The 223,572-nt window shown below is 56.9% G+C and carries 193 protein-coding genes, 6 tRNA genes, 1 pseudogene and 1 other annotated feature; of the genes and pseudogenes, 45 read left to right on the top strand and 155 right to left on the bottom strand.

The genetic code is table 11. From position 1 onward, the window contains the following. From GT003_RS19700 to leuC, 8 genes are all read right to left on the bottom strand, one after another. Positions 1 to 1,585, bottom strand: a 1,585-nt coding sequence (locus GT003_RS19700; RefSeq protein ID WP_211676310.1) for a dynamin family protein, incomplete at its 3' end; no start/stop codon positions are given. 58 nt (positions 1,586 to 1,643) lie between these two features. Then, on the bottom strand, positions 1,644 to 1,910 hold the full coding sequence (locus GT003_RS19695) for an NAD/NADP transhydrogenase alpha subunit (protein WP_161700974.1): 267 nt from the start codon (positions 1,908 to 1,910) through the stop codon (positions 1,644 to 1,646). Positions 1,911 to 1,949: 39 nt separating this feature from the next. Next, positions 1,950 to 2,618, bottom strand: coding sequence for an endonuclease III (nth, locus tag GT003_RS19690; protein ID WP_275589126.1), 669 nt, complete (start codon positions 2,616 to 2,618; stop codon positions 1,950 to 1,952). A gap of 165 nt (positions 2,619 to 2,783) precedes the next feature. Then, positions 2,784 to 5,501, bottom strand: coding sequence for an S-layer homology domain-containing protein (locus tag GT003_RS19685; RefSeq protein WP_161700970.1), 2,718 nt, complete (start codon positions 5,499 to 5,501; stop codon positions 2,784 to 2,786). A gap of 17 nt (positions 5,502 to 5,518) precedes the next feature. Continuing rightward, on the bottom strand, positions 5,519 to 6,199 hold the full coding sequence (locus tag GT003_RS19680) for a GerMN domain-containing protein (protein ID WP_161700968.1): 681 nt from the start codon (positions 6,197 to 6,199) through the stop codon (positions 5,519 to 5,521). Between the two features lie 10 nt (positions 6,200 to 6,209). Further along, the gene (locus GT003_RS19675) at positions 6,210 to 7,700 is read right to left on the bottom strand and encodes an N-acetylmuramoyl-L-alanine amidase (RefSeq protein ID WP_161700966.1); all 1,491 of its coding nucleotides are present in this window, start codon (positions 7,698 to 7,700) and stop codon (positions 6,210 to 6,212) included. A 189-nt stretch (positions 7,701 to 7,889) separates the two neighbouring features. Beyond that, positions 7,890 to 8,483 carry a 3-isopropylmalate dehydratase small subunit gene (leuD, locus tag GT003_RS19670; protein WP_161700964.1) on the bottom strand — a complete coding sequence of 198 codons (594 nt, stop codon included), beginning with the start codon at positions 8,481 to 8,483 and terminating at the stop codon, positions 7,890 to 7,892. A 28-nt stretch (positions 8,484 to 8,511) separates the two neighbouring features. Continuing rightward, positions 8,512 to 9,933, bottom strand: coding sequence for a 3-isopropylmalate dehydratase large subunit (gene leuC / locus GT003_RS19665; protein WP_161700962.1), 1,422 nt, complete (start codon positions 9,931 to 9,933; stop codon positions 8,512 to 8,514). Between the two features lie 169 nt (positions 9,934 to 10,102). Here leuC and GT003_RS19660 point away from each other — a divergent pair, with 169 nt between their 5' ends. After that, positions 10,103 to 11,005 (top strand): LysR family transcriptional regulator, encoded by a 903-nt coding sequence (locus GT003_RS19660; RefSeq protein WP_161700960.1) that lies wholly within the window; start codon positions 10,103 to 10,105, stop codon positions 11,003 to 11,005. 63 nt (positions 11,006 to 11,068) lie between these two features. On the opposite strand, the gene GT003_RS19655 is transcribed toward GT003_RS19660, so the two are convergent. Beyond that, positions 11,069 to 11,866, bottom strand: coding sequence for a carbon-nitrogen family hydrolase (locus tag GT003_RS19655; RefSeq protein WP_161700958.1), 798 nt, complete (start codon positions 11,864 to 11,866; stop codon positions 11,069 to 11,071). 156 nt (positions 11,867 to 12,022) lie between these two features. Here GT003_RS19655 and GT003_RS19650 point away from each other — a divergent pair, with 156 nt between their 5' ends. The 8 genes from GT003_RS19650 (at position 12,023) to mtnB (ending at position 20,229) form a co-directional block, all read left to right on the top strand. Continuing rightward, positions 12,023 to 12,466, top strand: coding sequence for a hypothetical protein (locus GT003_RS19650; RefSeq protein WP_161700956.1), 444 nt, complete (start codon positions 12,023 to 12,025; stop codon positions 12,464 to 12,466). Positions 12,467 to 12,583: 117 nt separating this feature from the next. Beyond that, positions 12,584 to 13,768: a pyridoxal phosphate-dependent aminotransferase gene (locus tag GT003_RS19645; protein WP_161700954.1), complete on the top strand. Its 1,185-nt coding sequence runs from the start codon at positions 12,584 to 12,586 to the stop codon at positions 13,766 to 13,768. Positions 13,769 to 14,176: 408 nt separating this feature from the next. Continuing rightward, positions 14,177 to 15,292 carry a glutamate 5-kinase gene (proB, locus tag GT003_RS19640; protein ID WP_161700952.1) on the top strand — a complete coding sequence of 372 codons (1,116 nt, stop codon included), beginning with the start codon at positions 14,177 to 14,179 and terminating at the stop codon, positions 15,290 to 15,292. Between the two features lie 224 nt (positions 15,293 to 15,516). Continuing rightward, a complete protein-coding gene (locus GT003_RS19635; RefSeq protein ID WP_161700950.1) occupies positions 15,517 to 16,764 on the top strand; it encodes a glutamate-5-semialdehyde dehydrogenase in 1,248 nt (415 codons plus the stop codon). Between the two features lie 21 nt (positions 16,765 to 16,785). Next, positions 16,786 to 17,667, top strand: coding sequence for a pyrroline-5-carboxylate reductase (gene proC / locus GT003_RS19630; RefSeq protein ID WP_161700948.1), 882 nt, complete (start codon positions 16,786 to 16,788; stop codon positions 17,665 to 17,667). Beyond that, complete coding sequence (locus tag GT003_RS19625) at positions 17,664 to 18,893, top strand: 2,3-diketo-5-methylthiopentyl-1-phosphate enolase (protein ID WP_161700946.1); 1,230 nt, start codon at positions 17,664 to 17,666, stop codon at positions 18,891 to 18,893. Before proC ends, GT003_RS19625 begins: the two co-directional genes overlap by 4 nt. A 23-nt stretch (positions 18,894 to 18,916) precedes the next feature. Continuing rightward, on the top strand, positions 18,917 to 19,582 hold the full coding sequence (locus tag GT003_RS19620; RefSeq protein WP_161700944.1) for a 2-hydroxy-3-keto-5-methylthiopentenyl-1-phosphate phosphatase: 666 nt from the start codon (positions 18,917 to 18,919) through the stop codon (positions 19,580 to 19,582). A gap of 2 nt (positions 19,583 to 19,584) precedes the next feature. Beyond that, on the top strand, positions 19,585 to 20,229 hold the full coding sequence (gene mtnB / locus GT003_RS19615; RefSeq protein ID WP_161700942.1) for a methylthioribulose 1-phosphate dehydratase: 645 nt from the start codon (positions 19,585 to 19,587) through the stop codon (positions 20,227 to 20,229). A gap of 69 nt (positions 20,230 to 20,298) precedes the next feature. On the opposite strand, the gene GT003_RS19610 is transcribed toward mtnB, so the two are convergent. Then, positions 20,299 to 21,723, bottom strand: coding sequence for a DUF2515 family protein (locus tag GT003_RS19610; RefSeq protein WP_161700940.1), 1,425 nt, complete (start codon positions 21,721 to 21,723; stop codon positions 20,299 to 20,301). A gap of 135 nt (positions 21,724 to 21,858) precedes the next feature. Here GT003_RS19610 and GT003_RS19605 point away from each other — a divergent pair, with 135 nt between their 5' ends. Then, on the top strand, positions 21,859 to 22,542 hold the full coding sequence (locus tag GT003_RS19605; protein WP_161700938.1) for an SOS response-associated peptidase: 684 nt from the start codon (positions 21,859 to 21,861) through the stop codon (positions 22,540 to 22,542). A 58-nt stretch (positions 22,543 to 22,600) separates the two neighbouring features. On the opposite strand, the gene GT003_RS19600 is transcribed toward GT003_RS19605, so the two are convergent. The 5 genes from GT003_RS19600 to GT003_RS19580 all read right to left on the bottom strand — a co-directional run bounded on the left by GT003_RS19600 (position 22,601) and on the right by GT003_RS19580 (position 28,147). Then, the gene (locus tag GT003_RS19600) at positions 22,601 to 22,888 is read right to left on the bottom strand and encodes a stage VI sporulation protein F (protein WP_161700936.1); all 288 of its coding nucleotides are present in this window, start codon (positions 22,886 to 22,888) and stop codon (positions 22,601 to 22,603) included. A gap of 108 nt (positions 22,889 to 22,996) precedes the next feature. Next, positions 22,997 to 25,051, bottom strand: a complete 2,055-nt coding sequence (recG, locus tag GT003_RS19595; protein WP_161700934.1) for an ATP-dependent DNA helicase RecG — start codon at positions 25,049 to 25,051, stop codon at positions 22,997 to 22,999. Between the two features lie 4 nt (positions 25,052 to 25,055). Then, a complete protein-coding gene (locus GT003_RS19590; protein WP_161700931.1) occupies positions 25,056 to 25,910 on the bottom strand; it encodes a DegV family protein in 855 nt (284 codons plus the stop codon). Between the two features lie 13 nt (positions 25,911 to 25,923). After that, a complete protein-coding gene (locus GT003_RS19585) occupies positions 25,924 to 27,771 on the bottom strand; it encodes a DAK2 domain-containing protein (RefSeq protein ID WP_161700929.1) in 1,848 nt (615 codons plus the stop codon). Positions 27,772 to 27,787: 16 nt separating this feature from the next. Further along, positions 27,788 to 28,147, bottom strand: a complete 360-nt coding sequence (locus GT003_RS19580; protein WP_161700927.1) for an Asp23/Gls24 family envelope stress response protein — start codon at positions 28,145 to 28,147, stop codon at positions 27,788 to 27,790. Positions 28,148 to 28,368: 221 nt separating this feature from the next. Between GT003_RS19580 and rpmB the strand changes: the two genes are divergently transcribed. Beyond that, entirely contained in the window at positions 28,369 to 28,557 is a 189-nt protein-coding gene (gene rpmB, locus GT003_RS19575) for a 50S ribosomal protein L28 (RefSeq protein ID WP_161700925.1), read from the top strand. Between the two features lie 149 nt (positions 28,558 to 28,706). Here the strand turns inward: rpmB and spoVM are convergent, their stop codons facing one another. The 20 genes from spoVM to GT003_RS19475 form a co-directional block, all read right to left on the bottom strand. Beyond that, positions 28,707 to 28,787 carry a stage V sporulation protein SpoVM gene (gene spoVM, locus GT003_RS19570; RefSeq protein ID WP_040711006.1) on the bottom strand — a complete coding sequence of 27 codons (81 nt, stop codon included), beginning with the start codon at positions 28,785 to 28,787 and terminating at the stop codon, positions 28,707 to 28,709. Between the two features lie 302 nt (positions 28,788 to 29,089). Continuing rightward, a complete protein-coding gene (locus GT003_RS19565) occupies positions 29,090 to 29,347 on the bottom strand; it encodes a hypothetical protein (protein ID WP_161700923.1) in 258 nt (85 codons plus the stop codon). Positions 29,348 to 29,357: 10 nt separating this feature from the next. Continuing rightward, positions 29,358 to 30,002, bottom strand: a complete 645-nt coding sequence (gene rpe, locus GT003_RS19560; protein ID WP_161700921.1) for a ribulose-phosphate 3-epimerase — start codon at positions 30,000 to 30,002, stop codon at positions 29,358 to 29,360. 1 nt (position 30,003) lies between these two features. Next, the gene (gene rsgA / locus GT003_RS19555) at positions 30,004 to 30,975 is read right to left on the bottom strand and encodes a ribosome small subunit-dependent GTPase A (protein WP_161700919.1); all 972 of its coding nucleotides are present in this window, start codon (positions 30,973 to 30,975) and stop codon (positions 30,004 to 30,006) included. Further along, positions 30,920 to 33,127 carry a Stk1 family PASTA domain-containing Ser/Thr kinase gene (pknB, locus tag GT003_RS19550; RefSeq protein ID WP_161700917.1) on the bottom strand — a complete coding sequence of 736 codons (2,208 nt, stop codon included), beginning with the start codon at positions 33,125 to 33,127 and terminating at the stop codon, positions 30,920 to 30,922. Before pknB ends, rsgA begins: the two co-directional genes overlap by 56 nt. A gap of 5 nt (positions 33,128 to 33,132) precedes the next feature. Continuing rightward, positions 33,133 to 33,888, bottom strand: a complete 756-nt coding sequence (locus tag GT003_RS19545) for a Stp1/IreP family PP2C-type Ser/Thr phosphatase (RefSeq protein WP_420831388.1) — start codon at positions 33,886 to 33,888, stop codon at positions 33,133 to 33,135. Between the two features lie 6 nt (positions 33,889 to 33,894). Continuing rightward, positions 33,895 to 34,941: a dual-specificity RNA methyltransferase RlmN gene (gene rlmN / locus GT003_RS19540; protein WP_161700914.1), complete on the bottom strand. Its 1,047-nt coding sequence runs from the start codon at positions 34,939 to 34,941 to the stop codon at positions 33,895 to 33,897. Between the two features lie 143 nt (positions 34,942 to 35,084). Then, positions 35,085 to 36,692: a 16S rRNA (cytosine(967)-C(5))-methyltransferase RsmB gene (gene rsmB / locus GT003_RS19535; protein ID WP_161700912.1), complete on the bottom strand. Its 1,608-nt coding sequence runs from the start codon at positions 36,690 to 36,692 to the stop codon at positions 35,085 to 35,087. Beyond that, entirely contained in the window at positions 36,689 to 37,633 is a 945-nt protein-coding gene (gene fmt, locus GT003_RS19530) for a methionyl-tRNA formyltransferase (protein WP_161700910.1), read from the bottom strand. The genes rsmB and fmt overlap by 4 nt, the downstream gene beginning before the upstream one ends. Positions 37,634 to 37,637: 4 nt before the next feature. Beyond that, a complete protein-coding gene (gene def, locus GT003_RS19525) occupies positions 37,638 to 38,123 on the bottom strand; it encodes a peptide deformylase (RefSeq protein ID WP_161700908.1) in 486 nt (161 codons plus the stop codon). A gap of 39 nt (positions 38,124 to 38,162) precedes the next feature. After that, positions 38,163 to 40,694: a primosomal protein N' gene (priA, locus tag GT003_RS19520; protein ID WP_161700906.1), complete on the bottom strand. Its 2,532-nt coding sequence runs from the start codon at positions 40,692 to 40,694 to the stop codon at positions 38,163 to 38,165. Further along, a complete protein-coding gene (gene coaBC / locus GT003_RS19515; RefSeq protein ID WP_161700903.1) occupies positions 40,691 to 41,911 on the bottom strand; it encodes a bifunctional phosphopantothenoylcysteine decarboxylase/phosphopantothenate--cysteine ligase CoaBC in 1,221 nt (406 codons plus the stop codon). Before coaBC ends, priA begins: the two co-directional genes overlap by 4 nt. An 80-nt stretch (positions 41,912 to 41,991) precedes the next feature. Continuing rightward, positions 41,992 to 42,207 carry a DNA-directed RNA polymerase subunit omega gene (gene rpoZ / locus GT003_RS19510; RefSeq protein ID WP_161700901.1) on the bottom strand — a complete coding sequence of 72 codons (216 nt, stop codon included), beginning with the start codon at positions 42,205 to 42,207 and terminating at the stop codon, positions 41,992 to 41,994. A 16-nt stretch (positions 42,208 to 42,223) separates the two neighbouring features. Continuing rightward, positions 42,224 to 42,841, bottom strand: a complete 618-nt coding sequence (gene gmk, locus GT003_RS19505) for a guanylate kinase (RefSeq protein WP_161700899.1) — start codon at positions 42,839 to 42,841, stop codon at positions 42,224 to 42,226. A gap of 14 nt (positions 42,842 to 42,855) precedes the next feature. Then, positions 42,856 to 43,116 carry an extracellular matrix/biofilm regulator RemA gene (remA, locus tag GT003_RS19500; protein WP_020615370.1) on the bottom strand — a complete coding sequence of 87 codons (261 nt, stop codon included), beginning with the start codon at positions 43,114 to 43,116 and terminating at the stop codon, positions 42,856 to 42,858. A 286-nt stretch (positions 43,117 to 43,402) separates the two neighbouring features. Continuing rightward, positions 43,403 to 45,253, bottom strand: a complete 1,851-nt coding sequence (locus GT003_RS19495; RefSeq protein WP_161700897.1) for a bifunctional homocysteine S-methyltransferase/methylenetetrahydrofolate reductase — start codon at positions 45,251 to 45,253, stop codon at positions 43,403 to 43,405. Between the two features lie 24 nt (positions 45,254 to 45,277). Further along, on the bottom strand, positions 45,278 to 46,108 hold the full coding sequence (dapF, locus tag GT003_RS19490) for a diaminopimelate epimerase (RefSeq protein WP_161700895.1): 831 nt from the start codon (positions 46,106 to 46,108) through the stop codon (positions 45,278 to 45,280). 674 nt (positions 46,109 to 46,782) lie between these two features. Continuing rightward, positions 46,783 to 47,481: a class I SAM-dependent methyltransferase gene (locus GT003_RS19485; protein WP_161700893.1), complete on the bottom strand. Its 699-nt coding sequence runs from the start codon at positions 47,479 to 47,481 to the stop codon at positions 46,783 to 46,785. A 62-nt stretch (positions 47,482 to 47,543) separates the two neighbouring features. Then, positions 47,544 to 48,557 (bottom strand): methyltransferase domain-containing protein, encoded by a 1,014-nt coding sequence (locus tag GT003_RS19480; RefSeq protein WP_161700891.1) that lies wholly within the window; start codon positions 48,555 to 48,557, stop codon positions 47,544 to 47,546. Between the two features lie 181 nt (positions 48,558 to 48,738). Next, the gene (locus GT003_RS19475) at positions 48,739 to 51,531 is read right to left on the bottom strand and encodes a calcium-translocating P-type ATPase, SERCA-type (RefSeq protein ID WP_161700889.1); all 2,793 of its coding nucleotides are present in this window, start codon (positions 51,529 to 51,531) and stop codon (positions 48,739 to 48,741) included. Positions 51,532 to 51,690: 159 nt separating this feature from the next. Here GT003_RS19475 and GT003_RS19470 point away from each other — a divergent pair, with 159 nt between their 5' ends. Then, a complete protein-coding gene (locus GT003_RS19470) occupies positions 51,691 to 53,547 on the top strand; it encodes an Rqc2 family fibronectin-binding protein (RefSeq protein ID WP_161700886.1) in 1,857 nt (618 codons plus the stop codon). Positions 53,548 to 53,607: 60 nt separating this feature from the next. Here the strand turns inward: GT003_RS19470 and GT003_RS19465 are convergent, their stop codons facing one another. From GT003_RS19465 to GT003_RS19425, 9 genes are all read right to left on the bottom strand, one after another. Then, positions 53,608 to 54,480 carry a PHP domain-containing protein gene (locus GT003_RS19465; protein ID WP_170312275.1) on the bottom strand — a complete coding sequence of 291 codons (873 nt, stop codon included), beginning with the start codon at positions 54,478 to 54,480 and terminating at the stop codon, positions 53,608 to 53,610. Then, positions 54,471 to 55,382 carry a selenium metabolism-associated LysR family transcriptional regulator gene (locus GT003_RS19460; RefSeq protein ID WP_161700884.1) on the bottom strand — a complete coding sequence of 304 codons (912 nt, stop codon included), beginning with the start codon at positions 55,380 to 55,382 and terminating at the stop codon, positions 54,471 to 54,473. Before GT003_RS19460 ends, GT003_RS19465 begins: the two co-directional genes overlap by 10 nt. 115 nt (positions 55,383 to 55,497) lie before the next feature. Continuing rightward, the gene (locus GT003_RS19455; protein ID WP_161700882.1) at positions 55,498 to 55,935 is read right to left on the bottom strand and encodes a hypothetical protein; all 438 of its coding nucleotides are present in this window, start codon (positions 55,933 to 55,935) and stop codon (positions 55,498 to 55,500) included. A gap of 178 nt (positions 55,936 to 56,113) precedes the next feature. After that, on the bottom strand, positions 56,114 to 56,377 hold the full coding sequence (locus GT003_RS19450; protein ID WP_161700880.1) for a YlbG family protein: 264 nt from the start codon (positions 56,375 to 56,377) through the stop codon (positions 56,114 to 56,116). A 25-nt stretch (positions 56,378 to 56,402) separates the two neighbouring features. After that, positions 56,403 to 56,930 (bottom strand): YlbF/YmcA family competence regulator, encoded by a 528-nt coding sequence (locus tag GT003_RS19445; RefSeq protein WP_161700878.1) that lies wholly within the window; start codon positions 56,928 to 56,930, stop codon positions 56,403 to 56,405. Between the two features lie 94 nt (positions 56,931 to 57,024). Further along, complete coding sequence (locus tag GT003_RS33045) at positions 57,025 to 58,917, bottom strand: helicase-associated domain-containing protein (protein ID WP_161700876.1); 1,893 nt, start codon at positions 58,915 to 58,917, stop codon at positions 57,025 to 57,027. Next, on the bottom strand, positions 58,914 to 60,632 hold the full coding sequence (locus GT003_RS19435) for a DNA repair helicase XPB (protein WP_161701002.1): 1,719 nt from the start codon (positions 60,630 to 60,632) through the stop codon (positions 58,914 to 58,916). Before GT003_RS19435 ends, GT003_RS33045 begins: the two co-directional genes overlap by 4 nt. A 160-nt stretch (positions 60,633 to 60,792) precedes the next feature. Then, on the bottom strand, positions 60,793 to 61,239 hold the full coding sequence (locus GT003_RS19430; protein ID WP_161700874.1) for a CBS domain-containing protein: 447 nt from the start codon (positions 61,237 to 61,239) through the stop codon (positions 60,793 to 60,795). A 101-nt stretch (positions 61,240 to 61,340) separates the two neighbouring features. After that, positions 61,341 to 62,546, bottom strand: coding sequence for a M20 family metallopeptidase (locus tag GT003_RS19425; protein WP_338045847.1), 1,206 nt, complete (start codon positions 62,544 to 62,546; stop codon positions 61,341 to 61,343). A 221-nt stretch (positions 62,547 to 62,767) separates the two neighbouring features. On the opposite strand from GT003_RS19425, the gene GT003_RS19420 reads away from it, so the two are divergent. Both GT003_RS19420 and ftsW read left to right on the top strand, forming a co-directional pair. Then, positions 62,768 to 63,112 carry a YugN family protein gene (locus GT003_RS19420; RefSeq protein ID WP_161700872.1) on the top strand — a complete coding sequence of 115 codons (345 nt, stop codon included), beginning with the start codon at positions 62,768 to 62,770 and terminating at the stop codon, positions 63,110 to 63,112. 18 nt (positions 63,113 to 63,130) lie between these two features. Further along, positions 63,131 to 64,312, top strand: coding sequence for a putative lipid II flippase FtsW (gene ftsW, locus GT003_RS19415; protein WP_161700870.1), 1,182 nt, complete (start codon positions 63,131 to 63,133; stop codon positions 64,310 to 64,312). Positions 64,313 to 64,385: 73 nt separating this feature from the next. On the opposite strand, the gene GT003_RS19410 is transcribed toward ftsW, so the two are convergent. Next, on the bottom strand, positions 64,386 to 64,769 hold the full coding sequence (locus tag GT003_RS19410; RefSeq protein WP_161700868.1) for an Asp23/Gls24 family envelope stress response protein: 384 nt from the start codon (positions 64,767 to 64,769) through the stop codon (positions 64,386 to 64,388). A 73-nt stretch (positions 64,770 to 64,842) separates the two neighbouring features. Next, complete coding sequence (locus tag GT003_RS19405; RefSeq protein WP_161700865.1) at positions 64,843 to 66,456, bottom strand: stalk domain-containing protein; 1,614 nt, start codon at positions 66,454 to 66,456, stop codon at positions 64,843 to 64,845. 180 nt (positions 66,457 to 66,636) lie between these two features. Here GT003_RS19405 and cax point away from each other — a divergent pair, with 180 nt between their 5' ends. Continuing rightward, positions 66,637 to 67,698, top strand: a complete 1,062-nt coding sequence (gene cax / locus GT003_RS19400) for a calcium/proton exchanger (protein ID WP_161700863.1) — start codon at positions 66,637 to 66,639, stop codon at positions 67,696 to 67,698. Between the two features lie 128 nt (positions 67,699 to 67,826). Here cax and GT003_RS19395 read toward each other — a convergent pair whose 3' ends face one another. The 5 genes from GT003_RS19395 to GT003_RS19375 form a co-directional block, all read right to left on the bottom strand. After that, positions 67,827 to 68,108 (bottom strand): Fpa/YlaN family protein, encoded by a 282-nt coding sequence (locus GT003_RS19395; protein ID WP_161700861.1) that lies wholly within the window; start codon positions 68,106 to 68,108, stop codon positions 67,827 to 67,829. 141 nt (positions 68,109 to 68,249) lie between these two features. Next, positions 68,250 to 68,489 carry an HPr family phosphocarrier protein gene (locus GT003_RS19390; protein ID WP_161700859.1) on the bottom strand — a complete coding sequence of 80 codons (240 nt, stop codon included), beginning with the start codon at positions 68,487 to 68,489 and terminating at the stop codon, positions 68,250 to 68,252. A gap of 79 nt (positions 68,490 to 68,568) precedes the next feature. Next, on the bottom strand, positions 68,569 to 69,684 hold the full coding sequence (locus GT003_RS19385; protein ID WP_161700857.1) for an aminopeptidase: 1,116 nt from the start codon (positions 69,682 to 69,684) through the stop codon (positions 68,569 to 68,571). Between the two features lie 78 nt (positions 69,685 to 69,762). Further along, complete coding sequence (locus GT003_RS19380; RefSeq protein WP_161700855.1) at positions 69,763 to 70,503, bottom strand: hypothetical protein; 741 nt, start codon at positions 70,501 to 70,503, stop codon at positions 69,763 to 69,765. A gap of 163 nt (positions 70,504 to 70,666) precedes the next feature. Further along, positions 70,667 to 72,445 (bottom strand): sensor domain-containing diguanylate cyclase, encoded by a 1,779-nt coding sequence (locus GT003_RS19375; RefSeq protein ID WP_239565621.1) that lies wholly within the window; start codon positions 72,443 to 72,445, stop codon positions 70,667 to 70,669. 477 nt (positions 72,446 to 72,922) lie between these two features. Here GT003_RS19375 and rpsD point away from each other — a divergent pair, with 477 nt between their 5' ends. Continuing rightward, complete coding sequence (rpsD, locus tag GT003_RS19370) at positions 72,923 to 73,522, top strand: 30S ribosomal protein S4 (protein ID WP_161700998.1); 600 nt, start codon at positions 72,923 to 72,925, stop codon at positions 73,520 to 73,522. Positions 73,523 to 73,584: 62 nt separating this feature from the next. On the opposite strand, the gene GT003_RS19365 is transcribed toward rpsD, so the two are convergent. Beyond that, entirely contained in the window at positions 73,585 to 74,688 is a 1,104-nt protein-coding gene (locus tag GT003_RS19365) for a glycoside hydrolase family 172 protein (protein WP_161700851.1), read from the bottom strand. 123 nt (positions 74,689 to 74,811) lie between these two features. On the opposite strand from GT003_RS19365, the gene GT003_RS19360 reads away from it, so the two are divergent. Further along, on the top strand, positions 74,812 to 75,687 hold the full coding sequence (locus GT003_RS19360) for an AraC family transcriptional regulator (RefSeq protein ID WP_161700849.1): 876 nt from the start codon (positions 74,812 to 74,814) through the stop codon (positions 75,685 to 75,687). On the opposite strand, the gene GT003_RS19355 is transcribed toward GT003_RS19360, so the two are convergent. From GT003_RS19355 to tyrS, 5 genes are all read right to left on the bottom strand, one after another. Beyond that, positions 75,663 to 76,499, bottom strand: coding sequence for a phytanoyl-CoA dioxygenase family protein (locus tag GT003_RS19355; protein ID WP_161700847.1), 837 nt, complete (start codon positions 76,497 to 76,499; stop codon positions 75,663 to 75,665). The two genes, GT003_RS19360 and GT003_RS19355, sit on opposite strands and share 25 nt — an antisense overlap. Positions 76,500 to 76,581: 82 nt before the next feature. Continuing rightward, the gene (locus tag GT003_RS19350; RefSeq protein WP_161700844.1) at positions 76,582 to 77,406 is read right to left on the bottom strand and encodes a helix-turn-helix domain-containing protein; all 825 of its coding nucleotides are present in this window, start codon (positions 77,404 to 77,406) and stop codon (positions 76,582 to 76,584) included. Between the two features lie 131 nt (positions 77,407 to 77,537). After that, the gene (gene floT, locus GT003_RS19345; protein ID WP_161700842.1) at positions 77,538 to 79,043 is read right to left on the bottom strand and encodes a flotillin lipid rafts scaffold protein FloT; all 1,506 of its coding nucleotides are present in this window, start codon (positions 79,041 to 79,043) and stop codon (positions 77,538 to 77,540) included. A gap of 25 nt (positions 79,044 to 79,068) precedes the next feature. Then, the gene (locus GT003_RS19340) at positions 79,069 to 79,596 is read right to left on the bottom strand and encodes an NfeD family protein (protein ID WP_161700840.1); all 528 of its coding nucleotides are present in this window, start codon (positions 79,594 to 79,596) and stop codon (positions 79,069 to 79,071) included. Between the two features lie 183 nt (positions 79,597 to 79,779). Further along, complete coding sequence (gene tyrS, locus GT003_RS19335) at positions 79,780 to 81,039, bottom strand: tyrosine--tRNA ligase (RefSeq protein ID WP_161700996.1); 1,260 nt, start codon at positions 81,037 to 81,039, stop codon at positions 79,780 to 79,782. Between the two features lie 46 nt (positions 81,040 to 81,085). Continuing rightward, positions 81,086 to 81,376: a binding site (T-box leader), on the bottom strand. 185 nt (positions 81,377 to 81,561) lie between these two features. On the opposite strand from tyrS, the gene GT003_RS19330 reads away from it, so the two are divergent. After that, positions 81,562 to 84,681: a transglycosylase domain-containing protein gene (locus GT003_RS19330; protein WP_161700838.1), complete on the top strand. Its 3,120-nt coding sequence runs from the start codon at positions 81,562 to 81,564 to the stop codon at positions 84,679 to 84,681. 106 nt (positions 84,682 to 84,787) lie between these two features. On the opposite strand, the gene acsA is transcribed toward GT003_RS19330, so the two are convergent. Then, positions 84,788 to 86,512, bottom strand: coding sequence for an acetate--CoA ligase (gene acsA / locus GT003_RS19325; protein ID WP_161700836.1), 1,725 nt, complete (start codon positions 86,510 to 86,512; stop codon positions 84,788 to 84,790). Positions 86,513 to 86,678: 166 nt separating this feature from the next. On the opposite strand from acsA, the gene GT003_RS19320 reads away from it, so the two are divergent. Together GT003_RS19320 and GT003_RS19315 are read left to right on the top strand one after the other, a co-directional pair. After that, positions 86,679 to 87,311, top strand: coding sequence for a GNAT family N-acetyltransferase (locus GT003_RS19320; protein ID WP_161700834.1), 633 nt, complete (start codon positions 86,679 to 86,681; stop codon positions 87,309 to 87,311). A 45-nt stretch (positions 87,312 to 87,356) separates the two neighbouring features. After that, positions 87,357 to 88,535, top strand: a complete 1,179-nt coding sequence (locus tag GT003_RS19315; protein WP_161700832.1) for an acetoin utilization protein AcuC — start codon at positions 87,357 to 87,359, stop codon at positions 88,533 to 88,535. Between the two features lie 71 nt (positions 88,536 to 88,606). Here the strand turns inward: GT003_RS19315 and GT003_RS19310 are convergent, their stop codons facing one another. The 5 genes from GT003_RS19310 to GT003_RS19290 all read right to left on the bottom strand — a co-directional run bounded on the left by GT003_RS19310 (position 88,607) and on the right by GT003_RS19290 (position 91,739). Next, the gene (locus tag GT003_RS19310; protein ID WP_161700830.1) at positions 88,607 to 89,308 is read right to left on the bottom strand and encodes a 5'-methylthioadenosine/adenosylhomocysteine nucleosidase; all 702 of its coding nucleotides are present in this window, start codon (positions 89,306 to 89,308) and stop codon (positions 88,607 to 88,609) included. Then, positions 89,308 to 90,312 carry a catabolite control protein A gene (gene ccpA, locus GT003_RS19305; RefSeq protein ID WP_161700828.1) on the bottom strand — a complete coding sequence of 335 codons (1,005 nt, stop codon included), beginning with the start codon at positions 90,310 to 90,312 and terminating at the stop codon, positions 89,308 to 89,310. Before ccpA ends, GT003_RS19310 begins: the two co-directional genes overlap by 1 nt. Positions 90,313 to 90,369: 57 nt before the next feature. After that, positions 90,370 to 90,741: a bacillithiol system redox-active protein YtxJ gene (gene ytxJ, locus GT003_RS19300; RefSeq protein WP_239565622.1), complete on the bottom strand. Its 372-nt coding sequence runs from the start codon at positions 90,739 to 90,741 to the stop codon at positions 90,370 to 90,372. A 19-nt stretch (positions 90,742 to 90,760) separates the two neighbouring features. Further along, positions 90,761 to 91,177 carry a hypothetical protein gene (locus GT003_RS19295; RefSeq protein ID WP_161700826.1) on the bottom strand — a complete coding sequence of 139 codons (417 nt, stop codon included), beginning with the start codon at positions 91,175 to 91,177 and terminating at the stop codon, positions 90,761 to 90,763. A gap of 148 nt (positions 91,178 to 91,325) precedes the next feature. Continuing rightward, positions 91,326 to 91,739 (bottom strand): VanZ family protein, encoded by a 414-nt coding sequence (locus tag GT003_RS19290; RefSeq protein ID WP_161700824.1) that lies wholly within the window; start codon positions 91,737 to 91,739, stop codon positions 91,326 to 91,328. 63 nt (positions 91,740 to 91,802) lie between these two features. Here GT003_RS19290 and GT003_RS19285 point away from each other — a divergent pair, with 63 nt between their 5' ends. Then, on the top strand, positions 91,803 to 92,327 hold the full coding sequence (locus tag GT003_RS19285) for a type 1 glutamine amidotransferase domain-containing protein (protein WP_161700822.1): 525 nt from the start codon (positions 91,803 to 91,805) through the stop codon (positions 92,325 to 92,327). Between the two features lie 76 nt (positions 92,328 to 92,403). On the opposite strand, the gene ptsP is transcribed toward GT003_RS19285, so the two are convergent. The 6 genes from ptsP to GT003_RS19255 form a co-directional block, all read right to left on the bottom strand. Next, positions 92,404 to 94,164, bottom strand: coding sequence for a phosphoenolpyruvate--protein phosphotransferase (gene ptsP, locus GT003_RS19280; RefSeq protein ID WP_161700820.1), 1,761 nt, complete (start codon positions 94,162 to 94,164; stop codon positions 92,404 to 92,406). Continuing rightward, positions 94,161 to 96,044, bottom strand: coding sequence for a glucose PTS transporter subunit IIA (locus GT003_RS19275; protein WP_161700818.1), 1,884 nt, complete (start codon positions 96,042 to 96,044; stop codon positions 94,161 to 94,163). The genes ptsP and GT003_RS19275 overlap by 4 nt, the downstream gene beginning before the upstream one ends. A 157-nt stretch (positions 96,045 to 96,201) precedes the next feature. Then, positions 96,202 to 96,861, bottom strand: coding sequence for a hypothetical protein (locus tag GT003_RS19270; protein WP_161700816.1), 660 nt, complete (start codon positions 96,859 to 96,861; stop codon positions 96,202 to 96,204). Positions 96,862 to 96,974: 113 nt separating this feature from the next. Next, the gene (locus GT003_RS19265) at positions 96,975 to 97,409 is read right to left on the bottom strand and encodes a CoA-binding protein (protein ID WP_161700814.1); all 435 of its coding nucleotides are present in this window, start codon (positions 97,407 to 97,409) and stop codon (positions 96,975 to 96,977) included. Positions 97,410 to 97,500: 91 nt separating this feature from the next. After that, the gene (aroA, locus tag GT003_RS19260) at positions 97,501 to 98,802 is read right to left on the bottom strand and encodes a 3-phosphoshikimate 1-carboxyvinyltransferase (protein ID WP_161700812.1); all 1,302 of its coding nucleotides are present in this window, start codon (positions 98,800 to 98,802) and stop codon (positions 97,501 to 97,503) included. An 18-nt stretch (positions 98,803 to 98,820) separates the two neighbouring features. Further along, complete coding sequence (locus tag GT003_RS19255; RefSeq protein ID WP_161700810.1) at positions 98,821 to 99,363, bottom strand: shikimate kinase; 543 nt, start codon at positions 99,361 to 99,363, stop codon at positions 98,821 to 98,823. A 142-nt stretch (positions 99,364 to 99,505) separates the two neighbouring features. On the opposite strand from GT003_RS19255, the gene GT003_RS19250 reads away from it, so the two are divergent. Continuing rightward, positions 99,506 to 99,805, top strand: coding sequence for a hypothetical protein (locus GT003_RS19250; RefSeq protein WP_161700808.1), 300 nt, complete (start codon positions 99,506 to 99,508; stop codon positions 99,803 to 99,805). Here GT003_RS19250 and gndA read toward each other — a convergent pair. The 4 genes from gndA to GT003_RS19230 form a co-directional block, all read right to left on the bottom strand. Continuing rightward, entirely contained in the window at positions 99,786 to 101,198 is a 1,413-nt protein-coding gene (gndA, locus tag GT003_RS19245; RefSeq protein WP_161700806.1) for an NADP-dependent phosphogluconate dehydrogenase, read from the bottom strand. The genes GT003_RS19250 and gndA overlap by 20 nt on opposite strands. A 213-nt stretch (positions 101,199 to 101,411) precedes the next feature. Then, positions 101,412 to 102,008: a hypothetical protein gene (locus tag GT003_RS19240; RefSeq protein ID WP_161700804.1), complete on the bottom strand. Its 597-nt coding sequence runs from the start codon at positions 102,006 to 102,008 to the stop codon at positions 101,412 to 101,414. A gap of 274 nt (positions 102,009 to 102,282) precedes the next feature. Then, positions 102,283 to 102,483, bottom strand: a complete 201-nt coding sequence (locus tag GT003_RS19235) for a hypothetical protein (RefSeq protein ID WP_161700802.1) — start codon at positions 102,481 to 102,483, stop codon at positions 102,283 to 102,285. A 121-nt stretch (positions 102,484 to 102,604) separates the two neighbouring features. Next, a complete protein-coding gene (locus GT003_RS19230; RefSeq protein WP_161700800.1) occupies positions 102,605 to 103,063 on the bottom strand; it encodes an Hsp20/alpha crystallin family protein in 459 nt (152 codons plus the stop codon). A gap of 116 nt (positions 103,064 to 103,179) precedes the next feature. On the opposite strand from GT003_RS19230, the gene GT003_RS19225 reads away from it, so the two are divergent. The 6 genes from GT003_RS19225 to GT003_RS32145 all read left to right on the top strand — a co-directional run bounded on the left by GT003_RS19225 (position 103,180) and on the right by GT003_RS32145 (position 105,639). Further along, a complete protein-coding gene (locus tag GT003_RS19225; RefSeq protein ID WP_161700798.1) occupies positions 103,180 to 103,416 on the top strand; it encodes a spore germination protein in 237 nt (78 codons plus the stop codon). Then, the gene (locus GT003_RS19220) at positions 103,416 to 103,616 is read left to right on the top strand and encodes a spore germination protein GerPB (protein ID WP_161700796.1); all 201 of its coding nucleotides are present in this window, start codon (positions 103,416 to 103,418) and stop codon (positions 103,614 to 103,616) included. Before GT003_RS19225 ends, GT003_RS19220 begins: the two co-directional genes overlap by 1 nt. Before the next feature lie 18 nt (positions 103,617 to 103,634). Next, the gene (gerPC, locus tag GT003_RS19215) at positions 103,635 to 104,570 is read left to right on the top strand and encodes a spore germination protein GerPC (protein WP_161700794.1); all 936 of its coding nucleotides are present in this window, start codon (positions 103,635 to 103,637) and stop codon (positions 104,568 to 104,570) included. Between the two features lie 34 nt (positions 104,571 to 104,604). Continuing rightward, the gene (locus tag GT003_RS19210) at positions 104,605 to 104,871 is read left to right on the top strand and encodes a hypothetical protein (RefSeq protein ID WP_239565722.1); all 267 of its coding nucleotides are present in this window, start codon (positions 104,605 to 104,607) and stop codon (positions 104,869 to 104,871) included. Continuing rightward, positions 104,868 to 105,362 (top strand): spore germination protein GerPE, encoded by a 495-nt coding sequence (locus GT003_RS19205; protein ID WP_161700792.1) that lies wholly within the window; start codon positions 104,868 to 104,870, stop codon positions 105,360 to 105,362. The genes GT003_RS19210 and GT003_RS19205 overlap by 4 nt, the downstream gene beginning before the upstream one ends. 142 nt (positions 105,363 to 105,504) lie before the next feature. Next, entirely contained in the window at positions 105,505 to 105,639 is a 135-nt protein-coding gene (locus GT003_RS32145) for a sporulation protein YjcZ (protein WP_204798879.1), read from the top strand. 88 nt (positions 105,640 to 105,727) lie between these two features. On the opposite strand, the gene GT003_RS19200 is transcribed toward GT003_RS32145, so the two are convergent. The 7 genes and pseudogenes from GT003_RS19200 to glgB form a co-directional block, all read right to left on the bottom strand. Beyond that, on the bottom strand, positions 105,728 to 106,177 hold the full coding sequence (locus GT003_RS19200; protein ID WP_161700790.1) for a GyrI-like domain-containing protein: 450 nt from the start codon (positions 106,175 to 106,177) through the stop codon (positions 105,728 to 105,730). A gap of 202 nt (positions 106,178 to 106,379) precedes the next feature. Further along, positions 106,380 to 108,299 (bottom strand): annotated as a pseudogene (thrS, locus tag GT003_RS19195) (threonine--tRNA ligase). Positions 108,300 to 109,128: 829 nt separating this feature from the next. Further along, positions 109,129 to 111,114, bottom strand: coding sequence for a glycoside hydrolase family 15 protein (locus tag GT003_RS19190; protein ID WP_161700788.1), 1,986 nt, complete (start codon positions 111,112 to 111,114; stop codon positions 109,129 to 109,131). Next, positions 111,096 to 112,559: a glycogen synthase GlgA gene (gene glgA / locus GT003_RS19185; RefSeq protein ID WP_161700786.1), complete on the bottom strand. Its 1,464-nt coding sequence runs from the start codon at positions 112,557 to 112,559 to the stop codon at positions 111,096 to 111,098. The genes GT003_RS19190 and glgA overlap by 19 nt, the downstream gene beginning before the upstream one ends. A gap of 94 nt (positions 112,560 to 112,653) precedes the next feature. Continuing rightward, positions 112,654 to 113,766 carry a glucose-1-phosphate adenylyltransferase subunit GlgD gene (glgD, locus tag GT003_RS19180; protein WP_170312272.1) on the bottom strand — a complete coding sequence of 371 codons (1,113 nt, stop codon included), beginning with the start codon at positions 113,764 to 113,766 and terminating at the stop codon, positions 112,654 to 112,656. Next, positions 113,763 to 114,929 carry a glucose-1-phosphate adenylyltransferase gene (locus GT003_RS19175; RefSeq protein ID WP_161700784.1) on the bottom strand — a complete coding sequence of 389 codons (1,167 nt, stop codon included), beginning with the start codon at positions 114,927 to 114,929 and terminating at the stop codon, positions 113,763 to 113,765. Before GT003_RS19175 ends, glgD begins: the two co-directional genes overlap by 4 nt. A gap of 54 nt (positions 114,930 to 114,983) precedes the next feature. After that, positions 114,984 to 116,930: a 1,4-alpha-glucan branching protein GlgB gene (glgB, locus tag GT003_RS19170; RefSeq protein ID WP_161700782.1), complete on the bottom strand. Its 1,947-nt coding sequence runs from the start codon at positions 116,928 to 116,930 to the stop codon at positions 114,984 to 114,986. Positions 116,931 to 117,162: 232 nt separating this feature from the next. Here glgB and GT003_RS19165 point away from each other — a divergent pair, with 232 nt between their 5' ends. Beyond that, a complete protein-coding gene (locus GT003_RS19165) occupies positions 117,163 to 118,329 on the top strand; it encodes an iron-containing alcohol dehydrogenase (RefSeq protein ID WP_161700780.1) in 1,167 nt (388 codons plus the stop codon). A gap of 85 nt (positions 118,330 to 118,414) precedes the next feature. On the opposite strand, the gene murA is transcribed toward GT003_RS19165, so the two are convergent. The 3 genes from murA to GT003_RS19150 form a co-directional block, all read right to left on the bottom strand. Further along, complete coding sequence (murA, locus tag GT003_RS19160) at positions 118,415 to 119,710, bottom strand: UDP-N-acetylglucosamine 1-carboxyvinyltransferase (protein ID WP_161700778.1); 1,296 nt, start codon at positions 119,708 to 119,710, stop codon at positions 118,415 to 118,417. Beyond that, positions 119,691 to 120,506 (bottom strand): DeoR/GlpR family DNA-binding transcription regulator, encoded by an 816-nt coding sequence (locus GT003_RS19155; protein ID WP_161700776.1) that lies wholly within the window; start codon positions 120,504 to 120,506, stop codon positions 119,691 to 119,693. The genes murA and GT003_RS19155 overlap by 20 nt, the downstream gene beginning before the upstream one ends. Positions 120,507 to 120,634: 128 nt before the next feature. Continuing rightward, entirely contained in the window at positions 120,635 to 121,246 is a 612-nt protein-coding gene (locus GT003_RS19150; RefSeq protein WP_161700774.1) for an ABC transporter ATP-binding protein, read from the bottom strand. A 266-nt stretch (positions 121,247 to 121,512) separates the two neighbouring features. On the opposite strand from GT003_RS19150, the gene GT003_RS19145 reads away from it, so the two are divergent. Next, the gene (locus GT003_RS19145) at positions 121,513 to 122,529 is read left to right on the top strand and encodes a DUF2332 domain-containing protein (RefSeq protein WP_338045848.1); all 1,017 of its coding nucleotides are present in this window, start codon (positions 121,513 to 121,515) and stop codon (positions 122,527 to 122,529) included. A gap of 155 nt (positions 122,530 to 122,684) precedes the next feature. On the opposite strand, the gene GT003_RS19140 is transcribed toward GT003_RS19145, so the two are convergent. Continuing rightward, on the bottom strand, positions 122,685 to 123,578 hold the full coding sequence (locus GT003_RS19140; protein ID WP_161700770.1) for a helix-turn-helix transcriptional regulator: 894 nt from the start codon (positions 123,576 to 123,578) through the stop codon (positions 122,685 to 122,687). A 244-nt stretch (positions 123,579 to 123,822) separates the two neighbouring features. Here GT003_RS19140 and cysC point away from each other — a divergent pair, with 244 nt between their 5' ends. Next, positions 123,823 to 124,419 carry an adenylyl-sulfate kinase gene (gene cysC, locus GT003_RS19135; protein ID WP_161700767.1) on the top strand — a complete coding sequence of 199 codons (597 nt, stop codon included), beginning with the start codon at positions 123,823 to 123,825 and terminating at the stop codon, positions 124,417 to 124,419. A 66-nt stretch (positions 124,420 to 124,485) separates the two neighbouring features. Here the strand turns inward: cysC and GT003_RS19130 are convergent, their stop codons facing one another. The 35 genes from GT003_RS19130 to GT003_RS18960 all read right to left on the bottom strand — a co-directional run bounded on the left by GT003_RS19130 (position 124,486) and on the right by GT003_RS18960 (position 164,371). Then, entirely contained in the window at positions 124,486 to 126,288 is a 1,803-nt protein-coding gene (locus tag GT003_RS19130; RefSeq protein ID WP_161700765.1) for an ATP-binding cassette domain-containing protein, read from the bottom strand. A 12-nt stretch (positions 126,289 to 126,300) separates the two neighbouring features. Continuing rightward, the gene (locus GT003_RS19125) at positions 126,301 to 127,242 is read right to left on the bottom strand and encodes a phosphoenolpyruvate carboxykinase (ATP) (RefSeq protein ID WP_161700763.1); all 942 of its coding nucleotides are present in this window, start codon (positions 127,240 to 127,242) and stop codon (positions 126,301 to 126,303) included. A gap of 104 nt (positions 127,243 to 127,346) precedes the next feature. Next, positions 127,347 to 127,487, bottom strand: coding sequence for a paeninodin family lasso peptide (locus tag GT003_RS19120; RefSeq protein WP_161700761.1), 141 nt, complete (start codon positions 127,485 to 127,487; stop codon positions 127,347 to 127,349). A gap of 29 nt (positions 127,488 to 127,516) precedes the next feature. Continuing rightward, positions 127,517 to 129,457, bottom strand: a complete 1,941-nt coding sequence (locus GT003_RS19115; protein WP_161700759.1) for an asparagine synthase-related protein — start codon at positions 129,455 to 129,457, stop codon at positions 127,517 to 127,519. A 142-nt stretch (positions 129,458 to 129,599) separates the two neighbouring features. Beyond that, positions 129,600 to 130,712: a nucleotidyltransferase domain-containing protein gene (locus GT003_RS19110; protein ID WP_161700757.1), complete on the bottom strand. Its 1,113-nt coding sequence runs from the start codon at positions 130,710 to 130,712 to the stop codon at positions 129,600 to 129,602. 56 nt (positions 130,713 to 130,768) lie between these two features. Then, entirely contained in the window at positions 130,769 to 131,182 is a 414-nt protein-coding gene (locus GT003_RS19105; protein ID WP_161700988.1) for a lasso peptide biosynthesis B2 protein, read from the bottom strand. A 43-nt stretch (positions 131,183 to 131,225) separates the two neighbouring features. Next, the gene (locus tag GT003_RS19100; RefSeq protein WP_161700755.1) at positions 131,226 to 131,522 is read right to left on the bottom strand and encodes a lasso peptide biosynthesis PqqD family chaperone; all 297 of its coding nucleotides are present in this window, start codon (positions 131,520 to 131,522) and stop codon (positions 131,226 to 131,228) included. Beyond that, positions 131,519 to 132,469, bottom strand: a complete 951-nt coding sequence (locus tag GT003_RS19095; RefSeq protein ID WP_161700753.1) for a phosphoenolpyruvate carboxykinase (ATP) — start codon at positions 132,467 to 132,469, stop codon at positions 131,519 to 131,521. The genes GT003_RS19100 and GT003_RS19095 overlap by 4 nt, the downstream gene beginning before the upstream one ends. A 117-nt stretch (positions 132,470 to 132,586) precedes the next feature. Further along, positions 132,587 to 132,724: a paeninodin family lasso peptide gene (locus GT003_RS19090; RefSeq protein WP_161700751.1), complete on the bottom strand. Its 138-nt coding sequence runs from the start codon at positions 132,722 to 132,724 to the stop codon at positions 132,587 to 132,589. 31 nt (positions 132,725 to 132,755) lie between these two features. Then, positions 132,756 to 134,687: an asparagine synthase-related protein gene (locus GT003_RS19085; RefSeq protein WP_161700749.1), complete on the bottom strand. Its 1,932-nt coding sequence runs from the start codon at positions 134,685 to 134,687 to the stop codon at positions 132,756 to 132,758. After that, a complete protein-coding gene (locus tag GT003_RS19080; RefSeq protein ID WP_161700747.1) occupies positions 134,684 to 135,931 on the bottom strand; it encodes a sulfotransferase family protein in 1,248 nt (415 codons plus the stop codon). Before GT003_RS19080 ends, GT003_RS19085 begins: the two co-directional genes overlap by 4 nt. Before the next feature lie 6 nt (positions 135,932 to 135,937). Beyond that, on the bottom strand, positions 135,938 to 138,874 hold the full coding sequence (locus tag GT003_RS19075) for a chitobiase/beta-hexosaminidase C-terminal domain-containing protein (RefSeq protein ID WP_338045849.1): 2,937 nt from the start codon (positions 138,872 to 138,874) through the stop codon (positions 135,938 to 135,940). Positions 138,875 to 138,895: 21 nt separating this feature from the next. Next, positions 138,896 to 140,236 carry a UDP-glucose dehydrogenase family protein gene (locus GT003_RS19070; protein ID WP_161700745.1) on the bottom strand — a complete coding sequence of 447 codons (1,341 nt, stop codon included), beginning with the start codon at positions 140,234 to 140,236 and terminating at the stop codon, positions 138,896 to 138,898. Positions 140,237 to 140,362: 126 nt separating this feature from the next. Further along, positions 140,363 to 141,733 carry a sugar phosphate nucleotidyltransferase gene (locus GT003_RS19065; protein ID WP_161700743.1) on the bottom strand — a complete coding sequence of 457 codons (1,371 nt, stop codon included), beginning with the start codon at positions 141,731 to 141,733 and terminating at the stop codon, positions 140,363 to 140,365. Positions 141,734 to 141,747: 14 nt separating this feature from the next. After that, a complete protein-coding gene (locus GT003_RS19060) occupies positions 141,748 to 142,704 on the bottom strand; it encodes a polysaccharide pyruvyl transferase family protein (protein WP_161700729.1) in 957 nt (318 codons plus the stop codon). Between the two features lie 54 nt (positions 142,705 to 142,758). Further along, positions 142,759 to 143,334, bottom strand: coding sequence for an acyltransferase (locus GT003_RS19055; RefSeq protein WP_161700984.1), 576 nt, complete (start codon positions 143,332 to 143,334; stop codon positions 142,759 to 142,761). A gap of 27 nt (positions 143,335 to 143,361) precedes the next feature. Beyond that, the gene (locus tag GT003_RS19050) at positions 143,362 to 144,702 is read right to left on the bottom strand and encodes an oligosaccharide flippase family protein (RefSeq protein ID WP_338045850.1); all 1,341 of its coding nucleotides are present in this window, start codon (positions 144,700 to 144,702) and stop codon (positions 143,362 to 143,364) included. A 31-nt stretch (positions 144,703 to 144,733) separates the two neighbouring features. Continuing rightward, a complete protein-coding gene (locus GT003_RS19045) occupies positions 144,734 to 145,621 on the bottom strand; it encodes a glycosyltransferase (protein ID WP_161700727.1) in 888 nt (295 codons plus the stop codon). Then, on the bottom strand, positions 145,618 to 146,661 hold the full coding sequence (locus tag GT003_RS19040; protein WP_161700725.1) for a glycosyltransferase family 4 protein: 1,044 nt from the start codon (positions 146,659 to 146,661) through the stop codon (positions 145,618 to 145,620). Before GT003_RS19040 ends, GT003_RS19045 begins: the two co-directional genes overlap by 4 nt. A gap of 2 nt (positions 146,662 to 146,663) precedes the next feature. Then, on the bottom strand, positions 146,664 to 147,884 hold the full coding sequence (locus GT003_RS19035; protein ID WP_161700723.1) for a glycosyltransferase family 4 protein: 1,221 nt from the start codon (positions 147,882 to 147,884) through the stop codon (positions 146,664 to 146,666). Beyond that, a complete protein-coding gene (locus GT003_RS19030) occupies positions 147,881 to 149,191 on the bottom strand; it encodes an O-antigen ligase family protein (RefSeq protein WP_161700721.1) in 1,311 nt (436 codons plus the stop codon). The genes GT003_RS19035 and GT003_RS19030 overlap by 4 nt, the downstream gene beginning before the upstream one ends. Positions 149,192 to 149,223: 32 nt before the next feature. Then, positions 149,224 to 150,480, bottom strand: a complete 1,257-nt coding sequence (locus GT003_RS19025; RefSeq protein WP_161700719.1) for a glycosyltransferase family 4 protein — start codon at positions 150,478 to 150,480, stop codon at positions 149,224 to 149,226. Positions 150,481 to 150,500: 20 nt separating this feature from the next. Beyond that, on the bottom strand, positions 150,501 to 151,163 hold the full coding sequence (locus tag GT003_RS19020; protein WP_204798866.1) for a sugar transferase: 663 nt from the start codon (positions 151,161 to 151,163) through the stop codon (positions 150,501 to 150,503). A gap of 13 nt (positions 151,164 to 151,176) precedes the next feature. After that, on the bottom strand, positions 151,177 to 152,076 hold the full coding sequence (galU, locus tag GT003_RS19015; protein WP_161700717.1) for a UTP--glucose-1-phosphate uridylyltransferase GalU: 900 nt from the start codon (positions 152,074 to 152,076) through the stop codon (positions 151,177 to 151,179). Between the two features lie 283 nt (positions 152,077 to 152,359). Next, positions 152,360 to 153,007 (bottom strand): CpsD/CapB family tyrosine-protein kinase, encoded by a 648-nt coding sequence (locus GT003_RS19010; protein WP_161700715.1) that lies wholly within the window; start codon positions 153,005 to 153,007, stop codon positions 152,360 to 152,362. Further along, the gene (locus GT003_RS19005) at positions 152,988 to 153,770 is read right to left on the bottom strand and encodes a YveK family protein (RefSeq protein ID WP_275589127.1); all 783 of its coding nucleotides are present in this window, start codon (positions 153,768 to 153,770) and stop codon (positions 152,988 to 152,990) included. The genes GT003_RS19010 and GT003_RS19005 overlap by 20 nt, the downstream gene beginning before the upstream one ends. Before the next feature lie 242 nt (positions 153,771 to 154,012). Beyond that, positions 154,013 to 154,681 carry a response regulator gene (locus tag GT003_RS19000; RefSeq protein WP_161700711.1) on the bottom strand — a complete coding sequence of 223 codons (669 nt, stop codon included), beginning with the start codon at positions 154,679 to 154,681 and terminating at the stop codon, positions 154,013 to 154,015. A 5-nt stretch (positions 154,682 to 154,686) separates the two neighbouring features. Next, positions 154,687 to 155,385: a sensor histidine kinase gene (locus tag GT003_RS18995; protein WP_161700709.1), complete on the bottom strand. Its 699-nt coding sequence runs from the start codon at positions 155,383 to 155,385 to the stop codon at positions 154,687 to 154,689. A 739-nt stretch (positions 155,386 to 156,124) separates the two neighbouring features. Then, complete coding sequence (locus GT003_RS18990; RefSeq protein ID WP_161700707.1) at positions 156,125 to 156,670, bottom strand: acyltransferase; 546 nt, start codon at positions 156,668 to 156,670, stop codon at positions 156,125 to 156,127. 346 nt (positions 156,671 to 157,016) lie between these two features. Next, a complete protein-coding gene (gene lplT, locus GT003_RS18985; protein ID WP_161700705.1) occupies positions 157,017 to 158,234 on the bottom strand; it encodes a lysophospholipid transporter LplT in 1,218 nt (405 codons plus the stop codon). Positions 158,235 to 158,769: 535 nt separating this feature from the next. Continuing rightward, the gene (locus GT003_RS18980) at positions 158,770 to 159,507 is read right to left on the bottom strand and encodes a DUF4247 domain-containing protein (protein WP_161700703.1); all 738 of its coding nucleotides are present in this window, start codon (positions 159,505 to 159,507) and stop codon (positions 158,770 to 158,772) included. Positions 159,508 to 159,522: 15 nt separating this feature from the next. Continuing rightward, positions 159,523 to 160,029 carry a DUF4178 domain-containing protein gene (locus GT003_RS18975; RefSeq protein ID WP_161700701.1) on the bottom strand — a complete coding sequence of 169 codons (507 nt, stop codon included), beginning with the start codon at positions 160,027 to 160,029 and terminating at the stop codon, positions 159,523 to 159,525. Positions 160,030 to 160,054: 25 nt separating this feature from the next. Next, positions 160,055 to 160,459, bottom strand: coding sequence for a DUF350 domain-containing protein (locus GT003_RS18970; RefSeq protein WP_161700699.1), 405 nt, complete (start codon positions 160,457 to 160,459; stop codon positions 160,055 to 160,057). Between the two features lie 324 nt (positions 160,460 to 160,783). After that, positions 160,784 to 161,455 (bottom strand): PspA/IM30 family protein, encoded by a 672-nt coding sequence (locus GT003_RS18965; protein ID WP_161700697.1) that lies wholly within the window; start codon positions 161,453 to 161,455, stop codon positions 160,784 to 160,786. Between the two features lie 255 nt (positions 161,456 to 161,710). After that, positions 161,711 to 164,371, bottom strand: a complete 2,661-nt coding sequence (locus GT003_RS18960) for an NPCBM/NEW2 domain-containing protein (RefSeq protein WP_161700695.1) — start codon at positions 164,369 to 164,371, stop codon at positions 161,711 to 161,713. Between the two features lie 338 nt (positions 164,372 to 164,709). On the opposite strand from GT003_RS18960, the gene GT003_RS18955 reads away from it, so the two are divergent. The 4 genes from GT003_RS18955 to GT003_RS18940 all read left to right on the top strand — a co-directional run bounded on the left by GT003_RS18955 (position 164,710) and on the right by GT003_RS18940 (position 166,538). Continuing rightward, on the top strand, positions 164,710 to 165,231 hold the full coding sequence (locus GT003_RS18955; RefSeq protein ID WP_161700693.1) for a hypothetical protein: 522 nt from the start codon (positions 164,710 to 164,712) through the stop codon (positions 165,229 to 165,231). Between the two features lie 69 nt (positions 165,232 to 165,300). Further along, positions 165,301 to 165,376: transfer RNA gene (locus GT003_RS18950), tRNA-Thr, on the top strand. Between the two features lie 9 nt (positions 165,377 to 165,385). Beyond that, positions 165,386 to 165,462, top strand: a tRNA-Pro gene (locus tag GT003_RS18945). A gap of 170 nt (positions 165,463 to 165,632) precedes the next feature. Next, positions 165,633 to 166,538 (top strand): ribokinase, encoded by a 906-nt coding sequence (locus tag GT003_RS18940; protein ID WP_161700691.1) that lies wholly within the window; start codon positions 165,633 to 165,635, stop codon positions 166,536 to 166,538. Positions 166,539 to 166,644: 106 nt separating this feature from the next. Here GT003_RS18940 and GT003_RS18935 read toward each other — a convergent pair whose 3' ends face one another. Next, positions 166,645 to 168,045 carry a HEAT repeat domain-containing protein gene (locus GT003_RS18935; protein WP_161700689.1) on the bottom strand — a complete coding sequence of 467 codons (1,401 nt, stop codon included), beginning with the start codon at positions 168,043 to 168,045 and terminating at the stop codon, positions 166,645 to 166,647. Between the two features lie 215 nt (positions 168,046 to 168,260). Here GT003_RS18935 and GT003_RS18930 point away from each other — a divergent pair, with 215 nt between their 5' ends. Beyond that, positions 168,261 to 169,097 (top strand): AraC family transcriptional regulator, encoded by an 837-nt coding sequence (locus tag GT003_RS18930; RefSeq protein ID WP_161700687.1) that lies wholly within the window; start codon positions 168,261 to 168,263, stop codon positions 169,095 to 169,097. Positions 169,098 to 169,222: 125 nt separating this feature from the next. Here the strand turns inward: GT003_RS18930 and GT003_RS18925 are convergent, their stop codons facing one another. From GT003_RS18925 to GT003_RS18900, 6 genes are all read right to left on the bottom strand, one after another. After that, positions 169,223 to 170,968 carry a hypothetical protein gene (locus GT003_RS18925; RefSeq protein WP_161700685.1) on the bottom strand — a complete coding sequence of 582 codons (1,746 nt, stop codon included), beginning with the start codon at positions 170,966 to 170,968 and terminating at the stop codon, positions 169,223 to 169,225. Between the two features lie 197 nt (positions 170,969 to 171,165). Next, positions 171,166 to 172,299 (bottom strand): hypothetical protein, encoded by a 1,134-nt coding sequence (locus tag GT003_RS18920; protein ID WP_161700683.1) that lies wholly within the window; start codon positions 172,297 to 172,299, stop codon positions 171,166 to 171,168. A 165-nt stretch (positions 172,300 to 172,464) separates the two neighbouring features. Further along, positions 172,465 to 173,352 carry a cation diffusion facilitator family transporter gene (locus GT003_RS18915; protein WP_338045851.1) on the bottom strand — a complete coding sequence of 296 codons (888 nt, stop codon included), beginning with the start codon at positions 173,350 to 173,352 and terminating at the stop codon, positions 172,465 to 172,467. Positions 173,353 to 173,576: 224 nt separating this feature from the next. Continuing rightward, complete coding sequence (locus GT003_RS18910; RefSeq protein ID WP_161700679.1) at positions 173,577 to 174,428, bottom strand: phytanoyl-CoA dioxygenase family protein; 852 nt, start codon at positions 174,426 to 174,428, stop codon at positions 173,577 to 173,579. Between the two features lie 500 nt (positions 174,429 to 174,928). Next, on the bottom strand, positions 174,929 to 177,607 hold the full coding sequence (gene ppdK, locus GT003_RS18905) for a pyruvate, phosphate dikinase (RefSeq protein ID WP_161700677.1): 2,679 nt from the start codon (positions 177,605 to 177,607) through the stop codon (positions 174,929 to 174,931). A gap of 479 nt (positions 177,608 to 178,086) precedes the next feature. Further along, positions 178,087 to 179,382, bottom strand: a complete 1,296-nt coding sequence (locus GT003_RS18900; protein WP_161700674.1) for an adenylosuccinate synthase — start codon at positions 179,380 to 179,382, stop codon at positions 178,087 to 178,089. Positions 179,383 to 179,494: 112 nt separating this feature from the next. On the opposite strand from GT003_RS18900, the gene GT003_RS18895 reads away from it, so the two are divergent. Beyond that, on the top strand, positions 179,495 to 180,400 hold the full coding sequence (locus tag GT003_RS18895) for a LysR substrate-binding domain-containing protein (RefSeq protein ID WP_161700672.1): 906 nt from the start codon (positions 179,495 to 179,497) through the stop codon (positions 180,398 to 180,400). Here the strand turns inward: GT003_RS18895 and GT003_RS18890 are convergent. From GT003_RS18890 to GT003_RS18880, 3 genes are all read right to left on the bottom strand, one after another. Beyond that, a complete protein-coding gene (locus GT003_RS18890) occupies positions 180,397 to 180,831 on the bottom strand; it encodes a DUF1284 domain-containing protein (protein WP_239565624.1) in 435 nt (144 codons plus the stop codon). The genes GT003_RS18895 and GT003_RS18890 overlap by 4 nt on opposite strands. Before the next feature lie 19 nt (positions 180,832 to 180,850). Beyond that, the gene (locus GT003_RS18885; protein ID WP_161700668.1) at positions 180,851 to 181,615 is read right to left on the bottom strand and encodes a GNAT family N-acetyltransferase; all 765 of its coding nucleotides are present in this window, start codon (positions 181,613 to 181,615) and stop codon (positions 180,851 to 180,853) included. A 138-nt stretch (positions 181,616 to 181,753) separates the two neighbouring features. Continuing rightward, the gene (locus GT003_RS18880) at positions 181,754 to 183,016 is read right to left on the bottom strand and encodes an alkaline phosphatase (protein WP_161700666.1); all 1,263 of its coding nucleotides are present in this window, start codon (positions 183,014 to 183,016) and stop codon (positions 181,754 to 181,756) included. A gap of 801 nt (positions 183,017 to 183,817) precedes the next feature. Between GT003_RS18880 and GT003_RS18875 the strand changes: the two genes are divergently transcribed. From GT003_RS18875 to GT003_RS18865, 3 genes are all read left to right on the top strand, one after another. Further along, positions 183,818 to 185,647: a DEAD/DEAH box helicase gene (locus GT003_RS18875; RefSeq protein ID WP_161700664.1), complete on the top strand. Its 1,830-nt coding sequence runs from the start codon at positions 183,818 to 183,820 to the stop codon at positions 185,645 to 185,647. Then, on the top strand, positions 185,644 to 186,600 hold the full coding sequence (locus GT003_RS18870; protein ID WP_161700662.1) for a YqhG family protein: 957 nt from the start codon (positions 185,644 to 185,646) through the stop codon (positions 186,598 to 186,600). The genes GT003_RS18875 and GT003_RS18870 overlap by 4 nt, the downstream gene beginning before the upstream one ends. Before the next feature lie 187 nt (positions 186,601 to 186,787). Further along, positions 186,788 to 187,705, top strand: coding sequence for a hypothetical protein (locus GT003_RS18865; protein WP_161700660.1), 918 nt, complete (start codon positions 186,788 to 186,790; stop codon positions 187,703 to 187,705). Positions 187,706 to 187,767: 62 nt separating this feature from the next. Here GT003_RS18865 and GT003_RS18860 read toward each other — a convergent pair whose 3' ends face one another. Next, on the bottom strand, positions 187,768 to 187,968 hold the full coding sequence (locus GT003_RS18860) for a YqzE family protein (RefSeq protein ID WP_161700659.1): 201 nt from the start codon (positions 187,966 to 187,968) through the stop codon (positions 187,768 to 187,770). 144 nt (positions 187,969 to 188,112) lie between these two features. Here GT003_RS18860 and GT003_RS18855 point away from each other — a divergent pair, with 144 nt between their 5' ends. Beyond that, entirely contained in the window at positions 188,113 to 188,895 is a 783-nt protein-coding gene (locus GT003_RS18855; protein ID WP_239565625.1) for an N-acetylmuramoyl-L-alanine amidase family protein, read from the top strand. On the opposite strand, the gene GT003_RS18850 is transcribed toward GT003_RS18855, so the two are convergent. The 19 genes from GT003_RS18850 to GT003_RS18760 form a co-directional block, all read right to left on the bottom strand. Beyond that, positions 188,863 to 189,702 (bottom strand): divergent polysaccharide deacetylase family protein, encoded by an 840-nt coding sequence (locus GT003_RS18850; protein ID WP_161700657.1) that lies wholly within the window; start codon positions 189,700 to 189,702, stop codon positions 188,863 to 188,865. The two genes, GT003_RS18855 and GT003_RS18850, sit on opposite strands and share 33 nt — an antisense overlap. 155 nt (positions 189,703 to 189,857) lie before the next feature. Next, positions 189,858 to 190,277 carry an exosporium protein C gene (locus GT003_RS18845; protein WP_161700655.1) on the bottom strand — a complete coding sequence of 140 codons (420 nt, stop codon included), beginning with the start codon at positions 190,275 to 190,277 and terminating at the stop codon, positions 189,858 to 189,860. Between the two features lie 131 nt (positions 190,278 to 190,408). Beyond that, positions 190,409 to 190,495, bottom strand: a tRNA-Leu gene (locus GT003_RS18840). A gap of 192 nt (positions 190,496 to 190,687) precedes the next feature. Beyond that, positions 190,688 to 190,774, bottom strand: a tRNA-Leu gene (locus GT003_RS18835). 157 nt (positions 190,775 to 190,931) lie between these two features. Then, complete coding sequence (locus tag GT003_RS18830; RefSeq protein ID WP_161700653.1) at positions 190,932 to 192,071, bottom strand: efflux RND transporter periplasmic adaptor subunit; 1,140 nt, start codon at positions 192,069 to 192,071, stop codon at positions 190,932 to 190,934. A 16-nt stretch (positions 192,072 to 192,087) separates the two neighbouring features. Further along, entirely contained in the window at positions 192,088 to 192,966 is an 879-nt protein-coding gene (locus GT003_RS18825) for a carbohydrate ABC transporter permease (RefSeq protein ID WP_161700651.1), read from the bottom strand. Positions 192,967 to 192,978: 12 nt separating this feature from the next. Continuing rightward, positions 192,979 to 193,845 (bottom strand): carbohydrate ABC transporter permease, encoded by an 867-nt coding sequence (locus tag GT003_RS18820; protein ID WP_420831414.1) that lies wholly within the window; start codon positions 193,843 to 193,845, stop codon positions 192,979 to 192,981. 7 nt (positions 193,846 to 193,852) lie between these two features. Further along, positions 193,853 to 195,331 (bottom strand): ABC transporter substrate-binding protein, encoded by a 1,479-nt coding sequence (locus tag GT003_RS18815; protein ID WP_161700649.1) that lies wholly within the window; start codon positions 195,329 to 195,331, stop codon positions 193,853 to 193,855. Positions 195,332 to 195,499: 168 nt separating this feature from the next. Further along, on the bottom strand, positions 195,500 to 196,639 hold the full coding sequence (locus GT003_RS18810) for a hypothetical protein (protein ID WP_161700647.1): 1,140 nt from the start codon (positions 196,637 to 196,639) through the stop codon (positions 195,500 to 195,502). Further along, positions 196,636 to 198,102 (bottom strand): sensor histidine kinase, encoded by a 1,467-nt coding sequence (locus GT003_RS18805; RefSeq protein WP_161700645.1) that lies wholly within the window; start codon positions 198,100 to 198,102, stop codon positions 196,636 to 196,638. Before GT003_RS18805 ends, GT003_RS18810 begins: the two co-directional genes overlap by 4 nt. 3 nt (positions 198,103 to 198,105) lie before the next feature. After that, on the bottom strand, positions 198,106 to 198,804 hold the full coding sequence (locus GT003_RS18800; protein WP_161700643.1) for a response regulator transcription factor: 699 nt from the start codon (positions 198,802 to 198,804) through the stop codon (positions 198,106 to 198,108). Positions 198,805 to 198,918: 114 nt separating this feature from the next. After that, positions 198,919 to 199,680: an N-acetylmuramoyl-L-alanine amidase family protein gene (locus tag GT003_RS18795; RefSeq protein WP_161700641.1), complete on the bottom strand. Its 762-nt coding sequence runs from the start codon at positions 199,678 to 199,680 to the stop codon at positions 198,919 to 198,921. A gap of 285 nt (positions 199,681 to 199,965) precedes the next feature. Next, a tRNA-Leu gene (locus GT003_RS18790) sits at positions 199,966 to 200,052 on the bottom strand. Between the two features lie 42 nt (positions 200,053 to 200,094). Then, a complete protein-coding gene (locus GT003_RS18785) occupies positions 200,095 to 202,197 on the bottom strand; it encodes an MGH1-like glycoside hydrolase domain-containing protein (RefSeq protein ID WP_161700639.1) in 2,103 nt (700 codons plus the stop codon). A 72-nt stretch (positions 202,198 to 202,269) separates the two neighbouring features. Next, positions 202,270 to 203,232, bottom strand: a complete 963-nt coding sequence (locus tag GT003_RS18780; RefSeq protein ID WP_161700637.1) for a carbohydrate ABC transporter permease — start codon at positions 203,230 to 203,232, stop codon at positions 202,270 to 202,272. A 13-nt stretch (positions 203,233 to 203,245) separates the two neighbouring features. Next, the gene (locus GT003_RS18775) at positions 203,246 to 204,169 is read right to left on the bottom strand and encodes an ABC transporter permease (protein ID WP_161700635.1); all 924 of its coding nucleotides are present in this window, start codon (positions 204,167 to 204,169) and stop codon (positions 203,246 to 203,248) included. An 80-nt stretch (positions 204,170 to 204,249) separates the two neighbouring features. Continuing rightward, positions 204,250 to 205,809 (bottom strand): ABC transporter substrate-binding protein, encoded by a 1,560-nt coding sequence (locus GT003_RS18770; RefSeq protein ID WP_161700633.1) that lies wholly within the window; start codon positions 205,807 to 205,809, stop codon positions 204,250 to 204,252. Between the two features lie 193 nt (positions 205,810 to 206,002). Continuing rightward, a complete protein-coding gene (locus GT003_RS18765) occupies positions 206,003 to 211,852 on the bottom strand; it encodes a sugar-binding protein (protein WP_161700630.1) in 5,850 nt (1,949 codons plus the stop codon). Between the two features lie 119 nt (positions 211,853 to 211,971). Continuing rightward, complete coding sequence (locus tag GT003_RS18760; protein ID WP_161700628.1) at positions 211,972 to 213,423, bottom strand: ABC transporter substrate-binding protein; 1,452 nt, start codon at positions 213,421 to 213,423, stop codon at positions 211,972 to 211,974. A 65-nt stretch (positions 213,424 to 213,488) separates the two neighbouring features. Here GT003_RS18760 and GT003_RS18755 point away from each other — a divergent pair, with 65 nt between their 5' ends. Together GT003_RS18755 and GT003_RS18750 are read left to right on the top strand one after the other, a co-directional pair. Next, on the top strand, positions 213,489 to 215,333 hold the full coding sequence (locus GT003_RS18755; RefSeq protein WP_161700626.1) for a cache domain-containing sensor histidine kinase: 1,845 nt from the start codon (positions 213,489 to 213,491) through the stop codon (positions 215,331 to 215,333). Then, complete coding sequence (locus tag GT003_RS18750) at positions 215,305 to 216,930, top strand: response regulator (RefSeq protein WP_161700624.1); 1,626 nt, start codon at positions 215,305 to 215,307, stop codon at positions 216,928 to 216,930. Before GT003_RS18755 ends, GT003_RS18750 begins: the two co-directional genes overlap by 29 nt. 45 nt (positions 216,931 to 216,975) lie before the next feature. Here the strand turns inward: GT003_RS18750 and GT003_RS18745 are convergent. The 4 genes from GT003_RS18745 to GT003_RS18730 form a co-directional block, all read right to left on the bottom strand. Next, a tRNA-Leu gene (locus GT003_RS18745) sits at positions 216,976 to 217,062 on the bottom strand. A gap of 179 nt (positions 217,063 to 217,241) precedes the next feature. Next, entirely contained in the window at positions 217,242 to 217,451 is a 210-nt protein-coding gene (locus tag GT003_RS18740) for a hypothetical protein (RefSeq protein WP_161700622.1), read from the bottom strand. Positions 217,452 to 217,529: 78 nt separating this feature from the next. After that, positions 217,530 to 217,850, bottom strand: a complete 321-nt coding sequence (locus GT003_RS18735; RefSeq protein ID WP_161700620.1) for a hypothetical protein — start codon at positions 217,848 to 217,850, stop codon at positions 217,530 to 217,532. Between the two features lie 79 nt (positions 217,851 to 217,929). Continuing rightward, positions 217,930 to 218,502 carry a xanthine phosphoribosyltransferase gene (locus tag GT003_RS18730; protein ID WP_161700618.1) on the bottom strand — a complete coding sequence of 191 codons (573 nt, stop codon included), beginning with the start codon at positions 218,500 to 218,502 and terminating at the stop codon, positions 217,930 to 217,932. Positions 218,503 to 218,686: 184 nt separating this feature from the next. On the opposite strand from GT003_RS18730, the gene GT003_RS18725 reads away from it, so the two are divergent. Further along, on the top strand, positions 218,687 to 219,409 hold the full coding sequence (locus GT003_RS18725) for a hypothetical protein (RefSeq protein ID WP_161700616.1): 723 nt from the start codon (positions 218,687 to 218,689) through the stop codon (positions 219,407 to 219,409). Here the strand turns inward: GT003_RS18725 and GT003_RS18720 are convergent. After that, positions 219,389 to 220,675: an ArsB/NhaD family transporter gene (locus GT003_RS18720; protein WP_161700613.1), complete on the bottom strand. Its 1,287-nt coding sequence runs from the start codon at positions 220,673 to 220,675 to the stop codon at positions 219,389 to 219,391. The two genes, GT003_RS18725 and GT003_RS18720, sit on opposite strands and share 21 nt — an antisense overlap. A 182-nt stretch (positions 220,676 to 220,857) precedes the next feature. On the opposite strand from GT003_RS18720, the gene GT003_RS18715 reads away from it, so the two are divergent. Continuing rightward, positions 220,858 to 221,877: a YkvI family membrane protein gene (locus GT003_RS18715; RefSeq protein ID WP_239565627.1), complete on the top strand. Its 1,020-nt coding sequence runs from the start codon at positions 220,858 to 220,860 to the stop codon at positions 221,875 to 221,877. A gap of 297 nt (positions 221,878 to 222,174) precedes the next feature. Here GT003_RS18715 and GT003_RS18710 read toward each other — a convergent pair. Next, the coding region (locus GT003_RS18710) for an ATP-binding protein (protein WP_161700609.1) at positions 222,175 to 223,572 on the bottom strand (1,398 nt) is incomplete at its 5' end.

The following is a 223,572-nucleotide window of genomic DNA, read 5'->3' as shown; positions in this document are numbered from 1 at the left end:
CCAGCCGCGCGAGATGCGCGGCCGCGCGCTCCGCGAGCGCGGCCAGCGCCGAAAGCGCGCCGGCTTGCGTCGCAAGCTCGGCAAGCCGCGCGCGCAGCGGCGCGGCGGCAGCTTCGCCGGCCGCTGCGGCCCGATCGCCAAGCGCGTCGATCCACGTTAGCGCGCGCTTGCGGTACTGGCTTTTGACGGCCTCGGCGATTTCCCGGCTGTACGTCATGGTATAGGCATTGCCGAACGAGGCGCCCGTATTCACATGCGATACGAGCAGATCGGCATCCCACAATCCGTTCACGAACGGCGACAGCTCGGCTTCCAGCGTCTCGCCGCGCCAGCCGATGCCGTCCGCCGCGCGCCGCAGCAGGTCAAGCAGATGCCACTCGATGCCCGCTTGCACCTTGGCGTGCAGATCATGATAAAATGCCTGCAAGCGGCGTTCCTGTTCGGCGGCCGTCTTCGCGCCGGCAAACAACAGGCCCGCCTTGAAGCCGGGCTTGCGGCTTTCCAGAAACGACTGGGCTAGATCGCGGGTAGCCGCAGGCGTCAAATTCGCATTGTCCAGCAAGCTTTGCACCTCGAGGCGCAGCCGCGTACGTAGGGTATCCACCTCGGCTTGCCCCCGCTCGATCTCGCCTTCCAAGGATGCGATCTCCTCGCGAACCTTCTCCGCTTCGCCCTCGCCGCCGGCCAGGGTCAGCAGCCGTTCGCGCTCCTCTTCGGAAGCGGCCTCCAGCGCTTTGCCGTGCAGACGAACGACATGGCGCGCGGAAGAATCCACGCTGCAGACCGCGAGCGGCGTACGAAGCTCCGCCAAGGACTCGAACAACGCCAGCAGCGAAGACCATTCCGAATGCGGATGGTTCGGCTGCCGCAACGACAAATAGACGATGCCGCTCGGTTCCAGATGCCAGTTCCCGAACGCTTCGTCCACGCTTTGTTTATACGCCTCAAAGGACAGCTCGCTGTCACGGTGCTTATCGATTTGGTTCACGATCAAATAAAGCGGTTTGCCCCATTCTTTCAACTGCTTCGCAAATGTGAAATTAATCTCGGACTGCACGTGATTGTAGTCCATCACATAAAAAACGACGTCCGCCAAATGAAGCGCCGATTCGGTCGCCATCCGGTGCGCGTCGTCCGTGGAATCGATACCCGGCGTATCCAGCAGCACGGTATGGCTGCCGAGCCGGGGGATAGGGTAAGACAAGGAAACGGAAAGGACCGTTTCGCCGTCTTTGCAGTAAGCATTTACGTCTTGAATCGGAACTTCCAGCGTCTGTTCTTGTCCGGAGACAAGCTTCTTGATGACCGCTTTCGCTTCCCCGTTCTTGATGCTGACGACGTTCGCGCTGGTCGGAATCGGGCTCGAAGGCAGCAGCTCCGTGCCGCAAAGCTTGTTGACCAGCGTTGACTTGCCTGCGGAGAAGTGCCCGCAGAAGGCTGCAGTGAGCTGACCTTGATCCAGCTTCGACTGCAGCTCCCGCAGCCGCTTCGCGTCCCCCTCGTCCCCGGCTTCAGCCATCAAAGACGCCATGTTCGCCAGTGCGGTTTCCATGGCTTGCGTATTTCTCTCAATCGTACGGCTCATGGTTCTCTCTCCCTGTTTGCTCCCCGTCTTCCCTTTCAGTCAACCGCAGAGCGACGTATTAAACGAGTTGAACTGCCGGCAGGCAAATTTCGAATACTTCGCCGTGCTGCAGGATCGTCACGCCGCGTTCTTTTTCCTTCATAACGACGCATTCCGGCTTCTGCCGCATACGTTCAATATATTGATCGGGCACGTCGCCTGCTCCGCTTACCGTAACGCCTTCGAGCACAATTTCTTCGTTCTCGGCCGGCGGTGCTTCCATGATCTGCTCGTAAATATCGGAAAACAACGAAAAATCTTTCGTGTATACGGAAATGCATTTCATCGGTTAATCATCCTTATCATTAAGTGGTTGGACTAGCATTTAGCTCTTAGTTTTGCGGTTTAGTGCCGGTTTCATACGTTGCTGGCCTTCTTTGCAGCAATCTAGCAGCGGACATACGGGACACTGAGGGTTCTGTGCCTTGCAATGGTACCGCCCGAAAAATATAAGCCGGTGATGGGTCTCCGTCCAGAGTTCCCGCGGAACCAGCTTCATCAGCCGCTTCTCGACCTCCAGCACGTTGTCATCCGCTTTTGCAAAGCCGAGGCGCTTCGAGACGCGCTCCACGTGCGTATCAACGGCGATCGCCGGTACGCCGAAGGCGTTGGAAACGACGACATTGGCCGTTTTGCGGCCCACGCCGGGCAGCTTCGTCAGTTCTTCGTGCTCTCTTGGTACGTCGCCGCCGTAATCGTCGATCAGCATACGGCAGAGCTTTTGGATGAATAGCGCTTTGTTGCGAAACAGCCCGATCCGCTTAATGTCGTTCTCCAGCTCATCCAAGGGAACGGCCAGGTAATCGGAAGGCGTTCGGTATTTCTGGAACAAGTTCGCTGTCACTTTATTGACGGTTTCGTCCGTGCACTGCGCGGATAACAATACGGCAATGGTCAGTTCGAAAGGGTTGCCGTGATGGAGCTCGCAATGCGCATCCGGAAACATGCGGCCGATCACGTCCAGGACATGGGTTATTTTGTCTTTCGCTTTCAACTGACGCTCAACTCCTAATAGAACCATCGTTTCAAAGTGTAGCGAAAATTGTCGCATTTATCAACCGCAAAACCGAATGAAAAAGCGGTTTCTTCGCCTATATTCACAGAATTGAAATAAAAAATTGTCCTGGCAAACGCCAGGACAATGGTGTTCGAGCGGACTTTAACCTTTCGAAATCTCTACCAAAGCATTCCGGTAGAAATAAAGCACGATAGAATCGCCGTCCGTCAATTGGCTGATCGCGATGGCAGCGCCGTTTTGCGTGATTTTGGTCGCTGCCGTTACGGCAAACGTATTGACATCCGACAACGTCTCCCGTTTGACGGACAACGTACGCGAGGCCGTATCGTATTTCCAGAATTTCTTCGCAACGCCGCTGTTCACGGTAAGGACCAAGCGATCCTTCTCGTCGAGCTTCGCTTCCACGCGGTCGCCGGCGCTCAGGACGGCGGCAGAGCTGCCCGTGATGCCGTTCTTCACGACTGCATAGCCGGTGCCAAGAGCGACGTCGACCGTCGAGCCGTTATAATCGGCTACTGTCACCTTATCCGTCGAGACGGAAGCGATGCGGCCGACTGTTACGTTCAGCAATTTGAGCGAGGCGACGTTCTGTCCGACGAAATAGAGATTGCCGAGCTGACCGGCCGATACGCTGCCGATCGCGAGCTTGTCGCCCTTCTCGTTCGTCACGTCAAGCGTCGCGGCGGAATAGTCGTAGAACGTTCCGTCGGCCGCTTTCAGCTTCAGCTTCTTGCCGACCGCGTCGACCGAGTAGATTTCGATCTGCTTGGCCGTGTGCACTTGCAGCGTAGACACTTTATCCTGCGTGACGTTGAGCAGCGCCGTAACTTGATCGCCGGCCTTCACGTCGCTAAGCGCAGCGGAGGACTTGCCTGCGATTTCCACATAGCTCGGAATATCCATCGGCAAGGTGACGGCGCCGCCGTTGCTTTGCAGCAGCGTGACCGAGCCCGCATTCGTATTGACCGCCGTTACGGCGCCCGTGTACTTATACACGAATTGAACGAATACCGCCTTGCTTTCCGTGTAGCCGAGGGTGATTTTCTTCCCTTTCAGAAGCAAGCCGCCAACGCTGTTAAGCGTAACCGGCGAGCCGTTCATATCCAGCTTCGTTTTGTCGCTCAGGTAGACGGATGCCAGATTGTTGCTCGTGTCCTTCACGGTCAATGCCTTCAAATCGCTGTCGTAGCTGACGACCGTCGCGCCTGACAATACATTGACCTTACGGTTCACTACTTTGATCGCGGTAATTTGATCTTTGTCGTTCAGCGAGATGTCGAGCACGTCGCCCTTCACAAGATCGCCGACAGTCGTGCCCGTCAACCCTTCGATCGTCACGTCGACCGAGGCGGTGACGAACTTCGCTTCCAGCACTTGCTGCGCGGTACCCGAGCCCTTCACGTATTGAATCGTATTGCCGTCGCTGCTGGCGGAATAAAACTCTCCGCGGATCAGCTTGGCGGATGTTTGAACGATGGTGATCTTCGTCACGACCGAATTCTTGACCTCGTAAGAGACGACATCGCCGACGCGAAGCTGCGACAAGCCGCCGTCCAAGATTTGGCCCTGCCATACGACATCCGTTTGCGGCGCGACGCTGTACATCGACGAAGCCCCCGTCGTCGCGTCGGCCACCGTGATCGAAGGAGTCGCCGTTTGAACCGCTTGTACCGTGCCTTGACCGGTCTTGTTCACCGGAGCCGATTGAATCGCAATCGAGACTGCCAGCGGTTTCGCGCGGTACGTATCACGGGTAATTTCGACCTTGCTGTCGGCAGCCAAGCTCCCGATTGCGATGGCATTGCCGGCTCCATCCTTTACGGTCGTTGCCTGCGTATAGTTGATCGCTACCGGCTCGTCATCAACCCACACCCATAGTTTGCTGTCATTCGGCAGAATACGGTCAACCGTTCCCGTGATCTTCTCGACCTGCTGCTCGTCGTCAAGCTGTTCGACGTACAGCGCTTTTCCGCCGCTCGCCACGACCAGCAGCTTCGTATTCGGAACGATCTGATCGAGCGTGGCCGCTTTCTCGGAATCGAACCGGTAGAGGTACGTGCCCGCGTTCAAGTCGACGTTGGAATCTTTGCCGTCCATATACAAGCCTAGCGTAGAAGCGCTCTTGCTTGTCAGAATGGCGGTGTATTGTCCGCTGTAGGCAACCGGATATACGGGTTCCGCCCGGCTCAGAATCGTAGCGATTGCCGCCCGCGTGATGCTGCCTTTCGGATCGAACTTATCCGCTGTCACGCCGTTCACGAGCTTCAAGGAAACCGCCGCGTTCACATAGCCGGCATAATCTTTGCCGATGAGGCTGCCGTCCTTGAACGAGCTTGGCGTCGCTGCAAGCTCGCTCGCCGTCTGTTCCTTGCCGATCGCCTTCACGATCAGCTTCGTGATCCATTCGCGCGATGCTTTCTTGGTTCCCCAGGCGTTAGCCGCATCGGCATCGGCAAGTTTGAACTCCTCGTCGCGATTCAGAAGCCCTTCTTCGAAGGCGAGAATAATATAAGGTTTGAAATAGGCACTGACTTTGAAGTTCTCCGGAAACACGATCGCGTCGTCCGTCTTCACTTCGTTTTCTTTGCCGATGAAACGGATCGCCAGCGCGATCGCTTCTTGCTGCGTGATGTTGTCGCTTGGCTTGAATGCGCCGTTCGTTCCTTTAATGATTCCTTGGCTGGCCAGTTTGGCGATATGCTTCTCTGCCCAATGTCCCGCAGGCACGTCGCTGAACTTCGTCGTCGTGACGACTGCATCGGCATGAACCGTGCCGGCCTCGGCCGCGGTGTAACCTGCCAGCAAAGAAAATACCATGAACGATGAGACCAGCTTAACCCATTTTTTTTGCTGCGGCATGTCTGCGTGGCTCCCCTTTATTGTTTTTTGATCGGATGCTCCAGGTCCTCATGTCCCATTAAACTTTCCGCGGCTTCGCCGTCGACGAGTATGTTCAGCGAGGCGACATCCTTGAATTGAAAATAGGTTTGCGTAACGGCCGACAGCGCGAGCTGTTCGCCGGGTGCGCCTAGTCTTGCTTCGTCGGGCAAATGAATGTCAAGCGTAACGGCATCCCCATCTTGCTTGGCGCTAAGCAGCTGAACGTTCTTCCACAGGGAAGTTTCACCCTTGTCGCCATCCGATTGGAGCGCTTCGAACGCCGCCTTCAGTCGCTCGTTCCCGTCGCTGTAGGCAATTTGCTTCTTCTGCGCATGAAGATCGATCATTTGATCGTCCGTGTAATACACGGAGATATCTTCCTGCTTCTTCTCCGGCCCGGCAGCCGTTCCGGTATCGGTGGCACTGCCGGCATTGCCGGCAGTGCCTGCGTTATCGGAATTCCCCGCGCCGCCATTGTTGCCGGTATTCGCTGCGTTTCCGCTATTCGAGGACTGGCCTGAATTATTCCCGTTCCCGCCTTCGGATACGGACTGATTCTGATTGCTCGTTTCATTGCCCTGGAGCGGCTGCTCCTTGTTCCCGCATGCGCTGAGCGAGACGATCGAGGCAGCTGCAATGAGAGCCAACATCATTGTTTTTGTCGATTGCCGCTTCATTTGCGTCCTCCTAGCCGAGTTTCAAGTATTCTTTGATGCCTGCTACGATTTCGAGCGCGAGCTTGTCCTGCTTTGCTGCGTTATACAGCATCAAGCTGTCTCCGTTGTTGGACAAGTAACCTGTCTCGAGCAATACGGCGGGCATCTTCGTTTCCCGAATGACGTGGAAATTGCCCGTCCTTACGCCGCGATCGCTCAAACCCGTGCCTGCAACCAAATGCTTGTGCATCACTTTCGCGAGCGCCAGGCTGTCCGAACGCCAGTAATACGTTTCGGAGCCGCTGACGGTTGCGGAAGACGCGATATTCGCATGGAACGAAACAAAGATGTCGGCGGGCAATTTGTTCGCGAAGTTTGCCCTGTCCGCCAGCTCGACGAACGTATCGTCCGAACGGGTCAGATACGCTTTGATTTTCGTTTCCTTATCCAGCAGTGCCTTCACCTTCAGCGTGATGGCCAAATTGAACTCCTTCTCCTTGCGTCCGTTCACGCTGGACGCGCCCGGATCTTTGCCGCCGTGGCCGGCATCGAGCACGACTTTAAACTCGCCTTTGTCAGGCGTAGTCGGCGGGTTAACCGGAGGCGGCACGATCGGGCCTGTTTGCTCCAATACGTCGATACGAACGACATGGTCTTCATTCGTGATTTTAAAATTCGTCGGTGCGGCCATATCGAGCACGACGCGCACTGTCGATGGCTTGTCCGAATAATACGAGTAACGGATCTTCTGAAGCGTCGGATTGGAATCGACAAGAATCTCACCGAGCTTGGTACCGTTCGCAGCCGGCAGGAAGCCCGGCAGGAAATAAGGGTCGAAGTTCATCGACGGCAGATCGACGACGATTCGTTCCGGATTATGGAGCACTTGCGTCGTCACGTTGCCGAAGTCGCCCGCATAAGGCATGTAGATGCTGCCAATGCCATCGTAAACAATGGAATTGAGCAATGCCGTGTCGTTGGAAGGATCAGTCGTCCCCCCTCCTGTACCCGGTTCTTCAGTACCCGAACCCGGATCGCCGCTGCCTTCTCCCGGATCAGTCGATTCGCCGCCGTCCGAACCGGATTGCGGAGGATTGTCCACGAGTTTTGCGTACATATGTACCGAGCGGGTATCGGCATCCCAGTCCACGTCAAGACCGAACTGCTCGCCTACGAAACGAAGAGGAACATAAGTCATGTTCTTTGAAATCATTGCAGGTGCATCGAGAGTGATTTCCTGATCGTTGACGACGGCTTTCTTGCTTCCAATTGTCAGGACCGCCATCGTTTCTCCGTTGGAGATCGTCACGTTCGGGGACTTCCATTCGACGTCATAGCCGAGCCCTTCCGTCACGGTACGAATGGGAACAAAGATACGGGAGTTTACGTTCTTCGGTTCCGCGCTGCTGGACAATTGTTTGCCATTCAGATAAAGCTTGGGTGCTTCCGCTGCTCCCACGAGCGCGGGGAACAAAGTGATGAGAAACGACAACAGCATTACAGCGGTTACAAACTTCTTCATCTTTCACCTCAGTGACTGTTTTTTCGCCTTGAAGCAGCTCGTACAAGACGATGCTTACAGACAATGGTTAGACGCAGCTTGTCAGAAAAAGTTGCGTTTTCAGGAAAATTGTAGCGAATAAAATGCCAAAAAATAAACCCCGGCAAAAATGCCGGGGTTACTTTCGATTGAAACCCGAACTGCGCTCGGCTAGAACGCAACGCGGCTCGCTTCGTAAGCGGAAATTTTATCCTCGTGCTTCAGCGTCAGGCCGATGTCGTCCAGGCCTTGCAGCAGGAACTGGCGGCGATGCTCATCCAGATCGAACGAAATGCTAAGACCGGCGTCGTCGGAAATCGTTTTGTTTTCCAGATCGACCGTCAGCTTGTAGCCTTCCGTCTTCGCCGTGCGTTGGAACAGCTCTTCGACTTGTTCTTCGCTCAGCTTGATCGGCAGGATTCCGTTCTTAAAGCAGTTATTGTAGAAAATATCGGCGAACGAAGGCGCGATGACGACTTTGAAGCCGTAATCGAGAATCGCCCAAGGCGCGTGCTCGCGGGAGGAGCCGCAGCCGAAATTCGCGCGGGAAATCAGCACTTCCGAGCCTTGGTAACGAGGCTGGTTCAGGCTGAACGAATCGATTACGTTGCCCTTCTCGTCCCAGCGCCATTCGAAGAACAGGAATTGGCCAAAGCCGCTGCGCTCGATGCGTTTCAGGAATTGTTTAGGAATGATGGCATCCGTATCTACGTTTACGCGGTCTACCGGAGCTACGAGACCCGTTATTTGCTTGAAAGCTTCCATGTTGGTTGACTCCTCTCTCTTCTACCTTTTAGTTCAGCACTTCGGATTTGATCTTCCAATCGCGCACATCCGTGAATTTGCCCATGATCGCGGCTGCCGCAGCCATTGCCGGGGATACCAGATGCGTACGTCCGCCGCGGCCTTGACGGCCTTCGAAGTTGCGGTTGGACGTCGATGCGCAGCGTTGTCCCGGCTCAAGAACGTCAGGGTTCATCGCTAGGCACATCGAGCAGCCGGCGTCGCGCCATTCGAAGCCCGCTTCCGTAAATACTTTATCAAGGCCTTCTTTCTCCGCTTGGATCTTAACGCGTCCGGAACCCGGAACGACGATGGCGGTCACGCGGTCGCTGACTTGGTAGCCGCGAGCGATTTCGGCGGCGGCGCGCAAGTCTTCGATCCGGCCGTTCGTGCAAGAACCGATGAAGACATAGTCGATATCGATCTGGTTCATTGGGGTGCCCGGTTCAAGACCCATGTATTCAAGCGCCTTCTCGGCAGCTTTACGTTCATTCTCCGTCGGAAGCTCCGCAGGAACCGGAACGTTCTTCGTGATGTCCGTCCCCATGCCGGGGCTCGTGCCCCATGTTACTTGCGGAATCAGAGCGTCCACGTCGAATTCGACAACGGTATCGAACACAGCGCCTTCGTCCGTAGCAAGCTCCTGCCATACCGCCACGGCACGGTCGAACGCATCGCCTTGCGGCGCATACTCGCGGCCGCGCAGATAGTTGAACGTCGTTGCGTCCGGAGCGATCAGACCCGCGCGAGCGCCGGCTTCGATGGACATGTTGCACACGGTCATGCGCTCTTCCATCGACAGGGAGCTGATGGCTTCGCCCGTGAATTCCATAACATAGCCGGTACCGAAATCGGTGCCGTATTGCGCGATTACGCCAAGAATCATATCTTTTGCCGTTACGCCCGGTTTACGTTTGCCGTTGAAGCGCACTTCCATCGTTTTGGCTTTGGATTGCTGCAAGCATTGCGTCGCAAGCACGTGTTCCACTTCGGAAGTACCGATGCCGAATGCCAGCGCGCCGAACGCGCCGTGCGTGGACGTATGGCTGTCGCCGCAGACGATCGTTTTGCCCGGGTGCGTCAAGCCAAGCTCGGGACCCATGACGTGCACGACGCCTTGGTCGATGCTGTCGAGATCGAACAGCGTAACGCCGAAGTCTTTGCAGTTCTGCGTCAGCGTATCGATTTGTTGTTTGGAGATCGGATCCGTGATGTTGAAGCGGTCTTTCGTCGGAACGTTGTGATCCATCGTCGCGAACGTCAGGTCGGGACGGCGGACTTTGCGGCCCGTCAGGCGCAAACCTTCGAAGGCCTGCGGGGAGGTAACCTCGTGCACGAGCTGCAGATCGATATAAATGATGCTCGGTTTGCCGGCTTCGGATTGAATGACGTGGTTATCCCAAATTTTCTCAAACATCGTTCTTTTCGCCATTGAATTCACCTCATAAAGTTTCATAAGTTACGTAGCGCAATCTAGTGGTTCTATGGAGACATCATAGCATTTCTTTCTTCATTGATCCAAGATATAATATCTATAACAGCAATAGGTATGGCCTATGATGATCTTACCTTCAATTCATGTCGAAAGGAAGTGCCTATCCTTGGAACTTCGTCAGCTGCAATACGTCATCCAGATAGCCAAAGAGAAAAATTTCTCCCGCGCCGCGGAAAAGCTGCATATCGCCCAACCTTCCCTCAGCCAGCAGCTCTCGAAATTGGAAAAGGAAATCGGCGTGCTGCTGTTCAGACGCACGACCAACTCGGTTGAGTTGACGCATGCCGGCGCCGTCTTCGTGGAGAAGGCGCAAGGGATTCTCGATAATGTCGAGCAGCTGAAGCAGGAGCTGGACGACCTTGCCCACATGCGCAAAGGAAAGCTGGTCGTCGGCAGCTTGTCCATCACGGGTTCGCATGTCCTTCCGATCGTGCTTCCTATCTTCGGCCGGAACTATCCGGAAATCGAGGTCGTGCTCGTGGAGGACACTCCTTCCAAGCTGGAACAATTGACGGCAAGCGGCCAAACCGACCTCAGCCTGCTGGCGCTTCCGCTTCATGAGCCTTCGCTCGAGTGGATTCCCATTATAGAAGAAGAAATCGTGCTGGCCGTTCCGCCCGACCATGCGCTCGCGAAACGAACGAAGCCGGTAAGCGTGGAGGAGCTGCGCGCCGAACCGTTTATCGTCCTCAAGAAAGGACAAGGCTTCCGGCAAATCGTCCTGGAAACCTGCGAGAAAGCCGGATTCGAGCCGCGTATCGTCTTCGAGAGCACCAATATCGAGACCGTGCAGTCGCTCGTCGCCGCCGGCATGGGAATTACGTTCGTGCCGAAGATGCTTCAGCGGGAGACGACCGGCGAGCTTGCCCCGGCTTACTTGTCTTTCGCCTCCCCGAAGCCGACGAGAACGCTCGTGATCGCCAGCCGAAAAGGCCGCTATCTCTCGAGAGCGGCCGAAGCATTTATCGCAACCATGAATCTGACGACGGAGAATCACTTCAATTCGTAATCTCAATGCTTCGATTAGGCAGAAGGCGCCGTTTAGGCAGAAGTCGCCGTGCTAATGAACGATTTAGTACAAGGACGGCCTGCGGTCTTCAAACACGGGAATTTTGGCTCGAACGGCATCCACGAGCGTCAGGTCGATCTCGGCGCGAAGGATCGTCTCTTCTTCCCCCGCTTCCGCAATGATTTCGCCCCATGGATCGATAATCAAGGAATGTCCGAAGAACGAGCTTTCTCCGCTCGTCCCGCAGCGGTTGCAGGCGATGACGAACATTTGGTTCTCGATCGCCCTGGCCGTCAGCAGCGTCCGCCAATGATGAAGCCTTGGATTCGGCCATTGCGCCGGCACGAACAATGCTTGCGCGCCGTCCAAAGCAAGCTTGCGCGCCAGCTCGGGAAACCGGATATCGTAACAAATCATCATTCCAGCCGAAGCTCCCCCTGCTTCCAAACGGCCCAATTCCTCGCCAGCCTTCAGATACTTCTCTTCGTCCATCAGGCGGAACAAGTGGATCTTGGAATAGCTGCTTGCCAGCTCTCCCTGTTCATCGAACACGTACACCGTATTATAAACGCCATCCGCGCGTTTCTCCGCGATCGATCCGCCAAGCACTTGAACGCCGTTCGCCCGTGCGAAAGCGGATAACAGCTCCTTCGTTCGACGCCCTTCCGGATCGGCGATCTCCTCGATTCGCTCGAGCGCGTAGCCCGTATTCCACATTTCCGGCAGCATGACCAGCTCCGGTTTCTCTTCCCCGCTTACCGCTTCGGCCAGCTTACGCTCCAACCGCTCGAAATTCGCATCCGGATTTCCCGCGTCCACATGCATTTGAACGACGGCCACGCGCAGTTTGTTCCCGCTCATCTTTATTGCCTCCCATCGACATTCCCACATCCGGCATATCGATGCCGAAGTCCCTGTATTGCTCAGTTTTACTAATCATAACGTCTCATGCTTCGCTGTCAAGATGGGTAGCTTAACAACGAAATGAAATCCCATCCCAAAGGAGCGCTATGATTAATGAAAATACGGAGCATACACATCCTTTCCGCATTCGCACTTCTGCTTTTCCTGATGATGCCATTCTCCGCAAGCGCCGCAAGCAGCGAAGGCGAGACCGGTCAACGGCCGGTTCAAGCTTTCGACGTCGTGGCGGGAAAAGTAGTCAAGACGGTGCCCAACAGCCCGGAATACCAAGGTTATGCCAAATCGTGGCTCAAGACGACGACGGGCCTGTCGCCGAAGCTTCAGCCCGAGGACAAATGCGGGTACGTTTTCCGGATTCCGCTCGATGAACCGACCGCGGTCAAGGCCGGCGCGGAGCAGGTCACGACGCAGGACGTATTCCTGTTTTACTGTCCGAAGAAACCGCAGCTGCTGCTTATTTTTGACGAAAACCGCAAACCTTATTTACTCACTTTCAAAGCCAACATCAAGCCTTTCCTGAAAGCTCTGGATCTGTAGCTTTAGACCTAGCGGGCATTGGGGTCTTTTCCAGTTAAACCAACCTCTATACTCGACTTTTATCCGGTCCATGTGCTACATTTAGGGCTAGAATACAGGTGGAGGATTACGATTACCATGGAACCCAAAGTACACATCCAACCGGCAAGCCGCATGACGGGTTTGCCGGCTCAATTTTTCTCGGCGTTAGTTCACAAAGCGAATGCGCAGGCGGCCAAAGGGCGCGATGTCATCAATCTTGGACAGGGCAATCCCGATCGGCCCACTCCGCCTCACATCGTGGCCGCGCTTCAAGCGGCAGCTCCGAATCCGCTCTATCATAAGTATCCGCCTTTCAGCGGATTCAAATTCCTGAAAGAAGCCGTAGCCCAGCGTTACAAGGAAGATTATGATGTCGAGCTGGACCCCGAGACGGAAGTAGCCGTTCTGTTCGGAGGCAAGACGGGATTGATCGAGATCAGCCAATGTCTGCTTAATCCCGGAGATGTCTGCCTCGTGCCCGATCCCGGTTATCCGGACTACTGGTCCGGCGTCGCGCTGGCCGGCGGGGTTATGGAATACATGCCGCTTAGGGAAAGCAACGGCTTCCTGCCGGATTACAGCACCATCTCCGCGGAGGCGGCGAACAAGGCGAAGCTGATGTTCATCAATTATCCCAACAATCCTACCGGCGCGACCGCCGGATCGGATTTCTATGCGCAGACGATCGAATTCGCCGCTAAACACGGCATCGTTGTCGCGAGCGACTTTGCATACGGCGCAATCGGCTTCGATGGAAATGCGCCGGTCAGTTTCCTGCAGTCGCCTGGCGCCAAAGAAGTCGGCGTGGAATTCTATACGCTGTCCAAGACGTACAACATGGCAGGATGGCGCGTCGGCTTCGCTCTCGGCAATCCAGAGATCGTATCGCTCATCAACTTGATTCAGGATCATTACTACTGCAGTCTGTTCGGCGGCATCCAAGACGCCGCCGCCGTTGCCCTGACTGGGCCGCAGCAATGCGTGACGGAGCTGACGGCCGCTTACGAGAGCCGCCGCAATGCGTTATTCGCCGCCATGGACGAGATCGGCTGGGTGTCAAACAAACCCAGCGGTTCCTTCTTCTGCTGGCTGCCCGTGCCGAAGGGACATACCTCCGCTTCGTTCTCCGATTACGTGCTGGAGCATGCGGACGTTGTCGTAGCGCCTGGCGTCGGTTTCGGCTCGCATGGCGAAGGCTACGTACGGCTTGGACTGCTGGCGCCGGAGGAACGGCTTCAGGAAGCTATCCACCGAATCGGAAAGCTGGGTTTGTTCGGCTAACGATCGAGTCCGCGGCCCGCAGAGCGCGTCTCTGCGGGCTTTCGTTTGCTTTACAGGTCGGCGCCGGCCATGGTATGCTTGCTGTAACTTAACATAAGCAACGTCTTGACGGGACCAAGTATGCAATCCGCGATGCGACCAGAGAGTAGATTCGCTTGCTGCGAGAATTTACCGTATCTGCTGCAGAAACCCACCCCCGAACGGCCGGCGACGAGTCGGACAGCGGCCTGCTGTTATCAGGTCTTTAAGCCGAACGGCATCGCATCCATTATTTGGCGTGCGCATGGCGTTAATAAAGGTGGTACCGCGGAAGCTAACTTTCGTCCTTTGTCTCTATACAAGGGCGGAAGTTTTTTTGTTTTTCTAGATACTCAGCCAGCCACTCCTGGGAAAGGTTAGGTCGCCACAATGACAGATACGATCGTAGTCAAAATCGGAAGCAGCTCCCTCACTTCGGAAGAAGGCGGCTTGAACCGCGAACGAATTGCGTTCTTCGCGCACGAGCTGGCTGCCTTGCACGAGGCCGGCCATCAGGTGCTGCTCGTGACCTCCGGCGCCGTTGCCGCGGGATTCAGGAAAATCGGCTACGCGAGCCGCCCGAAAATCATTCATGAGAAGCAGGCCGCGGCCGCCGTCGGGCAGGCGCTGCTCATGCAGGCGTATCAAGAGGCATTCGGATCCTATGGCGACCGGGGCGGCATCGGCGTCGCGCAAATCTTGCTGACGCGAGCCGACTTCTCCAACCGCAAACGAATTCAAAATGCGCAAATGACGATCGACGAACTGCTCAAGCAGCGTATCGTCCCCATCGTCAACGAGAACGATACGGTCGCGACGGAAGAGTTGAAATTCAGCGAGAACGATACGCTGTCCGCGCTGGTCGGCAATCTCGTGAAAGCCAAACAGCTCGTCATCATTACCGACATGGACGGCCTGTACACCGAGGATCCGAGAAAAAACCCGGCCGCCAAACGCATTGACCGCGTCGGCCAAATTTCGGACGACATCTTGAGCTTTGCCGGCGGCGCAGGGTCCGCGGTCGGTACTGGCGGCATGCGTTCCAAGATCGAAGCCTCGCGCATCGCCATGCGCGGCGGCGTGCCGACCTTCATCGGACGCGTCGTCGAGCCCGGCGATCTGCAGCTGGCCGTCTCGGGGAATGGCAGAGGCACGTACTTCGATACGAGCCTGCACAATCTCCCCATGAAGAAGCAGTGGCTCGGTTTCCACTCCATGCCGCAGGGGCGCATCATCGTCGATGAAGGCGCCGAACGGGCGCTGATCGAGGGCGGCAAGAGTCTGCTGCCCGCGGGCATCCGGACCATCGAGGGCGATTTCCATCCCGGAGACGTCGTCGAGGTATGCAACCTGCAGGGCCAGACGCTCGGCCGCGGCGTGGTCAATTACGATGCAGCGCAAGCGCAGGCCGCTGCAGGGCTAAGCTCCGAGGAAGTCCGCAGGCGGGTCGAGGTCGCACGCATGGAGGTCATTCATCGCGACGAATGGGTGACGCTGAAGAATTAAAAGCGCGGTAAGAGCATGACCTGCGGTCGAATGAGTCTCCAATCGCTGTTGTAGTGCTGTTTTCTTCGATTATGTAATTGATTAGATGTTGAAAACAGACTACAAAGGCGACCGTTTCACTTTTCCGACTTCATTTCGACCTCCGGTCACTACATTCACATTCGCCGAGCTTTGAATCCAAGCTATAGGGAAAAAATAGAAATAACGAGAAAGAAGGGCTACATATGAGCGAAGTACGCGAGAAAGCCGCGCTGGCCAAATCGGCCGCGCAAGTGATGAATCGCATGACAACGCAGCAGAAGAACGAAGCGCTGCTCGCGATGGCCGATGCTCTCGTTGAGCAGCAGGCTTCAATAATCGCCGCCAATGCCGAGGATATTGAACGCGGCCGCGGCAACGGAACGAGCGAATCTCTGCTCGACCGGCTGAAGCTGACGCCGGAGCGGATTCATGGCATCGCCGAAGGACTGAAGCAAGTCGTGGAGCTCCCCGATCCGGTCGGCTTGACGCTTGAGTCGTTCCAGCGTCCGAACGGTCTTCGCGTCGAGAAAATTTCCGTCCCTCTGGGCGTTATCGGCATGATCTACGAAGCGCGTCCGAATGTGACGGTCGACGCGGCCGGCCTCTGCCTGAAGACCGGCAACTCGGTCGTCCTTCGCGGAGGATCGGCCGCATTAGCTTCGAACCAACGCATCGTGGAGGTGCTCCGCGCAGCGCTTGAAAGCACGGCGCTTCCCGCCGATGCGCTGCAGCTCGTCGAAGATCCGTCGCGCGCTTCCGTCGACGAAATGTTGAAGCTGAACGGTCTCCTCGACGTCGTAATCCCGCGGGGCGGCGCCTCGCTGATCCGCAACGTCGTCGAGAATGCTACCGTTCCTGTCATCGAGACAGGCGCCGGCATCTGCCATACGTTCGTGGATGCAGGCGCATCGTTCGACATGGCCTCGGACATCGCGTTCAACGCGAAGGTGCAGCGCCCGTCGGTGTGCAACTCCATGGAGACGCTGCTGCTGCATGAATCGTTCGCAGCGGAACATCTTCGCTCGCTCGCGGACCGTTTCTTGACGGCCAGCGTGGAATTGCGGGGCTGCGAGCGGACGCGCGCGCTCGTTCCCGAAGCCGCTCCGGTATCGGATACCGATTTTGCGACAGAATATAACGACTATATCATGAACATCCGCATCGTGGACGATCTCGATCAAGCGCTGGGCCATATCGCTCGATTCGGCACCATGCACTCGGAATGCATCGTCACCGAGAACGCGGAGAACGCCGCGAATTTCATGCAGCGCGTCGATGCGGCCGCTGTGTACCATAACGCATCCACCCGCTTCACCGACGGCTTCGAATTCGGCTTCGGCGCCGAAATCGGCATCAGCACCCAGAAGCTTCACGCTCGCGGCCCCATGGGACTGCCTGCGTTGACGACAACTAAATTCCGCGTGTTCGGCAATGGTCAAATTCGCGGGTAAACCAGGAGGATAACAGCTATTATGACGACTCTTTCCACTTCCGGCACCCTTCCGGACATCCATACGCTCCGCATGTGCTTCTATGGTGCAGGCTCCATGGCCGAAGCGATCGTACGGGGCATCCTTGACCGCGGCCTGACGGAGCCCGAACGAATCGGGATGATGAACAGGCAGAACGCCGAACGCATGAACGAGCTATCCAGCCGCTACGGCATTAACGGGGCGATCACCGCCGAGGATAAGGACGCCATGCTGCGCGAATCCGATATCGTATTCCTCGCCATGAAGCCGAAGGACGCGGCAGAGGCGATCAAGCGCGTTCGCGACTTGCTCCATCCCGGCCAACTGATCGTATCCCTTATCGCGGGCATGACGATCTCGACTCTCGAAACGCTGCTCGGCAAACCGATGCCGATCGCGCGAACGATGCCCAATACGTCCAGCACCATCGGACTCGGCGCGACGGGGATCAGCTTCTCGACTTCCGTGAGCGATAGCCAGCGTCTTCTGGCGGACGCGTTGTTCCAAGCCGTCGGCTTGACAGCCATCGTCGAAGAACCGATGCTCGAGGTCGTAACCGGCCTCTCCGGCAGCGGACCTGCCTATATCTATTACATGATGGAAGCGATGATCGCCGCCGGAAGCAAGCTGGGACTGACCGAGGAAGCCGCCCGCGAGCTGACGATCCAGACGGTGCTCGGAGCCGCTCATATGGTCAAAGCCACCGGCGAAGACCCGGCCGAGCTGCGCCGCAAGGTCACGTCGCCGAATGGTTCCACGCAGGCGGCGATCGAAAAGTTCGACGAGTACCGATTCACGGAAGCCGTTCTGGCAGCCGTCACCCGTTCGGCCGAACGCGCTATGGAAATGGGAGCCGATATCGAAAGGAATGCAAAATCATGAGTCATGCGGTATGCACGGCCACTTATCGGTGTTATGACGATAAAGCCGATTTCAACAAAAAAGCGCTCGGCATCGCCGTCGGCTTGACCGTCGGCAGCTGGACCGATCTGCCCGAAGCCCGCAAAGCCGAAATGGAGAAACATCTCGGCCGCGTCGTATCCGTCGTAGAATCAGGCGGCACTGAACCCGGAACGCGTTATGCGGATATCGTCGTTGCGTATCCGGACGTCAATTTCAGCCGCGATCTCCCCGCCCTGCTCGTGACCGTCTTCGGCAAGCTCTCCATGGACGGCCGCATCAAGCTGCTCGATTTGGATTTCTCGGCGGATTTCCTGTCGGCCTTCCCCGGACCGAAGTTTGGCATCGAAGGCGTACGAGGCCTGCTCGGCGTTCATGACCGGCCGCTGCTCATGAGCATCTTCAAGTCCGTCATCGGCCACGACCTGCCTAATCTGCGCGAACAGTTCTACAAACAAGCGCTTGGCGGCGTCGACCTCATCAAGGACGACGAGATTCTATTCGAGAACCCGCTCACCCCGCTGCAGAAGCGCGTGGAAGCTTGCATGGAAGCAGCCCGCCAGGCGGAAGCCGAGACTGGGCAGAAGCTGCTGTATGCCGTCAACTTGACGGGACCGACTTCGAAGCTCGCCTCGCAGGCGAAGCTCGCGATCGCATCCGGAGCCAACGCCCTGCTCTTCAACGTGCTGGCATACGGCTTCGACGTGCTGCATGAGCTTGCCAGCGATCCGGAGATCAACATACCGATCGCGGCCCATCCGGCCATGGCCGGTGCCTTCTACCCGTCGCCGCATTATGGCATCTCTGCCCCGCTTCTGCTGGGCAAGCTGATGCGGCTGGCCGGCGCCGACCTCGCCTTGTTCCCGTCCCCTTACGGCTCCGTCGTGATGCCGCGGGAAGAGAATCTGGCCGTGCAGGCTGCTCTGATCGATCCGGCGCTGCCCGTACGGACAAGCTTCCCCGTTCCGTCCGCGGGGATTCACCCGGGACTCGTTCCGCTCATTCTCCGCGACTTCGGCTCCGAAGTCGTCGTCAACGCAGGCGGCGGCATTCATGGTCATCCCATGGGGACGGCAGCCGGCGGACAAGCCTTCCGACAAGCGATCGAGGCAACCCTTAACAACGTTTCGCTTCCGGAGGCCGCAGCGAAACCAGGCAACGAAGCGCTTCGAACCGCGATTGACAGCTGGGGGTACAAAACACCATGATTTCGAACGAGGCACAGACATCGATGACCAAACAACGCGTTATTTTTTGCGATTTTGACGGGACCATAACCGAGAACGATAATATTGTCGCGATTATCCGCCATTTCAACCCGCCGGGCTGGGAAGCCATCGTGAACAGCATCGTGAATCAATCCAAGAGCATCAAGCAGGGCGTCGGCGAGCTGTTCCGCCTCCTGCCCGCTTCCATGAAGAACGAGGTCGTCGACTATGCGATCTCGAATGCCCGCATCCGTGCCGGCTTCGCCGACCTGCTGCGTTATAGCAAAGACAATGACATCCAATTTTACGTCACGAGCGGCGGCATCGACTTCTTCGTCTATCCCTTGCTCTCGCCGTTCGGCATCCCCGAAGATCATATTTACTGCAATGGCAGCGATTTCTCCGGCGACGCCATCGAGATCACGTGGCCGCACCCCTGCGAAGGCCAATGCACGACCGATTGCGGCATGTGCAAGAAGACGATTATCAATCGTTTTCCCGCCGACCGTTTCGAACGTATCCTGATCGGCGACAGCGTCACGGATTTCGAAGGGGCCAAGCTCGTCGACGTCGTCTTCTCCCGCTCCCATCTGACGCTGAAATGCGCGGAGCTGGGCCTTCCCTATCATGAATACGAGACGTTCTACGACGTCATCGATCAATTGAAACGCCAGGAGGCGACAACCTAACGATGTCCTTTGCACACATTTCTCTAGAAGCGAAACAAAAGGCGCTCGCGGAGCTGACCGAAGTGAAGAGCCTCTTCGCCTCGCGCGGCTGGTTCCAAGGCACGAGCGGCAACTTGTCCATCCGCGTCGGCGATTTCACGCCGGAGGACTTCCATTTCGCGATTACGGCCAGCGGGAAAGATAAATCGCTCTCTACGCCGGAAGACTTCCTCTTCGTCGACCAAACGGGTCAGCCGAGCGAGCTGACGAAGCTGAAGCCATCCGCAGAGACGCTGATTCATTGCGAAATCTATAAGCAAACCGGCTGCGGCGCCATCTTCCACGTGCATACCGTCTTCAACAACCTGGTGTCCGAGCTGTTCTGGGAACGCAAGTCCATTCCCGTAGATGGCGTAGAACTCATCAAAGCGTTTAATATTTGGGACGAGGAAGCGCATATCGACATTCCGATCGTCTCCAACTTCGCCCATATTCCGAGCATCGTGCCGGAAGTGACCGAGCGGCTGGACAAGCGTATCCCGGGCATCATGCTGCGCAAGCACGGCATCTATGCGTGGGGCGCCAATGCGTTCGAGGCCAAACGCCATCTGGAAGCATTCGAATTTCTATTCGAATACGTCTACCGCTGGGAACTGCTGAAACGTTAGCTGTCCAGAGTCCTGTCCCTTTCGATCCAAATAAAAGGCGCTGCATGCAGGCTGTACGACAGCCGGGCATCAGCGCCTTTTCGTATGCGAGCCGAACCGCCTCCTCGCCTGAACGGCCAGTTCCAGCTTATTCAGCGCCATGCAGTGTTCGAACGTGATTTCGAAGATATCCGGCAGCGGCAGCGCGGCGAAATAGGTTCGAACGGCATCTTTATGCTCGAACCAGTCCTCGCGGGCGGGCGGTTCGAAGGGCATATCCTCCCACGCCGCGGATAGCTCCGGGCTAAGCAGCTTGTTGGCGCCATCCAATAAGCTGCAGCCTTCAAGCCGTTCTTGAAAGGAAGCCTTCCCCTGCCCGCTGCTCCGTTCTCTCGTGAATAGATGCGGCGCATAGTCCGCACGCGAACCCGTATGATGCACGCCGCGAACGAATGCCATGACGCCTTTCATCACTTCCGGCACGCCGATTAAGATCGCATACAGCCGTTTGCCGAATTCGATGCGCTCCGAGAGCTCGCTGAAGCGCTCGAGCACTAACCCGGCCAGCATCATCTCGCCTCCGGCGTCGAGCGGCGAACCGTACGGCAGGACGACCGTATTGGTTTGAAGCGGGATTTGCAGCAGGAAGGACGCCTTTTTCAGCACATGCGCCTTGAAATATTCGCTCTGCACAAGCGGCTTCTCGATCACGTGCTGCTCGTTCACGATCAATGCCGTCGTCAGCAGGACGGAATCTTGGCGCTGCCAGAATTGCGACCATACCGGAAGCATGAACCGCGATACGCCGAAGCAAGGAAGCATGCGGGACAAGTCGCGCCCTTCCTTGCGGGAAGCCTCATAGAGCAGCAGCTGCGGATAGGCGTCATGAAAGATAAGGGCGTTGATGCGCTCGAGCAGGATGAACATATGCCGGCGCGTCTCCTCGTCCAACAGCTCGGGCAGGAGATCGCCCTGCAGGTCCGTCATGTTCCAGCCGCCGTTGCGGGATACGAGATGGGCGAGCAGCGCCCATTGCAGCTCGGGACAGCGATAATAGACAGCCCGATACGCTTCGGTGCGCGTGACATTATTCCGATTCGCGACCTCGGTCTCATGATGAATTCGATGTATAAGCGAACGTTCCCGCTCGGTATAGGCAGTCAATGCTTGATCGGCTCCCCGGCCTTCCCCGGCCCCGGCAGAAACCTGCTCCTCCGTCAGTCGATCGCATGGCCCGCTTGCGTTCAAATTCGCGTTTATACCCGCGGTTGCCCCGGAGACGGAGTGATTGCCGCCTTGCTCCTTGTTAGACTCCAAGCCCGCTTTGGCTATATCGGCAAACAATTCGCGCACGGCCTCTTGGTTGATTCCGGTTGGCAGCGCATGCTCGGCGAGCTCGTGCGAGGCACTCCTGGCATGCCGCTTGCGCAATGCGTAATTTCTGATAAAACGTAATGCGTGGAGCAGCCAGCCAAGCAACGAAAGCTTGGTGCGCTGCGGGCGGCGCTGCGGCATATCCAGCCATCCTCCTTTTCACCCGGAAACAACCGTTGTTCGATTAGTATGAGCTTCACTGCCGGCGATTAGCCGTTATAGTATACTATAACTGATGCAAGACTGTGCCATTACGCGACTGAGGAGGATATTCGCATGTGCGGACGATATACGATTACCGTAACGCTGGAGGAGCTGATGCTGCATTATTGGGTCGCCGAATCCGGCATCCCTTATCAACAGCCCAAATACAACGTCGCTCCCGGCCAAATGATACCTGCCATCATCAACGACGGCGAGAAGAATAAGCTTGGCGAGCTCAAATGGGGACTGGTTCCGTCTTGGGCCGAGAGCGTCAAGCTCGGCTCCAAAATGCTCAACGCGCGGTCCGAAACGGTATGGGACAAGCCGGCGTTCCGAAACCTGATGAGCCGCAAGCGGTGCATTATCCCGGCGGACGGCTTCTACGAATGGCAGCGACTGGCAGACAACCGCAAGCAGCCGATGCGCATCGTCAGACGCGACCGGCAGTTATTCAGCATGGCGGGGCTTTATGATACCTGGACGTCGCCTGACGGCCTCAAGCTGAGCACCTGCACGATTCTGACGACGACTCCCAACGAGCTGATGGCGCCGATTCATGACCGTATGCCGGTCATTCTTCAGCGAGAGGACGAGGCGGCGTGGCTGGACCGTTCCATTCGCGATCCGGAAGCGCTGAACCGCCTGCTTCGCCCTTTTCCTTCCGGGCAGCTCGAAGCGTATCCCGTTGCCGCCGGCGTCGGCAGCGTGAAGAAGGACGACGCGGACTGCATCGCCCCACTTCTCTCGAGCGGCTGATACGGCCGCGGATTGGAATGGCCTTGCGGGAACAAAAAAAATCGCCGATCCCGCAGGATCAGCGAAACATAGCCCATAATTTGATTAAATGCAGCGTATTGTTGGGATCGATTTTTTGCGCAAGGATAAAGGTAATCAACTGCTCTTCCTGTTGATCCGTCAAGTTCTCCTGCATGACGCCGGCTGCGGTGCGAACAAGCTTGCGCACCTTCGCGCGGTCCTGCAGATCGTACTTGGTTACGCCGTTCAGCAGCATTTTGATCCGGTCCTTCACGACCGGATTTTTCATTTTGAATTTGACGCGCTCGACCAGCTCGGGCCGAATGCCGAATTTCGTATAGCTCATCCCGGTAATAGCACCTCCGTCCAGCTTCAAGCAGCCCTTGCGTGCATATAGCAGCTCGCTTGCCAACCTTCACTCTAGTACTATATGCCGGGAGTTCGGCTTTAAAAACTAGTCCAAAAGCTCTCCTTGAAAAAGTTGCTCTTTGCGGAGCGCTTCCCGCAATCGCGCATAAGGCGCTCCGGTCCAAAAATCGCTGCTCGCCGTCAGTTCCGCGGCATCGTCACGCGCTTCTTCCAGCACGCCGAAATCCGCCGCCATATCGGCCAGCTTGAAGTGTGGTACGCCGCTTTGCTTCGTGCCGAAGAAGTCTCCCGGCCCGCGGAGCTCCAGATCCCGCCTCGAAACCTCGAAGCCGTCATCGGTTTCCGTCATGATCTTCATTCGTTCCCGGCCGACCTCGGACTTCGGATCGGCAATCAGCACGCAATAGGATTGATGTCCGCCGCGGCCGACCCGGCCCCGAAGCTGGTGCAGCTGCGAGAGCCCGAAACGCTCGGCATCCATGATGACCATAAGCGTCGCATTCGGCACGTCGACGCCGACCTCGACGACGGTCGTGGCCACGAGAACATGAACCTCGTTCGCGCCGAACGCCCGCATGACCTCGTCCTTCTCCGAAGCCGACAGTCTGCCGTGAAGCAGTCCGATATGTAGATCCGGGAAAGCCTGCTGGATTTGAACATGGAGGTCGATCGCATTCTGAACGTCCAGCTTGTCCGATTCCTCGATCAGCGGGCAGATGAAGTAGCACTGCCTGCCTGCGTCGACTTCTCTTCGGATGAACCCCAGCACGCGTTCAAGCATGGAATGCTTGACCCAATTCGTCTGAATCGGCTTGCGGCCATGCGGACGCTCCTTCAGCGTGGACACGTCCAAATCCCCGAAGGCCGTAATCGCGAGCGTCCGCGGAATCGGCGTCGCCGTCATCGTGAGCACGTCGGGATTCAGTCCTTTACGGCGCAAAATGCTCCGTTGATTGACGCCGAAACGATGCTGCTCGTCGGTCACGACGAGTCCGAGACTCCGGAAGAAAACACCGTCTTGAATAATGGCCTGCGTGCCCACGACGATATCGATCAACCCCATCTGCAAGCCTGCCAGAACGTCTCTCCGCTTCTTCTCGGTCACGCTGCCCGTCAGCAGCGCAACCTCCAGCCCTGCGGCCCCCAGAAGCTTCTGCAAGGAGCGGAAATGCTGTTCTGCCAAGATCTCCGTCGGCACCATCAGCGCCCCTTGATGACCGGCCTTGACGGTCGCGAACAGCGCGATAGCCGCCACGACCGTCTTGCCAGAGCCGACATCGCCTTGCAGCAGCCGATTCATGCAGGCATGCGAGCGCATATCGATCAGAATTTCATTGACGACCCGTTTCTGGGAATCCGTCAGTTCGAAAGGGAGCGTCCGTGAGAACGCCCGTATCGATTCGGCGTCGACGACGTGGGCAATGCCATCCGCCCGTTTGCGGTTGAGCGACCGGTAAGCCTGCAGCTTCAGCTGGAAGAGGAAGAGCTCCTCGTACACGAGTCTGCGCCGCGCGGCTTGACCCTGCGCGATATCGTCCGGATGATGGATATGCTGCACGGCTTCCCGCCGAAGCATCAAGCCGTGCTTATCGATCAGCGTCGCCGGCAGCACTTCCTCCACCATCGTTCCGTACTGCAGCAGCGCTTGTCCGATCGTCTTGCGCATCCAAGCCTGCGTGATGCTGCCCCCGACGGAATACACGGCTTGAAGCGTGCCCGAACGGGCGACGCCCTTATCGGGGAATTCGGACTCCGACACCGTAATCTGCAGCCGCTTCTGTTCCCATTTGCCCGTCAGCACGATATCCCTGCCCGGAACAAGCTGCTCCTGCAGAAAGTGACGGTTGAACCATACCGCCGTCACTAATAAACCGTCGACCATGACCTTGCAGGTCAACCTCGTTTTCGCACGGCCAAACCGGTGCAGCACGGGATTCCCCAATATTTTGCCTTCAACAGTCGCCTTCTCGCCGTCTTTGGTTTCCCCTAGGCTTTGAATGCGATAATCCTCGTATCGAAACGGAAAATAGTCCAGCAAATCTGCGATCGTATGAACGCCAAAGGCGTGAAGCTCCAGTTCTTTCTGAGCGCTCACGCCTTTCATTTGCCGGACCTCTATTTGATCCAGCTTCATTCCCATGACCTCACACCCGTGTAATAAATAGCGCCGCCGCGCCGGGACCCGCATGCGTGCCGATGACGGCGCCGATATCCGTCTGTCTGATGTTGCGCACGTTGAGCTGCCCCTGCGCGAGCCCCGCGAGCTCAAGCGCCAATTCGCGCTTATGCGTCCAACCTACCGTCATCTCGATCGGATCGCTGCCGAAGTCTGCTTTAAGCAGATCGATGATCCGCTGCATCGCCTTCTTCGTGCCGCGAACCTTATCGACCGCGGATACTTCGCCTTCTTTGTCGATCGTCAGGATCGGCTTGATATTGAGTATCGAACCGAAGAGTGCCGCTGCCTTGCCGATCCTTCCGCCCTTCTGCAAATATTCAAGCGTGTCGAGGAGGAAGTAAATCTTCTGATCGTTCATCATCGCTTCGACCACGGCCAATATCTCTTCTTTCGAGGACCCGGCCGCTGCCATGTCGGCTGCTTTCACGACCAGCATCCCGAGGCCGTACGAGACGGACCTGGAGTCGATGACGGTTACGTCGCCGGGCTCCTCCATGAGACTCGAACCCAGCAGCGCCGATTGGTACGTCCCGCTGAGCCCGGATGACAGGTGAATCGAAATAACCTGCGCATCGGGGAATTTCTTGTAGAGCTTCTCGTAGGTTTCCGTGAATTCGACAGGCGACGGCTGAGAGGTAGTCGGCAAAGCAGCCGACGACGCCAGACGTTCGTAAAATTGATCGTTCGATATCGTGATGCCATCCAAAAAAGATTCTGCGCCGAACATGCACTTCAGCGGAACCATTTCGATGCCGTACTGCTCTCTGACGCGCTTCGGGATGTCTGCCGTGCTGTCCGTAACGATCTTAATAACGCCCATTCCTGCCACCCCTCTATTCGACCGCGATCAAGTATGGATACAGCGGCTGACCGCCCGCATGAACCTCAAACTCCGCATCCGGGAAATTGTCCCTCGCCCATGCCGTTAATTCTGCCGTCTCTGCCTCGATCGCCTGCTCGCCGGTTAATACCGTGACCAGCTCGCCGCCGTCCTCCAGCATTCGTGCCAGCAGCTCTCTGCACGTCTCCTGAAGGCTTGCCGATGCGGCGACGATCGTCTTCTCTAGGATCCCGATATAGTCGCCCTCTTGAATCGATATACCGTCAATGGCCGTATTCCGAACCGCATTCGTGACTTGGCCGGACCGTACTTGAAGCACGGCCTCGTTCATCGCCTGCGTGTTGACATCCGCCGAATCCTCTTCCCGGAAGGCAAGAACGGCTGCAAGCCCTTGCGGAATGTTTTTCGTGCCGACGACCGTCACGCTGCGTTCGCTCAGGTCGGCCGCCTGCTGGGCAGCCAATATGATATTGCCGTTGTTCGGAAGCAGGTAAATATGTTCCGCCGACAGCGATTCGATCGCTTTCACGAAATCTTCCGTCGAAGGGTTCATCGTCTGACCGCCGGACAACACGACATCGACATTGTTATCGAGGAAGATCGAACGGATCCCGTCTCCCATCGCGACGGCGATAAGTCCGAACGGCGCCCATTCGTGGGCATGCTTCGCGGAAAGCGCGTCCGCCGGCGAACCCGTCAGCACCTCGGAGACGGCGAGCCCCAGGGCAGCCTCCTCGACCACCGCCGTTTCCGGCAGCACCTCGGCAGCGCCGGAGTTGACGCCGCCCGCTATGGCTGCGCTCGCCGCTTCTTTCTGGAGCAGATCGCGGTGTTGTTCACGCATATTCAAGATATGGATCTCCGTGAGCTCGCCGTACGGAAGCGCATAATTCAGCACGTCGCCCGGCTTGCGCGTATGCACGTGAACTTTGATGATCTCGTCATCCACGATAACGAGAATGGAATCGCCGTCCCGGCTCAGCATGCCTTTGAACAGCGCCTCGTCGAAACGCAGGCCCGTGCGGCCCGCCTGTTTGCGATTGATGAAAAACTCCATATCGTACAGAAACTCGATATGGTCCGTTTCGATTTTGGACTGCGCGCTGCGATAGTGGAACGCCTCGGGCCGTTTCGGCGGAGCGATGGGCTGCTTGAGCGCGCCGGTCACGCTTGCGGGAATCGCGGACTCGGTGCCGATATAGCGATCCGTATCTTCGCCGTGCTCGCCTGCCAGACTGCTCATAAAGCCTTCGTAAATGCATACGAGACCTTGACCGCCGGAATCTACGACCCCGACCTGCTTCAGCACAGGCAGCAAATCCGGCGTGCGCGCAAGCGATTCGTTGGCGCGCGCGCAGACTTCCTGCATCAGCAGAAGCATATCGTTATTGCGCTTCGCGAACGTTACGGCATGCTTCGCCGTATCCTTCGCCACCGTCAGAATGGTCCCTTCGACCGGCTTCACGACAGCCTTGTATGCCATGTCCACGCCGTTCTGCAGCGCTGCGGCAAACTGCTGGGCATCGATTCCTTCTTGGCTTGCGATGCTTTTCGAGAAGCCTCTGAACAGCTGCGACAAAATAACCCCGGAATTGCCCCGCGCGCCCATGAGAAGCCCTTTGGAAAGCGCTTCCGCAACTTTGCCCACTGCTGGACTCGGATTTTTTTGAAGCTCGCGTTTGCCGGACGTCATCGTTAAATTCATATTGGATCCCGTATCGCCGTCTGGGACAGGGAATACATTCAGAGCGTTTATGCGCGCTTCGTTTCGTTGCAAGTTGTCCGCCCCGCTCAGGACCATGTTCATAAAATCCGAGCCGTTAATAAAGCGTTTGATCAAGCGTGATTACCCCTTCCTACCGAGATACCCGTACGCCTTGGACAAAAATATTGACAACGTCTACCTTAACGCCGACAACCTCGTTCATCACATACTTCACTTTTGACTGAATGTTATGTGCGACCTCGGAAATTTTTGTGCCATAGCTCACGATGATGTATAGATCAATGTGTAAGAAATCGTTCTCTCGGTGGACTTCGACACCGCGCGACAGATTATCTCGACCCAGCAGCTCGGCAATGCCGTCCTTCAGCTGCTTTCTTGTTGCCATTCCAACCAGTCCATAACAATCCATCGCTGCGGAACCGGCTAGGACGGAAATCACATGATCGGTTATATCTACGTTTCCAAGTTCGGATTGAATCTGCACAGGCATGGAAAACCACTCCTTCACCGTTATTATTATGGACTAATCCACATTGTACTATAAAAATGAACGATTTTGAAGTCCAGCCCCCCATTCTCGACTATTTTCATCATTTTTTAAGCTGTAGGTAGCATAAACGATCATTGACAAACGCTTGTAGAAAGCCCGGACATATGCTATTATATTGGAGTCTGTTTGTTTGCAGTGATTCTTCAAGGGAGGTGTATTCCATGTCTCGCAAATGTTTCATTACGGGCAAAGGCCCTGGTGTAGGTAACAACGTTTCGCACGCTAACAACAAAACCCGCCGAACTTGGGGCGTTAACGTTCAGAAAGTAAGAATTCTGGTTAACGGTAAGCCAAAACGCGTTTACGTCAGCACTCGCGCACTGAAATCCGGCCAAGTGACTCGCGTATAACGGCATCAACCCATGGACAAAAAGCACCTGATCCTCATCAGGTGCTTTTTTGCATGCCGAAGCACGAAAGCTATCGCCGTTCCAGCGGACTTCCGTGCTCGTATACTCGCGTGCTCAGGGTCGTTCCAGGGGGAGCCGCCGGAGCGCCGCTAGCTCTTCTGAAACGTATTTAGAATCGCCTTCACAAAGCCACCCAAAAACTTCGGCAGTTTGATCGTGTAAAATTTCATGCTCCACCCCTCCTAAGCATTTGCTGGAACCTCGTCGAACCTGCAGGTTGACTGCCGTCTCTTCATTCAGCCGGAACGCGAACGAACGCACTCCGATCCATTAAGCCCAAGTAAGGTTTTGCCTGCCGCAAAACCTACCCTAACGGCAGGATATAAACATCCGCAACAGTTCCCTGCCTCCAAGTTCCCACAAAAAAAGGCTACAAGAACGTTCGTTCATGTAACCATCCTATGCGCCCGAGGACTGTCCTATTCCAATCCGTCCTACTTGGCTTCTATTAAGGCTCTCTCTCTGACGCCACTCAGGGAGCGGTTTGCGATGCCGTAATCACCGCGTAAATAAAGACGGAAATAAAGAAAATGAGCAGCGCCGTCACGATAAACGCAACCCGCGAGCGGATCGAGGAAAACCGTTTGAAATAATGAATCGCGATCAGAATGGCAAGCAGGGAGAACACAAGGTTCGCCATGCCTTTCATGATCGTGAACACGAATAAGAATATGCCGCAGCCGGCACTGTATACCAGCAGCAGAAGGCCTTTCTTCAGTCGTTCGCCCATCGGCCGCTCCTTAACGCAGCGCAGCGATGGCTGCGGCGCGATCCCGTTCGTTAAAGACGGCGCTGCCTGCTACGAATGCCGTCGCGCCGGCTTCCCTGACGAGCGGCGCAGTCTCGGCGTTAATGCCGCCATCGACTTGAATGAGCACGTCTCCCCGTCCTCGCTCCGCCAGCATAGCCCGCAGGCCGCGAATCTTGTTCAAGGATTGCGGGATAAACTTTTGTCCGCCGAAACCGGGGTTAACGGTCATGAGCAGCACCATGTCGACATCGTCCAGGACGTTCTCCAATGCGCTTAAAGGCGTTGCCGGGTTGAGCGCTACCCCCGCCGGCAGACCGGCTTCTTTGATTTGATGAATGACGCGGTGCAGATGCACGCACGCTTCCGCATGGACGGTAATCCGGTCCGCGCCGGCTGCGACGTAGTTCGGGATATGAAGCTCCGGCCGTTCAATCATTAGATGAACGTCGAATACGAGCTTCGTCGCCGGTCTTACGGCTTGAATGATCATCGGTCCGAACGTCAGCGTGGGCACGAAATGGCCATCCATGACGTCGATGTGTATCCAATCCGCTCCGGCGCGATCTACGTCTTTGATTTCTTCTGCGAGCGCCGCGAAGTCCGCGGACAGGATCGATGGTGCAATGATAGTCATTTCAGTACCTCCGCTTTTTCTCTTTCATCTCCGCCATGAACAGCACGTAATTCGCGTGCCGGCTTGGCGCGATCTCCCCCTTGCCGAGCGCTTCGAGCACCGCGCATTCCGGTTCATGGATATGCGTGCAGCCGCGAAACTTGCAGGAAGACGACAATTCTCTCATTTCTTTGAAGCAGGTGCCCAGCTCCTCGATGCCGAGCTCGGTGAAATCCAATTGGCTGAAGCCGGGCGTATCCGCGACGAAGCCGCCGCCGATGTCGATCAGTTCTACATGCCGCGTCGTATGCTTCCCGCGTCCGAGCCGATTGCTGATTTCGTTCGTTTCCAGCGTCAGCCCCGGTACGAGCGCGTTCAGCAGCGAAGATTTCCCGACGCCGGATTGGCCGGCAAACACCGCCAAATGGCCCTGAAGCCTTTCCTTGAGCTCAGAAGTGCCCTCTCCCTGCTTCGAGCTCGTCACGAGCACGTCGTATCCGATCGGCTCGTAAATTCGGCGAACATCGGACATCGCCCGCCGAGCATCGGCCGTATCCTCGCCATTTTCCGCCAAATCCTGTTTACTTAAGCATAGTACGGCTTCGATGCCGGCATGCTCGATATGAACAAGAAACTTGTCGAGCAGCTGCAGGTTCAGCGCCGGCTCCGTTACGGAGAAGACCAATACGGCCAGATTCACGTTCGCCACGGGCGGCCTGATCAACTCCGAGGATCGCGGATGTATGGCATTGACCGCGCCTTCGCCGTTCTCCGTCTCCTCGAAATCGACCATATCGCCGACCAGCGGCGATTCGCCGCGTTTCTTGAAAATTCCGCGCGCCCTGCACTGAATAACAACGGCATCCGATGGAGCGCCGGACGGGCGCACGTAATAATACCCGCTCAGCGCCTTGACGATCCTTCCATGCCTTGCGTCGTTATTGCTCGCTTCCCGTGTCCGTTGTCTCGTCTGTGTTTGCGTTCGTACTGCCATTAGTTGAATTCTCCTCGGCATTTGCTGGCTGATCCGGAGGCGGCTCGTCTTGGCCAGGTATCGTTTCCGGCGGTGAGTCCGCACCCGATTGTACTTCTTCGTACGTTTTCGAGAACGTGTCCACGAGCTGCTTATCCCGGTAAATCTCCACTTTGGCTTCCGTATTCGGCGCCAGCGTTACTTTGACGGGGAACGGCTGCGTATCCTTGATCTTGCGTTTGCCCCATTCGATCTTTTCGCCTGTAGCGTCGCTGTAAACGATGCGGATTTCGCTCGTTTTGCCCGCCTGCGCCGGTGAGATAATCATATTGAACGTGTACTCGAGCGCGTCATCGGGCGTCCCGGAGCTGACCGTGATCGTAATGGCCGCGCCTTTGGACACCTCGGCATCCGGATCATACGGATATTGGGCAATGACCGTGCCTTTCTCCTTGTAGCTCGGCTCGAAGACGATATCGGCTTCGTTGATCGTCAAGCCTTTGGAACGGATCAGATCGATCGCCGTGGTCTGTTTCAGATCGATGAGCTTCGGCATCTTCAGCGTTTCCTTGCCTTGGCTGACGGTCAAATGGAATTCAGCCTTCTTCGGATCGAATGCCTCTCCGGCCTGGGGCGACTGCTCCAATACCGAGCCCGGCGTTTCGTCGCTGTATATTTCATCCTTGCCGATTCGTTTCTCGTCGACGCCAAGAGCGACCAACGCCGCTACGGCATCCTCGTAATCTTTGCCGAGATAGTTTTCCGCCGTTTTCATCTCAGGTCCCGTACTCACGTAGAGCTTGATGAACGAGCCGACCTTAACGCGCTGGTTCGGTTTGGACTGCTCGTACACGATATCCTTCGCGACGCCTTCCTTATCGGTGCGAACCGTAGGCTCCTCGACCTTCAATCCGGCTTTATCCAGCGCGTTCCGCGCGTCGGTCTCGGTCATGTTGACGACATTCGGCACCGCGACTTCCTCGATGTCGAACCAGCCGAGCACCGTCATCGCGCCCCAATACACAAGCGCGATCACGATGAGCGTGGAAGCGACCGTCACGACGGGCTTCACCCATTTGCGCTTCCGTTTATCGTCTAGGCCGCTGGAGTCCCACCGATCGTCCGAGTCCGCCGGCGTCTCCTGCTGCGCGGCGACAGCCGCCGCGGACGGACGCTCCTTGACGTAGGCAGTCCTGTCGCGTTCGATGCGTTCCGGAGCCAGCGGCGCCTTGTCGGCCCTGGCGGCAGCTTGAGAAGCAGCCAGCGTGTCCGAGAGATTGCCGCGGATCGCCGGCATCACGCGCGTCTCGTCGAAGTCAGGGTTGCTGAACTCGACCTTCGGTTCGCGCAGCCGCTCTGGCTTCAGACAGGTTTCGAGATCCCTCAGCATATCCGCAGCCGAATGGTAACGCTCGTTGGGATTCTTGCGCATTGCTCTCAGAATGACGTTCTCCACGCTCTGCGGTATGTACGGATTGAGTTCCCGCGGTTCCGCGAACGTTTCCTGCAAATGCTTGAGCGCCACGCTGATCGGGCTCTCGCCCAGAAAGGGAAGTTTGCCTGTCAGCATCTGATAGAGCACGATGCCGAGGGAATACAAGTCCGATTTCTCGCCGGTCGCGGTTCCTTTGGCATGCTCGGGTGAAAAATAATGAACCGAACCGACCATGGAGCCGGTCTGCGTGATCGTGGACGACGTCACCGCGCGCGCGATGCCGAAATCCGTTACCTTCACGCGTCCGTTCTTGCCGATCAATATATTATGAGGCTTAATATCGCGATGAATGATTTGGTTATGATGCGCGTGTTCCAAGGCATCGCAAATCTGAGCTGCGATGCGGACCGCTTCTTCCGCCTGCAGCGGAGCGCGTTCCTTGATGATTTCGTTCAGGTTGTTGCCTTCGACGTACTCCATGACGATATAGTGCGTATCTTCTTCCTGGCCCACGTCGTAAATGCTGACGACGTTGGGATGCGAAAGAGCCGCGGCGGATTGGGCTTCCCGCCTGAAACGGCGAATGAACTCCTCGTCATGTACGAATTGCTGGCGAAGCACTTTGACGGCGACGTTGCGGTTCAACAGCACGTCATGCGCCTTGTAAACAAGCGCCATGCCGCCTCCGCCGATTCGAGTCAATATTTCATACCTTCCGCCAAGCTCATGTCCTATCATGTCGATCACCCCTCAAGCTCTGTGTCTTCGGCATGATGCAGCAGTATGACGGTTATATTGTCATCCCCGCCTGCCTGCAGCGCCAATTGAACGAGCCTGTCGGCCTTCTGGTCAAGATCCAGCTCGTCCTGCTGCAGCGTTTCGATGATTGCCGCCGCATCGATCATGCTGGAAAGTCCGTCGCTGCAAATTAACAGCAGATCGTCCTTCTGCCATGAAATGCCCTTGACGTCCACCTCTACCTGCTCGTCCGTGCCCAATGCCCGTGTCAGCACATTGCGGCGCGGATGCTTCGCGGCTTCCTCCGGCGTAATTTGGCCGGATTTCACCAGCTCGTTCACGAGCGTATGGTCTTCCGTCACTTGCGTAAGCACGCCGTCCCGCCATTGATAGGCGCGGCTGTCTCCGATGTGGCCGATAACGCCGTTCGCATCGGTCAGCAGCGCCGCTACGACCGTCGTGCCCATGTTATGGTACTGCTCGTTGTTGGATGCCGTGTCGTACACGACTTCATTGGCTTGCAGAATAGCCTGGCTAATCAGTGTTTTTCGTTCGTCAACGGTCAATGCCGCCGTGGAACCCTGCACCGCTTCGCGAAACGTATCGACGGCAAGCCTGCTGGCCACGTCGCCTGCTTGGTGGCCGCCCATGCCGTCGGCAACGATAGCTACGACAAGACCGGGTTCCAGCTCCTCGCACCAGCCCCGGTCTTCATTTACGAGTCGAATTCTTCCGATATCACTCCGCAAAGCCATTTTCAAGACTCATCACCCCGCCGTAGACTCCATATGTTTAGCACGTAGTTGTCCGCAAGCCGCTGCAATGTCATGTCCCTGTTCTCTGCGGATGGTGGCATTGATTTTGTTTTTCTCTAAAATACGGTGGAACTCGAAAATCTGCTCGCGCGGCGTGCGCACGTAATCCCGCTCCGGCACATGGTTGACCGGAATCAAGTTAACATGGCAAAGCATGCCCTTGAGCACTTGGGCCAGTTCTTCCGCATGTTCGCTCTGGTCGTTCACGCCGCCGATCAAGGCGTATTCGAACGTAATGCGGCGTCCCGTCTTCGCGATGTAGTTCCGGCAGGCTTCCATCACTTCCTCGAAATGGAAACGGCGGTTGACCGGCATGAGCTTGGAACGGAGCTTATCGTTCGGCGCGTGGATCGAGATGGCCAGGTTAATCTGCGTGTTCTCTTCGGCGAACTTGTACATGCTCGGCACGATGCCGCTCGTCGACACCGTGATGTGGCGCTGGCCGATGTTCAGTCCCTTGTCATGAATCATCAGACGAAGGAACGTCATCGTGGCGTCGTAGTTCTCGAACGGCTCGCCGGAACCCATGATGACGATACTGGAGACGCGCTCGTTCGTCGCATCCAGCATTTGCTGCGCGACAACGACCTGCGCGACGATCTCGCCGGCCGTCAGGTTGCGCTTCAGTCCGCCCAGCGTCGAAGCGCAGAACGTGCAGCCGATCCGGCAGCCGACCTGCGTCGTGACGCAAATGCTGTTGCCGTAGCTGTGGCGCATGATGACCGTTTCGATCGCATGATTGTCGTGCAGGCCGAACAGGAATTTCACCGTGCCGTCCTTGGATTCGAACTTGGTGATTTCGCTGAGGGTCACGAATTGGAAATGGTCTTCAAGCTTCTCCCGAAGCGCTTTGGATAAATTGCTCATGTCCTCGAAGCTCTTGACGCGCTTCACATAGAGCCACTCGAACAGCTGCGTGCCGCGGAATGCGGACTCGCCGTTCTCTTTCATCCAATCTTGCAGCTGCTCCAGCGTATAGTCGTAGATGAACGGTTTCATCGGTTAAACACCTATTTCTTTGCAAAATTTTCATGACGCTTCCCTGCGCGGGAACCGCCATCGTTATTTTACCACAAACGCCCATAACAGGCCACTTTAGAGCCGTTATGGGCATGGGTGACGTTCTATTTTGGCAGGTGGTTCTACTCGGCCGAGCGTTTCAAACGGGCGATGAAGAAACCGTCGCTTCCGAAATGCTGCGGCAGCAGCTGTACCATGCCTTCGAAGCCGTCACCGACGATTCCCTTCGACCGCAGCGGCTGCAAGACGCGCTCGGGCCAATCGGCATCCAGCTTAAAGGATTCGCAGCGGGACAGGAATTTCAGTACCTGCTGCTCGTTTTCGTCCTGCTCGATCGTGCAGGTGCTGTATACGAGCGTACCGCCCGGACGCACGAGCTTCGCGGCTTCGTCCAGCAGCTGCGTTTGAAGCGAAGCGATCGCGGCGATATCCGCCTCGGATTTGGTCCACTTGATCTCCGGCTTGCGCCGAATGACCCCGAACCCCGAGCATGGCGCATCCAGCAGCACGAGATCGAAGCTGCCCGGCGCGTACCGCTCGGACAGCGTCCCGGCATCGCCTACGACGGTATGAACGGCGCTCAGGCCCAATCGGGCGGCATGCTCTTCGATGAGCTGCCGCTTGTGCGGATGGACGTCGTTGGCGACGATCTCTCCCCGGTCCTCCATCAGCTCCGCGAGATGGGTCGTCTTGCCGCCCGGCGCGGCGCAGCAGTCCAGCACGCGCATGCCCGGCTCGGGCGCGCAGACGTCCGCAACCAGCATGGAGCTCTCGTCCTGCAAAGACCACCAGCCGTTCTTATAGCCGTCCGTCATGGCCAGGTTCCCGCCGCCGCTTACGATAATTCCTTCCACGGCAAGCGCGGACGGCGCCGATTCGAAGCCGGATTCCATTAACAGCGATTCGGCTTTCTCGCGCGAGAGCTTGAGCGGATTCACGCGCAGGCTGCTGTGCGGCCGTTCGTTCCCCGACGCGCAGATCTGCTCCGCCGTCTCGACGCCGTACTTCGCGATCCATCGTTTGACCAGCCAGTCGGGATACGAATGCGCAATCCCGATTCGAAGTACCGGGTCCGCAAGCTCGATCGGCTGTCTCAGTTCGGTTAGATTGCGCTCCATATTACGGAGAACGCCGTTGACCATGCCGGAGATCCCGCTATGGCCGCGGCGTTTGGCAATGACGACCGCTTCGTTGACGGCCGCGTGAGCCGGGATGCGATCAAGCAGAAGCAGCTGGTACGCACTCATTCGAAGGAGCACGAGCACCCAAGGCGTCAATTTGTTGAAACCCTTCGTAATGAGCGCATTCAACCGCTCGTCGAGCAGCCGCTGGTGCTGAATCGTTCCGTACACGAGCTCGGTCGCGAGTCCCGCGTCCGGCTTCGAAAGCCCCGAATCCTCCAGTGAGCGATTCAGCTGCAAATTGCTGTAGGCACCGCTTTCCGCCACGCGAACCAGCGTGTCCAGCGCGACCTCGCGAGCTGTTTTGCGCCGCGGTTCCGGCTTCGGACTCGCTTGCGGTCCCGGCTTATGACCGCTGCGGCCGCCGGGCCGTTTGCCGCGCGGGGCAAACTTCCCATGCCCTTTATTAGACGAACCCGCGGGCTTCGTTCCTGCCGGCTTCACAGCCTGGGCTTGTCCGTTTCCGCCAGCCGCTTTGCTTCCGGCATTCCCTTTGCCGCCAACCGCCCTTTTGTTTCCTGCCGTCCCTTTGCTGCCGTCGGCGCTCATGCTTCACCTCCGGATCCGAAGACGGATCCCGGCGCCAGCCGAGCGCCGAGCAGCCAATCGGCAGCAGGCATCGCTTTCTTGCCGGAAGGCTGGATGAGCGTCAACAGCAGCGCGTCTTCGCCGGTTTGAACCACGATGCCTTCGCCGGACACGGCTAGAACCGTCCCCGGCGCAGCCGATGCGGAGCGCTTCTCGATCGTGCAGCCCCATATTTTAAAAGGTTCGCCGTTCCACAGCGTGAACCCGCCGGCCATCGGCGAAAGGCCGCGGACTTGGTCGTAGATCGCCCGCGCCGGACGGTTCCAATCGATGCGTTCGTCGTCGCGGGTCAAGTTCGGCGCGTAGGTCGCTTCGTCATGATTTTGCGGGATCGCCTGAACGGTTCCCGCTTCGATGGACGGGAGCGTCTCCGCCAGCAGCTTCGCGCCTGTCTCCGTCAGTTTCTCGAACAGCGTGCCGGAAGTATCCTTGTCCGTGATCGGCAGTTCCGCGACGCTGATCATATCGCCGGTATCGAGTCCCTCGGCCATATACATGATGGTGACGCCGGTCTTCGTCTCGCCGCCCATGATGGCGCGCTGAATCGGCGCGCCGCCGCGATATTTCGGAAGGAGCGAGCCATGCACGTTGATGCAGCCAAGCCGCGGCACGTCAAGCACGGCTTTGGGCAGAATTTGCCCGTAAGCCGCCGTTACGATCAGATCCGGCTTCAGCTCGGCTATTCGCGCCGCCGTCTCGGAGCCGCGCAGCCGCTCCGGCTGTTCCACGGGCAAGCCGCGCAGAAGCGCCGCTTCCTTGACCGGAGGCGGCGTCAATGTTTTTTTGCGTCCCTTCGGCCGATCCGGCTGGGTGACGACAAGCTCGACGGCATGGCCCGCAGCCAAGACAGCTTCCAGCGAAGCGACCGCGAATGCCGGCGTTCCCATAAATACGATGCGCATTCGGTCACTCTCCGTCCGGACGGGGACGATTGGTGATGTCGTAGATGGTTTCCGCGATATCGGTAAACAGTACCCCGTTCAAATGATCAATCTCGTGCTGGAACGCGCGGGCCAGAAAATCGCTGGCTTCCAGTTCGATCGGCGCGCCGTTCCTGTCCATGCCCTTCAGCTTGATATGCTGCGCGCGGCGAACGTCGCCGTTCAATTTTGCAATGCTGAGACAGCCTTCAGGGCCGAGCTGCTCGCCCGTCGCGTCCACGATTTGCGGATTGACCATCTCGATTAAGCCGTTTTCGTCGCCGATGTCAACGACGATCGCCCGTTTGGAGATGCCGACCTGAGGCGCCGCCAAGCCGACGCCGTCCGCATCGTACATCGTTTCCGCCATATCGTTCAGCAATTTATGCAAATTGGCATTGAATTTCGTTACTTCGACCGCACGTTCGCGGAGCACAGGATCCGGATCCTGCACGATTAATCGAATCGCCATGAAAAACGACCTCCAGTCATCCTGCTCTATAGGTTTAGGTTATAAAATCATTTGCGGATCCACGTCTACGCTCATGGTCACAGGCGGCTGGCCGTTCGCGCCCGAAAGCAGCGAAATCGCCTGCCCTAGCAGTTCCGAGGCGCCGACGTTTCCACGATATTTTATCATACATTGAAATCGATAGCGATCCTTCATCCGTGGAATCGGCGAGGCGACAGGCCCTAGAATATCGATAAATCGGCTGCCGTCTCCTTCGTCCGAGCCTCTTACGCCGGCGGAACGCGCAAGATCGCGGAGCGTCGAAGCCAGCTTCTCGCCTTCCGCGTACACCAATGCCAGCTGCTCATGGGAAAGCGTGACGAGAATTAGCCGGCAGAACGGGGGGTACGCCATGAACCGCCGGTGTTTCAGCTCCTCCTGGGCGAAGGAGGCGTAATCGTGGCGCTGCGCACTGATGATGGCGTAATGCTCGGGGTTGTACGTCTGAACGATGACTTCTCCGGGAAGCTCATGCCGGCCGGCACGTCCCGCGACCTGCGTCAGCAGCTGGAACGTCTTCTCCGCCGCGCGAAAATCGGGCAGATGGAGCGACGTATCCGCGGCAATAACGCCCACTAACGTAACATATGGAAAATCGAGCCCTTTGGCTACCATTTGCGTGCCGAGCAGCACATCGGCCTTTCGCTCGCCGAACATGGTCAGCCACTTCTCGTGGGAGCCCTTCTCCGTCGTCGTGTCTACGTCCATCCGAATGACGCGGATCCCGGGGAACAGCTTGGCAAGCTCTTCCTCTACCCGCTGGGTGCCCGTTCCGAAGAACCGGATATGCTCGCTCTCGCATGAAGGACACGCGGTCGGCGCCTGCTCGGCATGTCCGCAATAATGGCAGCGCAGCGCCTTGGATTTCTGATGGAAGGTAAGCGAGATGTCGCAATGCGGGCATTGCGCCGTGTAGCCGCAGGAGCGGCACATCACGAACGTGGAGTAACCCCGCCTGTTAAGCAGGAGGACGGACTGTTCCCCGCGTTCGAGACGCTGCAGCAGCGCTTCATGGAGCTGGCGGCTGAACATCGATCGGTTGCCGCCTTTCAGCTCATCGCGCATATCGACGAGATGCACCTTCGGCAGCGGCCTTCCCGCGACGCGTTCGGGCATCGGCAGCAAGGTCGCTCCCTGCTTCGCGGAACCGTTCGCGCTTGCGGTTCCTTCCTGGCTTCGCGAAGCCGAAGCGGCCACGAACGACTCCAGCGACGGGGTCGCCGAGCCGAGGACCACGACGGCTTGATGCTGCTTCGCACGCTGCACGGCAACGTCGCGGGCATGATATTTGGGGCTTTCCTCCTGCTTATAAGAGGATTCATGCTCTTCATCGATAATAATGAGGCCAACCCGCCGGAAAGGCGCAAATACGGCAGATCTTGCCCCGACCGCGACTTCTGCGCGGCCCTCCCGGATCTTGCGCCATTCATCGTAGCGCTCCCCGCTGGATAGACGGCTGTGGAGCACCGCGACGGAATCGCCGAAACGGCCTTTGAACCGCTCCACCATTTGCGGGGTAAGCGCGATTTCCGGAACGAGCACGATCGCCTGACGCTCCGCTTTCAAGCAGCGGTCGATCGTCTGCAAATAGACTTCCGTCTTCCCGCTGCCCGTAACGCCGTGCAGGAGAAAGACACGGGCCGCTTCATTGTCTAACGCCTCTGCAATCTCGTTATACACGGTCTGCTGCCCTTCCATTAACGGCAGCGGCTCCGTTCGTTTGAATCCCCGGCCGGCGTACGGGTCGCGCTGCTGCTCCATTTCGCGAATGGTCAGCCAGCCCTTATCCGCCGCTCCGCGAATCGTTCCCGTCGTGGTCGATAGCGCCTGCGCCAACGCGGCAAGCGGAATCGGCTCCGGGTTGTCCAAAATGTAGCGCGCCGCTTCCTGCTGCTTCGCCGCGCGAGACGATGCCGAAGCCAGCGCAGCCTCAGCGGCCGCTGTATCCTCCGGAGGGAAAACGGTCCAAACTTTGCGCACCTTCAGCCGGTCGCGTATGGAGATTTCCTCCCGGAGCGTTCCGCGCCGAATAGCCGCTTTGATGCCTGCCGCGGCTTCCGGGAAACGCTCCTGGAGCAGCGCCAAGCGGACTTCTCCGTTATTCCGGATATATTGAAACCATGGCTCGCTCTCTTCTGTAAGGAATCCCGTTCGTTCCTCCGAACATTCTTCTTCCTCCGACAAGGAAACCACGGAATCGGCTTTCCCCTTCAGCGCCGCCGGAATCATCACTTGCAGCGCCGTCGTCCATGGGCAGCAATATTTCTCGCTGACCCAGCGCGCCAGTTCGACTAGGTCGGGGGACAGCGGCGGAAGATGATCCAGCAGCTCCGCGATCGGCTTCAGTTTCTTGACGTCAACGTCCGCATACGGAGCCAGACCGACGACGAAACCTTGCAGCACGCGTCCGCCGAAAGGCACGCCTACCCGGCTGCCCACTTCCACCCAGCCATTCAAGTTCTCCGGAATCTTGTAATCGAACGGTCGATCCGTTGCGCGGCTCGGCACGTCCACGATCACTCTCGCGATCATTCGCCGGCCTCCCCGGCCGGCTTCTTCTGCATCTGGCGTACGATGCGCTCCAGCAGATGATCTGCCACTTCCCGCTTATGCAGCTGCGGCAGAGCTTCGATCAGGCCATCCTTGCCGAAGATCTGGACGACGTTCGTATCCAAATTGAACCCCGCGCCATCCTGAGAAACGTCGTTCGCGACGACAAGATCGCAGTTCTTCCGGCGAAGCTTGTCCATCGCATACTGCGCAACCTGCTCCGTCTCCGCGGCGAAGCCGACGAGAAATTGATGCGTTTTGCGCTCGCCGAGCGTTTTCAGGATGTCGGTCGTCCGTTCCAGCTCGAGGACAAGCTTCTCTTCGCTTTTCTTGATCTTCGTCGGCGCTTGCGATACCGGACGATAATCGGCCACCGCAGCCGCTTTGATGACGATATCTGCGGCGTCGTAGCGCTCTAAGACAGCCTGCAGCATTTGCTCGGCGGATTCCACGCGCACAAGCTTGACGCCCACGATCGGCGGGGCAGTCGTCCGCGCCGCGATCAAGGTAACGTCAGCGCCGCGATTGGCTGCCGCTTCCGCCAATGCAAAGCCCATTTTGCCGGAAGAATCATTCGTCAAAAAGCGTACCGGGTCCAGCCGTTCGGCGGTACCGCCTGCCGTAACGAGAACGGATTTGCCTGCGAGTTCCGTCCGCGATGCGAACCAGTGCTTGACCGCGGCGACGATCTCCTCCGGCTCGGCCAGACGGCCTTTGCCGACATACCCGCATGCGAGCAGACCCGTACCCGGCTCTACGAATCGAACGCCGCGATCCGCCAGCAGCGCCATATTCCGTTCTACTGCCGGATGCGCGTACATATGGACGTTCATCGCAGGCGCTACGATTACCGGAGCGGTCGCGGCGAGCAAGGTGGTGCTTAAAAAATCGTCCGCGAGCCCGTTCGCCATTTTGCCCACGATATTCGCCGTCGCGGGCGCGACCAGCACCAGATCGGCGCTGTCGGCCGCGTCGATATGCGCCACGACGGAAGGATCGAATTCATCGAACGTATCCAGATAGACCGGATGCCGCGACAACGTCTGCAGCGTCAACGGCGCAATGAATTTGGTCGCCGATTCCGTCATGATGACGCGCACCTTCGCTCCTGCCTGAACGAGCCGGCTGCAAATCGTTGCCGCTTTATACGCCGCGATTCCGCCCGAAATCCCCAAAAGAATCGTTTTCCCTTGCAGCATGGAAATCTCTCCCCTCTTCTTACCACCGCATGTAGGTAAAAAAATAACAACCTCGAGGGTTGTTATTCTTGTGCACTCATTTACTCATCGTCTTTCTTGTTCAGCGTGCTCTCCACCACGAGGATATCTTGATAGATCTCTTCGAGCGCTACGCCTACGTATTTATGCGACTTCGGCGAGCGAATCTCGCTCTTGCTTCCATCCCGAAGCTTGCGCGCGCGACGCGATGCCGCGACTACCAGCGAGTACTTGCTGTCTACTTTCTTCATCATTTCATCGATCGATGGATACAACAACGTTCTCTCACCCCACTCATGCTTTCTCGGAAGCTTCCTTCACTTCTTCGAGTTCTTCGATAAACCGGTCCTTGCGGCAGTGCTCCGCGACAATGATGCTTTGAATGCGGTGGCACGCTGCATCGATCTGATCGTTCACCACGGCGTAATCGTAGTAGCGAATCAAATTCATTTCTTCCACCGCTACATTCATCCGGTGGTCAATAATATCGGCATTCTCCGTACCGCGGCCCGTAATGCGCTGTTTAAGCACATCAAGAGACGGCGGCACCAAGAAGATGAACACGCCTTGAGGGAACGTTGCTTTTACTTTGAGCGCGCCCTGCACTTCGATTTCAAGAATAATATCCTTGCCCGAGGCAAGCGTTCGCTCTACAAAATCGCGCGGGGTGCCGTAATAGTTGCCCACGTACTCCGCGTGCTCCAGCAGCGCGTCGCGCGCGATCATGTCTTGAAACTGTTCCCGCGTCTTAAAAAAATAATTGACTCCGTCGATTTCTCCCTGGCGGGGCGAGCGGGTCGTCGCCGATACGGAATAAACCAATTCGTTCTGTTTATGCCGCAGCTCGGAACACACCGTACCTTTGCCTACGCCCGAAGGACCGGACAATACGATTAACAATCCTCTGTTCATATGACTCCCCGTTACTATTCGTCGTGATCGTCATCCTTGGTCGATAGACGATGCGCAACCGTTTCCGGCTGAACCGCTGATAAAATAACATGATCGCTGTCCGTGATGATGACAGCCCGCGTGCGGCGGCCATAAGTGGCGTCGATCAGCATATGCCGGTCGCGCGCTTCTTGAATGATCCGTTTGATAGGCGCAGATTCCGGACTGACGATCGAAATAATCCGATTTGCGGAAACGATGTTCCCGAAACCAATATTGATGAGCTTAATGGCCATGATAGGTTCCCCTCCGGTATCTCTCGTGCATGAGCATGAATAGCACACGATGTATAGATAAGCGCAAGAATGATGGAATCTGCAAGGCAGAATATTGCACTATTCTTGACGAAAAAAGTCCGGAGCATACGTTATGCCAGCTGTCTTGAGCCCCAAGAGCCATAAAAACTCAGAGTCCCTAATTTTAACGCATCGACAGCGGCATGGCAAGTGCATCCAATGTCTATATTAATCCATTTTCATCGGACGAACAAGTGTTAAAGCGCAAACGGGAGAAAAAACGAGGTTACCTCGTTAAACTGCCCGTTTTTTGCCATACATAATCCGTCAGCTTCACTGTCATATCATAGAACATGAACGGCGTAATGAGATAGATGCCATTGAAGTATTCCATCGCCGTATCGAGCAGCTCTTCCGCGATGCGTACGCCTTCCGCGCGTCCCGCTTCGCCCTCGAGTCCTGCCATCCGCTTGCGAACCTCATCCGACAGTTGAATTCCGGGCACTTCATTATGAAGGTACTCTGCGTTTCTCCCGCTGGCGAGCGGCATGATGCCGATGAAGATCGGAACCTGCAGATGCTTCGTCGTTTCCGCGATACGGACGATTAATTCTTTGTCGTAGACGGGCTGGGTCATAATATAATCCGCGCCGGTCTCGATTTTCTTCTCCAGGCGGGCAATCGCTTTATCCAAATATTTGACGTTCGGATTAAACGCCGCGCCCGTTATAAAGTTCGCCTTCTGCTTCAAAGCCTTGCCGGAGAAGGCCACGCCTTCGTTCAGCTGCTTGATCATTCGAATCATCTCGAACGAGGTCAGGTCGTAGACGGAGCTGGAATCCGGCAGGTCGCCGAATCTGGCGGGATCGCCCGTAACGGCAAGGACATGATCAATGCCCAGTGCGTCCAATCCCATCATGTGCGACTGCGTCCCGATGAGGTTGCGGTCGCGGCATGCGATGTGCACGAGCGGCCGGATGCCTACTTGCTGCTGCACGAGCGATGCCAGCGCGATGTTGCTCATGCGCGTGACGGCGAGCGAATTGTCCGCCATGGTCACGGCGTCCGCTTTGATCGCTTTCAGCGCCTTCGCTCCTTCGATGAATTTTTGAATGGCGAGGTCGCGGGGCGGATCAAGCTCGACGATGACCGTATGGCGTTCCTTCACGAGGTCCACGATCGTCGGCTCCGTCGCTGCGGGTCTCTCATCGCGAACGATGATCCGCTCCGAGTATGGTTGGAGCAGCTCCGACGGATCTACCGGCCGCGGCAGGTACCCGTCGAGCGCCGCCGCGATTGCCGCGACATGCTCCGGCGTCGTACCGCAGCAGCCCCCGATGATGCGCGCGCCGCGGTCCGCGAATTTGCGGGCGGATTCCGCGAAGTATTCCGGTGTCGACGTATATTGGTATTTGCCGTCCACGTAATCGGGTATCCCGGCATTCGGGAAGACGGACAACGGCAATTTCACTTCCGCGTTAATGGAATCGATGGCGCGAAGAATGCCGTTCGGGCCGCTGCGACAGTTAAACCCGACGACGTCCGCGCCTTCCAGCCGCAGGCTTTCGAAAGCGGAAGCGATCGGTTTTCCGTCCAGCGTAACCGCTTCTTTCTCCACCGCGAACTGACAAATGACCGGCGTCTCGGATAGGCTCCGCACGATACGAAGCGCCAGCAGCGCTTCCTCCAGATCGTAGAACGTCTCCAGCATGATGCCGTCGACGCCTGCCGTGAGCAGCGCGTTAATCTGCTGCCGGAAGAGGTCGTCCAGCTGAGCGACCGAAATATTTTTGCGTTTCCCGGCCCGGATGGAACCTACCGCGCCGACGACGTAGGCATCGCTGCCGACTGCCCCGCGCGCGATTTGCACGCCTGCCCTGTTGATGGCCTCGACTTCGCTGTCCAGCCCGTAATGCGTCAGGCTCGCCAGATTGGCCGAGAACGTGTTCGTCTCTATGATTCTAGCCCCTGCTTCGTAATAGCGACGATGTACGTCCGTAATCACGTCCGGCCGGAGCAGATTGAATTCTTCGTAGGAAACGCCGACAGGGAACCCCATCCCGTACAGGTAGGTTCCCATCGCGCCGTCCCCGGTCAAGATGCGCGCCTGCAGCGCCTCCCTTAAATCCGGTTTCATTATCAAAACTCCTTCATCTATTGCTTATACCGTTCCGCGGAATACCTCGGCGGCCGGTCCCGTCATATAGACATGGTTCGTTGCTTCATCCCATTCGATCAACAGGTCGCCGCCCTTGAGCGATACCGTCGCCGTCCGATCCGTCAGTCCGTTCAGCACGGAAGCAACGACGGTTGCGCATGCGCCCGTACCGCAAGCCAGCGTCGGTCCCGCCCCGCGTTCCCATACGCGCATGTCCGTGAAGTCCTTGGCGCGCACCGTTACGAATTCCACGTTGATCTTGCGCGGGAACAAGGGATGGACTTCCAATTTCGGGCCCCATGCCGCCAGGTCGAAATTGACCGCGTCGTCGACGTAGATGACGCAGTGCGGGTTCCCCATCGAGACCGCCGTAAACTTGAATTCGCGGCCGTCCACCTCGATCGATTGATTGATGACCGGATTGGCATCGATCGTCGTCGGTACCTTCAAGCCTTCGAGAATCGGCTGCCCCATGTTGACGCGGACTTTCACGACTTTGCCGTTGTCCACGGTCAATTGCACGGCCTGCACGCCGGCGCCCAGCGTCTCGATGGTCAGCGTTTCTTTGTCCGTCAAGCCGTTGTCGTACACGTACTTCGCTACGCAGCGAATGGCATTGCCGCACTGCTCCGCTTCGGATCCGTCCGAATTGATGATGCGCATCCGGAAATCCGCTTTCTCCGAAGGCAAAATATAAACGAGTCCGTCGGCCCCGATACCGAAGAAGCGATTGCAAAGCTGCTCCGCCAGCTGCGCTGCGTTATCCGGCAGCTTCGATTCGCCTGCGACTACGATAAAGTCGTTCCCTAGTCCGTGCATTTTCGTAAAGTTCATTATAGTTGCTCTCCTCTACCTATTAGGTTTCCATTTGCAACTATTATAATTTATTTATTGTACTTTAATCTTTGCATTTTTGCATCACTTTCATGTAGTTATGTGTCGATTCCCCTAAATCCCCCTTCTCCAAGGGGGACCCCAAGGGCTCCGCCCTCTGGACACCCGAATGGGGATAACGTTGGCGCCGCAGAGAATCGCACCCGTGTTTCTACGTGCCGGGCTCGCTTTCGTCCCTCGCGGGACACGCTTTACGTTTGGCGGATGTGAGCTGCCTGGTGTCCCTTGCGGGACCATGGGAACGTGATGCGCCGGAGAGACGCGCGAGGAGTCCATGCGTGCTGGGCTCGCTTTCGTCCCTTGCGGGACACGCTTTACGTTTGGCGCAGGGTTGGATTGCCTGGGGTTCGCTGCGCTCTCCGGCAATTTGGGGGCCGCCAGGTTCTTGGCGGCGAAGATGGTTTGTGGGATTGCCTGGGCTATTCGCTGCGCTCCGCCGGCAATTATGGGCCGCCAGGTTCTTGGCGGCGAAGTTCGTTACACGATTGCCTGGGCTTTTCGCTGTGCTCTGCCGGCAATTGGTGGGCCGCCTTGTCCTTGGGCGGCGAAGTTCGATATGCGATTGCCTGAGCATTTGCAGGCAAAAGTCGGCGCGCCTTTTGGGGCTCCCTTCCTTAAAAGCTTTTCCACCAGATACCTGTGCATTCGGGGAAATGAACGGTTTGGTCGTTCACCACTTGCTGGCTGAACTCGCTGCCGAAGAAGAAATCGATGAGGGCGAATGCTTCTTCCTCGGAGGCGAAATGGAAATCCGTCCGGATGTACCGATGCTCGAAGCCATGCTGCTGCTCCAGCGCTCGATAATAATCCTTCAGAAAGCTTGGGGGATTCGGTTCGGACGCGCCGGTGCCATAGTTTTCGAAGATGATCGCCGTGCCTCCCGGACGGATCACTCGTTCCATTTCGGCGAGGATGGCTTGCAAGTTCGTCCGCCAGTTCGGGACATTGCTGCTTGCCGAATAACAGATCGTCCAGCCCGCGGTCAGCAGATCGACGCTTTGGTTAACCAGAGGAAGCCGGTCGTTGACGCCTTGACTGGTCCGCCAATTGGTCATCTTTGCTTCCGTCAGCTGTTTGGCGGCGATATCGAGCATGGCTTGCGATGCATCCGTCAATAGAATGGATCTTACCTGCGGGGCAAGCAGCCTCGCCAGCCTTCCAGTGCCGGAACCGATGTCGACCGCATCCAGCACCGTCAGGTCGGGTACGATCGTTTGAATGGCGCGAAGCAGATTGTCCTCGGCGTCTTCGCTGGCGATTAGCCTTTCGTAACGCTCGGCTTGGGTTTGATAAATAATGTCGTGTTCGATCATCGTATTCCCTCCCGGATTGTTGTCTTCCTCAGCATGAGGCTTGACGCCGGGTGAAGGTCAAGTCAATGTTTGCGAACGGCGTAGAGCGCGCCAATGCTCGTGTTGATACTATAATGCAGCGTAATATAACCGCGTTCCCTGAACCAAGCCGTCAGCTCGCTGCGGTCGATTGCATGCCTCGTCGGGTCCGACTCTCCTGCCCCCAGCCCATTGTCCCGCATGAGGCCAGCTAGACAAATTCTCCCGTGCGGTTTCAGCACGCGGTCCATTTCTTCCAGCGCCAGCAGCTGCTGCCCGCCGCTCATATAATGCAGCGCGAACGCGGATACGACGAACGGAAATCGCCCGTCCGCGAAGGGAAGCGCGAGCGCATTGCCCAGCTTGGCCGTTACGGAAGGATGCTTGTCCCGGCAAAGGGACAACATTTCCCTGGACTGGTCGACGCCCGACATCCGGGCCCCGCCCGCTGCGAGCAGGCCGGCTAAATTCCCTGTCCCCGTCCCGATATCCAGCCCTTCTTCGCCCTCCTGCGGCGATACCCACTGCATGATTAAATCCAATACTTGCTCGTACTCCGCCTGCGACAATGCGGCACCTGCGGACATCCATGCGGAGGAACCGTCGAATTCGGCTGCAAGCTTGTCGAATTGCCAGGCGTCGATCCATGATTCCTGCTGCCGCCGAACCTCCTTCAGCCGGCCCGTCAATTGAAGCAGGTCCTCGGGCTCCAGCTTCCCCTTCGCCTCCAGCCGCCCGATCAGTTCATCCAGCATGGCGATCGCGTATTTGCTTTCCACCCATTTGGAGACGAGCGCCATTCTTTGCAGCTCAAGATCATGGTGCACGGTCGCGGAATCCCCTTCGTCATGCCGTTCGATCAACGTTTTGATTCGATCCAATCCAAGCCCGACGCTCCGCAGCGCGGCAATCGTTTGCAGCCGCCAAGCGTCGCTCTCCGAGAAAATCCGGTAGCCGTTCTTTGCTTCGCGTCCGGGCTTGAGCAGCCCCTTCGTTTCATAGAGCCTGATCGCGCGCGGCGTTATCGCCAGCCTCTCCGCAATTTCATTGATTTTCACGCCAACGAAGCCTCCTTCATCCCTGCCTTGGACTATTGTTCCTGTTCCTGTTCCTGAACTACAGTATAAACCATGACGCAGGGTCAAGGTATCCAAGTCGTTTCTCGCCGAAGTCTCACGCCTAGAGGCGCGAACGCGAAAAAGACTGCCTGGAATAATCCCCAGACAGTCCTCTTCTCGATCAACGCATCGCTGCTTTTTGGCCTCCGAGCGGCCATTTGGATTTCTTCTTCTTGTCCGTCGTGCCGAGCACGCTGCCGATGCCCATGAAGAACGTCGGGATTCCGGCGGCGACAAGCACCAGGCACCAGTCGCGGATCGTTAGCGGCACGGTTTTGAAAATCGGCTGCAATACCGGCACGTACAAGACGGCAAGCATCAGCACGACCGACGACAGGACGGCGAACAGCAAATATTTATTTTGCAGGATGTTGCGGTGGAAAATCGATCTCGAGCTGCGGCAGTCGAATACGTGGATCAACTGCGCCATGACGAGCGTTGCGAACGCGACCGTCTGCGCGTGGATTAGATTTTGCGGGTCGCCCGGCTTGATGCGCAGCGTTATCCAGAACGCCGCCAGCGTGAACACGCCGATCAGAATACCGCGGCTGATGATTTTCCAACCGAGCCTGCGGGCGAATATATTTTCCTTCGCAGAGCGCGGCTTCTGCTGCATGAGGTCCTTCTCTGCCTGGTCGACGCCAAGCGCCATGGCAGGCAGGCCGTCCGTCACCAGGTTCACCCACAAGATTTGGATCGGCACGAGCGGCAGCGGCAGTCCGGCCATCATCGCCAGGAACATCGTTAAGATTTCGCCCACGTTCGAAGCAAGCAGGTAGCGGATAAATTTGCGAATGTTCTCGTAGATGCCCCGGCCTTCCTCGATGGCGGCCACGATGCTCGAGAAATTGTCATCGCTCAGGACGAGCGACGATGCTTCCTTGGATACGTCTGTTCCGGTGATGCCCATCGCGATGCCGATGTCGGCCGCCTTGATCGCCGGCGCGTCGTTGACGCCGTCGCCGGTCATCGCCACGACATGTCCTTTGCGCTGCAGCGCCTTGACGATACGCAGCTTATGCTCAGGCGATACGCGTGCGTATACGAAGATATTATCGGCCAGCCGATCCAGCTGTTCCTCCGACATTTCGTTCAATTGCTGCCCGCTGACCGCGATGCCGCCGCGCGGCATGATGCCGAGCTGTCCCGCGATCGCTTCCGCCGTCGATTGATGGTCGCCGGTAATCATGACCGTCTTGATGCCCGCACGGCGGCAGTTCGCGATCGCTTCCTTCACTTCGCGGCGCGGCGGGTCGATCATGCCGGATAGGCCGACGAAGATCAGCGAATGCTCGACATCCGTTTCCACCTCCGACGCATCATGCGGACGCAGCTCGCGGTAGGCGAAACCCAGTACCCGAAGCGCGCCCGCGGCCAGCTTCTCTCCTGCATCCCCGACCTTCTGCTTGAGCGTAGCCGTGAATGGCACGACTTTGCCGTCCCATAAAATGTACGCGCATTGATTCATCAGCACGTCCGGCGCGCCCTTCGTGCAGACCAGGCGTCCTCCTTGATGCGAGACCAGCACGGACATCCGCTTGCGCTCGGAATCGAACGGATACTCCTTGATCCGCTTATAGAGCCCTTCCATCGACTTGGCGGATACCCCGAGCTTGGAGGCCAGTACCGTCAGCGCCCCTTCCGTCGGATCGCCTTTCAACACCCACTCGTCCTGCACGATCATGCCTTTTCCCTTCTTGCGCTTGGGATCCGGCTCTTGGTCGAGCTTGGAGACGGTTGCGTTGTTGCACAGCGCCGCGACCTGCAGCAGCCGGCGAAGCGACTGGTCATGCTTGATATCTACGCCCTTGCCGCCCTCGAAGCAGCCCCCGGCCGGCTCGTAGCCTTCGCCCGTAATATCCATGCCGCGTCCGCCGATCCACAGCTTCGTCACGGTCATTTTATTTTGCGTCAACGTTCCCGTCTTGTCCGAGCAGATGACGGACGCGCAGCCGAGCGTCTCGACGGAAGGCAGTTTGCGCACGATCGCGCGCCGTTTAATCATCCGCTGCACGCCGAGCGCGAGAGCGATCGTAACAATGGCCGGCAGTCCTTCCGGAATCGCGGCGACCGCCAGGCTGACGCCGGCAAGGAACATTTCGTAAGCCGGTTGACCGTGAAGGATGCCTGCAAGCACGACCATGACCGTGAGCGCCAGAGCGACGATGATGAGAATTTTGCCCAGCTGCTCAAGACGGTGCTGGAGCGGCGTCTCCATCGATTCCGTCTGCTGAATCAGATTGGCGATTTTGCCCATTTCCGTGTTCATGCCTGTCCGGACGACGATGCCCTTGGCCGTGCCGCGGGTGATCATCGTGCCCATGAAGCCGATGTTGCGCATATCGCCGAGCGGAATATCCGATGACTTGATCGGATCGCAGTGCTTGTTCACCGGCACCGACTCGCCCGTCAAAGCCGACTCTTCCGCGTAACAGCTGTTCGTTTCGGTAAACCGCAGGTCTGCCGGGATCCGGTCGCCGCTCTCAAGCTCTACGACATCTCCCGGAACGAGCTCGCTCGCGGGAATAAAGATAATTTCTCCTCCGCGCAGCGCCTTGGCCATCGGAGCCGACAGCGCTTTGAGCGCGCGCAGCGATTTCTCCGCCCGGAACTCTTGCACGAATCCGAGAACGGCGTTGATCACGATAATCGCAACGATCGTAATGGCGTCCAAATATTCGCCGAGCAGCCCCGAGATCAAAGTCGCCCCCATGAGCACCAGCACCATGAAGTCTTTGAACTGACCCAGAAAGAGCTTCAGCGGCGAAACTTTCTTCCCCTCCGACAGCTCGTTTCGGCCTACCTGCATCAATCGCTCGGCCGCCTTGTCCGGCGACAGCCCGGTTTCCAGGTTCGCATCCAATGCCTTCGCCAGCTCGGCCGTTTCCAGTCCATGCCACATTCCTTGTTCCATTCCTCCGACTCCCTTCCGATACTCGCCGCCTGACGGACAGCCTCTATGGGCTAAATGTATTCGGACAAACCTGAAAATATCCCAGCCCGGGACTTAAGTTTTTGTTCCGGTTATGGCATGATAGGAAAGATGAATGACAAGTAAAGGGGAATATACGCTATGGCCTTAGATGGAATCGTTACCCGCGCCGTCGCGGATGAGCTTCAAGCCTGCGTCGGAGCGCGCATTCATAAAATACACCAGCCGTCGCCGCATGACCTCGTTCTGCAAATTCGCGGCGGCGGAATCCAGGGCAGGCTGCTGCTCTCGGCTAACCCGACCTACCCGCGCGTGCACTGGTCGGAGCAATCCTTCGTCAACCCGATGGAGGCGCCGATGTTCTGCATGCTGATGCGCAAATATTGCGAAGGCGCCGTGATCGAAGCCGTCCGTCAAGTCGGCAATGAACGCATCCTTCATCTCGATGTCCGCCAGAGGGACGAGCTGGGCGATACGTTTCAGAAGCGAATCGTCATCGAGCTCATGGGCCGGCACAGCAACATAATTCTGCTCGATGCGGCCACGGAGACCATCCACGATGGCATTCACCATGTCACGCCGTCCATCAGCAGCTTCCGCGTCGTTATGCCGGGGACGGCTTACGTCTCCCCGCCGGAGCAGGGCAAACGCGATCCGTTCTCGATCTTGAACGAGCAGGAATTCACGGACGCGCTTCATGCGGCCGGGACGGCTTTATTGCATCCGCCGATGCCCGACGAGGACAGCATCCATTTCGGAACGGCGCCGAAGGCGGTCCCGGCCGAATCGTTGACGCCGGACAAGCTGATCGTCGCCGCGTTCAGCGGACTGAGCCCCCTGCTGGCCAAGGAAATCGTCTACCGTGGAACCGCGGGCGAAGCACCGATCACGCTGCCGAATGGTCTGGATGAGCTGCAGCTTACGAGCGGTACGCTTTGGCCGATATTCAATGAGTTGATGACGCAGTTCCGGACGCGCAAGTACGAACCGCAGATCGTCGCCCTAAGCGGCGGCAGCGGGAAGTCCGCCTTCTCCGTGACGGCATTGACGCATCTCTCCGGAGACACCTCGGCATTCGCAACGGTAAGCGCCTGCCTCGAGGCCTTCTACGGCGACAAAGCGCAGCGCGATACCGTGAAGCAGCGGGTGTCGGATCTCATCCGTTTCCTGCAAAACGAACGCAATAAGAACGAGAAAAAGGTAGAAAAGCTGGAGGAAACGCTGCGCGAGGCACGCGAAGCCGATAAATTCCGCATCTTGGGCGAGCTGCTGACGGCCAGCCTGCACGCGGTTCAGCGCGGCGATACTTCCGTGGAGCTTGCGAACTATTACGAGGAAGACATGCCGCTCGTCACGATCACGCTCGATCCGCAGCTGACGCCTTCCCAGAATGCGCAGCGGCTGTTCAAGAAATATGCCAAGTTCCGCAACAGCCAAACGGTCGTGGCCGAACAGATGGAGCTGGCCGAGCGGGAGATCCAGTATCTCGCCTCGCTTCTGCAGCAGCTCGACAGCGCATCGCTTGCCGATATCGAGGAGATACGAGAAGAACTCGTCGATCAGGGGTACATGAGACAGCGCGTGAAGCGCGGGGCCAAGAAGAAGAAGCCGAAGCAGCCGGCGCTCCTCTGCTACACTTCATCGGAAGGCCTGCCGATCTATGTAGGCAAGAACAACACGCAGAACGATTTTTTGACGAACAAAGTGGCGGGGCCGAACGACACATGGCTGCATACCAAGGACATCCCCGGCTCGCATGTCGTGATCCGCGGGAACGCCTTCAATGACAGCACGCTCGAAGAGGCGGCCATGCTGGCGGCGCAATTCAGCCAGGCTCGCTCGTCGTCAATGGTTCCCGTCGACTACACGCTCATCCGCCATGTCAAGAAACCGAGCGGCGCCAAACCGGGTTTTGTCATCTACGATCATCAAAAAACGCTGTTCATCACTCCGGATGAACAGCGCCTCAAGGACCTGCCTTCGCAAATCAAAATCTAATCCGGCGATTGCCGCCGATGTGCGCCGAGCGGTACGCAAGCTTCCAGAAGCTGCGTATCGCTATTTGTTATTCCGACGCGCGGGATCCAGCTGCTCCAGAACGGCCGCATCGACCGTCCGGCTGCCGATCTCGCCGTGAAACACGACGCCCTGCCGTTCGCCGTGAAAGTCCGAACCGCCCGTTACGATCAAACCATGATCCTGGGCGATCTTCAAATACCGCGCCTCGGCGGCTTCGTCGTGATCGGAGTGGTAGACTTCGATCCCTTGGGCGCCGCGCGCGACGATCGCTTGGACGAGCTCATCGTTGCCGTATAAGCCCGGATGGGCGATGACGCTCGTTCCGCCGGCCTCGCGGATCCATTCCAGCGCCTCGAACGGATGCAGCCGCGGCGGATTGGCGTACGCCGCCCCGTCTTGGCCCAGGTAGCGATCGAACGCTTCCTGCATCGAACCGACGAAGCCTCTCTTCACCAACACCGCGGCGATGTGCGGCCGTCCCAGAGAGCCGCTGTCCTTGCCCTGCGACTTCGCCTCTTCCTCGACCTCTCCAAGCGTAATCGCGATACCCAGCTCGTTCAGCCGCGCGATGATCATGTCGTTGCGCTGTTCCCTGAGCGTGAGCAGACGCTCCAGCTTCCGGCGCCATTCCGCACTGCGCCAATCCATGTAATAACCCAGAATATGAATATCGATGCCTTCCGCGACGGTGCTGATTTCCACGCCCGGAACGACGGCGATGCCGAGACGTTCGCCCGCTTCCATCGCTTCCTCGATGCCGTCAACCGTATCGTGATCGGTGATGGCGATTGCCGCAAGCCCTCTCGCCTTCGCGACCGCGACATTATCGGACGGCCGCTGCAGGCCGTCAGAAGACGTTGTATGCGTATGCAAATCCGCCTTGCCGTTTAGATCACGTTCAATTAGAGCCATTGCTGCAGATCCCTCTCTCTCAGAAAAGTCAGAAACGTAACGGCAGAAATAGGGAGCAGCGCGGATTTTAGAAAGATGGAATAAAATTGCCGCTTGAACTGCACGTCCCGAATCGGAATCGTTTGAATAAGCCCGAGCGCTACCTCGTGTTTGACGGAAGATGCGGATACGAACGAGATGCCGAGACCGGCTTCGACCGCGGATTTCACTGCGCCCGTGCTGCCCAGCTCCATCACGATCTTCAGGTCCGCGATGTCCATTTTTTTCGCCCGGAGCTGCTCTTCCATGACGAGCCGCGTGCCGGAACCCTGCTCCCGCAGCACGATCGGATATTGCATCACTTCTTCGAGCTCGACTTCCGTTCTGCCCGCAAGGGGATGCGATTTGCCGACGATCAGCTTCAGCTCGTCGCTCAACACCGCTTCCATATGCATGTCCGGATGATTGACAGGCGCTTCGATCAAGCCGAAGTTCAATTGATGATTCACGATCTCTTCCATAATCTGGGCGGTGTTCATGACTTTCATGCTGATGGCGATATGCGGGAATTCCTGACCGAACGGCCCCAGCAGCCGCGGAAGGATATATTCCCCGATCGTCAGGCTTGCGCCTAGCTGGAGCCGTCCTTTAAGCTGCTTCGTGAATTTGGACATGTGCAGGTCGGTATCGCGGATCAAATCGATGCTGCGCTGGGCGAACGGCATCAATGCCCTCCCCGCCTCCGTCAGCTCGATTCGTTTGGTCGAGCGCTGCAGGAGCTTCGAGCCGAAATAATCCTCCAAGGATTGGACCTGCATCGTCACGGCCGGCTGCGTCATATGCAGAGCTTGCGCGGCGGCGGAGAAGCTGCCGCGCTCCGCAACGGTATAAAAAATATGGAGTTGATGAAAATTGAGCGCCATGAAGGGCATCCCTCCCTTTCTCTTCGCATTATTATACATCAAACGGTGCGGGATTTACCCGACTGATAAGAAAAAGCACGAGCTTCAGCCCGTGCCTGACTTCTTATTTTCCACTTTACTTGCGTTTGCGGCTGTTTTTGATTAAGGTCATTCTTCTGGAATGACGCAGCCAGGAATAATAAGACTTCAAATCGCGTAGTTCTATAGTCTCAGACATTCTTCCCAGAAAAGTGACAACGATCATTTTGTGCAGCGGATTGCCGGTCAGATCCGTTTCTTTCTCCAATACAGCAAATTCGGCCACGAACACCAAGTCATCGTCAATCAGATAAACGTCCTGCTCGTTTCGGTAATAAGGTTCCATTCGTCCTTGCTTCAGGCACTGCCACATGAAGTCTGCGATATCTTCAAAGCCGGTTTTTTCGCTCTCGACGCGGTCGGCCCAGCGGCTCTTGGCGTGGTTCGTGATGACAATATCCGCCACTTTTTTATCGCCCAATACGACATGGAACGACTCGTAGGTGTTCCATCTATCGGTCATCTTGTCTTTCATACGCGATCCACCCCTCCCCTGAAGTAGGCCTTATTATCTATTGTACTTTCCATATTATTGTAGCATGCATGTCCGAGATTTCAACATAAAAATAAACTCGCCCCAAATATGGAACATAATGGATGTACTGAAGTTGTAAAAAGGCTCCCGACTTCAAAATTCGGCCGGGAGCCTGCGACTACAAGCTGTAAAAACGTGTTTTATCTGGAACGCCCTGGGTATATTCCGTTTTTATTTCATTGCGATACGAGCGTTCGATGCGTTTTACGAAAGGCAGGCGTCCCATGTTGCGCACGACTTCTTCCGCCCGGTCGGCGTTCATGTACATCACGACATAATGCATTTTACGTGACATGTAATGAACCGTTCCATATTTTTCTAGCGAACGGGCAGCTTTTAGATCGCTGACCCATATGATATAACCCACGCGTTCCGAAAACATGAAATGCCCCCCGTTCTCCTCTCTCTTACCCGCAGCCGCCGCTGCCGCAGCTGCACGAACCGCCGCTGCCGCAACCGCCGCCCTTAGGCAGCGGATCGTTGCTCGGCACCTTGATCGTATCCGATACTGCAGCTGCGATCTCCGCCGCAATCGCATGCAGCAGATCGTCGACGGCTTGCTCGGCCGCCTTGAATCGGCTGACGCATTCGATCTCGTTCAGCTGCCGCTGAACCTCCTGCACGTTGTCCTTCGCGGCGTTATAGTCCGGGTGAAACCGACCGAACCGTTCGCAGTCCACGAATAGCTCTTTCGCCTTCTCGAACTGCTTCACGAGCTGACGCACTTGATCGTTCGCGTCGACAACGGATTTCCAATATGCATATTCGGCAACTTCCGCCGACTGGTTTACTAAATCGCCAATTTCGTAGGCGCGCAAAAGCAGCTGCCCCATATCGAGCGATGCCGGACTAGCAAACTCAAAAGAATCAAAAGATTCGAAGAGCGGCAAATCCAGTTCGAACGCTGCGGGGTCCGTTAACGGCAAGGTTTCCATTAATTCTGCCCCCTTTATGATCAATAGGCTAAGCCTTACACGTATCATACCATACCCTGATCGCAAAAAGGTAGAGCAGACGATGAATTCGAAGCTATGAATTCACGGGCGGAACCGGAAGCACGAGCATCATTTCCTCCCACATCCCCGGATACAGCTTCACGGCCGTCAAGGGCTCCGTTTCCGGTTTCGGCTGTGCATGTCCGCAAACCGCCCACATGCCGTCCGCCTCGTCGACGATGCGCTCCGGAACGAACAGGGTAACCGCGCCTTCGCAATTCAGCTTGACCGTTGTCCGCCACGACAAAGCCTGCTCCATCATATCCCGCCTCGTCGACAGATGGTAGGATCTGAACTGCTTCAGCCACATCGAAGGTACCTCTTCCATCCCAGCGAATAAATGCTTCTCGCTCATTCGGTCATGGAGCAGCTCATAGGTTCCGCCCAATGCCGGCTCATAATAGACATCAAGCGGAACTGTTTCGTAGCTTCGTTTCGCTGGCTGGATGGAAACAACGCTCTTGGGATCCGAATAATCGTCGTAACCGTTCATCCCCTGCTTGATCGCAGCTCGCACCGGATCCGGCAGCGGATCCTGAGTCAAGCGTTCCAAGTAAGCGACGATCGAGTCCGATGTCCACCTTGCACCGCCGGCGCGTTTGATGCTGCCTGCATCCATGCGGTAGACCGTCGTATGATCCGTCCTCCGGCGCGCAGCTATCAACTCGAGCTTCCAACGATCCCTATAGGAACAGCTCATGTCCACATACAGGTCGCCGTCGGGGGTGAGTTGAACAGCCCCGGAACCGAAAGCTTCCGCTTGGTCTGCATTTTCTGCATGCTCCCTCTGCCGTGCCGTGTTAGACTCAGCCATGACGGGTTCAGAGGCGCGGAATTCAGTCATTCGCGATTCGGCCCGGGCATCCAGAAGCCACTTGACAACCGCTTTGCCTTGCTGATCTACGCCGTTTTCGATCCAGCCTAATTGCCTGAATAGTCGGCACCAGGCATCTATCGTCGACGCATGCGGCTTGGCTAACAGCTTCTGACGCTCCATTCCGCCGGCTTCGATCTCTTCCAGCCGGTACCAGACGCCGGCTTCAAGCGAGCATAAGCTCGCGGCGCAGGCCGCCGCAGCGGTATTACGTGCGCATACGACGGATAGCAGCTGCCTGAACAGCTGTCCCTCCCGACGTATCGGCCACTCGCCAAGCCATTCCTGCCAGCTGTCGTTCTGAAGCGCGAAAGCGCCATCCTTCACGCGAAGCCAGCCATTCTCGACGGCTGTCTCCAGCACGAAGAGCAGCGCAGGCGGATATGCGCCTGCCGCTTCCGCATTTCCCGCTGCCGGCGCAGCAGCAGGCGTTAACAGCTCCGTTAGCGTCCGATCTTCTAAGTACAGCTGCTCGGCGCCTTTGGCGATCGTGCGTTTCGTCAGAACGCCCTTCGAGGTGAATTTCATGCCAGCGTCCTCCAACTGCGCCATCGCATGCAAGAGCTGCAGGCTGAACGGCGGAACATAGCCGGATTCCTCAATAGCGTCTATCGTCAGCGGATCCACGGCTTGCAGCGTGCAAACAGCGTCCCTGTTTCTGTGAATTTCCATGATCGTGCTGTGCCACGGGAAGAAACTGTCGAGCGGCAGCATGAACAGCTTCTCTCCCCAGCCTTTGCGCACGGCAAACACGATGCCCGCTTCCGTGAGACGAAGCAAACCGAAACGAAGCGTCGCTCCCGCGATGCCCGGCCGTGCAGCCTGCAGCAGCTGTTCCTCGGAGAAGGCAAGCGGGCCCGGGCCGCACACGATGATTTCCAGCGTCAGTGCCGCCTCGGCCGTCATCAAGTGCCATGCGGATGCCGTGCACCTCGGGTCCGTCAACGCGTCTGGCCAGCTCGCTGCGGGATGACATGCTTCCCACATGGGATGCGCCTGCATGCGAGCGATCTCCCCCTCGGAGAGCTTGTCGGTGATTTGGCGAACGTTCACTGCGCAGCCCCCCGTTTGGCTGTCTCGGCCCCTTGAATACGGTTTTGCAGCTCCGGCCAGTCCTCGAGTGCGTAACGATACCCTTGCTCGAGCAGGAACAACTGCCGTCTGCCGGCATACTCCGTTTCTTTCGTTCCGCCCGTAACGACCGTGTAGAACCACGCCTCGTTGTCGCGGGTTTTCGGCCGCAGGATCCGTCCAATTCGCTGTGCTTCCTCCTGCCGCGAGCCATAGCTGCCCGACACTTGAATCGCGACTGCCGCTTCAGGCAAATCGACGGCGAAATTCGCGACCTTGGAGACGACCAGCACCGAAATTTCACCGGACTTGAAGCGTCCGTATAGTGTGGCTCTCTCCTCATGGGACAGCTCGCCCGTTAGAACGGGTGCGTCCAATTCTTCCGCAAGCTGATGCAGCTGGCTCAAATATTGGCCGATTACGAGCGCTGGCTTGCCGGCATGCAGCTTCAGCAGTTCGCGCACCACATGAACCTTGTCTTTATTTTCGCCGGCGATGCGGATTTTGGCCTTCTCCCCTGCGGCAACATAGGCTTCGACCTCTTCATGCGCAAGCGGCACCCGGATTTCCGTACAAGTCAAGGAAGCGATCCAATTCCGCGTCTCGAGCGTTTTCCAGGGCAAATCGAACCGTTTCGGCCCGATCAGGGAGAACACGTCCTGTTCCCTCCCGTCTTCGCGGACAAGCGTCGCCGTCAATCCGAGCCTTCTCGTCGCCTGCAGGTCTGCCGTCATGCGAAACACGGGTGCCGGAAGCAAATGCACCTCGTCATAAATAATCAGCCCCCAGTTCCGTTGGCTGAATAACCGCATATGTGCGTACTCCTCGCTCTTCTGCCGGCGGCTCGTCAATATTTGATACGTCGCGATCGTCACGGGCCTGACTTCCTTGGACGATGCGGCATACGTGCCGATCTGCTCATCTTGCAGCGAGGTCTTATCCAGCAGCTCCGACTTCCATTGGTTGACCGATGTGACGTTGGAGGTCAAGATCAGCGTATCGCAGCGCATGCGGGCCAGTGCCGCGATGCCGATAATCGTCTTCCCCGCTCCGCATGGCAGCACCAGCACGCCGCTTCCGCCCTCGACCTGCCCTTCCCGATAAAATAAATTGACCGCACGTTCCTGATAGTCTCGAAGCTGGAACATGCGGCCGCCGGCCGTTCGAGGACTCAGCTCCACTTCCAGCGCTTCTCCATGCCGGTAACCGGCCAAATCCAGAACCGGATAGCCGAGCCTGGTCAGTTCCTGTTTCAGCAGTCCCCTCGCTTCCGGTTTCACGCTGCGCTGCCCGGGGTCTCGGATCGGCAGCCACGTATCCGCAATCGCGGCCTTCTCCTCCAGCGAAGCAAGCAGTTCTTCTTCGCCGAGCAGCAGCAGGCTTCCCTCGCCGGTTTGCTGCAGCTTAAGCTTGCCGTACCGCCCCCCCAGCTTGCGAATGGCGCTTACGACTTGCAGCGGAACTTCATTCGAGCTGAACGCTATCAGCCCTTCAATGATTTCATCCGGCGCTACCCCGGCTGACGCCGCATTCCATAACGACATCGGCGTTATGCGGTAGGTGTGAATATGTCCCGGACGCTTGGTCAAATCGGCAAAACGGCTCAACTGCTCGCGCGCAGCCTCCGCCTGCTCATGCCTGTCATCCAACAGCACCGTCAAGTCGGCTTGGACGCACAAGGGCCGATCGCGTTTCATCACGTTCACCATCTCCCGGATTCAAGATAATACCTCAGTATGACAGTAACCGCTTTTTTTTATGCACCTCAGCTGCTTATTCGTCGACTTACGAAGACCTGAAAAAAACAAAAAAGCGCAACCCCGTGTAGGATTGCGCTGCTTTCGACGTTTGATTTACTTAATGAAATGCCGCATGGGACTCGCCCGATCCCTGTTGTGAAATGCTGCTGAGCGCATCGCCCGCCTCATTGACGAAGATTTCGCGAACCGCCAGATCGCCGATGGACACGATTCCGGCAAGCTCGCCGTTCTTTACGACCGGCAATCGTCTGATTTGGTTATCCGCCATCAGTTTGGCAGCCTCGTCGACGGTAGTGTCGGCATCGATCGTCTTCATATCCGTCGTGATGACTTCCGCGACGGCCGTCGAGCCCGAATGCTTCGCCGCATAGCCCCGAACGACCAAATCCCGGTCCGTCACGACGCCGATCAGCTTCTTCCCGTCCACGATCGGCACGAAGCCGATATCGTGATCCCTCATTAGAACGGCAAGTTCGTATACATTATCCAGTAACGTTGCCGTTACGCAGTCCGTCGACATCAATTCGCTAACTTTGCGAGCCATTTTGGCGTTCCTCCTCGAGATGCTTCGTTATCATCCCTTAGAATCGCCATTTGCGGCAGCTTCCATGCATGCGGCTGCACAGGAACGGCTAATCGTCCATGCTAACTTTCGATCCGTCCGGACAATGTCTCGGCGGCGAAATCCTCCGCCATCGCCATCATCAGCTTGGCCGATTTCAGCATAGCCCGTTCATCGATATCGAAGCGCGGGTGATGATGCGGGAACGTTGCGCCGCACTCCGGATTTCCCGCTCCGACGAACATGAAGCAGCCCGGTACTTCCCGCAAATAATACGTGAAATCCTCGCCAGCCATAATCAGCGTGGACTCCTTCACCGCTTCCGCTCCGAACGCGTCGGCGGCTACCTTGAAGAAACGTTCCGCTTCCTTCGCGTCGTTTACGACCGTCGGATAACCGTAACGATACTCCAGATAGGCGCTTGCGCCGTACATCGAGGCGGTATGGCTGACCACCGATTCCAATCGTTGCCGCACGAGCGCACGGACGTCATCGTTGAAGGTCCGTACGGTCCCGGTCAACCGGCATCGCTCCGCAATGACATTGGCCGTCGAGCCCGCATGGAACGAGCCGATCGTGACGACCACCGGATCAAGCGGGTTCATGCTGCGGCTGACGATCGACTGCAAGGCCTGTACCATGGCCGAGCCGACGAAGACCGCGTCGATCGTCTCGTGCGGCAAAGCGCCGTGTCCGCCTTTGCCGACGATATCGATATAGATCTCGTCAGGCGCCGCCATGAACGGCCCCGGCCGCGTAGCGACGATGCCGTAAGGAATCGGCGTCCAGAGATGCACGCCGTAAACGGCATCGATACCGGCAAGCGCGCCGTCCTTGATCATGCCGATCGCGCCGCCGGGCGACACTTCCTCGGCCGGCTGGAAGAGAAGCCGCCGCTCGCCTGCGAATTCGTCTCGATTGGATTGGTAACAGGCAGCGATCGCAAGCATGGTCGCCGTATGCGCATCGTGACCGCAAGCGTGCATGACGCCGGGCACCGTCGATATATAATCCGTGTCTTTCTCGTCCTGGATCGGCAGCGCATCGATATCGGTCCGCAGCGCGATCGCAGGACCCGGCTTAGTACCGTGCACGGTCGCGACGAGACCATAACCTCCGACGCCTTCCCTTACTTCGCAGCCGATTTCGCGCAGCCGGTCCGCGATCCAGCGGGACGTTTCTTTCTCTTGAAATGACAATTCCGGGTGCTGGTGCAAATAGCGGCGCCAGGCCACCATATTCGGATAAGCAGTTTGCAGCCGTGCGTCCAATTTCGAATTCAAGTTCACGCTTACAAACCCCCTAGCGTTTCGAGTATCAGGATCTCTTTATTTATTGTAGCAGAAGCGAAATGGCGTACGAAAGTTTTTTGCCAATAAAAGAGAACATTTTTCGTAAAGCTGTCACTTTTAGCGTTGCAAGGCGCTTCGCCGGAGGCTTGCACTGCCCCCTGAAAACGACTATCATATGAAGAAGAAAACCTGCTCTACAGCTTGAAGGAGGATCATCCATGATTATTGAGAATACGGGCTTGAACGGCATGAGTAGCGAACTCTCGCATCTAGACGAGTCCGCGGAGAAGCTCGGCTTCGTTCGCTGGCAATGGGAATATTACCGCGCAACGTACGATTTAAAGCTGGAAGACCGCACTAACCGCGAAGATTACTACTTGCGCTTCAACGTCCGCGCGATTGAAGGCAAGTTGGAGTCGGCTCACGCCGTGCTGCAAGTGGAATCCGTCTATATCGGACGAGCTACTTTCCCGCATGGCTTGGATTATGAGACCGCGATTCCGCAGCCGATTCTGAACGCTGCGACGCAGCGCTTGCAAGAACTTAAGAAGCTGCTTGCCTAATCCACGATGGGTCCACAAATGAAACCAAAGACGAACGGCCTGCGCGGCAGGCCGGATTTCTTGCTTCTCGTGCTCACGCTGCTCCTTGTCGGCTTCGGGTTGATCATGGTTTTCAGCGCCAGCTCCAATACGGCGGCCATTTCCAAGAGCAACAATTTTGACGCCCTCTATTTTACGAAACGCCAGCTGGAATTTGCGCTGCTTGGCACGATCGGCATGTTCGTGGTGATGAATATCCCCTTTACGGCGTTCAAGAAAGGTTTTATCATCTACTTCTTCCCCGTATTGATTATGCTCATCCTCGTTCCGTTTATCGGCAAAAGCCTGAACGGAGCACGAAGCTGGTTCGGCATCGGCTCGCTCGGCATTCAGCCTACTGAATTCGCAAAGCTGGGACTCGTATTATATTTAGGCTCTCTGATTGCCAAGAAAGGCGAGAAATTTCGAGACTTCAAGAAAGGCCTAGTTCCAGTCTTTATCATCATCGCCATCATTTGCGGACTTATCATGCTTCAGCCTGACCTGGGTGCCTGTATCGTTATTGCCGCCGCTTCGTTGATCATTATCGTTGCCGGGGGCGCGAATCTCAAACAGCTGTTCTTGTCCAGCATTATCATCGGCTTCATCGTGACCGCTCTTGTGAGCGCATCCATGCTGCACGATCCCGACGGCTGGTCCTATCGGATCAATCGTTTCACCGCTTTCATGGATCCCACGTCGGACATGCAGAATACGACGTATCACTTGTCCCGCTCCCTGGAAGCTCTGGGACACGGCGGCATCACGGGCGCAGGCTTCGGTCACAGCGTGCAGAAGCTGAAGTATATGCCGTATCCGTACAGCGATTTCATCTTCTCCGTCATCGGCGAAGAATTCGGCTTCATCGGCAGCTTGCTGTTCCTGCTCTTCTATTTGTTCTTCATTTGGCGGGGCATGCTCGTCGCCATTCGATGTCCGGACAATTACGGCACCATCGTCGGCGTAGGCATCGTCGGACTGATCGCCGTGCAAGCCATAGTCAACATCGGCGGAGTTACGGGCGCAATGCCGCTGACGGGGGTCACGCTGCCGTTCATCAGCCACGGCGGATCCTCGCTCATCGTCTGCTTGCTCGGGATGGGCATCCTGCTCAGCATCTCGCGCGAGTATAACCGGCCGGAGAAGACGCTGCCTGCAAATCGATCACGCACGAAATCATAGCATTCCTATCCATGCAAAAAGGCATGCCCGCGGGCATGCCTTTTTGCTGTGCAGCATTTAGGCTGCACGGCTCTTATTTGAGACGTGCCGCTTCTTCAATTGCCGTCTCTTCTTCTTTGAAAGCAACGCCTTCTACCTTGATGTTGACTTCCACGACGTGGAGGCCCGTCATATTCGCTACCGTTTCGCGGACGTTCTCTTGCAGTTGGCGACACACTTCTTGAATCGGTATGCCGTATTTCACGATGATGCGCAGGTCGATCGCAGCCTCGAGCTGACCGACTTCGACCGATACGCCTTTCTGCGCATTCTTGCCGCTGAGTCGTTTCGCAAGACCTTCGGAGATCCCCCCGGACATTGCAGCAATGCCAGGAGTTTCAAGAGCAGCTAAGCCTGCGATTGTGGCGACTACGTCGTCTGAAATACGAATAATGCCGGATTGAAGTTCTTCTGTCATGCCACTCACTCCTCGTTCACCTTATGTTTCCATTGTAATAGAAGCGTTCGGCCGAAGCAAGGCAATGATGCGCTTAGGTATCGATTCGAACGCTCTTGTCTTTCGCGCTCCACTCGACCTTGAAACCGAAGCTCTGGCTTACGAACCGAAGCGGCACCATGGTACGGCCTTGCACGATTTTTCCGGGCGCATTCAGCGTTGAGGTTTGACCGTTGACCTTTGCCGTTAGGTCGCCGATTCGATAAACCAATGCCATGTTCCCTCGCGTTGCCGTGATGAGCTTCCCTTTGGCATCGTAGGTTACCTTTGCCCCGAGGGCATCGAACAATTCGCGCATAGGAAGATAGACGTTTCCTCGAACGACCATCGGGTCGGACTCCAGGTGAAGGAGTTTGCCGTTGATCCGGACGGTAACTTCCGTCGGAGCCGCGTCGTCTACGACTGGCAAGTTGGACGGGCGGCTCCTGTCCTTCAAGGCCAAGATATGACTGATGTCGTCGCCGTTGTCCGCACCGTCCATATAGGCAGTGTAGATCGTCCCGTCTTCGCCAAGCGCGACGGAAGCATTCGCATGCGACCAGTTCCGTTCGGTTACCGGCTTATACAGGATGCGAAGCGATCCGTCGTCGTTCATCATGGCCAGCCACCCGTTCTCTTGCCAAATCAGCAAGCGCCCGTAAGCATCGCTTACCGCATGACCGAAAGGAGACGGAATTCCATACGAAGAGATCTGTTCCCCGTTCGCGTCGAACCCAAGGATCTTATTATCCGTCGGATAATAAATTTTGTTTCCGGCTGCCGCCGGCTCCCCGAAATTCCATGACATCCGGCTCGTCGGCGCATGCAAGATCTTTCCTTTGGCATCGAGAATATATAAGGCATCTCTTCCTACGGCATATCCTCCCGGGAAAGCAACCGGCGCGGCGGACTGCGGCTCGATGCCGTCAAGATTCGTCTGCCATAAAGCGAATCCTTCTTTGTCGTAAGCATACAGGGTCGATGAGTATACCCTCGCATGCACCGTCCCGCTTTGGTCGGAATAGCGTTCCGCAAGCGGATCGGATACATCGCCCTCGTCCGTCTGAACCGAGCTTGCGACTACCATCGTACCGTCAGGAGAGAAAGCGACCGGCGAAAGTTTACCCGCACTGCGGACCTGCTCTTTCCATATCAATGCTCCTTTGCGGTCGACCGCATATACGGCATGCGTCACATCGGAGGTCATATAGATTCGGTCCTCATGAACCGTCGGGACGCCTCTTAGCGTGTCGCCCGCAGGGAGGAACGACCAAGCGAGCTCGCCCGTTTTGGCATCCAGAGCCTTGAGTTCGCCGTCGGCAACGTAGACATAATCGCCGTTTACGTCGATTGCGGCGGATTCTTCCGAAGCATCTGCGAGCTTATACTGCCAAACGATCTCCCCGTTCCTATTCAACGCGTAAAGCACGCCGTTTCGCCAGCCGCTGCCCGAGAGTTCCCGGCTTATCACGTATATGAAGCCATGCGATACGATCGGGGTTAAAGCTCGTCCTTTTACGGTCGTTTTCCAAACCTGCTGAATATCCGAATCGGAAGCGGAACTCACTGCGTACGCTTTCTCTTGGCCCCCATCGACCACGACCGACAAGAGCAAAACCATGAGACAAAGCAGCAGCGCAAATCCGGTACGTCTTCTATCTGTCGTCATTTGCCGAAAAACCACCTTAGTTGGATAATGTCATATTATCCCAACATAAACGGCTCTCTGAAGTCTTGTCAACCCCGTTTAGCGTTCACCCTATTGCCAAGTTTACACAACTGTCTTTTTCCGCTATAGTGTTAACAGAATTTCCAATATCTAAAATCGCAAATCGAGGTGCCTGGGACATTGAATCAGAAATTGTTTTTCACATTGCTCATTGGACTGTTTGTTCTAAGCGGTATTAGCCACTATGCCCATTTCGGAACGATCTTGGAGTTCATCATCTCGGCCCTGGCCATTCTAATGGTAGCAGGATTCCTGGGAAAAGCCACCGAGAGCGTCGCCCACTATGCGGGACAACGCCTCGGCGGATTCTTGAATGCCACGTTCGGCAACGCGGCCGAGCTGATCATCGCGATCTTCCTGGTTCGCGAAGGCTTGTTCGACATGGTAAAGGCGAGCATTACCGGCTCCATCATCGGAAACCTGCTTCTCGTACTCGGCGCCAGCGTATTCCTCGGCGGCTTGAAGTTCAAGGAACAGCGCTTCAACGTACAATTGGCCAGCCATAACTCTTCCTTGATGATATTGGCCGTCATCGCGCTCGGCATTCCAGCCATCTTCATCTCGACGCAGCATTTCTCGGCGGACAAGGCGAAGCTGCTTAGCTTGACCATCGCCGGCATCTTGATCGTCGCGTACATACTGTGGCTCGTATTCTCCATGATTACGCATAAAGACATTCTCGCGGACGTTGAGGAGACAACGCCCGACCACGGAGAAGAAGCGGCCTGGTCGAAGAGCACGTCGGTCTTGTTCCTCGTTCTGGCTACCGTCATGACAGCCTTCGTCAGCGAATGGCTTGTCAGCACGCTGCATACGTTCACGGCTAAATTCGGCTTCTCGGAAGTCTTTATCGGCGCCTTTTTGATCGCCATCGTCGGTAATGCCGCCGAGCACAGCGCAGCGGTTATGCTTGCCATGAAGAACAAAATCGGCGCAGCCGTGGAAATCGCGGTCGGCAGCAGCTTGCAAATCGCGCTGTTCGTCGCGCCCGTGCTTATTCTCGTCAGTACCTTGTTCGGGCCTACGATGGATATCGTCTTCACCCCGATCGAGCTTGCCGCCATTGCCGTCTCCGTCTTCATTGCCAAATCGATATCGAAGGACGGTACGACAAACTGGTACGAAGGTGCGCTGCTCATCTTCGTCTATATCATCTTAGGCATTTCGTTCTACTTGGTTTAAAGCTTAGGTCTTCAAACCGTACAATAAAGAAGACGCTCCCATGGGTCCATGGGAGCGTCTTCTTTATTGCCGAGCTTAACCAGAAAGCCAAAATAAGCAAAAAAAAAAGCAGCTGCACGAGACTGCGGCTACTTCTCCATCGCTTCGTAAAGCTGCGCCAAATTACGTTCCAGCTTATTGATGATATCCTTGCCGATGACCTCGGATACAAGCCCCGCCCGAATCGCAAAATCGATTTCTCTGGAAAAGCCATATATTTGAGTATCCAGCACCTCTTCATAGAGCGGACATTGTCTCGTCGTCAAGTTCTCCATTTGGACTTCGATGAGTTTCTCGATTTTATTGGCATCCTCATGAAGGAGGTTGAGCGCTTTTTGATGCATGTGAATAAGAACATCGGATGAAGACATCGTACTCCTCCTTATGCGCAGTGCTGTTCGTCTTATATCCTTTATATTAGACGAAATCAACGGAATGTACAAGGTCAAAACAAATAAGCGCTCCACCGATTATTCGGTGAAGCGCTTTCCTTGTCTCTCGAAGGGAAAAAACTATTCCACGACTTGAACGTTCAGGTTGTGCTTAGCAAATACTTCGGACATCGCCGCTTTGGCCTCGTCCGCATCGGGACCATGGACATGAAGCTCATAGGAGTGTCCGCCGACCAATGTGGTGAATAGACCGAGGATGCTTTTGACGTCGATATATTTATTCTCGGCTTGAAGAACGATTGACGACCGGAATTTATTAGCCGTTTGAGAAATATCTACGATTGCCGCGTTATTGGACATGGGAATCCCTCCATTATTTAGTGTGTAATCGCTAACTTTACTCATCATAACTCGATTCTGACATTCCTACAAGGGGCTTTTACTTTAAATTTTCCGGATTCAAGCCTTCCAATTCAGGGAGCACGAACAAGCCGTCTTTGCGGATCAGCACATCGTCGAAATAAACTTCGCCGCCGCCGTATTCCGGGCGTTGAATGAGCACCAAGTCCCAATGAACCGCGGAACGGTTGCCATTGTCCGTCTCTTCGTATGCCTGGCCCGGCGTGAAATGCAGGCTTCCCGCAATCTTCTCGTCGAACAAAATATCCTTCATCGGGTGCAGGATGTACGGGTTGAAGCCAAGGCTGAATTCGCCGATATAACGCGCTCCCTCGTCCATGTCGAGAATTTCGTTCAGCTTCTCGGTGTTGTTGCTGGACGCTTCGACAATCTTTCCATCCTTAAACGTAAACCTGATGTTCTCAAACGTCACGCCGGAATACACCGAAGGCGAATTGTAAGCAATCGTGCCTTGAACGGATTCGCGAGCCGGACAACTGAAGACTTCGCCGTCCGGAATGTTGCGTTCGCCGGCGCATTTGCTCGCCCCGATGCCTTTGATGGAGAACGTCAAATCCGTGCCCGGCGCGACGATACGCACGCGGTTGGTTTTCTTCATCAACGCTTCCAGCGGATCCATCGCCCTATCCATCTTGGCATAATCCAGGTTGCATACGTCGAAATAGAAATCTTCGAACGCCTCGGTGCTCATATTGGCCAGCTGCGCCATGGAGCTGTTCGGATAACGCAGGACGACCCACTTGGTATGCTTGACTCTCTGCTCCGAATGGATCGGATGACGGTAATGCTTGTCGTACAGGCTCATTTTATCGCTTGGCACGTCGGCCAGCGAATTGATGTTGTCGCCCGAACGAATCGCTATGTAGCCTTGCATGGATTCCATTCGTTTCAAATCGAAGGAAGCCCACAGCTTGATTTGCTCTTCCGTCGCATTCATGAGCATGGTACGAAGAACCGAGCGGTCACTCGTTTCCACGAAAGGACGGCCGCCGCGTTTGGCCACTTCTTCGACCAGGCATTTCGCCAGTTCGCGCTCCGAACCGATCATATCGATCAGCACGTTTTCTCCAGGCTGGACGTTGATCGAATAGCCGACCAGGTTTTCCGCAAGCTTCTGCATTCTTGGATCACGCATCGCATATCCACCTCCACATCTTAACTTACCTTCGTATGGTATCATGTTCGGCTGCCGGATGCACGGCGCGGAAGAAAGTTACCACTTACTTCCATCCAATCGCTTGAAGCGAAGACGCATGCTCCTCGACTCCGTCATCGGCTTCCCATCCGCCTTGTAGCGGAACGTGGTTTGTTGATCGACCGAGAGCGGAAGCAGCTTATTCTTGTCGATAACGAGCTTGCTTGTCGATTGCACCCGCAGCCCGGCGAGCATCGATTCCAGCTGTTTCTTTGAACGTGCCAGTTCCGCTTGCCATTCTTCCTGAAGCGCCGTCTGCGCGGCCAAGCTCCGCATTTGCGCGCTGTGCAAGTTGACGACGGTCTTGGCCGGCACCTTCTTCTCCAACATGCCGAGTTCGCCTCGCAGCCGCTCCGCCCAGCTTGCCGCCGTCCGTTCGGAATCCGCCGTAATGCGCAGCACCGTTTGCTCCCCGTTCGATTCCTCGGGCACCAACTCGGTCTTGACGGCCGTTTTCTCGATCTCGCCCAACAGATCGAGAGGCGCAAACGGTGTCGTGGCCGCATTCGGGGCAATCCCTTGAATGGCGATTTGATTGTGGTTTTCGACCTTGCCTTGAAAAACGACCGGCGTGCCGGATGTCTGACTGCCGGTTCCGATCCGGGTATCTCCGCTGAACGCATAGCGGTCCACCCCGGACAGACCTGAAACGGCGAGCGACAGCAGCTCATTCGACGAACGGCCTTCGCCATGGCTGCAACCCGCGGTAACCAAGAGCAATAGCAAGCCGCTAAGAATGATCGTTACTCTCGCTTTCATTCTGATTCACCATCCTCTGATGCCTATCGTGCTGCTCCGGATAGCGTCTGTCTGATCGTGAAGGTTTATGTACCTCGCATGCAAATAAAAAAACGGCGTGCATTCAAGCACAGCCGTTTTCCAAAGGAGAAGCTAAGAGGTGGATGGTACATGGTTGACTCGATCAGCCCACGCAGATGCGATTTCGGCCGTTCTTCTTCGCCTCGTACAGGGCCATATCCGCTCTGTAAAACAACGATTCGACGCTGATCTTGTCTTCTTCGAAGGACCATTCCGAGATGCCGCAGGATACCGTGACCGGCGGATTCGTCTGCGTCTCCACGGTGCCGCGAATACGCTCCGCGATCCGGAAGGCTTGTTCCGAACGGATCTGCGGCAGGTACACCGCCAGTTCCTCTCCTCCCCAGCGAGCGGCGATATCGGTATCGCGTATGCAGGAGCGGATGACGTCGCTGACGATGACCAGGATGCTGTCGCCGATCAGATGGCCGTACGTGTCGTTGACGCGCTTGAAATGATCGATGTCCACCAGCACGAGCGAGCCGCAGCGATCCTTCCGCTGACGGGACTGGATCTGCTCGTTAAGATAATGCCGCGCGTGCAGTCCGGTCAGATTGTCCGTAATGACCATGCGGCGCACCTCGGCATGAAGCGAAGCGTTAGAGATCGCAAGACCGATATGCGTCGATAAGAGCTGAAGCAGCTTGTAGTTATCGTACGAGAAGTAGTTGGGACTCTGGTGCGAGACCATGATAACTCCGACGACGCTGGTTCCCGCCATGACTGGGGTGGCGATCAACGACCTTGACCGCGTGACATCCATTAATTTGGATTCGACGACCCGCGTGCTCCAATAATCGGATATGATCAACGGCTCCCGCGTGGCGTAGACAACGCCGCTAAATCCATACGTTGTCGAATAGGTCTCGTTCGCCGCGGCGGGCACGTTGCTCGATACGATTTGAAAATGGCTGCCGTCCGCGTTAAGCTGCAACAGGTTACAATAATCCGCCTTGAATATATGCAGCAGCTCCGTCATCGCGAACTCGAACACCTCGTTCAGCCGCAGGGACTGATTCAGCCGCTTCGTGAGCTCGTTGATCAGCTGCAGCTCGCCGATCAGGAGATTCGACTGCTCGAACAACTTCGCGTTCTCGAATGCGGATCCGGCCGTATCGGCCAGCATGACCATGGAGTTAAGCTCGAACTCATCCCATTCTTCCCGCTGCAGCTTCAAGCTTAATACGCCGTATACGGCCTGCTTACCCTGCATGGGAATCGCCCATATCATCTGGCCTTCCCCGTCTGCGGCAGAGACCGGCTTGCCCGACAGGAACGCGTCTGCAGTCAAGTCATCATCCGAATGGCGCAGCTGGAGAGGCTTGACCCTCTTATCGCCATTGACGAAATCTTGCGACAAATATAAATTCACGTCGGCACGCGGATACATGTGTTCGATGTCATCCAGAAGCACGCGCAGCACGGAGCGGACATCGTTTTGATCGTGAAGGCGTTTGGCGGCCTGAAACAAATCGTCCCGGCCGCGCGCCTCTTTATCGCTGAGCTGCTGCCGCTTCATCATGAGCCGGACCGTCATTAAATCGAAGGTATGGTCGTACATCTCGGATAGCGTCTGGGCCGCCGACTGCAAGAGCGGAAGAACGGATGCATCGTTATCCGCCGTCTCCAGCACCAGCCTGGCGATGTTCGTTTGCTTGCTTTTGCTGCTGTACACCTGAGCTTCGACGGTTTCGATATCCGTCTGAGACGATGCAAGTCCCCATTCGGCCGCGAGCCCGCCTTGCGAATTCAGCAGTTTCAAGCGATGGCGCAGCAACGGGGAAGAGAACGTCAGCGCCTGCGACTGCCATCTATGCCAAGCTTCCATTAATATAGCTTGTACAGTCTCGCCTTCGTCGGCATGAAAATTCCGCTGCTGCAACCAAAGGTCGGGCTCCTGCGCGATTAGCAAATCTAGCGAACTACGGTCGGGATCCGACACATTCATGTCATTGAAACTCTTCATACGCAGCATCCCCCCGCACTCGTTCTGCCTAGTTTCGTCATTATTTCCCAAATCTTTCTTCTATTCATAACTATACTGGAAAAGTAGATTGAATGCACTATAATTGAAAGCCTGGAATAGGTCTTTAGGTTTAGTTTTTTCTATGAAAGCTAAATTCGCCTGTTCGCGCCTCGGAAAGTACGCATTCCGCTTGACATTGGGCTGTGAACTTATATAATATTTATAGTTGAATACATGGGAACGGTTTTGTGTCACCCTCAAGGAGGCTGTCGCTATCAGGCCTGCGGCTGAACATGCCTGATATTACCGCATTGGTACACAATGCAGCGGAGACGGTACTCGGCGAAACACCCATTTTCAAACATTCCATTTGAAGAAGGAGTTTTACGACACATGTCAAGATATACTGGTCCTAAGTTTAAACTATCCCGCCGCCTCGGCATTTCCCTTAGCGGAACAGGTAAAGAATTGAAACGCGCATTCCCTCCAGGTCAACACGGCCCGGGTCAACGCAAAAAAATGAGCGGCTACGGCATTCAATTGCAAGAAAAACAAAAGCTTCGTCACATGTACGGCGTGAACGAAAAACAATTCCGCAACTTGTTCGACAAAGCTTCGAAACTTAAAGGTATCGCCGGCGAAAACTTCATGGCCCTCCTCGAGAGCCGTTTGGACAACCTGGTTTACCGTCTTGGTTTCGCACACTCCCGTGCAGGCGCGCGTCAACTCGTATCCCACGGTCACGTTACGGTTAACGGCAAGAAAGTCGACATCGCTTCGTACACGGTTTCCGTTGGCGACGTGATCGGTCTTCGCGAGCGCAGCCGTTCGATGAAATCCATCAAAGAAGCTGTTGAAGGCCGCAACTACCTTCCAAACTACTTGGAATACAACGATGCTTCGTTCGAAGGCAAGTACGTTCGTCTTCCGGAACGCGCTGAACTTCCGCAAGAGATCGACGAGAAACAAATCGTCGAGTTCTACAGCCGTTAATAAGCAAGAGGTCCAAAGCAGCTGCTTTGGACCTCTCTTTTTTTTATCCTTCGTCAAGCTATTTATCTCGGCCATCTCTGAGGCGCCGGCGGCAGCGCAGGAAACGAAGCGTGCGGCTCCAGTTGGTACCAGTAGGCCACGGAAGATACATCGTCCGAGCGCTCGAACAGCTTGGCGTGATCGTGGCCGATTTGTTGAATCGTGACGCGCAGGTCCTGCTCGAAACGAATCGGATCCGGCAGATGCCAGCGGTACATCCCGTGCATCGGAACATTGTGTCCGTACCAGGCGTCGATCTCGGTCGTTTCCTTATAGAACTGGTACCCTAAGTAAGGCGTCGAATAAGATTCCGGTTCATTCGTCTTCATGTTATTGAAGCACCAGGCCCCGCCCACGTAATCCTCCGTACCGGTACCGCAAATCGTCGGCCACTCCTCGTCGCCGTCCATATAGAACTTGATTTCCCCTTCCCCCCACCAATTCCGCTCCAAAGCCGCCCAAGCGAGATATGTACCGATGTATTGGCCGGATCCTTTGACGTTGTCCAGAATGGTAAAGTCCTTGCCTCGTTCGGTGACGCTTTCGCGCCGCCACTGCGCATGGAAATACGCCGCGTTCTCCGGCAGCTCGTCCACCAGCGTGTAGTTGAACGTGTAGAAGAAGCCTTCGATATCGACCGCATGCTGATTCTCGATCGTAATCTTGGCGGATTGCCGGAACGGCATCGGGATATAGCAGTTCATCCCGCCCGTCGGCACGACGCAGATGGGAAGCGAATTGACATTCGTGCGCACGCCGAAACCGTTGCAGAAGAAGTCGCCTAGGGGAACCTCGACGGACGGCGTTTCTTCATCGTCCCAATACATGCGCAGTATGAGATCGCGCAGCACGAACTTGCCGGCATGCCCCTTGCCTGTCTGATCCGTAACGGTAATCCAGAAATGCTGGATGACGCCCGTGTCTTGAATGGATGCGAGCGTAACTTCGTTGCCTTGCGGCAGCGTGATCGCGGGCCTGCCCTTTCTTCCCGTGCCAAGATTGCTGGCTTCCTTGCCGCCCTGCCCCTTCTCGCCGTTCGGATTCTCCGCCGAAATCGACCGCGTGCGAGCTTTCGTCACGAGCGGCGCGGAAGAAAGCCCTAACCCGAGACCGTTATTTTGCAGCATGCTGATTCTCACCTCGTGTATCAGATATTGTGCTTTGACGAGCCTATTATATAATGAATAGGGAGAGAATCCGTTACCTTGTATTGTTGATTATTTATCATTTATTGCGCCGAGGTGTTGGAATTGCAAATCGAACGGCTATCGCCCTATATTCGGGTAGCGATCGACAGCATATTGGAAGCCACGTGGAGAATCGACGAACGGGTCATCTGGGATTACGAGCTGCTGTATCTCATGGAAGGCCAGCTGCTGGTGACGGTGGAGGGCGAGAGTTATACGGGGAGCGCGGGAGATTATTTCTTCTTCAAGCCTGGTCAGCGGCATACGATCGAGGTGATCGGAGGCGCTCGGGTACGCCAACCCCACGTCCATTTCGATCTGACCGCCTTGCCGGACAGCCAAGAGGTCGGCGTATCGTTCAAGACGCTGGATCAGATGAGTGCCAAGGAACGAGGCTGGCTGCGAAAGAACGAGCTGGCTGCCGAGCCGTACGACGTCCCTTCCCATTTTCGCCCGGGCAGCCCGCTCCCGCTGGAGCAGACGTTACTCGAACTTATCCGAGAATTCGAGACGAAACCGCCATTCTACGAGCTTCGCTTGAAAAGCTTGCTTCTCGAGCTCCTGTCCCTCATCATGCGTGAACGATACTGGGAAAGCAAAAGCGGCAGCGGCGGACAGCTCGAGCTGCTAGCGGAGATCCGTTCTTTCATCGAGCGCAACGCGCACCGCAGCGTGCATTTGGCCGAGCTTGCAGACCGTTTCCACATCAGCAAGTTTTATTTGATCCATCTATTCAAGGACGTGTTTCAACGGACGCCGATCCAGTACCATCAGCAGATCCGTATGGAGAAAGCCAAAGCCATGATTCACTATACGCACCTGCCGATGCAGGAGATCGCCGAACAACTCGGTTATTCGACGATCCATGCATTCAGCCGCGCGTTCAAATCGCATGAGGGCTGCAGCCCTTCCGGTTATCGCAAAACCATCTCCGGCTGATGTTCTTTCAGCCATCCCCGAAGCGGCACATCTTCATCCGTCGGCGTATAATGACCGTTGCAATTCACGCCTGCACCGAGCAATTGGCGGCGAATGGGGTCGGAGCGCTCCCATAGATGCTGCACGGTCATATCGTCTTTCGTGCGAATCCAGCGATAACCGTAGCCGTAAAACAGCACCTTCCGCGTCATGTCCGACCAGTTCGGGGTTCCCGCATGCCAGAGGCGCCGATCGAAGAAGACGGCCGTACCCGGCTTTACGCGAACGGGAATCGCGCCTTCCGGCTGGCCCTGGCGGTCTTCCGGCAGCGGCATCGTGTCCATGAAGTGGCTTCCGGGAACGATCCAGAAATTGCCGCGGTCCGCTTCGGACACATCGGACAAGAAATACGCGACTTTCAATGACAATCGCGGACGCGGATGCGTCTCGATCTCCATATTGACGCGCCCGCTGTCCTGATGCCAGCCGAACGTCGCATCGTTCTTCGCCTGCCCGGACGGCGGCGTCGCGATCATGTGGGCATGGTACAGGTAGATGTTCCACCCCAGCAAGCCCCATACCTTCGGCAGTACCTTCTCGTAGTCGACAAGGTCGAGAAATACGTCGTGATCGGGAATGAAATTTGGATAAAACAGCGCTGTCTTCGGATCATGGCCGCCTTCGATCTTGCCGTCGTAGATCCGATCGAATTGTTCCGTCAGATCCGCGACCTGCGCTGCCGACAACGCATCCTCAATAATCAAATATCCGGTTTCGTTAAACGTCCTTCGCTCTTCTTCCGTCAATGCGTACTTCAAACTGGATGGATTCATCGCTTGTTCGCCTCCGTATGCTTCATGCGCTATCTGTCTCTATCATAAGAGTAAACGGACGCACATTCGATTAACGATACGGTTATCTTTTGTACGATTCAACGATTCCCCCGATAGCGCTGTCATCTTCGTCCAATCGGAGCGTCCCCTTCAGGAACGACGTCGGCGAACAGCCGGTAAGCTTCTTGAATACCCGGTTGAAATACGCTTGATCGCAAAAACCGGTTTCTTCCGCGATTTGGCTGATCGGCATCATTTTATCGAACATCAGCTCTTTCGCTTTGGTGATTCGGACATGATGCAAATATTCGATCGGCGTCAAGCCCGTAACGGACTTGAAGGCATGCGTGATATGGTTCGGCGTCCGCTCGGTGAATGCCGACAAATCATGGAGCGTCACCGGCTCCCGGTAATGATCCAGCATGTATTGCTTGATGGCTTCGGCCATATCGATTTTCTTGGCAGGAAGCTTCCACTTATCCCGTTCATAGTTGATGATTCCGAGCAGCTCCAACAAGATGGAATAGCAGATCGTTTCCGAGTACGGTCCCCTCATCAGCCAATGATGCTTCAGAAGCAGAAATCGCTGCTTGAAATATTCGAACCCGCCGATCGCCGTCTTGCAGTACGTGTTGCCGCCGAGAAGGGGCAGCAGCGCGCGGTCGTGGTCCTCGATGGTGAAATGCGTGGCGTACCGCTGATGGTCTTCCGAGGCTAGGCCGCCGCGGATCGAGCCGGATGGAATAAAGATCGCCTCGCCTCTCGACAGGTAAACCGTTTCGCCATTGACCCAATAGACGATTCTCCCTTTCGTCGCGACGAGCAGGATATGATACTGCGTCACGTCCTTCGCCATTTCCCATTTGCCGTAAAAATCTTTCACATAACAGGTATGCAGCTTGATCAATGGCCTGCTCCCTCCTGCATCCGTTTGTCTTGGTGCTAGTATTCGGTATTCACCTCCGCGTTCCCTGTAACGACAGAAAAATGAAAAAACGGCTCCGGTCAAAGACCGAAGCCAGCTTCTAGAAGAAAACTTTAGGCACTATCGCCTTTTACCGCTTCAACGGGAATCGTCGCACCCGCGGAAGCAGGCAAATTCTTCGCAGTCAATCCGCGTACGAAAGCATTCAGATCGATGCCGGAGACGCTCTTCAGCATTTCTGGGGCTGTCGCCATAAGCGATGTAACGTAATTGCTGATGCGGGCTGCGCCTTCGCCATGACCGGTATCGACGACGGTCAGCTTGTCGATCGCGCTGATCGGATCGGCGATTTTGCCGGCCAATTCCGGGAGCATCTTCACGATGATATCGAGCACGGCCGCCTCGCCGAACTGTTCGAACGCATGCGCCAGCTTCTCTTTGGCCTCCGCCTCCGCCAAGCCGCGCAGCCGGATCACGTCGGCTTCCGCCGTACCTTTCGCCCGCTCGGCTTCCGCGATCGCAAGGCCGTCCAATCGCTTCTGGGCCGCGTTTGCTTTGGCTTCCGCTTCGATTTGGTACTGAGCCGCATCCGCCTCGCGCATTCTCTTCGCCTTGTCCGCTTCAGCCGCTTGTTCGACGGCATACCGATCGGCATCCGCCTTCTTCTTCACTTCGGCGTCGTACTGCTTCTCGCGCCGCAGGATCTCCTTGCCTTCCAGATCGATTTCCCGTTCTTTCCGGACGAGCTCGACCTGCATCTGTTCCTCGACGACCAGCTGCTTCGCGCGCGCTTCTTGAATGGCATACGCTTGATCGGCCTCTGCCTTGGCGGAATCCTGTTCCTTCTTGAACGAAGCTACCTTCAGTTCTTTGGCCTTGGAGGCTTCCGCGATATTCGTATCGCGCAGCAGCTCTGCCTTCAAACCTTCTTCTTCGGCACGCGCTTTCTGAATCCGCGAATCTCTGACCGCTTCCGCTTCGGCAATATCGGCATCCCGCTTGACCGCGGCGATACGCGGCTTGCCAAGCGCTTCCAGATAACCGTGCTTATCGCGCAGATCCTTTATCGTAAAGGAGACGATCTGAAGGCCCATCTTCTTCAAGTCCCGCGCCGCGACGCCCTGTACTTCCTGCGCGAATTTGTCGCGGTTCCGGTAAACTTCCTCCACGGTCATCGAGCCGAGAATGGCGCGGAGATGGCCTTCCAGTACTTCCTGAGCCTCGCTCTTCAGCGCATCGGTCGGCTTTCCAAGAAACTGCTCCGCCGCAGTCGCGATGTCCTCCACCGACCCGCCGATCTTGATGATCGCGACGCCGTCGCAAATGACGGGAACGCCTTGTTCCGTATAGACCTCGGGCGTCGATACGTCGAGCTTGTGGGAGAGCAGCGACAAGAAGTCGGCTTTCTGGAAAATCGGCAGGATGAACGCGCCGCCGCCGCGCACGATTTTGTTTTTTCGTCCGGATTCATCGGCGGCGACGTTACGGCTTCCTAGAAAGGAGCCCGTCACGATCATCGCTTTGTCCGGACCTACCGTCCGGTATCTGGCCCAGAACGCCAAGCCCAACAAAATCAATACGCCGACAACCGCGGCGGGGATAATCAAATAATCAGCCATGTAATCGTTCCTCTCTCTTGCGAAATTATAGCTCCAGCTTGGATACGAGGAGCGTGTGCGCTTCAACGCGAATGACGACAACGCGCGTGCCGGAGGGGATCGCCATGCCGTCGAAGCTGGCGGCGATGTGATTCGTCAAGCCGGCGCCGACCTTCACCGTCACTTCGCCGAAGCCCGTGGCCGGGATCGGTACGATGACGTCGCCGATCATGCCGTTCAGTTCTTTCATCGAATAGCCCGTCGATTGTTCGCTCCGTTCCATCGGACGAATGTATAACAGATAAATGCCGATGGCGGCTATTACAGCTAGCAGAACCGCAATCACGGTATTCACGATCGCGCCCAAACCGCTGTGATGCTCCAGGAGCAGGCCCGCTCCGCCGAATACGGTTATGCCTCCGACGACCGCGGTCGGTTGGAGAACCGGTACGCCGTCCAGCGAAAGGAAATCAAGCATCCCGTCAAGCGCAAGACTGAGCCAATCGCCGAGTACGACACTGACGATCGCGAAGAATATACCGCCGAATAAACAACCGAGAAATACCCCTTCCATGCCCTCCCTCCATTTCTCGAATCCCATATTTTATCATTTCATCCGATATTTATTACGCCGTGATCGAAGAGAAGTTTCGCCTGCCCAGCCTTAAGCGCTATTTTGTTGTCGAATGAAGGCTTTCCATGGCACAGCAAAAAAGCTTACCCTGCGAATGAATCCGCACGATAAGCTTATTGCCGCTTACTGGTTTTGAAGAACCAATTTCACGTATTTACGCTTCCCGACCTGTATAATGTCTCCATCGGAAGGCGAGATGTCCGCCGACCAATCCTCGATTTTCTGTTCGTTGATGCGTACCGCGCCCTGCTGAACGCTGCGCTTTGCTTCGCTGCTGGACGACTGCAGGCCAAGCGACGTCAGCAGCTTCAGTATTCCGATGCGGCCTTCGACCAGTTCTCCGGCTGCCAGCACGGCTGCTTGAATGTCGCCCGGAAGCGCGCGCTTCTGGAAAACGGTAACGAAATGCGCCTCCGCCGCCTCTGCTGCTTCTTCGCCGTGGTACATGCGAACGAAGGTGCGGGCAAGCGCCATCTTGGCGTCGCGCGGATGCTTGCTTCCGTTCGCGATGCCTTCCCTCAGCTGCAGCAGCTCCTCATTGGCGATATCCGTAGCCAGCTCGTAGTATTTCAGCATCAGCTCATCCGGAATCGACATCGACTTGCCGTAGATTTGGTTCGGTTCTTCGTCGATCCCGATGTAATTGCCCAAGCTCTTGCTCATCTTGTTCACGCCGTCCAAGCCTTCGATGAGCGGCGTCATGATCGCGGCCTGCGTTGCTTTGCCATACTCCTTCTGGAGCGTGCGGCCCATGAGCAGGTTGAACGTTTGGTCTGTGCCGCCGAGCTCGACGTCGCTCTCCAGCGCCACGGAATCATAGCCCTGCATGAGCGGGTAAAAAAACTCATGGATGCTGATCGGCAGGCCGGACGAGTAGCGTTTCGTGAAATCGTCCCGTTCCAGCATGCGCGCGACCGTCACTTTGGCCGACAGCGTCACGACTTCCGCGAAGCTCATCGGACCGAGCCACTCGGAATTGTAGTAAACCGTCGTCTTGGCCGGATCGAGCAGCTTGTAGATTTGCTTCTGGTACGTCTCCGCATTCCGCTTCACGTCTTCTTCGCTCAGCTGTTTACGTGTCTCGGACTTGCCGGTCGGATCGCCGATCCGACCGGTAAAATCGCCGATGATCAGCTGCACGTCATGGCCCAGCTGTTGGAACTGCCTCAGCTTGTGAAGCACGACCGTATGTCCGATATGAATATCCGGCGCCGAGGGGTCTAGTCCCAGCTTCACTTTAAGCGGCTTGCCCGTCGCCACGGCGTTCGCGACCTTCGCCTTCAAATCTTCCTCGGGTACGATCTCGACGACGCCCCGACGAATGACCTCCATCTGGCGCTCCGCTTCCTGCTGCTGTGCCGGCGTCAATTGCTCCCACTTCACCATTTCGGTTTCACTCCCTCGCGAAATAAAAAAATCCTTCTTGTCCTCAAGGGACGAGAAGGATTTGCTCGCGGTACCACCCTCGTTAGGGACGCCGGCTCCTTTGCAGCAAGCTGCGGGAAGAACACCGTGAAAACGGCCCTCACTTCATTTCATAACGGATATCATCCGGATGCAGACTACTAGCAGACGTTTCCGCTCTTGCAAGCCGGAACCGCGCGTTCTTCCGATCGACTCGGGGCGGTAATTCGACTGTCGGCGCGTACCGGTTCGCACCTGCCACCGGCTCTCTGGAATCGCGGCCCGCCAATCTACTGGAGCCCGTCAACGTGTTTTGATATGCACTTTTCTTGTTACTCTTTATACCATAGGGGATTTGACAAGTCAACAGACATGCCCGGCATCCCCCGTCCCATGCGGCATCTTGACGAATTACGGTCAAATTCGGCCGTCTAAAAACTCCAAATCAATTGGCGATTTATGCTATAATAATGCTGTTAATCGGAGGAGGCTAATCACTTTATGGATCAAGACCATCAAAAGAAGCCGAAAGGATACAGCAAATGGCGAACTTTTGGTATCGTAACGTTCGTAACGTTTAAATGGCTCTTTATTTTCGGTCTATTATTCGGATTATTCGCAGGAGCCGCGGCGGCCGGTTACGTGGCATCTTTCGTGAAGGACGAGCCCGTACGCGCCAGAGCGGAAATCGAAGCCAAAATTCAGGAAAACGCCATCACTGGCTTCGTATATTTCAATGATGGACAAACCCCCGTCGGCCAGCTGCGAACGGAAGAAGACCGACGCCTGATCAAGCGGGAAGACATTCCGCCGCAGGTGGTCAACGCCGTTCTCGCCACGGAAGACAATAACTTCTATAAGCATATCGGGGTCGATTTCAACGCGCTTGCACGCGCGGTCAAGCAGAAACTGCTGAACGAAGATACGCAGACCGGCGGCAGCACGCTCACCCAGCAGCTCGTCAGGCAGGTTTTCCTGACCCTCGACAAGACCGACAGCCGGAAAGCGAAAGAAATATTCCTCTCGCTTCGGCTTGAACGGTTCATGACCAAGGACGAGATTCTAACCGCTTATTTGAATAAAGTCCAATTCGGCACAGGCAACAGCGGCTACAATTTGTACGGCATCAAGGCAGCCGCCAAGGGCATCTTCAACATTACGGACCTGAACCAGCTGAACATCGCGCAATCCGCCTATTTGGCCGGTCTGCCGCAGCGCCCTTCGGCGTATACGGCCTTCACGAGCAAAGGAAAGTTCAATCCGAACGGCTTCAAGCTCGCGATGGACCGCCAGCGTTTAGTATTAAAGCGCATGCTGGATACCACGCGCATCAGCCAAGAGCAGTATGACGAAGCGCTTAATTTCGACGTCAAAGGCTCGCTTGCGAAACCGACGGAAAAAGCCTATTCCACCTTCCCGTTCCTGATGCTGGAATCGGAACGTCAAGCGGCGGAGCTCCTGCTCCTGCAGGAGAACCCGAACCTGACCCCCGAGGACGTGAAGAAGAAGGAAAACGCGCCGCAGCTCGAGGAAGCAAGGCAGCACCTGCTGCGCGGCGGTTATCACATCTACACGACGATCGACAAGAAAGTCTACAACTCGATGCACAAGGTCGGCTCGGACCCGAACAACTTCGGAGGCGACAGCAAGGAGAAGGGCTTGGAGCAAACCGGCGCGATCATGCTCGACCATAAGACCGGCGCGATTCTCGGCATGCTGGAGGGCCGCGACTTCTATACGGAGCAATTGAACCACGCCACGCAGATGACGCGTCAACCCGGCTCGACGATGAAGCCGATCGCAGCTTACCTGCCTGCCATCGACAAAGGTTTGATTCAACCCGCGAGCATCATCGACGATTCCCCGATCGTCATGAAGGACGGCCAGAAAGGCTACCATATCCCGATGAACGTGACGAACAAATTCAACGGGCTCGTGACGGCAAGGGATGCGCTGAACCGCTCGTTGAACATTCCGGCGCTCAAAATTTTCAACAACATCGTCACCATTCCGGAAGCATGGAAATTCGCCAGAAAGCTGGGCATTACGACGCTTCAGCCGACTGACGATGCGGCTCAGACCGGCGTTATCGGCGGCCTCAGCATCGGGGTGTCCGTCGAGGAATTGACGAACGCTTACGGCGCGATTGCCGATAATGGCAATTTCAACGACGCCTATATGATCAGCCGGATCACGGATGCCGACGGCAAAGTCGTCTATCAGCATGAAGCCAAGCCGCTTCGCGTGTTCTCGGAGCAAACCGCGTTCCTCATGACGGACATGCTGCGGACGGTCATATCCGAACCGGCAGGATCCGGTCACAAAATTACGACTTATTTCAAAAATTACGGTAAAATTCCCGTCGTCGGCAAAACCGGCTCCACCCAAAGCTACGGAGACGTATGGTTCATGGGCTTCTCCCCCGACATTACGCTCGGCGTGTGGGTCGGCTACGAGAAGCAGAAATACACGCTGTCCAAACCGGAACGGGAGCGCGCGCGGATCATTTGGTCGGCTATCATGAACGAAGTGACGACCGAGCGTCCGGAGTTATTCCCGACCAAACAATTTACGATGCCGTCCGGCATCGTCAAATCGACCGTATCGGGCTTCAGCGGCAAATTGCCGACGGAGCTGACGCGCAGCAGCGGCAAACTGGTGACCGATTGGTTCAATTCCAAATTCCTGCCGAAGGAACCTGACGACGCTCTCGTCAAGATGGCCGTCATCTCCTACAACGGCGTGAACTACATTCCGCAGCCGTCCACGCCCGCGGATATGATCGACGAACGAATCGTCGTGAAACGCGAGAAGCCGCTCGACGTGCTGATGCAGGAAATCGAAGCCGCGCAGGCGAAGCTGCCGGCTGACAGCCGCAGGCCGATGAGCATGTACGTGCCGGCCGACGCCGGCAAGGATGCCCCATCCATCATCGATCCGCGCGTCGAGGACGGCCATGCTCCGAGCCCGCCTTCGAACGTGACGCTCGAAACGGTAACGGCGACCAAGTACCGGATTTCGTTCAAGCCGTCTCCGGAGAAGGATGTCGTCGGTTACAGGCTGTACCGCGCCGTCAACGATGGACCTTTCACGAATATGGGCAGCGCCATTCTAACCGGACAGGATACCAAGTTCGTCAACTTCGTCGGAAGCCAAGGCATCTATGCCTATTACGTAACGGCTGTGGACGTGGCGGGCAAGGAATCGGCGCCAAGCCTTCTCGTCTCGCCTGGGGGCAGCTATACGACGAAAGGCAATGATACAGGGTCGAACACCGGGAATCAGGGCACCATCAATGACGATACCGGCATACCTGAGGATAACGGAACTTCAACGGGAACGAATAACGGCCTCGCGGCCCCGTCGGCTCCCATGAACGTAACGGTCTCGACCACGGATATCGGCATTAAGCTGACTTGGCCCGATAACGCTTCGTCCGAGCAGGTAACCACCTACAATGTGTACTACAGCACGAGCAGCAATGGCAGGTACAACAAAATCGGCAGCACGGGCGAAGCAAGATTCGAATATGTGTCTCCCCTGACGAGCGGCTACTTCCAAGTCACCGCCGTCAATGAAGCCGGAGAATCCTCGGCTTCCCCGTCTGTCGGCATTCAATAACGAAACAATCGAAACAATCGAAACAAACAAAACAAACAAAGAACCTTCAAGCGCTTGATGCGCTTGAAGGTTCTTTGTTGTGCTGACGTATTCATGAGGCCCTGGCTTAATCTTCGATCGTGGACAAATCGCCTGTGGGCAAATTAAGCTCCCATGCCTTCAGAACGCGGCGCATGATCTTGCCGCTGCGCGTCTTCGGCAGTTTATCTTTGAATTCGATTTCGCGCGGCGCAGCGTGCGCGGAGAGGCCTTCTTTTACGAACTTCGTAATATCTGCCTTCAGTTCGTCCGAAGGCGAGAAGCCCTCGCGAAGCGCCACAAACGCTTTGATGATCTCGCCGCGCATCGGATCGGGTTTGCCGATTACCCCAGCTTCCGCAACGGCCGGATGCTCGACCAGCTTGCTCTCCACCTCGAACGGCCCTACGCGCTCCCCAGCCGTATTGATGACGTCGTCGATTCGGCCTTGGAACCAGAAATAACCGTCCTCGTCGCGATACGCGGAGTCGCCGGAAATGTACCAGCCGGGAATCCGGAAGTATTCTTCGTACTTGGCCGGATTGTTCCACACCTTGCGCATCATGGACGGCCAAGGCGTGCGGATGGCCAGGTTGCCCATACGATAAGGAGGCAGCTCGTTGCCGCTGTCATCGATGATCGCGGCCTGTACGCCCGGAATCGGCTTGCCCATGGAGCCCGGTTTGATTTCCATGCTAGGGTAGTTGCAGATCAGCTGTGCGCCGGTCTCCGTCATCCACCACGTATCGTGAATGCGTTGATGGTAGACTTTCAGACCCCAACGCACGACTTCCGGATTCAGCGGCTCGCCTACGCTCAGGACATGACGCAGGCTGGACAGGTTGAATTGCCCTACGACCTCATCGCCGGCTCCCATTAGCATGCGGAACGCTGTAGGCGCGCTGTACCATACGGTAACGCCGTAACGCTCAATCGTCTTGTACCAATCCTGCGGGCTGAAGCGTCCTCCGCGGATCACGTTGGTCGCGCCGTTCAGCCACGGAGCGAAAATGCCATAGGAAGTTCCGGTGACCCAGCCTGGATCGGCCGTGCACCAATAAATATCGTCAGGCTGCAAGTCGAGAACGACGCGGCCGGTAAAGTAATGTTGTATCATGGCATTTTGCACGTGGAAGATGCCTTTCGGCTTACCGGTCGAACCGGAGGTATAGTGGATAAGCAGACCGTCTTCCTTGTCAAGCCACTCGATATCCGCCGCATCGCTCGCCGCTGCCATTTCGGCTTTGAAGTCGACGATCCCCTCTCCTGCCTGAACATCGTCACCGACGACGATGACATGACGGAGATCCGGAAGCTCGTTTCTTGGAATGCGCGATAACAAGGCAGGCGTCGTAATGATCGCCGCCGCACTGCTGTCCTGCAGCCGGTCTCTGACGGCCGTCTCCATGAATGCCTCGAAGAGCGGTCCGACGACAGCGCCGACCTTCAATGAACCGAGCAGGCTGAAGTACAGCTCAGGCGTACGCGGCATGAAAATGAAAACGCGCTCTCCTTTGCCGATACCCAATCCGCGCAGCACATTCGCGAAACGGTTCGACTGAAGGGAGAGTTCCTCGAACGTATACGACTCATCGCGTGCATTATCGCTATAGTAGAGAGCAACTTTGCCGCCTCGTCCAGCCTCGACATGACGATCGATTGCTTCGTAAGCCATGTTCACTTTGCCTGTTTCATGCCACGAAAAATGCTTATCGAGCTGATCAAACGCAAATCCTGCATAAGTTTCATCATAGCTTGCCATGTTGGAGCCGGATGCCGTCACCGGAATCCGTTCTTGATGCGTGTTACTCATTCTTCATCATCCTCCTGCCCATAGTAAAACCGTTCTCTTTTCTCTGTTCGGGCCCTGCCCGAATACGCTTTCATATTATATCATGTCTGCCGTTCTTCAGGCCATGCTTTTCATGCTAACTTTTTTTTGATATAAGTAGGATAGCATGCGAAAGGAGCCCGATTCATTGGAACATCGCAAACTGCCGCATACGGAGATCGTTCGCTTTCAAGAACGGGATATCGTGATCGAAGGCCCCATGGAAGCGCATCGGCTGAGAAGCTTGAAGCTGCATGACCAATTGGATGCGTTCCGCCGGCCGATCGAACAACATAAAGCTCTGATCGAAATTGCCGAACTGCCCGAAGGCCGAATCGTCGCAGCCAGGGATGGCGATATCATCGTCGGTTACGTCACCTTCCATTATCCGGACGAGCTCGAAACCTGGTCCGAGGGGAACATGGAGGATCTGGTTGAACTGGGCGCCGTTGAAGTGGCCGATGCTTATCGCGGTCTGGGCCTGGCCAAACGTTTGATTCTGCTCGCGTTCAGGAACGAACAGTTGGAGAACGTCATTGTGTATACAACGGAATATTATTGGCACTGGGACCTTGAGGGCACCGGCCTCAGCGTGTGGGACTATCGCGCCATGATGGAACAGCTCATGAAAGAAGCCGGCATGGTCTGGTTTGCGACGGACGATCCCGAGATCTGCGCGCATCCCGCAAACTGTCTCATGGTGCGCATCGGCAGAGAAGTTCCGCTTAGCTCGATACAGCAATTTGACCGCGTTCGGTTCAGGCAGCGGTTCATGTATTAAGTCGCTTACACGTGAACAGCACGAGCAGAAAGGAAGTTGAACAGCATGGCGGCCAAAGCCGTTTATATCCATTCGCCAGATGCGGAACGCTATAAATTCAATCAGGAGCATCCCTTCAACCCGATTCGACTGGCGCTTGCCCGGCATTTGCTGGAGGCCGCAGGCGCGCTCGAGCCCGATCAAATCGTCCAAGCCGGCTTCGCCGGCGACGACATGCTGCAGCTCGTTCATCGCGCGGACTATGTTGAAGCCGTACGCAGTCTCAGCGTATCGAGCCCCGCTCCGGCTGTCGCTGCCAAGGCGGACAGCTACGGCTTAGGCACGGAGGACACGCCGTACTTCCCCGGCATGCACGAAGCCGCAGCCGCCATCGTCGGCGGTTCGGTGCTGGCGGCGGATATCGTCATGAGCGGCCAAGCCGAACATGCGTATCATATGGCAGGCGGGCTGCATCATGCTTTCCCCGACCGCGGCTCGGGCTTCTGCGTCTATAACGACGCCGCCATCGCCATTGCGCACATCCGGAAACAATACGGCGCCCGCGTGCTGTATATCGACACGGACGTCCATCACGGCGACGGCGTTCAATGGACCTTTTACGCCGATCCCGACGTATGCACCTATTCCATCCACGAGACCGGCAAGTACTTGTTCCCTGGAACCGGCTTCGTCTCGGAGCGCGGCATGGATGCCGGATTCGGCATGGCCATTAATCTGCCGCTTGAGCCCTACACCGAAGACGATTCCTGGCTGGAGAGCTTCCGCCTGACGATCGAGCGGGCAGCTGACGTATTCAAGCCTGACGTCATCATCAGCCAGCATGGCTGCGATGCCCATGCCTTCGACCCGTTGTCGCATATCCACTGCAGCATGCGGATCTATCAGACCATGCCGCTCATCATCCGCGAGCTCGCACGCACGCATACGAACGGACGCTGGATTGCCCTTGGCGGCGGCGGATATGACATTTGGCAGGTCGTACCGCGCGCGTGGGCCTTGGTATGGCTTGCCATGACCGAGCATCCCCTGGCTGAACGTTTAAGCGACAGTGCCGCGAATGAGCCGCTTCCGCTATCCTGGCAGCACTACTGGCTGCCTATAGCCGAGCGCGCGCTTCCGACGGATTGGCTGGATGATCTGTCCGGCTGGCAGCCGATGCCCCGGCGGGAGGAGATCGAAGCCCGCAACAAGGAGATCACCTCCATCGTTCTCCAGCAGCTCTAAACAAATAAGGCAGCATCGCTCTTCCATGCAGGAAGAATGCGAGCTGCCTTATTTCGTAACGCAACGATGGGTTACATCTGTTTGATCATCTCTTCAATGATAGCATGCGAATTAACGGAAGCCTGTACCGTAAAATCCGCAAAGTTCACATGCGCCGAGCCGTCCGCTTTATCCGACATGGAACGGATGACGACGAACGGTACGCCGTTCATGACGCATACTTGCGCGAGCGAAGCGCCTTCCATCTCGGTGCAGGCGCCGTCAAGCTCCTCGTACATCCCGCGGACCGCATCGCGCGAAGCGATGAATTGATCGCCGGACAGTACTTTCCCCTTCAGGCTGCGTCCCGGGAACAGCTGCTCGCTTGCCGAGCTGGCAAGCTCCACAAGATCCGGCGCCGCTTGAAATTCCCACACATCCTGATAAGGAATTTGACCGCGGGCGAACCCGAGCGGCGTCACGTCGAAATCGTGCTGCAGACAAGAAGTCGAAATCACGATATCCCCGATATTCAAGCTTGGCGCAACCGCGCCCGCAACGCCCGTGAACAGCACGCACTCCACGCCGGCATCGATAAGCAGCTGCGTGCAAACGGCTGCGTTCACTTTGCCGACGCCGGATTTGCAGAACACGACCTGATGTCCATGCAGGCTGCCTTCGGTGTATTCTATGCCTGCCTTCACGAAAGAGCCTGTCTTGGAGACGGTCTTGTGAAGCAAATCGATTTCTTCGGCCATCGCGCCGATGATGCCTATCTTTCCATACGCTGTCATTAGATGCTCCCTACCGACTGACGGGTTACGATTTCGTACGGCAGAATCACTTTCGGATTCTCGACCGTTTCCTTCTTCATGAGCTTCGTCAGCAGACGCATCGACACCGCTCCGATGTCGTACATCGGCTGCGCTACGGCAGTCAGCTGAGGGCGCACCATCGATGCCATGCGGCTGTTGTCTACGCTGATGACCGATATGTCATCCGGCACCTTCAGCCCGGCGTCCTGGATGCTGTGGATCGCTCCAATAGCCATTTCATCCGTTGCGGAGAAGACCGCCGTCGGACGCGTCGGCAGCTCGAGGAAATATTTCATCGCATCCGCTCCGGACTCGTAGCGGTAGTTGCCGATCCGAACCATGTTCTCGTCATATGCAAGCCCGGCTGTTTCCAGCGCGCGCTTGTAGCCTTGGAAACGAGCATAGCCGTTCGCCGGATCTTGGAGCGTGCCGCCGATCATCGCGATCGAACGGTGCCCGTTCTTGATCAGCGTCTGCACGGCCTCGAATGCCGCCGCTTCATGATCGATGTCGACCGAAGGAATCATGCCGTTCTCGTCCGTGGTTGCACAGAGCACGATCGGCACGTTAGCCGTCTTGAACGCCTGCAGATGCTCGTCCGTTACGGCGCCACCCATAAACAGCAGTCCGTCGACTTGCTTCTCCAGCAGCGTATTGATGACGCGAATCTCTTTATCTTTCTTCTTATCGGCGTTGCACAAAATAATATTGTAGTGATACATATTGGCGATATCTTCGATGCCTCGGGCCACTTCCGCGAAGATCGCATTGGAGATGTCGGGAATCACGACGCCTACCGTCGTCGTCTTCTTGCTCGCCAAACCGCGCGCTACCGCATTCGGACGGTAGCCGAGACGCTCGATGGCCTCGAATACTTTCTTGCGCGTTTGAGGCTTCACGTTCGGATTGTTGTTGACGACCCGTGACACCGTTGCCATGGACACGCCTGCTTCTCTTGCTACATCATAAATGGTTACCGTCACAGTCCTACTCTCCATTAGTTCAAATTTTTCTCTCGCCCCGTAACACTTTATCGTTAATCATACGACAAAATGTTGCTTTTCGCAATGCGTGCCGAGATGCTCGTCTAATGCGGAGTAGGTAATCTGCCAGTGTGAAGCATGCCACGACACTTTGCCACCATCTACCAGAATGAGTTGGGGCGATTCGTGCTTAAGGTTTAATTGTTCGGCGATCGCCATCGCGACGCCGCGATTCTCCGGCACGAGCACCATGACCGGGGACAGCGAGAGAGACGCCGCGTCTTCCAGCCAATTGGACAGCTCGTCGCGGGCGCCGCCGCTGATCGGGCATTCCGTGCTATGCTTGAAGATCAGCACGGGACGCCGAAAGGATTCGACATAAGCGGCTTCCCAGTCTGCTGCGGCCGTCATCGGAACAGGCATGTCCATCCTCGCCACACTCCCTTTGCTATCCGTACTGCAGCATGCTCCTGCTCAACTGAGCCAGCCGCTTATGTATGTCAGCCATCCAATCCTCGTCTCCGGATGACTGCGCGACGGCCAACAGATCAAGAAGCATATCGATCCGTTCCTCGGTCAGTCTTCTTACGATGGCGGGATCGGAATGTTTATGATCGTGATAAGCCTCTACTAACAGCTTTGCCCATTCATTCCATTCGTTAAACAAAAAGGTTTGCTTGGCGGGCTGCGCGCCCAGTTGGCCGATGAGTCCCGTCAAGTCCGGCTTCACTTCGGGAAACACCTCGCTGCTGTTGCAGGACGGGCATGAGTAAATCGGCACGTTATCGATTTCAACCTTATTGGAATAAATGACGGTACGCAGCTTCATTGGCATGAGATCGCCGCAAGAACAGCGCTTTTGCAAAATAGTCCACTCCTTCTCCTAAAAGCAGCATGGCCGCGGAGCGCTCATGTAAGCGTTTTTTCCTAGGCCTAGCGTGACGATAAAGGTATTCGACTTTTTGCGTTAAAGTCCTTCTTCCGCGCAGGTTGTAATTTTTGCATCTAACGGATTAAACAGCCAGTCTCCGCCACCGTTTGACGACAGGCGGGAAGGTCAACAACAGCATGCCCAGCGCGGCGCCGATACCATCGTGAAGCAGGTCTGCGCTGTCCGGCGAGCGGCCGTCCACGAAGGATTGATGGTACTCGTCCGTTAATCCGTAGACCAGGCATAACCCGATAATAAGCACCTTTACGGATAGGCGTTCGGCATGTCTGCCAAAGCCGTATGCATAAGCGAGTCCGAGGACGAAATAGGCGATAAAGTGGCCCCAGTTGAAGCTTGCCATCGCGGGGAACAGTTCTTGAAACCAAGGGAGTACGGAGTCCAGTTCATCGCTGGTCCGCGAGGACAGCCAGAATATCGCCAGCATGACGGCAGCGGCAGGAAGAGTGGCAGCCGAACGTCTAACGGTTTGCTTCATGGAATCACCTTCGTTTAAAATAGTGACGAGCTTGGAATCGATAATGGCAGAGGAGGAATAGACTTGTCGCTGAAAGATAAAACGATTATTTGCCTGCTTGACGATGAATTCGAGGATCTCGAATTGTGGTATCCGGTCTATCGCGTCCGTGAAGAAGGGGCGGCCGTGCTGTTCGCCGGACCCGAGAAAGGCAGGACCCATATCGGGAAATACGGCGTGCCGGCAACGGCGGATCTGGCCTATGAAGAAGTCGACGGCGCCACTATAGACGGCCTGCTCGTTCCCGGCGGCTGGGCGCCGGACAAAATCCGCCGTTACCCGAAGGTGCTGCAGCTCGTGAAGGAAATGGACGCGGCCGGCAAGCCGATCGGTCAGATCTGCCATGCCGGCTGGGTGCTCGTGTCGGCCAAAATCTTGAACGGCCGCAAAGTCACCTCGACGCCAGGCATTCGCGATGACATGGAGAATGCCGGCGCCGAATGGTTCGACGAGCCGGTCGTCGTGGACGGAAACTTGATTTCGGCTCGCCGTCCGCCGGACCTGCCGCCGTATGCAAAAGCGTTCGTCGATGCGCTTGCGCGCAAATAAGAAGAAATAAACAAGGGGCAGACTTTTGGTTTGCCCCTTTGTTTCGTTTAGTTATGGTTTCGCGGCTACTTTCGAGTTAGGAGCTTCTGAACATGTCTGGATAAGCTTCCGTCTGCTGTTCATCGGCCGTCTTGAGCTTCACGATCTCGTGAATCTCCGCGCTGGTCTTGCAGCGCATCAGCCGTTCGAACAAATCGCGGCTCTCCTGCTGCCGCAGGGACAACAGCCGCTCCTTGACCGGCAGAAGCGAATGAGAGGACATGCTCAGTTCGTCGACGTCGAGCGCGAGCCAGATCGGCAGCGCCTTGATATCCCCCGCCATCTCTCCGCATACGCCGACATGAATGCCTTGCCGTTTTGCCGCCTCGACCGTCAGCTTGATCATGCGCAGCACCGAAGGATGATAAGGCTCATACAGGTGCGAGATCTGCTCGTTCATCCGATCGACGGCCAGCGTGAATTGAATCAAATCATTCGTGCCGATACTGAAGAAGTCGACTTCCTCCGCTAGCATATCCGCAATGAGAACGGCTGCAGGCAGCTCGATCATGATCCCGGCCTTCATATCTTCCGCATAAGGGACGCCTTCCGCCCTCAGTTCGTCCTTGCATGCCTGCAGCAGGCCGTTAGCCGCTCTTACCTCTTCGACGGAAGAGATCAACGGATACATGATCTTCACGTTTCCGTAATGGCCGGCGCGCAGAATCGCTCTTAGCTGCGTCTTGAACAGATCCGTTTTGTCCAAACAAATGCGAATCGCCCGATAGCCGAGGAACGGGTTGTCTTCTTCCGGCAGCTCGAAATAATCCAGCTGTTTATCGCCGCCGATATCCAGCGTCCGGATAATGAGCGGCTTCTGTCCCAGCTTCTCCGCGACATTGCGATAGACCTCGAACTGCTCCTCTTCCCGGGGAAGCCGGCTCCGGTCCATATACAGAAACTCCGTCCGGAACAGGCCGACGCCGTTCGCGCCGCTGGACAAGGCCACGTCCAATTCCTTCAACGAGCTGATGTTCGCGCTCAACTCCATCTCCTTGCCGTCCTGCGTGACCGGCTTGAAGTTGATAATGCCCTTCAGCTGCTGCTTTTTCTCCCGCTGCAGAATCTGCTTGCCCGTATAATAATCGACGAGCGATTGCTCCGGCTCGATATGCACGATGCCGAGTCCGCCGTCGATGATCAGCATATCGCCGGTTTGAATCGGTTCCTCCAGCTTGGACTCGATGCCCACGACGAGCGGCACGCCAAGCGCTCTGGCCATAATGGAGGAATGCGAGGTCATGCTCCCTGCCAGCGTCGCAATGCCCAGTACGTGGCTCGGGTTCAGATGCGCAAGCTGGGAAGGCGACAGTTCCTTCGCGATCAGGATGAAAGGCTGCGTATCGGCGGGCAGCGTAATTTCCGGCGCGCCGAGCAAATGCTTCAGGAGCCGGTTGCCGACGTCCTTGATGTCGAGCGCGCGCTCCTTCATGTACTCGTCGTCCAGCAAATCGAACATGGTGACAAAATGGTCGATCGCTTCTTTGACGGCCACTTCCGCCGCTTTATATTGACGCTGAATGATGCCTTGAATCTCGTTCATGAAGACGGGATCGTCGAGGATGGCCAGATGCGCGTCGAAGATAAAGCTTTCTTCCGGGCCGACCACTTCGCGAAGGTCGTCTTTCATTTGCTCGATCTCGACCTTGGATGTACGAATTCCTTCATATAAGCGTTCAAACTCGCGGGCAAGGTCTCCCACGTCGATCTTCTGCTCGGGCAAGTCCCATTCCCAATTCGGAAGTACGAAAGCTTTGCCGATCGCGACGCCCGTTGATGCTCCAATACCTTGAATCACGCTGTTTCCCCTCCACCGCTTCTCTCTTTTAGAACGACCGACATGACGGAAGCCTGCCCCCGTCTCACGCTTTTGAACGGCGCAAAGCTCCAGGAGCTCACCCGGTCCGAATTCGTGATGACCATCGGCGTCGCAAGCGATTTGCTTCCTTTACGGATTTTCTGCATATCGAAGGTGATCAGCAGCTGGCCCGGCTTTACCTGGTCGCCTTCCTTCACGACGGCGGAGAAGCCCTGGCCTTTCAATTGCGACGTATCGATGCCGATGTGAAGCAGCACTTCCAGCCCGTCTGGCGTTCGTATGCCGATCGCATGCATCGAGGGATAGACGTGAATGACTTTGCCCAGAACGGGAGATACGAGCTCCCCCTTCTCTGGCATGAACGCGACGCCGTCGCCGACGAGCTTGCCCGCGAAGATCGGATCGGGTACCTCGCTGAGCGGCATCATCCGGCCTTGGACCGGCGAGCAGAAGAGCACCCTTGAGATGTCCCGGCGAATCGCCTTGTTCATCTCCTCCCGGATCAGCTCGGAATAGGTGCCGAATACGATCTGCACGTTGCCGCCGCCCAGACGGATCACGCCAGCCGCGCCAAGATGCTTAAGCGCATTATTATCGATCAGCTTGTCGCTTCCGACCTTCAGGCGCAGCCGGGTAATGCAGGCTTCCATCTGAATGATGTTTTCCTTGCCGCCGATCGCCTGAAGAATAAGCGGTGCCCGGTAAGGAATGTCGCCCGCCCACTCATCCAGCTGCGAGCCTTCCTCGCGTCCCGGCGTCGGGATACGGAATCGCCTTATGGCCCAGCGGAACATCACGTAATAAACGAGGCCGAACAGAATGCCGATCGGTATGATCAGCCAGCCTCTCGTCGCCAAATGTTCGTTGATCAGAAAATCGATGGCGCCGGCGGAGAACGAGAAGCCGGTTCGTATGCCGAGCTCGTACGTAATCCACATCATAAGTCCGGAAAGCAGCGCATGAACGACGAACAAATAGGGGGCTACGAACAGAAACGCAAATTCGATCGGCTCCGTCACGCCCGTCAAGAAGGACGCCAGCGCGGCCGTCAGGAACGTTTTGCGAATCGTCGGCTTCAGATCCTCGCGCGCTTCATGAATAATCGCGAAAGCGATGGCCGGAAGCGCGAACATCATCGTCGGATATAAGCCCGCCATGAATGCGCCGGCCGTTGGATCGCCCGCGAAAAATCGCGGCAAGTCGCCGAAAACCATATGCCCGTCCGGCACTTGATAGCCTCCGACCTGGAACCAGAACACGTGGCTGACCAAATGATGCAAGCCGAACACGACCAAAATTCGCAGCACGAATCCGAATAAAAACACGCCGAAGCCGCCGCCCGAATTGACGACATCGCCGAGCTCGATCAAGGCACTATGTATGCTTGGCGCGATCTGCACCATCACGATCGCCCAGAGCGTCGAGAATACGCTCACAATAAGCGGCACAAACCGCGGACCTCCGAAAAACTGTATATATTCGGGAAGCTTGATCGACTTGAACTTCTCGTTGAGCACGCTGGTTACGATTCCGATAATGACGCCCGTGAATACGGTCGGCTCCAGCTCGTAATGACTGGCATTGATGATGCCGGTATAAATGAACATCCCCGCGATAGCCGCAAGGCCGGCCGTTCCGGAATTGCTCGTCATGCCCATCGCGACGCCGAACGCAAACAGATAAGGAAGGAACGTAAAGAGCGTCTCGCCAGCCGTCAGCAGGTGGGTGTGGATGCTCGGCATGCCGAATGACTCCCAAGGCAACCCGCTGAGACATAGAAAAATCGCGGCCGCGGGCAGCACAATCGTCGGCAGCATAAGCGAGCGCCCGAGCTGCTGCAGGTGGCCCATAATGTTCATAACATTCCTCCTTTCGATCTCGCATTACGAAATCCTGTCCCTGTCAAAGTGAAGACGCTTGTCTTGATCGTAAGGGTTTCCCCTGCCGTTGTCAAAAGAAAACGGCGGACTCTTTCGTCCGCCGTTCGCCGTTTCGCTCAGCTTATATGCCTTGCTCCTAGAAGCGCTGCTGGCTGTTGCTGCCCATCGATGACTGTCCGTTCGCCGTAAAGCCGTGGCGGGAAATCACCGGTCCTTGATTGGAGTAGCCGGTGCTTTGCAGAACCGGGTTATTACCGGCATGGCTCGTATATTGGGTAGCGCCGTATTGATGGTTTTGATTTTGCATGCCCGCAGATCCCATACCGCCGGTCATCCCGTAATTGCCGCGGCCGCGAATCGCGTCTTGACCGCTTGTATCGCCCAAGTGGCTAAGAACCGGCTGCGCCGACTGCATGTAATGCGTCGATTGCTGGTAAGGCTGTTGGCCGTACTGCGCCTGCTGCGCGTTTTGCGCTTGGTAGCCTCCGAAATGGGAGATGACCGGCTGCGATGCGTTCGCCGAGTAGGAGGAAGCTCCACCATATGAATTCTGGGAGGAAGACTGTTGATTATAGGCATTGCCTGCCGTGTAACCAAGGTGGGAAATGACCGGACCCGTATTGGACTGTGCGGAAATGCTTCCGGCTTGTCTCGAAATACCTTGATACTGGGATTGTACGTAACCCGAAGGCTGATAACGGTTTTGCTGTCTTTGGGCTTGATTCATCCCGAACGATTGTTGGTTTGCGAAAGAAGCTTGATTTCCGTTAAAGCCCTGTTGTCCGAATTGGTTCATGGGTGTTGTGTCCTCCTAGAATATCGTGGATTAGCCAAGGAGCATGCCGCTTCGGCGCTTCAGCCCCTTAAAGCCTCCATTATTGTTGGAGGGAACCCGTTTTTTTATGACTGTTAGGATCTGGATTTGCCTTGCGGCAGCAGAATGGAATCCTCGACCTTGATGCAACGGTCCATAATGGCCAGCAGTCCTGCCTGTTCCGCAATGGCCGCCGCTTCCTCGCTCACGACGCCAAGCTGGAGCCAAAGCACTTTGGCGCCGATGGCAGCTGCTTCTTCCGCGATCGGCGGCGTAAGCTCGCTGCGCCGGAATACGTTCACGATATCAACGGGAAACGGGATGTCGGACAGCGAAGGATAGCTTTTCTCCCCGAGAATCGTCTCCGCGTTCGGATTGACGGGAACGATGCGGTAGCCTTTCGCCTGCATCGCCTCCGACACCATATGCGAGGTGCGTTCCGGATTATCGGATAAGCCGACGACCGCGATCGTGCCCGCCGACTCTAATATGCGCTTGATTTCTTCCCGAGAAGGATTCGAGAATGCCATACGAGATCCATCCTTTCCATCTGGAAAATGTCATATCCCGACCAATGCGTTTACCCGCTACTTATCGCAAGGATGCTATGGTTAGCATGGCTTAGTCGGATTCAACCCATTCCACGTTCGCGCCGAGCGCCTTCATGTGATCGAAGAAGATCGGGTACGATTTGGCCACGTGGTGCGCGTCGCGGATCCGGATCGGCGCTTTCGCGCGAAGTCCGACGACAGTCAGCGCCATAATGACCCGATGATCGTAGTGGGCATTGATTTCCACGCCGCCTTCAACGCCTTCGGGACGGCCGTGAACGATGATTTCGCTGCGGCGCTCTTCTACGTTGGCGCCTGCTTTGCGCAGCTCGTTCAAGTAATCGGTGATGCGGTCGCATTCCTTGAAACGCAGGTTCTCGACGTCGTAGAAGCGCGAGGTCCCTTCGGCGAACACGGCTGCCGCAACCATCGCAAGCACGGCATCGGTCGCTTTGTCGCCATCGAATTCCAGCGCTTTTAGTCTGCCGTTGCCTTGAACGTGCACAACGCCGTTGTCATGCGTCAAGGGTACTTCCATCATGCGAAGCACGTCGACGATCGCGCGCTCGCCCTGCTTGCTGTTCTCCATCAAGCGGTGCAGCTTTACGTCGGATTGCGTAACGGCTGCTGCCGCAAGCACGGCTGCGGAGCCGGGGTAGTCCCCTTGCACGATATATTCCTTCGCCGCGTATTTCTGTCCGCCCTTCACGCGGTAGCGCATCAGGTCATCGCTGGCTTCGATGACTATCCCCGCCTGCTCCAGCACTTCCAGCGTCTGGCCGACGACGACTTTGGACTTCAAATCATGTAGCACTTCAATCTCGCTGTCTTCCTGCAGCAGCGGCGTGAGGAATAATAACGCGCTGAGAAATTGGGAGCTGACATTGCCGGACACTTGGATTTTTCCGCCTTTGACCGCGCTGCCGCCGCGGATCGTGATCGGCAGCTTGCCGTCGTTATGCTGGACGTCCACGCCGATCTGGCCCAAGGCGTCGATCAGATCGTCATGAGGGCGCTTGCCGAGCGAGTCCGGATAGCGGTTAATGAACGTGACGTCAGGCGCCAATGCCGCGATTGCCATCAGGAAACGCAGGACGGCGCCGGCGTTGCCGACGTCAAGCTCCTTTACGTCGCGCGGATGCGCGCCGAAGCCCGTAATCGTGATTTTCTCATCGTCTTCCTCGATCACGGCGCCGAGATCCCGAATGCAGCGGCGCATGGCATCGCTGTCTTCGCTGTGGGCCGGATAGTAGATCGTGCTGGTGCCTTCCGCGAGCGCAGCGACCAACAGGTAGCGCGTCGTATAGTTTTTGGAGGAAAGCGCTTGAAGCTCGCCTTGCAATTTGGGAGTAGGAGTAACTAGAACGTCCATGGTATGCGTAGATCCCCTTTATGAGTTGGAATGTTGGCCGTTACGGGCAGCAGCTTCTGCAATGCGGTTCACGATCTCGTCGACGGTAAGATCCGTCGTATCGATCGTCAGATGGGCAAAATCGTAAGCGTGCTTCCGGTCTTCCAGCAGCTTGTAGACGCGTTCCCGGACGCCGCCTTGCAGAAGCGGGCGGTCAGGGTCTTGGCTGACGCGCGCGATCACTCGCTCCGGATGCGCCGTGAGCGCGACGACATAACCCTTCCGGAGCATCAGCTCGCGGTTGACGGAAGACAATACGGCGCCGCCTCCGGTCGCAATGACAAGCTTATCCTGCGCACCGAGCACGGCGTCCAGCGCCGCTGTCTCCGCGGCCCGGAAAGCTTCCTCGCCCCGGCTCGCGAAGATGGAGGCAATCTCTTCTCTCTCTCGCTTCACGATCTCGGCATCCACGTCGCAGGCCGCGCAGCCCAAATGCTCCGCCAGCCGTTTGCTGACCGTAGACTTGCCAGTGCCCATGAAACCGATCAGTACAACATGCTGCAGCGGCTGATCGTCGCTCATGACAATCCCCTTTCTTGATGTCTTAACACGATAAACATGTTCCATGATTATAGCATTTTTAGACATACTCGGGTATAAAAAACTTGATTCTACCGTAGAGTTGTTAGTACTGGTGCTTACATTTAAAAAAGGAGTGACTTTCATGGCTTCATTGCCTGAGCCCTTCTCCGCCCGATATCGGATCAACCGCATCAACAATCCCGATCACCCGCTATCGCGCGAAGACGTGGTCTGGACGCTCGCCTTCGTGAAAAAGAAAATGGCTGACGGAGCACCCGACTTGGTCGGTCTCCCTCAGCCACTCTTGTTAACCAAATTCCAAAGTTTCGCCGAAGCTTCCCTTCTGCTGCTGAAGCAGCGCGGCGGCTGCGGTCATGAAGCGGACCGGCTGCGCCAATGCTTGCAGGAGGTTATCTCGGGTCTTACGATTGAATCCAATTGAAGTGGAACGATCCTTCTTTGTCGACGCGTTTGAACGTGTGGGCGCCGAAGTAATCGCGCTGCGCTTGCAGCAGATTCGCCGGAAGGCGCTCCGTGCGGTAGCTGTCGTAGTAGGACAGGGCGCTCGAGAACGCAGGTACCGGAATACCTTGCGTTACGGCCGTCGCGACGACTTCGCGCCATGCGCCTTGGTACGATTCCACGATTTCTTTGAAGTATTCGTCAAGCAGCAGGTTGCTCAGGTTTCCGTTGCGGTCGTAGGCATCCTTGATGTTTTGCAGGAAGCCCGCGCGGATGATGCAGCCGCCGCGGAAGATCATCGCGATGTCGCCGTAGCGGAGGTTCCAGCCGAACTCGTCGGATGCGGCGCGCATTTGAGCGAAGCCTTGCGCGTAGGAGCAGATTTTGCTAGCGAACAGCGCTTTGCGAACGGCTTCGATGAAGGCGGCTTTGTCGCCTTGGAAAGGAGCCGTTTGCGGTCCTTTCAGCAGCTTGCTTGCTTCGACGCGCTCTTGCTTGAGGGCCGACAAGAAACGGGAGAAGACGGATTCCGTAATGATCGAAAGCGGCACGCCGAGATCCAGCGCGCTTTGGCTCGTCCATTTGCCCGTACCCTTCTGGCCCGCGGAGTCGAGGATCACGTCGACCATCGGCTTATTCGTTTCCGGATCGTATTTGGAGAAAATATCGGCCGTGATCTCGATCAGGTAGCTGTCGAGCTCGCCTTTGTTCCATTCGGTGAAGATGGATTGAAGCTCTTCCGTGCTGACGCCAAGCACGCGGTTCAACAGGTCGTAGGCTTCGCAGATGAGCTGCATGTCGCCGTACTCGATGCCGTTATGAACCATTTTGACGTAGTGGCCCGCGCCGTCCGGTCCGATATACGTGCAGCAAGGGTCGCCGCCGACTTTCGCGGAGATGGCCGTCAGAATAGGCTCGACCAGCTTGTAGGCGGATTCTTGGCCGCCAGGCATGATGGACGGGCCTTTCAGCGCGCCTTCCTCGCCGCCGGAAACGCCTGTGCCGATGAAGCGGATTCCGCGTCCTTCCAGGTCTTTGCTGCGGCGAACCGTATCCGGGAAGTAGGCATTCCCGCCGTCGATGATGATATCGCCTTGGTCAAGCAGCGGAACGAGCGAGTCGATCGTCGCGTCGGTGCCGGCGCCGGCCTGAACCATGATCAGGATTTTGCGTGGAACTTCCAGGGATTGCACGAATTCTTCGATCGTGTATGTAGCGGTCAGGTTTTTGCCTGCTGCTTCCTTCATCAGGTCGTCCGTTTTCTCGCGGGAACGGTTGAATACGGATACGGTAAAGCCTCTGCTTTCAATATTGAGCGCGAGGTTCTTCCCCATGACGGCAAGACCGATAACGCCGATTTGCTGCTTAGACATGATTTTCTCCACACCTTTTCTCTGATATTGTGTTGAAGCATTTGCGCCGCGCCAAGAGGCTCATTACGCATACAATACTCCTATTTTACTCTTTTTACTCTCCAAAGAAAACCATGTCGGACAGAAAATTGTCGAACCGCCGTCCGCAAACAAAATAAACCCCCGGTTCGCAATCGACCGGAGGCTTATTTCATATCTGCGAACGCGGGTATTTCAAAGTTCAAGCTGTATCATCTCAGTTCTTAGGGATTGCAGCCTCTCTTTGGACTGCGCCATGTCGGTTTCGCGGCCTTCCGTTATTGCTTCGTGGAGGACGGATAATTCGTAATCAAGCTCGTAGCGCAGCACGGACGCCCGTTCTTCGGCCCGTTTGGACTGAAACGCCTGAATCACTTCTTCCACAGTGACGAAAGGTTTCTTCTGATAAATGATCCGATGTTCCATGCCGGACACCTCCACAAGACGTATGATTTCGCCAAACATAATGCTTTCGATCACGATCTGTCTGTCTTTGAAACGTTTGACCACCGCATGTCCGCGGGAATCGTTAATGAGCTTCTCGAGCAGATCCGACAGCTTCTCGTCCTTGATCAAATAATCGCCGACGATCTTGTAGCGATTGCGCATCCGTTGGAAACGGAGCTTAACCAGCTTGCGCCCGCTCCGAACGGAGATGAGAAAATAAACTTCCGTTTCGCTCCAATATAGCGAATAACCTTCTTGGATCAAATCCCGAATGAGATTTTGGATTTGCCGTCGGTCGAATCGCAGCTCCAAATTGCAATACTCAACTTCATGGCTTTTGTTCATCGGCAATCCCTCCCTTCGCTTATTTCATTGACGAAATGTTCTGAATATTCTCTCATATCATTATCTTATACTCCATCTTATGATCTGGCAACTTGGATTATTGACTATTTTTAAACATGCTGCCCCGATTTGGACAAACAAATTTATTGCGGCCGTCCGGAATGGGTACCGGCCCGCCGGCATAGCCTGAAATTGTCCCCGTATGACAAAAAAGCCGTTTCCGGGCGCCCGAAATTCAGGCGGCGGAAGCGGCTTTCTCCAAAAACGACAGCGCTCAGACGTACCATTCATTCAAAATAATACCGAACACGACGCCGCTGACGACCGCGCCGATGAAGCTGTACACGCCCGCGCGGTATCTGAGCTGGAACATTTTCAAAATGCCGAAGCTGAGCAGGCCGAAGACCAGCATAATAAATATCGCGCCCAATACGAACAGGGTCGCGGAAATTTGGCTTACATCCACCAGCGTCACGGAAAACACTCCCTATGCAAGATCTATACTTGCATTATAAGCCAATGATCGTCCCTATAGCCAGCCGCCTATAATCGGAAGATCGGAAGAATTGGTGACAGTTCCGTGAACGGGCGTTGGTTCATTTCCCTTGAATCATGGCGACATGCGACCTTTTGCTCGGCGGGCGCTTGCGCAGCTTGATCTTAAGCACGGCTCCATCATACTCGGCCTGGCAGGTCCTCGGAAGCACGAGTTTCGGCAGCCGGATCGTTTCGTCCTTCCCCCCCGGCAGCCCGCTAAGCTTAAGCCTGTCTTCCTTCGCCAACAGCCGGACGGAAGCCAAGTCGATTCCTTCTCCGATCGGATACGTGACGACCACGAACCGCTTCGTCTCGGCGACGTTGGCGTTCGTCGTCTGAAACGCCGCAGACGCGGCGGGGATTGCCTTGTTCATCATCCCCCGGACATAATTCTCGATCCAATCGGATTGGCGAAACACGTCAAACCCTTTGGGCAGCTGCTGATTTTCCATCCACTGTTCCAATTCCTCCCAGTTCAATGCCATCTCCCATTCCTCCGCTCCTTGCATATGCTTCATCTATATGCGAACGCCCAGTCTCCCGTCACAGGCCTCCTCCCGGGCATTCACCTCTGGGCGAATGCCGCATAAGATGTAACATCTGCTCGCTGTAGATCAAAAAAGGAGTGACGCGCATGCCTGCCATAGTCGGCTTCGTCAAAGTCATCAGCGTCGGCTCGAGCGCCATCGTGCAATTCGGCGATTCGGTCCAGCTTTCGCCGGCGAGTTCTTCCAAAACGTACGCAGGCTCCGGATCGTTCTTGACCGGCAGCCTGGCGAACTCCAACACCGCCGTCAGCGCCACGAACACGAACGATCCCGACGTTCAAGATAACACGGAAAACAACGTCGCGAACGGGGTCAACGTCTAATGAATCTGACGGTTCATCAGTCGATCACGATTCATCAGCTTCGAGTAGACAGCGTTGCGAACTCTTCCGTCCTGCAAGTCGGGACGGCGGGTTCCATCGCTTCCAACGCCCAAATGTACAACACAGGCGGATTCACGGAACCGGCGCCGCAGCTTGGAGAGAATCCCGTCAATTTCGTACCGCTGCCGAATCCGCATTAACGCCGGAGGTGCCTGCAAATGCAAAACGAACCCCAGAGGACGCCATCTCCGTGGCAAATGGTCATGGGCCTCAACCAATACGTACAGCAGCTGCAGTGCCAGGTGAACGACCAGCAAGCGCTTATCAACCGGTTGTGCAGGCAGCTTGACGCGTTGAACGAACGACTGGACGCGCTGGAGAACAAACCGTACTATCACGTGGATACGATTCAATATCATTTCGATCAACTGAAAGTAGAAAAGCTCTCGGGAACGCTCAATATCGGCATGTCGGTGCCGAACGAGGAGCAAATCAAAGAAATTGGCCAGCTGGTCATGCCAGTTGGCGGCAGCAGCGGTAATGGAAATGGTACCGGCAGCGGTAATAGCAGTGGACATGGTACCGGCAGCGGCAATGGCGGCGGTAACGGCAGCGCTAATCTCGGTAAAGGCAGCGTCAGCGGGCACAATTTCGGAACGGACAGCAGCACCGGCGGCGTCCTTGTCGGCAACGGGCTGGGCGGACATCCATTCAGCGCAGGCGTCGTGAACGATCCCATCACGTCCAAGGAACCCCAAATGGATCCGCAGGCAACGAATGTACCGCATGAGTTTCCAACGCCTTCGTCTCTCGGCATTCCTCCGTCAGTCACCCCCGCTCCGCCATACGCGGAAATCCGCCATGCCATCGACTGTTATCTGGATGCCGCCGCGCCGCAGCAGCTGCAGCAGCTCGAAGCCGAGACGGGCATCGCGCTCGACCCTTTCCATCGCAGGCTGGTTATCGAGGATATTCGCAAGCAGATGAGCCAGCGCATCCAATTTTATATGCAGACGCTCTCGCGCGATAAACATGCCGAGGCGGCGTCCGACCCGACCGGCACGGAATTCCAGGAGGAAGTCGTCCGCAAGACGAAGCGCGACATCGATACGGCTTTGCGAAATTACGTCGGCCGTCTGCTTAACCCTTCCTAAACGAAGTTAAACGGAACAAAAAGGAGAAATGATGATGCAGCTCCATGTCGTGAACCATGTCCTCGCCGTCGGAAGCATCCAATTGACTGCCGTTGCGAGCGCCTCGATCTTGCAAATCGGAGACACCCAGACCATCTCGCTCGTCTCGATGTTCGACACGCCGCCGGAGTCCGTTATCGTCGGTCCATTCGCGCCGCTGGAAGCGCCCGAAGGTGCCGAGGAAGCCCTGGGAGAGAGCGCGCTCGAGCAAGAGGCCGAAGAGCGGTTGAATAGAAGCGGACTGAGGGACATCGCCCGATGAAGCGCAATGCGGGCCCTGACCGGCTTCCTGCTGTCGAGGATTCGGACTACCCTGTCCGCGTATCGGAGGTCGGCGGCGTCTGCCTGACAAGCATCGGTACCGCATCCATCGCCCAGTTCGGGGACCGGGCGGACGTCAACGCCTTCATAAGAGGTATTGCCGTTCAGCGGGAGTCCGACCACCTCGACTCGCAGAACGTCTACTTCGAGTCTTACGATATCTTCAATCAGCCGGTCCCTCCCATTACGCCTTGGCTGGCGGAAGCGGCAAAAGAACCGCTCGAGATGCGGACCACGAACCGCGAGCCGCGGATCAGCGTCGGTTCGATCGAAATCATCGCCGTCAGCAGCTCCGCACTGGTGCTCGTCGGCAACGGCGTTCATACGCGGGCCGAATCCCGGATCAGCAACATTCGGCAGTTCGCAAAGCCGGCATTGCGGTATTATGGTACGGGCTGTTGTCCCCCCGCCACGCCCTGCCCGCGGAACTGAAGGGGTTGCCAACTGGGCGAATGCGTAATTATAGATGTACCCCGTACAAACGTCCAAACGATTTCGTGCCGCGCTCATATATTACCTATGTGATAAGAAACATCACAAATTAACCACTCAGGAGGTATGTACAGTGGGATACATGAATGGTGTAGGCGGTGCAGGAATCGGTTGCGGCGGCGTCGGCGGCATCGGCGGCGGACTTTGGGGATGCGCAGGCGTAATTCTCGTCCTTTATATCTTGCTCGTAATCGTTCTTCGCGGCGGCTTCTTCTGAGCCTGACTTCGAGCAACCTTTGTAACCTAACAAAAACAGATCCTGCCTTCGGGCAGGATCTGTTTTTCGTTAACGGGATTCCGCTGCCTTACAGCAGCGGGATATAGACGTCGACCTCGTCCGGCCAAACCGGCTTATGCACCCGATAGACTTCAAGCGCCATACCGCGTTTGTTGTTTTGCTGTCCTTTCGCCTTCAGATAAGCATGCAGCAAGTCGTAAGGATCGGCGCCGGACGCCCGCACCGTCGCGTATCGCTGCTCCGGGATCGCGAATCCGATCATCCCCTCGGGAACGGCGGACAGCTGGTTGACCTCCATGCAGAACAAATAGGTAAACAGCTGCTCGCATACGAAGGAGGGGCAGACATACGTCTCGGCGTCCAGCAGGCCTTTGATCTCGAACCTGCGGCTGAGGAACAGCTTCTGCAGCTGCTCGACGCGCTTCGGATCATGCGCCGCGAACGGCGACGTGATCGCCATTCCGATATACCGGCGCTCGGGGAGCGTCACTTCCTTGACATCATCAAGCGTGCTCATGCGGGAAGCCTCCTTAATCAATCGTCGGATTGTAACTCGCTTGCCGTCTCCGGGCTGTCAGCAATAGACTAGCGCCGCCCCGGCCGTCCCGTCAAGGGTTTATGCAACGCATCTGATGACAATCCGGAACAGAGACACTGCCTACGCTAACGGAACCCTTAACTCTACCGGCAGTACCGGCACTAACGGCGCTACCGAGCAGTCAGCTGCGGGCAGCAGTTTCCGCCTTCAGCTTCGCGATTAACGCCTGCAAGGATACAGAACCGATGTCCCCTTCTCCGCGCTTGCGGACGGATACCGCCCCTGCACGCCGCTCCGCTTCGCCGATGATGAGCATATACGGAACCTTCTCCAGCTGCGCTTCGCGGATTTTGTAGCCCAGCTTCTCCTGCCGCGGATCCGCCTCCGCCCTTAGTCCGGCTTCGTTCAACGCAGAAACGACGTCCAGCGCGTAATCCGCGTCTTTGTCCGAGACCGGGATGACCTTCGCCTGCACGGGGGCCAGCCACAGCGGGAACGCGCCGGCGTAATGCTCCGTCAGAATGCCGACGAATCTGTCGATCGACCCGTATACGGCGCGATGGATCACCACGGGCCGATGCTTCAGGCCGTCCTCTCCGACGTACGATAAGTCGAATTTCTCCGGCATCTGAAAATCCAGCTGTATCGTCGCGCACTGCCAGCTCCGTCCGATCGCGTCGCGGATGTGAAAATCGATTTTCGGCCCGTAAAACGCCCCGTCCCCCGGATTGATGCGATACTGGGCGCCGCGGTCCAGCAGCACCTTCTCGAGCGACTGCTCCGCGCGGTCCCAGAGCGCCTGCTCCCCCATGGCGACATCCGGCTTCGTCGACAGCTCGATGCGGTATTCGAAGCCGAAGGCGGCGTACGTCTCGTCGATCTGCGCGATGGCGCTTCCGATCTCGTCCTCGATCTGATCGGGCCTCACGAACAGATGGGCGTCGTCCTGGCAGAACGCCCGGACGCGCATCATTCCGTTCAACGCGCCGGAATACTCGTGCCGATGCACGTGGCCGAACTCCGCGATCCGAATCGGAAGCTCCCGGTAAGACCGCAGCCGATTCTTGAAGATCAGCATATGGCCGGGGCAGTTCATCGGCTTCAGCGCGAAATCCGTCTCGTCCGCCTGCGTGAAATACATATTGTCCTTATAATGCTCCCAGTGGCCCGACTGCTCCCAGAGACGCCGGTTCATGATGAGCGGCGTGCGCACCTCCTCGCAGCCCCGCTTCAGGCTCTGCTCGCGGGAGAACTCTTCCAACAGCGTGCGCACGACCATGCCTTTGGGCAGAAAGAACGGCATGCCCGGCGCTTCCTCGGAGAACATGAACAGCTCGAGCTCCTTGCCGAGCTTCCGGTGATCGCGCTTCTTCGCTTCCTCCAGCAGCTCGAGATGACGCTCCAGCTGCGACTACTTCAGGAAAGCCGTGCCGTAGATGCGCTGCAGCACGGCGTTCGCGGCATCTCCGCGCCAATAAGCGCCGGCGACGCTCAGCAGCTTGAATGCCTTGATCCGCCCCGTTGACGGAAGATGAGGCCCGCGGCAGAGGTCGACGAATTCTCCCTGCTCGTAGACCGAGATGACCGAGTCGTCCGGCAAATCGCGAATCAGCTCCAGCTTCAGCCCCTCGCCCCGCGCCGCGAATAACGCCAGCGCTTCGTCCCGGCTAACCTCTCGGCGGACGATGGGCAAGTCTTCCCGCACGATCGCCTCCATCGTTCTCTCGATGGCGCGCAGGTCGGAGGGCGTCAGCGGTTCCGCGACCGCGACATCGTAGTAGAATCCGTCCTCGATGACGGGACCGACGCCAAGCCGGACCGCCTTCCCGCCATATAAGCGCTTGATCGCCTGCGCCATCAGATGGGCCGTGCTGTGCCGGTACACCGCAAGCCCTGCCTCGCTCTCGAGCGTAATGATCTCCACCGCGCAATCCTGCGCGACGGCAAAGTCCAAATCCACGAGCCTGTCGTCTACCTTGCCTGCCACGGCGTTCTTGCGAAGCACGGGACCGATGGCTTCCGCAAGCGTCGCGATCGATTCCCCTCTGCCGCAGCTGCGCTCCGAACCGTCCGCCATCCTTACGTTGACCTTGTTTTCCATGAACCTTCCTCCGTTCGATCGAATTGCGGCAAGCCGGCATGCGCAGTCCCGCGGCGCACGGGACCGTCGGCTCTTCCGCGTGAACGCAAAAAAACGCATCTCGCCCAAAAGGGACGAGTGCGTTCGGCTCGTGGTTCCACCCTAGTTCGATCCGGCTCCCCGCGCCTGCGCGGCGCGAAGCCAAGATCCTTATTGGAATCCGGTAACGGGGATGAGTCGGTTCCGTTTACAGCCGCGACACCGAGTCGGCGGGTTCAACGTGACGGCTGCAAAGTGGTAATTCCGCATCTCGGCGCAGAAGGGATTCGCAGCAATCATCCCTCTCTCTGTGCAGCCCGACGACGGGAACCGTGTCTTTGGTTTACGCCAAATATGGATCTGTGATTTCTTATTATTCAGATTCAACTGACAATTGTCAAGAGGCGGGGCGTTTTTTTTCGCATAGGTGCTCGCGGAGTATTAGCTTGACTTGACCGACATTGTCAGGCTGCCTCTCTGCTTCGCTAGCTCTTTCGCGACGCTCTTGCCGGACAAGAAGTATAATCAAGCATCCGCAGCGTAATGTTAGAATACGTAAATGTTAGAATACTTAACATCCCATACTACTGTGCCTTGATCCTTCTGCGACATCCTAATACCCGCAACGCATGGAGATTAAGCCAGGATGAAGTCAATGCCGGAGCGTTTGCGGCGCTGGACGGTGAATATGGATTCGCCAAACAACAAGAACAGACCGTCTTGCCAGGGTCAAGGCGCGACCTGACAAGACGGCCCGTAGTCGTTTCAGCTCTTGTTCGCTTCACCATAATTCGCTCTGCGGGAAAATCGATTATTTCGCCGTTTCGGACACGCCGGCCGCGGACAGCTCCGCGTATTTCTCCGCATAGCGGGTCACGGACTGCACGTACGTCGCATGGGACCAGGTCAGCGGCGCGACCGACATCGGACTGCCGTCGTTCGGATGCAGCTGCTCCGGCAGCACGCCGCTCGAGAGGGCGGTATGGACGACCCACTGCAGCGTGGCGCGCGGTTTGGCCAAATCGGCGAGCGTCTTGGCGGACTCGATCTCGAAGTTGGCCACCCACAGCGTGCAGATGACCCACGGATTGCCGGGCACGTTCTCGATATCGCCCGACTGCTGAAAATAATAATCGTTCGTATACCGGGCTACGCCGCCGACATGCGTCTTGATCGTCAGGCCGTCTCGAATGGCGTGCATCGTCTTCACGACGCGCTCGTCGTCGACGGGAAGGACGCCGAATTCCCAGATGGCGAACATGCTGCTCTCCAGCGTCATGTCCTTCACCCAGCGATTGTCCTTCTGGATCAACCCGCGGGCGAAACGGCCCGATTCTTCGTCCCAGAGATGCGTCAGAATGCCCTGCTTGATGCTCTCCGCCGTCTTGTGCAGCTGGTCGCTCCGTTCGTAATCCCCGAACAGCTCCGTGAAGAACGCAGCCGCCATCAGGCCGCCATACACGGAAGACGCCGTATACGTCCAGATCCCGTACCGTTCCTCCCACAAGTCGTAGCTCGGTTTGGGCAGCGACAACGCATGCTCCATATATTGGCTAAGAAACGTAGCGCCTTTGCGGATCAGATTATGATAGAGCGACTGCGGCAGCTCGATGACCTGATTCCGCGTGTAGTCCTTCCACAACGCGAACAGCACGAGCGCCGTCTCGTCCTCTTGGATCGGCAAACGCCTGCTGCCCTGCACGATATACGGATGCCAGCTGGAACCGACCGTTCCGTCGGGATTGTACTTGTGAAACAGGAAGCCGTCCGGCGACAGCGCCTGCGCGCAAAACTGGAAGAATGGCGCGATGACGCTTTGAAAGCCCGCAGCCGACATGGCATCCGCGATCAACGCGCCGTCGCGCGGCCACATGTAGCTGTAATGGTCACGGTTGTATTGCAAGATATCGGTGTCGTTCGCGGCAATGATGGCGCCGCCCTCGTCGGTTTGCGTTCGCACGATCAGCAAGCTCAAGCGGAACAGGTTGATCGCTTCCGGCGTGAGATCGCCGAGATTTTGCTCCGCGCGATTCAGCCAGTGATTCCAGTAGATGACGATCCGGCTGAGCAGCTTCTCGGGATGGCTTTCCTGGACATATTGGTTCAGTTCCTTGACTTCCTCGAGATTTTTGCCGATCGACATCCAGTAGAAGACCGTCTTGTCGCCGCCCGGAGGCACGACCGTACGGAAGCTGATCGTGCTGTCGACGGAACCTTGCGCGATGGAATTGCCCATGAGATTGCCGTCTTCGGCGTCGCGCCAAGTGCCTTCCGCAGACTGGAACCGTTTGATTCCCGTCGTATATTGCATCATGCCGCCTTCGTCCGAGAAGCCGTTGAACATGAAGTACGATGAGCGTTTGTAATGATACAGCGTATGGTTCTCGGGATAATACGCCGCGGTATCGCCGACCTCGGAACCGTCGATCATCAGGTCGTGATGGAAGAACAGCCGGCATTCGCGCGATTCCGTGCCCAAGTTGCGGATAAGAACGCGCTTGATGTAGATGCTCTCCCGCTGATGGATCCCGTCGTTGATATGCAGCTCGATGGCGAGCCTGTCGTTGCGGGCGATCACGTTCGTGACGAGCGAATCCGCGATATAGGAGAGCTGGAATTTCCATTCGGGATCCTCCAGCCAGGAGAATTGGCCGCCGACCCAAATCCCGAACCGGCAATACTGACCGCCGACATGGTTGAGCTGGCCGACGAACGGATAATAAATATCGCGTATGTAGCAGTTGGCATCCAGATTCATCAGGATTTTGCCGTTTCCGATTACAAGATGACGGGCCATTCGGAACTCTCCTCTCTTTGCGGCACCAGGGAGCCGTACAGCGCCAGGTACGCCTTGGCCGAACGCGTCCAGCTGAAGTCTTCCTTCGCGCCGTTCGCGACGATGCGCTGCCACGTTTCCGGCTCCCGATAGAATCGAACCGCGCGCTGCACCGTGTACAACAAATCATGGGCGTTATAATTCGCGAAGCTGAAGCCGTTGCCTTCGCCCGTAAATTCATTGTACGCATGAACGGTATCGCGAAGACCGCCGGTTTCGCGCACGATCGGCACGGACCGGTAGCGAAGCGCAAGCAGCTGGCTGAGGCCGCACGGTTCGAACTGCGACGGCATCAGATACATATCGCTTCCCGCGTATATGCGCCGGGCCAGTCCGTCGTTAAAGCCGAACCACGTGGCCACCTGGCCGGGACGCTTCGCCTGCGCCTTGCGGAACATCTGCTCGTAATGCCAGTCTCCGGAGCCGAGAATGACCAGCTGGAGATTCTCCGACAGGATTTCCTCCAGCACGGCCTCGATGAGATCGAAGCCCTTCTGATCGACAAGCCGCGATACGATGCCGATCAGCGGCGTATCCTCGGATTCCGCGAGGCCGAGCTCACGCTGCAGCGCCAGCTTGTTCTTGCGCTTGCGCGGCAGGGATCCCCGATACGGCACCGACAATGCCGGATCGTTCATCGGATCGAACAGCTCCGTGTCGATGCCGTTCACGATGCCGCTCAAGTCGCCCGAGCGATACCGCAGCAGGCCGTCAAGCTTCTCGCCGTAATATTCCGTCTGGATCTCATGCGCATAGGCCGGACTGACCGTCGTCAGCTTGTCGGCATAACGAAGTCCCCCCAGCATGCAATTGCCCGCGCCGAAGAACTCGATGCCCTCCGAACCGAACAGCTCGTCGCCCGAACCGAGCAAATCCTTCAGCAGCTCGCGCCCGAACACGCCTTGGTACCGCAAATTATGGATGGTGTAGACGGAAGCGAGATCCCGCGTCCCAGGCATGTGCCTGTACCGCGTCTTCAACAGGAACGGAATGAGGCCCGTCTGCCAATCATGGCAGTGAATGACGTCGGGGTGGAAATCGGAATGGAACAGCGACTCGATGACCGCATAGCAGAAGAACACGAATCGCTCCGCATCGTCGTCGTACCCATACAGACCGCTCCGTTTGAAATAAAACTCGTTATCGATCAAATAGTAGATGATGCCGTCGATTTCCGCCTTCAATAAACCGCAGTATTGATCCCGCCAGCCGAGCCGTACGGTGAACGTCGCGATCGTTTCGAATTGGTCCGCGAGCGCCGGCGGAATCGAGCCGTATTTCGGCAAAATAACCCGGACGTCCGCGCCCTTCGCGCGGAGCGCCTTCGGCAGCGCGCCCGCGACGTCGGCGAGGCCGCCCGTTTTCACGAGCGGCACCGCTTCGGAAGCTGCAAATAATAGTTTCATCTTGTAGTTTCACCTCGACTGCGGCCGCGATCTACGCCTCGCGGCCGTTGATGCAATTCATTGGATCAGATAAAGAAATTGGATTGAACAAGGATTAGATAACCTTCCGCTTGAGCGCTATAAACGGCGACGCTTCCGCGCCGTAGAGCTCCCTGCTGCGTTCCACGGTCACGTCTTTGTCCAGAATGGCATGATTGACCGTGCTGTTCTCGCCGATGATGCCGTTCTGCATGACGATGCTGTTGCGGACGACCGCGCCCTTGCGGACATGCACGCCTCGGAACAGAATGCTGTTAATGACCGTGCCTTCGATGATGCAGCCGTTGGCGATAATCGAATTGCTCGTCTTCGCCCCTTCCGCGTAACGCGCGGGCGGCTCATCCTTGACCTTCGTGAAGATCGGCCCCGGCTCGAAGAACAGGCTCTTCCATACGTCCGGACGAAGCAGCTGCATGCTGTTCTGATAGTAGCTGTTCAGCGTGTTCACGACGCCCAAGTAACCATCGTACTTGTAGCACTGAATGCGCATCTTGTCGACGCGCGACATGATGGCATGGCGGACGAGATGGTCCTGCCCTTGCGCCAGCGACGTATCGACCAGCTCGAGGAGCAGCTCTTTGCGCATCAGGTACATTTCCATCGAGACCAGATCGCTTTCCATCCTTCCGAAATGGTCCTGCATCGCGGTCACGCGGCCTTTCTCGTCAATCTGCACCTTCCTTGCCCGTCCGCCGAACAGCGCGGACTCCTCCTTGCAGATGACCGTAATGTCCGCTCCGCTCGCTTTGTGGGAAGCGAGCACGCCTTCGAAATCGATATTGCAGATCATGTGGCTTCGCGTCACGAGCACGAAGTCATGCGTGCTGCGGGTGAAGAAATCCCGATGCTGATAGAAGTGGTAGAGGTCGCCGCGGCGCACCTCGTTGACGTCGTCCGTCACCGGCGGCATGATGAACAAGCCGCTTTGGCGATGATGGAGGTCCCAGTGCTTGCCGGAACCGAGATGATCCATGAGGGAGCGGTACTTGGTCTGCGCGAACACGCCGACCTTATTGATGCCGGAGTTGACCATGCTCGAGAGCGTAAAATCGATCAGTCGGAACCGTGCGCCGAAAGGCACCGTCGCCAAGCAGCGGCTTGCGGTCAGCGACTCCATTTCGTCCGATTCGTGAATGAGATTGATGACGCCCAAAATGGATGAATTCATGAGTGCTCGACCTCCTGCAGCGAATGATTGGCCGTGACAAGCTCGTCGCTTCCGATAACGGTGACGGACTCACTGTTCGGACTTCCGACGACGACGCCGTCCCCGATGATGGCGCCTTCTCCAAGAATGGATTTATAAATGCGGACACCTTTGCCGATCTTGACGTTCGGCATGATGACGGATTCTCGAATTTCGCTTCCCGCTCCCACCTGCACCCCGTGGAACAATACCGAGCGCTGTACGAGACCTTCGACGATGCAGCCTTCCGTTACAAGCGAATCGACGATCTCTGCGGTTGCCGCCGCATAATGGGCCGGCCGGTTCGGATTGACGGAATAGATTCGCCAGTTGCGATCGTTCAAGTCCAGCGCAGGCTGCTCGGACAAGAGATCCATGTTCGCTTCCCACAAGCTCTCGAGCGTGCCGACGTCCTTCCAATAGCCATTAAACGTATACGACTGCAGTTTAACCCCGTCCTGCAGCATGGCCGGAATAATATCTTTGCCGAAATCATTCCCGGAGTGGCGGTTCGCCTCGTCGCGGATCAAATATTGCTGGAGAACGGGCCAGGAGAAAATATAGACGCCCATGGACGCCATATTGCTCGTGGGCACTTTCGGCTTCTCTTCGAATGAGGTGATGGCACCCTCCTCGTTCACGTGCATGATGCCGAAGCGGCTTGCTTCTTTCCAATCCACCTCGATGCAGGCGATCGTGACGTCGGCGCCGCGTTCCTCGTGTTCTCGCAGCATGAGATCGTAGTCCATTTTATAAATATGGTCACCGGAAATCACGAGCACGTAGTCCGGGTCGTACTGATCGATGAAGCCCATGTTCTGATAAATGGCATTCGCGGTCCCTTTGTACCACATGCCGCCCTTCGACTTCACGTAAGGAGGAAGAATCGCCATTCCCCCGTCCCGCCGGTCCAGCCCCCAAGGACTTCCGATCCCCAGGTACGCATTCAAGACAAGCGGCTGATATTGCGTAAGCACGCCAATGGTGTCGATGCCCGAATGGGCGCAGTTGCTTAAAGTGAAATCGATAATGCGGTACTTACCGCCGAAGTGGACCGCCGGTTTGGCCAAGTCCTTGGTCAAGACGCCCAATCTCTTGCCTTCTCCTCCGGCGAGCAGCATGGCTACCATTCTTTTTCTGCCCATGGACACCCTCTCCTTCTCGGCTGCGAGCGGCCTGCCGCAGCGCAAATATGTTCCTTACGTCATGCCAGGCAAAGCGGAATAGCGGTCGCGGCCATGTTCCCCCGCGGCAAACACGAGCAATTGGAACGATAGCGGCGGCAGATCGAGCGTCAAGCTGCACGGTCTGCCGTGCCAAGCCGTCTTGGAGCTGTATAGAACTTCCTGCGGATGCGCCAAGGCACCGCCGAAGGCTGCCGCCTCGCTGTGGAGAGCATGCCGGTATTGACCGGGCTCGGGTACGCCGATGCGATACTCCGGATAATGGCGGGCCGAGAAATTGCAGACGACGATCGAAAAATCGTTCTCGCTGTGCCCGCGCCGCATGAACACGATGACGCTCTGCGCCGCATTATGCACGTCGATCCATTCGAAGCCGCCGGGATCGCAATCCCGTTCCCACAGGGAAGATTGCTCGCCGTAGACGCGGTTCAGCGTCTTGACGTAATGATGCATGCTGCCGTGCTTCGGATAAGCGAGCAGCTGCCAATCGAGCGGTTCATCGTACTTCCATTCGTCGAACTGCCCCCACTCGCCGCCCATGAAGAGCAGCTTCTTGCCTGGATGCGTCATCCAGAAGCCGTAGAACAAGCGAAGCTGAGCGAATTTCTGCTCGTAACTGCCGGACATTTTGTTCAGCAGCGAATACTTGCCGTGCACGACCTCGTCGTGGGACAGCGGCAGCACGTAATTCTCGGAGAAGGCATATACGAGCGAGAAGGTAATGAGATTGTGATGGCGCATCCGCTCGCCGGGATCGAGCGCCATGTAACGGAGCATATCGTTCATCCAGCCCATGTTCCATTTGAAATTGAAGCCGAGGCCGCCCATGTACGTCGGCGACGTGACCGCCGGCCAGGAAGAGGAGTCTTCCGCAATCATCAGGGCGTCCGGGAAGTAATGAAATACCGTTTCGTTCAGTACTTTCAGGAAGCGGATGGCGTCGATATTTTCGGTGCCGCCAAACGTATTGTACGTAAGCATTTCAGGGGGTTTGTCGAAATGAAGGTCGATCATGCTGGCGACGGCGTCCACGCGAAGGCCGTCAATATGGAAAACGTCCATCCAGTAGATGGCATTGGATATGAGAAAGCTCTGTACTTCCGTACGGCCGAAATCGAATGCCAAGGTTCCCCACAAAGGCTTCTCCGCCCGTTTCAGGTCGGTTCCCTCGAAGATCGGCGTACCGTCGAACAAACGGAGTCCATGGTCGTCCTTGCAGAAATGGCCCGGCACCCAATCCAGAATGACGCCGATGCCGCGCTGGTGGCAGCGGTCGATCAGATACATCAATTGCTTCGGATTGCCGAACCTGCTCGTCGCGGCGTAATAGCCGGTCACCTGGTAGCCCCAGGACTGGTCGAGCGGATGCTCCGTTATCGGAAGCAGCTCGATATGGGTATAGCCCGCTTCCGCCACGTAGTTGACCAGGCTATCCGCTATTTCTTCGTACGTCCAGAACAACTCCTTGCCCCAGCTGCGCCAGGAGGAGAGATGAACCTCGTAGATGAGCATCGCTTCATGGTAGGGACTGACTTCCTGCTTGCGCCGCTGCCACTCGACGTCATGCCATTCGTAGTCGAATACCTCGGAGACGACGGAGCCCGTGCTCGGTCGCAGCTCGGCTTGAAACGCGAACGGATCGGCCTTCAGCAGCCGTTCGCCCGCCAGCGTATGTATCTCGTATTTGTACACCGTGCCCGGCCCGAGATTGGGCACGAACAGGCTCCATACGCCGGTCTCCCCGATCAGCTCCATCCCGTGCCGCTCGCCATGCCAGCCGTTGAAATCGCCGACTACCCGGACTTCGCGCGCATGGGGCGCCCACACCGTAAACCGAACGCCATATGCATCGTCTAGACGAATCGGATGCGCACCGAATGTGCGATAGCTGTGATAGAGACTGCCTTTATTGAACAAATATAAATCGCGTAACGAGATTCCGATCGTTGCTGCATTCGCCATAAAACGGCACCCACCTCCTAAGTGTAGCGTCTTTGTAAAGGTTTTGTCATAAATACTGACGCGGTGCAATTATGCTTATTATTATACACGGCGCGCCCAAAGTTGGCATCTTATTTTCTGAAAATTCTTGATTGTCGAATAATGCCGCACCGCCAGCCCCCGCAAACTTGACTTCATGTTTTCGAAATCGCTAAGATAGAAGAATCCGTTCGATACCAATTGGAGGTGCACCATGAAGTCATTTACTTACCAGAATCCAACCAAAATCGTTTTTGGCCAAGGCACGACCGCGCAGCTGGGCGAACTGGTCGAGCCTTATGGAAAGACGGTTTTACTTGTATATGGGTCAGGCAGCATAAAAAGAACCGGCTTGTATGACCAAGTCATGAGCCAGCTCCATTCCATCGATGCGAAAGTCGTAGAATTGTCAGGCATTGAACCTAATCCTCGGCTGACCTCCGTCAAACGCGGGATTGAGCTTTGCCGCGGCGAAGGCGTCGATTTCATTCTGGCCGTCGGCGGCGGAAGCGTGCTGGATGCTGCCAAAGCCATCGCGGCAGGCGTGCCCTATGACGGCGACGTCTGGGATTTCTTCATGCATAAAGCGGCGATCGCGGACGCGCTTCCGATGGGCGCGATCCTGACGTTGTCGGCGACCGGCTCGGAAATGAACGGCAATGCCGTCGTCTCGAATTGGGAGACGAAGCAGAAGCGCTCCTTCGGCAGCATACATACTTACCCCCGTTTCTCCATTCTTGACCCAACCTTGACGTTTTCCGTTCCGCGCGATCAGACGGTCAACGGAATCGTCGATATCATGTCGCATGTGTTCGAGCAATATTTCTCGCTTACGGAGGACGTGCCGCTGCAGGAAAGGCTGTGCGAATCCATCCTGCAGACGGTCATCGAGAACGCGGAGCTCGCCTTGGATAAGCCGGACAGTTATGAAGCGCGCGCCAATCTGATGCTCTGCGGCACCTTGGCGCTTAATGGCGGCTTGATCAGCGTCGGCATGGCCAACGACTGGGCATCCCACGGGATCGAACATGAAATCAGCGCAATCTACGACATTCCCCACGGCGCGGGTCTGTCCATCGTGTTCCCGAACTGGATGAAGTACGTGTACGCGGAGCGCGTTGGCCGATTCGCGCAATACGCGGAGCGCGTATGGGGCATCGAGCGCGGCAGCAAATCCGACGAGGATATGGCCCTGGCCGGCATTTCCGCGACGCGCGCCTTCTTCACCCGAATCGGGGCGCCGGCGACGCTGTCGTTCTACGACATCGGCGAAGAGCATCTGGACGTCATGGCGCGGGAAGCCGTGCTGTTCGGGCCGATCGGCAATTTCAAGAAGCTGCACGAGCAAGACGTGAAAGAAATTCTGGTCATGGCGCTGTAACGGCCGCCGTAACCGAAGAAGCCAATATTCGATCCGGCAATCGCCGGCGGAATATTGGCTTCTTTCATTTTCGCTCGCGATCCGATCAATTGCTCTGCTGGAGGACGCTGCCGACGGCGACTTCGTCGGAATCGTGCAGTTCGATATTCGCGCCAAGCGAGCGGAAAGCGCCGACGGCATCTTCGTATCCCCTGTCGATATGCTGCACGCCGGCAATCGTCGTCGTCCCTTCGGCGCATAAGCCCGCGAGTATCAAGCAGATGCCTGCCCGAACGTCCGAAGCGTGCACGAGCGATCCACGCAGCGGGAGGCCCCCGTGCACGAACGCGACGCCGGAGCGCACCTTGATGCTCGCTCCCATACGGTTAAGCTGGTGGACATGGTTGAACCGTGCCGGATAGATGCGCTCGCCGATGATGCTCTTGCCCTGCGCCTGCGTCAGCAGCGCGGTCAGCGGCTGCTGCAGATCGGTGGCGAAGCCGGGATACATCGCGGTCCGGACCCGGGTCGCCCGAAGCGGACCTGCCGCGTGCGCCGTGATCGAATGTCCGTCCGCTTCGATCTCCATGCCGATTTCACGGAGCTTGAACATGCAGGAGGACAGATGCTCCGGAATGACGTCGCGCACGGTAATCGTGCCGCCGGTCGCGCCCGCCGCCATCAGGAATGCGCCCGCGATGAGCCGGTCGGGGATGACGGTATACTCGCAGCCGGACAGCGACTTGACGCCTTCGATCCGTATATGGTCCGTACCCGCTCCGACGATCCTGGCACCCATGCGGTTCAGCAGGTTCGCCGTATCCGTTACCTCGGGATCGCGGGCGGCATTCATCAACACCGTCGTCCCCTTGGCAAGAACCGCCGCCAACATCGCGTTGATCGTCGCGCCGCTCGTAATCATATCGAAGTATACGACCGCGCCTCTCAGCTCTGCCGCCTCTACCGTATAGTGACGGTCGAAGAACGAGAACGAGGCGCCCATATGCTTCAGCGCTTTGATATGCTGATCCATCGGACGGCTGACGAAATCATCGCCGCCGGGATAGCCGACGGACACCGTGCCGAATTTCGCCAATAACGCCCCCACGAAATAGTAAGCCGCCCGGAAAGAAGAGGATTTTGCGGGATCCAGCGCCGTGCCGCCGATCGAACGAGGATCGATAATGACGGTGCCTTTGGCCGGCCGTTCGAATTTCAATCCGATTTCGCTGCCCAATTCGTAGATGACCCTCAGGTCGGCAATCTCGGGAATGCCGTGCAGCGTAACCGGCTCGTCGGCCAAGCAAGTGGCTGCAAGCAGAGCGAGTGCGCTGTTCTTGGAGCCTGGTATCGTAACGCTGCCTTGCAGTGGCGCGGATCGTTCAACTTTTATCGCTCTCATGGCCAGCTCCTTCGCTCGGATCTTCGTCCGCAACTATGACTTTGACGTTTTTGCTTTCGATTTCGCGGATTACTTTATCGGGTGCGCCCTGGTCGGTAATCATCAAATCGATTTGCTCCAGCTGCACGGAAGTCGCGAACATCCGGATGCCGATCTTCTCGTGCGGCGCCAGGCAAATCGTACGTCTCGACCCCTCGGCGACCGCGCGCGCGAAAGCCGCTCCCTCCGGCGTGGACGTACTGACTCCGTTCGGAGCGATCCCCCCTCCGGTAATGAAGCCGATATCGAAATTGAACTTGCCGAGCGTCTCGAATGCGATCGTATCGATCATGCTGTCTCCGTTCGATCGAAGCTTCCCGCCGATCAGATACGACTCGATATGGCGCTCGCCCCGAATCGTCTCCGCGATTGTCAGGGAATTCGTAATGACGGTAAACGGAACGTCCGCGGGAAGATACTTCAGCATGCCGTAGTGGATGCCCGCACTGCCGATAAAGACGGTATCGTTCTTCTGGATGAGCGATGCCGCGTAATTGGAAATCGCGTTCTGATGCGGCGCCCCTTCCCCGTACCTGGCCGTGCGCGGCTGAGCCAGCGTACGCACCTTAGGCAGGGGAGCAAGTGGTATGGCACCGCCGTATGTTTTCTGCAGCAAGCCCTGCTCCTCCATGATCGTCAGGTCACGCCTGATCGAATCGATGGACAACTGGAATTGGCCGGCAAGCTCTTTGGCAACGATTCGGCCGTCCTTCGCAAGCAGCTCCAAGATATGCTGCCTTCGTTCCTCGGCTAACATATTCAACCTCCATGTCATCGCGTGCATTGGTTAATCTTTCATGCCTATTCACCATCCTATTCCGTATTATTCATGATTGTCAATGTATCATTCGTATTCTTTAACGTTTCTTCATTGTTTGTAGATTATTAACCCTGCCCGCAATGGACGAAACAAAAAACCGCAATCCTCCGCACGCTGAATGATCGTGCTGGGACTGCGGCAATCGCGGCTTTCGAACCGCTGGATCGGTTTACAACTGCAGCTGCTTCAAATGATAAAATTCGCCTTTGCGCGCGATAAGTTCGTCGAACGTACCTAATTTTCGATTGGAGCCTGCCTGCCTGCAAGTCGCGGTGATAGGTAATCGACAGCTGCTGCAGCTTGCGGACGAGCGCGCTGCGAATGCCCGCTTCCACGTGGCGTATCGCCCGGCTCATGAAGGAAACGTACCAGGTATGCGTCGGGATGTTCTGGAGAATGACGACGGCGATGACCGCGAAATTCATCCATAAGCCGCGTACGGAATGCTCCCCGGGATGGCTGACGATGTTGATGATGTTCGCCGTCACGACCGGAAGCACGAAGATCGGCATGCTTTTGATCAGATAAAAGAAAACGGACAGCGATAAATTCAAAAAGTTGCCGCGGTAAAGCGACACCAAGAACTTCAACGTGCTTTGCTCATCCTGCCCGGCGACCTGCCGAAACGTATGCTCGTAGCTCAAGCGACCGGCCTTGCTTCTCTCTACTCTCTCCATTCGTGCTGTCCCATCCTTCGTCGCGTAATCGATCTTATGCCAACCGCTATAGTAAGGCATAACCTCGGGTTTGTAAACGTGCGATTCCCAAAAAATCGAAGCGCAACCGCAGTTGTTCGCCATGAAAGCATGCCTGTGCCTGGATAGATAAAAGGATAGGCAAAGTCTATTGATAAACATTTTCTATAACCCAAACAAAATACTTAAAATTCCATTTATGGACCCTCGCGGATATACTACGTGTAATACGTTAGAGGAGGATGCGCATGCAATCGTTATCGGATCTGTTCACGCGCTTTGCAGAACGGTATTTCAAGGATACGAGTCCGCTTTACGAACGTCTCTCGCTTCATATCGCAGGCGATCCGGAGCTGCTCGAGCTTGCCTCTCATGCCCGCGAAGGCCAGCTCCAGCCGAACATGCTCTTCGGCGCCGTGCACTATATGCTGCTTCGTGGTGCCGTTCACCCGCTGCGGTATTTCTACCCGAGCCTTCATGGCAATCCAGGCGATCCTGCGCTCGCGGCCGCTCCATTCAAGGATTTCTGCCTCGCGTTCCGCGACGAGATCATCCGGCTGATGGCCGGCAAACGCGTGCAAACGAACGAAGTCAACCGCTGCGCCTTCCTCTACCCGGCCTTCTGCAGCATCTACCGGCAAACGGGCAAGCCGCTGGCATTGATCGAAGTCGGCACGAGCGCCGGACTTCAGCTGCTCTGGGATCAGTACGGCTATTCCTATGGAACGGGCGATGTCTATGGCAGCGCGGCAGCGGAACTTCACCTGGAATCGGAGCCGCGCGGCGGCAAGAAGCCGTTCCTTCTCTTGAACAGCCCGCCCGTATCTTCGAGAATCGGCATCGACCTGCATGTCAACGATCTGAACCAAGAGGAAGATCTCCTATGGCTGAAGGCGCTGATCTGGCCCGAGCATAAGAAACGCCGGATGAACCTGGAGAAAGCCGCGGCTTGCTTGAAGACACGGCCCGTCCAGCTGATCGAAGGCGACGCGATCGAACTGATCTCCGGCGTCGCCGCGACCGTGCCCGCCAAGGCTGCGCTGTGTATCTTCCATACGCATGTTGCCAATCAATTCTCCGCCGAAGCGAAGCAGGAATGGAACGAGCGGCTCCAAGCGCTCGGCAAGCAGCGAGACTTCTATCATCTCTACAACAATATGGACGATATGAATCTGCATTTGGATGCTTACCGCGACGGACGGCTGCATCCGCTGACGATCGCGGAGACGGAAAGCCACGGACGATGGTTTACGTGGTTGATATAGGAGAAGTCGAGGTTGTCTGTTGCGCGGCAGCAGCTGCGTTAGCCGGCGGACAAAACAAACAGGCACGGATGCGCGCATCCGTGCCTCGTCTATTCTAATCGACCTTTCTGACAGGTTTTGCGATAACCCGGCATTCCTATCGTCGCGACCGTCGATCATGCATCTGGCTCATCCCGCGATCCGGGCCGCGCCGTCGAAGTGCCGGTGAACCGCTTCCGATATGACAGCGGGGTTATGCCGACATGCTCGGCGAAGGAACGGGAGAAGTGCGGCGTCTGCTTGAAGCCGGTCTCGTCCGCGATTTTGGAAATCGGCCAATTCGTCTTCATCAGCATCAGCTTCGCTTGGTCCATTCGGTAGGAGAGCAAATATTGCTGCGGCGTGCAGTCGAATACTTCGCCCATGCAGCGCGCGATATAATTGGGATGCAGGCCCATGGCCTCGCCCAGCTTGCCGTTCGTTACGGTCGTGCGGAAATTCATTTTCAAATAGGCGGCCGCTTCTTCCGCGACGGCGATCGGCGCTTTGGCCGCGTCGCTGCGCCAGCCCTCGTCGAACAGCTGCAGCAGATGAAGGAACCATTGCTGGCGCTGCCAGAATGCGGCATGCGACGTTCCGAGCGCCGCGTCGTGCAGCTTGCTTAACAAGGAGATCGCTTCCTCCGGATAAGCAACCGTCATCGTCTTCGGCAGCCGAATGGCGTACGAATAGTAATCCCCGCGGAGCGTGCCGCAGCTGGTCCCTTCGTGCTCCTCCCAAGGTCCGGCCGTCTGGAAATGCACCCAGTCGAAAACCGTATCCTCCGAGCAGGGCCGCGTGGGATAATGCCACAGATCCGGCCGCAAGATCAACATTTGACCGGGACCGACTTCCCAGGCGTTCGATTCCTCGCCGACATGCAAGGTGCCGCTATGTACAAAAAGCAAATCGAATACGCCGATATTCCGGCGATTCGGATGCTCGCCGCCTTTCGGATACGTTCCGCGATTGGACTCGATGAAATAAGGCAGCGGCGGAGATAGAAAGGTAAGCAGCGGTTCGGACGACAAGAGTAAAGCCTCCCTGTGTTGGTTTACGCCCGTTTATTTTATCAGACATAACCGTCGCGAGGAATACTCTAATCCAAAAAAGAAGCATCTTCCTTGAAATTTCCGGGCGCGGCCATGGAACGGCATTTCGGGACGATACGAAAGCCTCATTATTGCAGGCGGCGGTAACATGGCGGACACTCTATGATAAAATAAATATAGATCGTAGATAGAGACAGCGAAGCATCGTAGAGGAGATGAAATCATGCAGCACGAGAGCAGCAATATTACGTGGCAGCATTCCATGGTCACGAGACAGGAGCGCCGCGAGAGAAACGGACATCGCAGCTGCGCGCTCTGGTTCACGGGTTTGCCCGGTTCGGGCAAATCGACGCTCGCCTTCGCGCTCGAGCAGGCGCTTCATGCCAGGAATATCGCCTCCTACGTCTTGGACGGGGACAATATCCGGCACGGCCTCAACCGCGACCTCGGATTTTCGAACGGGGACCGGACAGAAAACATTCGCCGGATCGGGGAAGTTTCGAAGCTGTTCGCGGATGCGGGCTTGTTCGTCCTGTCGGCGTTTATCTCACCGGACGAGAAGGACCGCCGCATGGTCAAGGAGATGTTTCAACCTGGGGATTTTATCGAAATCTACGTGAAATGCTCGCTCGCGGAATGCGAGAAGAGGGATCCCAAAGGATTGTACAAAAAGGCAAGAAGCGGGCAGATCAGCAACTTTACGGGTATCGACGGAAAATACGACGTACCCCGGAATCCCGATCTGATCATTGATACGGAGAATATGACGATCGACCAGTCGCTGGACGTTTTGCTGGCCTATCTCGAGGAACGGAACTAACTCGCAAGCTGCCTGGCACCTTTCTGCCCCAGCTTGCGGGTTGCTGCCGCCACGTTGCGGATCGGATTATGCGCGTACCCCCGCTTGAAACTCCAGCAGTTTGCTGAACGTCCCCTTGGTATCCGCGGAGAGCTGATGATAGCCGCCCCGCTGGATGACCTGCCCGTTATCCAAGACGAGGACTTGATCCGCGTTTCGAATCGTCGACAGCCGGTGGGCGATGACGATGATGGTCGTTCTCCCCTTCAACCGGTCGAGCGCGTACTGGATTTTCGCTTCGTTCTCGCTGTCCAGCGCGCTGGTCGCTTCGTCCAGAATCAATATCGAAGGCTTCCTCAGAATCGCCCGCGCCAGCACGATCCGCTGGCGTTCCCCTCCCGAAAGCCGCACCCCGCGGTCGCCGAGGACCGTATCCAGCCCCTGAGGCAATTGCCGCACGAATTCCTCCGAAGCCGAGAAACGCAAAGCTTCCCACATTTGTTCCTCCCCGGCTTCCGGAGCCGCAATGAGCAGGTTTTCCCTGATGCTGGCATGGAACAGGAACGGATCCTGCGAAACGTAACTCACGGACCGCCGCAATGAGAAGCCGTCGTCGTTCGATAGCCGCATTCCGTCCACCAGGACTTCGCCTTCTTCCGGCTTGATGAGCCCGATCAGGATATCGATCAAGGTGCTCTTGCCCGCCCCGGATTTGCCGACGATCGCCGTCATGGTGTTCACCGGGACCGACAGGCTGACTTGATGCAGGGCGTAGGACGAACCGCCGTTGTCGTACCGGTAAGAAATGCCGCGGCATTCGATTCCTTCGGCCATGCGCAGAGGTTTGCCGTCGGCTGCGGCGTCTAAGGAATCCAGCTCCTTGGCAGCCGCGCATTCCCGCTCCAGATCCGCCAGGCTCTTGAACGCCGGCAGCGACTGAGCGATCTGCTCCCAATTGGCCTGCAGCGCCGAAAATTTCGGCCAAAGCCGGGAGAAAATGACGATGATCAGGACGAGACTTTCGGCAGGCACGCGGAACGCTTCCAAGGACAGATAAACGAACAGGGAGATGAGCACGACGGAAGCGACCTTATAGACGAACTGGGAGGCCGACTGCGTTTTTCCGAATTGGACCAGATTATGCTCCATCCGGCCGCACAGCGCGCCGAACCAGGACAGATGCTGCGCTTCGGTCATGTTGCTCTTGATGTCCTTCATGCCATTAAAATGATCGGTCATCCCGCCGATGTACTGCTGCGCCAGCTCCGTGGTCTGATCGCCGATGTTCTTCGACCGCTTGATGAACTTGCTGGAATAGACCGCGACCGCAAGGCCGCAGATCAAGACCATGGCCGTCAGCTTGACCGAAAGCCATAACGCGAAGCAGATCTGAACGGCGGTAAAGAGCAGCGTCGTCGATAATCGAAGCGCGAGATACGTGCTCATGCTGACGCGCAGCAGCTCGTTCGTCATGACGTGCGTGAAATCCGATCTGCGGTTCTTCAGGAAGAACGCCCAGTTGGCCTGCAGCAAGCCCCGATAGATATCCTCCCGAAGGTAGCGGATGAATCCGTGCTGAATCTCCAAATTCAAATTCGTTTGCTTGCGCTGCATCAGAGCCTGACCGGTAATCAGCAGCGTGAATCCGCCGAGCAGCACGGCAAGGCGCGCGCCTTCCGGAATCGCCTTCAGCGGTTCGACCAAACCGGAAACGAACGGGATGCCGCCCGTATCCATGCGGAAAATGCCAATCAGGCCGAGCGCGGGAACGAGCAGGAAAATGCCGATGCCCTCCAGGAAGCTGATGACCGTCATGCCCACCAGATTGACATAGAGCTTGATCCCGGCATATTCGCGCAGTTTGTTGATGTATCTCAGCAGATGCTTCACTTCGATCTCTCCTTATCCATGCGAAATCTTCGCATCTTCATCCACCGCGGCCAGAATGCGGCTTACCAGCTCGTCAACGTTGAATCCCGCGTCCGGCCTGCGCAATTGGTACATGCGGATGCGCTCGACGAGCGATACGGAAGTCGAGAAATGCCGATGGTCCAAGCCCAGCTCGGAAATCAAAAACTGCCGGTAGGTGTGGTAACGAACGGTCGGCAGCCGCTCCAATCCCCGCAGACGGCGAAGCTCCGTTGCGTCCTCGTCCGTTTTCACGAGTTCGAAGATGCCCGCGAGCGGCACGGGTTCCTTCCAGAACTGCGACGCCACGGGGATCGCGAATTTGGTCTGGTACAGCGGCACATAGCTGCCTGCTTGCATGCCGAGCTTATCGATGCTTTCCTGCCACAGCTTTTGCTGCGGGTAGGCGGGAATGACGAACGGCACCCGGTCGCGGTTAAGCGTAACCGCGATGACGTCGTCGGTCAGAAGCGGGTAGCCAAGCTTCAGAAAAGCGGCGGCCAGCGTCGATTTGCCAGCGCCGGAATCGCCTACGAACGCATAGGCCTTGCCGTCGATGACGACGGCGCTCCCGTGCAGCGGCAGCAGCTGGCGCTGGAACAGCAGCGCGCCCATGCAGGTGCCGAGCAAGTACAGCCGGATGGCGGTTTCCTCTGCCTCGGCCGCAGGAGATACGCTGATCCGGTTTCCTCCGCGCACGCGATAAATGCCCGTGCCTTCGATGTTCAGCATGAATTCGCCGTCGCCGAACGCATAGTAAGCGTCGTTGCCGCTTCGCTCGTTCCAAGCGACCGACAACTCTTCCAGTTCGATATGTACATCCGCTTCGCCGGTTTGTTCGGACTCCCGGAGCAGCTCCGGCAGGACGATTTCGCTTGCGATCGTCAGCCCGAATGCCTTATAAACCGTTCGCGACGCAGCAGGGTTAGGGTTCATTAAGCTCACCTTTTCTTCTAGTAAGAGTCGATGCAAACGATGAAACGGCCCTATACGCGTGGTTCCGCATATAGAGCCGTAGGTCTGTCGTTTAACGCGGTCATTTACGATTCATGAGCATGCCCGTTATTGCTGCCTTTACCGTTCTTGTCCGGAAATACGCCGTTCGGTCCGCCCATCGTCTCGTTGACGTCGAGCACTTCCAGCATCGGCTGCTGCCATGCTTTCAAAGTTTGCTTTTCCATATGTGTTCACCTCCCTTCAGTGCGGCGCCTCAGGCCAATTGCCGCAGGAACCGCCAGGCGATCAAAGCCCGCATCAGGAGCCTGGCATCCGTATCGTAAGCGAATGCCGGCTTCGGGGACGGGCCGATTTTCTCGAGCGAAGCCTTGATTTGATTCACGTTCAAATACTGCGCGGCGGCGGGATCGCGGCATAGCTTTCGCAGCTCCTCGGTAAAACAGCTCCACGCGGGCAGCATGCGGTGGATCCAATCCGCCCCTTGGACGCCCCGGACGCGCTGGTTCAGCCGCACGTCGTCCGGCAAATACGAGGCGGTCGCCCTGCGGACGAGCGAGCGGTCCATGCCGTTCTGGACGTATTGCTCGATCGGTACGGACAGACAGAAGCGGACCACCCGCGGATCGGCGGTCGGATCCCTTTCCCACACGCCGTAGCGCAGGGAAAATTTGGTGACGGAGGTTCCCTGGTGGTTGGAGGTCGCCAGATTACCGAACTGATAGTCCCTCGCCTCGAATTCGTCGAACACGCAGCCGTCCAAGCCGACGTCATGCCGCCTCAGCTTCTCGAACACGCCCGTTCTTGCCGCGAAGTCCGGATGGATGACTTGCGGCGTTTCGCCCGCCGGATTTGCGGCGTTCGCGGATTTCGCCGCGAAGGGAAAGGCCTGTTTGCCGAGAATGGGCAGCAGCCGAGAACGGCCGATATTCATCCGCTGCCCGTAATGCTTGAGCTCGCGGCAGAACCGGACCCAGCGCAGCTTCCTTAGGAGCTGGGCATAATAATCCATCGCCGGTCCCCAAGAAATGGTGTAATTCCCGCGCGCGCCCGTCAGCAGCACGGAGACGCCGTCCTGCTGCGCCCGCTCGAGAATCCCTTTGATCCAGAACGAGTTCTCGAAGAACTTATAGGGCGCTTCCAGAAGACCGATCAGATCGTCGATCTCCCCGAACGAGTCCCGGCCGCCGAAATCCAGACCGTTGTGCGCGATGTTCCCGACATGCCGGACGGTGGCTTGAATATATGGACTTTCGTCGGCCACCATCCTTCTCGGCGTCCAATCCACGAAGTCGGTCGATGGCACGTAACTATACGTATGTAAGGTTTTCCCTTCCCTGCGCAGCGAGTCCGCCGCAAAGCTGGCTACCGCGCCGGAGTCCAAGCCGCCGCTCAAGCTTGCGCCGACCCGCCGGAACGTCCGAAGCCGCGAGGAGACCGCTTCCCGAAACACGTCGCGAAACGCTTCCTCGTATTCGCCGTTCGACTTCAGCCGCAGCGGCTCCCGGGGCGCTTCGATCTTGTCGTACTGCCCGATCGTCAGCTTCCCCTCTTCCACCGCAAGCCAGTGCGCGGGCGGAAGCTGCCCGATATCGCGGTACACGGTGGCGTTCACGTCGACGGCATCCAGAATGACGGGGATCGCGAGAAACTCCGAGAACCAGGATTCGTTCACCGCCTTCTTGGCGCCCGACAGCTCGAACAACGGATCGATCACCGTGCAAAAGGCAAACCGCCGTTCCTGCCGCTGGTAATACAGCGTCCGGTTGCCCAATAAGTCGCGGGCGCCGAACAGGAGCCGTTTCCGCTCGTCCCAAATGACGAAGGCATAGTCGCCGATCAAGTAGCGGGGAGCTTCTTTGCCCCACTTCAGATAGGCGGCGACGATCAGCTCGCTGTCCGTCATCCCTTTCCGCCGCGCGTAATCGATCTGCAGCCGGTCGAACAATTCCGCCCGGTTGTCGATGATCGCGTCGGCCGTAATGGCCAGCCGGCTGCGATCGTCATAATAAGGCAAACGCTCATGAACCGATTCCGGCGTAATCCATTGGGCGTGACAGCCCAGAAAGACGGAGCCGCCATGCCAGGCTTGCGCGTCGTCGGCTGGGTACCGCTGCAGAGCTTGCATCAGCTTCGCGCCGTCTTCCGCCGGTACGGGTTGGTCGTCATCATATAGAATGCCGGCTATTGCGCTCATGATATCCTCCGATGGTGCCGGATGCCGCTGTCGCGGAGTCCGGTTAACCGGTCCTGCACCCAAGACCGTGATCTTCTGCTTTCCTTCATATAGTTCGAATATTCACTTAATTTTCAGGGGGTCTTCTAAGCTTTCCGCCGCCTCACGCTTCCTGCTTCATCTGCCGCCAGATCCATACGAACGGCCGTAACGGGAAGTACAGAAAATGCAGCGATTTCGGGAGCGGCAGCGCCTCCGTATCCCTAAAGCTGGGGTACAGCTGGCTGATCATGTATACTGACTTTTGGCGCTTCGTCTTCAAGGCCAACAAGTAGCGCTTGTACACTCTGTCCAGCTCCTTGTCGCCGGGCGAGAACGTAACCATGTCCCGGATGAAATAGAGCGAACGTTCCGCCAGTTTCCGCCGATGGGCGCCCGAGAGCATCGGCCCCGCTTCGGACGGAATCGGCGTCCGGAACAAGCCGGCGGCCAACGTGAGCGCCTGCCCGCCCAGCTGAAGGCACTGGTAGCGGCGCATGAGCGGAATTAGGGTACCCCAATCCAGGCTTCGGCGCGCCAGCCGATCGATGTCCGCCAGCCAGCGCAGCCGAAACCAGGCGTGCCTAGCGCCGTGCGAGACGAGGTACATAAAGAGATCCTCGCTCCCCAGCAGGCAAATGTCCCGCTTGGAAAGCGGGCTGCGCCTTCTTCGGCTCCAGAGCTCCTCGAACGCCGGCTCCTTGCCCATGTCGGAATTGAGCCGCCAATGGATCTCCACCTGGATTCCCGTCTCCGGGTGCGTAAAGGAAATATGGTGCATCTTCCATTTCCAGTTGAACAGGCGCGGACCATGGTCGTCGCCCCGATAGCCCAGGCGCAGCAGCTCTTTCTCGGCGGCCTCCACGCTCTTCATCGGAACGAGAATGTCGAGATCCTTGGACGTGCGGAGCGAAAGATCGCCGTACAGATCCTTGGCGAGCACCGGCCCCTTCAAGACTAACGGCAATATCCCGTTCTCTTGAAGGGATACGCAAACCCGTTCCATTTCCCCGCTAAGCCGCAGCATTCGAAACGTATTTCGCGCGAAATCGCGATGAAGGGCTTGCAGAACATCGGCAGGAATCAATTGGCTGGTCTTCAGCCGGGCGTACAGCTGCGGATAAACCCGGTGATGCCGGATAAGCCCCAGAAATTGATTCCAATCGATGTGCGGCAGCGATGGCATAACCGATTGATCCGTTCGTAAATCGGCATCCGACCGCATGAACGCCAGCATGATGTTTAATTCCTCCGGAAAAGCGCTTATGTCAAGCGTGCAATCGAAATCCATATTCAGGCCCCTTCCATCCTCTCCGCGCGTTTGTCCGATCCGAATGCGGCGACCGCCGTGAACATCCGCATCTCCTCGGCTCCGGTTACGTAGAAGGGCCCGCTTCGAAGCCAAGCGTGCGCGATCATCTTCCCTTCGCCGTTCCTTGCCGTTCCCAAATAAAGCGTGCTTTCGATCTTTCGCCGCTCCAGCATTTTTTTGGCGGCGATCGCCCTTACCAGGCATTGGCTTTCCCAGAACGTGTGGCGGCTCATGACCCCGACCGCCCGCGCGACGCGGCGGATCGTCGTCTCGTCCGACGGATCGTGAACCAGAGGCGTTTCCAGCGCGCGTCTCCCCAGGGTTGGCGCGATCCTGGAGAACGGGAGTGCTTTCATGACGCGCGCCAAGGCCAAATAAGCGAACGCCTCCAGCATGAGCCGTTTATTGTCGCCGGGCAGCTTCAGAAACTTGGCCAGGTTACGCTTCACCTTTCCGGACCTCGATCAACGCTTCCGCATGCAGGTTCTTCAGAAACGCCCCCACCTGTTCCTCGCAAGACGCGCGCTCGACGTCGTATTCGTCCATCAGCGCGTCCACGAGCTGATTGACCGGAATCGGCGAAGCGATCAGCTCCCAAACCCTTCCTCCGATCGCGCCGAGATTGTAATATTTGCCGGAGCTTACGCTGAACATGACCTTCTCCCCGCCCATATCGCTGACGACGCTGCCTTCAGATTGCACGACCGTTTGTTCGACTAGGAATAAATTCGTCATTTGATTTTCTCTCCTTCTCTGATGGTTTGGATGATTGCGGATACAAGCCGATGGGCCGTGAAGCCTTCCTGCGGCCGGCTTAATTGGTACGTTCTCGCCTGCTCTGCGATGCCCGCCGCTGCTTTGAAATGCCACGCCTCCAGCCCGAGCCGATGAATCAGCCTGTTCCGGTACGTATGAAGCAGCATGACGCGCAGCCGTTCGAGATTCGGCAAAGGCCTGACGATAACCGTCTCCCCTTGCGGCTTCGCGAGCTCGAACACGCCCGCAAACGGAATCGGCCCATCGCAAAACCGCGCGGCAGCCGGCACGGCGAATTTCGCCGTTTCCCGGTAAATCGTGCGATAGCTACCGCTCTCCCTGCCAAGTCCCAGCCGCTCGATGCTTTCCTGCCACAGCTTCTGCTGCGGATAGGCCGGCGAAACGATGGGCGGTCCGCCGCCTTCCGACCAGGCAGCCGCAATGACGTCGTCGCTTACGAGCCTGTATCCCTCTCCGACGAAAGCCGCCGCGAGCGTCGATTTCCCGGCTCCCGAATCGCCGACGAAGGCATACGCCTTGCCGTCGATCTCGACCGCGCTTCCGTGCAGCGGCAGCACGCCCCGGAGCATCAACAGCGCTCCCATGCAGGTGCCGAGCAGGTAAACCCGCACTTTCTCCGGATCGGCTCCCGCCAGAGGCGACACCGTAATGCGTTGTCCGTCCTCGATGCAGTAGAAGGCCGTCTCCGGGATCAGAAACAGAAACCTGTTCCCGATGCGCGCGAAATTGCTGCCGGCAGCTTCCAGCTCGTCCCGCAATCGGTCCGGGAAGCCTGCCGCAATGACGACATCGGCGCTTGCGCGATCCTCGCCGCCGGCGGATAAGGGCAGCTCGGGCAGCGGGATTTCGCTGGAAATCCGCAAGCCGAACGCTTGATAAACCGTTTGCCTCGCCGCAGAAATCATAACATTCACTCCTTTCGCCGTAATGTCGCTATGCCGAATGAAGAAGTGTCCTTGTGCGATCCTTATTGGATCGCACAAGGACAATTGGAAGGAATGGTTAAATGGAGGAAATGAGACCTAGCTAGGGTTGTAGATGTCCATGTCGTCCGTCGTAACGAAGTCGATCGTCGTGTTGCCTTTGCCATACATCGTTTCGCTGACTTCGAGGGATTCCAGAGTCGGAACCGCCCATTCTTTTTTCGCTTGGTTTGTCATGTTTTTTCACCTCCCTTCAGTAATTTACGTTTTAAGGCAGCCGTTTCAGGAACCGGTATATGATCAAGCTCCGCATCAGCATGCGCAGCTCCGGACGGAACGCATGCTCCGGGCGCGGTTCCCCGCCGAGCTGCGCCACGGCTTCCTTGATCCGGCCGACATGGAGATACCGTCCCGCGGCGGGGTCCGCGCAAAGCTGCAGCAGCTCGTGCTCGAGCGGTTTCCAGACCGGGATGACGCGGTGTACCCAATCGGCTCCCTGAATGCCCCGGACGCGTTGGTTCAGCCGCACTTCGTCGGGCAGATAATGCTTCGTCGACCTTCGGATCAGCGCGCGGTCGAGGCCTCCCCCGACGTACTGCTCCAGCGGCACCGAGAAGCAGAAGCGGACGACCCTGGGATCGCAGGTCGGATCGCGCTCCCACGCACCGTAGCGCAGGGACAGTTTCGTCGCCGAGGCGCCGTTCTTGTTCGCGACCGCCAAGCTTTGCAGCTTCTCCTTCCGGACCTCCAGCGGATCGCGGATCAGGGCGGTGCCGATCCCGCTGTCCCGAAGCTTGGCGAACACATCGGTCCGTTTGGCAAAATCGGGATGGATCAGCATCGTCGGAATGTCAGGCCCGTTGTCCGCGGCGGCGGTCGATCGTTTCGCAAGGACGGGGAAAGCTTCCTTGCATATGATCGACAGCAGCCGCGAGCCCGCAATGCCTTTGTTGGCCTTATATTGCCGGAATTCCCGCATGAACTGCAGCCATTTCATCTTGCGGAGCAGCTCCGCGTAATAGTAGATGGCCGGTCCCCACGATACCGTGAAGTTCCCCCGCGCTCCGGTGAGCAGGACGCCCGCGCCCTGCCGCCCGGCTTGCTCGTGCATGCCTTTCAGCCAGAACGAATTCTCGAAAAACTTATACGGCGTCTCGAGAATGTCCAGCCACTCGTCCACCTGGGACATCGGCGTGACGTCCTTGAAGTCCATGTACCGGTCCGAGATGTTTCCGGCATGGAGGGCCGTCGCTTTCATGAACCGGCTCTCGTCGGCAGTCGCGCTCGCGGGCGTCCAGTCGGTAAAATCGCCTGTCGGGACGTAACTGTACGTATGCAGCTTCTTCCCCTCTTCACGCAGCGCGCGGGCCGCGAAGCTGGCCACGGCTCCCGAGTCGAGTCCGCCGCTTAACGTCGCCGCCACTTGGCGGTGCGTCCGGATCCGCGACTTCACCGCTTCCCCGAACACGTCCCGGAACGCCTCCTCGTACTCGCCGTCCGATTTCAGCCGCAGCATCTCCTTGGGTTCGAGCGAGCCGTAACCGAAAAGCGATAGTCGGCCGTCCGAGACGACGAACGCGTGCGCCGGAGGCACCTGGTGAATATTCCGGTACGGCGTGGCGCCGGCGTCCGTCGATTCGTACATTTCCGGAATCGCCATGAATTCCGCGAGCCAGGATTCGTTCAGCTCCTTCGCCCCGCCAGGCAGCGCGAACAGAGGGGCCATCGTCGTACCGAAGGCGAACCGCCGGTCATCGCGACAATAATAGAGGCAGCGATGGCCGAACAGGTCCCTTGCGCCGAAGAGCTGTCGGTTCGCCTCGTCCCAGATGACGAAGGCGAAATCGCCGATCAGGTATTCCGGCGCCCCGCGTCCCCATTTCCGGTACGCGAGCAGAATAAGCTCGCTGTCGGTCATGCCGGAGCGGCGTGCGGGCTCCACCTGCAGCAGGGCGAACAACTCTCCGCGGTTGTCGAGCATCGCGTCCGAAGCGATCGCGAGCCGGCGCTCCGCATCGTAAGAGGGCAGCCGTTCGTGCACGGACTCGGGCGTGATCCATTTGGAAAGGCAGCCAAGAAACACGGGGCCGTCCGTCCAAGTCCGGACGTCGTCGGCGTCATAGCCCTCCATCGCCTTCATCATGCCGGCGCCTTCCGCAGGCTGACCGTCGAACCGGAGCATGCCGGCGATGGCGCTCATTTCTTCCTCCCGTCGCCGCTCAACAAGGCCGACGCCAAGGAAGACAACCGGCTGCCGAAGGGGACGAGCGACTTCAAACGATCGATTTTTCCGTTCGTGGCGTCCAGCTGCGCTCGCAGCCGCCGCTGCTCCATGGCGCCGAGTTCGAGGCGCTTCTCGAGCGCGCGCACGGTCATCTGCAGCCGAAGCGCCTCCGCGTGCTGCCCGTCGGACGCCGCGGCCTGAACCGCCGCCGGCGCTCGGCCGTTTCCCGGAGCAGCGGCGGATTTCAGCGCGTACCCCTCTTCCCATCTGCAGCCGGTCGCCTCTGCCAATTGCTTGGTCCGCAGCGCGATCAGCTCCGCGTCCGGCTCATTCTCGAAACGCACGCCCGTCAGCTTCTCGGCTTCCTCCAGCTCTTCGGCGTAGCCGAGCTCGCGGAAAATCCGCGCCCCGAGCGTGCGGCCGTACAGTTCGATCTCCGGCTTGTCCAGCACGTCCTTCCAGATATGAAGGGATTCCTGATTGGGCTCTGTGTGGTTCGCCACGAACGGATCGCCTACGCCCATGCTGAAGTAGAGATCTGACTTGGCGGAGTTCATGAAATTGCCGTACGTCTCCATGCCCTCTTCGTACGCGGTGCCGAGAAACCGGCAAACCTCGGTTAATTGCGCTCTCGGATCCGCCACCAGTTTCTCGTAATGCAGCCGATGCGCGTAGGGGTTGTTTTCGGCAAAGTAGTGATAATACCGGAACAGCCCGACGGTCAGGTCCGCGATTTTCATATCGAAGTCCGGATGGCCGAGGCTTTCCGTCAGATCGAAGCCCCCGCCCCGCTGCTTGTTCACCTTCTTGTTCGAGGCAAGGACCGCGAACGGGTTCCGGATGAGCCAGATCCGCCTGGATTGCGGAAACAGCGCGTCCAGGAATTCAAGCAGATAATAATACCGGGGCGACTTGTCGATGACCAGCTCCGCTCCTGCGCTGCTCTGCAGCAAGCCGTTGTAAGCCTGGAGCGCAAACATCCGGCTCGCTTCCTCGAAGGTGTCCTGCGGCAGGATGCCGTTGTAGAACTGGCTGAGAATGCCGGTTCCCCCGTAAGCCCTGCGCTGCGGCGACCGCAGATCGTAGAGGCTCATCAGAAACCACATTTCCTGCGTGGCGAACATTTTGCTGTGATTTTGCAGCATCACCGTCGCCAAGGAGCTTCCGCTTCTGGGCGTGCAGAGCAGAAACACAAGATTGTTGCCGTTCGAATCGACCAAAGCAGTTCACCCTTTATTGAAGTCGTAGTAGAATTTAGGCCGTTCCTTGAGCATCAGCTTGTAAATATCGTCGTTCGTAGCCTTGATGCCCTCCAGGTAATCCTTGTAAGGCCGGTCAGCGACGTTGACGAGCCCGGAGTTGTAACGCTCGCCCCATTCTCCCTGCCAGTACCTGCCAAGGCCGGCCTGGTCGACGTAATTGAACAGGTGCGCGCCGACGACGTAAGGCAGCGTGGCGGCGCCTTCCACGTAGTTCCGGTAACGCATCCCTCGCTGGAATTGATTCGACGCCGAATTCGGAAGCAGCGGTTTCAATCCCTGTTCGGAGGTGCCGTAACCGAATTCGCTGAACAGGATCGGTTTGCCGCCCGACTCTTCGTAGACATCCTGCAGCAGGTCCGTCTCGATTTTGTAGCTGTAATAGTTGATGCTGATGACGTCCACGTATTTGCCTTCCGTCTCGGCAAGCGGCTTCCGGTACTTCTCGTTGTGGAAGGTCGTCGTGATCCACCTGTCGCCGAGAAGCAGATGATTGGGATCGTATTTGCGGTAGATACGCGAGACGGTGCCGAAGAACGTATCCAGGTAGTACGCGTAAAAGTCGTCCATGTCGCGCCAGGACGCCGACGTTTTGACCGGCATTTCGGCCTCCTTCAAGTCGTCGAACGAGCCGAACTTCGTGCCCCAGGCGGCGTTATAATTGTCGACGGTCTGATACTTGTCGCGCATCCGCTCGACCAGCTTGCCTTTGATGGCAGCCGAGCTCGCCTTCAGCTTGGGCACGTTGGTGTAAAACTTGTGAAAGTCGTATTCGTTGTCGATGAAGTACCCGATCAGCATCCGGTCGTCCTTATTCGGCGTCAGCGCCTTCCGGAACGCGTCGTCGATTTTCGCTTCGGCGTTCGGCGCGAAGATGTCGAAGATCGAGATGCCGTTCAGCTTGGCCCAGCTCATTGAATTCAGCGGAAGCATCCGTACGTACGGCATTTTGCCCTCTTCGCCGTACTTGACGGGCGAATAGCTGCCGACGCCGTTGAATCCCCACTTCTTCAGCCTCTCGACCGCCTCCATGTAGATGGAGTGCTCGGTCGGGAACTTGCCGGTCTTGCGGTAGACGTTGGCCATGTAGAAGGAGAAGTTGTCCTTCCCGATGAAGGCTTTCTTATACTCGCCGTCGAACGGCGGAATGGATTCGAACTTCTGCTCCCGGCCCGCAACCATCGTATACGTTTCGTTGGCCGTAACGCCGTTCACCGCAAGGCTGAAATAGAGATCGCCGTTCGGCGCGGTCATGACTTTGCGTCCGTCCATCTCCTGGACCGCGAAATACCCTGTCGCCTTCAGGCCGTATTTCGCCGCGCTGCCGGCGAGTCCGCCGTAGCCGTCGCGGTCGGAAGGGGCGCTGACGCTGTCGTAATACGCTTCGTCCGCGCTGGCGTCATCGGCCAATTGCTTGTCGCTCGCTACCTTGGCGGCGAAGTTCGCTTTCTTCATCTGGCCGAATTTATCGACTTCGATTTCGTTGCCGGCGTTGAGCGAGTATTTCCGGATCGGACTTGGGACCAAGCCGTCCTTCACCGCGTACGCCTCCACGACGTTATAGCCGGCAAGATCGAGCGGCGCCTGGTAGGGCAGGAAATCGGGTCCTTTGTTCAACCGGTAATAGATCCGCGCTCCCTGCGTATCGGACGACAGTTCGGCCTTGACCGTACCGCCGCTCAGCTTGGAGGCCAGCTTGACCGAGGCCGTGTTTTGATTAATCACGACCTTCGACACTTGAGGCGACCAGGAATTAGCCGATCCGTTCAGCATGATTTTCAAATACCGCGTTCGTGCGGGCAATGCCGAAGCCTCGAAGGCATAGGGCTGCCAATTGCTTTGCGAGTAGCCGGCCGTTTCCGCTTCCGCGGAAATCTCCGTATACTGCTTGCCGTCCGCCGATGCGAAAAACCGCTGGTCCTCGACAGGTACGCCCGTATAGAAACTGCCGTAGACCGTGAAGGAACGGATATCGTAATCCGTCCGGTATACGATGTAGCCCGGTCCAGTCGCGGTGCGCGCGATGCGACCGCCGTCGTTATCGAAGTAACCGGGGTCGTTCTTCGCCACGTACACATTGGAACGGCCCGCAGCCAGCTGGAAATTATCAAGGTTGTCGATCATGCCGACAGGCGCTGCATCCGTCGCTACCGGCGTATACCGATACGTCGAGACGATGCCGGCCGCCGATTTTCCCGTTCCCGAATGGTTGACGGCGGTGGTCTTCAGCGTCAGATTGCCGAGTACCGGTATCGGCGAGAAGTAATGCTTGCGTGTCTTCGAGCTCCGCGGGTCGCTGCCGTCGGTCGTGTAATAGACCGTCTCGCCCGCTTCCGCCCGGTTCAGCATGATCATCCGGCCGTAGGGCACCGTTCCCGACGGGACGCTAGCATCCACGTTCGCCGGTCCGTTAAGCACGACCTTCCCGATGGACGGACAGGGGTTCCCGCCCCCGCCCGGGAAGGTGATTTTCAAATATTTCGTGCTTCCCGGAAAGTTTCTCGACACGTATTCGACGGTATTTCCGCCGCTCTCGTGAATGTCCGGCGTGATCTCCCTGTATGCCTTGCCGTCGCTTGAAACCGAAAAGGTCGGATGGCTGTATTTCTGCCCGGATGCGTAATACGCGTAAATCGAGAACGAGCGCAGGAAGCTTTTGTCCGCCGTCCGGTAGATTGCGTATTCCCCGGAAGCGCCGCTTGGCTTTATCCGCGTCGAATCGAGCTTGTCGCCCGGAAGGCTTTGCAGCTGGAGCGTATCCGAATGCCGATACACCCGGTTCCAGTCGGCGAGCGAATCGACCTCGATTTCATAGGCGGGCGGAATGGCATCTCCGAGCACATGCGCCGGAATTATTCCGGCGATGATGCCCAATGCCGACAGGCACACCAATTTCTTTTTCACGATTTTTCTCCTTTTGCCCCTCTAATCGATCAGGGCCGACATTTCCTCCTTGACCCCCTGGTTTAAGCGCGGGCGGCCGATCGAATAGTAAACGAAGGATGTTTCAGCCAAATCGGCTTCCTTGAACGCGTTTCTTCCGTCGATCAGAATCGGTTTCCTCAGAATCGACTGCAGCAGCTTAAGATCCGCATGCACGAATTCGTCCCACTCGGTCAGCAGGCACAGCGCGTCCGCGCCGGTCGCGGCCTCCAAGGCATCGTCGCACCACATCACGCCGTTGTCCCCGTAGATGCTCCGGAAGTTTCGCATCGCGATCGGATCGTACGCTTTCACGTGCGCGCCGCTGCGAATCAAATATTGGATGATTTCCAAAGCCGGCGATTCCCGGACGTCGTCGGTATTCGGCTTGAAGGCCAGTCCCCAGACGGCAATCGTCTTCCCCTGCAGCTCCCCGTCGAAGATCGACTCCAGCTTCCGGATGACGCTCATCCGCTGATCCTGATTGACTTCGACGACCGCGCGCAGCAGTTTGAACTCGTAATCGACGTGGCCCGCGATTTGGATCAGCGCCCGAGTGTCCTTCGGGAAGCAGGAACCGCCGTAGCCGATTCCCGCTTTCAGAAACGCATGGCCGATCCGTTTGTCGTAGCCCATGCCTTCCGCGACAAGGGTGACGTCGGCGCCGACCTTCTCGCAAATGTTCGCAATTTCGTTGATGAACGAGATTTTCGTCGCCAGGAAAGCGTTCGACGCGTATTTCAGCATCTCCGCGCTGCGGATGTCCGTCACGACGATGTGCTCCGTCAACGGACGGTGCAGCTGCACGAGGAGCTCGGCTGCGCTCTCGGAATCGGCGCCGATCACGATGCGGTCGGGATGCATCGTGTCCTGCACGGCGGATCCTTCCCGCAGAAACTCCGGCAGCGAGATGCTGTCGAACCGCTCGGTCGTCCGGCTCCGGATCAGATTGCCCACGCGCTCGTTCGTGCCGACGGGCACGGTGCTTTTCACGGCGATGATTTTATGCCCGTTCATCGCCTGCGCGATTTCGATGGCCGCCTGGTCGATATAGGACAGGTTCGCTTCGCCGTTCGGGAGCGAAGGCGTGCCGACCGCGATGATGACGATCTCCGACTGCTCGACCGCTTCGCGCAGATCGACCGTATAGCGCAGCCTTCCGGCAGCCGAATTCTTGACCGAAAGCTCCTGCAACCCGGGTTCGTAAATCGGAATGCCCCCGTTCTGCAAGGTCTCGACTTTCGCCCGGTCCTTATCGACGCAGACGACCCGATGGCCGAGTTCCGCGTAGCAGATTCCCGACACGAGCCCGACATATCCGGTGCCGATGACTGTGATATTCATTCTCTTCAGCTCCTAAAGCGTTTTGTTAAAAACGCAGCTTCGTAAGCGTAATCTAAGTGTTTTTTTTAAAATGCAATCAGAACTACAACAGCGATTGGAGACCCATTCGACCGCAGGTCATGCTTCTCACACCCTGCACAATTGTACGATTTCGCTCCAATCCAGCTCGAGCCGGACGATATCCTCTTCGATGAGCTGCGATCCGGTTTGGACCTCGATGATCTCGATGTCCGTTTCCGCCCGCAGGCTGTGCTTGTTCTCTTTCGGAATCGAGATGACGTCGCCTACCTTGACGGAGAAGCGGTGCTCGTTCAAGATCATGTCCCCGTTTCCGGCAACGACCGTCCAGACCTCGTCCCTCAGGCTGTGATACTGGTAGCTCAGGTTTTTGCCGGACGTGATGAAGATCCGTTTCGTGAGTACCTCCCGGCCGTCCGGGAAGCGCATGTAGTCCAGCACGCGATATCGGCCCCAGCGCCGCTCCTCGTACATCGGGCGCTGATCCGAATGCTTCATGACTTCCTTGATCTGCGGGCTCGCCGCTTTGTCCGCGACCAGAATGCCGTCGGGACTCGCCGCCACGATGACGTCGGACAGGCCCATTAGCGTAATCGGAATATCCAGCTCGTTAATGACATGCGTATTGAGCGAGCCTTCCGTAATGATGCCTTTGCCGATCAACGGGGTCTCGATTTCTTCTGTCAGCGTGTTCCACGTGCCCAAGTCCTTCCAAGGCCCGTCGTATTGGACGGCCGCGACGCGGTTCGCGCGTTCCACCACTTCGTAATCGAAGCTGATTTTAGGAAGCTTGTCGTACCGTTTCAACATTTCCTCGTATTGGATCGGCAGCTCGTTCGCGATCAGGATCGTAATGAGGAAATCCAGCTTGAACGCGAACACGCCGCAGTTCCATAGCGCGGATTGGCGAATCATCGCTTCCGCTTCTTCCTTGACGGGCTTCTCCCGGAAGCTGTGCACGTCGACGAAAGGCCGATCGTCTCCGGCTTCCTCTTTGGGAATGATGTAACCGTATTTCTCTGACGGATAAGTCGGCCTCACGCCCATGAGCGCGAGGTCTGCATCGGAATGGTCCAGCACGTGCTCCAGCCGTTTCAGCGCTTGGAAGAACGAGATCTCGACGTACGGATCGACAGGCATGACGACGATCGTTTCGTTCAAATTCACGCTTTCGATCGAATACAGGTACGTGGCCGCGAGCGCGATGGCGGGAAACGTATCCCTTCGTTCCGGTTCGACGATCAGGTTGATGTCGCTGCCCAGCTGACTGTAGATCATTTCGACCTGCGACTTGCTGGTGGCCACGTAAGCGTGATTTTGCAAATCGGCTTCTTCCAGCTGCCCCCAAACCCGTTGAATCATGGACTCCAGCTTTCCATCGCCGTTCTTAAGGATTTTCAGAAACTGTTTGGAACGGGAGTCGTTCGACAGCGGCCACAGTCTTTTGCCGGATCCGCCCGAAAGCAATACGATTTTCATACGATTCCTCCATTCTATTTGCCCGAGGGATCCGCCATCAGTGACGCCGACGCGATGCCTCCGGTCCAAGTGCGATAATAGCTGGCGTTCTTGCCGTAAGAGTTGTCCAGCAGGATGTTCGGCTTGTCCATGAGGCAGGAGAGAATATGGCCGTGCAGCCTTGATGTCTGTATCGTCTTATAGCTGCCGAACCGGCTGACCGCCTTGTTCACGAGATAGTCGGTGTATTTCCCCCAGAATTTGCTAAGAGGGAGTTTGCCGCTGCCCTTCTGCAGCATTTTGTTGAACACGCGGATCGATTTATGCTCGACCCCGTTGAAGAGCGTCGCCCAGTCCAAGTAATCGCCTCGGCCGGAGGCTTCCAGCCGCTCCTGCTCTTCCGTCTTCTCGATGTCGGTGCGGAGGAAGCAGAGGAGCTCCTTGTCGGGCAAGTTCTTGCTGCGAATCGGCCAGAGCTGGTGCGCCATGTCCGGAGACAGATAGACGTTGCACGTCGTGAACCTGATCATCGCCATCTCCTGCGACAAGGTATCGCGGACGTATAGGTGCAGGTCGTTATGCCGGTTGAACACCGCCGCCGTCTTCTCGAACTCCGCCTCGTCCTTGTAAAAGATCGTCTGCGGCAGCATTACCACGCGATGTTCGGGATAATCGGCCACGATCTTCTCGCGCAGCTTCTGATGCGCCGGATACAAATCGCCGAAGTTGCCGCCGCCGTGCAGCACGATGATATGGTCTTTCGGAATGGCCAGGCCGTTCGGAAAATCCAATACGCTGTAACGGGCTTGAACGTGGATATTATGATCCTTGAAAAACACTTCGGTTCCTTTCATGATGAGCAGATCCCCGCCGTTGCCGTGCACCGGATAATCGATGTAATAAATTTTGGAATGGGGCGGGATCACGCTCAAGATGTGCCGTAGCCGGTTTTTGAGCTCATCCATCGGATGAGCGAACTGTGCGGTTTCCATCAATCCGTCTCCTTCTCCTGTGGGCATTTCTTCTCTCTTCCGGGACCGAACCCGTCAAATATGCCAGACAACGTTCTCTTTGATCGGTTTTGCCGGGACTCCGGCGACGAGCGCGTAGGCGGGCACGTCCTTCGATACGACCGATCCGGCCGCCACGACGGCGCCCTTGCCGATCGTTACGCCTTTCAAAATAATCGCCTTGCTGCCGATCCACACATGGTCGCCGATAATGGTCGGCTTCGTTTCCGTCATCCCTTCGATGCGGTGCGTATCGGTGTCCATGATGGCAACGTCCCATGAAATGGCGCAGTGGCTCCCGATTTTCACGTGCTTCTTGCAGATGATCTCGGTTCTTCGATTAATGAAGGTATGGTCGCCGATTTCGATGACCGCTTCATTGGAGTCGAGGTAAAAGCCGGTATTCCGAAACAGCAGCACGTTGTCGCCTAGAATCAGCTTGGCATGCTTGGCCTTCGAGACCGTCACGCCGCCGGCGACCCGCAGCAGTTTGCCGCATTGGTCGACCTTCCGCCTGAACAGCAGTCCGAGCAGGATACGATAGCCGTATTTCGCATAATCCTTGACGCGTCGCTTTCGTTTGTTTATTTCGGGCCTTTCGGCCGCAAGCATGTTTTTCACGTCGTTTCCTTTCGTTCGCTAAGATGGCATGCTGCGCGTTAACCGTTTGAACAAAAAGCGGAAGTCGCCTTTGTCGAACAGGATGTCGGCGATCCTTACCTTGAAGACCACCCGCATCGCCGCGATCGTAATGACGATCCGGATGACCGCGCCGAGCAGCAGGGCGAACGCGATGCCGGTCAGCCCGTACAGCGGCGTGAAGACGAAGAACAATCCGACCGTGATCGCAAGCGCGACGGCCTGCCGGATGACGACGAGTCCGGGACGCCCCATGGCGTTGAAGGACGAGGCGAGAATCCACGACCCCCCGCCAAGAATGCATTCAAGGGAGAGCAGATAGAACGCGTTGCCGGCTTCCAGGAACTGTGCGCCGAACAGGAGGCCCAGGAGGAACCGGCCGATGATCATGCCCGGGATGACCGCCGCCGTCATCAGCAGGAACGAGAGCCGAAAAGCCCTGCCGACCGTCGCGATGACTTTGTCCTTGTCCATGCCCGTGACCTTCGGGAAAATCACGTTCGAAATCGCCATTTGCACGACATTGAACACGCGGGATAGCGTATAGACGACCGTGTACAGGCCGAAATCCTTGGGCCTCAGCAGCGACAGGATGATCAATTTGTCGCACTGCCCGTATAACGTCCCGAGCAGCTCGACGCCGAACACCCTTCCCCCGTAGCCGAACAACGCCTTGAACACCAGGCGGTCCATGCGCTTGGCCCAGTTGAAGCTCAATTCGCGGCGCAGTTTGTACAGCGACCAGACGATGACCATCAAGCTGGTGGCGCAATACGCGAACGACGCGTAGGAGACCGTCAATTTGCCGAATCCCCAGAGGATCAGCAGCCCGACCAGGTTGCTCAGCGGAACGTACAGCCGAAGTCCGTTGTACAGGCTGAATTTGTCCATGCTTTGCGTCAACGCCGCCAGTAAATTGACGGCTAGCAGCATCGGCAGCGTCAGCACGGTATACCACCTGGCGATCTCGACCACGGCGTCCGAATATTGACCGAGCCACGCGGGGAGATAGATCCAGGCCGCGATGCCGACGATCAGACTGACGGGAATCTGGAACAGAAACCCAGCCCGGACGTATTCGGTCGCCTGGCCCGCATTCGTCCTCATATTGAAAATGAGCGAGGTCGGGAGACCGAAGCTGACGAGACCCGACAGCAAGGTCGGCCAGAACAAGATCGCCGAAAGCTCTCCTTTTCCCACGACCCCGAACAAGCGCGCCGTCACGATGGAAGTCAAGGTGCTTAAGATCATAATCAACAGATTGGCGGCGCTCGTATGCAGAATCGTTTGGAACGCTCCGCCCCCGGTCAGCCTTTTCTTGACGGCTTGCAGATTCATCATGTGTTCGTCATCCTTAAACCGCATTTTCTCTTCATGGATACATTTTCAGCACGCCGCGGAGCTGTCCGTTGCTGTACCAAACTTTGCTGACGTTGCGGAAAATCTTCCGTTTGTCGTATGCGAATACGATCGTAAGCAGCGCGAACAGCGGCATCTTCACGAGCGATTTCAGGAGGATTCCCGCCTTCTTCTGCGAAGACACCGCGCTGCTGACGCCCTGCCAGTGTATGCGCCGCAGCAGCCACTTCCGGCTCATCCGGCTGCGGGGAATTTTGTGCAGCACCGAAGCATACGGCGTGTAGTACACCGAATATCGGGTACGTATCCGCCCGATGAGCTCGGACTCCTCGCTGGATAGCAGATTGCTGCCGACCCGGCCAAGATCCTCCCGGAACGGTTCCATCGTGTCGAAGACCGATTTGCGGAACGACACGTTGGCGCCGAACGGCAGATCCGGCTTCCGCATTTCCACGATTTCGTCCGCGTAGTCCAGAATCGTGTACAGCGTTCGGTTCTCCTGGGGCAGCCAGTGCGGGGCGCTTCCCTCCCACGCCGGCTCGATCTTGCCGCCGACGCAGCCGATGCGCGGATCGCGGTCGAACAAAGCGACGATGCCGCGGATCCATTCTTCCGACGCGACCGCATCGTCGTCCAGGAACATCACGTACTCGCCGGCGGCTTCGCGAATCGCGCGGTTTCGCGCAACGGAGAGGCCGAGCCGCTCTTCGTAAATGTAGACGATCGGGATTTCGACCAGCTTCTGGAACTCTTCCACGACCGCCCGGGTATGATCGGTGGAACGGTTGTCGACCACGATCACCTCGTAAGGGTCGCTGCAGTTTTGCTTCATCAAGCTGACGAGCGCTTCTTTCAAGTCCGCCGCCCGGTTATGCGTGCAAATCGCTATGCTTGCTTTCATGCGTTCACCTCGTACCTCTTCGTACCGGTATAGACCTGGATCATTTTGCCGGCTATCCGTCCCCAATCCAATTCCCGGAGCTTTGCCGCGATGCGCAGCTCCGTTTCCTTCGCGTTCATGTCCATGGACGCGCGGAGGGCATTGCGCAAGCCATCCGGATCTTCCGGGTCGTACAAAATGCCGCAGCCGTCGGATACGTATTCGCCAAGCGCGCCCAGTCTTGGCGCCACGACCGGCTTCTTATGGGACAGCGCAAGAATAGCGCTCCCGGAAGTCGTGATTTGTTTGTAAGGAAGCACGATCACGTTCGCCGCTTCCAGGAAATCGGCAAGCTCGCGGTCGTCCACGAACTGGGGATAGATCCGGATCTTGCCGTCGCCCGTCCGGTCGACGAAATCGAGGCTGTACCCCGCGTCGACCTGACCCGCGATGAGCAGTTCGCAGCCGTCGTGCCCCAGGGACGAGAACGCTTCGACGAGCTTATCGACCCCTTTGTACGGATTGATCCGTCCGATGAACAGGAACAGGAACCGGTCCGGGGCGATGCCGAAACGCTTTCGGATATCCGTGCCCTTGCGGGAGTAAGCATCCACGTAATGGCCGTGCGGCGTAACCACGAGCTTGCTTGCCTTCACGCCGAACGTGGCGGCGACCTCTTCCTTGACCGACTCGCTCAGGACGAAAGCCCGATGGCAGACGTTCAAGATGTATTTCCGCATCAGCAGGTCCCAGCGCGTCTTGCCGTCATGCGGCCAAACGTTGTGCACCGTCCAGAACAACCGCACGCCTTTCGTTCTGTAAAACAGCAGCAGCAAGGCGAAGAACAGCGATTTCACGATCGTGAGCGGAAAGACGGACGCCGTATACGAATTGCTCGGCCAGTGCAGATGCACGATGTCTCCCCTTCGGGGCTTGAAGGCCGCCTTCTGATCGTAATGCTCGACCCGCAGTCCGTTTTGCTCGATCGACCGCGTCAGCAGCTCGCTGTATTTGTTATGAGGGCTCTGCTTGGGCCACATGTAAACGGTCGGCTTGCCCATCTTCACGACCTCCCGTTCACGGCGGTCAAGGCGTAGGCGGGACTGCCCGATTTCGTCATGCGCGCATAGAGATCCAGGTGCTTATCCAGCAGCGATCCCTTCGTGAACCCGCTGCAGTGCTTCAGGCATTCCGCTTGAATGCGCCTCTTCTCTTCGCCGGGCAAGCCGTGGAACGCCGTGATTTTCTCCTTGATCGCATCCGCGCTCCCCGGTTTGAACAGGAATTCGGCCGGATTCCAGACGGCGTCCGGTATGCCTCCGACGGCCGAAGCGTAGACGGGCGTGCCGACTTGATACGATTCGATGATGACCCGGCCGAACGGCTCCTCCCAGATGGAAGGAACGAACGTGACGTCGGCCTTCGCCATGAAGCTTCGCGCTTCGTTCGGCGTGACCTTGCCGGTAAACAGGAAACGGTCGTCGCTGCCGCAAAGCTCCGTCAGCTTCTGCCGGAAGCCCCCGTCGCCGCAAATGATGACGTGTTCCACCACCTCGCGCGGGAGCGACTGCACCGCTTCGACCAATTCGCGGACGCCCTTCTCGGGCTCGATTCTTCCGAAATAGCCGATGCGAAGCGGCTTGCGATCGAACTCTTTGTCCGCGCCGGCGATATCGCCGTCCACGACGTTCGAAATGACCAGCTTGGCCGCGTTTGGAAACAGCCCGTCATCCGTATGGCGCTTCAGGATGTGCGAAGAGATGCCGACGACCGCGGATACCCGCTTGCTGACGCCGCGCGAGCTCCACTGATACATCCGCGCCAGCGCCGGGTTTCCGATCGGGGAGCTGACCGGCGAGAGGAGCGAATAATCCCGCAGCGTATGCACGATCGGCACCCCCGGTTTCGCGGCCGTCCAAATCGCGGCGCCGAACCCGGATAAGTTCTGGGTGTGGATCAGATCCGGATCGATCCGCGCCAGCAGCTGGCGAACGGTTCGGATCTGAACCGGATTGTACAGGTCGATGAGGCGCCGGCCCGTTTTCTTCAGCGTCCCGGCGTTGTTGCCCTCCCCGATCCAGTACAGATTGTTGTAAGGCAGGCGGTGCACGGTAACCCCGTTAATGAACTCCGACTCCACGCCGGCGCTTCGCCCTTGCGGACCGACCGTCAGCACGTGGACTTCCGCCGCCGAAGCGAGCGTTTCCGCCAGGATTTGCGTCGATATTTCGGCTCCGCCGATAATATGCGGCGTATAAAGACTGTTTACGATGACGATTTTCATGCGATCCGTTTCATTCCCTTCATGCGCTGCGTATCCATTCCAACTTCCCGCACGGCCGGCAATCCATCGAAGAAGCCGCCGCGGATGAACCCGATTAACAGCCAATAGTTCACGAAGGAATAGGAATCGAAATTCATGACGAGCGATACGCACAGCGCAAAAGCGAATTTTGCGTACGGATTCGCTCCGGCGCTTCGCAGCACCGATCCCATAAAGCCGATGAGCAGCATGGCGCCGATCAGTCCTTCCTCGGCGAATACTTTGGCCAGCAGGTTCCGCGATGTCGCCATTTCGGGACGATTGAATACGAGATCGGACACTTCCTTGAACGCGAGTCCATCGCTGAAATGCTTGAGCAAGAGACTTGCGAATTCCTTGTAATAGAAGCCGCCTCCCACGCCGAAGATCGGGTGGTGCGCGAACTCGATGAACCCGATGGCCGGGAAAAAGACGCGGATGAAGAACGAATTATCCGCTTTGACCATATGGCTGAAATTAAATTGAAACCGGTCCGTGAAATAGCCGCTGACATGCAGCGCTTCAAGCAGAAACGGCACGCCGACCGCGACAATGAGCACGCATACGCCGAGCACCAGCAGCATTTTCCCGCGGTTCTTGCTCGTAATGAGCACGTAGATCAGCAGCGCCGTAAGCATGACGCTGTACGCGTAAGCCGAGAACGACAACACGACGAGCACCGCGGTGCCGATCAAGAGCGGCAACTGCCGGCGGTACCCCTGCTTGAACAGGAACAGCATCAAGAGTCCGCCGCTCAGCATGTGGATGGCTGCCCATGACGGCTCGCCCGACAGCATTTGAATCCGTCCTTTGTACACCTTCTCCGAGAACAACCCGGTGAACGCCCCGGAGAATCCGCTGTGGACGACCAGCGCGTCCAGCAATTGCAGGAAACCCGCGGCGATCGGCGGCACGAAGGCGACCAGCACGCTTTTGGCGATCCAGCCGATCAGCGCGGGATCCTCTTTGGTCTGCTGCGCAATATACACCGACGTTCGGTACATCGATAATCCGAACACCAGCGTGATCACATGCTTGAAGCTGCTTCCCACGTCCTCGTAGCCGATGGATACGGCAAGCGAGTGTCCGGCGCTGTACATCGCGAAGGCGAGCAGGAAATAATCGCCCGTCTTGAACCGGTAGTCGGTAAAGAGCAGCAAGAACGAAGCGGCGAACATCGAAAACATCGATAGCGGACGATAGACCGAAAAGTGGAAATACGGCAAACTGTCGTACGAGAGCAGCGCGACCGAGAAGAGGAACAACGCGATAATGAGCTTTCTAACCATGGCTGCTTTCGCCGGCGTTGCTTTAAAGGCGGTTAGGATAAAATCAGCTCCATGTTCTTGAGCGTAGCGGAACTGCTGAAATGGCTGGCCACATAGCGGACCGAATTTCGCGACACTTTGTTGTTAATCTCTACGTTGTTCAACAGCAGCATCACGTTGCGTACAACCTCCTCGTCCGACTCGCAGACGAACAAGTCCTCTCCGTGATTCGCGTCGATGCCTTCGCTGCCGATCGGATTGGTCACGACCGGAACGCCCCAGGACATGGCCTCGACGATCTTCGTCTTGATGCCCGTCCCGAACAGCATCGGCGCGATCATCAGCGCCGAATCGCCTACGATCCGCTTCATGTCGTCCACTGCCCCGGTTACGATGACGCCGGGATGCGTCTCCTGCAGGCGCAGCACTTCGGCGGTCGGATTTTTCCCGACGATATAGAAAGTCGTTTCCGGCGCCTGCTCTTTGATGCTCGGCCATATCTTTTCGCAGAAATAAGCGACGGCGGAGCTGTTGTGCGGAATATCCATCTTCCCGACAAATACCAGCTTGTTGCGATCGTATCGCCGCGGCCCGGTATTCGCGCGTTGATCCGTTTCGAACTTCATCGGAATGCCGTAGCACGACTCGTGATGCGTGAGCTTCTGGAAGCTCTCCGCTTCGACCGGCGAGGTGAAGACGAGATGATGGAAGAGGCCAGCCACCCGCCTTTCGTACTTCGCAAGCAGCCTGCTTTCGAAATTAATCAGCCATTTCTGAATGAATTTCAGATCCGCCAGCTTTTTCAAACTGCCGGGCAATTTATTCGCGAAGCCTCCGAATACCGACGGAATGTATTGAAACCACTCGAGCTGCCGCTGATAGCGCAGCGACAACAGATCGTCGTAGCTGAGCACCTTGCGCCCTTGTTCGTCCGACAAATATTCCGCGACCCGCACCATGTCGTATAATAGAAATTCCGGCTGTTCGGCCTTGATGATGGCTTTCACTTTCCGGTGCGTCTTGCGTGAATAATAGACGGATACTTGAAGCGGCCATTTCCTGAGGAGCAGCGAATACACCGCGACATTAAACAATTTTTCGGCCAATCCCGGCAGCTCCAGACATTCCAGCCGGTCGATTTCGTCCGGCCAGTGTCTCAGGTACTTGACATCGTCCACGAAGGATAAGTTGACGAGCTCGCTGTCGGGATAAATCTCCTTCATTTGCCGAATGTACTGCAGCAGCATATTTTTACGTCCGTCCGTATTCGGAAAGGGAAACCGGTTCGTAATAAACATGATTTTTTTCATTGCAATCCCCGTCCCTTCCGTTAAAAGGCATCCTTCGCCCCGATGAGGAGCTTGAATGTTTTGAAGATGATCTTTAGATCCCCCGCAATGCTTCTGTTCTGGATATACTCCAAATCAAGCTCGACCATTTGCTTGAAACTAAGCGCATTGCGCCCGCTCACCTGCCAGAGGCCCGTGCAGCCCGACGTTACGGTCAAGCGAAGTTTATCGTATTCCGAATATTCCGCCACTTCTCTGCGCAGCGGCGGCCTTGGTCCGACCAGCGACATGTCGCCGATCAACACATTGATCAGCTGCGGCAGCTCGTCGATGCTCGTTTTCCGGATGAATTTCCCGACCCGCGTGATGCGCGGATCATCCTTCATTTTGAACATCGCGCCTTCGATCTCGTTTTGGCTGATCAAGTCCTTCAGCCTTTCTTCCGCGTTCGATACCATGGAGCGGAATTTGAACATTCGAAACGGTTTCTCGCCTTTGCCTATCCGGGTCTGGTAGAAGAATACCGAGCCCTTCGGGTCTTCCAGCTTAATCAGCAGCGCGATGAGCATGAACAGCGGCAGAAGAAACACGATCCCCAGCAGCGCGCCGGCAATGTCGATCATCCGCTTGACTACGATATACGAATTCAGGCCGTCGTCCTTCGCCAGTTCGCGCCGGATCGAATCGTATTCCGATAACTTCATGACCGTCTCCTGATCATAGCGCTGGACCATTATGCTCACTCACTTTCTCTCGTTCCAAGATGCTTTCAAGCGCCTTGACGAGGGTGTACTTGAGCTCGTTGTTTCGCAGGGCGAATTCGATCGTCGTCGTGATGAAGCCCAGCTTCTCGCCGACGTCGTAGCGGGTGCCTTCAAAATCGTACGCATAGACGCCTAAGTCTTCGTTCAATTTCTGTATCGCGTCGGTCAGTTGAATTTCGCCGCCCGATCCGGTCTCGTGCCTGCCTAAGTATTCGAATATTTCCGGAGTCAGCACGTAGCGTCCCATGATTGCCAAATTGGACGGTTCTTGTCCTTTGGGGGGCTTCTCCACGAAACGATTCACTTTATAGAGACGTTCGAATTTCTCGAGCGGGTCTACGATGCCGTAGCGGTCCGTCTGTTCGGAACTGACGGTTTGCACGCCGATGACCGATTTGCCCGTGATTTCGTATTGCTCGATAAGTTGTCTCGTGCAGGGAACGTCGGACGTGACGATATCGTCGCCGAGCAGCACCGCAAACGGTTCGTCGCCGATAAAATTCCGGGCGCACCATACGGCATGTCCAAGTCCCTTCGCTTCTTTCTGACGGATATAGTGAAGTTCAACGTTCGAGGATTGCTGGACCTTCTTCAGAATCTCCAGCTTCCCTTTCTCCTCCAACGATTGCTCCAGCTCAAAGGCGATGTCAAAGTGATCTTCGATTGCCCGTTTCCCTTTGCCCGTGACGACGATTATGTCCTCGATGCCGGATGCGATCGCTTCTTCCACGATGTACTGAATGGTCGGCTTGTCGACGATAGGAAGCATTTCTTTCGGCATTGCTTTGGTTGCGGGCAGGAATCGCGTTCCGAGTCCAGCCGCGGGAATAATCGCTTTTCTCACTTTTTTCATATGATCTCACCCTATCCGTTTTTTTCTGTCTATCTGTCTATCTGTCTATCTGTCTGCCTGTTCATGATGCTGAAAATACGAGCTATGTTTTCTCCTTGACGAGTAAACATAGCTCGTAATTTCAGATAAATCATGGAGCAGCGGGCATCTAACCCATCCTCTCATCACACCCTTGACGATGAACGTCTAAGGCCGATTGACCCACAGCATGACCGAGTGCCTCCGGTGATAGAGGAGCAGGAGACATTTCCTTATTACCGGCAAGAGCTGGATTCGGCGCCGATCAAGAGCGGGCGACGTGATTCAAAACCGCGCCGATGATCTTTGCATGGCCATAATCCAAAGACGCTTTCGCCTTTAATGCCATTTCGTTTTTTAATTTTCCGGCTTTCATGACAAGCACGACGCCGTCGCTCTTGCTGGCTACGACCAGCGCTTCCGAGTACGAGTTGACCGACGGCGTATCGATAATGACGACATCGAACCGTTCCTTCGACGATTCCAGCAGCTTCGTCATGGACGCCGATTCCAGAAGCTCCGCCGGATTCGGGGGAACGGGACCGGCCGGAATCACCTTGAGGTTCTCGATATTCGTCGGTTTGACGATATCGTCGAGCTCGTTGCCTTTGGCAAGCGCCGTGCTCAATCCCTGCGCGTTGGACAGACCGAAGATTTCATGCTGCGCGGGCTTCCGCATATTCGCGTCAATGACCAAGACCTGTCTGTTGGCCTGAGCGTAGGTCACCGCGATATTGGCCGCAACCGTGCTTTTCCCTTCTCCGGGCAAGGCGGAAGTAACCGCGATGGTTTTCAATGCTTCGTCCCGACTCGCGAATTCGATATTGGTCCGCAGGCTGCGATAAGCTTCCGAAACGATCGATGCCGGGTGAGTCTCCGCAATCAGGCTTCGTTTAAGTGTCGAGCGTGACATGATCTCTTCCACCTCCCAGACCCGCCATTGTCGACCGCTTGTGCCGGTCGGCCAGATCGCGTTTCTTCACTTTGGGAATCGCCGCCAATGCGGTAATGCCCAACAGCTCCGTAATTTCCTCTTCGCTCTTCACCGTGTTGTCGAGTTGGTCGAGAACGAAGGCAATGCCGATTCCAACCATCGTCGAGAGGATGAACGCGACGATGACGTTCGTCGTCGGATGCGGCGATACCGGCATCCGCTGCTTCGTCGCATCGGCCCAGTTCAAGACGGACACGTTGTCGAGCTTCATGAGCGACTTCACTTCCTGCTGGAACACTTTCGAAGCGGCATTTGCCATGTTGGCTGCCCGTTCGTAAGATCCGTCTCTGGCGGATATGGACATGACCTGCGTTTCATTGACGGCGTTGACGCTGATTTTAGCGATGAGTTCTTCGGCGGAGGCGTGCAAATCAGGATATTGAACCGCTACTTTCGCCATAATGCGAGGCGTTCGGATGATTTCCTTGTAAGTTTTGATCAGCATAATGTCGGAGCTGATGGAGCCGACATCGACAGTCGTGCTCTTCGGGTTGGTCTGCAAGCTGCTGACGATCAGCTCGGTGGAAGCCTCGTATTGCGGTCGTAGGAAATGGGTCGAGTAGTAGCCTACCGCCGTACAGGTGACAATCGTAATCAGTGCAATCATCCAAAGCCTTTTTCGAATAAAACTCCAATATCGTAGCAATTCCAAGCTGTTTCCTCCGATACCGATTTCGTTCATTGTTGCATGAACAAAACTATTTTTCTGAATATTCTGACTTATGTTGGTAATTCTCTAGCCTGTTTCAGCGCTTTTATGCTTTTTTCGCCGATCGTCCTATAGGTTCCATTCCGCAAAATCCAACAAGTCTCTTGCTACTATTTCATTCTATAGCTACAAAGCCTTACAAGACTATTACGCGCCAGGATGATTTTATTTCTACTCCGGTCGTACGCCGGCGTGGCACTAGCGGAGTACCCTTTTTACATTTTCGTAACCGTCGCGCCCAGATTCTCCTCCTCGCGATCATCCGGCGGCGAATAGGCCGCCATCCCGCGCGACTGCGCGTATAGGGCAGCCTGGGTACGGTCGTTCAGGTTCAATTTTTGGAAGATGCGGCTGACATGCTTCTTGACCGTAAACTCGCTGATCATCAGCTTCTTCGCCATGGAGCCGTTGGACAAACCTTCGCCGAGCGAGATCAATACTTCTCTCTCCTTGGGCGTGAGCTTCTCGAGCGGATCGTCCGCTTCCTTCCGGATCAGCACTTCCATGAGCCCTTGATCGAAGTATTTCCGGCCGCGGTCGACCATTTTGATCGCGAGCAGGAGCTCCTCGGGCATCGAATCCTTGAGCACGTACCCGTCGGCGCCGCTCTCCTCGGCCCTGCGGACATCGAATTCCGCCGCGGACGAAGTAAGCATGATGAAGCGGCAACCCGAGTGTCCAAAGCTTTCCACCAATTCAAATCCGGTTCGCTCTCCGAGCCGGATATCGACGATCGCAAGATCGGGCTTCGTCTCTTCGATGACTTGCATCCCGTCTTCGACCGATTCCGATACGCCGACAACTTCGATTTCTTCTTCGTTTGCAAGTACGGCAATGAGCCCTTTACGGACCAATGGATGATCGTCAACAATAACGACTCTCATGCTTATCACCCGCTTTTCGTAGTTTGAGTTGTTAGTTCGTCATTCGCGCTTGCCACATCGGATAGCGGCAGCCAGAGAAGGATTCGGGTTCCGACGCCTTCCTTGCTTTCGATTTCGAAGGTTCCGCCAAGGGATACGGCAAGAGCATGCATATTACATAACCCGAACCCGGGTCCGGTCTTATTCAGTTTGGATCTGACGTCGAAGCCGCTCCCGTCGTCCTCGATCGAGAGTTTGACGGCGCCCTGCTTCATGGTCAAATCCACGATCACGCATTTGCTGGCGCCATGGCGGATCGCATTGCCTACGCCTTCCAGAATGACGCGATACAATGCTTTCTGGTGGTTGATGGATAGGAGGCCGCCGGACTTCGGGGCATGGAAAACGATTTGGACGCCATTGAGCTTGGCCTGGTTGGCCAATTGCGATTCGACGATCCCGATCCAGGTGCCATTGCCGTTCTTGGACGTGCTAAGACAGTTAATCGTGGCGCGCAGCTCGCCGGAAGCTGTCGAGGCCGCTCCCTGGATTTCCTTCAGCTGCTCAAGCTTTTGCTGGTCCGTCATATCTTTCCAACCGTTTGACATGGAGTGAATCGCATAAATGATGCCGAACAAATGCTGGGAAACGCGATCGTGAAGCTCTTCGGCGATCCGGTTGCGCTCCTCGATAAGAAGCCGTTTTAATTCGATCTGAATTGCCATCGTGATCATCACCTTTCTTGCCGTTTATTCAACACAGAATTCGGTTGTAAAATCAGCACGCCAGTGACCATGCCCTCTCCGAAACGACCAGCAGCTCGTTTGGGAAGTATGAGAGAACCCTAATGTTCTCGTCATATATCCTCAAATTCGGACAACGCGTTACATTCTCAACATACCTTGTTGAAATTAACATGGACATACTACAGGAGTACCGAATTTATTCACCGAACATCCATCAATGAACAGTGACCTTAGACTCAATTACCATGAATGAACTTTGTCGATTGATCTCTTTTTTGCATGCGATTAAAGCTTACGCGGAGCTGAAGCGAGAAATTGCCGGAGCGCTGACTGTGAAAGAAAATTGTAATAATTGAAACCGATTTCATTAATTCCTTTTTTCGCCGCTACGGACTGTGTCGGACCGCAGGCCTCATTACCCATGCGGAATCCCGATTTCATGGGCGTATGCAGAGGAGTCGACCGGGCGCAGCCGGTGGCGGAAATTTGTTCCGTACACAATTTGGACACAAATATTGGATACAGTAACCATTAGAACCTTATATTGTAATTCAAATTTTTACCACATCTTACTGAAACAACCACCTAATACTCAGAATGCGGTATCTTCTATGGTCCTTTTGCGCAACAACTAGGGGGTACAATGAGATTTATGAGAGAAAAAACGCCGGATCTCGCGCATACGAGAGCCGGCCTTTTCTTCTGAATCCGAAGTCTTCTACTGCCTGATCCATCCCGCCGGAATATCGAGCTCCCGGATGACTCGTGCCGGCGTTCCGGCGACGAGCACGTTTCGGGGCACGTCTTTGTTCACGATGCTGCCCGCGGCGACGACGGAATTCTCGCCGATGGTCACGCCCGGCAGAATCGTGCACCTCGTACCGATCCATACGTTGTTGCGAATGACGATCGGCTTGCTGGCGCCGGGACTATCGCTCGCATCCAATTGATGATATGTACTATCCAGAATGCTCGTGCGAGGGCCGATTTTGACATTGTCTCCGATGGTTACGCTCTGGCGAACCGCGATACCCACCCCCGCGTTAATGAACGTTCGGTCGCCGATTTCCAATAACGCGCCTTTATCCACGGTAAGCTGCGTTGCCCATGGCCGGCCAACGAACCGTACCCGTTTTCCCATTCGAATCCTCCCCGCTTGGTTCACGTAGAGCTTCCCTTTTATCCAAGGAAGATCCCGCAGCGAGTGGCCGCCTTTTCCGAATCTGATCAACCCTTTCAACTTTCTGAGCGCGTCGACGATCATGATGATTGCCCTCCTTTGAGATTCGGCTACCATTTACCCGTGCTCGTACCGGTTTGAACCTTCCACTACGCTTTAATTCCTGTAAGTCCAAAAAAAACAGCCTCTCCTAGTGCCGCAACCGCGACAAAACGAGAGGCTATTTTATAAGATTTTAGTAGAAGTTTTAATGAAATTTTATCATATGTTTACAAAAACGTTAGATGTGGGTCGCCCCGCAGTCTCAAAGTCCAGGTAAAAGCTTGCTCCGTCTTCGCGTATCCCCTCCTTTTGACAAGGATTTTTCCGCTTTTTTCCCATCTCCGGACATGCCCGCAAACGCGTTTCTTCTATAATATGTGTCGTATCGCTAGGAAGCCTGCTTGCGTCCGGCATTGCGCTTGCGCCGGCCTGCCCCCGTAATGCCCGGCAGCTGCGTCGCCAGAAACAGAATAAACAGCAGCAGCACGAGCCCGATTCCGATTACGGAGCCGTTCACGGAGACGTCCATTTGGCTGAGCGTCAGATAAATGGTCAGACCGGATACCGTGAGAATGTTCTCGCTGAAATTTTGAACGGCGATCGTCTTGCCCGAACCGATCGTCGACTTCCCTTCCTCCTGAAGCATCGTGTTCAACGGAATGACGAAGATGCCGCCGAAGATGCCGATCAAGAACAGCAGGATGATCGTCAGCCACAGCTCGTACGTAACGGTGGCCAGCATCACAGAGGCGACCATGAACAATCCGTAGAAGAATGCCCGGTGCAGCTTACCGGCAGGCACCAGCTTCGGCGTCAAAAACGCGCTGAAGACGACGCCGATCGCCGTAATGCCGATCATCATGGACTGTTGGTCCGTATCCGTAATGCCGAGGTTGAGCGGAAGCCAAGCGATCAGCGCAATGCGAAGCACCGCGGCGGTCAGCCAGAAGGAACCGGTGCCGATGAGCGAGAATCTTGCGCGCGGATTCCGGAACATCGTCCCGAAATCGCGCAGGAACTGCATCGCTTCCCTCCCGTAACGCAGGTTGGCGTTACCCGCCCTGGCCGGAATGAGGAGAGACATGAACAACGACAGCAGGTAGACGCCAAGGCAGGTCAACACGGCCGGCAGATCGGAATTTTGCGCCAGAAAGCCGCCCGCGACGGTACCGAGCAGAATCGCCAATATCGTCGAGCCCTCCACTTTCGCATTTGCGCGAAGCAGTTCGTCCTCCGTGTTCGTCAGCTCCGTCAGAATGCCGTATTTGCCCGGCGAATAGACGACCGCGCCGATACCCACGAATATGAAGCAAAGCGCCGGCGGCAGTCCGAACAGCAGGAGCGCAATGCCGACTGCCTTCAGGACATTGCCGAGCAGCAGGACGTTCGACTTCGCTTTCTTGTCCGCGAACGCGCCGACGATCGGCGCCAGCACGACGTACGCGGCCAGAAAGGCGATCTGAATATAATTGACCGCGATATCCGGATTGTCCACGCCTTGCCGTTTCACCATGCCGACGATCAGGAAAAAATTCAAATTATCCGCGAATGCGCTCAGAAACTGCGTCAACACGACCGTATTCAGCGGAGATAACCAACGTTTCATGTTCAAGCTCCTTCCCTATGTACCCCTATGTACAAGTCGAAATCATGACCTCCTCATCATACCTCAAAGCGGCTGCACGCTAAAAGAGCGAACTTGGGCTCGCTCGCGTCGATTGATTGAATAAATGCGACTCATCGGCGTATTAGGCAAATATTTCGAATAATTCAAGCAGCGAACGTGCACCAATTATCACGTTCTTCTTCTATTGTCATGCAATCGACGGTACGCTTGCCGCTGAAGGACAGGAGACGCTGGAGCTGCGCTTCTTCGCGACGGCTAAAATACCGAGGTTGTTCGTCCGGCAGAATCAAGATGCGTATGACTTCTACAGAGGTTCGTTTCAGAAACTCGTGATAGAAGTTCGCTGCACAAATTCGTTACAGAATTCCGATGCAGATTACGCGATGCACACCGATACCACCGAAAGTCGAAAGGGCAGCAAAAAAGCACGGCCGAGAGACCTGTGGTCTGCCGCCGTGCTTTTTTCTACTACGCCTCGGTTCCATTCCTGTTACCGTACCATTCAAACTCAGCCTCATCGTCGCCTGGATACCCTGCCAAACCCGACTCTCGTCTTCGGCTTCGACGATTTGCGCGGCGTCAGCCAGCCGCCCGATTTCTTGCCGCTGTCGGTATCCCGCGTAATCTTGCCCTTCGAAGGATTCCCGAGTACGCCGCCGGAACCCGGCTTCGTGGACGAATCCGTATTCTTCGACCGTTTGAAGATCGAGCCGGTTCGCGTGACCGTCATCGGAGGAATGGCTTTCTTCTCCTGCGTTGACGGCGCCCGGTAGGTGCCGCCGGCCGGCTTGTACGTCCCGCGGTCATCGTAGCCGCGATAGGTTCCATGGCCGTACCGGCCATTATCGAACAGACTCCCTATGACGCTTGCCACCAAATAGCCCTGCAGAAAGCTGGAGCTGTAATTATCGCGGACGTACTCCTTCGAATCGACCTCGATCAGCGTATCTTCCGGCTTGGCCGTATCCTGCTGCAGATGGATAACCCGGTCGGAATAGACGAGGAACATGTGATCCTTCTTCTCCGGGGATGCCTGCTGCGGCTTGGATTCGTCCGTGAGCGCCTTGGCGACCTCCGGCACGCTGACGCCTGCCGCGCGGTACACGTAAGACGTGCTCGCTCCGCTTCCGTTTACCGATTCAAGCGGATAGTTCTCTTCGATCTTCTTATTGATGCCGCAAGCGGCCAGAAGCGGAAAGACGAGCGTGAAGACGAGCAGTAATTTAAGCACATAAGAGCTCTTGCTTCGCATCGTTGTCCTTCCCTCCTAGCTGCCGCGGAGAACGCGGACATCGGCGGGCAGCACGTCTTCCCCTTCGTACAGCATAAACCGCCCGTCCTGCCATTCGATTCGAAGCAGCTTCTGGTCATCCGATTGATACTGCCAGACGTATTGCTCTCCGGCCTGCACGAACGGCGTTTTGCCGGCCGCGACGACGAATCCGGCGTACTGCTCTTCCATATGATAGACCCGATCGTCCAGCTCGAGCTCCGTCGGCACTTCCTCGATGGAATCCAGACGTCCGTCGATCGGTTCGTACATCGCGTAAACCGTGCGTTCGCGTTCTTCAATCGTCAGATAGCGAATGGCCGAGCCATCCTGCAGCGTCAGCACGACGAGATTGCGCTGCCGATTCTGCACTCTGCCGACGACCTGATACGTAACGAGCGAGACCTCGCATACGTCGCCAGGCCCGATCGTCAGCATGCTCTTCTCCACCTTGGCGGGCTCGGGCTTCGCGACGATGTTTTTAATGCGTGAGAATATTCCCATGACGTTTGCTCCTTACGCTTCTAGTTTACAGGCAAGATCCGATGATTAGCGCTCCGGCCACGTGCAGCGAGCCCGTGAACAAGGCGGTCGCGATCTGATTTTGCTTCGTCCCCTCGGCCAAATCCAGTCCGGCCATGGCACGAAGCGCGAATTCGACGAGACTTTCGATCAAAAGAAGAATGACGAACGAGATGGCCGAGACGACCAGCGCTTCCCACAGATCGTCCGACGTCGCGATAGACCGGGACAGGATATAAGCCTGAGCCAGCAGCTTCATGATAAAGCGCGTCGTCACCGCCACGTTGCCTTTCTTGATTTCTTCCAAATCCTTATACCGGGTAAATAACGAATCGATCGCCATCAGTACGATCAGCAGTACCGCGCCCGCACCGGTCCATACGAGAATGCCGAGCATCTCATCCAAATTCATTCGTCCTGAAACCTCCATTGACTAATTTACCAATCGCCCTTAAGCATCATGCTCCATTCGAGGCTTTGCCTTCGAACGGAAACCAATCTGCGTTGTCGCAGCGTGCTCCATTCGAAGCTTTGGCTTCGAACGGAAACCAATCTGCCTCGTCGCAGCATGCTCCATTCGAAGCTTTGGCTTCAAACGGAAACCAATCTGCGTTAGCAAAGAAAAAACGTCCTTGGCGGATGGAAAGCAGCGTGCTTTGCTTTGCGATCCATGCCGGCAGACGTTCTTTCCAACTGGCTAGCAGCTAACTTCTTATGAAGCAGAATTACCGCAAGCCTACTCTTTTTTCTCGTATTGTTTCATCAGGGCCGCCAACTCGTCGTCCACCGCTTTGTTCGTGCCGAGCGATTCGAACTCGTCGTCGAGCGACTTGGCTTTGCTGTTCATTTCGTTGCTCGCTTCGGCCTGCGCTTCAGCTTGCAGCATCTTCTCTTCCATCCGTTTCATGCCGGAAGCCGCGGTGTTGGATCCGAAACCGGCCATCGATTTATTGATGTCCGCCTGCGCCTTGGCCGCCTTGTAACGGGCTACCAGCGTTTCGCGCTTATTCTTCATTTCCGTAAGCTGATCGCGCATCTCGCTCAGCTTCGCGCGGAGATTGTCCGCGGACGCTTTATTGGAATCATAGCTTGTTTTATACTCGTCGCGCTTCTGCTCGGCCGCTTTCTTTTCTTCAAGCGCGCGTCTCGCCAGATCCATGTTCTGAATGGAAGCGGCGGTATGCGCCTGTTCGTTGCGCTTCTGCACGAGCGCTTCTTGTTCTTCGTACAGCTGCTTGAACCGCTTCTCGATCGCGATTTGCGCGGCTACCGCTTTCTCGGCATCCTCCAAATCCTCATGCATGTCGCGGATATATTGGTCCGTCAGTTTGATCGGATCTTCGGCTTTCTCGATCATTGCGTATACGTTCGATAACGTCAGGTCACGAAGTCTTTTGAATACAGACATGTTTCATTTCCTCCTCGATATTGTGCTGTTCTCAGCGTTCATGCTACCTAATACGGCTGGCGGTCCGAATGCGTTTCAAAAAAAATCACACCTTGATTACCCTAATTTACCACAGTGGACGGGAACAAAGAAAGTAGGGCGGACAAGAAGAAGACGCGACGAACGCGAACATTATTATTCCTATCATACGCCCCCTTGCATGTCAGCGCAAAAAAGCCGAACAGGTTCCCCTGCCCGGCTGCTTCGTTGATTCGGTTACGGCGCGCTTGGATATACGATCTGCAAATCTCCCCAGTCCGCATGATCCCAATCGCCGCCGGCGATGCCGTTCGTAATGACCAGCTTCAGCTCGTTGACGCCGCTGATATCCAGGTCAATCAACTGCGTGTCGGTAGTTGCCGTCATGACGCCGCTGTCGAAAGCCTTCACGCCGTCCAGCCATACTTCGAAGCTGACGTCTCCGTTGCCGAATGTCTCGTCGTCGACGCCGACGGCTGCGTGGAAGGAAGCATAGCGTCCGCCCAGCGTGTAGACGATCGTCGAAGCCGCGTGCGTACCCAAGCCTTTCGGATATTCAACGCCGTTCAGCGTGATCGGCTTGCCGTCCGACGATCTGTCTTTATTGATCGAGCCCCATCCGGCCGTTCCCGAATCGTACGCATAGTCGCTGAGATACACGACCGGCGAAGTCGGAGGCGCCAAGACGGCTTCTACTTCGTTGCTCGCTTCCGAACGATTGCCGGCCGCATCGATTGCCTTGACGGTAAAGAGGCTTGACGTGCCCGGAATCAGGCCGGCTGCCGTATATGACGTTGCGTCCGCTCCGCTCGTCGTTCCCGCTTGGATGCCATTGCGATAGACGATGTAGCCCGTCACTGCTTTGTTATCCGTGGACGCGCTCCAGGTCAGGCTCGCGCTCGTGCCGGTAACCGATGCCGCGGTCAGTTGTCCCGGAGCGCTCGGCGCCGCCGCATCGGGCGCTTCCGTCGTCACGGTCAGCGCAGCGCTCGGATCGGAAACATTGCCGGCCGCATCCCGTGCTTTCAAAGTAATACTGTAGCTCGTAAGCGCCGTTAATCCGGTCAGCGTAATCGTGGTTTCCCCGGGAGCCGTCGAGCCTGCCAAGACGCCGTCCTTGTACACGTCATAACCGACGACGCCGACGTTATCGGAAGCCGGGCTCCATGTCAATGCGATCGTCTCGTCGGTTTGGGACGGGGAAGCGACATTCGTCGGTGTCGACGGCTTCTTCGTATCCTTCGCGCCCGGTCTGACAAGGATGATGGATTCCTTCAAGCCCGCGCGGCCTTCGTTATCCCAGACGACGAGCGTGACGCGGTAAATGCCCGCTTGATCGTATACGAACGTCGGTTTCGGCGAGGCGCTCGGAAGTCCCGTGCCGAAATCCCACAGGTAGGTCGCGATCGAACCGTTATCCGTCGACGTACTATTGAACGTTACGGGTTCGCCTTCCCGGACGAGCAGCGGAATCGTAAAATCGGCTTTCGGCTTCGCGTTCGCGAAACCTCTCGAGGCCGGCTGCGCGTTGTCCCCGTTCTTGTAGACCAGATTGCCCGACCACTCCAGATCCTTGGCATCCGTCGGATACGGATCCATCGTGACGTCTTTGTTGCCATAAAACAAATTATTGGTAAAGATCAGCTTATCTACCCCGGGCGCGCCCGTAAGCTCGATCGCCTTGCGCCCGTTGCCCGAGATGAGGTTGCTGTCGAACGTCAGGTTTTGCGAATTGCCGTGAATGCGGATGCCGTTGCCCTCGTAGCCCGGATAAGCGGCCTTCGGGTTGCCGAGCTGCGTATTCATGAAGCTGTTCTTATAAAAGTATTGGAACTGCTCGGTTTCGGAAGCCCCCGCTCCTTGCAGCTGCATCCCCCACATGACGAGGTTTTTGACCACGTTATAGCCCCACAGCTGATGACCCGGGCCCGGCGACTGCTGGATGCCGACCTGTTGGCCGCCGTCGACCACGTTGTCTGTCGTGACGGTATTATCCGCCATGATCTCAAGTCCGATCGCGCCGACGGAACCGTCGGTCGCATGCACGGTGTTCCGGCGTACGGCAATCGTCTTGGAACGAACCGCGCTGATCCAATGATCGACATCGTTGTCTTCGATAATGGAATTGTCGGTATTCGTATGGAGCTCGATCGATAATCCGTTCTCTTTCTTGCCCGAGCCCGTGATGCGGTTATTGCGTACGATCGCTCCCGAACTGCCGTCGTTGAGGAAAATACCGCCGCGCCCCGTGTCCGCGATGACGTTGCGCTCGATGACCGCGTTCGTCGAATTCCAACCTACGCGAACGCCCGCGCCCCAGATGGACTGAACGCCGATATTCGTAATGACGTTGTCCGAAACGGTCAAATGATCCGTATGGTCGCCGAGCAAGGCATGCGGGCCGAACCCTTCGCTCGCCACGAAATCCTTCACCTTCAAGCCGCTCATCACGTTCCCGCTGCCGCCTTCGGACACGGCGCCCGACATCAGAATGGAGCTGTTATTGCCGTCCAGCGTCATGTTCTTGATTGCCGCATTGGAGGCGTTCAGGAATTTGAACATGAACGTATCCGTGCTTCCCGCGTATTTGACGATGGTGCCGTCGCGATTCTCCCCTTTGATGGTCACGCCGGATTTGCCGTTCACGGTGCCAGATAATACGTACGTGCCTTTCGGAAGAAGCACGGTATCGCCTGCCTGCGCCGCATCGATCGCCGCCTGGATGCCTGCGCGGTCGTCGAGCGTATCCGCCCCGTTCGCTCCGTATGAAGCAACTGAAATGGAAGCCTTCGGAAGACTCGGACCCGCTGCATAACCGGTCACAGGCACGGCCGTCAGGGTCATGGCCATCGAAGCGAATAAACTAATGCCGGCCCGTTTGCTAAGTTGAAGCTTCATGAAGTAGAACATCTCCTCTACGACGATATTTGGGCAGCTTGCTTCAATGTTTGGATCGGATAAGCTGCTATCCTATCGTGCAGGATAAGCGCGTTCGTTCGTACTGTCCGATACGCGATTCGGTCGAGATCGGACTGTGAAATTGCAAAAAAGCTATGATTACATGTAAGCGCATACAGAATTCGGCATATAACGACATCGTTCGGACTGGCGTCGGCTGCCCATCTCAATCGTGATTATCGATGCGAGAGGAGCGTGCAAGCTGTCGTCATTTCCTATCGTTCGTGGTAATAAGCTGTACAAAGCCGCATACCATGTTTCCGCGGGAGGTTGATTCCATGTTGAAGAATGCCTTGATCGAAGCCCAGCTTCAGCTTATCGAGAGCGAGAGATGCCGCGTGCATGCCGTCGTCGAATCCAAGCACGGCGATACCGTCATCCTCTTCTCGCCCGCCTTGCGCTTCGATCTGTATGCCCGGGTCATTTATGTCAGCGGGATCGCTACGAAACGTTATGTGAACGACTTATCGCTGCATGTCTCCCCGATCGAAGGAGCGCGGCAAAAGGCGTGGTACCTCCAATACGTTCGCATTCTAGGCGACAAAATCAACCGCGGCTTCGGCTCGATCATGCTCGGTCAACTCCTGCAGATTGCCGAACGCGAAGGCATCGCCTATATCGAAGGAAGAATGCAGCAAACGGAGCATAGCGCGCATGCCGAGAGGCTCCGGCACTTCTACACGAAATTCGGTTTTGCGATTGACGGCGAAGGCCGATTGCGATGGCGCAACGAGAAAGCGGCGGTCCATTCATCGGGCATGGAGACTGCGATTCCCGCGCTTCGCCGATGGTTGAAATGAATATAAAAAAAGGACTTGCATCTTTTTATTTAATTATGTTAAGATACTTTTTGTGTTCAGAACACATTCGCCGGTGTAGCTCAGTTGGTAGAGCAACTGACTTGTAATCAGTAGGTCGTGGGTTCGACTCCTATCGCCGGCACCATCTTCATCTCGGGACGTAGCTCAGCTTGGTAGAGCACCTGGTTTGGGACCAGGGGGTCGCATGTTCAAATCGTGTCGTCCCGACCATTCATAACCTCTATCCGTTTCAACGGATCGTCTAAAAGCTCGAGCGCTGCTCGGGCTTTTTTTGTTGCCTGGAGACTCACCTTCGATTGACGGTCATTTTGGGATCATGATATAGTCGGAAGGCGAAAGATGTAACCGGTATCATACTACTCAGTCAAAGGATGATAAAGATGGCGCGAAAGCCGCGAATCGCCGTTGTCGGCAGCTTAAACATGGATTTGGTCATCTCGCTGCAGCGGATGCCGCGAATGGGCGAATCCCTTCAAGGCGACGATATTCATTACATATCCGGAGGGAAAGGCGCGAATCAAGCAGTCGGCTGCGCCAAGCTTGGCGCGGAAGTGAGCATGATCGGCGCCGTCGGGGACGACGGGTTCGGCGCGCAGATCATGAAACGGATGAACGATTTCGGCGTCGGCACGGATACGATCGCCGTGCTGGAAGCGCCCACGGGCACGGCCGCCATCCTTCATACGGAAGGCGACAATTGCATCGTCGTCGTCCCGGGAGCGAACGGTCTCTGCTCGCCGGAAAGCATTCAGTCCCATGCCGGGGTTATCGCCGGTGCCGACGCCCTGATCGTGCAGCTTGAAATTCCGCTGCCGGCGGTCGAAGCAGCGCTGCGAACCGCCCGCGAAGCCGGCGTCCGGACGATCATCAATCCCGCTCCGGCGGTACGGCTGTCGGAGGAGCAGATCCGCCTCGGCGACTGCTTCACGCCGAACGAAACGGAATTCGAATTCTACTGCGGCAGCCCGGCCGCGAGCGAAGAGCAGCTGTTCGCTCAGATGCGGTCTTGGCGCGATCGGTTCCCGCAGCAGACGCTCATCGTTACGAGGGGCAAACGCGGCATCTCCTGCCTCGATGGCGATGAGATCGTCACGGTTCCCGCTCCTATCGTCGAGGTCGTCGATACGACCGGCGCAGGCGATTCCTTTAATGCCGCGCTCTGCTTCGGCCTCGCTTCCGGCTGGAGCCTGGAACGGACGCTGCCGCTGGCCGTGAAGGCGGCTTCGCATTCCGTGACGGTCTTCGGAGCACAGGACGGCATGCCGCTGATGTCCGATCTGGCGTAGTATCTAACGACGAGCATTATAAAACAGAAATCGGCCTCCTCAAGCTTGCGACAGCAAGCTTGAGGAGGCCGATTCGTTCAAGAGAAGTCCAGCAAGCTTCCCCCGCCTAGAACGTGCTTGCAGGCGTCGTATCCGAGCACCAGCGCGTATTGAACAGCTCGCGCATCAGCACGTCATGCGCTTCCTTGGTTCCGATGCTGCGCAGCGCTTCCAGCGCATGTCCGCGAACGTAGCGATTCTCGTCGTCCAGCGAAGCTTCGAGCGCCGGCACGGCGTCGGCGGCGTCCGGACCGATTCGGACAAGCGCCAGGCCTGCCGTGAACTTCACCTGCGTGTCTTCATCCGACAGCGCTTGGATCAGCGCAGGCACGACGGAACGCGGGTTGCTGCTCATCATGCCGAGCACTTCGGCGACCGTGCGGCGGATCACGTCGGACGGATGGGCAATGAGCGCCGCGACTTGCGGTACGGCCGCTTCCGCTTGGCCGCGCAGCTCGGATAATGCGAACAACGCATGGTTGACGACGTACTCTTCCGAGCTGGTTAACGCTTGCGTCAAGCCTGCTACGGCTTCCGTACCGGCCGCCGACAGTCCGTATGCAGCGATGCGGGAAATCTTCTTCGGGCCCTGATTGAGCGCTTCGAGCAAGCGGCCGATGCCGGCTTCGCCGCTCGCCGCCAAGTCATAAGCTGCTGCGATCGCTTCCGGCTCTTCCGCATGGTTCAAGCGGGACGCCAGCTCCGCGACTTCCTCGGCGCTGCCTGCCTTGGAACCCGCGCGCGCTGCCACGCGGCCGGACAACCAGTTCCATACCTCGTCGGCGACCGGCTGATAGACGGCGCGTCCGCCAACTTCCGTGATATCCCCGATTTCTTGCGCTTGGTTATTCCATGACGGAGCCGCAGGCGCCTGGGTCCGCATAAATTCGAATTTCAGCATGAAGCGCGGATTGCCGAGCAGGTTCGGCGTTGAACGATGCCAAATGTCGTAGTGGATCAGCGCGAACGTACCCGCTTCGCCTTTCGCCGTTGCTTCCTCGGCCATCTCGTCGGAAGCGAAATTGCGCGAGTCTTCGAAATGCGTGCCCGGCAGGACGCCCGTCGGTCCGAGCTCCATCGGCGTATCCTGCGGGAAGTACATGATCATCGCCCACCAAGGGTGATGGTTGCGCAATTTGCTGTAGCCCCAGTAGCTGTCCTTATGCCAGCCGCCCGGCTTCGGAATGGAATTATAATGACCGTGGCGATGCGTATGCAGGAGGTACTCCGGACCGAGAACGCTCGTCAATGCGCCCGTAATGACCGGATGTTCGAATACGCGCTGCAGGTCGCGTATGCGAGGCAGGATATTGTTGCCCGGGTTGCCTTCTTTGTCATAAATTTCGTTCAGCTGCGACACGAGCTTCTCATGAAATTCGCGCGAAAAATCGGTTTTCAAAATTAAAAATCCGTTGGCGATAAAGGATTTCATCTGTTCGTCGTTAAGCAGAAGCGGTTGCTGCGTCATAGCCTGTCGGCCTCCTCGTTCGTGTTTGTTTCTTCCCTCTCATTATAGAATCGCAGATTGCGCTTTCAAATGGATAGGGCTAAGAATGAAGGTGCCAAAGTTAAGGTATCCTTTTCACCGAAGGGCGAATCGTCTATGATGGAACCATAGAACCGGCATGCCGAGGAATGATCGGATCCGTGATGCGACCGGACCGGGTTAGGAGACTTGCAGCAATGAACATGAAACGCGAACACGGCGCTTTGACCGACCTGCTCCACACCCTCCAGATCGACGTGTTAACGGCCCACAAGACGCTGGTGACGCGAGATTGGCAGGATTTCGACTTCGTGCCGGAGTACAATAAATTTTATTATATCTTGGAGGGCGAAGGATGGCTGAAGTCCGGAGACGCCGAGCTGACGCCGGTATCCGGAGATCTCTGCATGCTGCCGGCTTATATCAATCAATCCTATTCCGCGCTGAAAGGCCGTCCGCCCTTCCTCAAATATTGGTGCCATTTCACGACTTCGATCGGCCCGTTCGATCTGTTCCAATGGATCGGCGCGCCGCTCTTCATCCCGGTCATCGACCGCGAAGAAATGGATGCGCTCTTCAAGCTGCTCGTCAGCCTTCGGACGAATTCGTCCGTCGTGGCCAGGCTTCGCGAGAAATCCGTCATGCTGGAAATCATCTCGCGCTACTTGGAGCATGTGCCGATAACGATTCTTCAGCATCGCTCGGAGGATCTGAAGCGGATCCAATTCATCCAGTCCTACATCGACGGCCATATGGAAGGCACCTTGAAGGTCGAAGACATGGCGCGGGCGGCGCATCTGCATCCGAATTATTTCATCGCCTATTTCAAGAAGCATTTCGGCGTATCCCCGCTCAAATATATGAATCGCCGGCGTGCGGACAAGGCGAAGATCCTCCTCTCGACCACCGCCCTAAGCATCAAGGACATCGCGGATCAGACGGGCTTCAAGGAAACGAATCATTTCGCGAAATTCTTCCGCAAGGAGACCGGGCAAAGTCCGACCGAATATCGGCTTCTGCACGGCGGCAGTTAGGCGAACGCATTGCCTTGAGGCAATTCGAAGCTCTTCGAAAGCCGCAGCTTGCGACTCCCTGCCGCTTAACAATAAGAAGGCTATCTCTCAGCGCGCGCTGAAGGATAGCCTTCTTCGTGTCCCGTTTACAGCTGCCTCACCTGTCCGGCCAGTACCTCCGCGGTCAGCCAACGCCGCATCGACAGCAGCACGACCAGCGAAGGCAATGCGATGAGAGCCCCTAACTGCAGCAGCGTCGCCGGACCGTACGTCAGCCCGTCTGCCTGCATCGCCGATTGCGCGATCATGAAGCGCATGCTTGGCGGAAACAGGTTCGGATTCGAGATATAGATCATCGGCGCGTAAATACCGTTCCACATGGCAACGAATTGCATTGCCCCGAGCCCAAGCAGCGGCTTCCAAACCCTCGGCACGTACAACCGGAAGAACATGAACGCCTCTCCGCGTCCCGCATATCGCTCCCTGAGCGCGCCGTGTTTGCCGGTATAGATGCTACTCAGGACGAAGATCGGCAGAATCGAGAAAAACCCCGTGATGTACAAAGCAACGACCGAATTGATCAGCCCAAGATCCTTCAGCAGCATAAAATCGAAGAAGGAGACGCTGCCGGCGGACATGATCGCGAGCAGGAATCCCGTGTACAGGCGTCGCCCCGGCAGATCCTTGACCGTCAGCGGGAATGACAACGTGAGCGTGATCAGCATGAAGACCGCCGACGAGGCCAGATAAATAAACAGGTACTTCACGTACTGGGAAACCGAAAGCAGCGTCGATAACCCCGGACCTTCGTTCCGAATCGTGTACGGATAGATCAACAGGACATAAAGAACCGCCAAGACGGGCAGCGCGAACAACAGGATGACGACTCCGCCCGCCGCTCTGTTCGCTCTTCCCGCGGCTTGCATCCTACCCGCCTCTTCGTTATGCGGCGTACGTACATCCCGCGCAAACATTCGCCGGATAATGAAATACGCGCCTACGGAACAGATGAATTGCAGCAGGAATTGGAGCGTGGCGAGCGGCCCTTCCGTATTCAAGTCCATGTTCTGAAATAGCATTCGGAACCGATACGTCTCGATCGTGTCGCCGGTTTGAAAGACAAGCGGGTTCACGAGCGCATGCAGAAGCTCGAAATTCGTGGCGAGCACGGCAGAGAACTGCATCAGCATGAACGCCGTGACCGCTCGCGCTGCCGGCACGAGGTTCAGGCGCGTCCACGTGCCTCGTTGAACGTTCCGCCCCGCTTCGATCCCGTCTGCAGCATGCCTGGCGCCGATCGCCGCGACTGCGATTACCGTTGGAATGCCGATCGTTTTGACGATCTCGACGAAGAGGTACATCGGCTTGAACAGCTCCGGCCGCGCCCATACCATCGCATGCAAGCCGAACGGCGAGCGATCGGCGGAGAACGCCAACATGGCCATATAAGCGAAGATAAGAGACGGGATAAAGTAAGGCAGCAGGAACAGCGTCGTGATCGCCCCTCTTGACCGGACGCCGTTAAACGCGCCGATCGCCAGCGCAAGAATGAGCGCGGCGATCCCGCAGCAGGCCGTATACATCAGCTTGATCTGCAGCGTATTGCGGAGGATAGGCAGAAAATCGGGATTGTCGAACATATGCTTGAAATTCGCCATGCCTGCCCCCGGGCTGTCCCAAAATCCTTGGATTAACCGGAAGTCCACGAAGGAAGCATACAACGACTGAAGCAGCGGGATGGCTTTAAAATACGCGACGAGCAGCAATGCGGGCAAGACGATCGCATAATGCAGCCGGTATTTCCACATTCTTCGGAATGGATTCGTCTTGCCTGCAATCGCTCGATCGTTCTCCAGCGCTGGATGAGCCATGTCTTGCTCGATGTTATTCATGCGCGGTGATTCTTGTGATCCTTGTCCTTCGTCCATTGCCAACCTCCGCCGGTTCCATTGTCGATGCAGTCCATCATGAAATGCCATTTCATTCTAATTCAGGGCGATGAACGGGGCAAGCAATTTCTGACGTTTGACCGCCCACGAAAAAACGCTTCTTGGGTTCTCCCAAGAAGCGTTCTAATTAGGTACGGTCATTATTTGCGGATGTTATAACCGATGAAAGCTTTGGAATCCAGATCGAACACGACCGTCAACGGTCCGAGAAGCTCGTCCTGATCGGTTTGGTACGTAACCGTTACGAGTTTGCTGCCGTTAGCTTTCGCCGTTTCCAGCAGTTTCTTCGCCTCGTCGGTCGCTGCCATTACGCCGGAATCCGCCGCGTTGACGAGCTTAACCTCGGCTTCGTCTTTCTTCGTCTTCAGGTGCGACTCTTGGCCTTCCGGAAGCTTGCTCCAAGCCAGTGTCCGGAACTCGCTTACCGCGGCAGGCGCGAGCGAATCCGCGGCTTTATCGCCAAGCGCGACCAGATAGAACAGCGGGCTGATAGGCGGAATGCTCTTCGTCATCTCAGGGCCGTAGTACGCGCGGACTTTATCGCCGGCTTTCAGGCTCTCCCACGTGACAGGTTGGCCTTCCGCATCGATAACGCTCGTTTCCTTGCCGGCGTTCAGGACGATCGAGGACGAAGCATCGCCGTCTTTCGCGACGCCAAGCGTAACTTGCCAGCCGTCATCCGTATGTTTGACGGATTGGATAGCTTCTTCTTTGATCAGGCGTTCGCTGCCGAGGGTTACTTTGGCGGCATGCGATTGACCCGGGTAGCTCATCGTCATGACCGGACCGTACTCCGCGATCAGCTCCGTGCCGGCTTTGAGCTTGCTAACGTCGGCGGATTTGCCCGTGCTGTCCGTCAGGACCGTATCTTTATCGACCGTCAGAATGACCCATTTGTTCGTGCCTCTGCCGACAACGTCGAGCTGGTAAGCGCCGTTATCAAGCGGCTTTACGCCTTGAATGATGCCCGATAGCATGATGAATTGCGCCTCTTCTCCGCTATCTTGGTTCTTCGACGTCAGCGACAAGCTCTTGTCCTTCGCGCTGTAGATCACGTCGTAACCCAGTGCCGCTGCTTCGCTCTTCGCTGGCAGATAGGCTTGGCCGTTAATGAATACCGGCTTCATCGATGTATTCTGTCCGTCTACTTTAACCGTGATATCGCTTCTAACGAGACCGCTGACCTTCTCGAGGACGCCGGACGCTTCCGCGGCAACCGCGGAGCCTACCAGGCCGACAAGCGTAGCGACGATAATAATTTTTTTCTTGTTCATGTTGTTATTTCTCCTCCCGATGATCATCACTTAGGATGTTGGTTTCTCTTACATGCACTCAGACGGCATACGCCGGGCAAAGGTTGCAGCGATGTCCCATTTCCTACTTTAGACCTAGAACCTATAAGAAAAACGGCACGGATTACTCCGCGCCGGCCAGCTTCGTTATTCGTTCTCGTACCAAGGATTCAAGTGTACGAGCACCTCGTCCACCTCGGGATGGGCGTCCTGCACCTTCTTCTTGATCTTGCGGATAATGTCATGGCCTTCCTGGATCGTCAGCGTTCCCAGAACGGCCACGCGCGCGTCCACCAATACGTAGTGACCATGCTCGCGCGCCCGCAGACGGTCGATCCGCCTCACTTCCGGCACTTCGCGAAGATGCTCCGTTATATCTTCGATCTTATCGGGGCTCAGGCTCTTGTCCATGAGGACGTCGACCGTTTCGCGCGCCATATCGAAGCCGAGCTTGAGCACCAGGATCGAGACGATGACGCCCGCCGCGGGATCGCCGTAGCTGAGCCAGTCGATGTCGATTCGTTCGCCGATCCAGGCAAGCGCGATCCCGATCGAGGCGGCCAGCGAGGCATACACGTCCGCCAGATGATCGTACGCCGTTGCCTGGAGCGCTTTGCTGTTGATGCGATCGCTGATGCGCTTCGTGTAGATGTACAGCGCCTGCTTGATCAGCAGCGACACGATCGCCGCGATTAATGCGATGATATGCGCTTTCCCAGGTTCATGGAAGAAAGCGAGGAACGCGTGGTAGCCCATGTAAATCGCCGCGATGACGAGAATGAACGCCACGACGCCCGCTCCCAGCACCTCGGCTTTGCCATGCCCGTAAGGATGATCCTCGTCAGGCGGCTTGCCCGACAGGCGCATCGAACTGTATGCGGTGGCGGTCGCAATGATATCGCCGGCATTATGGATGCCGTCCGCGATCAATACCTGGCTGCCGTAGACGATGCCGACGATCAGCTTAATACCCGTTAACAGCACATTGCTGAGCAGAGATACCCACATGGCAATAATGGACGATCGGTTTTCCAAGTTGTCTCTCCTCATTTCCTTTCAGGCGGCCGGCGCTTTTCTCGTAGAGGCATCTTACCATTCTTGCCCATTGAAAATCAAATTCGCCGCTCAGGGGACGCAGAGCAAAAAACAAGCCCGCCAATGGGATTCGGCGAGCCTGCAGGCGTGCACTACAGTGCGAGTCTATTCATAATATACGTGTCTATGCGCATTCATGCCGATCTATGCGCAACTGTTCGATACTAAACGCCGAGCGCCTTGGCTTTCGCGGCGCGCGCGAGCGCCGGCAGATGGCTTTGGTTCTCCTGGATCTGACGCAAATGGCGCATCCGTTCCGGGCCGGCCCCGTTCAGCACCGCTTCCCCGTGCAGCTCTTCGACCCAATACGGAGCGAAGGTGCTGACGTATTCCTGCAGCTCATCCATATGCTCCTCGGTGTAGCGCCGGGAGAAATTGATGAGCATGACTCTGCGGTTGTTGCCGCCGTTAAACGCGGCATGCTTCATGTAATTGTTGAATACGAGCAGGTCTCCCGGACGAATCTCGATCGGAACCGATGGAAGGTCTATCCGATCTACGCCCCATAGCCCTTCCATGTCGGAGGTATGGATCTGCGATTTCAAGATTTCGGTGAACTGGTCCCCGATGAAATGGCTGCCGGGAATGACCCGCAGCGCGCCCGTATCCTTGGTCACGGGATCGAGGTAGAAGGATAGATTAATGCTCTTTAGGTTGCCCGGCCACGTCTTGTCCATCGTCGTATCGGAGTGCCAGCCGGTATCGCCGACATACTTGTTCCCGGCGCTCGTCAAGTAATTGTAATCCTCGCCAAGCAAGGTGGAACAAATATTCCTGACGCGCGGATCATCCAGCAGCGACGCCAGCTTCTCGCTATGGCCGAGAAACGCGACGATCGTCGACGTCTTCTTGAAATTATGCGGCTGGCCGTTGAAGTTGCCGCCCAACTTCTGAAACACTTGATCGAACGCTTCCGTGATCTCCATGATTCGATCCTTCATCAAGCCTCTGAATACCAAATAGCCGAACGTGTCGAAGAACGCCTTCTGCTGCGGCGAAACGCCGAAATCCGTCATGATGAAACCTCCGATTACAATGAGATAATAGGCCCGAGTTTCTTGGCACCCCTATCTTAGCCCGCGTTGCAAACGATTGCAAGATTAGAATAAGCCTTGGCCGATCGCGACAAAAGCGCGATTTCGCCGCATTCCCCGAGGCCCGAATGATCTCGAATTCAGGAGGAGAAGCCGCCTCTGGGGATCCGTCTTGACACGCGATCCATTGCTCTATTTCCCGATATCCGGGAGGGCAGGTCGCATGTTTAGTACGAAACAGCAACCGCGTTCAATGCATTGCCGTTGCAGTCAAATTGTCGAACTGGGCCGTGCCGTTGTAAGCGAACAAGCCGATTTTGCCGCGCGAATATTAAACTCGGATCCAACCGGCTTTTCCTTCATCGCTCGCTGGCATTACATTACACGTTGCTCGTTGCTCGTTGCTAGATGCTCGTCGTTCGTTGCTAGATGCTCGTTGCTCGCTGCAAGATGCTCGTTGCTCGCTGAAAGTTACTTGCCGCTTACGCTTCCAGCTTCAACCCGTCCGCTCCCTCATTCCCGAACGCGATCGCGGCCTGGGCCGCCGCGATTCGTGCCAGCGGCACGCGGTACGGCGAACAACTGACATAGTCGAGCCCTGCTTGATGGCAGAAGAAGATCGACGATTTATCGCCGCCGTGCTCGCCGCAGACACCCGTCTTAAGCCGCGGATTGACCGCGCGTCCAGCAGCCGAAGCCAGTTCGATCAGCTGGCCGACGCCTTCGGTGTCAAGCACTTGGAACGGATTTTCGGGCAGCAGCTTTTGGTCGACGTAATGGCTCAGAAATTTGCCCTCGGCGTCGTCCCGGCTATAGCCGAACGTCATCTGCGTCAGGTCGTTCGTTCCGAATGAGAAGAAATCGGCATGCGCCGCGATTTGGCGCGCCGTCAGCGCCGCCCGCGGCACTTCGATCATCGTGCCGACCTTATAGCGGCAAGCCTTGAGCTTCTCCTCGCCCAGCAATTGCGCTGCCATCCCGTCGATTCTGCCGCGCAAGAAACTCAATTCGTTGACGTGCCCGACTAACGGAATCATGATCTCGGGCAGCACTGCGACGCCGTCCTCCAAACATTCCGCGACCGCCCGGAAAATCGCCTCGATCTGCATATCGTATATCTCCGGGAACACGATCCCGAGCCGGCATCCCCGCTGACCCAGCATCGGGTTCGATTCGTGCAGCGCGTTCACCTTGCGCAGCAGCGCCGTTAACTCGCGGCGTTCGCCCGCGGATTGCCCGGAGGCAGCGCCAGCCAGTCTCTGCTGCAAGTCCGCCGCGCTCGGCAGAAACTCGTGCAGCGGCGGGTCGAGCAGCCGAATCGTCACGGGCAGTCCGTCCATCTCGCGGAACATGCCCTCGAAATCGGACTGCTGCATCGGCAGCAGCAGTTCCAAGGCGCTTCGGCGCGCCGCGTCCGTTTCGGCCAAAATCATCGCCTGCATAACGGGCAGCCGATCCGGCGCGAAGAACATATGCTCCGTTCGGCAGAGGCCGATGCCTTCGGCGCCGAAAGCCCGCGCCACTCGCGCGTCATGCGGATTGTCGGCGTTCGTCATGACCCGCAGCTTGCGCACTTCGTCGGCCCATCCCAGTATTTCCAGCAGTTCGGCGCTCGTCTCCGGCTCCCGCAGCGGCACGTTGCCGACGATGACCCGCCCGCTGGCGCCATCCAACGTGATCCAGTCGCCCTCGCGCACGACGATGCCGCTTGCCTCCATCGTTCCGCCCTTCGCGTCGATGCGCAGCGATTCGCACCCGCACACGCAGGGCTTCCCCATGCCTCTGGCTACGACGGCGGCATGGCTCGTCATTCCGCCGCGGCTCGTGAGCACGCCTTCGGAGGCCAGCACGCCGTGGATATCTTCCGGCGTCGTCTCCGGCCTCGCCAGAATGACCGGCAAGCCTTCGCGATGCCACTGCGCAGCCGTATCCGCATCGAATGTCAACTGTCCGGCCGCCGCGCCAAGCGACGCCGGCAATCCGACGGCAAGCACCGCTTGCACCGCCTGTTCGTCGAGCCCCCTGTGCAGCAGCTGGTCCAGATGCGAAGGCTCGATGCGCTCCAACGCTTCATTCCGGGTCAATAGCCCTTCGCGCACGAATTCTACCGCGATGCGCAGCGCCGCTTTGGCGTTTCTTTTGCCATTCCGCGTTTGCAGCAGGTAGAGTTTGCCCGTCTCCACCGTGAATTCGATATCCTGCATGTCGCGGTAGTGCCGTTCCAATTGCTGCGCCACGCTTGCTAGCTGCGCGTACAGCCCGGGCTGCTCCCCTTCCATCGCCGAGATGGAGAGCGGCGTCCGCACGCCGGCGACGACGTCCTCCCCTTGCGCGTTCATCAGGTATTCGCCGTAGAGCCGAGCTTCGCCTGTCGAAGGATTACGCGTGAAAATCACGCCAGTCCCGCTATCCGTCCCCCGGTTGCCGAACGCCATGCTTTGAATATTAACGGCCGTCCCTTGATCGTCCGGGATACGGTTAATTCGCCGGTATATTTGCGCGCGCGAATTGTTCCACGAACCGAACACCGCTTCGATGGCCATGTGCAGCTGTTCATGCACGTCCTGCGGAAAAGCCCGCTCCGAGCGGCTGGCGCAGATCGCCTTGAATTCGCCGACAAGCCGCTGCCACCCGTAATCGGGAACGTCCTGATCGAGCCGCACGCCCAGCGAATTCTTCAACTTGTTCAGCCGCTGCTCGAAATGATGCCCTTCGATGCCGAGCACGACATTGCCGAACATCGCGATCAGCCTGCGGTAGCAATCGTAAGCGAAGCGCGGATTGCCCGTGAGCGCCGCAAGCCCCATGACCGTCTCGTCGTTCAGGCCGAGGTTGAGGATCGTATCCATCATGCCCGGCATCGACGCCACGGAACCGGAACGAACCGAGACCAGCAGCGGCGCTGTCGGGCTGCCGAATTGCTGGCTTTTGACGAGCTCCAGCTTCTTCAGCGCATCCGCTGTCTCTTGCTTGAGCGCCTCGGACAGCGAGCCCCCTTGTTCAAAATAACTTAGGCATGCTTCCGTCGTAATCGTAAACCCCGGCGGTACCGGCAATCCTGCCCGTGTCATCTCCGCCAAATTCGCTCCCTTGCCGCCTAACAAGGCTTTCATCTTCGCGCTGCCTTCGTGAAACGCATAGACTTGCTTGCCTTTCGCCATCCCTATATCCCCCTCAACGAAATCGGTAAATAATACATCTTATATCGAATAATACACTATATATAACGAAATAATATAGAGTTAATTCCGTAATAATGTAACACATTTGTGAATAGTACATCTTATTAGTCGAAGGGACGGAATTTACGCTAATCGTTTTCCGGCCGTTTTCAGGCTCGTTTCCTCTGGATCTCGGCAGCCTTTTCCCGTTCCTGCCCCCATGCGCGCCTCACCCTTTAGGAGGCCATTTGGCATCCTCAACATAAAAAAAGACTGCCCGAAGGCAGTCGAAAGAATGATCGTCAAAAAAATAGCAATCGCGCTTCTCTTGAACCTGCGCCCCGAAGAACAACCACGGCGCTTCGCCGGCAACGATCACGCCGCGGCGATCGTCCGCATCAATGTCGCCGCTTAGGAGCAACATGCCGTAATCGCCGCGCTTGTTGGCGAACGTTTCTCCGTAGGGAGAAGGAACCTCCTTAGAGGCATCCGCCCGAACGCTCGATCAATTGCTCGCGGCGCGGTCCGACGGAGATGCGCGTGATCGGCACGCCGATCCGACGTTCGATGAACATCACGTAGTTCTGCGCTTCCTGCGGCAGCGACTCGAAGGCTCGGCAGCCCGTAATGTCGGACTGCCAGCCTGGAAGCTCCCCGAAGACGGGCTGCGCGAGCTCCAGCAGCGAGGTAACGGGGAAATCTTCCGTCATTGTGCCGTTCGGCAGCCGGTACCCGATGCAGACCGGAATGGCATCCAAGTACCCGAGCACGTCCAAATTCGTCAGCGTCACCGAGCTTGCTCCCTGCGCGCGGCAGCCGTACCGGGTCGCGACGAGATCCAGCCAGCCCACCCGCCTGGGGCGCCCCGTATTGACGCCGTATTCACCGGCATCGCCTCCCCTGCTCCGCAATTCTTCCGCTTCGGCGCCCTCCAGCTCCGTCACGAACGGCCCCGCCCCGACGCAGCTGGAATACGCCTTCGTGACGGCAACGATGTCGGTAATGGAGCCTGGGGCAAGTCCCGCGCCGACGGAGGCAAACCCGGCTAACGGGGAAGAGGACGTGGAGAAGGGATAAATGCCGTGATCCGGATCGCGAAGCGCGCCTAACTGACCTTCGGCGAGAATAGGCGCTCCTTGCGCGTTCGCTTCGGCGAGAATCGCAGTCGTATCCGCGATATACGGCTTCAGCTTCGCTCCGTATTCCATCAACGCCGGCAGCAAGTCATCGACTGCAAGCGGATCGAGGCCGTATAGATGCTGCAGCAGAATATTCTTGGCCGCCAGCGACTGCTCCAGACGGCTGCGCAGCCGTCGGACGTCGTACAAATCGGACGCCTGTACGCCCAGCTTGGCATACTTATCCGCGTAGAACGGCGCGATTCCGCATTTCGTCGAACCGAAGCCCGCGCCGCCGAGCCGTTCTTCCTCTAACCGGTCGAACAGCCGATGATAAGGCATCACGATCTGCGTCCGATCCGACACGATCACCGCCGGTGCCGGTACGCCTCTGCCGGCCAGCCCTTCAAGCTCGCCAAAGAACATGTCCACGTCCAGCGCTGTCCCCGGACCGACGACGTTGGTGACATGCGGATAAAAGACGCCCGACGGCAGCAGCCGGAGCGCGAATTTCCCATGCTCGTTCAGAATGGTATGACCTGCATTGCTTCCGCCTTGAAAGCGAACGACGTACGATGCCTTCGCGGCCAATGCGTCCGTCACCTTGCCTTTCCCTTCGTCTCCCCAATTCGCTCCAACGATTGCCGTTACGCTCATGGCCGAATCCTCCTTCATGCTTGTGAGCTAGCTGCAAGCTTGATTATAATAGAAGCACCGGCATTATAATAATTGATATAACTAATACAAGGTATAAAAGGAGCTCATACCCGTGAAGGAGATAAACCTGGAATGGTACCGAAGCTTCTATTGGTGCGCGAAAACCGGCAGTCTGTCGCGCGCGGCCGAGAAGCTTCATATCACGCAGCCTGCGGTAAGCCATACGATCAAGCAGCTGGAGGATATACTCGGAGGCGCATTGTTTCTTCGCGGCGCAAGAGGCGTTCAATTAACTGCGGAGGGGGAGCTGCTGTTTCACTACGTGGAACAAGCCTTCAATTTCATGGAGGCCGGGCAAAAGAAGCTGCTCGAGATGCATCGGCTTGATTACGGGGAAATTCGGATCGGAGCGGGAGACTCGTTGTGCAAGCATTATTTGCTGCCTTATCTCGACCGTTATCATCGCCTCTACCCCAACATTCGAATTCGCGTCACCAACCGGACGACGACGGAGACGCTGGCTCTATTGAAGGAAGGGGCAATCGATCTCGGCATCGTCCATCTTCCGACGGAAGACAATAAAGCGGATATCGAGGTCAGCCAACCGCAGCAGGATTGCCTCGTCGGGGGACCGAGCTATGCGCATTTGGCCGAACAGCCGCTGCGCTTGCGGGACCTATTCCAGTTCCCGCTCCTCATGCTCGAGGAAGGAACGAGCACGAGACGTTATTTGGATCATTATGCGGCGAATCTCGGGGTAACGCTTATTCCGGAGCTGGAGCTTGGAAGCATGGATCTGTTGGCGGATTTCGCCAAGCACGGGCTCGGCCTCGCGTTCGTCGTGCGGGATTACTATGCCGGAGAGCTGGAGTCGGGGAGATTGATCGAAATTCCGCTTGCGGAGCCCATTCAACCTCGGGGCATCGGCATCGCGACGCTTCACGGCGTTCCGAGCTCCGCCGCCGCCAAGCGCTTCCTTGAGCTGCTTCCCCGCGCTGGCGCCGGCGCCGGCACTTAACGGTTGTCCGGCAAGGCTGGCAGCCATTGGCCGCTCTTAATCGTGCGTACCCCTGCTTCGCATACGCCGTAGGAACGCCACTGGCAGGTGTGACACAGCGTATGGATGTCTTCCGGCTCCACGCCGCCGCGCACGCGTTCGATCACGTCCGTCCACGGCATGTCGAGCCCGACATGGAGCCCCAGCTTCCGCAGCACGTTCCCGTCCAGCTCGGTAACCGATTCGTTCTCGCAATGCGGCTCGACGCCTATGGGAAAGCACGCGCACAAGTCGTCAGGCCCTTGGACGATCGTTACCGCCGTATCCGGTTCATCCTTGAGCCGGTTGTACACGTTCGCCATATTGGCCGCATAAGCTTCGGAATACCCCATCCCTCGGAAGCCAAGCAGACATAATAAATGATGACCTCGCAGCCGAATAGTCAGGTTCAACCGCTCCTCTCTCGCTCGTTCACTCCTCGCGTCTTTTAACGCGATACCAATAAGGATACAGCTCCTCGAAATGAAATTTGGCATACAACCGATTAGCGGCAGCGTTGTCCTGCTCGACTTGCAGATAGCTTTGCGAAGCCCCTTTCGTTCCGGCCCACTGCAGCATATGCCGAATCAAGCTTTCGCCGAGCCCCGTCCTGCGGTAGGAAGGCGACGTGACGATGCTGTACAAGCCGACGTATGCACCTTCGATGACGGCCATCCCGCAGGCGGCAGGCATGCCGTGCACGTAGAGCGTGAAATAACCCGTTCTCATCGTGATCGCGTGCATGATTCGGGCGGCCGAGCCTTCGCTGCAAGCAGGTATGCCGTTAAATCGGCACATGAGATCGAGCCAGCCGTACGATAATCGATCCTCGCATTCTACTTTAATGCCAGGCTCCGACGCTGCTGCGGCATGAATGTTCGTGAAGTCCGATACCAGCATAACACGCGAATGAGATTCGAGCACGTAGCCGCGCGCTTCCAATGCTTGATCGAGCCCGCTCGGGGCGAACGGCGTCAGCTTGAAGATCGTATCTTGACCGGCGCGATGGTAGAACGACTCGCAAGCGTCGATTTTGCAAGCGAGCGTATCCGCCGATCCTTCGCAGGCATAGAAAGGATGGACGGAATTCGCCCGCTTCGTATACCCTTCCGCCAAGCGCAGCACCCATCCGCCGCGAACGGCCGTCTGCTGGGCCGGCCAGGCGTTCATCGTCATTTCTTCGATCGCAACCGTCAACAGCCATGCCTCCTTTTTCAAGTCCTAACGGATTGAACCTATAAAGTTATGAATTAATATACAACGTTATGTATTTAAATTCAACATAAAAAGCTGTCTCCTGGTTGGAGACAGCTCGGTTAGACGATGCGATTATGTTTATTTCGGCAGTTTGATGCCCATTGCTTGAGCCAAGCGAGTGAAGATGCCCGTGTTCTCGTAAACGCCCGAGAACAGCTCGGCGCCCGGACCCATGACCGTTACCGGCACGTCGACCGCCGTATGGCTGGAGGTCGTCCAGTCGACGACGAAGTTAAGCTTGGAGTTCGCGATCGCGAACGGTCCGTCTTCCTTCGAAATCGCATCGCCCGACTCGTCGTCCGCGTTAACCTCTTCGATCGAGAAGCCGCCCGTTTCATGGTCGGCCAATACGAGCACGAGGGTATCCGGATGCGACTTCGCGAAGTTCTTCGCGATTTGAACCGATTGATCCAGCTGTTGGCCGGCTTTAATGGTCAGCTTCGCGTTGTTGCTGTGCGCCATTTCGTCCGTCGCTTCCTCTTCGACCATCAGGAAGAAGCCTTTTTTGTTCGCGGACAGCGTGTCGAGCGCCTTCTTCGTCATGTCCGGCAGCGGAACGATCGGGTTGTAGAGATCGCCTTCGCCTTCCGGACGCTGCTGGAACATCTCTTCGTTCGCGAACAGGCCGAGCAGCTTGCCGCCTTTAGCTTTCTGCATATCCGTCTTGTTCGATACGAACGAATAGCCAAGCTGTTTAGCTTTGTCCACGAGGTTGCCCTGCGTGCCCTTGCTCTTCTCGGACGGATCCTCGGCCGGCTCGTCCTTGAACTTTCCCGCTTGTCCCGCCGGATACCAGAAATCTTCCCCGCCGCCGAGCAGAACGTCGACTTTGGACTTTGTCAGGTATTGAAGCGCGATATCGCTTTGCTTGGAACGGTCTTCGACATGCGATGCGAATGCCGCGCCTGTCGCGTCCGTTACCTGGCTCGTCGTCACGATACCGGTCGACTTGCCCATTTCCTTCGCATATTCCAATATCGTCTTGACGCTTTTCTTGTTCGCGTCCACGCCGATGGCGCCGTTATACGTTTTCACGCCGCTTGCGAATGCAGTCGCCGCCGCCGCGGAGTCCGTGACCGGAATCGTGGAGCTCGTATGAATCAATCCGAGGTAAGGCATGGCGTCCATCGCCAATTGGCCTTTCTCGCCGACTGTCGCCAATCGGATCGCGTCGCGTTGGGCCGTGCCCATGCCGTCGCCGACGAACAGAATAACGTTCTTCGCTTGTTTCGATGCCGCTTCGGCCTCGTTCTTGCCATGGCCCGCCGCGAAGGTGGTGATGACAAGCGCCGCTGCCGTAATGCCGATTACCGAAGTCTTCCAACCGATTCTGGAATTCATGTTTACGCCTCCTAATCTGATCTCCTCTGTATGATAGAGTCGAATTATTAAGAGGATGTACGAACTTTGTGAAGTTCCTGTTAATGGCTTGCGTTTTTTGCGGAAATTCAAGGAAACGCGCGTTTGCGGCCGATTGCTGACGAAGGTTTGGATTTGTTTGCCGCCTTCGAAGCGGTCCGCGTATTGCCCCCGGGTGTAATCGTCAATGACCTTCGCCCAGAATAGCTGCGCGGGCTCGTTGGTTTTCGCTTGAAAGATTTCCCACGCGCCGCGATGCAAATCGAATAATCGCGGGCCGCAGCGTTTCCTTCTCTTCGATGGAGGCTTGAATCGGCTCCAAGCCCGTCGACCCCGATTTGCTGTCATGTTCCATGTAAGTCGATCCCCTTCCGGCCCTCGGCCGATCACCCGATTACTTGAAGAGCACTATGATTGATTCACAAGTCCATGGAAACCGTCCCGTCTCTCCCTGTCAGCTCGAATGTCAAGAATCGAAGCGACTTCATCGTTAACGATTAATATAATGCAGCTTCAGCCTTTGAAAACGTTCTGACAAAAGATAATTCATTCTCGCGAAAGCATTTTAATGTTCCATATTATAGCGCATTCAAAATTGAAATCTTGTATTATTTTGATTTTGCGCCAGCAAAAAACGAGAAAATGCATATCTGCGCGGCTGTGCGGAATCAAGAAACGCTCATCTCCCAACCCTCCTTATGAATTCCGCCTTCTAGGGTCATACTAGCTTCATACAGTTTCCGCTACTATTGCCGGAATCTCACCGGAAAGGAGTTCCGCCCTATGCAATCGAACAAAGATGCCCCTGCAGGAGAGCAGCAGTCCCCTTCCAACGCAAACGCGAACCCTGCCAAAAGCAAGCTTCATCCCAGCGTCGACCTTCATTTCGACCGTACATGGCTGACGCAGCTCCAGGAGCGCGTCGACCGTAACGGGCCTTGGGACGACTGGACGATGTACCAGCTGGCGGTGGAAGCGGAGCAAACGAAACTGATCGAAAGCTTCGACGATCTGCAATGCCTTCGAAGCCTGCCTTCGTTCGAGCCGATGCCCCATCAGATCAGCACGGCGCGCAAAGTGCTGCATGAGATGAGCGGCAGAGCGATTCTCGCCGACGAGGTCGGGCTTGGCAAGACGATCGAAGCCGGACTGGTCCTGAAGGAGTACATGGTCCGCGGACTCGTCAAGCGGGCGCTTATCCTCGTCCCGGCCTCTCTCGTGCTGCAGTGGGTGCGCGAGCTGAACGCCAAATTCGGCATCAGCGCGTTCGCGCAGAAAAAGGAACATTCCTGGGGCTATGACGTCGTCGTGGCCTCTATGGATACCGCAAAGCGCGATCCGCACCGCGAGAAGCTGCTTAATCAGGATTACGATCTGCTCATTATCGATGAAGCCCATAAGCTGAAGAACAAAAAAACGACCAATTACCAGTTCGTGAACGCCCTGCGCAAGAAATACTGCCTCTTACTGACTGCGACGCCCGTGCAGAACGACTTGGACGAGCTCTATAATCTCATCACGCTGCTGAAGCCCGGCCAGCTCGGCGGCCAAAGCGAATTCGCGTCGAACTTCGTCGTGGACAAGCGGCTGCCGAAGAACGAGGGTCAGCTGCAGGAGGCGCTTCAAGCGGTCATGATCCGCAATCGGCGCGGCGACGGCGGCATTCACTTCACCAAGCGGATCGTCAAAAACATCCGGCTTCAGCTGTCGGCCGAGGAGCAGGCGCTCTATGACGGCGTTACGAATTTCGTGCGCGAACGCTACAACGAGGAACAAGGCGACTGGACAAGCATGCTGTCGCTCGTCACGCTGCAGCGGGAAGTGTGCAGCAGCCGCGATGCCGTGTTCCTGACGCTGGTCAACATGTTCAAGAAAACGCCCGAGGATTCGCCGAACCGCGCGAAGATTTGGCAGCTTGTTGAAGTCATCCGCGGCATCAACGCCAACACCAAAGCAGAGAAAGCGATGGAACTCGTCCGAGAAATGAACGACAAAGTCATCATTTTCACGGAGTACCGGGCGACCCAGGAATATCTGCTGCAATATTTCCGTTCCAATAATATGGTCGCCGTGCCTTATCGGGGCGGGATGAACCGCGGGAAGAAAGACTGGATGATGGACTTGTTCCGCGGACGCGCCCAAGTGCTGATCGCGACGGAGGCAGGCGGCGAAGGCATCAATCTGCAATTCTGCCACCATATGATCAACTTCGACCTGCCCTGGAACCCGATGCGGGTGGAGCAGCGGATCGGGCGCGTGCACCGGCTCGGACAGACGAGCGACGTGCATATCTACAACCTGTGCACGGTCGGCACGATCGAAGAGCATATCGTGAGCCTGCTGCACGAGAAGATCAATCTGTTCGAGCTCGTCATCGGCGAGCTGGACCATATCTTGGAACGGTTCGAGAAGAACGAGACGCTGGAGCAGCGGCTCGCCCGCCTCATGCTGGAGGCAGGCACGAACAAAGACGCGCTCAAGGAAGGCATCGCGGAGCTCGGCAATTCGCTCAGCCGGATCAGGGACGAGGTCGAGCTCGAAGACCCGTCCGATCTGGCAGCCGTTAATTCCGTCTTGAATGCCGTCGGGCAGACCATCGAGGTGAGACCATGAATGAACGCCAAATCCACAAGTTCGTCGGACGTTATCTAGAGGCGACGGACTGCCAGATCATCGAGAAATCGCCGGCTCATTATCATGTGAAGCTGTCGCCCCGCGCCGACCGCGACTTGACGAACCGCCCCTTCTATTGGAGCTTCGTCGACCGCACGGGCGCCGATCCGGAGACGATGTCCATGCTGCTCGTAACCGATAAAGCCAAATACGACGATGCCGCAGCGGCCAAAGCCGCACAGCCGCCTGCCCCGGCAGCCGCGCCGGGCAGCGGTTCGGGCAACTCCGCTGACGCCGCGTTCGGCCGTTCCTTCGGTTATTTGAACAATGCGGCGAATTTGAACGTGCGAGTCCCGCGGGAGGACCTGCATTACGGCTCCCGCCGGCTGGAGCAGCTGTTCCAGTCCGCCAAGATCGGCGGCAATTACCTCTGCCTGTTCCAGGAGCCGGAGAAGCGCACCAGCCACCCGCTTCATTCGACTGCTTACAGCGCATGGCTCGGGGTTAATATGAAAGTAGAATTCCTATGCGACATGAAACGCGAGGAAATTCATTCCTTCGGCATCTCGCTCGCCACGGGCCAATGCCTGGAGCAGTTCAGCGACCGCCTGCTTCAGCAGCGCATGACGCCGAAGCTGCCGCCGAACGTGCATACCGCCAAGAACGCGATCACGCTGAACAAGGCCGCCTCCATCGCCGAAGGAACGCTTGAGCGCAAGCTGCGGACGTACGATTACAGCTGGGCGGACGCCGCTTCCAAGCGGCTCGACGAGGAACTCTCGACCGTTCGGCATTATTACGAGCCGTTGATCGAGGGTGCCGAAGAAGAGAACCGTGCCCCCATAGCGGAGCAGTACGAGCGAAGGCAGGAAGAAATCCGCTGGCAATACGAGCCGCGCGTCAGCGTTTCCGCCATCAATTGCGGCATTTTTTATTTGCAGGGCATCGGTTAGCGATTTTGCGACAAGAACTGGGGCGACCGCCCGGCCGTCCCCTTTAATCGGCAAAATTAGAACGAGGCTTGTCCTGCTTGCCTGACAGAAACCAACAACTTCCCCGGCGGCATTTCGATACAATGGCGTTGTCAGGTTCTGTCAGCCCTTCGTCAACCATTCTACAGAACAGCAGGTGATGCCGTTTATGAGAAATTGGACCGCGATGATCGCCGCCGTATTGTCGGCGTTGCTGCTTACGACCCTATCGCCGCAAGCTGCATCGGCCTCTACGGCTTCCGTGCCGACCGCTTCCGTACAAGCTGTCGATGCGCCGCTGCAACAGCATGTTCACAATTGGGCCGAAGCCTTATCCAATCAGCCCGCCTTCAAAGCATGGAAAACCGCCGCGACGACCATCGTACCGCTCGGCCCGGGCACCCACGGCTGGCTCGCTACGTTTACGGCTGCCGGCAAACCGGTCGGCTATATGATCGTCAACGCAAGACCCGAAGGCGGTTATGCGCTTGGCGAATACGGCGCCGGCAGCCATCCTGCTTTCGATCCCAATACGATGTACAATGCGCTGCTCCGCCAAGGCCTGATCGGCAGCTACAGCGAGATCGCCAAAAAGCCGCTCCATCTGGAACGGCTCTATCTTTCTCCGATGCTGGCAGCTTGGAAATGGACGGCTCCTAACGCCGAAACCTATTACTTGGATGCCTGGACAGGCGAAGCGCTGCCGATAACGGACAGCGCCTGGTCGGCTCAGACGGTATCGCGCAAGCCGGAAGCCTGGTCCGGCGAGAAGCCGAAGGCGGAATTAAGCAAGCTGGCCGCGGCCAAGACGAATCAATCCTTCGATCCTTTCGAACGGATGCCATGGCTGAATCAAGCGCCGCTTTCGAACCAACAGGTGGCCAAACTAACCGGCATGCTCGATAAGCTGGCGCAAATTCGGTATACGGCCGAACTTTTCAAATCGTCCGTCCTGTATGTCCTTCCTGCCGTGGGCTACCATCGCTGGAATAACGATAAGCTGTTCGTGGCGTTCGAACAATCGTTTCCCGGTACCCGATATATTCCGATCGAAGCGTTGAACCGGGAAGGCCGATTTTACCGGTAAAATAATAAAGGGGTATTTCCATGCAATTATTACACGCAAGCGCACGTATAGATGATTCTTATTCACTTCGGTTCAATGTCGCGGGATCGCATCCATTGCGCAATCGCGAATCCGCCTAAACCAAACCAACGCGTCAGCCAAGGCTCTTTGGCAGCCTTGGCTTTTTTGCGTTTTTCGCTGCGTTCTTCCTGGGGCGTTTCAATATAGCCGACGACTTTGCCCGTCATGAATTTGATGTAATCCTCCGGTTTTTCCACTGCCATAACAGCCACGCTCCTCTTTGCATGGATTTCGTTGTTGCTCCTAATAAACAGTGTCCCCGCGAATGATTTCTTTCAAACATGAATGAGTTCCCTTGGTATGTGCCACGCTAAGCATAGTCATTTTGGAAATGGAGGATTGTGCCGATGCGAGGACAACGAAGGATGATGCAATCGATTCGCTTGGGCTTGTCATTCTGCGCAGCTGTAATCCTGATCAGCTGTCTGGCTTCAAGGCAATCGTATTCCGAACCGGTCAATCAAGCAGGCGACCAAGCGGCGCTGCCGGACGCCTCCCAGGAGTCCTCGCTTGACAGCATGCTGCCGACGGATTACAGCCGCGCTTTGCCCACGGCCCAAGTATTGATCGACGTCGGGCACGGAGGTATCGACGGCGGCGCCCATCATGAGGAGCTGCTGGAGAAGGACATTAATCTGGCCGTCGCCAAAAAATTGTACCTGCTGCTTCAAAACAACGGCATTCGCGCGATTCTGAACCGCAGCGGCGACTATGCGCTCAGCGACGATAACCGATGGAATCCGTCTTCGTCCCGGCATAGAAGGGACTTGTCGCAGCGCAGTCAGCTGACGAAGGAGATCGACACGCAGATTCTGATAAGCATCCATGTGAATTGGGCGCCGGATCGAACCGAATACGGCCCTCTCGTGCTGCATCAGAACGAAGGACAGAGCGCGCTGCTTGCGTTCTGCATCCAGGACGCGATGAATCGCAGGCAAAACACGAGAGGGCTCCCCCGAATAGGGAAGCCCTTCTATCTGCTTAATGTCGTGAAGAAGCCCGCCGTTATCGTCGAGCTCGGTTTCATCAGTCATGAAGGCGACCGGCAAATGCTGACCGACCCCGTCAAGCAAACGGAAATCGCGGCCGCCATTACGTCAGGAGTGCGGAATTATATCCTTCTCCGCTGACGGGACTAGCATTTCAGACAAACGCACGAACCTTGTCTTCCCTTGCAGCTGGGGAATGGCGTTCGTCAAGACGGCAGCCGTCAATTTACCGGGCGGACCCACATGGCCGATCGTGATGCAGGATTCGTTGTTCTCCAGATGCTTGCGCAGCACGCCGATTTGCTTGGAAATATGGCTCGTCGTATAGACGTCGTCGAGAAAGACTTGATTGGACAGCAGCGGAACGCCCATCTCGGCCGTCAGCTTCGGCAGCACCGTCTTGTACGTCGTCCGGCTGTCGAGGAAGAATAAGCCCCGCTCCTTCACGACGCCGAGCACGACCCGCATAACGCGTTCGTCCGCCGTCACCTTCGAGCCCATGTGATTGTTCATGCCGACGGCATGCGGCACATCGTCGATGGCGGCTTCCACCCGCTTCCGGATCTCGGCATCGCTCATGCTCGTCGTGATGGCGCCGGGGCCAAGCCACTCGGGCTTGCCCCGAACCGGCTCCATCGGCATATGGACGATCACGTCGTTGCCGAGCTTATGGGACAGCTCCGCGTCCTGTTTCGTGGTCGGCATGAACGGCATGACCGCCGTCGTGAATTTGACGGGCAGACGCAGCATCTCGGGCGTTCCCGCCATTCCATTGCCGAAGTCGTCGATGACGATCGCGACTTCGCGATGACTGCTCGTCACTTGCCGTTGTTGTTTTTGTTGTTCTTGCTGTTCCGCAGCCGCCGCCGTCTCGTGCCGAGGCGCTGGCCCCGCGACAGCAAGCGCGCAAGCAAGCAAAACCAAAGCAGCAAACTTTCCCTTGTTCATGTTCTTTTCGTCCTCTCTTGGATCTGCATTCCTTTCATTGTTTGCCGGGAGGAGGAAAAATATGTATGATTCTGTCCCTTCATAAAAGAAAAGCGAGGACTTCTCCTCGGCTTTCCTTCCTAAGATGCAACGATACAACGTTCAGTAGTTCCGCATCACACTTCGTAGACGGCCGCGCTGAGATTGATCGGGCCGATCACGGCAGCAGTCGCCGTCTCCGTTTGCTTCTCTACGTACAACGAATATCCGTGCGCGCCGGGCGGCACGTTGATGTCGATCACTTGCAGCGTCACGATGCCGTAATGCTCGTACTCGGTTTCGAATCCTTGCAGCGCATAGAAAATTTCTTGGTTACCGCGAAATACGCGGAACAGCACGTCTACGATGTTGCCTGACGTTGCTGCAGCTCCGATCGTAGCCGTCAAATTCACGCGGTTGTTCACGGCTTCCGGAACGATAAAGATGCCGAGTTCAGCCAGAATGACTTTGGCCGGCGTCTGCGGAACTTGAATATTGACGGCATTCGTCACGACAGCCGGTACGCTGACGTTATAGTCGATTAATTTTTTCACCATTCTTACAATCCACTCCTCCCTTTCTTGATAGTTACATGCTATGAAAATAACGATGCGTTGGCTTGGACGAGTTGCTTAACAGGCACAAAAAAGAAGCCTTGCATCAGCAAGGCTTCTTGAGTTTGTATGGTTGGTGCGGTCGAGAGGACTCGAACCTCCACGGCTGTTACACCACTAGAACCTGAATCTAGCGCGTCTGCCAATTCCGCCACGACCGCACATCCGGCAGATGTCGCTTCAAGCATTCTTTGAAGCGGCGAGAATTAATATATCATGAATCAAATTATAAAGTCAACCGGGAAATTCATTACCTGCAAATTAGCTAGAAGTATTGGCTCCTCTTTCTATGGTTATTCGTCGAATCATAAAAAAAAGCCCTGCATCGGCAAGGCTTCTCGGGTTTGTATGGTTGGTGCGGTCGAGAGGACTCGAACCTCCACGGCTGTTACACCACTAGAACCTGAATCTAGCGCGTCTGCCAATTCCGCCACGACCGCATATCCGGCAGATGTCGCTTCTTTCCAGAAGCGGCGAAATTTAATATACCATGAAGGAAAGTTCGAAGTCAACTTCGCATTCCAATAAACATTCAACAAGCCGAGGCGAGTCGTCGAATACCCGATCGTTAAGTCGCGACGGTCTGCGTCCGACGCGCTACAGCCGGACTCTGACGCCATCCATGATGAAGCTGCTGCTGTTGATGATGATATCCTGCCGCTCGAACAAGCCCTCGCTGACGGCGGTTGCATATTCGTTGGCGTCGGCAATCTTTATGGGCGTTTCCACGACATAATACGCATTGCCGAGCGGGCCATCCTCGGCTCTCAACGTGTACACGTACGCGCCCCGGTCATTCTTGTGAACGGCTTCGTTCGGAACGAGGATCAGCTGATCGCCGCCTTCCTTGGACAGCTTTACGTTGACCTGCTCGCCTCCGCGAAGGCTATCGTCCGTGAAAACGATGGTCAACTTATACGTCGGGCCCATATCGGCAGTAACACCGGTCTCCTCTCCGCCCGTTACCGCCAATCCGCCTGCCGCAGCCTCCTCGATCGTTGTTATCGTTCCTGTCAGCGTTCGCGCATCTGCCTCTTCCACCGTAATGTGGTCCAGCGTATCCCCGGCATGAAATAAGGCGGCCGTTTCTCCCGGAACGAGCAGTTGAAGCTGATAGCCCTTGGCCGAATTGGCCACGGTTATATCCGGCAAGCCGCCGGAATCGAGCCCTGCCGCCGCATTGACCTTCGTGACGCTGCCATCGAACGGCGCCGTGATTTGCCTGCTCTCGGCAATCGTCTTCTGCTGATGTTCAATATGCCGCTGCTCGCTCGCGATATCGAGCTTGGCCGTTTCGATCGCGTTCGCTGCGGCAGCCTTGGCGGACGCGCTGTCTCCGCTCGCGGCTTCGATATAATCGTTCTCCAGCTGATGCATGGAGAGATTAAGCTTCTTCAGAACCGCCTGTTGATCGGCCAGCTCCAACCTGGCATCGGAGTCGTCGTAGAGAACCAGCGGCTGTCCTTTATGCACCCGTTCTCCTTGCTTGACGAGTACCTTCGAGACTTTCCAGCCTGCCGGATTCATGAGGTCTCTCGCCTCGCCCGGTTGTATCGCCGCGCTGCCTTCGTAGTCATGCGCAAGCGAACCCGTGGATGGGACCGTCGTGTAGACCTTCGGCAGCGATAACGCCCGCAGCGAATTGCCTGCCAGCGTGCATCCGGCGAGAAGTACGAGGAATAGGCCCGCGATGAGCCGGATTTTGCGTTTTCTGGACTCTGATGTCCGTTCTTCCATGACGATCACTCCCGAATTATCCTTTGATGCCCGATTGTTGAATGCCTTGGACGAAGTAGGACTCCGCATAGAGAAACAGCAGCACCATCGGGGCCATGTACAGCGCGGAAGCGGCGAAACCGATGCCCCGCGCCGATTGGTTGATCTGCGCCAAGAATAGCGACAACGGCTGCTTCGACGCGTCCTGAAGGAAAATGAGCGGCTGCTCGATCATATTCCAATAATCGACGAACAAGAGAACGGTAAGCGCCGCTAGTCCAGGCTTGATAAGCGGCAGCATGATGCGGATGAAGATCGTCCATTGCCCGGCCCCGTCGATCTTGGCGGCTTCGGTGTACGCATACGGAATATGGGACATGAACTGCCGCATCATGAATACCCCGAACGCGCCGAAGATGCCGGGAAGAATGATCGCGGCCGCATGATTCATCAAGCCGAGCTTGTCGATAACGAGGTAATTCGGCACAAGCGTAACCTGGAATGGCATGAGCATGGTCATCAGATAGACCAGAAACAGCTTGTCGCGCCCGATGAACCTCAGCTTGGCGAAGGCGTATGCGGCCAGCGAGGCGACGATCGTCTGGCCGATGACGATCGGCACGACGAGCGCCGCCGAATTCCAGAACATCCCGAGAAACTTCGGACTTAGCACCAGCACCTGCGCGTACTGCTTGAAGGACAGCCAGTCCGGAAGGAGCTTCAGGTTGACGAACGCCTCTTTGCCGCCTGCCGCGGTATCGACCATCTGCCCGAGCAGATCGTAATTGCGTCCGATCTCCTCCTCGGTCATCAGCGAGTTCGTGACCGTCAGCAAGATCGGAATCAGCATCGCGACGGCAGCCGCTCCGATCAGAATCGAGAGGACGAGCTTTGGAAGCCAGGATAAGTTTTTCATGGTAACCCCCTGCTACTCCACGCTTTCCCGGAACCGGCGTTCGACGCCGAGCAGCCCCGTTACCAGAAGCACGATGCAGCCGACCATGATCGTGGCTGCGGCCGTCAGCTTCTGGATGTCGAGCGTGAAAAACATGTTGTTCATATAGTGCTGCAGCATGTACAGCCTATCGTATGGATAGTCGCCGGCGAGCAGATACGTCTCTCGGAATACTTTGAAGGAATTGATGATCGAGATCAGCACGACGAAGAACATCGTCGGCGTCAAATACACCATCGTAATATGGCGGAACCGATGCAGCCGTCCTGCCCCCTCGATGGCCGCCGTCTCGTAGTAATCCCTCGGAATCGATTGCAGGCCGGCCAGGAATAGAATCATGTTATAGCCGATGTTTTTCCAAACGTACATGGCGACGATGATGCTCATCGACCAATTGGATTGCATCCAATCGATTCGCGCCATGTGAACGCGATGCAGCCAAGCATTCAGGGCTCCGTTCCAATCGAAGAAAATTTGCCACGCCATGACGACGGAAGCGACGGGCACGACGAGCGGTATCATCATCGACGTCCGAAGCCCATTGCGCATATAAAGCGGCCGGTTCAGCAGCAAGGCAAGCACCAGGGACAGCGCGACGAGCAGCGGAACGCCGATGCCGGCGAAGAGCATCGTATTGGATGCCGCCTTGCGGAAGGAACCGCTGTGCAGCAGCTCCGCGTAGTTGCGCAGCCCGACGAACTTGCTGCCCAGCGCGCCGTCCGTCATGGACTCGTAGATGCCGAGCAGGAACGGAATGAAATAAAAGACCGCAAACCCGGCCAAGCTCGGCGCCAGAAACCACAGCGCCTTCATCCCGTCCCCGCGCAGCCGCATGTTCATGCCGGCTCTATTCATTGAGCAGGGTCGTCGCTTTGTTCTGAATGAGGCCCGCGACGTCCTCCGCGGATTTCTGGCCGGCGAAGAACGCTTTCGAATCGGCGACGACCATCTGCCATAGTTTGTCGGACTTGTTGTCGCCGACCGAATGAACCGCTCCGTTCACATAGCCGCTCAGCCCGTCCAGCATCGCCTCGTCCACCTTGAAGGTCGCCCCTTGCAGCGGTCCTTCCGGAAACCCTTTGATCGTCCCCATGTCCTTCACCGCCTGAATCTGCTTGGCATACGCCGCCTTATTGATTGGGAATCCGGTCGCCGTCAGCGGCTCCTGAATCTCCTCCGACATCAAGAACGCGATGAAGTCCCATGCTTCCGGCTGGACCTTGGAATTCGCGTTGATCGCAACGCTCCGGTAAGTCTTGAAATAACCGCCGGCCGCCGTGTCCTGCGCATGCGGCTTCGCGTACAGCTTTACGTGTTCGCCCAAATTCTTGTTTGCCAGCTTCACGCCGAGGCTGTAGCCCTGCATCGATTCCAAGTAATCCTTCGGCGAATTAATCTGGATGCTCTGGAAATACGCATTCACGCCGCGCCCCATCTTGGAGACGACGCCGTCGTCGAACAGTGCCTTGACCTGTTTCATCAGGCCGGTGAAGGACGCCGAATCGAAACGCGCCTTATGCTCGGCGTCATCGATAAACAAGTCGTGATTGTCGCTGACCATCTCGCCGAGCAGGTATTCCGGGCTTTCGTACGATAATGCCGACTTGAGCGCGCCTTTCGCGACAAGTTCGCCGGCCGTCTTCTCGAAATCGCTCCACGACCACGTCAGATCGTCGAATTTCGCGCCGCTGTCCGCGATGGCGTCGACGTCGCCCGCGAAGCCCATCAGGAAGAAAGTGAGCGGCATGCTGTACAGGCCTTCGCCGATCCGGACGTTATCCAAAATATTCGTGAAATAATCGCCCTTATGAAAGTCCGAATCTTGTTCCATGAACGGACCGAGATCGGCCAGCAGCTTATGCTTCACGTAATTGTCGGTCGGGAGCAGATCCATCGCGAGAATGTCGGGACCTTTGCCGGCCAGCATGGCCGTGTTCGTGGCGGTCAAATATTTATCGATGTCCGCTTCGAGCGTCTCATTCTTATAGGTGCCTTCCTCGAGCTTGATATCGATATTCGGGTGCTGGGCTTCGTACTGCTTGATCGCATCCTCGAACTTGGCATCCTGCCAAAAGGTGGAGAAGACGATCGTCTTCTTGCCGCCCCCGTCCGGCGCCTCGCCTGTCGTTCCGCCGTTCGTTCCTCCCTTCGTACTGCCGTCGTCCGCGCTTGCGTTCGAACCCGCGTCGGCCGCCGAGGTCGTTGCGCTGCCGACCGGCCTTCCTTCGTCCGCCGGCGTACCGCCGTTCGCGTCTCCTCCGCTGCAGCCCGTCAACGCGAGCGCCAGCAAGCAGCTCGCGGCAATGCTTAATCCGTATGTTCTCATTCGTGCTTCTCTCCTTCGTATTCAGCTTCCGGACGAGCCGTCTTGACTCGCTCATACCGACTATAAAGAAGAGATATCTCCAAAACTTCATCCGCGTGTGAACAAAATGTCTCCAAAATAAAACAGCAGACCGGACGAATGCTCGTCCAGTCTGCCCATGGCGTCCTCTTACTGAAATTGGATAATGAAAGGCACGTAGTCTTCGGCAGGAGCCGCCGCCGCGGTCTCGCTTTGCACCGCCGACCGCGGGTATTGTTTTCGTCCATCGATCAGCAGCGCGTCGTTGCCCGGACTCCAATCCATCCGCAGCGGCAAAATCCCTTGATAAACCGTGTTCCGGAACAGGATATTATTGCCCTGCAGCTTGCCCGCGAAGATCGTATCCTTCTCGTTCTGCGTGTAGGCGATCACTTGCCGGTCGGGGGATAGCCGGAAGCTGCCGACCTTTTCCAGCAGAACGGACAGCACCCCGTTGCGGCCGTCGTACTCGAACAGCGTACCGTCCGTGCCCAGAAACACGAATTGATCGTTATTGACCCAGGCAGTCCCTTCGCTCGCCGCCGGATGATCGTATTGCATGCGATAACCGGTTCCGCTTCGCACCCCCAGCGCGATCGTATCCCCGGTTTCGACGAGGATCCCGCCGGCGTCATCGGACAAGGTGACCCCTTCGAAATAATGCCCGTCCTCCAACCCCGTCAGCGGGTACACCTTCGTCGTGCCGGCCTTCGTATCGTATACGCAGACGTTCGTTTGTCCCTTCGCCGAGCCTGACGTCAAAAAGGAGACATAACGGCTGTTGCCCGACCACTTCATGGCGCGCGACCGCAGCCCCCATGGTTCGGAATTAGGCGGGGAGATCTTCTTGGTCTTTCCGTCCGCCAGCGAGACCACCTGCAGGGCGATGCCGTGCCTATCCTTCGTATACCCCGACAGAAGCTTCCCGTCGGGCGACAGCTCGTAGCTATCCGTATTCGCGTTTATGCCGTGCAGCGGCTGCGCTTGATCGTATGGCGGGGAAAACCGCCGTACCTGCGCGTTCAGTGCTTGCGAAGGCATCGTATCCAGGAACAGGCCGATGACCGTCTTCGGGCCCGACCATCCGAGCAGCTGCCCTGTTTTCATCTCCGCTGCCGGCAGCCGATAAATCGTCTTCACTTGGAAAGTCTGCCCCGCCTCGCCGTTCATTCGGTCCTCTTCGGCGCCGGGAATGATGATCGTCTCGGAACGCGAACCGTTCAAGCATCCGGTCAATAGGAGCAGCAGCGCAAAAGCCGCCTGCAGCGTTACCATTCGCATCATCGTCATTGTTTTCGCTCCATTCCCGCAGCCGGAAGCTCCACGTATACCCTCGTCTGCCTGTCTTCGCTCGCCATCCGGATCGTCCCTCCGTGATCGTCGACGATCGTCTTCACGATGCTGAGGCCCAGACCGACGCTGCCTTCTTCCTGGAAGGCGCGGCCCGCCGAATAGAACGGCTCGAATACGTTGGCAAGCTGTTCGGGGGATAGGGTATCGCCTCGATTAGCGAATAGGAATCGAATCCTCGCGGGAGCCTCCGCTTCGGCTTCGCTGCGAACGGATATCTCCGATTGCGGCGAGCTGTACTTGATCGCATTGTCGAGCAAATTAATGAAGAGCTGGCGCAGCCTGTCCGCCTGGCCAAGCACGTAAAGCCCGCCCTCCGTTTCCAGCACGATGCGCTTGCGATAACGCTTCGCCCGGATAGCCATCGCGTCGCATACGTCGCGCAAGATACCGCCAGTCTCGACGAGCTCGGCTTCTTCTTGACCGGCGCTGCGGCGCGTGACTTCGAGCAGGTTAAGCACCATCCCGTGCAGGCGGCGGCTTTCCTCGACGATGTGCGTCATTCCTTTGTCGAAGAACGCCCGGTCGCTCTCTCCGTTCTCCCGAATGATCTCGGCATAGCCCAGGATGGAGGTCAACGGCGTCTTGAGCTCGTGGGTGACGTTGTCGAAGAATCGCTTCTCCTGCGCATTCAGCTCCTTCAGCCGGTCGCGATCGCGGCCGATGGTCGCGATTTGGCTGCTGATCCGGCCGATCATGTCATTGAAGTTGGCCGCCAGCCGCCCGATCTCGTCCTTGCGACGGATTCCGATGCGGACGTCCAGATTGCCGCCGATTACTTCCGTGGACGCCCGCGTGAGCTTGACGAGCGGAATCGTGATATGCCGCGAGAGCATATAAGAGAACACGAAAGCCGCCGCGAAAATCGCCAGCGCAATGTAGAAGATGATATTCAATATACGGCCGCTCTGCTCGTATAACGGCGAGAAATCCTTGGCAAACCGCAGGATGCCTACCTTCACGCCGTCGATGACCACCGGATACGAATAGAGGACGGATCCGGCGCTTCCTTCGTAGGTCACCGTATAGGCTGTCTTGCCGTTCAAGGCCTGCCTCAGGTCGTCGCTGCCGCGGCCGGCGAACAACTGACGATCGGACGAATAGAGCAGAATCCCGTCAACGGTATACGCGCTGACATCACTGGAGGTGGCATGATGCAGGTCGTCCACCATTTCCTCGGCCATTTGACCGAAATAGAGATCGTTGTTCGTGAAGTGATTGATGAGGAAGGCTTGGCGAACATAGACATTGCTGTTGTTTTTCAGCTCGATCAGGTCGGAGGTGATGATCTTCTGGTTGCTGGTCCGGATGACTTCCTTCAACGTACCGTACATCGCGAGGAAGGACAGGCTGAAGATAAGGAAGAAGCCGACGACGAATTTGCCTCGGATCGTGCGGAACATCCGTTACTCCGTCCGCCGCTCGAATTTGTAGCCGATGCCGAACACGGTCGTGATCAGATCGGCGGCATCGAGCTTCTTGCGCAGCCGCTGGATATGGGTATCGACGGTGCGCGTATCGCCGGGAAAATCATAGCCCCAGACGAAGTCGAGCAGCTCCGAGCGCGTGAAGATTTTGCCCCGGTGGCCGAGCAGCGTCATCAGCAGATCGAACTCCTTCGGCGTCAGCTCGACCGGCTCGCCGTCCTTCGTCACCATGCGCTCGTCGGCCGCGATGGCGATATTCTTGAAGCGCAGCTCCGCTCTTCCCGCCGCTTCCTCCACGCTTTGGTTCGCCTGCGCCAGCCGACGGAGAATCGTTCGGATCCTTGCGACGACTTCCCGCAGATCGAACGGCTTCGTCACATAATCGTCCGCGCCGAATTCAAGGCCGAGAATCTTATCCGTGATGTCGGACCGGGCCGTGATCATGAGAATCGGAATATTGTCGTTGGCGGTTACCTTCTTGCATATATCGAGACCGCTTTGGTCCGGAAGCATCCAGTCCAGCAGCAGCATGTCCGGACGGAACCGTTCCAGCTCCGCGAGGCCTTCCGCCCCGTTCGCCGCCGTCCGCGTCTCGAAGCCTTCTTTGGTCAGCCCGTACGCGAGCAAATCGGCGATCGCCGTTTCGTCTTCGATGATGAGGATTTTCGTTTTATCCATGTCGGGCTCCAATCTGGTTCATCGCCATGAAGGAAATGAAGCTTGTCTACACGATAGTAGCATACTTTGTTTTCAATCCTAAAACGCCGCCGGTACGTAACGGTATTAGCGCATTCACCGTTCGGAGGACAATTCGTCCGATGAGCCGGCGCTTTGTCCGTTAGCCTGCAAGTAAGACTTCAGCCCATCCGCGATTGCCTGCGCCGCTTTCATTTGTCCATCCTCGCTCAGCAGGACGGATTCCTCGCCGGGATTCGTAAGATACCCGGGTTCGATCAGGACTGCGGGCATGTTGCTCAAAGAAAGCACCTTCAGGTGCTCCTCCTTCACGCCGCGGTCGGGAAAGCCCATTGCCTCCACCACCTTCCGATGAATGGCTTCCGCGAGCGGAATGCCATTGTCGTACCGATAGTAGGTTTCCGTTCCCCCGATGCTCGGGTCCTCGAACGCGTTGCCGTGGATCGACAGCAGAACATCCGCATCCCAATCGTTGGCCGCGCCCGCCCGGTCGCTTAATTCCACGAACGTATCGTCCGAACGGGTCATCCGCGGCGCGAACGCGGGGTCCTTCTTCAGCAGGTCGTAGACTTTCAGGGCGAGAGAAAGGTTACTGTCCTTCTCCCGGCTGCCGCCGCTTCCTTCGGACCCCGGATCTTTGCCGCCGTGTCCGGGATCGATGACGATACGATAGACGTTATCCGGCGGATCTTCTCCGTCGGCTGCTGACTTGTTACCGTCCTGCACGCTTCCCGCAAGCGGTTTTGTTCCATCTATTTGGTGGCGTATGAACGAAGCCAGAGAACTGCCCAGCACGATCAACAATATGCCCGCGATCGCCAAACGGACGGATCTCTTTATTCTCCTGCGTCTCTTCATGATGTCCTCCCGATCGATAATCTTTCATGTTCGTCTCTTAGTTATAACGGTTGAATGTCATCGGAAGGTTGATAACTTGTAAACAAATTGTCTCCAACGCCATCGAAAGGTTTCATTCGCGGGCGGGAAGCGCAAAAAGCCCTTCTTCTCGGAAGGGTGAAGCTTGAAAGCCAATGCGCTGTTCGCTGGTGCCGGAGCAAAGGCTCCGAGGAAGCATAAAATCAGCGTAAAAAGGCAGCAAAAAAGAAGCCCTGCCGTAAGCGGGGCTTCCTTGGTTGATAAGGTTGGTGCGGTCGAGAGGACTCGAACCTCCACGGCTGTTACACCACTAGAACCTGAATCTAGCGCGTCTGCCAATTCCGCCACGACCGCATCTGGCAGATGTCGTTTCTCGACGATCAGAAGCAACGTTTATTAAATTATCATAAAGCTGCCTGCAGTGTCAACATTTTCTTCATGATTCGATGCGACGACGCGAAGCGTCGGAACGCCGTGATAGATTTCATTGCCGTCGCGGACGATCCTGCAGTTCCCGGGCTCCATATGAACATCGTAGCGATGACCGCGGAAATCGTAGCCCAGGATCGATACGCGTCCTTCCTCCGGAGGCTGAGGATGGATAAACAGTCGTCCGTCAAGCTGCGGCCGAATGCCGGCCATGCCGAATATTACCGCTTGAGCGCCGGCCATGCCGGAAATATTGTTGGCGCGCTTATGCGACGGAGCCATCGGACGGTCGCAATAATGCTCCTGCGGTATATAAGGTAGTCTATTGCCGATCCACAAGTGGCGCTTCAATACGTCCCACGCCAGCGCCGGCCGTCCGATTTCCCACAGCGTCTGCGCCAGAATCGGCCCCTCTCCGCCGAAACTTCCGCCGCCCGACCAATCGGGATCGTTCACCTCGTAGTGGAGCTCGTCTTCAGCCGATATACTGGACACGCCGCATTCGCCGAGAAACGCCCCTTCGCGCAAATGGGACAGCAGCGCGCTTTCCATCTCGGGCGTGCATGCCCCCATCCGCAGCGCATCATAGGCTTGAATGGAATAAATGATTTCCTCGTGCCCATCCGGATACAAGCTTCGGAACCACTTCGCCTCTCCGTCCCATAACTCGTCCTGAATGGCTTGGCGGATGCGAGCCGACTTGGCCCGCCAGTTTCCCGCCTCCTCCAGCCCGAGCCGTGCCGCCAGATCCGCCAAACGGTCGTAGCACCACGCCCTCTCCGAATTCGGACTTGCGACGACATGCTCGTAGCCGCTGCCGCGCATCTCCAGCAGGTGATGATGATTGCCGTAGTCGAGCAGTTCGCCGCGGCGGGGAAGGCGATCTTCGTCGATTTCCAGCACCCGCTTCAATACCGGATAGAGATGACTGCCATCGCCATGCTGGCTGCAGGACGACCAGGCAAAGTGGAAGAACGCCCACAGGCTGTACGAATAAGCGAACGGTTCATCGCCCGTTCCGTCCGGGGCGAAACAGATATGCCGGTCGATCCCGCCCTCTTCCATGAAGCGCAAGTACTGCTGCCAGCCTTCGCTTCCCAGGAGCATCGTCAAGGTTTGGCCCACATAACCCGCCGCATCCCATGGATAGTTGTTGATGCCGCCGCCGTCGATCCCCGACGTGACCGGGAAGGGCCGGATTTTGAATTCCGGATGGTCCCACAGGCAGATCAGGCCGCTAATCAACGAACGATGGTAATACGCCTCGAGCCCGGGAATATCCGTCTCGATCCGCGGGACCGCGGCTTCGGAACGAGCGATAACCGATCGCCACCGTTCTTCCGTCTCCGCTTCCCACTCGGCCAGTCTTGCCTCCACAGAGGCCGTGCTTTCTAATGTGTTTAGGGTTTGGCTTTCGTCTGCGTTTCCAGCTTCGCTCATGACGACCGCTATGCGGAAAACGCACTCCTGTCCAGGCTCCATCTCGGCCGATAGCCGATCGTTATGCAATGTAATCCGCATCTCGCCGTTCTCCCACACGGGACGGTCGCCAAGCCTCTCCGCGGCCTGTCCGCCTTGCGGCGGGCTGAAATTCCAAGCGCCGAGCGGAACCTTGCGCACGCTGCCCGGGTCAAGCTTCGGAACGAGATCCAGCCGAATGTTTCTACCGCACCGGTTCGTAACCCGCACGGCAAGCACGAATCCGGCACGGCCCGTCAACGGCACCAGCTCGCTGACGACGCCCAGGGATACGAGCCCCTGCTCCTTCAGCCAATGGTACGTGCCGCGGCGCACGATTCGGTCGGGTCGCCACACGGCTCCGGCATATAAGAGGCCGCAGTCCCGCTTGCCGAGATTGCCTGTATCTTCGATCTCGATGCCATCGGCCAAGAAGTCCAATCGGAGCTGCAGCCCGCCTGCGGCATAAGGCGGCGAATAACATCCCTTCACGCCCGTCACTGTGCCGTGCGCAGGGGCCGTGACGCTGTACAGGCTGGTCACCGCGATATGATTAGGCGGCGCTGTGCTGCGGCGAAGATCGAGCTTGTATTTATCCATCGGGTCGTTCACGACGGGATTCCCTCCTTAGGTTCGCCGGTTCGGAGCCGGCATGTTTGCCTTGCTGGCTTGGACGCCGGCCGATTAGCCTTTGACGGCACCGACGGTCAAGCCTTTCACGAAGTACTTCTGAAGCAGCGGGTACACGAACACGATGGGGCCAATGCCGACGATCGCCATCGCCATCCGTACCGTCTCGGTCGGAATCGCCGTCGAGGCGTTGCCGGCAACGGAAGCGTCGACGAGCCCGGAATTCAGATACTGAATGTTGTAGATGGTCTTGTACATCAAATATTGCAGGCTTACAAGCTTGTTATCGCTGACGAACACCGAGCTCGTAAACCAATCGTTCCAATACGCCAGCGTCTGAAACAGGCCGATTGTCGCCATGACCGGCATGGAGAGCGGCAGGATGATCCGGGCAAAGATCCGCAGTTCGCCCGCGCCGTCGATCTTGGCCGACTCGATCAGCGGCACCGGAATCGTATTCGCGAAGAAGGTGCGCATGATGATGACGTTGAAAGGCGCCACGAGATGCGGAATGACGAGCGCCCACAACGTATCGTTGAGTCCCGCCGCATTATAGACGAGATACCACGGCACGAGCCCCCCGCTGAAGAGCATCGTGAAGAACACGGCAAAGGCGAGGGTATTACGGTAGGGCATGTCTCTGCGGGACAGCGGGAATGCGAGCAGCGAGGTGAGCAGCAAGCTCCCTAACGTACCGACCAGCGTGACCGCGATCGATACGCCGTAAGCACGGAAGATTTGCGAGGCGTCGTCGAACAAATACCGGTAAGCGTACAAGGAAAATTGCCTCGGTACGATATTGTAGCCGTGGGCCACGATCGACTGTTCGTCCGTGAACGACACCGCTACGACGAGCAGCAGCGGATACAGGCAAGCCAGGCTGAGCAGCGCGAAAACAACGACCAACGCTGTATTGGCCGCTCCCGATAACCCGTTGTAGGTATGCTGCTGCTCGGCCTCGCGCTTCCGATCCGCAGGGCCGCCGGCCGAGAGCTTCGTTTCGGCATGAGCATTCATTTTCGGTTCCCTCCTAGAACAGCGCGTTTTCTCGGCTTGTCTTGCGCACGATCAGATTCGTCAACAGCACCAGAACGAACCCGACTACCGACTGGTAGACCGAAGCCGCAGCCGACATCCCCACGTTGCCGGTGACCAGCAGCGACCGATAGACGAACGTATCGATGACGTTGGTCGTCGGATAAAGCACGCCCGTATTGAGCGGTACCTGATAGAACAAGCCGAAATCCGCATTGAAGATGCGGCCGATCTGCAAAATCACGAGCACGATGATGACCGGGACGATAAGCGGGATCGTTATTTTCCGGATCTGCTGCCATTTGGAGGCGCCGTCGATAACGGCCGCCTCGTAATATTCCTGATCGATTCCGATGATGGCCGCCAGATAGACGACCATGCCGTAACCGACATTTTTCCATAGGTTAACGAGCGGAAGAATGACCGTCCAATATTTCGGCTCGGTATACCACGAGATGTCATGGAACCCGAGCGGCTCCAAGATCATTTTGTTGATGTAGCCATATCCGCCCAAGAATGCGTACGCCAAGTAACTGACGGCTACGAAAGACAAGAAATAAGGGAAAAGCAAGCTGCTCTGGAAAAACTTCGCCAGCTTACGGCTTCGCAATTCGTTCAAGGCGATCGCCAAGAAGATGGCGCAGACCGTGTTAAGCACGATAAACAATCCATTGTAGAGCACCGTATTGCGGGTCGCGACCAAGGCGTCTTCCGTCTGGAACAAATACTTGAAATTATCGAGGCCCGCCCAGGGGCTGCCGAGAATGCCGCCTTCGAAATTGTAGTTCTTGAAAGCGACGATGCCGCCGAACATCGGGATATAATTATTGAAAACCAGCACCGCTGCCGGCAAGACCACCATGAGGAACAAGGCGCGGTACTTCACCAGGTTGAACAGCAATCCAGCGCGACGGTTCATGAGCTCCGCTCCTTTCGTTATCCAATGGAAGAGGCCGGCAATCGCTAGAGCGCGCCGGCCTCTCTTGACGCCTTCGGGTGTTATTTCTTGCTGCTCAGGAACGCATCAATCTGCTTTTGTTTCTCGGCAATGACTTTATCGAGTCCGGCTTTCTTCATCTTATCGATGAAAGCAGGCAGATCCTTGTCGGGATCCATGACGCCGGTGCTCAGGCCGTCGATATACGTATTGTAGATATTGGCGATCGCCGCTTCCTCGTTCTTGACCGGTTCCGCGTTATAGCTGAAACCGACGATCGGAGAAGGCTTCGCCGAAGCGTTGAACGCCTTGTACGCTTCCCACTTCTTCGGATCTTCGTTATCCCACAGGTAATTGAGGAATTGGCTGCCGAACATATAGTTGTTGCCCGGCGCGTAACCGCTTTGGCCGGCTACAACGCCGTCCGGCAGCTTAATGACGGTGTTGCTCGCTTTCGCGAAATGCTTGCCTTCCACGCCGTTTACGAGCGTGTTCAGCAGCTGAGCGTCCGTGTGGAGCAGATTGATCAGCATCATGGCGCGCTCCGGATTTTTGGACGTCCGGGAGATGGCCGTCATGGCGCCGTTCAGATCGCCGCTGGTCGTGTACGGCTCCGTCATGACCACCTGCACGATCGGATGGCCCCATTGTTGGCTGAGCACCTTGTCCTTGCCCGGCGTGAGCTGCTGCCATTGCGCGAAGACCGTACCGGCCTTGTTGAAAGGGCCTGCGTCCTTCTGCGTGGCGGGATCCTTCTGGAAGTAGCCTTTCTGATTCCAGTCCTTCATCAGTTTCAGCATGTCCTTCATTTCAGGCGTTTCCCATTGGTCGACGACCGTCGTGGCGCCGTCCTTCTTGATCGCGCCCGGCACGGCTCCGATTTGCTCGAACGGAATCAGGGAGATGTTGTTCTTGCCGCCCCAGAACGGAACGACGTTCGGCTCCTTCTCCTTGATCGTCTGCAGCATCGGTTCCAGATCGGCGTACGACTTGATCGTGCCGATGTCGAAGCTGTATTTGTCCGCGAGATCCTTGTTCAGCACGATGCCGAATTCGCTGGCCATCTCTTTCTCTACCGGCACGGCGTAATTCTTGCCGTCGATCGCCGTACCCGTCAGCAGCTCGGGGTTCATCTGAGCCTTCGTTTCCGGCGCGTATTGATCGATCAGCGAAGTGACGTCCAGGAACGCGCCTTTGGCGACGTTGCCGCTGAAATTGTCCCAGCCCGCCGTGAACAACAGATCGAACGGTTCTCCGGACGCGACCATCAGGTTGATCTTCTGGCTCCAGTTGCCCCAGTCGACCGCGTTGATTTTGACGGTGGCATTGATCTTGTCCTTGAGCAGCTTGTTCATTTCCTCTTCGACCGCGGCTACGTCCTTCTGTTCGGTGCCCGGGTAGTAGATCGACAGTTCTACCGGATCCAGGGCCGGTTTGTCGTCCGCGGGCGCCTCGTTCTCCGTCTGCGCCGCATTCGCATTTGCGTTCCCGGTCTCCAGCTCCGCCGCGTTAGCCGCGTTCCCGTTGTTCCCGTTGTTCGAATTCCCGCAGCCCGTCAGCGCGAGCGAAGAAACGAACGCGACGGTAAGCAGCGCGGTGGCGATTTTTGATTTGCGTTGCATGTAAAACCCTCCTTTGTTTGTGTAAGCGATAACGATGTCCCGTAACAGTTCCCATTGTAGACGCTTTCGCTTCCCGGCTGAATCAAATTATCTACGACGGCCTTCAAATTTCTATCGAATATGGAAGGCAAGGATGTTCCCGGAGCAAAAAGGGGCAATCCCTCCGATAACGGGACCGCCCCTTTGGCCTGCCTTATTGGAAATATGCTGCCAGCGCAGCGAAATCCGCCGTATCGATGATGCCGTCGCCGTTCATGTCGGCGTCTCGATAGGTATCATCCCAGCCGGCATCCGTTAAGGTTTTGCCGTAATAGCCGGCTGCGATTCCGAGATCGCCGGCGCTGAACTTGCCGTCCGCGTTCAAATCGCCGGTCTGGATGACCGATTGCGCGAACGCTTGGACGGCTGCTTGCAGCGTCAAGATGGCTTGATCCGCTTGCGCTTGCGTTACGGCGGCATCGTTCGCGGATGCCTGGGCGGCAGCGACCGCCGCTTGCAGAATCGCCTTGGAACCCGTTCGGTGCTGCCCTGCATGCGTGCCCTCCACGGCGGCGTTCAGCGCAGCCTGCGCCTGCGCGATCGCCTCTGACAAGGCCGACTTGTCGACGATCACGATCCGGACGCTATGCGCGGCATCTTCCAGCCGCGTTTCCTCGCCGCCGGCTGTGGAGACGATGTTGTTCGTGACTGAAAACGCCGAGGAGACTGCAGCGTCCGGTGTTTTCGCCTTGAACGTGAATTGAAGGATATCCCCATCCTCGCTCACGGCATTCGCGGTGCCTGCGGCAGCCAAAATGACATGCACCGTTCCCGGAACGGCCGACTGTCCGGCAATGGAGAACCCGTTCTTCGATTCGCTCGCGGACACGAAATCGAACATGGCTGGGTTGTATTGAAGCTTCAGGTCCTCCGCCGCGATGCTGCCCTGCAGATCGGACACCCCATAGTTCAGCACGTAAGTCTGGCCGGCCGTTACCGAAGGCGCTCCCGTCAAGACCGCGGCAGCGGAGATCGGACCTTCCGCCGGAGCCGAATCGGCGGCGTACGTGAACGCGACCTTGTTGATCGTGCTCGTCCAGTTGTCGCACGCCGGATCGCCGTAAGGGAAGACGATCTTCAGGTAGCGGATGCCGCTCGGCAGACCTTCTCCCGTCAAGCCGATCGTGTCGTAGCCCGACGCATTGCTGAGGATCTGCGAGTGTACGGGCAGTTCGGAGAAGCTCTGTCCGTCCGTGGAACCGTATACCGTGAATTGGACTGTCTTCGGCAGACTCGTCCAATTCGTCGCGTTGATGTCGAACGACCGGACATCGCCGTTCGGCGACTTGTAGATGACGTATTCCGGTTCCAGGCTGTCGTCGTTCGAGTGAATGATCCGGTCCCCGTCGCCGGCATACTTCTCCAGCTGCCCGCCGAACGCATTGACGATATGGCCCGACTTGCCGATCAGCTTGGACAAGTCGGCCGCTTCGTCCGTGAAGGTCGCGACCTCGCCTTCATCCGGCGGCGTCGTAGCGCCATAGTACTTGAAATCGACGTTCATCAGCTGCTCTTTCCAATTCTCCAAGCCGGGAAATTCGATCTTCAGGTACTTGGTCCCCGCGGGCAGTCCGCTGGCCGCGTTGCTGAATACCGCATACCCGTTCGCTCCGCCCGTCAGCTTGGAAGCCGCCGTGATCGTGGTGAAATTCACGCCGTCCGACGAGCCGTAGAAGGCGAATTGCGGCGTGCCCGAGAACAGCCCCGTCGTGATGTCGAAGGAATAGATATCTCCTTCCGGCGAACGGTACGCGACATATTCCGGCGCCGTCGGATTATCGATGTTGTGCGCGATTCGGGTGGCATCGTTCGCGAAGTTTTCCGGGTGGCCGGAAGCGTTGACGATTAGCGCCGATTTGGCGTACAGCTTGCTCAGGTCCGCGTTGTTATCCGAGAACAAGGCGAGTCCGTCGGGATCCGGCGTATTCTCATCCGGCAGCGCGAGACTCAGGTTATGGTTCAACAGGTTTCCGAAGCCGGAAGTGTCCCGCCAGTTATCGCCGGTTCCGTTCCACAAGACCTGGCTTTCGCGGTTGCCGGCATTGCCGCCGTCGTCGTCGTTGTTGCCGACATCGAAGCCGAGCGTGATATCGCGGGCCGGATCGATGTTGAGGGATGCCCACGGAATAGCCAGCTCGACCGTGTAACCGCCGGAAATGTCCTTCTGCGCATATTGCACGTTCGCCAAATTGCCGATCATGGACAGCTGCGTGTCATGCCAGCCGAGCGTCAACTGATGGTCGAACGCGTCGTATGCGGCGCCTTGATTATGGTCGGCGTCGAGGTACACCTCCACCGAGTCGTCCTGGTAGGTTTGGGCGCCGGCCGTATCGTTGCGCAGATCGGCATCCAGCACTTCAATCCCGACGTACAAATTCTGCGTATCGCCGAGCGTTCCGAAGCTCACGCCGTTATTGGACGTGCCGGTAATCGCCTTGGCGACGCTGTTGTTCAGCGACCAGGACGGCTCGTTGAGCGCCCCGTCGACCGTCAGCGCGCCGGAAGGCTCCACGGCGGCAGCCGCGTGCTTGCCGTCGTTCAAGTACAGGCTGCCGAATGCGGCCGTGCTCCGCCAATTATCCGCGTTGCCGCGCCACATCAGCTGGCTTTGACGCAAGCCGCCGTTGCCGCCGTCGTCGTCGTTATAGGCCGCATCGAAGCCGATCACCGCATTGTTCGCAGGGGGTTGAATGCCGATTCCGCTCCACGGAATAGCCATTTCGACCGTGAAGCCGCCGTCGATATCCTTTTGCGCGAAAGTGATCCCCGCGATATCTCCGCCTACCGACAATTGTTCATCATGCCAGCCGAGCGTAATCTGATGATCGTCCGTGCCGAATACGGAGCCGCGCGCATTGTCCCCGTCCAGATAGAGTTCGATCGAATCGTCCTGATAGGTCAGGGCTCCCGCCGTATCGTTGACTAGATTGGCGTCCAGCACCTTCATCGCGACGAACAGCTTGTCGTCGTTCCACATGGAGCCGAACGTGACGTTGTTGTCGGATGCGCCGGTAATCATCTTCTCCACGCGGTTGTTGACCGCCCAGCCCGGTTCGGACAGCTCCCCGTCGATCGTCGGCTCGGCCGCAGCCCGGTCCGAGACCGCGACGCCCGGCGCCAGCGATCCGTCTTCGACGGGATCGGCGGTCACGATGACGCTGGCCTGCGATTCGTTGCCTGCCGGATCCTTCGCCGTGACCGTAATCGCGTTCTCGCCCTTGGTCACGCGGACCACGGCGGTAAACGTTCGGTCGGGCTTCAGCGCCGCCGGCGTTCCGCCCACGTCGATCGCGGCATCCTCGTTCACGCTGCCGTTCAGCACATAGCTGGTGCCCGAGGTCGAGCCTTCGGAAGGCACGGTCAGCACCGGCGGATTCGGATCGTAGACGACCCGCACCGACGCGGGAACGGCGGTTTGGTTCAACAGGTTGGACGCCGTGACGGCGATCGCATTCTCGCCTTGGTTCAAGTGCAAGACCGTGCTGAAATCAAGCGAAACCGAGCCGCCGCCGTCCTCGCCCCCGTCCGAACCCCCATCCGGGCTGCCGGTCGAAACGATCTTCAAGTCGTCGATATACGGATCGTAATAAGCCGTATGATTGCTCTCGAAGCCGACAGCCTTGACGCTGCTCCATTGCACGGGCAGCGAGCTTGCCTCGCCCGTCGCCGCATTGAAGCGCGGAGCCGCGTCGAAATCGGACAAAGGAATGGTCACCTGCGTCCACTTCGCGCCGTAATCCGCGGCGGCGATATAGCTCGAGAGCGGCAGCCTCGCCTCGACGGCCGTTCCGCCGTTATCCGATATCAGCACGGCGGAGAAGCTGTCCACTTTACTCTTCGTGTACGCCTGGAATTGAAGTGCCGCGGTGTCCTTGACGGCGGCATAATCTTCCGCTGCCGCTTGATTCGCCGCATTAAGGAAATTGAAACCGGCGCGGGCAAAGCCGGCCGTTAATTTCAGCCGGAGCGAGCGCTCCCCTTCGGCGGGCGCGAATACCGACCGGCTGTCCCACACGACCTGCGCGTTCGTCGTAAACCCGCCCTGCGCGCCCGTCAAACCCGCTCCCGACGATACGTAGTTATCGTTCAGGATCTGCCGGATGACGTCGCCAGCCTGACCGCCGCCTTCATCCGGCGTTCCCACTTGGATCGTCTCCTGCTTGACCGTTTCTCCTCCGGCCGTCTGCTTCACGGTCACCGCCGCGCTGCCGTTGGTCCGGCCAGAGACGGCGTATTCGCCCTCCTTGACGTACTGCAGTCCGCTCTGGTCCAAGGTCAGTCCCAGGTAGGCCGGATCGTACCTGACGAACAACGTCGCGGGCTCGCCTTCATTGCCCGCGCCGTCCTTCGCCGCGGCCGTGATCGTGTTATCCCCGGGCTGAAGCACGACGGTCGTGCTGAAGCTGTTATCGCCCGCGACAGGTACGGCTTGTCCGTTGATCAGAAGCGTGCCCGCCTCGTCCAAATGCCCGGAAACCGTGAACTGCGAATCTCTCACGGCATACGCAGCATCCTTAACGGACGTGCTGCCGGAGTGATCGAATACGATATGCGGAGGCGCCGCATCCACGTCGGAAGTGACGATGACGGACACGCTCCTGGCCGGCAGCACGACCGCGGAAGCCTTGCCGCCCTGGATGTTGCGGGAAGCCGCCAGCTGCATATCTTGGCCCTTTACGACGTCGCCGGTCAACTGGTACACGTTGGCCGTCGAGCCCGTCAGGCCGTTCACGTTCACGGTTTTCGCGGCGTTCGTCGGATTCACCAGCAGCGCGGTCGTTTGGCTGCCGTTCACGAACGCGACCGCGTCCATCCAGACCGCGTCCGTCGTCGTCAAGCCCGACGCCGGATCGGCGCTGACCCGTCTGACGGTCGAGCCGACCGGAACGTTGTTGAACAACTTGCCAAGCACGTAGAAAGCTTTGGATTTGGTCACGGTATAGCCGTCGCCGTCGAGAAGTACCTCGCCCACGTCGGTCGGATGCCTCCCGTTCGCCCAGCCCAGCCACCAGAACCAGTAATTGTCCTTGATGAGCGCCATATCCCCCGCCAGACGCTGAGCGGCGTTGATCGCCATGTCCATCTCCGAGACGCCGGCGATGAGCGTGCTGTATTCGGTTTGCCACAGGTCTTTGTCCGGCACCTGATCGAGCGCGGCACGGTAATTCGTGTACACCTCGTTATTGTCGAAGCCCTTGGCGAAATAACTATGCGACGCCAGTCCTCCGATCGCCGCGTTCAACGCCGGATCGGCGCGAAGCGCGGAGAAGTCTTCCCCCAGAAGCAGCTCGTTCTCGTGATACGCGGCGCCCTCCGGACCGAGGATTTGCACGCCGGTCAATCCGGCTTCGTCGAGCTTGGAACGAAGCAGCTTGGCGACGCGCCGGTATTGCGCGCCGTTGTCTCCGCCCCAATAACACCATTCGCTGACGATTTGTGACAACGGCTCGTTCTGGAAGCTGAGTACCTTGGGCACGCTCGCGCCATGAGCCGCGAGCCATTGAATCGATTTGACGAGGTAATCCGCGTAAGCGGCTTCCTTGTCGGTGCGGAGCCTCACGTGCTCCGAGCCCGTCCATCCGTTTACGGTCGGCAGCGTCTTCATCCCGACCGGCGGGGACCAGACCGATATCATGTAGTCGTGCATCCCTCTCGTTTCGCCGGCATTGATGATCTCGTATATTTCCTGCATTTTGCCTTCGATCAGATTGCCGTCCCCGTCTCCGGTCACAGCCGGAATCATGACCCGGAACATGGTCGCGCCCAGGTCCTCGAACAGCGCTTGCTGCGCCCCCGTCTTATCGGTAAAATTCCGGTTCCAGTCGGCGCGGTTCCAAGACGGGAATATCCCCCAGCCCTTCACCGTTTGCTGGTCGACTCCCGAAACGGAGACGTCGTACACCGGCGCAGCCTCCGCTCCCGCCGGTTTGACGGGCAGGCAGTAAAGCGCGATCAGGACTGAAAGCATGAAGCAGAACATTCTTCGCAACGACAACGATCCCATTAACCAATCTCCTCCTCTGCTTGTTCACCTCCAATGGTATACGCTTACATTCGTAAGCTACATCAAATTATCTACGACGAACTTCAATTTTCTATCGAGTTTCTAGGATTCGCCTCGAATTAATCCGAATTTTGCTTCACCGATCGCAGCGGATGCCTCGGATCGAAAGCCGGGTATACGTAATCGTTCAGGTTAACGACCGGATTCTGGTAGACGGCATCGTGCAGCGAGCGGTTATACTGCGCCGACAGCTCCGTCAGGACTTCCTTCGGATCGCGAAGCCCCTGCAGGATATCGCGGTACGCCTTCATCCGCGCGGCATCTCCGAGGTTGCTCGGCGTGAACTGCGCCTGCTCGTTTTTCAAGATGAATTTGGGCTCCTGCGGATAAATCGACTCCTCTTCCGTCGGCAAGAATTGCCGCATGCTGGGCAGCTCCGGCCGATAGCGCTCGTCGTTCGCCACGTCCGCGCGCGCGGGGATGAGATCGCTTTGCTTGTACAGTTCCCCGAGATAGCCGCTCGACAGCAGATACTTCCACAGCTCGACCGCCGCCCCCTTATGCGCCGTATACGCATTGACGGCATAGGGCGGCTCGGGTTCGATCATCAGCGCGCCTTTTCCCTTGTCGGCCGCTTCGAAAAGCGGAGGCATCGCGATTCCCCATTCGAACGCCCCCGGCCGCATGCGCTCGAGCGCCGCGATGTCGCGGCTCGAGACGATCATCATCCCGATATTCCCCTCCGCGAATTGCGTCAGCGCCGTATCGGTCTTCAGCGACATCTCGCCGGGAAACAGCCCGCCCTCCCGCTTCATGTCGAGCATCGTTCGAAACCAGGGCAAATAGACGGAAAAGTCGTACTTCCCTTTGGCGTAATCGTAATAATAGGCGCCGCTGTACGTGCCCGCCATCTCGAGCGGCTGCTGAAATCCGGCCTCGTCCTCGCTTGCCGGCAGCGCGAAGCCGTATTTGCGATAGCCGGTGCCCGCCTTGGATATCCCGACGGCGCAGCGCTTCAATTCCGCCAGCGCCGCCGGCGGCTTGTCCGGATCGCAGCCGGCGCCCGCCAGCAAATTCCGATTATAGATGAGCCTCACCGTCAGCATTGCGGAGGGGATCGCATAGTAGTGATCGTTTAGCTTCGTATAGCCGGCCGCCCATCCGGGGAACGCCCCGCGCACGTCATCCGGCGCCGCTTCCGACAAATCCAGCAGCCAGTTTTTGTAGATGAAGCTGGCGAGCCAACCCGTTCCGATCTGAAAGACGTCCGGTCCTTCGCCCGAGGTCATGAGCATGTTCAGCGACTCGTCGTACGTGTCGCGCGGCAGGCTCAGCAGCTTCGCCTGCGAATCGGGATGATCGGCGTTAAACGCTTCGATCAAACGTTCGACATCCTTCGTTCGCGCGGAGTCCTGCATGGCGAGCGTGATCGGTTCTATCGCTTCGGACGCGCTCTCCTTCTCGGGAACCGCGGCATCGGGATGACCCGGACCGGCGCAGCCCGAAAGGGCGATGACGGCCGCAATGGCAAGCATTATTCCCGCTTTACACAAATCGACGCTTTTCATCATTTTCCACTCCCCTTATAATGATGTGTAACCGTTCTCAACAGTCCGTGGAAAGGAGCCGCGTCCCCATGCTCACGCTCCGCAAATTATCCGGCTTGCTTACGTTCAACCGGGTAAGCCTGAAATACCGATTGCTGCTGTATTTTCTGCTGCTCGTGATTTTGCCGACGTCGATCATCTCCGTAACCGTTTACAACGAATCTTACCAAACCATCACCCAGAACATGAATGCCTCGGTGCAAAAAAACTTGGCCATGATGGAAACGGTGCTGGTCAAGAAGTTCGATGAAATGAACGGCGTCGCCAATTCGATCTACCTCAACCCGGATATGCTGGACATGCTGTCCGCCGACCGTCCCTCCGACCAGGTCGGGTTCGTCAACGAGCTGGCGAGCTTCAACAAGATACTCGACATCTATGCGCAGCCCGAAGGACCCGCCAAACCGTTCATGCCCAAGCTGTACATGCTGGACCGGCCCGAATACGTGCAATATAATTTCTCGCGCAACGTGTCCACGATCAGCGAAATCGAGAAAGAGACGTGGTACGCCGCCCTGCCGCCGAAGGCCCGTTACTCCATCGTCGGCCTGCAGGCGGAAACCTCCGCCGGTGGCGCCTCGTATACGATCAAGCTCGCCAAACGGCTGTTCGGCTTGAAAAACATGACGATCCCTTACGTTGGCCTGCTGACGATCGATGCCGATATTAACGATTTCAACAGTATGCTGGTGCAGCTCAAGCCTTCCGCCAACAGCTCGATCTTCATCGTCGACAGCCGCGCCGACGTGATCGTCAGTCCCGATATGGGCCTGCTCGGCACCAACCTGGGGAAAGAAACTTATATTTCCAAACTAATTAACGAGCCGGATGCCGCCGGCTCGTTCGATGAACGCATCGGCGGACAGTCCGAGCTCATCTCGTTCCGCAGGATCGCTTCGCTCGATTGGACCGTCGTCTCCGTGTCCCCGCTCAGCGACCTGAACGGCAAGCTCGTCTCGTTCCGGCGGGCCATGTACGTCGTGCTGGCGCTATGCATGGTGCTCGCTTTCGCCATCGCCCTGCTGCTCTCGAACAACATCACGAAGCCGATACGCAAATTCATCAAGACGATGTCCTATGCCCAGGAAGGCAATTTCGACATTCAGGTCCAATACCGCCGCAAGGACGAATTCACCTATTTGTTCAGCCAGTACAATACGATGATAATGCAGATCAAAGAGTTGATCAATAAGCTGTACGTCAGCGAAGTCAAGAAGAAGGAAGCGGAGCTCAAGGCGCTTCAATCGCAAATCAATCCGCATTTTCTCTATAACACGCTCGATTCCATCAACTGGATCGCGCTTCGCCACGAGGTGCCCGACATCAGCCACATGGTCACGAGCTTGTCGGACTTCTTCCGCTACAGCCTCAGCAAAGGCCGGAGCATCATCCCGATCGAAGACGAGCTGAGGCAGGTCGAGAGCTACCTGTCGATCCATAAGTTCCGGTTCAAAGACAAGCTGGATTACGCGCTCCGGATCGAGCCGGAAGTATACGGCCACTTGACGGTCAAGCTGGTCCTGCAGCCGCTCGTCGAGAATTCGATCGTGCACGGCATCGAGAAAAGGCACGGCAAAGGCTATGTCGAGATCTGCGCCCGCCGAATCGGAGACCGAATCGAAATCGAGATCGCCGACAACGGCGGCGGCGGCGATGCCGACGCCCTCAACGCCATGCTCGCCGGCGAAGGCGGAGCGAACGACTCGTTCGGCACGATCAACGTCGACCAGCGGCTCAAGCAGGTGTTCGGCGAAAAAGCCGGCATCCGGTACGGCAAACGGGATGGGCCCGGAATGCTCGTCACGGTCACGATGCCCGCCGTAACAACCTGGGAGGAGAATGAAGATGCTCAAGATGATCATCGCCGACGATGAATATAACGTGCGGGAAGGACTCAAGGAGGTCGTCCGCTGGGAGGAGCTCGGAATCGAAGTGGTCGGGGATGCGGCGGACGGTCTGGAAACGTTCGAACTGTGCAGTCGGCTTAGGCCCGATATACTGCTGACGGACATTCGCATGCCGATGATGGACGGCCTCGAGGCCGCGCTGAAGCTGAAGGAATCCGGCAATCCCGTCCGGGTCATCATCATCAGCGGCGCCGAAGATTTCAATTATGCCAAAACGGCGCTCAGCTTGAACGCGGACGGCTACATATTAAAGCCCGTCAAAATACCCGAGCTGCAGCAAATCGTCCGCAAGGTCGTCGCCTCCATCTCCTTGGAGCGCAGCCGAGAGACGCGGACGGAACAGCTGCAGCGGCAGATCCACGAGAACATGCCGCTGCTGCGCGAGAAGTTTCTGTCCCAAGTGGCCTTGGGCATGCATGCGAATGAAGAAGACGTCCGGCACAAGCTGGCCGAGTATGGCATGCCCGCCTCGAACGAAGACCTATGGACGGCGGCCGTCCTTCAAATCGACGAGTACGAGAAGGCCATCGAACGTTACAGCGATACCCGCAAGCAGCTGCTCGGCTTTTCCGTGAATAACATCTTGGACGAAATCGTCTCCCGAGGCGGCAGCGGCGGCGTCTTCAGCATGAACGAGAACGAGCATGTCATTCTGTTCATACAGACGAAATCTCGGCAGCAAACCAGCCCCGAAGAACTGGCCAGAGAGATGACAGACAGCATTCGATCGTACCTGAAGCTCTCCGCATCCGTCGGCATCGGGAACCCGGTAAGGCAGGCAATCGAACTCAACGGCTCTTATCAAGAAGCTCTCGCGGCGCTCAAATATAAATTTTACACCGGTAAAGGCTCGGTGCTGTCCATCGGAGACTTCCAAGCCGACGCGCATCCGCTGGAATTCCCGAAGCTGTTCGATGCCGAGACGAAGCTGATCAACTTCATGAAGCTCGGCAGCAAAGAGGAAGCCGCGGACACCGTCAACGCGATCTTCGAGGCGCTGTGCGACAACCGCCATTTACCGATCGGCTATATGCAGAGCATCTGCGTCGAGCTGATTCATATGGCCGACAAGGCAATCGGAGAGATGGACGAAAATATTCGGGACATCGTCCCCGGTTACGCCTCCGCATTCGTCGACGTCTACGACAAACGCGAAGCCGCGGAGCTTCGGGAGGCGATGCTCGAGCTGTTCGGCGGACTTGCCGATTATTTCGTCCACAGGCACAGCCCCAAGAACAACCGGATCATCCAGCAAATCAAAACGATCATCTCGCAGTCCTACATGGACAATATTACCGTTGCGCGGCTGTCGGAGCAGGTGTATCTGTCTCCGAATTACATCAGCCTCATCTTCAAGCAAGAGACCGGCGAAAGCATTACCGAGTACGTGACCAAAGTGCGGATGGAAGCCGCGAAGGAGCTGCTGAAGTCGCAGGATTTGAAAATTCTGGAGGTCGCGGAGATGGTGGGCTACGAGAACGCCACTTATTTCAGCACCGTATTCAAGAAGTTTACCGGCATGCATCCGCAAAAATATCGGGGCTTGTTTCAAGCCCATGGATAAACAAGAAAAACCCTTCCGGATGGAAGGGTTTGTTTGTTGTAAAGTTGGTGCGGTCGAGAGGACTCGAACCTCCACGGCTGTTACACCACTAGAACCTGAATCTAGCGCGTCTGCCAATTCCGCCACGACCGCACATCCGGCAGATGGACCGCGGCATTGCCGCAATCACGTTTCATATCGTATCATTCCACCGCCGCTTCAGTCAAGGAAAGCAGCAAAGTTGAAATTTTCAAATAATATATCGCAGGAAGATTCGGCGACCAAACTGCCTGCTGCTCCCCTGTCCGAATCGCCTTGGCGGCGCTTCTCTCCTATATCTCGCTGCGCGGAGCCGTTACTGGTTCGTAAATGTAACTGCGGCTCAGCTTCACGACCTTGCGGTTTCTCTTGCGGATCACGACGCTCTCCGCATCCCACGCGACGACGATGCCGAGCACGTCGTTGATCTCGATATTGTCCCGCACGACTCGCAGCGCCGTGCCCTCGACCCGGTAGCGGTCCAGTTGTTCCTCCGTAATCATAAGCGGCCTCCTATGCTTAAAGAACCCCAATGCTGCGGATGCGCAGGCATTGAGGTTCCATTTCGCTGCTGTTTAACCTTAGCTCACGTGTTCTTTCGAATCATTGGTTTCGTACCATTCGTCCAACACGCGGGATGACATCACGCGGCTCGTCACGTACTCCGATTGCTTCTCCGTAAACTGCCCTTTCCAGTCGATCTCGAGCTCTTCCGACAGCTTCACGACCGTAAGCAGCTCCGACCAGGCGACATAACGTTTATACCAGAAAAATTGGGGATGTTCGATCATATAAGGATACAAGTCATCAAATTCCGTATGCTTGCAATCGAGCGCACGTTCAAAATGGTTTTTCGCGTCCGACAACTTGGTTAATAAATACTCAGCCGATAGATTTGCCATGAAATTTGTGCCTCCCCCATCTGTACTTATGAACATTATATGTCAAAATAACTTTCCCGAAAAGATACTGATTATGGAACTACTGCTCGAAGCGGATTTGGCCGCCTTCGAGCGAAGCGATCTTGACGAGCGATTCGACCCGGATGCCCTGCTCGCGGATGGTCCGCGCGCCGGCCTGGAACGATTTCTCCACGACGATCCCGAGACCTGCCAGCTTCGCGCCGGAACGCTCGATGATCTTGATCAAGCCTCTTGCGGCGTCGCCGTTCGCGATGATATCGTCGATGAACAGCACCGTATCGTCAGGCGTCAAGAACTGCCGGGACACCATGATATCCGTTACGATCCCTTTCGTAAAGGAAGGCACGCGCTCGGAGTACGAATCGGGATCCGCGATCAGCGTCTTCTTGCGCCGCGCGAATACGAGCGGCACGTTTAGCGCCATCGCGGTCGTGAAAGCGGCCGGAATGCCGGAGGACTCGACGGTAATGACTTTCGTAATGGGCGTCTCGGCATACAGGCGCGCGAATTCCTTGCCCATCTCCAGCGTTAACTGCGGATCGACCTGATGATTCAGCAATGCATCCAGCTTCAGGACGTCTTGATTGATAATCGAAGCTTCGCGCAAGATGCGTTCTTTTAACAGCTCCATTCGCATTCCCTCCACCAAAATCTTTTTCCGTTAAAGGTACCATATGGAAGGGTAACGCGCAACTGACCGACACGAATTACCAATTCAAGCCAATCATTCTGCAACTTTCTTCCGTTCGAAGCGTCTACTTCATATAACAAAGACCTTACAAACCCATTCAGAAGCACCTCAGGAGGTAGGCGTCATGAAGGTTGTCTATGCCAAACATACCATCCATGCTGCGGCTGCCGCATTGCTGGTCTTATCCATAACGGGCTGTCAGCTGAACGCGATCGGGATATCCGATTCGAAGGCCGATAAGGATATGGCGTCCGCCCAACATGCTTCCGGTGGCGGAGACATTTCGGACAGCCCTCAGAAAAGCTACGATACGAAGGACGGCGGCTCCGTCAAGCCGGCGAAAAACCTTGTCGAAGAAGGCGGCAGCTCGGATAGCCCGGATGCCACGACGGAATCCTCCGCAGTCACCGCCCGGAAATCGCCGGCGACGACACTCGAATCCGAAGATGCCTGGAATGAAGAAGCGCCCCGCTTACTCGGCATCGCGCTCGGCGATTCGCATGCGGAAGCCGGCATAAAGCTCGGTAAACCGGCGGACAGCTATCCCATCGCGGACGGCGGCGATCGTCTGACGGTCGAGGAATACGCCGCCTTCTCCGTAGGCTACGACGGCGATCAGCAGGTCGTCTTCGTCGATGTCTTCGATCATCGGGCGGCGACCGGCTTAAGCGGCCTTCGCGTCGGCGACAGCGGAAGCGCAGCCTTGAAGGCGCTCGGCAAGCCGGATACCCATACGTCCAGCGTGCTCGCGTACGAGGCGGACGGCGCGCTGCTGAAGCTCGACCTCGATCCGCAGAACGATCGGATCATCTCGATCAAGCTGTTCTCAACCGATCGTCAGCCATAAAGCGAGCAGCGCGCAGACCAGGATCGGAACCGTCAATACGATTCCGTACTTCATGTATTCCCGCCATGACATCTCGATGCCGCCCTTGCGCAGCAGCTGCAGCCAAAGCAAGGTCGCGAGCGATCCGATCGGCGTGAGCTTGGCGCCTACCGACGTGCCGAGCAGGCTGGCGAACGGCAGGTAATGCGGTCCGCCCGTATCCTGTATCGCCAGGGAGGACACGAGAACCGCCGGCAGATTGTTGACGGCAGCGCTCAGCAGCGAGAACAAGCCGCCGGAGCCGAGTATGCCGAGAAACGCCCCCTGTTCCGTCATGGGTCCAAGCGCCTTCGGGAACCAATCGACGGCGCCATGAAGGTACAAGCCGTATACGATCAGATTCATCGATAACGCGAAGACGACGATGGACCAAGGCGTCCGGCGGATGGTCGCGCGAACGTTCCCCATTCCGACCGCGAAGCTCGCGGCCCACTGCACGGCCGCCCCGCCAAGCGCAATGAACGCGACGGGCAGGCCGATTTTCCCCGACAACAAATAGCCGGCCATCATCATGGCAATAATCAGCCACGACAACTTGAACAGCTTCTTGTTGGAAACGGCCGAAGCCGGTTCGGGAAAGATCCGTGGCGCTTCCTCCCGCTTCTCCCCCAATCGAATGCTGCTGCCGAAGAACAACGCGGTTATCGCGATTGTCGCGACGATCGCGGTCAACCCCGGAAACAGCATCGTCCTCGCGTATTCGCCGAACGTTAAGCCGAAGAAATCCGCAGTCAAAATATTCGTCAGATTGCTCATCATGAGCGGCGCGCTTGCCGTGTCCGCCATCAGGCCGATGCCCAGCAGAAACGCCAGCCTCGTCCTGCGCGGGAGCTGCAGCAGCGCCGTAACCTCCAGCACGATCGGAATCATGATCAGAATCGTGCCGTCATTGTTGAAGAACACCGTAATGCAGGCCGCCAAGGCGCACAGGCCGACCAGCAGCCTCAGCTGCCGATGATAGAATTGCCGGACGATGTGCAGCGCGGCCCAACGGAAAAACCCGTTCGCATCCAAGAGAGAGGTAAATAGCATAATGCCGATCAGAGAAAAGGTGGCATTCCATACGAAATGCCAAATATAAGCCGCGTCGCCGGGCGCAAGCAGGCGCGCCGCGAATAACAGCGCCGCTCCCGCAAGGGCGGTCAGCGCCTCATGCAGCCCTTTCGGCTTCCAAATGATCAACGCCAGCGAAGCAAAGAATACGCCGACGGCTACCAGCATGGCCATAAATCAAGATCAACTGCTTTCGTTATCGGGATAATGGAGATAGGAATGCGTGAAGCAAAATCGAAGGAAACGGAAATCGGATTGCGTTTGTAGTCATGCCTGTCCCCGAATGGACATACCTTTAGCTATAGGCCGTCCACGAAAGGCAGGTATCGATCGAGATGAAACGGATCAGCACAGTCATGCAAATTGCATTTACGTATATGGGCACGGTCGTAGGGGCGGGGTTTGCCACGGGCCAGGAAATTTTGCAGTTCTTTACCCGGTTCGGCTTCATAGGCGCCATGACGATTCTGCTCGCGACGGTCATGTTCGTCTGGCTCGGTTCCAAGATGATGCTGATCTCGAATGACGTGCGGGCCAAGTCGTACGAGGACGTCAATAAGGTGCTGTTCGGCGAGCGGTTCGGACGATGGATCAGCCATTTCATGCAGCTGGTCTTATTCGGCGTCTGCGCGGTCATGCTGGCCGGCGCCGGCGCGATCTTCTCCGAGAACTGGAATCTATCGTATCAATCCGGCCTGTTGATCACGATGGCGGGCTGCTTCCTCCTGCTGCGCAAGGGTATGAGCTCCATTCTAACCGTCAATTCGATCGTCGTTCCGATCATGCTGCTGTTCACGGTGCTCATCATTATCGATACCGTCCAAACGCCGGGATCGGGCCGCTGGATGCTGCTGACGAGCGATTTTTCGCCTGTCGCGGTGTGGGCTTCCCCGTTCCTGTACGCGGCCTTTAATCTGGCCATGGCCCAAGCCGTCCTCGTCCCGCTCGGCGCCGAGATCGGCGACCGCAAAGCGATCGTGTACGGCTCATGGGTGGGCGGCATCGGCATCGGCTTCATGCTCCTTGCCGGCCATATCGCGCTGTCGGTGTACATGCCCGGCATCCAGCAGTTCGCCATTCCCATGGGCGGCATCGCGCGCGAGCTGGGGCACGGCATCCAATGGATCTATATCTTCCTGATCTTCGCCGAAATCTTCACGACGCTGATCGCCGACATCTACGGATTGACGCTGCAGCTGCAGGAACGGCTGAAGCTCTCCCGCACGCTGCTCACGATTCTCACGCTCGGCGCCTGTTATATCGCCAGCCAAATCGGCTTCGGCCCGCTGCTCTCCACGCTCTATCCCATCTTCGGCTTGATTAGCCTGGGCTGGCTGATCCTGCTGATCCGACATCGGCCGCCGATTCGAAAATGAATATACGGAGGGCGGTCGGCACAGCGAGGCTAACTGCGAAGTGAGTATTGGAAAAGCTTCGGAGATGCACTGCGATACGAGCGTTGGCAGAGCTTCGGAGATGCACTGCGATGCGAGCGTTGGCAGAGCTTCGGAGATGAATGAAATGCGAAGCGACCGTCGGCAGCGCCTAGTAGATGCATGCACTTCAAAGCGAGCGCTGGCAGAGCTTCGGAGAAGCATGAACCATGAATGGCTCATTGCGGTTCCTATCCACAATAAACAATAAACGGAATAAAGCGCAGCAGCAAGAAGCCGTTACCGGGCGAGCTCGACAAGCCGAGCGTCCGGAAGCCGCTCCAGCAGGAGATCCCTCATATGGGCATGACAAGTGAAGAAAATAATCTGCCTCTGCTCTGCCAGTTCCTTCAGCACGTCCGCGGCTGCCCGAAGACGGCCGGAGTCGAAATTGACGAACGGGTCGTCAAGGAGCAGCGGAAGCGAATGAACGGCAGCCGCCTCTCTAGCAAGCGCGAAGCGCATGGCCAGATACAACTGCTCGGCCGTGCCCCTGCTTAGAAAACCGCTCTCCACGATGCGCCCGTCCTCGGTCTCGAGCGCAATCGTCCGCTCCCCTTCCGGCATGGAGACCCTTCTATACCGACCTTCGGACAGCCTGGCCATCAGCCGCGAAGCTTCGCGCAGCACGCTGGGCTGCCGCTGTTCTTCCATGATCCGCTTCGTACGCTTAATCATCGTCATGCTGACGGAGAGCACCGCATAGCGTTCGATCAGCTTCTCCAGCGCGGCAATCGTTCCCTCTCGTTCTCCGATTAATCGCTGCCGATCCCCATCGCGCAGCAGCTGTTCCATACGCTGCCTTTGGCGGCCGAGCAGTTCCAGCAGCGCGCTGCGGAGCTGCTCGGCCTCTCTGTGCGCCGACCGTTTCTCGGCGAGCAAGTCGCGGAGCCCGTCTTCATCCAGCTCGGCGTACCAGGCTTCCAATTGCGTCTGATCGCCAGCCGATAAACCGGCGGACAGCTGCGCATTCAACTTGTACATCTCCTGTTCGATATCGAGCAGCCGTTCTGACCGCTGAAGCGCGTTCAGCCAATCCGGTTCATTGTCGGTCTTTCCGGCCGCAAACCAGCGCTGCTGCTGCAATTCCAGCTCCTGCAGCTGCTGCCCCAGACTGTCGGTTTGCACGGCTTGCTCGGCCAGCTTCGCTGACAAGTCTTCCCGTTCGGAGCGAATCGCCTCCTGCTGGACCGCTTCGGCTTGCAGCAGGCGAAGCGCGGTCGCCGCGTCGCCGCGCGCCCGGCGCATGGTCTCCGGGAACGCCCCGCAGAGCGAGTCGGCCGACCGCTCGAAGCGGGCAATGCCCTCCCGAAGCCGCGCGGCCTTGCCGGCTGCGCGCTCGGATGCCTGCATGCGATGCTGCGCTTGTTCGGCAAGCTCGATCGTCTCCATCGCGGCCTCCGGCGACAAAGTCGGCGGCAACTCGCGCGCCGTCAGCCAATCGCGCCACTCGGCCGCGGCGATGTCATACGCTTGCGCCGCTTCGTCTGCCGCGGAGCCGGCGGATTGCGCTTGCGCGCGCAGCCGGGCATGCGCGCGCTTCAGCTCCGCGCGCCGCTCGGCGCTGCTGGCCTGCGCGCGCAGCTCGTCCTGGCGCGCGTCGATCGCGGCGCGCAGCCGCGCGAGCAGCTGCGCCGG

The sequence above is a fragment of the Paenibacillus sacheonensis genome (assembly GCF_009909195.1).
GTDB classification, from domain to species: Bacteria; Bacillota; Bacilli; order Paenibacillales; family Paenibacillaceae; genus Paenibacillus_Z; species Paenibacillus_Z sacheonensis.
This window is presented reverse-complemented; position numbering and strand designations above follow the sequence as displayed.

What these genes read in the sequence shown, in the direction of transcription:
- GT003_RS19695 (WP_161700974.1), bottom strand. Translation starts at nt 1,910, where the DNA reads ATGAAATGCATTTCCGTATACACGAAAGATTTTTCGTTGTTTTCCGAT.
- GT003_RS19685 (WP_161700970.1), bottom strand. Translation starts at nt 5,501, where the DNA reads ATGCCGCAGCAAAAAAAATGGGTTAAGCTGGTCTCATCGTTCATGGTA.
- GT003_RS19680 (WP_161700968.1), bottom strand. Translation starts at nt 6,199, where the DNA reads ATGAAGCGGCAATCGACAAAAACAATGATGTTGGCTCTCATTGCAGCT.
- GT003_RS19675 (WP_161700966.1), bottom strand. Translation starts at nt 7,700, where the DNA reads ATGAAGAAGTTTGTAACCGCTGTAATGCTGTTGTCGTTTCTCATCACT.
- leuD (WP_161700964.1), bottom strand. Translation starts at nt 8,483, where the DNA reads ATGGAAGCTTTCAAGCAAATAACGGGTCTCGTAGCTCCGGTAGACCGC.
- leuC (WP_161700962.1), bottom strand. Translation starts at nt 9,933, where the DNA reads ATGGCGAAAAGAACGATGTTTGAGAAAATTTGGGATAACCACGTCATT.
- GT003_RS19655 (WP_161700958.1), bottom strand. Translation starts at nt 11,866, where the DNA reads ATGAGCGGGAACAAACTGCGCGTGGCCGTCGTTCAAATGCATGTGGAC.
- GT003_RS19650 (WP_161700956.1), top strand. Translation starts at nt 12,023, where the DNA reads ATGAAAATACGGAGCATACACATCCTTTCCGCATTCGCACTTCTGCTT.
- GT003_RS19645 (WP_161700954.1), top strand. Translation starts at nt 12,584, where the DNA reads ATGGAACCCAAAGTACACATCCAACCGGCAAGCCGCATGACGGGTTTG.
- proB (WP_161700952.1), top strand. Translation starts at nt 14,177, where the DNA reads ATGACAGATACGATCGTAGTCAAAATCGGAAGCAGCTCCCTCACTTCG.
- GT003_RS19635 (WP_161700950.1), top strand. Translation starts at nt 15,517, where the DNA reads ATGAGCGAAGTACGCGAGAAAGCCGCGCTGGCCAAATCGGCCGCGCAA.
- proC (WP_161700948.1), top strand. Translation starts at nt 16,786, where the DNA reads ATGACGACTCTTTCCACTTCCGGCACCCTTCCGGACATCCATACGCTC.
- GT003_RS19625 (WP_161700946.1), top strand. Translation starts at nt 17,664, where the DNA reads ATGAGTCATGCGGTATGCACGGCCACTTATCGGTGTTATGACGATAAA.
- GT003_RS19620 (WP_161700944.1), top strand. Translation starts at nt 18,917, where the DNA reads ATGACCAAACAACGCGTTATTTTTTGCGATTTTGACGGGACCATAACC.
- mtnB (WP_161700942.1), top strand. Translation starts at nt 19,585, where the DNA reads ATGTCCTTTGCACACATTTCTCTAGAAGCGAAACAAAAGGCGCTCGCG.
- GT003_RS19610 (WP_161700940.1), bottom strand. Translation starts at nt 21,723, where the DNA reads ATGCCGCAGCGCCGCCCGCAGCGCACCAAGCTTTCGTTGCTTGGCTGG.
- GT003_RS19605 (WP_161700938.1), top strand. Translation starts at nt 21,859, where the DNA reads ATGTGCGGACGATATACGATTACCGTAACGCTGGAGGAGCTGATGCTG.
- GT003_RS19600 (WP_161700936.1), bottom strand. Translation starts at nt 22,888, where the DNA reads ATGAGCTATACGAAATTCGGCATTCGGCCCGAGCTGGTCGAGCGCGTC.
- recG (WP_161700934.1), bottom strand. Translation starts at nt 25,051, where the DNA reads ATGGGAATGAAGCTGGATCAAATAGAGGTCCGGCAAATGAAAGGCGTG.
- GT003_RS19590 (WP_161700931.1), bottom strand. Translation starts at nt 25,910, where the DNA reads ATGGGCGTTATTAAGATCGTTACGGACAGCACGGCAGACATCCCGAAG.
- GT003_RS19580 (WP_161700927.1), bottom strand. Translation starts at nt 28,147, where the DNA reads ATGCCTGTGCAGATTCAATCCGAACTTGGAAACGTAGATATAACCGAT.
- rpmB (WP_161700925.1), top strand. Translation starts at nt 28,369, where the DNA reads ATGTCTCGCAAATGTTTCATTACGGGCAAAGGCCCTGGTGTAGGTAAC.
- spoVM (WP_040711006.1), bottom strand. Translation starts at nt 28,787, where the DNA reads ATGAAATTTTACACGATCAAACTGCCGAAGTTTTTGGGTGGCTTTGTG.
- GT003_RS19565 (WP_161700923.1), bottom strand. Translation starts at nt 29,347, where the DNA reads ATGGGCGAACGACTGAAGAAAGGCCTTCTGCTGCTGGTATACAGTGCC.
- rpe (WP_161700921.1), bottom strand. Translation starts at nt 30,002, where the DNA reads ATGACTATCATTGCACCATCGATCCTGTCCGCGGACTTCGCGGCGCTC.
- rsgA (WP_161700919.1), bottom strand. Translation starts at nt 30,975, where the DNA reads ATGGCAGTACGAACGCAAACACAGACGAGACAACGGACACGGGAAGCG.
- pknB (WP_161700917.1), bottom strand. Translation starts at nt 33,127, where the DNA reads ATGATAGGACATGAGCTTGGCGGAAGGTATGAAATATTGACTCGAATC.
- rlmN (WP_161700914.1), bottom strand. Translation starts at nt 34,941, where the DNA reads ATGAAACCGTTCATCTACGACTATACGCTGGAGCAGCTGCAAGATTGG.
- rsmB (WP_161700912.1), bottom strand. Translation starts at nt 36,692, where the DNA reads ATGAGCGCCGACGGCAGCAAAGGGACGGCAGGAAACAAAAGGGCGGTT.
- fmt (WP_161700910.1), bottom strand. Translation starts at nt 37,633, where the DNA reads ATGCGCATCGTATTTATGGGAACGCCGGCATTCGCGGTCGCTTCGCTG.
- def (WP_161700908.1), bottom strand. Translation starts at nt 38,123, where the DNA reads ATGGCGATTCGATTAATCGTGCAGGATCCGGATCCTGTGCTCCGCGAA.
- priA (WP_161700906.1), bottom strand. Translation starts at nt 40,694, where the DNA reads ATGATCGCGAGAGTGATCGTGGACGTGCCGAGCCGCGCAACGGATCGA.
- coaBC (WP_161700903.1), bottom strand. Translation starts at nt 41,911, where the DNA reads ATGCTGCAAGGGAAAACGATTCTTTTGGGGATTTCGGGCGGAATCGCG.
- gmk (WP_161700899.1), bottom strand. Translation starts at nt 42,841, where the DNA reads ATGAACAGAGGATTGTTAATCGTATTGTCCGGTCCTTCGGGCGTAGGC.
- remA (WP_020615370.1), bottom strand. Translation starts at nt 43,116, where the DNA reads ATGGCCATTAAGCTCATCAATATTGGTTTCGGGAACATCGTTTCCGCA.
- GT003_RS19495 (WP_161700897.1), bottom strand. Translation starts at nt 45,253, where the DNA reads ATGAAACCGGATTTAAGGGAGGCGCTGCAGGCGCGCATCTTGACCGGG.
- dapF (WP_161700895.1), bottom strand. Translation starts at nt 46,108, where the DNA reads ATGAACTTTACGAAAATGCACGGACTAGGGAACGACTTTATCGTAGTC.
- GT003_RS19485 (WP_161700893.1), bottom strand. Translation starts at nt 47,481, where the DNA reads ATGATCGAACACGACATTATTTATCAAACCCAAGCCGAGCGTTACGAA.
- GT003_RS19475 (WP_161700889.1), bottom strand. Translation starts at nt 51,531, where the DNA reads ATGGAACAAGGAATGTGGCATGGACTGGAAACGGCCGAGCTGGCGAAG.
- GT003_RS19470 (WP_161700886.1), top strand. Translation starts at nt 51,691, where the DNA reads ATGGCCTTAGATGGAATCGTTACCCGCGCCGTCGCGGATGAGCTTCAA.
- GT003_RS19465 (WP_170312275.1), bottom strand. Translation starts at nt 54,480, where the DNA reads ATGGCTCTAATTGAACGTGATCTAAACGGCAAGGCGGATTTGCATACG.
- GT003_RS19460 (WP_161700884.1), bottom strand. Translation starts at nt 55,382, where the DNA reads ATGGCGCTCAATTTTCATCAACTCCATATTTTTTATACCGTTGCGGAG.
- GT003_RS19455 (WP_161700882.1), bottom strand. Translation starts at nt 55,935, where the DNA reads ATGAAAGACAAGATGACCGATAGATGGAACACCTACGAGTCGTTCCAT.
- GT003_RS19450 (WP_161700880.1), bottom strand. Translation starts at nt 56,377, where the DNA reads ATGTTTTCGGAACGCGTGGGTTATATCATATGGGTCAGCGATCTAAAA.
- GT003_RS19445 (WP_161700878.1), bottom strand. Translation starts at nt 56,930, where the DNA reads ATGGAAACCTTGCCGTTAACGGACCCCGCAGCGTTCGAACTGGATTTG.
- GT003_RS19435 (WP_161701002.1), bottom strand. Translation starts at nt 60,632, where the DNA reads ATGAAACGCGATCGGCCCTTGTGCGTCCAAGCCGACTTGACGGTGCTG.
- GT003_RS19430 (WP_161700874.1), bottom strand. Translation starts at nt 61,239, where the DNA reads ATGGCTCGCAAAGTTAGCGAATTGATGTCGACGGACTGCGTAACGGCA.
- GT003_RS19420 (WP_161700872.1), top strand. Translation starts at nt 62,768, where the DNA reads ATGATTATTGAGAATACGGGCTTGAACGGCATGAGTAGCGAACTCTCG.
- ftsW (WP_161700870.1), top strand. Translation starts at nt 63,131, where the DNA reads ATGAAACCAAAGACGAACGGCCTGCGCGGCAGGCCGGATTTCTTGCTT.
- GT003_RS19410 (WP_161700868.1), bottom strand. Translation starts at nt 64,769, where the DNA reads ATGACAGAAGAACTTCAATCCGGCATTATTCGTATTTCAGACGACGTA.
- GT003_RS19405 (WP_161700865.1), bottom strand. Translation starts at nt 66,456, where the DNA reads ATGACGACAGATAGAAGACGTACCGGATTTGCGCTGCTGCTTTGTCTC.
- GT003_RS19395 (WP_161700861.1), bottom strand. Translation starts at nt 68,108, where the DNA reads ATGTCTTCATCCGATGTTCTTATTCACATGCATCAAAAAGCGCTCAAC.
- GT003_RS19390 (WP_161700859.1), bottom strand. Translation starts at nt 68,489, where the DNA reads ATGTCCAATAACGCGGCAATCGTAGATATTTCTCAAACGGCTAATAAA.
- GT003_RS19385 (WP_161700857.1), bottom strand. Translation starts at nt 69,684, where the DNA reads ATGCGTGATCCAAGAATGCAGAAGCTTGCGGAAAACCTGGTCGGCTAT.
- GT003_RS19380 (WP_161700855.1), bottom strand. Translation starts at nt 70,503, where the DNA reads ATGAAAGCGAGAGTAACGATCATTCTTAGCGGCTTGCTATTGCTCTTG.
- rpsD (WP_161700998.1), top strand. Translation starts at nt 72,923, where the DNA reads ATGTCAAGATATACTGGTCCTAAGTTTAAACTATCCCGCCGCCTCGGC.
- GT003_RS19365 (WP_161700851.1), bottom strand. Translation starts at nt 74,688, where the DNA reads ATGCTGCAAAATAACGGTCTCGGGTTAGGGCTTTCTTCCGCGCCGCTC.
- GT003_RS19355 (WP_161700847.1), bottom strand. Translation starts at nt 76,499, where the DNA reads ATGAATCCATCCAGTTTGAAGTACGCATTGACGGAAGAAGAGCGAAGG.
- floT (WP_161700842.1), bottom strand. Translation starts at nt 79,043, where the DNA reads ATGGCTGATTATTTGATTATCCCCGCCGCGGTTGTCGGCGTATTGATT.
- GT003_RS19340 (WP_161700840.1), bottom strand. Translation starts at nt 79,596, where the DNA reads ATGGAAGGGGTATTTCTCGGTTGTTTATTCGGCGGTATATTCTTCGCG.
- GT003_RS19330 (WP_161700838.1), top strand. Translation starts at nt 81,562, where the DNA reads ATGGATCAAGACCATCAAAAGAAGCCGAAAGGATACAGCAAATGGCGA.
- acsA (WP_161700836.1), bottom strand. Translation starts at nt 86,512, where the DNA reads ATGAGTAACACGCATCAAGAACGGATTCCGGTGACGGCATCCGGCTCC.
- GT003_RS19315 (WP_161700832.1), top strand. Translation starts at nt 87,357, where the DNA reads ATGGCGGCCAAAGCCGTTTATATCCATTCGCCAGATGCGGAACGCTAT.
- GT003_RS19310 (WP_161700830.1), bottom strand. Translation starts at nt 89,308, where the DNA reads ATGACAGCGTATGGAAAGATAGGCATCATCGGCGCGATGGCCGAAGAA.
- ytxJ (WP_239565622.1), bottom strand. Translation starts at nt 90,741, where the DNA reads ATGGACATGCCTGTTCCGATGACGGCCGCAGCAGACTGGGAAGCCGCT.
- GT003_RS19290 (WP_161700824.1), bottom strand. Translation starts at nt 91,739, where the DNA reads ATGAAGCAAACCGTTAGACGTTCGGCTGCCACTCTTCCTGCCGCTGCC.
- GT003_RS19275 (WP_161700818.1), bottom strand. Translation starts at nt 96,044, where the DNA reads ATGAACATTATGGGCCACCTGCAGCAGCTCGGGCGCTCGCTTATGCTG.
- GT003_RS19270 (WP_161700816.1), bottom strand. Translation starts at nt 96,861, where the DNA reads ATGAACCAATTCGGACAACAGGGCTTTAACGGAAATCAAGCTTCTTTC.
- GT003_RS19265 (WP_161700814.1), bottom strand. Translation starts at nt 97,409, where the DNA reads ATGGCATTCTCGAATCCTTCTCGGGAAGAAATCAAGCGCATATTAGAG.
- aroA (WP_161700812.1), bottom strand. Translation starts at nt 98,802, where the DNA reads ATGGACGTTCTAGTTACTCCTACTCCCAAATTGCAAGGCGAGCTTCAA.
- GT003_RS19255 (WP_161700810.1), bottom strand. Translation starts at nt 99,363, where the DNA reads ATGAGCGACGATCAGCCGCTGCAGCATGTTGTACTGATCGGTTTCATG.
- GT003_RS19250 (WP_161700808.1), top strand. Translation starts at nt 99,506, where the DNA reads ATGGCTTCATTGCCTGAGCCCTTCTCCGCCCGATATCGGATCAACCGC.
- gndA (WP_161700806.1), bottom strand. Translation starts at nt 101,198, where the DNA reads ATGTCTAAGCAGCAAATCGGCGTTATCGGTCTTGCCGTCATGGGGAAG.
- GT003_RS19240 (WP_161700804.1), bottom strand. Translation starts at nt 102,008, where the DNA reads ATGAACAAAAGCCATGAAGTTGAGTATTGCAATTTGGAGCTGCGATTC.
- GT003_RS19230 (WP_161700800.1), bottom strand. Translation starts at nt 103,063, where the DNA reads ATGAAGCATATGCAAGGAGCGGAGGAATGGGAGATGGCATTGAACTGG.
- GT003_RS19225 (WP_161700798.1), top strand. Translation starts at nt 103,180, where the DNA reads ATGCCTGCCATAGTCGGCTTCGTCAAAGTCATCAGCGTCGGCTCGAGC.
- GT003_RS19220 (WP_161700796.1), top strand. Translation starts at nt 103,416, where the DNA reads ATGAATCTGACGGTTCATCAGTCGATCACGATTCATCAGCTTCGAGTA.
- gerPC (WP_161700794.1), top strand. Translation starts at nt 103,635, where the DNA reads ATGCAAAACGAACCCCAGAGGACGCCATCTCCGTGGCAAATGGTCATG.
- GT003_RS19210 (WP_239565722.1), top strand. Translation starts at nt 104,605, where the DNA reads ATGCAGCTCCATGTCGTGAACCATGTCCTCGCCGTCGGAAGCATCCAA.
- GT003_RS19205 (WP_161700792.1), top strand. Translation starts at nt 104,868, where the DNA reads ATGAAGCGCAATGCGGGCCCTGACCGGCTTCCTGCTGTCGAGGATTCG.
- GT003_RS32145 (WP_204798879.1), top strand. Translation starts at nt 105,505, where the DNA reads ATGAATGGTGTAGGCGGTGCAGGAATCGGTTGCGGCGGCGTCGGCGGC.
- GT003_RS19200 (WP_161700790.1), bottom strand. Translation starts at nt 106,177, where the DNA reads ATGAGCACGCTTGATGATGTCAAGGAAGTGACGCTCCCCGAGCGCCGG.
- GT003_RS19190 (WP_161700788.1), bottom strand. Translation starts at nt 111,114, where the DNA reads ATGGCCCGTCATCTTGTAATCGGAAACGGCAAAATCCTGATGAATCTG.
- glgA (WP_161700786.1), bottom strand. Translation starts at nt 112,559, where the DNA reads ATGAAACTATTATTTGCAGCTTCCGAAGCGGTGCCGCTCGTGAAAACG.
- glgD (WP_170312272.1), bottom strand. Translation starts at nt 113,766, where the DNA reads ATGAATTCATCCATTTTGGGCGTCATCAATCTCATTCACGAATCGGAC.
- GT003_RS19175 (WP_161700784.1), bottom strand. Translation starts at nt 114,929, where the DNA reads ATGGGCAGAAAAAGAATGGTAGCCATGCTGCTCGCCGGAGGAGAAGGC.
- glgB (WP_161700782.1), bottom strand. Translation starts at nt 116,930, where the DNA reads ATGGCGAATGCAGCAACGATCGGAATCTCGTTACGCGATTTATATTTG.
- GT003_RS19165 (WP_161700780.1), top strand. Translation starts at nt 117,163, where the DNA reads ATGAAGTCATTTACTTACCAGAATCCAACCAAAATCGTTTTTGGCCAA.
- murA (WP_161700778.1), bottom strand. Translation starts at nt 119,710, where the DNA reads ATGAGAGCGATAAAAGTTGAACGATCCGCGCCACTGCAAGGCAGCGTT.
- GT003_RS19155 (WP_161700776.1), bottom strand. Translation starts at nt 120,506, where the DNA reads ATGTTAGCCGAGGAACGAAGGCAGCATATCTTGGAGCTGCTTGCGAAG.
- GT003_RS19150 (WP_161700774.1), bottom strand. Translation starts at nt 121,246, where the DNA reads ATGGAGAGAGTAGAGAGAAGCAAGGCCGGTCGCTTGAGCTACGAGCAT.
- GT003_RS19145 (WP_338045848.1), top strand. Translation starts at nt 121,513, where the DNA reads ATGCAATCGTTATCGGATCTGTTCACGCGCTTTGCAGAACGGTATTTC.
- cysC (WP_161700767.1), top strand. Translation starts at nt 123,823, where the DNA reads ATGCAGCACGAGAGCAGCAATATTACGTGGCAGCATTCCATGGTCACG.
- GT003_RS19125 (WP_161700763.1), bottom strand. Translation starts at nt 127,242, where the DNA reads ATGAACCCTAACCCTGCTGCGTCGCGAACGGTTTATAAGGCATTCGGG.
- GT003_RS19120 (WP_161700761.1), bottom strand. Translation starts at nt 127,487, where the DNA reads ATGGAAAAGCAAACTTTGAAAGCATGGCAGCAGCCGATGCTGGAAGTG.
- GT003_RS19115 (WP_161700759.1), bottom strand. Translation starts at nt 129,457, where the DNA reads ATGAGCGCAATAGCCGGCATTCTATATGATGACGACCAACCCGTACCG.
- GT003_RS19110 (WP_161700757.1), bottom strand. Translation starts at nt 130,712, where the DNA reads ATGCTGGCGTTCATGCGGTCGGATGCCGATTTACGAACGGATCAATCG.
- GT003_RS19105 (WP_161700988.1), bottom strand. Translation starts at nt 131,182, where the DNA reads ATGCTGGAGGCGTTCGCTTATTTGGCCTTGGCGCGCGTCATGAAAGCA.
- GT003_RS19100 (WP_161700755.1), bottom strand. Translation starts at nt 131,522, where the DNA reads ATGACGAATTTATTCCTAGTCGAACAAACGGTCGTGCAATCTGAAGGC.
- GT003_RS19095 (WP_161700753.1), bottom strand. Translation starts at nt 132,469, where the DNA reads ATGATTTCTGCGGCGAGGCAAACGGTTTATCAAGCGTTCGGCTTGCGG.
- GT003_RS19090 (WP_161700751.1), bottom strand. Translation starts at nt 132,724, where the DNA reads ATGACAAACCAAGCGAAAAAAGAATGGGCGGTTCCGACTCTGGAATCC.
- GT003_RS19085 (WP_161700749.1), bottom strand. Translation starts at nt 134,687, where the DNA reads ATGAGCGCCATCGCCGGCATGCTCCGGTTCGACGGTCAGCCTGCGGAA.
- GT003_RS19070 (WP_161700745.1), bottom strand. Translation starts at nt 140,236, where the DNA reads ATGAATATCACAGTCATCGGCACCGGATATGTCGGGCTCGTGTCGGGA.
- GT003_RS19065 (WP_161700743.1), bottom strand. Translation starts at nt 141,733, where the DNA reads ATGAAAATCGTATTGCTTTCGGGCGGATCCGGCAAAAGACTGTGGCCG.
- GT003_RS19060 (WP_161700729.1), bottom strand. Translation starts at nt 142,704, where the DNA reads ATGGAAACCGCACAGTTCGCTCATCCGATGGATGAGCTCAAAAACCGG.
- GT003_RS19055 (WP_161700984.1), bottom strand. Translation starts at nt 143,334, where the DNA reads ATGCTTGCGGCCGAAAGGCCCGAAATAAACAAACGAAAGCGACGCGTC.
- GT003_RS19050 (WP_338045850.1), bottom strand. Translation starts at nt 144,702, where the DNA reads ATGATGAATCTGCAAGCCGTCAAGAAAAGGCTGACCGGGGGCGGAGCG.
- GT003_RS19045 (WP_161700727.1), bottom strand. Translation starts at nt 145,621, where the DNA reads ATGAAAGCAAGCATAGCGATTTGCACGCATAACCGGGCGGCGGACTTG.
- GT003_RS19040 (WP_161700725.1), bottom strand. Translation starts at nt 146,661, where the DNA reads ATGGGCAAGCCGACCGTTTACATGTGGCCCAAGCAGAGCCCTCATAAC.
- GT003_RS19035 (WP_161700723.1), bottom strand. Translation starts at nt 147,884, where the DNA reads ATGAAAATCGTCATCGTAAACAGTCTTTATACGCCGCATATTATCGGC.
- GT003_RS19030 (WP_161700721.1), bottom strand. Translation starts at nt 149,191, where the DNA reads ATGGTTAGAAAGCTCATTATCGCGTTGTTCCTCTTCTCGGTCGCGCTG.
- GT003_RS19025 (WP_161700719.1), bottom strand. Translation starts at nt 150,480, where the DNA reads ATGAAAAAAATCATGTTTATTACGAACCGGTTTCCCTTTCCGAATACG.
- GT003_RS19020 (WP_204798866.1), bottom strand. Translation starts at nt 151,163, where the DNA reads ATGAAGTTATCGGAATACGATTCGATCCGGCGCGAACTGGCGAAGGAC.
- galU (WP_161700717.1), bottom strand. Translation starts at nt 152,076, where the DNA reads ATGAAAAAAGTGAGAAAAGCGATTATTCCCGCGGCTGGACTCGGAACG.
- GT003_RS19010 (WP_161700715.1), bottom strand. Translation starts at nt 153,007, where the DNA reads ATGTCACGCTCGACACTTAAACGAAGCCTGATTGCGGAGACTCACCCG.
- GT003_RS19005 (WP_275589127.1), bottom strand. Translation starts at nt 153,770, where the DNA reads ATGAACGAAATCGGTATCGGAGGAAACAGCTTGGAATTGCTACGATAT.
- GT003_RS19000 (WP_161700711.1), bottom strand. Translation starts at nt 154,681, where the DNA reads ATGAGAGTCGTTATTGTTGACGATCATCCATTGGTCCGTAAAGGGCTC.
- GT003_RS18995 (WP_161700709.1), bottom strand. Translation starts at nt 155,385, where the DNA reads ATGGCAATTCAGATCGAATTAAAACGGCTTCTTATCGAGGAGCGCAAC.
- GT003_RS18990 (WP_161700707.1), bottom strand. Translation starts at nt 156,670, where the DNA reads ATGATCGTCGACGCGCTCAGAAAGTTGAAAGGGTTGATCAGATTCGGA.
- lplT (WP_161700705.1), bottom strand. Translation starts at nt 158,234, where the DNA reads ATGAAACGTTGGTTATCTCCGCTGAATACGGTCGTGTTGACGCAGTTT.
- GT003_RS18980 (WP_161700703.1), bottom strand. Translation starts at nt 159,507, where the DNA reads ATGCGAAGCAAGAGCTCTTATGTGCTTAAATTACTGCTCGTCTTCACG.
- GT003_RS18975 (WP_161700701.1), bottom strand. Translation starts at nt 160,029, where the DNA reads ATGGGAATATTCTCACGCATTAAAAACATCGTCGCGAAGCCCGAGCCC.
- GT003_RS18970 (WP_161700699.1), bottom strand. Translation starts at nt 160,459, where the DNA reads ATGAATTTGGATGAGATGCTCGGCATTCTCGTATGGACCGGTGCGGGC.
- GT003_RS18965 (WP_161700697.1), bottom strand. Translation starts at nt 161,455, where the DNA reads ATGTCTGTATTCAAAAGACTTCGTGACCTGACGTTATCGAACGTATAC.
- GT003_RS18960 (WP_161700695.1), bottom strand. Translation starts at nt 164,371, where the DNA reads ATGAAGCTTCAACTTAGCAAACGGGCCGGCATTAGTTTATTCGCTTCG.
- GT003_RS18955 (WP_161700693.1), top strand. Translation starts at nt 164,710, where the DNA reads ATGTTGAAGAATGCCTTGATCGAAGCCCAGCTTCAGCTTATCGAGAGC.
- GT003_RS18940 (WP_161700691.1), top strand. Translation starts at nt 165,633, where the DNA reads ATGGCGCGAAAGCCGCGAATCGCCGTTGTCGGCAGCTTAAACATGGAT.
- GT003_RS18935 (WP_161700689.1), bottom strand. Translation starts at nt 168,045, where the DNA reads ATGACGCAGCAACCGCTTCTGCTTAACGACGAACAGATGAAATCCTTT.
- GT003_RS18930 (WP_161700687.1), top strand. Translation starts at nt 168,261, where the DNA reads ATGAACATGAAACGCGAACACGGCGCTTTGACCGACCTGCTCCACACC.
- GT003_RS18925 (WP_161700685.1), bottom strand. Translation starts at nt 170,968, where the DNA reads ATGAATAACATCGAGCAAGACATGGCTCATCCAGCGCTGGAGAACGAT.
- GT003_RS18920 (WP_161700683.1), bottom strand. Translation starts at nt 172,299, where the DNA reads ATGAACAAGAAAAAAATTATTATCGTCGCTACGCTTGTCGGCCTGGTA.
- GT003_RS18910 (WP_161700679.1), bottom strand. Translation starts at nt 174,428, where the DNA reads ATGACGGATTTCGGCGTTTCGCCGCAGCAGAAGGCGTTCTTCGACACG.
- ppdK (WP_161700677.1), bottom strand. Translation starts at nt 177,607, where the DNA reads ATGGCGAAAGGCAAGCAAGTCTATGCGTTTCACGAAGGCAGCGCGAAG.
- GT003_RS18900 (WP_161700674.1), bottom strand. Translation starts at nt 179,382, where the DNA reads ATGAGCGTAACGGCAATCGTTGGAGCGAATTGGGGAGACGAAGGGAAA.
- GT003_RS18880 (WP_161700666.1), bottom strand. Translation starts at nt 183,016, where the DNA reads ATGAATTCCAGAATCGGTTGGAAGACTTCGGTAATCGGCATTACGGCA.
- GT003_RS18875 (WP_161700664.1), top strand. Translation starts at nt 183,818, where the DNA reads ATGCAATCGAACAAAGATGCCCCTGCAGGAGAGCAGCAGTCCCCTTCC.
- GT003_RS18870 (WP_161700662.1), top strand. Translation starts at nt 185,644, where the DNA reads ATGAATGAACGCCAAATCCACAAGTTCGTCGGACGTTATCTAGAGGCG.
- GT003_RS18865 (WP_161700660.1), top strand. Translation starts at nt 186,788, where the DNA reads ATGAGAAATTGGACCGCGATGATCGCCGCCGTATTGTCGGCGTTGCTG.
- GT003_RS18860 (WP_161700659.1), bottom strand. Translation starts at nt 187,968, where the DNA reads ATGGCAGTGGAAAAACCGGAGGATTACATCAAATTCATGACGGGCAAA.
- GT003_RS18855 (WP_239565625.1), top strand. Translation starts at nt 188,113, where the DNA reads ATGCGAGGACAACGAAGGATGATGCAATCGATTCGCTTGGGCTTGTCA.
- GT003_RS18850 (WP_161700657.1), bottom strand. Translation starts at nt 189,702, where the DNA reads ATGAACAAGGGAAAGTTTGCTGCTTTGGTTTTGCTTGCTTGCGCGCTT.
- GT003_RS18845 (WP_161700655.1), bottom strand. Translation starts at nt 190,277, where the DNA reads ATGGTGAAAAAATTAATCGACTATAACGTCAGCGTACCGGCTGTCGTG.
- GT003_RS18830 (WP_161700653.1), bottom strand. Translation starts at nt 192,071, where the DNA reads ATGGAAGAACGGACATCAGAGTCCAGAAAACGCAAAATCCGGCTCATC.
- GT003_RS18825 (WP_161700651.1), bottom strand. Translation starts at nt 192,966, where the DNA reads ATGAAAAACTTATCCTGGCTTCCAAAGCTCGTCCTCTCGATTCTGATC.
- GT003_RS18820 (WP_420831414.1), bottom strand. Translation starts at nt 193,845, where the DNA reads ATGAACATGCGGCTGCGCGGGGACGGGATGAAGGCGCTGTGGTTTCTG.
- GT003_RS18815 (WP_161700649.1), bottom strand. Translation starts at nt 195,331, where the DNA reads ATGAGAACATACGGATTAAGCATTGCCGCGAGCTGCTTGCTGGCGCTC.
- GT003_RS18810 (WP_161700647.1), bottom strand. Translation starts at nt 196,639, where the DNA reads ATGACGATGATGCGAATGGTAACGCTGCAGGCGGCTTTTGCGCTGCTG.
- GT003_RS18805 (WP_161700645.1), bottom strand. Translation starts at nt 198,102, where the DNA reads ATGTTCCGCACGATCCGAGGCAAATTCGTCGTCGGCTTCTTCCTTATC.
- GT003_RS18800 (WP_161700643.1), bottom strand. Translation starts at nt 198,804, where the DNA reads ATGGATAAAACGAAAATCCTCATCATCGAAGACGAAACGGCGATCGCC.
- GT003_RS18795 (WP_161700641.1), bottom strand. Translation starts at nt 199,680, where the DNA reads ATGAAGAGACGCAGGAGAATAAAGAGATCCGTCCGTTTGGCGATCGCG.
- GT003_RS18780 (WP_161700637.1), bottom strand. Translation starts at nt 203,232, where the DNA reads ATGAATGCTCATGCCGAAACGAAGCTCTCGGCCGGCGGCCCTGCGGAT.
- GT003_RS18775 (WP_161700635.1), bottom strand. Translation starts at nt 204,169, where the DNA reads ATGAACCGTCGCGCTGGATTGCTGTTCAACCTGGTGAAGTACCGCGCC.
- GT003_RS18770 (WP_161700633.1), bottom strand. Translation starts at nt 205,809, where the DNA reads ATGCAACGCAAATCAAAAATCGCCACCGCGCTGCTTACCGTCGCGTTC.
- GT003_RS18765 (WP_161700630.1), bottom strand. Translation starts at nt 211,852, where the DNA reads ATGGGATCGTTGTCGTTGCGAAGAATGTTCTGCTTCATGCTTTCAGTC.
- GT003_RS18760 (WP_161700628.1), bottom strand. Translation starts at nt 213,423, where the DNA reads ATGATGAAAAGCGTCGATTTGTGTAAAGCGGGAATAATGCTTGCCATT.
- GT003_RS18755 (WP_161700626.1), top strand. Translation starts at nt 213,489, where the DNA reads ATGCTCACGCTCCGCAAATTATCCGGCTTGCTTACGTTCAACCGGGTA.
- GT003_RS18750 (WP_161700624.1), top strand. Translation starts at nt 215,305, where the DNA reads ATGCTCAAGATGATCATCGCCGACGATGAATATAACGTGCGGGAAGGA.
- GT003_RS18740 (WP_161700622.1), bottom strand. Translation starts at nt 217,451, where the DNA reads ATGATTACGGAGGAACAACTGGACCGCTACCGGGTCGAGGGCACGGCG.
- GT003_RS18735 (WP_161700620.1), bottom strand. Translation starts at nt 217,850, where the DNA reads ATGGCAAATCTATCGGCTGAGTATTTATTAACCAAGTTGTCGGACGCG.
- GT003_RS18730 (WP_161700618.1), bottom strand. Translation starts at nt 218,502, where the DNA reads ATGGAGCTGTTAAAAGAACGCATCTTGCGCGAAGCTTCGATTATCAAT.
- GT003_RS18725 (WP_161700616.1), top strand. Translation starts at nt 218,687, where the DNA reads ATGAAGGTTGTCTATGCCAAACATACCATCCATGCTGCGGCTGCCGCA.
- GT003_RS18720 (WP_161700613.1), bottom strand. Translation starts at nt 220,675, where the DNA reads ATGGCCATGCTGGTAGCCGTCGGCGTATTCTTTGCTTCGCTGGCGTTG.
- GT003_RS18715 (WP_239565627.1), top strand. Translation starts at nt 220,858, where the DNA reads ATGCAAATTGCATTTACGTATATGGGCACGGTCGTAGGGGCGGGGTTT.